This window comes from Pedobacter sp. ok626 (assembly GCF_900100435.1).
GTDB lineage: Bacteria > Bacteroidota > Bacteroidia > Sphingobacteriales > Sphingobacteriaceae > Pedobacter.
On record NZ_FNEX01000013.1, the window covers coordinates 57,672 to 226,873 of the forward strand.

129 protein-coding genes, 1 tRNA gene, 1 pseudogene and 3 riboswitches (1 of these 134 only partly in view) are annotated in these 169,202 nt (G+C 39.9%); of the genes and pseudogenes, 70 read left to right on the plus strand and 61 right to left on the minus strand.

From position 1 onward, the window contains the following. The 8 genes from BLS35_RS17760 to BLS35_RS17795 form a co-directional block, all read right to left on the minus strand. A protein-coding gene (locus tag BLS35_RS17760; RefSeq protein WP_090783551.1) for an alpha-L-rhamnosidase-related protein crosses the window boundary here: on the minus strand, positions 1-386 show its start. 1,870 nt of this gene lie to the left of the window's left edge; 386 of the gene's 2,256 nt are visible here — the first part of the coding sequence; the start codon lies at positions 384-386; the stop codon falls past the left edge of the window. Positions 387-393: 7 nt separating this feature from the next. Continuing rightward, positions 394-2,274 (minus strand): glycoside hydrolase family 127 protein, encoded by a 1,881-nt coding sequence (locus BLS35_RS17765; RefSeq protein ID WP_090783553.1) that lies wholly within the window; start codon positions 2,272-2,274, stop codon positions 394-396. Positions 2,275-2,299: 25 nt separating this feature from the next. Continuing rightward, positions 2,300-4,105, minus strand: coding sequence for a hypothetical protein (locus tag BLS35_RS17770; RefSeq protein WP_132226043.1), 1,806 nt, complete (start codon positions 4,103-4,105; stop codon positions 2,300-2,302). Between the two features lie 4 nt (positions 4,106-4,109). Further along, positions 4,110-5,702, minus strand: a complete 1,593-nt coding sequence (locus tag BLS35_RS17775; RefSeq protein ID WP_090783558.1) for an FAD-dependent oxidoreductase — start codon at positions 5,700-5,702, stop codon at positions 4,110-4,112. A 26-nt stretch (positions 5,703-5,728) separates the two neighbouring features. Then, entirely contained in the window at positions 5,729-7,171 is a 1,443-nt protein-coding gene (locus BLS35_RS17780) for a RagB/SusD family nutrient uptake outer membrane protein (protein WP_090783560.1), read from the minus strand. 31 nt (positions 7,172-7,202) lie between these two features. Further along, positions 7,203-10,730 carry a SusC/RagA family TonB-linked outer membrane protein gene (locus tag BLS35_RS17785; RefSeq protein WP_090783561.1) on the minus strand — a complete coding sequence of 1,176 codons (3,528 nt, stop codon included), beginning with the start codon at positions 10,728-10,730 and terminating at the stop codon, positions 7,203-7,205. Positions 10,731-10,847: 117 nt separating this feature from the next. Beyond that, on the minus strand, positions 10,848-11,975 hold the full coding sequence (locus BLS35_RS17790) for a FecR family protein (protein ID WP_090783563.1): 1,128 nt from the start codon (positions 11,973-11,975) through the stop codon (positions 10,848-10,850). A gap of 79 nt (positions 11,976-12,054) precedes the next feature. Next, the gene (locus BLS35_RS17795) at positions 12,055-12,627 is read right to left on the minus strand and encodes an RNA polymerase sigma factor (RefSeq protein WP_090783565.1); all 573 of its coding nucleotides are present in this window, start codon (positions 12,625-12,627) and stop codon (positions 12,055-12,057) included. Positions 12,628-13,431: 804 nt separating this feature from the next. On the opposite strand from BLS35_RS17795, the gene BLS35_RS17800 reads away from it, so the two are divergent. The 6 genes from BLS35_RS17800 (at position 13,432) to BLS35_RS17825 (ending at position 18,363) form a co-directional block, all read left to right on the plus strand. Further along, complete coding sequence (locus BLS35_RS17800; protein ID WP_090783567.1) at positions 13,432-13,650, plus strand: helix-turn-helix domain-containing protein; 219 nt, start codon at positions 13,432-13,434, stop codon at positions 13,648-13,650. Next, complete coding sequence (locus tag BLS35_RS17805) at positions 13,647-13,982, plus strand: HipA N-terminal domain-containing protein (RefSeq protein ID WP_090783569.1); 336 nt, start codon at positions 13,647-13,649, stop codon at positions 13,980-13,982. Before BLS35_RS17800 ends, BLS35_RS17805 begins: the two co-directional genes overlap by 4 nt. Continuing rightward, positions 13,972-14,919 carry a HipA domain-containing protein gene (locus BLS35_RS17810; RefSeq protein WP_090783571.1) on the plus strand — a complete coding sequence of 316 codons (948 nt, stop codon included), beginning with the start codon at positions 13,972-13,974 and terminating at the stop codon, positions 14,917-14,919. Before BLS35_RS17805 ends, BLS35_RS17810 begins: the two co-directional genes overlap by 11 nt. A 164-nt stretch (positions 14,920-15,083) precedes the next feature. Further along, the gene (locus BLS35_RS17815; RefSeq protein ID WP_090783573.1) at positions 15,084-16,856 is read left to right on the plus strand and encodes a DUF885 domain-containing protein; all 1,773 of its coding nucleotides are present in this window, start codon (positions 15,084-15,086) and stop codon (positions 16,854-16,856) included. A 150-nt stretch (positions 16,857-17,006) separates the two neighbouring features. Then, entirely contained in the window at positions 17,007-17,807 is an 801-nt protein-coding gene (locus tag BLS35_RS17820) for a DUF5694 domain-containing protein (protein ID WP_090783575.1), read from the plus strand. Positions 17,808-17,826: 19 nt separating this feature from the next. Beyond that, positions 17,827-18,363: an NADPH-dependent FMN reductase gene (locus BLS35_RS17825; RefSeq protein ID WP_090783577.1), complete on the plus strand. Its 537-nt coding sequence runs from the start codon at positions 17,827-17,829 to the stop codon at positions 18,361-18,363. Positions 18,364-18,631: 268 nt separating this feature from the next. On the opposite strand, the gene BLS35_RS17830 is transcribed toward BLS35_RS17825, so the two are convergent. The 5 genes from BLS35_RS17830 to BLS35_RS17850 all read right to left on the minus strand — a co-directional run bounded on the left by BLS35_RS17830 (position 18,632) and on the right by BLS35_RS17850 (position 24,866). Beyond that, positions 18,632-19,075 carry an SRPBCC family protein gene (locus BLS35_RS17830; protein WP_090783580.1) on the minus strand — a complete coding sequence of 148 codons (444 nt, stop codon included), beginning with the start codon at positions 19,073-19,075 and terminating at the stop codon, positions 18,632-18,634. 222 nt (positions 19,076-19,297) lie between these two features. After that, entirely contained in the window at positions 19,298-20,872 is a 1,575-nt protein-coding gene (locus BLS35_RS17835) for an ABC transporter permease/substrate-binding protein (protein ID WP_090783582.1), read from the minus strand. Continuing rightward, a complete protein-coding gene (locus BLS35_RS17840) occupies positions 20,872-21,840 on the minus strand; it encodes an ATP-binding cassette domain-containing protein (protein ID WP_090783584.1) in 969 nt (322 codons plus the stop codon). The genes BLS35_RS17835 and BLS35_RS17840 overlap by 1 nt, the downstream gene beginning before the upstream one ends. Before the next feature lie 7 nt (positions 21,841-21,847). Further along, positions 21,848-23,236 (minus strand): dihydrolipoyl dehydrogenase, encoded by a 1,389-nt coding sequence (gene lpdA / locus BLS35_RS17845; RefSeq protein ID WP_254778956.1) that lies wholly within the window; start codon positions 23,234-23,236, stop codon positions 21,848-21,850. A gap of 82 nt (positions 23,237-23,318) precedes the next feature. Beyond that, positions 23,319-24,866 carry an MFS transporter gene (locus BLS35_RS17850; protein ID WP_090783586.1) on the minus strand — a complete coding sequence of 516 codons (1,548 nt, stop codon included), beginning with the start codon at positions 24,864-24,866 and terminating at the stop codon, positions 23,319-23,321. 66 nt (positions 24,867-24,932) lie between these two features. On the opposite strand from BLS35_RS17850, the gene BLS35_RS27875 reads away from it, so the two are divergent. Further along, positions 24,933-25,100, plus strand: a complete 168-nt coding sequence (locus tag BLS35_RS27875) for a hypothetical protein (protein WP_165973375.1) — start codon at positions 24,933-24,935, stop codon at positions 25,098-25,100. Between the two features lie 174 nt (positions 25,101-25,274). On the opposite strand, the gene BLS35_RS17855 is transcribed toward BLS35_RS27875, so the two are convergent. The 5 genes from BLS35_RS17855 to BLS35_RS17875 all read right to left on the minus strand — a co-directional run bounded on the left by BLS35_RS17855 (position 25,275) and on the right by BLS35_RS17875 (position 28,699). After that, a tRNA-Ser gene (locus tag BLS35_RS17855) sits at positions 25,275-25,361 on the minus strand. 97 nt (positions 25,362-25,458) lie between these two features. Next, a complete protein-coding gene (locus BLS35_RS17860; protein ID WP_090783588.1) occupies positions 25,459-26,448 on the minus strand; it encodes a YihY/virulence factor BrkB family protein in 990 nt (329 codons plus the stop codon). Between the two features lie 9 nt (positions 26,449-26,457). Continuing rightward, complete coding sequence (locus tag BLS35_RS17865) at positions 26,458-26,865, minus strand: acyl-CoA thioesterase (protein WP_090783590.1); 408 nt, start codon at positions 26,863-26,865, stop codon at positions 26,458-26,460. Beyond that, entirely contained in the window at positions 26,866-27,918 is a 1,053-nt protein-coding gene (gene mltG / locus BLS35_RS17870; RefSeq protein WP_090783592.1) for an endolytic transglycosylase MltG, read from the minus strand. A 16-nt stretch (positions 27,919-27,934) separates the two neighbouring features. Next, entirely contained in the window at positions 27,935-28,699 is a 765-nt protein-coding gene (locus BLS35_RS17875; protein ID WP_090783594.1) for a PASTA domain-containing protein, read from the minus strand. 132 nt (positions 28,700-28,831) lie between these two features. Between BLS35_RS17875 and BLS35_RS17880 the strand changes: the two genes are divergently transcribed. Continuing rightward, positions 28,832-29,818 carry a D-alanine--D-alanine ligase gene (locus BLS35_RS17880; protein ID WP_090783596.1) on the plus strand — a complete coding sequence of 329 codons (987 nt, stop codon included), beginning with the start codon at positions 28,832-28,834 and terminating at the stop codon, positions 29,816-29,818. Positions 29,819-29,886: 68 nt separating this feature from the next. Here BLS35_RS17880 and BLS35_RS17885 read toward each other — a convergent pair whose 3' ends face one another. Then, the gene (locus tag BLS35_RS17885) at positions 29,887-30,684 is read right to left on the minus strand and encodes a DUF3575 domain-containing protein (protein ID WP_090783598.1); all 798 of its coding nucleotides are present in this window, start codon (positions 30,682-30,684) and stop codon (positions 29,887-29,889) included. Between the two features lie 128 nt (positions 30,685-30,812). Here BLS35_RS17885 and BLS35_RS17890 point away from each other — a divergent pair, with 128 nt between their 5' ends. Next, on the plus strand, positions 30,813-31,400 hold the full coding sequence (locus tag BLS35_RS17890) for a Crp/Fnr family transcriptional regulator (RefSeq protein ID WP_090783600.1): 588 nt from the start codon (positions 30,813-30,815) through the stop codon (positions 31,398-31,400). A gap of 61 nt (positions 31,401-31,461) precedes the next feature. Further along, positions 31,462-31,863, plus strand: a complete 402-nt coding sequence (locus BLS35_RS17895; protein WP_090783602.1) for a DUF983 domain-containing protein — start codon at positions 31,462-31,464, stop codon at positions 31,861-31,863. Here BLS35_RS17895 and BLS35_RS17900 read toward each other — a convergent pair. Next, positions 31,860-33,287, minus strand: a complete 1,428-nt coding sequence (locus BLS35_RS17900; protein ID WP_090783604.1) for an MATE family efflux transporter — start codon at positions 33,285-33,287, stop codon at positions 31,860-31,862. The genes BLS35_RS17895 and BLS35_RS17900 overlap by 4 nt on opposite strands. 184 nt (positions 33,288-33,471) lie before the next feature. Further along, positions 33,472-33,891, minus strand: a complete 420-nt coding sequence (locus BLS35_RS17905; protein ID WP_090783606.1) for an acyl-CoA thioesterase — start codon at positions 33,889-33,891, stop codon at positions 33,472-33,474. Positions 33,892-34,072: 181 nt separating this feature from the next. Here BLS35_RS17905 and rpsO point away from each other — a divergent pair, with 181 nt between their 5' ends. From rpsO to BLS35_RS17940, 7 genes are all read left to right on the plus strand, one after another. Then, complete coding sequence (gene rpsO / locus BLS35_RS17910; protein ID WP_090783608.1) at positions 34,073-34,375, plus strand: 30S ribosomal protein S15; 303 nt, start codon at positions 34,073-34,075, stop codon at positions 34,373-34,375. A gap of 118 nt (positions 34,376-34,493) precedes the next feature. After that, a complete protein-coding gene (gene pnp / locus BLS35_RS17915; protein WP_090783610.1) occupies positions 34,494-36,641 on the plus strand; it encodes a polyribonucleotide nucleotidyltransferase in 2,148 nt (715 codons plus the stop codon). Between the two features lie 108 nt (positions 36,642-36,749). Beyond that, a complete protein-coding gene (gene rpe / locus BLS35_RS17920) occupies positions 36,750-37,421 on the plus strand; it encodes a ribulose-phosphate 3-epimerase (protein WP_090783612.1) in 672 nt (223 codons plus the stop codon). Continuing rightward, entirely contained in the window at positions 37,421-39,799 is a 2,379-nt protein-coding gene (locus BLS35_RS17925; protein ID WP_090783614.1) for a TonB-dependent receptor, read from the plus strand. The genes rpe and BLS35_RS17925 overlap by 1 nt, the downstream gene beginning before the upstream one ends. Positions 39,800-39,848: 49 nt before the next feature. Further along, positions 39,849-40,913: a 3-phosphoserine/phosphohydroxythreonine transaminase gene (gene serC, locus BLS35_RS17930; RefSeq protein ID WP_090783616.1), complete on the plus strand. Its 1,065-nt coding sequence runs from the start codon at positions 39,849-39,851 to the stop codon at positions 40,911-40,913. A 10-nt stretch (positions 40,914-40,923) separates the two neighbouring features. Continuing rightward, positions 40,924-41,874, plus strand: a complete 951-nt coding sequence (locus BLS35_RS17935; protein ID WP_175459611.1) for a D-2-hydroxyacid dehydrogenase — start codon at positions 40,924-40,926, stop codon at positions 41,872-41,874. A gap of 60 nt (positions 41,875-41,934) precedes the next feature. Beyond that, positions 41,935-43,179, plus strand: coding sequence for a DUF1015 domain-containing protein (locus BLS35_RS17940; protein ID WP_090783618.1), 1,245 nt, complete (start codon positions 41,935-41,937; stop codon positions 43,177-43,179). A 142-nt stretch (positions 43,180-43,321) separates the two neighbouring features. Here BLS35_RS17940 and BLS35_RS17945 read toward each other — a convergent pair whose 3' ends face one another. Together BLS35_RS17945 and BLS35_RS17950 are read right to left on the minus strand one after the other, a co-directional pair. Next, positions 43,322-43,606, minus strand: a complete 285-nt coding sequence (locus BLS35_RS17945; RefSeq protein ID WP_090783620.1) for a putative quinol monooxygenase — start codon at positions 43,604-43,606, stop codon at positions 43,322-43,324. 9 nt (positions 43,607-43,615) lie between these two features. Continuing rightward, positions 43,616-44,395, minus strand: coding sequence for an SAM hydrolase/SAM-dependent halogenase family protein (locus BLS35_RS17950; RefSeq protein ID WP_090783622.1), 780 nt, complete (start codon positions 44,393-44,395; stop codon positions 43,616-43,618). A 102-nt stretch (positions 44,396-44,497) separates the two neighbouring features. Between BLS35_RS17950 and BLS35_RS17955 the strand changes: the two genes are divergently transcribed. The 4 genes from BLS35_RS17955 (at position 44,498) to BLS35_RS17970 (ending at position 47,882) form a co-directional block, all read left to right on the plus strand. After that, entirely contained in the window at positions 44,498-45,466 is a 969-nt protein-coding gene (locus tag BLS35_RS17955; protein WP_090783624.1) for a PhoH family protein, read from the plus strand. Between the two features lie 35 nt (positions 45,467-45,501). Then, on the plus strand, positions 45,502-46,446 hold the full coding sequence (locus BLS35_RS17960) for a phosphoribosylaminoimidazolesuccinocarboxamide synthase (RefSeq protein WP_090783625.1): 945 nt from the start codon (positions 45,502-45,504) through the stop codon (positions 46,444-46,446). Between the two features lie 138 nt (positions 46,447-46,584). Further along, complete coding sequence (locus BLS35_RS17965; RefSeq protein WP_090783627.1) at positions 46,585-46,971, plus strand: STAS domain-containing protein; 387 nt, start codon at positions 46,585-46,587, stop codon at positions 46,969-46,971. Then, positions 46,971-47,882: a ribonuclease Z gene (locus tag BLS35_RS17970; RefSeq protein ID WP_090783629.1), complete on the plus strand. Its 912-nt coding sequence runs from the start codon at positions 46,971-46,973 to the stop codon at positions 47,880-47,882. The genes BLS35_RS17965 and BLS35_RS17970 overlap by 1 nt, the downstream gene beginning before the upstream one ends. A gap of 55 nt (positions 47,883-47,937) precedes the next feature. Here the strand turns inward: BLS35_RS17970 and BLS35_RS17975 are convergent, their stop codons facing one another. From BLS35_RS17975 to BLS35_RS17985, 3 genes are read right to left on the minus strand one after another with little or no spacing between them, the layout of a single operon-like run. After that, on the minus strand, positions 47,938-48,882 hold the full coding sequence (locus BLS35_RS17975) for an MlaD family protein (protein ID WP_090783631.1): 945 nt from the start codon (positions 48,880-48,882) through the stop codon (positions 47,938-47,940). A gap of 18 nt (positions 48,883-48,900) precedes the next feature. Further along, positions 48,901-49,746 (minus strand): N-acetylmuramoyl-L-alanine amidase family protein, encoded by an 846-nt coding sequence (locus BLS35_RS17980; protein WP_090783633.1) that lies wholly within the window; start codon positions 49,744-49,746, stop codon positions 48,901-48,903. A gap of 40 nt (positions 49,747-49,786) precedes the next feature. Beyond that, complete coding sequence (locus BLS35_RS17985) at positions 49,787-50,665, minus strand: N-acetylmuramoyl-L-alanine amidase family protein (protein ID WP_371328253.1); 879 nt, start codon at positions 50,663-50,665, stop codon at positions 49,787-49,789. A gap of 56 nt (positions 50,666-50,721) precedes the next feature. Between BLS35_RS17985 and BLS35_RS17990 the strand changes: the two genes are divergently transcribed. Genes BLS35_RS17990 through BLS35_RS18000 form a run of 3 tightly spaced genes read left to right on the plus strand, consistent with a single transcriptional unit; the run spans position 50,722 to position 56,117 of the window. After that, positions 50,722-53,472: a putative LPS assembly protein LptD gene (locus BLS35_RS17990; protein WP_090783638.1), complete on the plus strand. Its 2,751-nt coding sequence runs from the start codon at positions 50,722-50,724 to the stop codon at positions 53,470-53,472. 12 nt (positions 53,473-53,484) lie between these two features. Next, entirely contained in the window at positions 53,485-54,732 is a 1,248-nt protein-coding gene (locus tag BLS35_RS17995; RefSeq protein WP_090783640.1) for a competence/damage-inducible protein A, read from the plus strand. Between the two features lie 50 nt (positions 54,733-54,782). Then, the gene (locus BLS35_RS18000; protein ID WP_090783642.1) at positions 54,783-56,117 is read left to right on the plus strand and encodes a dihydrolipoamide acetyltransferase family protein; all 1,335 of its coding nucleotides are present in this window, start codon (positions 54,783-54,785) and stop codon (positions 56,115-56,117) included. A gap of 63 nt (positions 56,118-56,180) precedes the next feature. Here BLS35_RS18000 and BLS35_RS18005 read toward each other — a convergent pair whose 3' ends face one another. From BLS35_RS18005 to BLS35_RS18020, 4 genes are all read right to left on the minus strand, one after another. Further along, positions 56,181-57,422, minus strand: a complete 1,242-nt coding sequence (locus BLS35_RS18005; protein ID WP_090783644.1) for a homoserine dehydrogenase — start codon at positions 57,420-57,422, stop codon at positions 56,181-56,183. Between the two features lie 7 nt (positions 57,423-57,429). Continuing rightward, positions 57,430-58,488 (minus strand): homoserine O-acetyltransferase family protein, encoded by a 1,059-nt coding sequence (gene metX / locus BLS35_RS18010; protein WP_090783645.1) that lies wholly within the window; start codon positions 58,486-58,488, stop codon positions 57,430-57,432. A 3-nt stretch (positions 58,489-58,491) separates the two neighbouring features. Then, the gene (locus tag BLS35_RS18015) at positions 58,492-59,796 is read right to left on the minus strand and encodes an O-acetylhomoserine aminocarboxypropyltransferase/cysteine synthase family protein (protein ID WP_090783647.1); all 1,305 of its coding nucleotides are present in this window, start codon (positions 59,794-59,796) and stop codon (positions 58,492-58,494) included. Positions 59,797-60,026: 230 nt separating this feature from the next. Next, positions 60,027-60,140, minus strand: a riboswitch (SAM riboswitch). 154 nt (positions 60,141-60,294) lie between these two features. Continuing rightward, a complete protein-coding gene (locus BLS35_RS18020; protein WP_090783649.1) occupies positions 60,295-61,416 on the minus strand; it encodes a trans-sulfuration enzyme family protein in 1,122 nt (373 codons plus the stop codon). A gap of 115 nt (positions 61,417-61,531) precedes the next feature. Between BLS35_RS18020 and BLS35_RS18025 the strand changes: the two genes are divergently transcribed. Further along, the gene (locus tag BLS35_RS18025; RefSeq protein ID WP_090783651.1) at positions 61,532-62,017 is read left to right on the plus strand and encodes a lipocalin family protein; all 486 of its coding nucleotides are present in this window, start codon (positions 61,532-61,534) and stop codon (positions 62,015-62,017) included. A gap of 195 nt (positions 62,018-62,212) precedes the next feature. Here BLS35_RS18025 and BLS35_RS18030 read toward each other — a convergent pair whose 3' ends face one another. Then, complete coding sequence (locus tag BLS35_RS18030) at positions 62,213-63,007, minus strand: NIPSNAP family protein (protein ID WP_090783653.1); 795 nt, start codon at positions 63,005-63,007, stop codon at positions 62,213-62,215. After that, on the minus strand, positions 63,000-63,248 hold the full coding sequence (locus BLS35_RS18035) for a DUF6965 family protein (RefSeq protein ID WP_139205888.1): 249 nt from the start codon (positions 63,246-63,248) through the stop codon (positions 63,000-63,002). The genes BLS35_RS18030 and BLS35_RS18035 overlap by 8 nt, the downstream gene beginning before the upstream one ends. A gap of 111 nt (positions 63,249-63,359) precedes the next feature. On the opposite strand from BLS35_RS18035, the gene mqnE reads away from it, so the two are divergent. From mqnE to BLS35_RS28300, 6 genes are all read left to right on the plus strand, one after another. Next, positions 63,360-64,553: an aminofutalosine synthase MqnE gene (gene mqnE, locus BLS35_RS18040; protein ID WP_090783657.1), complete on the plus strand. Its 1,194-nt coding sequence runs from the start codon at positions 63,360-63,362 to the stop codon at positions 64,551-64,553. A 1-nt stretch (position 64,554) separates the two neighbouring features. After that, on the plus strand, positions 64,555-65,166 hold the full coding sequence (locus BLS35_RS18045; protein ID WP_090783659.1) for a histidine phosphatase family protein: 612 nt from the start codon (positions 64,555-64,557) through the stop codon (positions 65,164-65,166). Between the two features lie 9 nt (positions 65,167-65,175). After that, complete coding sequence (locus tag BLS35_RS18050; protein ID WP_090783661.1) at positions 65,176-65,901, plus strand: menaquinone biosynthetic enzyme MqnA/MqnD family protein; 726 nt, start codon at positions 65,176-65,178, stop codon at positions 65,899-65,901. 86 nt (positions 65,902-65,987) lie between these two features. Continuing rightward, complete coding sequence (gene mutS, locus BLS35_RS18055) at positions 65,988-68,597, plus strand: DNA mismatch repair protein MutS (RefSeq protein ID WP_090783663.1); 2,610 nt, start codon at positions 65,988-65,990, stop codon at positions 68,595-68,597. Position 68,598: 1 nt separating this feature from the next. Then, positions 68,599-69,120 (plus strand): C40 family peptidase, encoded by a 522-nt coding sequence (locus BLS35_RS18060; RefSeq protein ID WP_090783665.1) that lies wholly within the window; start codon positions 68,599-68,601, stop codon positions 69,118-69,120. Positions 69,121-69,122: 2 nt separating this feature from the next. Further along, the gene (locus BLS35_RS28300) at positions 69,123-69,245 is read left to right on the plus strand and encodes a hypothetical protein (RefSeq protein ID WP_256375307.1); all 123 of its coding nucleotides are present in this window, start codon (positions 69,123-69,125) and stop codon (positions 69,243-69,245) included. On the opposite strand, the gene BLS35_RS18065 is transcribed toward BLS35_RS28300, so the two are convergent. Both BLS35_RS18065 and BLS35_RS18070 read right to left on the minus strand, forming a co-directional pair. After that, complete coding sequence (locus BLS35_RS18065; RefSeq protein WP_090783673.1) at positions 69,231-71,147, minus strand: DUF3857 domain-containing protein; 1,917 nt, start codon at positions 71,145-71,147, stop codon at positions 69,231-69,233. The genes BLS35_RS28300 and BLS35_RS18065 overlap by 15 nt on opposite strands. Further along, positions 71,144-73,117, minus strand: coding sequence for a DUF3857 domain-containing protein (locus tag BLS35_RS18070; protein WP_090783675.1), 1,974 nt, complete (start codon positions 73,115-73,117; stop codon positions 71,144-71,146). The genes BLS35_RS18065 and BLS35_RS18070 overlap by 4 nt, the downstream gene beginning before the upstream one ends. A 163-nt stretch (positions 73,118-73,280) precedes the next feature. On the opposite strand from BLS35_RS18070, the gene BLS35_RS18075 reads away from it, so the two are divergent. Further along, complete coding sequence (locus BLS35_RS18075; protein WP_090783678.1) at positions 73,281-74,264, plus strand: 3'-5' exonuclease; 984 nt, start codon at positions 73,281-73,283, stop codon at positions 74,262-74,264. 32 nt (positions 74,265-74,296) lie between these two features. Here the strand turns inward: BLS35_RS18075 and queG are convergent, their stop codons facing one another. Continuing rightward, positions 74,297-75,235, minus strand: coding sequence for a tRNA epoxyqueuosine(34) reductase QueG (queG, locus tag BLS35_RS18080; RefSeq protein WP_090783681.1), 939 nt, complete (start codon positions 75,233-75,235; stop codon positions 74,297-74,299). Positions 75,236-75,316: 81 nt separating this feature from the next. On the opposite strand from queG, the gene BLS35_RS18085 reads away from it, so the two are divergent. Next, on the plus strand, positions 75,317-75,532 hold the full coding sequence (locus BLS35_RS18085; protein WP_090783683.1) for a hypothetical protein: 216 nt from the start codon (positions 75,317-75,319) through the stop codon (positions 75,530-75,532). A gap of 1 nt (position 75,533) precedes the next feature. Here BLS35_RS18085 and BLS35_RS18090 read toward each other — a convergent pair whose 3' ends face one another. The 5 genes from BLS35_RS18090 to pdxH are packed head-to-tail and all read right to left on the minus strand — an operon-like array spanning position 75,534 to position 80,956. Next, complete coding sequence (locus BLS35_RS18090) at positions 75,534-77,039, minus strand: bifunctional GNAT family N-acetyltransferase/carbon-nitrogen hydrolase family protein (protein ID WP_090783685.1); 1,506 nt, start codon at positions 77,037-77,039, stop codon at positions 75,534-75,536. A gap of 60 nt (positions 77,040-77,099) precedes the next feature. Continuing rightward, a complete protein-coding gene (locus BLS35_RS18095; RefSeq protein WP_090783688.1) occupies positions 77,100-78,284 on the minus strand; it encodes a peroxiredoxin family protein in 1,185 nt (394 codons plus the stop codon). Between the two features lie 38 nt (positions 78,285-78,322). Next, positions 78,323-79,345, minus strand: a complete 1,023-nt coding sequence (ruvB, locus tag BLS35_RS18100; RefSeq protein ID WP_090783690.1) for a Holliday junction branch migration DNA helicase RuvB — start codon at positions 79,343-79,345, stop codon at positions 78,323-78,325. Positions 79,346-79,385: 40 nt separating this feature from the next. Next, positions 79,386-80,273: a 3-hydroxyacyl-CoA dehydrogenase family protein gene (locus BLS35_RS18105; protein ID WP_090783692.1), complete on the minus strand. Its 888-nt coding sequence runs from the start codon at positions 80,271-80,273 to the stop codon at positions 79,386-79,388. 32 nt (positions 80,274-80,305) lie between these two features. Further along, positions 80,306-80,956, minus strand: a complete 651-nt coding sequence (gene pdxH / locus BLS35_RS18110; protein ID WP_090783695.1) for a pyridoxamine 5'-phosphate oxidase — start codon at positions 80,954-80,956, stop codon at positions 80,306-80,308. 49 nt (positions 80,957-81,005) lie between these two features. Here pdxH and BLS35_RS18115 point away from each other — a divergent pair, with 49 nt between their 5' ends. After that, on the plus strand, positions 81,006-81,569 hold the full coding sequence (locus BLS35_RS18115) for a YqgE/AlgH family protein (protein ID WP_090783699.1): 564 nt from the start codon (positions 81,006-81,008) through the stop codon (positions 81,567-81,569). Between the two features lie 14 nt (positions 81,570-81,583). On the opposite strand, the gene purE is transcribed toward BLS35_RS18115, so the two are convergent. Both purE and BLS35_RS18125 read right to left on the minus strand, forming a co-directional pair. Next, positions 81,584-82,066 carry a 5-(carboxyamino)imidazole ribonucleotide mutase gene (gene purE, locus BLS35_RS18120; protein ID WP_090783702.1) on the minus strand — a complete coding sequence of 161 codons (483 nt, stop codon included), beginning with the start codon at positions 82,064-82,066 and terminating at the stop codon, positions 81,584-81,586. Then, positions 82,067-83,206: a 5-(carboxyamino)imidazole ribonucleotide synthase gene (locus BLS35_RS18125; protein WP_090783706.1), complete on the minus strand. Its 1,140-nt coding sequence runs from the start codon at positions 83,204-83,206 to the stop codon at positions 82,067-82,069. 57 nt (positions 83,207-83,263) lie between these two features. Here BLS35_RS18125 and BLS35_RS18130 point away from each other — a divergent pair, with 57 nt between their 5' ends. Then, positions 83,264-84,454: a BaiN/RdsA family NAD(P)/FAD-dependent oxidoreductase gene (locus BLS35_RS18130; protein ID WP_090783709.1), complete on the plus strand. Its 1,191-nt coding sequence runs from the start codon at positions 83,264-83,266 to the stop codon at positions 84,452-84,454. Between the two features lie 14 nt (positions 84,455-84,468). Here BLS35_RS18130 and gluP read toward each other — a convergent pair whose 3' ends face one another. The 4 genes from gluP to BLS35_RS18150 are packed head-to-tail and all read right to left on the minus strand — an operon-like array spanning position 84,469 to position 90,621. Continuing rightward, positions 84,469-85,743 carry a glucose/galactose MFS transporter gene (gene gluP / locus BLS35_RS18135; protein WP_090783711.1) on the minus strand — a complete coding sequence of 425 codons (1,275 nt, stop codon included), beginning with the start codon at positions 85,741-85,743 and terminating at the stop codon, positions 84,469-84,471. Beyond that, positions 85,733-86,551 (minus strand): sugar phosphate isomerase/epimerase family protein, encoded by an 819-nt coding sequence (locus tag BLS35_RS18140; RefSeq protein ID WP_090783715.1) that lies wholly within the window; start codon positions 86,549-86,551, stop codon positions 85,733-85,735. Before BLS35_RS18140 ends, gluP begins: the two co-directional genes overlap by 11 nt. Before the next feature lies 1 nt (position 86,552). Further along, on the minus strand, positions 86,553-87,452 hold the full coding sequence (locus BLS35_RS18145; protein WP_090783834.1) for a phytanoyl-CoA dioxygenase family protein: 900 nt from the start codon (positions 87,450-87,452) through the stop codon (positions 86,553-86,555). A gap of 28 nt (positions 87,453-87,480) precedes the next feature. Next, a complete protein-coding gene (locus BLS35_RS18150) occupies positions 87,481-90,621 on the minus strand; it encodes a DUF5107 domain-containing protein (protein WP_090783718.1) in 3,141 nt (1,046 codons plus the stop codon). A gap of 353 nt (positions 90,622-90,974) precedes the next feature. On the opposite strand from BLS35_RS18150, the gene BLS35_RS18155 reads away from it, so the two are divergent. Next, the gene (locus tag BLS35_RS18155) at positions 90,975-92,051 is read left to right on the plus strand and encodes a substrate-binding domain-containing protein (RefSeq protein ID WP_090783720.1); all 1,077 of its coding nucleotides are present in this window, start codon (positions 90,975-90,977) and stop codon (positions 92,049-92,051) included. On the opposite strand, the gene BLS35_RS18160 is transcribed toward BLS35_RS18155, so the two are convergent. Further along, positions 92,048-94,195 carry a right-handed parallel beta-helix repeat-containing protein gene (locus BLS35_RS18160; protein WP_090783722.1) on the minus strand — a complete coding sequence of 716 codons (2,148 nt, stop codon included), beginning with the start codon at positions 94,193-94,195 and terminating at the stop codon, positions 92,048-92,050. The genes BLS35_RS18155 and BLS35_RS18160 overlap by 4 nt on opposite strands. Positions 94,196-94,214: 19 nt before the next feature. Further along, the gene (locus tag BLS35_RS18165; protein ID WP_090783724.1) at positions 94,215-96,917 is read right to left on the minus strand and encodes a glycoside hydrolase domain-containing protein; all 2,703 of its coding nucleotides are present in this window, start codon (positions 96,915-96,917) and stop codon (positions 94,215-94,217) included. A gap of 359 nt (positions 96,918-97,276) precedes the next feature. Between BLS35_RS18165 and BLS35_RS18170 the strand changes: the two genes are divergently transcribed. From BLS35_RS18170 to BLS35_RS18210, 9 genes are all read left to right on the plus strand, one after another. Next, positions 97,277-100,450 carry a SusC/RagA family TonB-linked outer membrane protein gene (locus BLS35_RS18170; RefSeq protein ID WP_090783726.1) on the plus strand — a complete coding sequence of 1,058 codons (3,174 nt, stop codon included), beginning with the start codon at positions 97,277-97,279 and terminating at the stop codon, positions 100,448-100,450. A 15-nt stretch (positions 100,451-100,465) separates the two neighbouring features. Continuing rightward, on the plus strand, positions 100,466-102,103 hold the full coding sequence (locus BLS35_RS18175) for a RagB/SusD family nutrient uptake outer membrane protein (protein ID WP_090783730.1): 1,638 nt from the start codon (positions 100,466-100,468) through the stop codon (positions 102,101-102,103). A 91-nt stretch (positions 102,104-102,194) separates the two neighbouring features. Beyond that, positions 102,195-104,411, plus strand: coding sequence for a glycoside hydrolase family 3 C-terminal domain-containing protein (locus BLS35_RS18180; RefSeq protein WP_090783732.1), 2,217 nt, complete (start codon positions 102,195-102,197; stop codon positions 104,409-104,411). A gap of 22 nt (positions 104,412-104,433) precedes the next feature. Beyond that, positions 104,434-105,696: a DUF2264 domain-containing protein gene (locus tag BLS35_RS18185; protein WP_090783734.1), complete on the plus strand. Its 1,263-nt coding sequence runs from the start codon at positions 104,434-104,436 to the stop codon at positions 105,694-105,696. Between the two features lie 223 nt (positions 105,697-105,919). After that, positions 105,920-109,123, plus strand: a complete 3,204-nt coding sequence (locus BLS35_RS18190) for a SusC/RagA family TonB-linked outer membrane protein (protein WP_090783738.1) — start codon at positions 105,920-105,922, stop codon at positions 109,121-109,123. Between the two features lie 20 nt (positions 109,124-109,143). Further along, a complete protein-coding gene (locus tag BLS35_RS18195; protein ID WP_090783836.1) occupies positions 109,144-111,084 on the plus strand; it encodes a RagB/SusD family nutrient uptake outer membrane protein in 1,941 nt (646 codons plus the stop codon). Positions 111,085-111,110: 26 nt separating this feature from the next. Continuing rightward, positions 111,111-112,277, plus strand: coding sequence for a DUF5000 domain-containing lipoprotein (locus tag BLS35_RS18200; RefSeq protein WP_090783740.1), 1,167 nt, complete (start codon positions 111,111-111,113; stop codon positions 112,275-112,277). Between the two features lie 16 nt (positions 112,278-112,293). Then, positions 112,294-113,403, plus strand: coding sequence for a DUF4998 domain-containing protein (locus BLS35_RS18205; RefSeq protein WP_090783742.1), 1,110 nt, complete (start codon positions 112,294-112,296; stop codon positions 113,401-113,403). A 27-nt stretch (positions 113,404-113,430) separates the two neighbouring features. Next, positions 113,431-117,102, plus strand: a complete 3,672-nt coding sequence (locus tag BLS35_RS18210; RefSeq protein WP_090783745.1) for a glycosyl hydrolase — start codon at positions 113,431-113,433, stop codon at positions 117,100-117,102. A gap of 21 nt (positions 117,103-117,123) precedes the next feature. On the opposite strand, the gene BLS35_RS18215 is transcribed toward BLS35_RS18210, so the two are convergent. Further along, complete coding sequence (locus BLS35_RS18215; protein WP_090783749.1) at positions 117,124-120,357, minus strand: amidohydrolase family protein; 3,234 nt, start codon at positions 120,355-120,357, stop codon at positions 117,124-117,126. Positions 120,358-120,433: 76 nt separating this feature from the next. On the opposite strand from BLS35_RS18215, the gene BLS35_RS18220 reads away from it, so the two are divergent. From BLS35_RS18220 to BLS35_RS18240, 5 genes are all read left to right on the plus strand, one after another. Beyond that, positions 120,434-122,326, plus strand: a complete 1,893-nt coding sequence (locus tag BLS35_RS18220) for a RecQ family ATP-dependent DNA helicase (RefSeq protein WP_090783751.1) — start codon at positions 120,434-120,436, stop codon at positions 122,324-122,326. Positions 122,327-122,330: 4 nt separating this feature from the next. Continuing rightward, complete coding sequence (locus BLS35_RS18225; RefSeq protein WP_254778958.1) at positions 122,331-123,041, plus strand: head GIN domain-containing protein; 711 nt, start codon at positions 122,331-122,333, stop codon at positions 123,039-123,041. Positions 123,042-123,086: 45 nt separating this feature from the next. Beyond that, positions 123,087-124,400: an MFS transporter gene (locus tag BLS35_RS18230; RefSeq protein WP_090783753.1), complete on the plus strand. Its 1,314-nt coding sequence runs from the start codon at positions 123,087-123,089 to the stop codon at positions 124,398-124,400. A gap of 9 nt (positions 124,401-124,409) precedes the next feature. Beyond that, positions 124,410-125,147: a (Fe-S)-binding protein gene (locus BLS35_RS18235; RefSeq protein WP_090783755.1), complete on the plus strand. Its 738-nt coding sequence runs from the start codon at positions 124,410-124,412 to the stop codon at positions 125,145-125,147. Positions 125,148-125,543: 396 nt separating this feature from the next. Continuing rightward, positions 125,544-131,435, plus strand: a complete 5,892-nt coding sequence (locus BLS35_RS18240; protein ID WP_207909150.1) for a DUF3320 domain-containing protein — start codon at positions 125,544-125,546, stop codon at positions 131,433-131,435. A gap of 32 nt (positions 131,436-131,467) precedes the next feature. On the opposite strand, the gene BLS35_RS28195 is transcribed toward BLS35_RS18240, so the two are convergent. The 3 genes from BLS35_RS28195 to BLS35_RS18255 all read right to left on the minus strand — a co-directional run bounded on the left by BLS35_RS28195 (position 131,468) and on the right by BLS35_RS18255 (position 134,172). Continuing rightward, a complete protein-coding gene (locus BLS35_RS28195) occupies positions 131,468-132,673 on the minus strand; it encodes a DUF1398 domain-containing protein (protein ID WP_254778960.1) in 1,206 nt (401 codons plus the stop codon). Positions 132,674-132,949: 276 nt separating this feature from the next. Further along, a complete protein-coding gene (locus tag BLS35_RS18250) occupies positions 132,950-133,237 on the minus strand; it encodes a hypothetical protein (protein ID WP_090783759.1) in 288 nt (95 codons plus the stop codon). 41 nt (positions 133,238-133,278) lie between these two features. Then, the gene (locus BLS35_RS18255; protein WP_090783761.1) at positions 133,279-134,172 is read right to left on the minus strand and encodes a HEPN domain-containing protein; all 894 of its coding nucleotides are present in this window, start codon (positions 134,170-134,172) and stop codon (positions 133,279-133,281) included. A 364-nt stretch (positions 134,173-134,536) separates the two neighbouring features. On the opposite strand from BLS35_RS18255, the gene BLS35_RS18260 reads away from it, so the two are divergent. The 5 genes from BLS35_RS18260 to rplT all read left to right on the plus strand — a co-directional run bounded on the left by BLS35_RS18260 (position 134,537) and on the right by rplT (position 138,388). Beyond that, positions 134,537-134,794 carry a helix-turn-helix domain-containing protein gene (locus BLS35_RS18260; protein ID WP_090783764.1) on the plus strand — a complete coding sequence of 86 codons (258 nt, stop codon included), beginning with the start codon at positions 134,537-134,539 and terminating at the stop codon, positions 134,792-134,794. A gap of 440 nt (positions 134,795-135,234) precedes the next feature. Further along, entirely contained in the window at positions 135,235-137,160 is a 1,926-nt protein-coding gene (thrS, locus tag BLS35_RS18265) for a threonine--tRNA ligase (RefSeq protein ID WP_090783768.1), read from the plus strand. Positions 137,161-137,173: 13 nt separating this feature from the next. Further along, entirely contained in the window at positions 137,174-137,743 is a 570-nt protein-coding gene (infC, locus tag BLS35_RS18270) for a translation initiation factor IF-3 (protein ID WP_090783770.1), read from the plus strand. A 26-nt stretch (positions 137,744-137,769) separates the two neighbouring features. Continuing rightward, positions 137,770-137,970: a 50S ribosomal protein L35 gene (gene rpmI, locus BLS35_RS18275; RefSeq protein WP_090783772.1), complete on the plus strand. Its 201-nt coding sequence runs from the start codon at positions 137,770-137,772 to the stop codon at positions 137,968-137,970. A 73-nt stretch (positions 137,971-138,043) separates the two neighbouring features. Further along, entirely contained in the window at positions 138,044-138,388 is a 345-nt protein-coding gene (rplT, locus tag BLS35_RS18280) for a 50S ribosomal protein L20 (RefSeq protein WP_090783774.1), read from the plus strand. A 156-nt stretch (positions 138,389-138,544) separates the two neighbouring features. Here the strand turns inward: rplT and BLS35_RS28200 are convergent. After that, positions 138,545-138,700: pseudogene (locus BLS35_RS28200) on the minus strand (IS5/IS1182 family transposase); the annotation flags it as partial. Positions 138,701-138,925: 225 nt separating this feature from the next. Here BLS35_RS28200 and BLS35_RS18290 point away from each other — a divergent pair. Genes BLS35_RS18290 through BLS35_RS18310 form a run of 5 tightly spaced genes read left to right on the plus strand, consistent with a single transcriptional unit; the run spans position 138,926 to position 147,493 of the window. Next, on the plus strand, positions 138,926-141,124 hold the full coding sequence (locus tag BLS35_RS18290) for a HEAT repeat domain-containing protein (protein WP_090783778.1): 2,199 nt from the start codon (positions 138,926-138,928) through the stop codon (positions 141,122-141,124). Positions 141,125-141,151: 27 nt separating this feature from the next. Continuing rightward, entirely contained in the window at positions 141,152-141,787 is a 636-nt protein-coding gene (locus BLS35_RS18295) for a hypothetical protein (protein WP_090783780.1), read from the plus strand. Positions 141,788-141,799: 12 nt separating this feature from the next. Further along, a complete protein-coding gene (locus BLS35_RS18300; protein WP_090783782.1) occupies positions 141,800-144,631 on the plus strand; it encodes a TonB-dependent receptor in 2,832 nt (943 codons plus the stop codon). Between the two features lie 6 nt (positions 144,632-144,637). After that, positions 144,638-145,900, plus strand: a complete 1,263-nt coding sequence (locus tag BLS35_RS18305; RefSeq protein WP_090783784.1) for a DUF4876 domain-containing protein — start codon at positions 144,638-144,640, stop codon at positions 145,898-145,900. A gap of 33 nt (positions 145,901-145,933) precedes the next feature. Next, the gene (locus BLS35_RS18310; protein WP_090783787.1) at positions 145,934-147,493 is read left to right on the plus strand and encodes a DUF6850 family outer membrane beta-barrel protein; all 1,560 of its coding nucleotides are present in this window, start codon (positions 145,934-145,936) and stop codon (positions 147,491-147,493) included. Between the two features lie 64 nt (positions 147,494-147,557). Here BLS35_RS18310 and bioD read toward each other — a convergent pair whose 3' ends face one another. From bioD to BLS35_RS18325, 3 genes are all read right to left on the minus strand, one after another. Further along, a complete protein-coding gene (gene bioD, locus BLS35_RS18315; RefSeq protein ID WP_090783789.1) occupies positions 147,558-148,166 on the minus strand; it encodes a dethiobiotin synthase in 609 nt (202 codons plus the stop codon). After that, the gene (locus tag BLS35_RS18320; RefSeq protein ID WP_090783793.1) at positions 148,159-149,289 is read right to left on the minus strand and encodes an aminotransferase class I/II-fold pyridoxal phosphate-dependent enzyme; all 1,131 of its coding nucleotides are present in this window, start codon (positions 149,287-149,289) and stop codon (positions 148,159-148,161) included. The genes bioD and BLS35_RS18320 overlap by 8 nt, the downstream gene beginning before the upstream one ends. 108 nt (positions 149,290-149,397) lie before the next feature. Then, on the minus strand, positions 149,398-150,174 hold the full coding sequence (locus BLS35_RS18325; RefSeq protein ID WP_090783797.1) for an XRE family transcriptional regulator: 777 nt from the start codon (positions 150,172-150,174) through the stop codon (positions 149,398-149,400). A 134-nt stretch (positions 150,175-150,308) separates the two neighbouring features. Here BLS35_RS18325 and BLS35_RS18330 point away from each other — a divergent pair, with 134 nt between their 5' ends. Beyond that, positions 150,309-150,659, plus strand: coding sequence for a GIY-YIG nuclease family protein (locus tag BLS35_RS18330; protein ID WP_090783799.1), 351 nt, complete (start codon positions 150,309-150,311; stop codon positions 150,657-150,659). A gap of 68 nt (positions 150,660-150,727) precedes the next feature. Here the strand turns inward: BLS35_RS18330 and BLS35_RS18335 are convergent, their stop codons facing one another. From BLS35_RS18335 to BLS35_RS18345, 3 genes are all read right to left on the minus strand, one after another. Next, positions 150,728-153,910 (minus strand): peptidase MA family metallohydrolase, encoded by a 3,183-nt coding sequence (locus tag BLS35_RS18335; RefSeq protein ID WP_090783802.1) that lies wholly within the window; start codon positions 153,908-153,910, stop codon positions 150,728-150,730. Next, the gene (locus BLS35_RS18340; protein WP_090783805.1) at positions 153,907-156,354 is read right to left on the minus strand and encodes a penicillin-binding protein 1A; all 2,448 of its coding nucleotides are present in this window, start codon (positions 156,352-156,354) and stop codon (positions 153,907-153,909) included. The genes BLS35_RS18335 and BLS35_RS18340 overlap by 4 nt, the downstream gene beginning before the upstream one ends. Before the next feature lie 94 nt (positions 156,355-156,448). Further along, complete coding sequence (locus BLS35_RS18345; protein ID WP_090783807.1) at positions 156,449-156,883, minus strand: CBS domain-containing protein; 435 nt, start codon at positions 156,881-156,883, stop codon at positions 156,449-156,451. A 123-nt stretch (positions 156,884-157,006) separates the two neighbouring features. Here BLS35_RS18345 and BLS35_RS18350 point away from each other — a divergent pair, with 123 nt between their 5' ends. Beyond that, on the plus strand, positions 157,007-157,891 hold the full coding sequence (locus BLS35_RS18350; protein WP_254778962.1) for a polyphosphate kinase 2 family protein: 885 nt from the start codon (positions 157,007-157,009) through the stop codon (positions 157,889-157,891). A 20-nt stretch (positions 157,892-157,911) separates the two neighbouring features. On the opposite strand, the gene BLS35_RS18355 is transcribed toward BLS35_RS18350, so the two are convergent. After that, positions 157,912-159,123: a serine hydrolase gene (locus BLS35_RS18355; protein WP_090783809.1), complete on the minus strand. Its 1,212-nt coding sequence runs from the start codon at positions 159,121-159,123 to the stop codon at positions 157,912-157,914. Positions 159,124-159,193: 70 nt separating this feature from the next. Continuing rightward, positions 159,194-159,402, plus strand: a riboswitch (cobalamin riboswitch). Positions 159,403-159,511: 109 nt separating this feature from the next. On the opposite strand from BLS35_RS18355, the gene BLS35_RS18360 reads away from it, so the two are divergent. The 8 genes from BLS35_RS18360 (at position 159,512) to BLS35_RS18390 (ending at position 168,849) form a co-directional block, all read left to right on the plus strand. Continuing rightward, a complete protein-coding gene (locus BLS35_RS18360; protein WP_132226094.1) occupies positions 159,512-161,383 on the plus strand; it encodes a TonB-dependent receptor plug domain-containing protein in 1,872 nt (623 codons plus the stop codon). 261 nt (positions 161,384-161,644) lie between these two features. Next, on the plus strand, positions 161,645-162,088 hold the full coding sequence (locus BLS35_RS18365; RefSeq protein ID WP_090783842.1) for a DUF6934 family protein: 444 nt from the start codon (positions 161,645-161,647) through the stop codon (positions 162,086-162,088). Between the two features lie 37 nt (positions 162,089-162,125). Beyond that, positions 162,126-162,290 carry a hypothetical protein gene (locus BLS35_RS27880; protein ID WP_165973449.1) on the plus strand — a complete coding sequence of 55 codons (165 nt, stop codon included), beginning with the start codon at positions 162,126-162,128 and terminating at the stop codon, positions 162,288-162,290. An 82-nt stretch (positions 162,291-162,372) separates the two neighbouring features. Beyond that, a riboswitch (cobalamin riboswitch) is annotated at positions 162,373-162,579 on the plus strand. A gap of 95 nt (positions 162,580-162,674) precedes the next feature. Further along, a complete protein-coding gene (locus tag BLS35_RS18370) occupies positions 162,675-164,735 on the plus strand; it encodes a TonB-dependent receptor plug domain-containing protein (RefSeq protein ID WP_090783813.1) in 2,061 nt (686 codons plus the stop codon). Continuing rightward, positions 164,735-165,880 (plus strand): YncE family protein, encoded by a 1,146-nt coding sequence (locus tag BLS35_RS18375; RefSeq protein WP_371328254.1) that lies wholly within the window; start codon positions 164,735-164,737, stop codon positions 165,878-165,880. The genes BLS35_RS18370 and BLS35_RS18375 overlap by 1 nt, the downstream gene beginning before the upstream one ends. A gap of 90 nt (positions 165,881-165,970) precedes the next feature. Next, positions 165,971-167,074 carry a cell surface protein gene (locus BLS35_RS18380; protein WP_090783817.1) on the plus strand — a complete coding sequence of 368 codons (1,104 nt, stop codon included), beginning with the start codon at positions 165,971-165,973 and terminating at the stop codon, positions 167,072-167,074. A gap of 61 nt (positions 167,075-167,135) precedes the next feature. Further along, on the plus strand, positions 167,136-168,245 hold the full coding sequence (locus BLS35_RS18385; RefSeq protein WP_090783820.1) for a DUF5074 domain-containing protein: 1,110 nt from the start codon (positions 167,136-167,138) through the stop codon (positions 168,243-168,245). Between the two features lie 34 nt (positions 168,246-168,279). Beyond that, on the plus strand, positions 168,280-168,849 hold the full coding sequence (locus tag BLS35_RS18390; RefSeq protein WP_254778964.1) for a DUF6580 family putative transport protein: 570 nt from the start codon (positions 168,280-168,282) through the stop codon (positions 168,847-168,849). 197 nt (positions 168,850-169,046) lie between these two features. On the opposite strand, the gene BLS35_RS18395 is transcribed toward BLS35_RS18390, so the two are convergent. Beyond that, positions 169,047-169,202: transposase (locus BLS35_RS18395; protein ID WP_175459569.1), on the minus strand; the 156-nt coding region annotated here is incomplete at its 5' end.

Sequence of the window (169,202 nt, forward strand, 5' to 3'; positions counted from 1 at the left end):
ACCATCACTTTCCAATAGTAAGTACTATTGGGTTTCAGCTTATTTCCTTTGTATGGAATGCCAGGCTGCCATTTTCCGGTTACTTTTCGGGAATCCCAGGCATCGCCCAGGTTTGCAGAAAGGTTTTCAGGTGTCGAAGAAACCAGTATACGATATGCGGTTTGATGGCTGCCCTGGCTAAGATCGTTCATTACCCAGGTAAAATATGGACGCTCATTGGCAGTAAGAACAGTCGGATAGGGGCGACCCAATGGGCTCTCAGACAAAAGCAGATCTACCCGTAATGCGGATGGTGCTTTTAAAGATTGAGAGCTTGCTTTTACCGCCGAAATTGCAAGTAAAACAGTTAAAAAGTATTTCGCTGGTGCTAAGGATAAACAGTTCATTTACATTTTAATTTCTAGGGTCAATCAATGTTGGAAGCCACACCCTGAAGCGTGAAGCCTCAGTATTGGTATTTCCGGCAGAAGCATAATCACACAATAATACAGAAATAGGTTCATTTGGTCCTTCCTTATGAGATTCAGTTTTAAACATAGTTTTGAATTTCATCCAAAAACCTTCGCTGCTCGTCGCCACAGGTTGCAGGTCTACAAAACCATCTTTGTCTGCGATTGGAGTAAGGGCATCATCTATATTGGGTCCACCCAGGCGCAGATCTCTGGCCAGCGTAATGGGGCCACGAATAATGGCAAAATGTTCTGATTTATCGCCCGTGTAAATGAGCTTTCCCTGCATGTCCAATTCAAGGCTGATGACGTCTGTATTGGCCCAGGTTCGGGTAATTTCCGTATATCTGCCCGGAACAATACCCTCGATAGTTTTGCCGTTGACCAGTATGCTGCTTTGTTTGCTCCAGGCCGGAATGCGTATGCCCAGTGCAAATGATTCTGGTTTCTTTAGGTTTAATTTTAAATTTACCTTGCCCGAAACAGGGTAATCTGTTTGCTGGATGAGTTCGACAGCTTGGCTTTTAGGGGTGCGAAGTTGATAAGTACCAGGCATAAAAAAATTAACCTGCAGACCAGTGGTACTGCTCATTACTGTAGTTAGGGGTAAGGTAAATAGCCCTCTCGGTCCGCTTGCCACGCAACAGTTTAAGCCCATGTCGCATTGTTCTCCGCCTTCCAGTCTATGGCCTGCCAGCGGACTGTACTTAGCCCAGTCGCTGCCATCGGGTTTCATTGCGCCCAAAAGTGCATTGTAAAAGGTTTGCTCAATGGCATCTGCATATTTCGAATCTGCGGTAAGCTTGAGCAGCTGCTGGCTTAGCTTGATCCAGGTAGCCGTTACACAGGTTTCCTGGTAGTGATTGATCGGTAGGGCCTGGGCATCTTTTCCGCCAAACCAGCACTCCACGCTAGAGCCTGAGCCGGCAATGTTAATTTCAGTTTTTTGGATGTTCGCCCATGTTTTTTCAACGGCTGCTTTATATTCAGGTTTGGCTGTTAGTCGGTACAATTCCAGCAAACCTTCATAGCAGGACATCATTTCGTAGGCTTTTTGGCCTTGTTCCCAACCAAACCAATGTGCAGGTTTTGGAAATCTTTTTGCCACATCGGTATCTGATTTGGTGATCAGCATAGGGCCTCCTTCGGATTCCCATTGTCTAACAATCTCTTCTGCAAATTCCAGGTAACGCTTTTCTCCAGTGCGGCTGTACAAAAGGCAAATGGGTTCCAATATAGAAGTTGCCGCCATGCCGCGGTGGTTGCCTTTTTTTACAATGCTGACCTTACGGTCGCTCAGCTCTTTGATCAAATGATCTGCCAATGCGCTAGCTGCTTTTAAAGCTTTAGCATCATGCGTTAAGTCATAATAGGACAGTAGGCCTAGTAGGCAATATTTCCTGCCCCAGATGTCCCATTGCTCTAATTGTGCCTTTTCGGTATAGTTACCAATGTATCCATCTGAGCTTTGAGTAGCCATGAGTTTCGCTACAGATTGATCCAGTATGGCTTTAAGTTGGGGCTCCGGACGATATTTGTAAGCGAGGACGGCCGAAGTAAACCATTTTCCCCAGAATTCGGATTGCCAGCAGCGGGTTTCTGTGCGGTTTTTGAATGGTTCAATTAAACGGTCCGCGTCTTGGGCGAGTATACGGTTTGTATAGGCATTACCAAATTCTTGACCCGCAAAGCCTTGTATCTGCGCTGAAATGGCTGGCTTTAGCTGATCTTGAATTAAGCCGGGTTTTTGTGCTGTACTGTTGACCCAGGAGATCAGCAGTACGGCAATCAGCTTAGCGCTGTTGTATTTAGAATAATATGCCATATGATTTTAAAGATTAAATGATGGATTAACTTCTTGAAATTTCCTGCCAGTAGGTTCCCATCCAGATTAATTTTAGGGTTGAGCGGGAAGTGGTCGTAAAATCAGTACTGCCCGAGAGTTTGATGTTTGTATTGTTTGCAATTGTGGTTAATGAGTTACTGAAAGTGAGCAGTAGTTCCCGGAATAATTGTCCGCCAGTAATATTTGTTACCGTTGTGGCCGCAGTGTTGTTGAAATTCAGAATCTGTGCGGCTTGTAGTGTGCCAGCACCCATTCCACAAGATACTACAGCTGCATTGTTGCCTATGGATAAGCGGCCTCCGGCTGCGGTAGTTAAAAATGCAGTGAGGGCTGATTCTGAAATATAGGTTGCAGGAGCCTGGTTAAATATAGGATCTTCGAGACTGAGCCTGTTGCTGGCCACATTGATACCGTAAGCATCGATAAAAGTGCCACTGGTTGCGCCATAGGTTCTCACGGTTCTGACTACCGGTCTGCGGATAACCAATCCTTGTGTTAGTGCTTTGTTAAATACAATGCCATTGCCCAGGTTATTGAACAGCGGACTATCAAATTCAACACCTACACCATCTTTAATGTGGACGGCGTAACTATCATAACTTCCATCTTCAATTCTTCCACCTCCGGTGAAATAAGTGTTCGTGAATTTTATATTTCTTGGCAGATCGTTGGCTCCATCAGAATCAATCAGGATTGCATTGAGCCTGGAGCCTTCAAATTGCTGGCCGGTAGAGACCAGGTTATAAGTTCCACCATCCAACCACATGTTGTGCTGATCAGACAGGCTGACCTGTCCACCTACAAAATTAAGCGGGCCTATGGTGCCTACAGTTGAAGTTCTTCTGCCAATTCGGATTCCATATCCGCATTTGTAGACATTCACATTGCTATAGATTTTCATGTTGATTTGGCCATCAGATTGGTTGGACGTGATATTTAGACCGATACCTGTCCAGCTGCCATTTCCTGAGGCTTGTCCCCGGATCAATCCATTTTGATGTTCCGTTTCCCAGGTGGTTACTTCGGATATGCCATTTCCGATGGGGTTGTTGATCTGAACAGTATAGTTTTTAAATAAAATCTGCCCCTGGCAAGCCTCCAGATAAATCACATTGGTGGTTTTGTTGCCACCCATAAAATTGACATTTTCGAAATCGATTTGTCCACCCATAGTTGCAGGGCTAGTTATAGAAAAGAAACCAATGCATTCGATTAGGTTAGCTGTTTCGTTGTTTACATGGACAAATCCAGCACCCTGAGGTTCCAGATCGCCCGTAGCTATTCCGCCCGCTTGTCCGGTGATTTTTACCCGTCCTGGCTTAGACTGGTAGCCCGGATTTTTCAGACTGTCTTTATACAGATAGAGCGTATGGGTGAGGTATTTTTTGCCCTCCATTAGCTTAATTTCTGTACCGCTTTTGGAACAGTAGTTTAAAGCATTTTGTATGGCTTGTGTATCATCTGTTCCAGTTTTGTTGATATAATTGTAATCGCCTTTGGCGCCAAACATCTCGAGCGTAACAAAGGTAGAGGCTCTTTTGTACCTTCTCGAGCCACTGACAATCACCATGGAGCCGTCATCAGCGGTACTGGTATCATTTGCATCGTACTGAAATGTTCCAGACCTCAGGCCATCGTTAATGTATACGATATCGTGGTTATCAGCTGCGCCAGTTCTAAGTTGTGCTATGGTTAGATATGGAACATGATTGAGTGTGTCGGTTAAGCTTTCTGGCTGTAATTCGGCCATTTTTTGGCATGAGCTTAACCCGGCTATCAATAAGATAGCCATTAATATGTTATATTTCATGGGTCTATTTAGCTAATAGGGTTAATATTTGACGTTTGGCTTTTAAACGTTCGGTTAGTTTAGGCAGACTTATTTTTTGTACACTTACTTTGTCCTCAATCGCTAACGCAGCGGCTATTCCAGCACTTTCGCCCATCACCATCCAGGCCGGTTCGACCCTTAAAGATGAAAAAGCTACATGTGAGGACGAGATGCATACGGGGACCAGGAGATTTGTACATTCAGTGGCTTTCGGCGTAATGATACGGTATGGAATCTGGTAGGCGATGCCTCGACCTTCGATACGCGTTTTGGCAGGGAAGATGGTTCCTTCATTGATGAAGCCACCACCAGGAGTTAAAATCCTTTGGCAGTCGTGCGAATCAATAGGGAAGGAGCCTATACCAATGGCATCGGGCTTTTCTTTGGTTTCCAGTATATCTTTCTGCGTTAAAAAATACTCGCCAACCATGCGCCTGGCTTCTCTCACATACAGCACCGGTGGAAAATAGCCGTACTTCGCAAATTCATCTTTTGCATAGCCCAGGTTTTTCATTCGCTCTCTTACGGCTTCGGGAACCGCAGAATCAGTCATCAGAAAATAGAGCAGACCTTCGGTATAATCGCGATGATGTTTCCATATTTCTTGTCTGCGTTTTGGGTTTGCATCCGGGTAGTCCCAGTTTTCGCCCACTAAACCTGTAGACAGCTGTGCCCCGATACCATTATTGCCATCGAGCTTATTTCCTGGAATCGGATAAAGGTCGAAAGGAATACCGGTTTTGGGTGCTGCTTTATAAAAGCGTCTGAATAGTTCGTATTGATCTGGGTTGTAACCAACAGGTTTTTTAAAGGGAACCCGGTTTGCTGGATCTTCAGATAGACATAGGCGGAAGCTGTAAGTCATAATCCGATGATCGCCTTGTCCTTCTGGTGTAACTGCTGTTCCGGTGATTAAAGGCAATGGTTTTCTATCCTGATCTGATGAGATTATACCCATTGCTTTCTTCTGGTAAACGGCACCAGCAAAAGATTCTCCGAACTCATCCCGGCCTTCGCGGCCTACCTTGTAAGTAACACCTGCGGCTGCCATCAGGTCGCCCTCATAACTGGCATCGATGAACATTTTTCCTGAAAACGTTTTGCCCGATCTCATTTTAAGGCTTTGGATTGCCTTGTCGTTTAATTTTGCAGATTTTAAGGTTTCCTTAAGCACAACCTCAACACCTGCTTCTTTTAAAATGGTATGGAAAACAAGCTCTGCCACATGGGGCTCATAGGTCCAGAATTTAGTGTCTTTTTCATCAACCCGGTAATTGAGTTGTACGCCTCTTTTTGCGTAAACTGCTTCTACACGCTTGTGAAATTCTTCGAAAAGACCGCCTAAGGTTTCTCTGAACATCTGGTTGGAATCACTAAAGCCAAGACCACCGCTCATCATACCACCGGCAATAGGAAGTGGTTCGATCATGACAACGGATTTTCCTTCACGGGCGGCGGCTACAGCTGCAGTAATGCCTGCAGGTGTAGCGCCGTAAACCAGCACATCATATTCCTTTTTGGGCTTCCAGGAAGTAAAAAGGAACAGGATTAAAATAGCTATATATGTGTACCTCATTTTTAATTCAATTAATGGTTTGCAGACTAGTATCCCTGGTTTTGAGGGAGTAAAAGCGGATTAAGGTTGATCTCGCGGTAAGGAACAGGGAACAATTTCCTGTCGGCCGTGATGCTCATGTTAGAAAGCCTTGGATCAATAGAGAGGTATTTGGTTTTGAAGGCTTGCATGGTGGCCACTTCTTTACCCCATCGGATCAGGTCGTGCCAGCGATGACCTTCAAAGCAAAGCTCAAGTCTACGTTCTTTTTCTATGGCCAATTGTGTATCTGCTTTTGACAGGCCCGAAAGTGCAGGTAAATTTGCCCTTACCCGGGTTTTGCTGACATAGGTTAAGGCGTCACCTGTTTTGTCGTTCTGGTTAAGCGCTTCGGCATACATCAGTAAAACATCTGCATAACGGAGCACAGGCCAGTCGGTCTCACCTTCATTTAAAATAGGCACACTGTATACAAATTTCTTTGCCCAATAAAAGATCTTAGGATTGGTTCCATCTTTAAAGACGCCCAGATAAGCTGTTTTACGCAAATCTGTGCTTTCGAAGGCATCATACAGATCTTGTGTGCCGGTATTGTTACTGTTAGCTCCTAAGGCAACAATTGAAGTTCCTGATTTTTGAGGTGCAAATGCGTAAGCAAATGAATTGCCCAGACCTACACCACCAGAAATGTACTGCACAGAGAAAATAGCTTCCGAGTTATTGTCATTTCCGACCCCAAAAAGCTTAGCTAAATTTGGTTCGAATGTATAAGCGGGAATAACCTGTTCGAGTATGGCTTCGGCTTCTGGCCATTTCTTCCGTTGCAGATAAACCTTGCCCAGTAAGGCTTTAGCTGCGCCACTCGTAGCACGACCTACATTTACCCCTGTAAATTTAGGAGGTAGCAGGGTTTGTGCATCTTTAAGGTCTTTTTCTATTTGCAGGTATACCTCATTGGCCGGACTTCGTTTATAAGTATAAGCTTCTTCTTCTGTTTTTAGTTCTTTTAAGACAAGGGGAGCATCACCATAGAATCTGACCATATTGAAATACATCAGGGCACGTAAAAATTTAGCTTCGCCGATGTATTGGTCTTTAAGTGCTGCGGTAATGGTTATATTTTCTATGCGCTCAAGAATAATATTTGTGGCCGCTATGGTGCGGTAAGACTGGTTCCATGGGCCTGCAACTCCGCCTGTAGAACGGTAAGTCAACCAATCGAACTCACCATAGCTGCCTTCATTCTCTGAAAATACCTGTGTATTATCGGAAGGCAGTTCGGCATAGATCCAGTAGGCATTGTAAATGTCCCTAAGGTTACCATAAGCTCCGGTTAGCACCGAACGGATATCGGCCTCAGTTTTATAATAATTGCCAACATCAATTACATGCTCTGGGGTAAGGTCTACGAAACCTTTTCCGCAACCTCCAGTTATGATGATCATCCCTGCCAGGAGGGTTTTATATATTTTAGAAAGATAACGATCCATAATTTTAATTTAAAAGAGATTTGAAAAATGGTTAAAAACCTACATTGACCCCGAAAATAAAGACCCGGTTAGCGGGATATGTTCCCTGATCTACACCCGGTCGGTACACCGCATCATCGGTAACACTGGTAACACTGGTTTCGGGATTGTACCAGTTGTATTTGGTGAATGTGAGTAGGTTTTGGCCAGTAGCGTAGAAGCGGACGGTCTGCATTTTAATGCTTTTCAATAAACCGGCCGGAAGCCTATAGCCAACGGTAAGGTTACGGATGCGTAAAAATGAGGCATCTGAAACGGCTTTATTGGTTAAGTTGTTTAATGGTGTTACTCCTGAAGCTAATGGCGCCGGATATTCAACATCTCTGTCTGGATTCTGGCTGTCGAACATATTGTTAAAATAAGTAGGACTTGAATTGACATTGTGCACACCAAATTGGTGACGGATATTACCATTGATGACGTTTACGCCCTGAACGCCCTGTACGATGAGCGAGAGATCGAAGTTTTTATATTGAAAAGTACTGGATAAGCCGTAAACGAAATCCGGAAAACCATGTCCAATGACAGCCATATCCTGCTCGTCAATTTTGCCATCGTTGTTTTGATCTTTAATGATCCAGTCGCCCACTTTATTGCCGGTAACCCATTGTGGGTATTTACCCAGGTCTGCTGTGTTTTTAAATATGCCTTCCACCTGGTAGCCGCGCATCAAGCCCAGCGGATCACCAACTCTAACCTGGAATACATTGTCCCAACCAAAAATAGCTGCCTTTGCAGGAAGTGAGGAAGGGCCACCCAGGTCATCAACCTTAGTGCGGTTGGCCGAAACATTGGCGTCTAAAGTCCATTTTACTGCGCCCAGATTGAAATTGGCTTTTCCGCTAATTTCAAATCCGCGATTGCTTAGTCTACCAAGATTGGTGCGGAAAGTGGTCGCATATCCAATTATACTTGGCAGGTCTTTTTGAAACAACATGCCTTCTGTATGGCGTGAGTAATAATCAATGGAAAGGCTGTATTTATCGTTTAGAAAACCAGCTTCCAATCCAAGATCTGCCTGGCGGTTCTTTTCCCAGGTGAGGTTGTAATTGGCAAAGCCGGATTGTGCCGAGCCATAGCTGCGTTGTGAGCCTAAGCTGTAATCGCGATTGATGATGTTGTTAGACCAGGTAAAGTCGCCAATATTGGCATTCCCTGTTTCTCCATAACTCGCACGGATCTTTAGTTCATTCAGCACATTTTTTAGGGGCTGCATAAAGCTTTCCTGTGTAATGCGCCATGCACCTGAGACAGATGGGAAGACTGCAAAGCGTTTGTTTGGACCAAAGCGGGAGGAACCATCCTGACGTAGCGCTGCTGATAAGATATACTTGCCTTTGTAATCGTAGTTTATCCTTCCACCAAGGGATAAGAATGAGTTCTGACTATAGGCGAGCGAACCTACAAGATCTGAAGAGGCCAACGGGTTTTCGAGCAAATCTGTGGTATAGGTGCCTGATCTTCCGTTTACACCAGTTGATTTTGCGTGGTACTTTTGTAGGGAGTAGAGTAGTAGGGCACTTAGATTATGGTTGCCCCCAAAAGTTTTATTATAAGATATGGTATTCTCCCAAAGCCAGTCTAGCACGGTAGACTGCGATTCTGATGAGTAAATTTGAGTCATTATTGGGTTACTACCACTGGCGGCAGGCGCACTTCCATTGGCTAAGGTAGCCGGAATATAAGCATACTGATCGTTCACGTTGAGCGTTGCCCCGATAGATGTTTTGAATTTTAAGTCTTTAATCGGTTCGTATTCAATGAAATTATTGCCCAGAATACGGTATTCCCTTAGTCGGTTTTTATATAATTCGAGCACGCCCAATGGGTTATAAAGCGCTGCTTGAAAAAACACGCCATTTGCAGAGTTTTTTAGTCCGCGGTATCCTTGCGCATAATCGCCATCAGCGGCATAAACCGGGACAACAGGAGGCATCAATACGGCAGAGTGGATTGGACTTGGAAGCGCTCTGGCTCCGGTGGTTTCGCTAGCTGAGGCTTCACTAAATTGACCGCCCGCAGGTTGTCTGAATTGCTGAGAGAAGGAGGGTGCCATGGAAATGCCTATTCTTAATTTCGGACTCAAGTCTGCATCCATATTGAAACGGATGTTATAACGGTCGTAAGTAGTTCCGATCATTGTTCCGTCTTGTTTGAAATAGCCACCTGAAATAGAATATCTAGCCTTTTCTGAACCACCTCGTGCTGAGATTTGAAAATCAGAGATTGGCGCTTGTCTAAATATTACATCCTGCCAGTCTATATCCGGCAGGCTCTGCGGATCGGTATCAAAAATTGTTGGATAAGTGATGTTTCTCATCCGCGCTGCGTATTTTGCATATTCAATGTACTGGTCGCGGCTAAGCAGATCTACTTTTTTAGCCACATTTTGTACACCGGTATAGGCAGATACGTTAAAGCTAGTTTTGCCGGCTTTACCACGTTTAGTTGTCACGATAACCACACCATTTGCAGCCCTTGAACCATAAATTGCTGCAGAAGCTGCATCTTTTAAAATGTCTATGGATTCAATATCAGCAGGGTTGATCAGGTTAAACTGGGTTGACTCCTGTAAAGGATAACCGTCGACCACATAAAGTGGGTCGCTGTCTGTTCCTAAAGAGCCTATTCCCCTGATTCTTACGGTTGGCGCTTCGCCAGGGTAACCTCCCCGGCCAGACTGAACCTGTACTCCGGAAACAAGGCCTGCCAGCGCTTCGCCAGGTGTAGAAACAGGTTGTATACCGATAAATTTACCTTCGACTCTTGAAATGGCTGTAGAGACTTTCTTTTTGGATTGTTCTCCATACCCAATTACGAGTACTTCCTCCAATGCATTTTTCTGCTCTCTTAATAGGACATTTATGTTTTTGCTGTCCTTTACCTGGATCTCGTAAGGTGTGAAACCTACATAAGAGAACACCAGATAATCATTTTGATCGGCGACAAGGATTTTGTAATTACCGTTGGCATCTGTTACGACCGTATTGGACGTGTTTTTGGTTTTTACACTCACACCCGGTAGAGGAAGACCTTTTTCGTCGGTCACTTTTCCGGTTATGGGAATAGGGGCGCTGACCTGGATTTCTGCAATCGCGGCGTTTTTTTTTCTGATGACTACGGTTTGTCCATTTCTAAAAAGAATTTCGACATCGCGTTGTGAGAAGCATTTGTCTAATATCTCCTTTATGGAAGCTTGTCGCACATTTATGGTAACGGGGCTGAGCTCCTTTATCAATCCGGCATCGCATATAAAGTTATATCCGGTTTGTTTGGTGAGTAGGGAGAAGACTTCTTTTATAGGCGCGTTTTTTACATTCAGGCTAGCCCTTTGCGCATAGCTTGCGGCATTGACTTGTAAAAAAGCAATAAGCAAAAAAGCAATGGTCAGTTTCATTCGGAGTACCCATTTAGTTTTTTCTGTCTTGTAAAACCTGCTTATCGGGTATACAAGTGCCAGAAACCTTAGCGCACAGGAGGTCGTGTCCCTGGACGTAAGTTCAGTAAAATTTTCATACATTTGGTTAGGATTAATATTTGGTTGTCGTTCAATTGATTAGGTATCCTATAGCCTTTAAAAGCTAAATGAAGCCGGGAGTGGTCTAAACACTTCCGGTTTTCAGGATATTATAAGTACTTATTTAGCTATAACTTCGATCCTCCTTCCTTCGATTTTAAAATGGACTTTTTCGGTTAATTCTATATTTTCTAATAGACTTTCCAGGTCTTTATTGCGTGCATAATTTCCTACAAAAGAGACATGATCCAGGTTGCCTTTGAAAGTGATCTCTACGTTATACCATCTTGCAATCTTTTTCATGATGCTTTTGATGTTTTCATCGTTAAAAATGAAAAGTCCGTTTTTCCATGCGATGGCCTCTTCGGTATTTATTTCAGTAACGTTGATCTTGTTGTTGTTTAAAGTTGATTGTTGACCAGGTTTTAGGATGACGTTCTCTGTTCTATTTAGGCTTACAATGTTGACAGATCCTTCGAGAAGGGTGGTCGTAGTGCTTTGCTCATCTGCATAGCTGTTGATGTTGAAATGCGTACCCAGCACTTTTACTTCTTGTTTGGCTGATTTTACGATAAAGGGACTGGTCTTGTTTTTAGCGATTTCAAAATAAGCTTCTCCAATAAGCTCTACTTTACGTGTTTTTAGGCTGGCAAAACTAGTTGGAAATGTAAGTGTTGAGGCTGCGTTGAGCCATACTTTGGAGCCGTCAGGTAAAATCAATTGATATTGACCGCCTTTTGGCGTTTCTATGGTGTTATAGCTGGTTTTTCCTGATGGATTAGGTTGATCTGTCAATTGATACACCAACATGCCTGTGGCGGTTTTTGTAATCTGTATTCCGGATTGTTCGGCAAGCTTCCCGTTTGTAGCATCAGTTAATGAGATTTTTTGTCCGTTTGAAAGGGTAAGGAAAGCTTTATTGCCACCTGGCGCTATGGGGCTTGTTTTTGTGGTTTGAACGAGCTGGACAGGCCGAACTGCGGAATAAAAATAAAAGGCGAGACTAAGGCAGAGTAGGATCGAAGCAGCAATGCTAAGCTTTTTCCATAGTGGAATGGAAGGTTTGCTTGTATTTGGTTTAATTGCTGCCCAGTTTTGCTGATGTGCAAGTTGGAGCTGTTCGTCAGAAAGACCATGCTCAATTTCGGCATTGAAGTTATGCAACCAATTTTCAAGCATTGCTTTTTCTTCAGCTGTAGCCTGTCCCTGGTGGTATTTTAATAATAATTCTCTGGCGTCTTTTTCCATGTTTATAGCGCTTTAATCTCTGACGATTATAGCAAAGACAGATCAGGATAGCCGAGTGGGTACTGTGATTGAAAAAAAATTATAAGATGTGGCAGAAATAGATTAGGATCCCAAGTTTAGTCCTTAGAATTTTGAGCGCTCTTTTCATGTGCGTCTCTACTGTTTGTTCTGATATCCCTAATTGCTGTGCAATTTCCCGGTTGCTTAGGTATTGATTTTTTCTCAGTTCGAATACCTCGCGCATTTTTGGTGGAAGTGCGGCTATTTCGCGTTCAATTAAGCTAGTGATGTCTTTTTCACGGATTAAAAAATCGGCAGAGAGCGCATCTGTATCTATCGCGTGCTGAAGAGAGGATATGTATTTCGTTTCGGATTGCTTGCGGGCAATGACATTCAATATCTTGTTTAATACCGATTTATAGAGGTAGCCTGGTAATGTAGTTTTAAGCTCAAAATCTTTCCTGTTTCTCCATAAGTGTACAAAAACCTCTTGTACAATGTCTTTCGCTTCTTCTGAGTTCTGCAGTTTTTTATAAGCGTAAATGTAAAGTAAGCTATCAAAGCGTTTGAAGATTTCGCCAAATGCCAACTCGTTATCAGCCTTGAGCAAGGTCATGAGTTCAAAATCATCAAGATTGCTTATTAATTGCATTTAATACTATTTGGTTGGTTTGGTTTAAAAGGTATTGGGGTTTGGTTGGTTCTTAATGCCTTAAGCAATATTAAATAATTATTCTTTATTTTTCTTATATTTAGGCTCCGAGCGGTAAAAACATGCCGCGATAAAAAATCAGATTATTTTCAGAACGTTTTCAGGCTTGCAGGATCTCTGTATCGTGGCTCTTTACATAGTCGTTATTGCCTCGGACCTGGTTCGTCTCTCGTTCGTCTTTGTTCGGTAAAAAGCCAATTGCAAGATGACTACCAGAGGGGCCGCAGTAAAGCCATATTAGTGAGTGCTATCCGGGCTGCGAAAGCGCCGCTGAAAATCTGAAAAAAATATTTTGCCTAGTTGTATTGAGGTAGATGTTTAAATATGTTTTGTATTAAATTTTGGGGCAAGTACTCTACAAATATTTGGGTGGCAATTTGTTTTAATGGCTTTGCTCCAGGCTTTCCAGACTTCAGATGAGTTGCTATTGATGATTATATTTTTACTATATGGCTTATTGGTATTGGGCATAATAAAATCTCAAAATAATAAGAAAGCGGGAATGATCTCCGACCACTCCCGCTTCATCTAAATTAACGCTCTCACATATATAGACGCTATTTGTGGCTAGATATTGTGTTACCTGATAAAATAATTAGAAATTCGTTATATCCGTAAGCATATAACTCTGGCCTATATGTTTATATTATATCTATATGCATATAATTATTTGTATATCATATTTTTTATATTTATTTGCATATAATTTTGCTATATTTATCTAATTAGATGTAAATGCATATAATGAAAGGATTAGCGTCATTTGTAAAAGAAAAAAGAAAGCTTGCTGGATTGACCCAGGAGGAGTTTGCTGAACGGGCCGGTGTAGCGCTCACGGTGATCCGTAAAATTGAACAGGGAAAAGAAACATTGAACCTTTCCAGTGTGAATCAGGTTTTGCTGATGTTCGGGAGCATACTTGCGCCAGTTAGTACAAGGGAAATAGAAATGGAGGCATCATGAGAAAAGGCTTGGTATGGTATAACAATAAGCTTGCTGGTGAGTTGACTGAAACTGATGAGGGTGAATACGAATTTGAGTATGATGAGTCTTATATCTTAGCTTACCCAGATCAGTTTATTACTTTTTCTTTACCGGTAAGAAAAGAGAAATATGTCTCGAACAGACTTTTTCCTTTTTTTGAGGGTTTAATCCCTGAGGGATGGTTGCTTGATATAGCCACTAAAAACTGGAAGCTGAACCCGAATGACCGCATGGGATTGGTTCTGGCCTGTTGCGGGAATTGCATTGGGGCGGTAAGTGTTGAGCCTGTTAATCAAGAAGATGAATCGTAAATGTTTATATTGTTATAACGAACTGAAGGATGAAGTGGACTACCATGAAAAGTGTAGTCTTGAATTCTTTGGAACTAAGGTTCCTCCACTGATGGAGTATTCTCTAAAGGATATGGACAGGCTTGCAAAAGATGTCGTTGAGGGTAGCGTGGCGATTCCTGGTGTACAACCTAAGTTATCACTTACACTGGTCAAAAAGAGTTTGGATCAGGGGAGTGTTTCAAGACTTACCGTTGTTGGTGCATTGGGGGGGAACTATATATTCAAACCTCCTTCTATTCATTATAAGTGGATGCCTGAAAATGAACATGTAACCATGAGGATAGCAGAAGAATTCGGTATACCGGTAGTGATGTCATCGCTGATCCGGCTAGCTTCAGGTGAGCTTGGCTACATTACAAAAAGGATCGACCGTACTAAAGAAGGAGAAAAGATCCACATGTTGGATATGTTCCAGATCCTGGAAGCAGTAGATAAATACAAGAGTTCTATGGAAAAGGTCGGTAAGGCTATCGGCGACCATTCTGTAAATACACAACTTGATAAATTGTATTACTTTGAGCTTGCACTTTTCTCTTTTGTATCGGGAAACAGCGATATGCATCTGAAAAATTTTTCCATGATCCTATCTCCCCAGGGTTGGATATTATCTCCCGCGTATGATCTATTAAATGTAACGCTGGCTAACCCTGCCGATAAGGAGGAGTTGGCACTGACTCTGGGAGCTAAAAAAAGAAAGATTGGCCGCCCCCAATTTGACGATCTTGCTGAGCGATTGGCTTTGACAATCAGACAACGGGACCGGGCCTACAATCGCCTACGAAAAAATCGGGATATAGCATTTGACTGGATAAGCAAGTCATTTTTGTCCAATGAGGCAAAGGAAGAATATCTTTCTATTCTGGACTCCCGTTACAGGCAATTGGGGCTGTTATAAATTACAAAAGCCACAACATCCATTGTGCCTGGAATCGCAAGATCCCAGGCTTTTTGTTTACTAGGATTTGCTACCTGCAAATAACCTGAGTCCATAGATGAATCAAAAGACGCTATTTATGGCTAGACATTGTCTGACCCGATAAAATATTGTTATTTTTATAAATGAAAAAAATTATCTACTTCCTGATAGGTATAGCTGCATTTGCTGCCTGTAAACAAAAAGACGCTGGAAATGGACAGGAGAACAAGAATTTCTCCAAGCTTTGCGACCAATATTATGAAGAAGGTTTGAAGTTATTTCCCCTAAACGCTACTTACGCGGGCGATGACAGATATAATGATCTCCTGCCTAACGATGGCTCTGTCCAGTTTATTCAGGAAACTAAAGATTATTATACCAAATATCTCGATAGTTTGAAAGGGTATGATCCTGAAAAACTTAACGAAAATGACAGGCTTTCCTATGATGTTTTAAAAGACGAGTTACAGGTTAGTTTGAATGGCTTGAAATATCATTTCGAATATTTGCCATTTAACCAGATGGTTTCTTTACCGCTGACTTTTGGGCAACTTGGATCTGGTACCGGCGCCCAACCTTTTAAAACGGTTAAAGATTATGACAACTGGCTAAAACGCGTATCTGCATTTTCTGTATGGGCCGATACTGCCATTGGTAACTTTAAAAAGGGAATACAAGCAGGAATCATACTCCCAAGCGCACTGGTTGTTAAAATGTACCCACAGATGTACAGTATGGTGGTAACCGATCCGAAAAAAAGTCTTTTTTATGACCCTATTACCAACTTTCCAAAAGACTTTTCAGCGGAAGATAAAAAACGATTTACCGAATTATATAGTAAAGCTATCTTAAACGAAATCATCCCTTCTTATAAAAAAATGGGTGATTTTTTAAAGAACGATTATCTGCCAAAAGCGAGAACAAGCTCTGGTTTTTCTGCTTTGCCAGATGGTAAAGCCATGTATGTTTACCTGGTTGGACAACAAACTACCACCACTAAATCACCGGAAGAAATTTACCAGACCGGCTTGAAAGAAGTGGCGCGGATCAAAAATCAAATGGATAGCATCAAGAATAAAGTTGGTTTCAAGGGCGATCTACATGCGTTCTTTGCGTATATGCGGAATGATCCTAAATTCACACCTTATAAAACGCCTAAACAAGTATTGGATGCTTTTGAGGACATCCATAAGCGTATGGAACCAAACCTGAAAAAGATGTTTAACCATGTTCCTAAAACGCCTTTTGAAATCAGACAGACCGAAGCTTTTAGGGCAGCATCTGCTAGTGCCGAATACGTTCAGGGCTCTGCAGATGGGAAAAGACCAGGTATTTTTTACGTGCCTATTCTTGACGCTACTAAGTTTAACATTACTTCCGGAATGGAATCTTTGTTTCTGCATGAGGCTATTCCGGGGCATCACTATCAAATCTCTTTGACCCAGGAAAATACCAGTTTACCAAAATTCCGAAGATTTGGCCTACACAATGCCTATGTAGAAGGCTGGGCGCTATATTGTGAGTCTCTGGGTAAGGAACTAGGCTTGTATGCAGATCCTTATCAGCATATGGGTGCATTGGGTGATGAAATGCATCGTGCCATTCGTTTAGTGGTTGATGTGGCCATTCATACCAAGAATATGAGCAGGGAGCAGGCCATTAAATATATGATGGACAATGAAGCCATTAATGAGCAGGGGGCAACTGCAGAAATTGAGCGGTATATGGGGATGCCTGCACAGGCTTTAGGCTACAAGATTGGTGCAATGAAAATCCGTGAGTTGCGTACTAGATATGAAAAGGAGCTAGGTAGCAAATTTGACCTGGCTGAATTCCATAATCAGGTGCTTAAAGATGGTTCGTTGCCTTTAAGTGTATTTGAAAGTAAAATGGATGCCTGGGCTAAAGAATTGTAGTAAAAATATCTCTATTTTTAGCTTCAAAAATTAACTTATAATTCAAAGTATCCTTAAAAAATTTTACTGATGCCATTTTACGGCTGGAATAACTAAATTAGCGGCTATTATTACCGCAGAGACATAAAAGTAACAACCAAAACAAAATATATGAAAATATTAACGCTAATTTTCGCTTTAACTTTTGGGCTTACAGCATTCGGACAGGCTCAGAAAACAAAAATTTTATTAATTGGAACCGTTCATTTTGAAACCCCACATACAGATACATTTGAATTAAAAACGGACGATTTTTTAAGTGCTAAGCGACAAAGTGAATTAGAAGACTTAACTAATGCACTATCTCAAACAAAAGCGACCAAAGTAATGATTGAAAGATCAGTTGACAAGCAACGTTCCAGCGACAGTTTGTATAGTTCATATTTAACAGATCATTATAAACTTCCAGTTACGGAAAGAGAACAAATTGGCTTTAGGCTAGCTAAAAAATTAAAATTAAATCATGTAAATTGTGTTGACAAATTTTATGGAATGTCGCACGATAGCTTATTGGCTGCGACTGCAAAAGAAAATAATCAACTTTTTTTGCTGAAAGATTTAGGGACCGAGGCCAATTTAATGAAAAATGATTATGATAATCAATTGAAAAAAGGCACAATAACCGAAGTTTTAAAACACATAAATAAACCCGAGGAATTAAAGAAAAATTTATCACTTTATCTAAAGTTTATGGCAAAGGTTGGAGCTGGTAAAAATTTTGCTGGAGCAGAATATGTATCAGATTGGTATTTAAGAAATCTTGCTATTTATTCAAACATTGTAAATCAAGTTGAACCTTCGGACAAATATGTTGTTTTAATTTTTGGGCAAGGACACATTCCAATATTAAAACATCTTTTAGAAAACAATGATAACTTTGATGTTGTGGAACTTAAGAACGTATTGAAATAATATCATAAATATATTAAAAATGAAAATATTCGCATTTGCAGGAAGTAATTCTTCTACCTCTATTAACAAACAACTGGTAAAATTTGTATTGAAAAGTTTTGAAGGGAATGAAATTAATTTGATTGACCTTAACGATTATGCAATGCCTGTTTTTTCTGTAGATCTGGAAAAAAATGGATTCCCGGAAGCGGCACACTTATTTTTGAAAAATATCGAGGATTGTGATATGATCATATGTTCACTAGCAGAAAACAATCGCTCTTATAGTGTAGCATTCAAAAATACTTTCGACTGGGCTTCCCGGATTAATGTAAAAGTTTTCCAGAACAAACCGATGTTTCTGATGACTACTTCTCCAGGTGGGTTTGGCGGTGGAAATGTAATGGCTGAAGCGTCGAAGTTTTTTCCACAATTTGGAGCTGATATTAAAGAAGTCTTTTCATTGCCGAAGTTTTATGAGAATTTTGATGTCCATAATGGCGTTATAAATCAGGAATCATTGACTGAATTGAATGCAAAAATCGAAAACTTCAAAATCCAGCTAGCAAAGCCGTAATGATCTTCTTACTCAGCGAATCACTCAGGTATATTAAATTTACAAAAAAATATCTGGTTTATATGTTATCATAGTAATTTAGGGGTATATCTTTGGTCAAAATAGTTCGCACAATAATACAGAAATAGGTTCATTTGGTCCTTCTTTATGGGATTCAGTTTCCATGTGAGGTACATTGGCTCTATTGTTGAGGGAATTATTCCAACCGATTTGAAATCTCTTTAAAAAAATAACATACGCTCTACAAATATTTGGGTGGCAATTTGTTTTAATGACTTTGCTCGAGGAATTTTCTCAGGATTTCCAGGGTAGTGTTCCAGTAAAAGACCAGATGTTTATAGATGATCTCTGTGGGAAAGCTGCGCAGATGAATGGTTAAGCTTGTGCCTTTTTCAATGGAACTGAGCTGGAATTCAATGATCGTATAATTTTCACTTTCTTCGGGTAAGTTTGATAGCGAGCTTAAATGGCTATAGGCCAGGAGTTTCTCGGGGTTGAATTGAAGGACTTCGCCTTTGTTTTCGAATGGTGTCTGGGAGAGTATGCCACGGATGATCATAGGGCTTCCGATTGTCCAGTCTGTATGGATTTCTATAGGAGATTCTGACATCCATTGTTGCATGAGTTTTGGATCGGTCAGTGCTTTCCAGACTTCAGAAGGGTTGCTATTGATGATTATGTTTTTACTATATGGCTTATTGGTATTGGGCATAATATTGAAATCTCAAAATAATAAGAAAGCGGGAATGATCTCCGACCACTCCCGCTTCATCTAAATTAACGCTCTCACATATATAGACGCTATTTACGGCTAGATATTGTGTTACCCGATAAAATATTAGAAATTCGTTGTATCCATAAGCATATAACTTAATTGATCAATTATCCTTACACCCAGTAGAAGTGCTGTATGATGCCCTATTATGACCGATGCTCATTTTCTTTCATTTTTTAAATAGCCCACCAAATCTGTAATGCTATTTATATGCAGCTGTCTAGCTTGTGTTCTTCGCATCATTAGTGCATAGGTGTTGTTAAAGCCTATCGGAGAAAGCCATTTCAGGTTGTATCGGTCTTTGAAAGACTTTGAAACAAAATCAAACACTTTTTCCCTTGAAGTAATTAAGCTGTCAATAATTTTCTCTTTTGGTTTAAGTATCACTAATAAACCTGTGCCGGTATATTCGGGATACATATCAATCTGGTCGTTGATCAATGCTTCAAAAACAATGTTTGTTCCACCCAAGCCCGTTTTTGTAGCTACATTAAGATCTGTGTATCCTTTAATCAGCATCGCATACATGTTGCTTAAAATGTATTGTTCGGCGAAAATCTTTGATCCGATTCGTATCGTTCCTTTTTTACCATTGCGTGGTTCACGCCATAGCAGATTGGCCAGTAGGAAATCTTTGGCAATTTTTTCGGGATCCTGATGCAGATAGTCCGCTTTGTAATTAAGATCCGTCATCACCGAATCAGAAATACGGTTTGATAAAAGTTCAAGTACATTTTCGAGTTCGGGGTATTTTAAAAGCGTTTCATTTCTGATTACAGGTGCAGCATAATAGGGCGGAAAAACATTTTTGTCATCAATAAGTGTGGTTAAATCAAAGGCTTTTAATCGTCCGTCCGTACTATAGCCGCTAATCACATCAAGTTCCTTCTCATAGGTGGCTTTATACATTACAGCGTCACTTATGACCACGTTGCGAATGTTGAGCCCATATTTGTTTTTAAGGCCTGGGTATCCATCTGCTCTTCCAATAAATTCAGGAGTAAATCCAGCCTGTAACCCAGTATTGTAGCTATTGGGAATAGTATAAAATGAGGAAAGCAGGAGGGGGAGTAAAAAAAATGAGAAGTGGGCGACACGAAACTTTCTAAAATTAACCTTTTGAATTTTTCCCAATAAAAAATCAAAAGCTATCGCCAACAAGGCAGCCGGTATTGCCCCAGCTAAAATCATATTACTGTTATTCAATGCTATTCCACCAAAGATAAATTCGCCCAAACCTCCTGCCGCTATGTATGCAGCAAGTGTAGCTACACCCACATTAATAACTGTTGCGGTACGAATGCCGGCAAATATTACCGGCATAGCCAGCGGTAATTCTACTTTGAATAATACCTGCATATTGGTCATTCCTAATCCTTTTGCTGCTTCAGTTATCTCTTCACTCACACCATTTATCCCCGTAAACGTATTTCTTATGATGGGTAATAATGCATATAATAATAAAGCTATAATTGCTGATTTGGGCCCTATACCTAAGAGTGGTATCATAAATCCTAATAGTGCAATACTTGGAATTGTTTGTAATATACCGGCGAAACCTAAGACTGGTTTTGCAAATATTTTTTTTCGGGAAATAAATACACCAAGAGGCAGACCAATCAGAACGGAAATAAATAAGGATAAAAAAGTAAGACTGATATGCTGTAGCGTTTGCTCTAACAACTTATCTGAATGTGCAAGAATGAATTGTCCTAATGTTTGTGTATCCTCCATCAGAAATTATTTTTATATTGGACAAATGCATTCATTAATTCTTCTAGCGTAGCGCGCTTGTTTTGGTCATCATTTTTTAATTGAACATTAACCTGTGTATCATTTTTCTTGTTTAGGGTTAGCACTTCAATTACTTTCCAAAGACTGGTTTCGGGCGCAAAATCAAGTTTAATATTGGAGTTATTCGGCTCATTTGCGTTTACATATGACCATATATCATTTAAAAAAGTAGTAGTCACACTCAACTGAAAATGCGTTTGCTCAAAAAACTGTTGCACAAAGTCGTTAGCAGGTCGAAAAAGTAATTCCTTTGGCGTACCAACCTGCATGATTTTACCCTTATCAATTAAACAAATCCTGTCGGCTAATTCAAAAGCTTCCTGCACATCGTGAGTTACCATAAGAATGGTTTTTTTTTTAAATTCTTCCAGTTCACTAAACTCTTTTCTTATTGAAATGCGGGTAACAGGATCGAGTGCGCCAAAAGGTTCATCCATCAAAAGAACTGCGGGGTTAGCAATAATTGCACGGGCAAGATTTACGCGTTGGGCTTCACCACCACTTAATTCATTTGGATAGGAGGAAAGTCGCTCTTTGGGCAACCGAAATTTATGCAAAAGTGCAACGGTCTTTTCTTCAATCTTTTTTTTATCCCAATGCAATAATTTTGGAACAACAGCAATGTTTTCGGCTACTGTATAGTGTGGAAATAAACTATTTCTTTGTAAAACATATCCGATTTCCCTTCTCAGCTTTTCAACCGGGATGTCCAGTACATTTTTATGGTTCAGATGGATAGTTCCTGAGGATGGGCTAATGAGCCTATTGATCATTCTTAGCATCGTTGTTTTGCCTGATCCACTTGTGCCCAATAAAATAAAGTTTTCTCCTTCCTTTATTTCAAAAGAAATGTTATTGACGGCAATATTTTTTCCAAAACTCTTGCTGATGTTGGCGACCTTTATCATTAGGGTGTTACTTGCTAATTTTCATAAAAAGATTATTAACTGCTTCAGCATAGGTTGGGTGTGCAAAAATCTGGGATTTCAAGAGATCTACTGTAATTCCCCCAAGCATACACATCTGTAACAGGCTCATGATCTCGCCGCCTCCAAATCCTAGAATTGACACGCCAAGAATCTCCTTTGTATCCATATCCACAATTGCCTTCATAAAGCCTTTAGTTTCCCCCGCCTCAATCGCCCTCGCAACATAATTCATGGGCAATTTGAATACCTGGTAATTGAGTCCAGCTCTTTTTGCTTCATTTTCATTTAGGCCCACACGAGCAAATTCGGGGTCAATAAAGACACAATAGGGTATTTGTCTTTTATCAATCGTCATGTTGCCATTTTCCAACAGATTGGTTGCCACTATCACAAAATCATTATAAGAAACATGTGTGAATGCAGGCCCTGGCTTTACGTCACCCAAAGCATAAATATGCGCTATATTTGTTTCTAACTTCGAATTGGTTTTGATGTACCCTTTTTCATCAATTTGGACACCAGTCTTTTCAAGATTCAGCTCGTCGGTATTTGGCATTCGGCCAGTGGCAATTAGTAATTGAGAAGCAATTATTGTTTCTTCCTTTGCGCTGGTGGACACCGTAATAGAAATAGCTTGGTCAGCTAAAAGCGCAACTGATTTTACGGTTGTGCCTGTGAGTATCTCAATTCCTTCCTGGCGTAATATTTTCGAAATCTCTTCGGAGATATCATCATCTTCTTTTTGTAGAATACGATCAGAACGTTCTAATATGGTAACCTTACTCCCGAAACGAGCAAACATCTGGCCGAATTCCAGAGCGATATAGCTTCCTCCAATGATGACAAGATGTTCTGGCACTTTATCCAACTTCATAATTGATGTAGAAGTGAGAAATGGAATTGTGGATAGGCCCGGCGTATCTGGTATGCTCGGTCTTGCGCCTGTGTTAATAAAAATATATGTTGCGGTAATAGTTTGAGTACCTCCCGAAGAAAGCTCAATGGTTAGTGTTTTATTTTCGGAAAATGTAGCTTTCCCATAGATCAATTGAATATTCTGGGAATTTGCAAATCCTTTTTCAATGCTTTTCCGAGCATTTTTAATTATTGTATCTTTTCTTTCAACTACTGCGGCCAGATTAACAATAATATTATTTGTGTTTATGCCATATTCATTTGATCTCCGAGCCTGAAAAGCCATTTTTGCTGAAGAGACCATGGCTTTAGTAGGGGTACAGCCGTTGTTGATACACGTTCCGCCAACGAATTCTTTTTCAATAATCGCCACTTGCCAACCCTCAGCAGCAAGTCTTTGTGCAAGTGGCTTTCCGGCCTGCCCGGTGCCAATTATTATAGCATCAAATTTCTGAATCATTCTAGTGATTTTTAGTAAAAGCTTCTCTTAATCAATATAACTCTTTTTTGTGTAGATTGGTAGGATCGAGACTAACAGTATTTTATGAGGCTATATTTTTTAGCGCGTTTTTTTTTACAAATCCGAGCGACATCAATGCCCCTAAAAAGCAGAGGATTGCGGAAAATAGCATGACATGCACATAGGAATCGATAAAACCTTCGTGATACTGCTTTTGAATCAAAGCAGCCATTTCGAAAGACAGATTTTTGGGCGCAGTTGCATTACCTAAGTTAACCGATTGCGCCATCACTTCTTGTTTGCTTCTTTCATCTAAATTCAAGGTTGTTAAATTGTCTTTTAGGTGTCTCGTAAAAAGTAAAACGGCCAATGCCCCAAAAATGGCATTGGCGAAAACACTGGATATGCGAGAAATGGCATTATTCACGCCTGAAGCTGTGCCAGAATAACGATCGCTTACCGAGCCCATTATTGTAGCTGTGAGTGGCGCAACAGTAATAGACATGCCAAAACCGAATACCAGGATGCCAGGAAAAAAACTGATCCAATAATCCTTTGGGCCTTGTGTTTGATGTACAAACGACAAAAGCGATAACCCTATCCCGGCAATCGTTGGACCGATGATCAAAAAAAATCTCGGCCCGTATTTATCAGAAAGGGTACCGGCATAACGGGCCAGCATAATCATTAAAATAGTAAATGGCAAGAAAGCGAGTCCGGATTGCAATTGGCTATAACCCTGTACCTGCACAAGATTCAATCCAATAAACAACATTGCCCCTCCAAGGCCAGCATAGAGGAAAAATGTGAGCAGATTAGTCCCGGTAAAGGTCATATTCTTAAAAAGCCAAAGCGGCATCATGGGATACATGCTTTTTTTTTCGATGAAAAAAAACGCGAACAAAAGCAACAGACCGGTGGATAAGGATGTCCAGATTTCCCAATTATAAAAGCCAATGGCGGGTGCTCGCAAGAAACCAAATGTCAATAATGCTAAGCCCATGGCCAAGGAAAGCGCACCGGCTATATCTAGCGATCTGTTGCTTGTTTCGTCCTTTATTTCTTTAACGTATCGGTTTAAAAAAAAGAGTGCAAATAATCCAATCGGTATATTGATAAAAAAGATATAACGCCACAAGCCTGCATCGCCCAAAGCTCCTCCCAGAATAGGTCCGCCAAGTGTGACCATAGTGGTTACAGAGGACCAGGTGCCTATGGCCTTGCCTCTTTCTTTTTCGTTGATGGAAGAAGAAATGAGCGAAAGACTGCCGGGTATCATCAATGCACCACCAATTCCTTGTACAATTCTGAAAATGATTAGCTGCATCACGTTCGTAACAAGTCCGCAGAGCCCAGACCCGATAATAAAAATAAGTATCCCCCACATAAACACTTTCTTACGCCCCAGCTTGTCGCCTAACGAGCCTCCTATCAATATCAACGAAGCAAGTACCAACATGTAAGCGTTCAAAATCCAAAAAACGGACGCACCGGTAGCATGAAGGCTTTTTTGTAAAGAGGGTAATACTACATTGAGGGCTGTGCCATCGATAAAGGTCATGGCTGATGCCATGATGGTGGTTATCATTACGCATTTTCCTTCCCAACTATTTAAGGCAACGGTAGTCATAGATGTGAATTTTTGTCAGACTATTGAGCGAACCCATTAGATAACAGTGAAATCATACCTTTGGTTTTGAATAGGGGGATCACGCTGTTGGTTTACACTTTAATAGAACAAAATGGAAAGACGGATCTAGAAATCATACAAGAAGACAACAGACCAAATGCTGTACATGCAGAAGTACAAGGAGAAGGCAATTCTATTTTAAAAATGTTGAAGGAAATAGCAGAGACAAATTGAGAAAAACAACGAACGGCTAATAAGGTATTGAAAAAAGCGGGGCTGAATGGCTTCGATTGGAGATTTGTGTGGATTATGATCCGGAATTCATGCGAAAATTGTAAACCTTTAGAATGCAAAAAGCCTGAGATCTTACGATTTCAGGCTTTTTATATGGTTTTGATGACCATTGTGCGGAGAGTGGGGGATTCGAACCCGCGGACCCTTTGACAAGTCAACAGTTTTCAAGACTGCCGCAATCGACCACTCTGCCAACTCTCCGCGACAAAAGTACGAATACCCCTTGATTTTGCAAACTAAGGCAATATTATTTTAACGATAATTTGTTAATGGCTTAAAAATGAGTCAGAAAATTTTTCTATTCTTCCGAATTATGGGTGTTTTGAGCCGGTTTTTTGAACATATTGAAGTTAGGCTTAATGATTTTTACACTGCGTTTCGACAGATCTACGCTTGCATTCAGCTCAAAGCCGATCAAAAGTATCAAGGAATTTAAATAAAGCCAGATCATCAGGACAATCAATACACTGATGGAACCATAAACTTTATTGTAAGAACTGAAGTTGTTGATGTAAAAAGAAAAGCCCAGAATAGTTAAAAAGGCCAGGATCGTTGCCAACCAGGAACCTGCACTAAAAAAGCGCCATTTCTTTGCATGCGCAGGGCCGTACCTATACAAAATTGAGATGGTTACAAAATACAATACGCCCAATAAAGACCACCTTGTCAATTGAATGAGGTAAGCAATGAAGTTGCCCTTTAAGTCCAATTGGGTATCGATATAATTTAAGGCATACTCGCCAATAAACATTGCCGTAATGCAGATGATCACAGACAAGGCAATAATCACCGTCAATACAATCGCAATAAGTCTTTGCTTTACCCAGCTACGGGTTTCAATGATAAGAGATGATTTATTAAAAGCCATCATTAGGCTATGCACCCCATTTGTGGCAAAAAATAGGGACAGGAGGAAACCAAAGGATAACAATCCTCCGTTTTGCTTGTTCACGATCTCATTTAAGGTCGTCCCAAAGGCTTTATAAGCGTCGCCCGGTAAGATGAGCTGGATAAACTCCATAAGTTGCTCCTGGAAGCCGATACGTTTCGGTATAAAAGGAATTAGCGTAAATAAGAAGATGATGGCCGGAAAAAGGGCCAGCATGAAATTATAAGCCAGTGATGAAGCTTTATTGATTAAGGAATCTTTACCAATCTCTTTGAAAAAGAAAGTTGCAACAGTATAAAGGGGAAGTGGACTGAATCCTGGGAGCACACAAACCTTGGTCCAGTCTATGAATAAAGCGTAATATTTGATTTTTAACAGCTGCTTATGAACCCACTCCATCCACCAAATTTAGTTAAAAAATACCTTTAACTTCTCCATAAAATTTTCTGGAGGGGAGCAAGGTTTATTCCTGGCCATATCCACAAAAACAAGCGTAGTTGTGCCAATGTTAATCAGCTCTTCGGCCTGGTTAAACAATTCATACTTGAAATGAATCCGAACACCGGGCAGATCTTGAATAGTCGTTTTAATCGTTATTTCCTGATCATAAAGGGCAGGTTTGATGTATTTGCAGTTCAGTTCCAACACGGGCATCATCACCCCGCTGCTTTCCATTGAAGCATAATCCATACCTAGGCTTCTTAGCATTTCTACCCTTGCCACCTCGTAATATTCAGCATAATTACCATAGTAAACATATCCCATCTGGTCTGTTTCACCATACCGCACCCTAATCTTCGTACTATGTGTATACATCTATTTGAAAATGTTTCTTTTGTTTAAAGCTTCTCTGTATTTCTTTGCGTTTAGCTCATGCTCTTGCACAGTTACAGCAAAATTGTGGTAACCTGAAAAATCTTCTTTGGCGCACATGTAGATGTAATTGTTTTTCTCCCTGTTTAATACAGCATCAATAGCATTGATACTAGGCATCATGATAGGACCCGGAGGCAAACCTGCATATTTATAAGTGTTGTATTTTGACTGTACCTGTAACAAGGAGTTGGTAACGCGTTTTACCGTGAAATCATTGTTGGCATAAATCACAGTAGGATCGGCCTGAAGCAAGATTCCTTTATTCAATCGGTTTAAGTATAAACCTGCGATGATTGGCATTTCTTTGTCGTATAAGGCTTCAGCATCCACAATAGAGGCCAATATCGAAACTTGTATAGGCGTAAGGTTTAGCGCGGCAGCTTTTTGCTTACGTTCGGCATTCCAAAACTTCTCATATTCGGTATGCATCCTGTCGAAAAACTCCAATGCGGTCACATTCCAATACATCTCGTAAGTGTTAGGAATAAACATCACATAGCTGTTGTCTTGATTAAATCCGTATTTCTCTATCAGCGCAGCTGAATCCAATACACTCATAAAAGTTAAGGAATCAGGTTCTAAGTTATTGGCTAAGTAGCCGGCAAAGTTTTCCTTTTTTCTAAGGTTTTGAAACTTAAGTTTTACCGGATCCTGGTTTCCTGATTTCAGCATGTTAATGATGCTGCGGTTGTTCATCCCTTTGGTTAATTTATAACGTCCAGGTTTTAAAGAACGAGCCAGATCCATTTTGGCGGCTGCCTGACTAAAAGTACCAATCTCTGTTAAAATATCCTTGCGGCGAAGCTCTTCGAACAAGTTATCCAGGTTACTGCCAGTTCTTACATATAGGTATTTCTCTTTTCCAGTTGTATTTGGAGCGAAGAAAACTTTATAAAATTTTATTCCAAAATAGCCGCCCACTGCTAAAACAACTAATAAACTAAGCAATATTATTTTAGTGCCAGTTTTCATGCTTTTCTTTTCGTTAGTCATATGCTAAAAATAAATATTATTTGTTGGAAAGGGTGATGTTTATTGGGGTACCAGCTTTAACCTTAATTAATGAGTCGGTAGCAAAAGGATCTTGTTTAACCACCACAGCAGTAGCGGAATCAGTAATTGTACCCTCATAGGTAATAATCCCTAAGTTTAGTTTAGCACCACTTCTAATTGCAAATATCGCTTCATCCTTTGTTAAACCGAGTAATACAGGGATTTCTCTTTCCTCCTCTCCTTGACCATTGCCAAGTACTAAATCAATACGTGAACCTTTTGGTAAGTTTTCTCCAGCTTTAATGACACGACCTTTGAAAGACGCTTGAAGTACATCTGTGCTCATATCAGGTTTAAAAGTAGTATCACCCAATTTAAAACCAAAACTCTCCAACATGGCTTGTGCTTCTCTTAATGATTTGAATTCTATATCCGGGAATTTTGCATCCGGAGCAAGCGCTGTATTTATAGTGAGGTAAATGGTACGGTTATCCTTTACAAAGGTGCCTGAACTTGGGTCCTGATCTACCACAATACCCGGAGGGGAATCCATGATGTAAACAGAATCCACTTCGTAACGTAGCCCTAGTTCTTCCAGTTTACTAACTGCTTGCTCAAAAGCGAGTCCTTTTAAAGTCGGTACACTTAGTCCCTGGCCATGTTTGGTGTAATATCTTAAGCTAAAGAAAGCAGCCATTAAGAGCACAACTACGGTAAGCACAGCGGCAATAAGGTTGTTTCTAAAAGAGGTAGTCTTTAAATAAGATATGAATTTGGCCATATTGATATTGTTTCATTTAAGGTATAGGGGCCAAATTTAGACTAAAAAAATATTTTATTGGAATTAAAATAACATCTGGACCAACTAATTTATATTTGTGGTTGTACAAGATCATGTATAGATATTAAATAAATGAAGAAAATAATAGCGTTGCTAACCGGGGGAACTACCGGAGAATGGGTGATTTCTGTTAAGAGTGCAGCTACCATCGCCCAAAATCTGGATGCAGATAAGTATGAGGTGTATAAAATTATGCTTACTCAACAAGGATGGTTTTATGAGCCGGCTGATTCTATGAAAATTGAAGTGGATCGGAACGACTTCTCTTTGACCATAAAAGGGAAAAAGATAACCTTTGATGGTGTTTTTATAGCCATACATGGTGCACCAGGTGAAGATGGTAAATTGCAAGGGTATTTTGATATGATTGGTTTGCCCTATACTACTTGCGATGCGCTGACTTCGGCCGTAACTATGAATAAGGGCTATACGAAGGCGATAGTGAATGGAATTGATCAGTTGCATATTGCTAAATCTGCACAGATTTTTAAAGGTGGCGACTATAGTCTTGAACAATTGAAAAAAGACCTTAAGGCTCCTTATTTTGTGAAACCTAATAATGGCGGTAGCAGTATCGGCATGACAAAGGTTAATCATCCTAATGATTTACAGGCTGCACTTGATAAAGCTTTTAAAGAGGATAGTCAGGTCTTAATCGAAGAGTTTATCTCTGGACGTGAGTTTACTATTGGTGTGGTAAAGCTGGATGGAAAGATTACGGCTTTGCCAGCTACTGAAGTAGAAACTGCTAAAGAGTTTTTTGATTTTGAGGCTAAATATACGCCGGGTGTGGCCACAGAAACTACGCCAGCGCTAATCAGAGATGAAACACGTGTGCGTGTAGAGCAGATTGCCAAAAGAGTATATGAAAAGCTGAACTGTAGGGGGGTGGTGCGTATTGATTTTATCCTAACTGAAGATGAAGGTGATTTTTACTTTATCGAGATCAATACGATACCGGGACAAACTGCAACTAGTTTTATACCGCAACAGGTTGCTGCTGCTGGAATGAAATTGAATGATTTTTATACCAAATTGATCAAAGAAACGATTGGTTAATATGTTTACATAAAAAAGCCTGGCGCAATTATTTGCGCCAGGCTTTTTTATGTGTTTTCTGATTTCGATTAGAACCTGAAACCTATACTTAAACCAGCTCTAAGGTTTGCCCAAGGACCATCAAAGTCAACTTTTGCACCTTCACTGTTCACTTCAGATTTAACTTTAACCAATGGAAGGTCTTCAAGATCTTTAAGCTGCTCTCTTAATTCTTGCTGTTCTTCAGTTGACATGTTCTTTTTACCTGAAATGCTTCCAGATGAAGTACCATAACTAGCACCGATAATCCACCAATCCAAATAAACCAATTTGCTTAATTTCCATTGTGCGCCCAAAAGCAAACCTCCAGTGAATGTTTTGATATCTCCACTAAGTGGGATTACACCTTTTTGAGTAACATCAGTGCCACTCACATTAACAGTTACATCGTAGTTATATGGACCTTCTACCGTATACTTTGCATATCTGGCAAATGGTGCTAAATAGAAGCCTCTGAAAACACCTTGTCCCATATAGAATCTAACCTCAGGAGTAATCGCAAAGTTTCCTGTTTTAAAATCTTTGATACTGTTCCAGGTATCTTCATCGTCGATTAATTTTTCGAATTGCGATTTAAATGGAACACCTGATTTTGGTGCAAATCTTACGCCTAAGGCCACAGATATTTTCTTGCTTACCGCGCGCTCATATTGGAGCGAATAGTTTTTCAGCGCCATGGCTGCAAAATTCCATTTTACAAGGTTCTTGCCTTCAACTTCGCTTTCTTGCGTAGCTTTGTTTTTTTCTTGTGCATTTACTGTTCCGAGAGAACATAAAATTAACACAAGAGATGGTAATAGTAGGTTTTTAGTAAAGCTTGTTTGCATAATTATTGGTTTTAGTTTAAATTTTTATCGGCGAAGTTACGTTATGTTCGTGATTTTAAAAATACCCATTCCTAGGTATTTTTAAATGCTATAGTTACCTTCGAAGAGCTCAAATATTATACGATCTTATGATTATAAAGTACCTGTTAAGCAATAATTATCAGGCAGTTCATTATAAAAAAGGAGCTGTCATTTACCAACCGGGGGCAGAACCTAGAGCCGTTTACTTCATTAAAAGCGGTGAAGTGCGGATGGTGACCGTGAATGACGATGGCAAAGAATTTATACAAGGCATCTTTAAAGCGAACCAATATTTTGGGGAACCTGCTTTGCTTTTAAATAAACCGTACCTGGCTTTTACCATTGTAACCAGGGATGCTGAAATTATAGCTGTAAATAAGAATGAGTTCTTTAAATTGATAGAAGAAGACCGTTCTTTTAGCATGGAATTGATCAAAACTTTAAGCAATAGGTTATTTTACAAATCTATGATGCTTGAGGAACTGGCCAATGAACAGGCTGAGCATCGCGTAAAAACTTTAGTTGCTTATTTGCTCAAAAATCTGGAAAAAGGGGCTTCATTGGACATTACAAGGCAACAATTGGCCGATATGAGTGGCTTAAGAGTGGAGACTGTAATCCGTATAGTAAAGAAATTGGCCGACGAAAAGGTGTTGAAGTTGCAGAAGGGAAAGATCATTAAAATGGAAACATGATCTATATCATAAATTGAAAATAGGGGCTTGCGTATCTTTGTACTAACATAATATGATAGATATGAAACCGATCTCAAAATTACAGGCAGTTGTAGAATGTAAATGTCCAAGATGTCGCGAAGGTGCTATCTTTCCGGGCAAGATGTATTCTTTTAAAGGGCAAGGAATAAACGAGAATTGTCCGGTTTGCAACCTACGCTTTGAACGTGAACCCGGATATTTTTATGTAGCCATGTTTATTAGCTACGCGATGAATTGTGCTGAAATGATTACCATAAGTGTGGCCACTTATATATTAGGTGTTGCATTGATTTATGAAAACCTATGGGTTTATGCAGGTATTATCGCGGCAGGCGTGATTTTGTTTGCACCATTCAATTATAGATATTCACGCGTTTTCCTTTTACATTGGTTAACTCCAGGTTTAGGCTATGTGCCCAAACCTGAAGGAATAAAGTCTTAAACTTTAACCGTTTTCCATTTCCCTTTTTTAAACAGAATGAAAGCCGCAACAGCAATGGCTGTTTCGGCTACGGGGATGGCGATAAATACGCCGACAGGACCTAAGTCGAAATGTTTTGCCAATAGATAGGCCAATGGGATTTGGAACATCCAGAATCCGAAAAAGTTAATCCATGTAGGTGTCCAGGTATCACCTGCACCATTAAAGGTGCTCATCAACACCATTGCTATACCGTAGCAAATATACCCCACACTCATGATTCGCAAGGCTTTTATAGCCATTTCCTGAATCAAGACATCATTGGTAAAGAAAGCAATAAAAAACTGACCACCAATAAAAGTGAATATCATCACAGATAACATATAGATAACGATATATTTTGCTGTTTTCATGACCGATTGCTCTGCTCTGTCGATCTGTTTGGCACCTAAGTTTTGTCCTACCAATGTAGCTGCTGCATTACTCATACCCCATGCAGGTAGCATAAAGAACATCATTAACCTTAATGCCGTTTGATAACCTGCTGATCCGTGATCTCCACCGGTGGTGGCTACCAATTGTGCTAAGAATATCCAGCTGCAGGAAGCGATTACAAATTGGAAAATACCGGGAGTTGCTATTTTTAGTAAGGCCGTAATTTGTTCCCAATGTGGTTTTAAGTAAGCCAATTTGATCTTTAAAACACCTCGGCCATTAAATAAATGATACAATTGATAGCATACGCCAATGCCGCGACCTACGGAAGTAGCTATCGCCGCACCGGTTAAGCCAAATGCAGGTATGGGGCCAAATCCATTAATCAGAACAGGGCATAGGATGATGTTGGCAATATTGGCTATCCATAAGCTTTTCATGGCTATGGCCGCATTTCCTGCTCCCCTGAATATCCCGTTGATGAGGAAAAGTAAGACAATGATTACACTTCCACCCATCATAATACGCATGAAAGGAGTACCTTGAATTGCGGTTTCTGCTGACGCGCCCATCAATAGTAAAATGTCTGTAGCGAAAATTAGTCCGACTACACTGATGATGATGTTGAACACCACAGCGATAAAGATGGCTTGCATACCTGCCTTGCCAGCGGCTTCAGGGTTCTTTTCGCCAACTCTACGGGCGACTACAGCTGTTGCGGCCATACTCATACCGATGGCTAGTGAGTAAATAATAGTAAGTACTGATTCGGTTAAACCTACGGTTTGTATGGCGTGACTGCTATTGTGTAAATGACCAACGAAATAGAGATCGACCAATGCGAAAACTGATTCCATTGCCATTTCCAGCATCATAGGAATGGCTAGTAGGAGTACGGCCCTGCGCATACTGCCTTGCGTAAAGTCGAGATCTTCGCCTTTAAGCGCTTGTTTTAAAAGGGTGAAAATTTGAGATAGCTTGCCCATGGAAGCTGTTTGTTGTTGTGGCATAAAAAAAAAGAAAAAATAAAGTATAAACCAGTACACAGCATGAGATGCTGTAATTAGATGTTTTCGGGAAGGGTGGAGTCCTTGGTTTTTAGAACCTCAAACGGACTGCAACTACTCTCATCGTAATGCGGTTATGTGATAAGGCAAAGATATAATTATATCTTCAAAATAAAAATGTGGAGTATTATATACTGTAGGCCTGGATCATTTCTTCGGTTACCTTGCAGCCTCTTCCTGTTGTGGTATCAATCATTACATAATCAAACCAACCATCAGAAGCCACTTTTCCGCTGCGTTTATTTACAATCTCAAATTGTACACGGCAGCCTTTTTCATTAATGGTCAGGATTCCGGTGCGGATCAGGATGACATCACCCAAAACAAGTGGACGTTTGAAATCAACAAGCGCCGTACGAACTACCCAGCCGAAACCACTTTTTAGAAAGGATTCCATTGGCATTTTATAAAATTCGGCCATTTGATCATAGCGGGCAGCAAGTACGTAGTCGAAGTATTTGCTGTTGTGCACATGGTTAAACATGTCTATATCATCCGGACGTACTTTTAGTTCACTCTCGAATATGCTATATTGATTTTTTTCCATGAGACATTTTTATGATGGCGCAAAAATATGATTTAGAATTTACTTATGTTTGATAGGAGTACTTATAATTAAAACAAGATGACATTTCGATCTCTTCTGAGATATACTTGGTAATCTTTAAAACATACAGTATCTTTGCAGCAATTAATTAATTTATAAACAACTTTAGTATCATTCAAGAATGTATTTAAGTAAAGAAGTAAAAGCCGATATTTTCAAAAAACACGGCGAAGTAGAAACAAACACGGGTTCTGCAGAAGGTCAAGTAGCGTTATTTACATACCGTATTGCGCACTTAACAGAGCACTTAAAGAAAAATCGTAAAGATTTTTCTACTCAGTTATCACTACAAAAATTAGTAGGTAAACGCCGCGGTATTTTGGCTTACCTATTTAAAAAAGATATTAATCGTTACCGTGCTATCATTAAGACTTTAGGTCTAAGGGATATTATCAAACCTTTAGGGGTTAGAGACGGTAAATAATCGTATTTTTATCAAGAAAAGCCATTCTTTAGGGAATGGCTTTTTTAATTGAAAAGTAAAAAAACTATATATAAACAAGGTGTGTCGAAAGAGGAAAATGCACCATAACTATTATTAAATGAATGTAATAAAAAAATCGTTCGATCTGGGCGATGGAAGAACAATTGAAATCGAAACAGGTAAATTAGCTAAACAGGCTGATGGTTCTGTAGTTGTTAGAATGGGTGATACCATGTTGTTGGCTACTGTAGTATCTACAGTTGGTGCAAAAGCTGGTGTTGATTTTTTACCTTTATCGGTAGATTACCAAGAAAAATACGCTGCTGCTGGACGTATTCCAGGTGGATTTTTACGTCGTGAGGCTAGATTATCAGACTATGAAGTTTTAATTTCTCGTTTGGTTGACCGTGCTTTGCGTCCGATGTTCCCTGAGGATTATCACTCAGATACGCAAGTAATGATCTCATTGATCTCTTCTGACAAAAATATAATGCCTGATTGTTTAGCGGGTTTAGCGGCTTCTGCTGCTATCGCGGTTTCAGATATTCCTTTTAACGGACCTATCTCTGAAGTACGTGTTGCTAAAATTGATGGTAAATTGGTCATCAACCCTTACGTAAGCGATTTAGAGCGTGCTACAATGGAATTCCTTGTTGCAGGTACTGACAAAGACATCGTAATGGTTGAAGGTGAATGTGATGAGATCTCTGAAACTGAAATGGTTGAAGCGATTGAATTTGCACACAAAGCTATCGTTATTCAGGTTCAAGCTCAAAAAGAACTTGCTGAATTAGTAGGTAAAACAGTAAAACGTCCTTATTCTCATGAAAACAGTAACCCTGAGTTAAGAGCGGAAATATTTGCTGCTACTTACGATAAAGTATATGCTGTTGCAAAAAGCAATACAAGCAAAGGAGAGCGTGGTGAGGCATTTGCTAACATCCTTGCTGAATTTGTCCTGACTTTAGGCGAAGGAATTGACGAAGTAACTAGCTTCTTAACTAAAAAATATTTCCATGATGTGCAATACGATGCCATCCGTAACCTGGTATTAGACGAAGGAATTCGTTTAGACGGTCGTGATGTGCGTACAGTACGTCCTATCTGGAGTGAAGTTGGTTATTTACCTGCTGCTCACGGATCGGCTGTATTTACACGTGGTGAAACTCAATCATTAACTACTGTTACTTTAGGTTCTAAAGATGATGAGCAAATGATTGATGGTGCATTCATCAATGGATACAACAAATTCTTATTGCACTATAATTTCCCTGGTTTCTCTACTGGCGAGGTTCGTCCGAACAGAGGAGCTGGTCGTCGTGAAATTGGTCATGGTAACTTAGCAATGCGTTCATTGAAGAAAGTATTGCCAGGATTGGAAGAAAATCCATATACCATCCGTATCGTTTCTGATATTTTAGAATCTAACGGTTCTTCATCTATGGCAACTGTTTGTGCTGGTACGCTAGCATTAATGGACGCTGGTATTAAAATCAAAGCTCCGGTATCGGGTATCGCAATGGGTTTAATTACTGATGAGAAAACTGGTAAATATGCAATCCTTTCTGATATCTTAGGTGATGAAGATCACTTAGGTGATATGGACTTTAAAGTTACTGGTACTGAAAAAGGTATTGTAGCTTGTCAGATGGACTTAAAAATCAATGGTTTGAAATGGGAAGTGTTAACTAACGCTTTAAACCAGGCTAAAGAAGCTCGTTTACACATCTTAAATGAGATGAAGAAAACGATTTCTGCACCTCGCGAAGATTACAAGGATCATGCTCCGCGTATCGTTTCTTTAAGTATTGATAAAGAATTTATTGGTGCTGTAATTGGCCCAGGCGGTAAAATTATTCAGGAAATGCAACGTGAAACTGGCGCTTCAATCTCTATTGAAGAGGTTGGTAACAAAGGTATCGTTGAAATCTTTGCTGATAATAAAGCTGCAATTGATGCTGCTGTTGCGCGTATCAATGCAATCGCTGCTAAACCAGAAATAGGTGCTACTTATGATGGTAAAGTAAAATCAATCATGCCTTTCGGTGCGTTTGTTGAAATCATGCCAGGTAAAGACGGTTTATTGCACATCTCTGAGATTGCATGGGAGCGTTTAGAAACTATGGATGGTGTACTTAAAGAAGGTGATAAAATCCAGGTTAAACTTTTGGATGTTGATAAACAAGGAAAAATGAAGCTTTCAAGAAAAGCACTATTGCCTCGTCCACCAAGACCAGAAGCTGCACCAGCAGAAAAACCTGCTTAATTAGCACGATTTATAATATAGCATACTTAAAACCCCGCAATTCGCGGGGTTTTTTATTTACATGGGTTATTTATTTATATTTACAGCATAATCAACGCCAAGCGAAATATGAAACATCTAATAGCCCCTTCCGTACTTTCAGCTGACTTTGCAAACTTGCAACGCGACATAGAAATGATCAATTCAAGTGAGGCTGATTGGTTTCATGTAGATGTGATGGACGGGGTGTTCGTTCCAAATATTTCTTTTGGTTTTCCGGTACTGGCTGCACTAAACAAGTACGCTAAGAAGCCACTGGATGTACATTTGATGATCGTTAATCCTGATCAGTATATTGAGCGCTTTGCTGCTGCAGGAGCGGAGTTGATTACAGTTCATTACGAAGCCTGCACACATTTACACCGAACAATTCAGGCTATTCAGGCAACAGGTTGTAAGGCTAGTGTAGCTTTAAATCCGCATACTCCGGTAGCGGTGTTGAAAGATATACTGGCTGATCTGGATATGGTGTTGATCATGTCGGTGAATCCCGGTTTTGGTGGACAACAATTTATCCCTAATTCTCTTCGTAAAATTGCAGAGTTAAGAGCTATGGCCGCAGAGGTAAATCCTGCATTGTTGATAGAGGTTGACGGCGGAATAGGTGTTCATAATACGGGTGCTTTACTACGCGCCGGTGCCAACGTCTTGGTAGCTGGAAATGCAATCTTTGCAGCGCCATCGCCAGCAGAAATGATTGCCGAATTGAAAGAAGTTGATGGCCGCATATTAGAAAGTTAATGCTCAGAACCTGTCTGTTGCTATTTGCTGTTTTACTTGGAGTTACGCAGCTAAGTGCACAGCCACTGATCAAGATATCAGGTCTGGTGGCCGACGAAGCCAAACATCCTTTACAGCAAGTAACAGTTACCATATTGGGACAAAGTCAGTCTACCGTAACTGATGTGCATGGTGTCTATCATATCTATTCAAGAAGCAAAGTCTTCACTTTAAAATATTCGCTTTTGGGTTACAACCCTGTTTTGGTTAATGTTAGTCAAGACAAGGCTGGCCGAATTGTGCAAGATGTTACCTTGGGCATTAATCCGAATGAGCTGGAGCAGGTAACCATTACCAATAAACAAAACCAGTTGAGTAATAGCATCACCATAAACATTAATGATGTTACCTCCTTGCCTTCGGTATCTGGAAATTTTGAGACCATTCTAAAAACTTTACCGGGCGTAGCTCCTAATAATGAACTGAGCGCCCAATATAGTGTTCGTGGGGGGAATTTTGATGAGAATCTGATCTATGTAAACGATATAGAAATCAACAGACCGGTGCTGGTTAGAAATGCCCAGCAGGAAGGATTGAGCTTTATAAATAATGATTTACTGAGCTCCGCCAAGTTCTCGGCCGGTGGTTTTGAAGCGCGATATGGTGATAAACTTTCGTCGGTATTGGATGTAAAGTACGATAGGCCCGACAGCAGTACGGCGATTTTAAATGCAGGCTTGCTTGGTCTGTCTTTTAGTTCAAAAATTGTCGCCGAAAAGAGTTACCTGTTGGCAGGAATAAGATACAAGAACAACACTGGAATATTAAGTAAACAAGACAGTAAGGGCGTTTATACGCCTAATTTTACCGATGTTCAGGTCATTTATAACCATGACTTATCTAAAAAACTTAGCTTAAATTTATTGGGTAATTTTAACAGTGGAACGTTTAACCTGATCCCCGAAAGTCGTGAGACAGAGTTCGGTACTTTTAATGCAACTATGCGTTTAAATGTGGATTATACGGGGGAAGAAAAGGATAGTTATCAAACGGCTGGTGGGGCGGTAACTTTAAAGTTTATTCCGAAGCCAAATTATGTGATGAAATGGATAAATAGCTATTTCAGAACAGATGAAAAAGAGCATATTGATTTGGACGCCACTTATAGTTTTTACAAGGGTATTATTCCTGGAAATCAAACTTCACATTGGGGAACTGGGGGTTACTCTAATTTTGCCATGAATGCACTCCGTTCCCAGAATTTTAGTTCGGAGTTAAAGGCCGATCAGACTTTTAAAAGCCATACATTTTCCTGGGGAATAAGGTTTGAACAAAAGGATTACAATGATAACTTAAAGGAGTATAGTTGGATCGAATCACCTACAGCTAACCTCAATCAACTGCCTAATTTTTACCAGGATAACAACATCGATGCAGCAAATAAGGTAACCATCAGCTATTATACTGCATATGCGCAGGATAGTTACCGTTTATCGGGCAAGACCGATTTGCAATTGGGCATAAGAGGAAGTTATAACGATTTAAGTACGGAGATTTTGCTGAGTCCGCGCTTGTTATTGGCTTACAGGCCTGCTAGTAACAACAAGATATTTCGTTTTACTGCAGGTGTATACCAGCAAGCTCCCGATTACAGGAGCATAAGAGATTTTAGTGGAATACTTAATTTAAGTCAGAAATCACAGCGGGCTTATAATACTTCGGCTGGGCTGGATTATGCATTTGATGGATTGGGTACCCGTTTAAAGTTTAGCTCGGAGCTTTACTTTAAGTACCTGGATAGATTGATTCCATACATGATTGATAATGTACGCATAAAGTACCTTGCGAGTGAGGAGGCCAAAGGTTATACTTATGGTGCTGATTTCGGTATAGGAGGGGAGTTTGTTAAGGATTTATTGTCTTATTTCAGACTTTCGCTGATGAAGTCCAATCAGGACATTAAGGGGGATGCTTATGGGTATATGAAACGTCCTACAGATCAGCGATTAAATTTCTCTGCCTACTTTCAGGATCGCTTATTGAACAGTCCGACTTACAAGGTGCATTTGAGTTTACTTTATGGATCTAAACTGCCGATAGGATCGCCTCTTATTCAACGATATTCGGATGATTTTCATATCCCGGCTTATAAGCGGGTAGATATTGGTTTCTCGAAAGATTTTTTAGATGATTTTGCCGTAAAAAAATCGAGTCTTTTGGAGAAATATTTTAGTTCGTTTACCGCATATGTTGAAGTATTTAATTTGTTGAATATCAACAATACAGTTTCTTATTTATGGTTGAGAGATATGGATAACGTACAATATGCTGTCCCTAACTACCTAACGAGCAGGAGGCTTAACCTGAAATTGGTGGTTAAGTTTAAAAAATCGAAATAATAAACGGCTTAAAAATGTTACATTTACAGCAATAAAACTACTATAAAAAATGAGACACAATTTCGGCGCAGGACCCTGCATTTTACCGCAGGAAGTATTCAAGCAAGCATCAAGAGCTGTTCTAGATTTCAAAGACGGCCTGTCTATCCTAGAAATCTCTCATCGTACTTCAGAGTTTGAAGGCGTTGTTGAAGAGACTGAAAAATTGGTTAAAGAATTGTTAAATGTTCCAGCCGGTTATTCCGTTTTATTTCTACAAGGAGGCGCTAGCTTACAATTTGCCATGGTACCAATGAACCTACTACCAGAAGGTAAAACAGCAAGTTATCTGGAAACAGGTGTTTGGGCTAATAAAGCTATTAAAGAAGTGAAATTCTTTGGAAAAGCGAACATTGTTGCTTCTTCGAAAGATGCGAACTATACTTTTATTCCAAAAGATTATAGCATCCCTGAGGACAGTGCTTATTTCCACTGCACTTCTAACAATACCATTTATGGTACTGAGATGTTCAGTTTGCCTGAAACCAAGGTTCCTGTAGTTTGTGATATGTCATCTGACATCATGAGTCGCGTAATTGATGTTTCTAAATATGATTTGATCTATGCTGGTGCTCAAAAAAATATTGGCCCGGCTGGTTTAACCATCGTAATTGTTAAAGATGAGATTTTAGGTAAATCAGGTAGAGGAATTCCTTCAATGTTGGACTATAAAGTTCATATTGATGGTGGATCGATGTACAACACTCCGCCAGTATTTTCTATCTATGTTGCTATGTTAAACCTAAGGTGGTTAAAAGCTAAAGGTGGTGTAGCTGAAATTGAAAAGGAAAACATTGCAAAAGCGAATGCTTTATATACTGAAATTGACAGAAACCCTTTATTTAAAGGTACCTGCGCAGTGGAAGACCGTTCTAGAATGAACGTGTGCTTTGTTATGGAGAATCCTGAGCTGGAAAAACCTTTCTTGAAATTTGCTGAAGAGAATGGTATTGAAGGTATCAAAGGACATAGAAGTGTTGGCGGTTTCAGAGCATCAATGTACAATGCTTTGCCAATCACAAGCGTTCACGCCCTAATAGATTTAATGCAGACTTTTGCTGAGAACCACAAATAAAAATAAATTGATGATTAAAATACTTGCAAACGATGGGATTGATCCTATCGGTAAAAAAATATTAGAAGATGCTGGTTTTGTAGTGGATACCGAGACTGTTCCTCAGGATCAGTTGGTTGAAGCTTTAAAAAACTATGACGGTATTACCGTTAGAAGTGCAACCAAATTACGTAAGGATTTGATTGACCAGGTGCCTAACTTAAAATTGATTGGTAGAGGTGGTGTTGGAATGGATAATATTGATGTAGAATACGCCCGTAGTAAAGGCATTGCAGTGGTAAATACACCTGCAGCTTCGTCATTGTCTGTTGCTGAACTGGTTTTTGCACATTTGTTTACTGGTATCCGTTTTTTACAGGATGCTAACAGAAAAATGCCTGTTGAAGGTGCTACTAAGTTTAATGCTTTGAAAAAAGCTTATGCTGGTGGTGTTGAATTACAAGGCAAAACTATGGGTATTATCGGTTTCGGTCGTATTGGTCGTGAAACTGCTAAAGTTGCCCTTAGATTAGGTATGAATGTATTGGCTTATGATCTTTATCCTGCTGAAGGTACTTTACCTTTGACTTTCCAGGGTGGTGTTTCTGTAGAGATTCCTTTCAAAACTGTATCCTTAGATGAGGTAATTGCAAACAGTGATTTCATTAGCTTACATACTCCATTTGCAGATAAGCCTATTTTGGGTGCTGAAGAGTTTGCTAAGATGAAAGCAGGTGTTGGTGTAGTGAACTGCTCTAGAGGTGGTACGATTGATGAGGCGGCTTTAATTGCGGCTTTAGACAGTGGTCAAGTTTCTTTTGCAGGATTAGACGTTTTTGATAACGAACCTACTCCAGATGCAGCTATTTTACAGCATGCAAAAATATCTTTAACGCCTCATATTGGTGCTGCAACCAATGAAGCTCAGGAACGTATTGGTACGGAACTAGCTTCGTTAATTATTGAGCACTTTAATAAATAAGTAAAGTATAAAGAAGGGTACCCAATAATTGAATTGGGTGCCCTTTTATTTTAACCAAATATGCCCTGTATTAAACCCTTCTGCGCATTTATGCCCGCAGTGTCTTTGCAATCGTTGGTTGTGACGCGTCCGCTTGAAAATTATAGTATGGGCGAAGCACGGTTAATTGCTTCCGAAAATGCATGTAGTTTTCTTCATTTGATTGACCCGGAGCTGGATAATCCCTACTTGCGTGGCACAAGACAAGAACTCATCTTTAAAAAGATCAGCGAGAACTTAGAAGGCTTTATTGAGCATAAATATTTGGTGAAACAAACTGCTCCTTCCATTTACATATACCAGGTAAAACACGATGACCTGATCCAAACGGGAATATGGACGCTTACGCATATTGATGATTACCTGGAAGGCAGGATAAAAAAACACGAATCTACAGTAGAACGCAGAGAAAAGCTATTGGCCGATTATCTGCAACAAACAGGGTTGGATGCGAATCCGGTTCTGGTTACCTATCATCCCGATAGGGTTGTTGATCGGGTAATAAAGCAATATTTACAGCTAGCGCCTAATCTTGATTTTGTCTTTGCAGATGGTACGGAGCATAAAATCTGGTCCATTTCTGATGAAACTGATTTGGCTGCTATTGTAACCGCATTTGCGCAGATGCCTGCGGTTTATATTGCAGACGGACATCATCGCGCCGCGTCTATGGCGAAAATGGGAATGCAAAAGAAAATGCTGAATGGTGCTAAGCACAATGGTACCGAAGCCTATAACTATTTCAGTACGGTTTACATGAATACCAATGAGGTAAAGGTGCTGGAGTTTAATCGGTTGATCCGGGATATTGGAACTTTAACTGGAGCCGAGTTTATCACAGCGCTGCATAAGTCATTCCTTGTCGAAAAATCGGACATTCCGGTAAAACCTAATGCTTTACATAAAATCGGGATGTATTTTGATCATCAATGGTATGTACTTAGGCCGAAGTCTGGAATATACAATGAAAAGGATCCGGTGGAAGTGCTTGATGTGAGTATTTTGCAGAACTTTATATTGGAGCCGATATTGAAGATTAACGATCCAAGAACGGATGCACGAATTACTTTTGAAGGGGGAAGGACCCCTGTAGCTGATTTGCAAACTAAGGTAGATAATAGCCTGTTTGCAGTAGCTTTTGTGTTGCACCCAACTTCTGTAGCACAAGTGATCGCTGTAGCTGATGCAGGCGGGGTAATGCCGCCTAAGTCGACCTGGGTTGAGCCTAAGTTTCTTGTAGGCCTACTCACCAGCTATTTTAACTAAAGCGAGTTGGTAACTGTCCAGTATTTGTAGCCGAGTATTGCTTTTTGCACGTTGGTTAATTTCATAGGATCGACCTTGTACAGTTTGGGCAATAGTAGTTTATTGAGCTTCACAAGTATTTTAAAGAATTGCTTTTTCATTACTAAGTATCAAGCAAACTCCATGCCTCAGCTTTCATTTTAAAATTAGGCTTTACGACTGCCCATGTGGTCTTGAATAGTTCTGAGTCGCGGTAGGCATTTAAATGCGTCTCATCGGCCCAATGGCTTATGGTGAAGTATATTTCAGGGTTGTTGTGATCTTGTAGCAATTGTACACCAGTGCAGCCTTTGAAGGTCGCAATTTTAGGCTGTACAGATTTGAACAGGACTTTGAACTCGGCTATAAAGGCCGGAGAAAAATGCATTTTAACTACACGAACTAACATAAGGGGTGTTTAAGAGTGGAATTCGACCCTAACGATATCGTTAAGGTGTAGGCCAAGTAATCCGCTGGCCTTGCCCTTGTTGATGGCAATTTCGAGGTGGTTACTGATGCCAAATAAGCAGAGCTTTTCTCCTTCCGGAACTTCATTGTAATGCCAGCTCAACTGGTTGATGGTTTCATTTTTACGGAAGTAAAGCGTGAAATCTCTATTCTGTTGAATTTTGGTAAACAATTCTTTAGTAATGTTGGTGATCACATTGCTAAAGGTATCGATGTATATTACACTTCCCCTAATGATATCGCGTTCGATAACAGGGTTTAGTAGCATTCTTTCTTCGATGTTGTCGGTGGTAACGCCAATATCTTGCAGTTTGGCGCCTTTGGCCAGCTGAGTTGCGGCCTTAACGAAAATATCGACAAGGGGGAAGTGCAGGTATTTTAGATCCTGCATAATGTTTAGTTCCACAATTTCTTCGGGTTTTTCGTCAAACAGTAAAGAGAAAATACCATTATCGGCACCTACAAAAAAATGATCTTTATATTTTAAAGCGATGTATTTAGTGTGTTGACTGAATACAGAATCGATCCCAATCAGGTGAACTGTCCCTTTTGGGAAGTAGGGGTAGACGTTCTTTAAAACAAAAGCTGCGTGCGAAATATTAAAGGATGGCACTTCATGTGTTACATCAACAATTGTAGCTGTAGGTAAGATACTCAGTATACTTCCCTTAAGGGCAGCCTGATAGAAATCTTTTGAACCTAAATCTGTTGTTAAAGTAATAATGGCCATTAAAAATTGAATATTTATTCTTAATCTTGCGTAAGCGGCAAATCGCGTACAAATATTCAATTTTTATATCAAAATATACACTCCTATCTAAAAAACAATATTTTGAACGAACTGAAATTAACATTAGAATCGGTAGATCCAGCCCAGTTTTGGGGCACAAACAATGAGCATTACGAGCTTATAAAAAATGCTTTTCCCAAGTTAAAATTGGTAGCAAGAGGCACAGACGTAAAGGTACTTGGTGAAGATCAGGAGCTTAAAGGATTTGAGTATAAGTATTACCAGCTGCTTGAGCATCTGGAGAAATACAGCGCTTTAACCCCAAATGATGTGGAGGCAATTTTAGGCTCAAAAAAAATATCAGACACTATTGAACCGGGCACAGAAAAGCCTGCCAATACCGGAGGTGGCGGCGAGGTAATCGTTTTTGGTACGAATGGTTTATTGGTAAAGGCCAGAACCGCCAATCAGCGTAAGATGGTGGAGAGTATGGGGAAGAATGATGTACTTTTTGCTATTGGTCCTGCCGGAACTGGAAAGACCTATACTGCTGTAGCCTTAGCGGTTAGAGCATTGAAAAACAAAGAGATCAAACGCATCATATTAACCCGTCCTGCCGTAGAGGCTGGTGAAAACTTAGGTTTTCTTCCGGGAGATTTGAAGGAAAAGGTTGATCCATATCTTCGCCCCTTGTATGATGCATTGGATGATATGATCCCTGCTGAGAAATTAAAGACTTATATAGAAAACAGAACAATTGAGATTGCTCCTCTGGCATTTATGCGTGGAAGGACATTGGATAACTGTTATGTGATTTTAGATGAGGCGCAGAATTCGACAGATTTACAATTGAAAATGTTTTTGACCCGTATGGGGCCTTCTGCAAAGATGATTGTAACTGGAGATATCACTCAAATAGATTTACCGAAGAAACAGATGTCGGGACTGCACAATGCATTGCGTATACTTGATGATATACCTGGCATTGATATCATTTATCTGAATGGGGATGATGTGGTAAGGCATAAGTTGGTGAAAAGAATATTAAAAGCCTACGGCGATATACAATAATTAAAAACAATACAAAAAGCTTTTTGGCAAATACCATGACAGCAATTAAAGAAACAAATTTTAGCTTTCCAAAGCAGACCAATTTTTATAAGGGAAAAGTGCGCGACGTGTACACTATCGATAACCAGTTTATGGCTATGGTGGTTACAGATAGAATATCTGCGTTTGATGTGGTTTTACCTGAAGCAATACCTTTTAAAGGACAGGTGTTAAACCAGATTGCGGCTAAGTTTTTAAATGCCACAAAGGATATCGTGCCTAACTGGGTAATTAGTGTACCTGATGAAATGGTAACCGTAGGTCGCATTTGCGATCCTTTTAAAGTTGAAATGGTAGTGCGTGGATACCTGGCAGGACATGCCTGGAGAGAATACAGTGCAGGCAGACGTAGCGTATGCGGCGTTGCTTTACCAGAAGGATTGAAAGAAAATGACAAGCTTCCTCAGCCGATCATTACACCTACTACCAAAGCGGCTGTTGGTCATGATGAGGATATTTCGAGGGAAGATATCTTAGCAAAAGGCATTGTGTCTGAAGCTGATTATGTACAGCTTGAAAAATATACTTTCGCTTTATATGAGCGTGGTACACAAATGGCTGCTGATAGGGGATTGATCCTGGTTGATACCAAATATGAGTTCGGCAAAGTTGGCGAAGAGATATTTTTGATCGATGAGATTCATACTCCAGATTCTTCGCGTTATTTTTACGCAGAAGGCTATGCCGAGCGACAAGATAAGCTTGAGCCTCAGAAGCAACTGTCGAAAGAGTTTGTGCGCAAATGGTTAATCGAGAATGGCTTTCAAGGGAAAGACGGGCAAACAGTGCCTATAATGACACCTGAGATCGTAAATTCTATATCGGATCGTTATATTGAGCTTTATGAGCAAATCACCGGTGATCAGTTCATCAAAAATGAACAATCGGATGTGGTAGCTCGTATTGAAAAGAATGTATTAGGGTTTTTAAATAGCCTTTAATCTTTTAATTGTACATATTGCCTTGTGCAATATGTACAAATGTTGTAAAGTGCCTGTTTAAATAAGGATAAGTTTTAAACAGGTATTCATATACAGATAAAATTAATTACTTTCGCATTAGACTAAATTATCAATATCATGAAATTTTCAGTAGATAAGCATGAAAAGTATGTTGTTTTAAAACTCAACGAATCGAAGTTAACAAATGACAATACACCGAAGTTGAAATCTGAGTTCATTTTATTGAACACAGAAGGATACTGTAACATCGTATTAGATTTATCAGCGGTAAAACAGTGTGAAGATTCACAGGATTTGAGCAGTTTGCTTTTTGGAGACAGGCTTTGCAAAAAAGCAAATGGGTTGTTTATTGTTACGGGCGTAAATAGCGTTGTAGCAAAGATTTTAGAGATGTCAAATCTTGACCAGTCGCTAACTATCGTTTCCAAAGTGGACGAAGCTACCGACTTGATCTTTATGGAAGAAATCGAAAAAGAACTTTTAGGAAGTGTAGACAAAGGTTAATGAAGTTTGAGGTTACTATTTTAGGCAGTAGTTCTGCTACCCCTGTATACAATAGGAATCCTACGGCACAGCTTTTAAACTGCAATGAAAAGTTCTATCTGATAGATTGCGGTGAAGGTACCCAACAACAGCTCATCAGATTTGGGTTTAAAGCAAATAAAATAGATTTTATTTTCATCAGCCATTTACATGGTGATCACTATTTCGGATTGATTGGATTGCTTTCTAGTCTACATTTAAACGGACGTGTGAAGCCGATGATCATATTTGCTCCTGTTGCGCTGCAGGAAATACTTGCTTTGCAGTTTAAGCATTCCGAAACGGTTATTAGGTATCCTATTGAGTTTGTCGCCATAGAAGCGGATAAGCCAACCCAGATTTTTGAGAATGCAGATTTGACCGTTGAAACTATTGTTTTAAATCATAGGATTCCATGTACAGGCTTTTCTTTTGTACAAAAGAAAAGGTTGCGTAAGCTGATGGTTGAAAAACTGGAAGCGGAACAGATTCCATTGGAATATTACCCTTTGCTAAAAAGGGGCGTAGACCTGGATTTACCTGATGGCAGAGTTTTGCTAAACGCAGATTATACGACCGATTCAGAACGTCCGAAAAAGTATTGCTACTGCTCGGATACTTTATTTGATGAAGGTTATTTTGAAACAATAAAAGGGGCTGATACCCTATATCACGAAGCTACCTTTTTGCATGAGATGTTAGATAGGGCCAATCAAACTCATCATACGACTGCATTACAGGCGGCTCAGATCGCTAAAGAGACTGGCGCTGCTAAATTGCTTATTGGGCACTTTTCATCCCGATACAAGACCTTACAGCCCTTGTTGGAAGAAGCCCGATCGGTGTTTGAAAATACCGAGCTCGCTATAGAAGGAAATACTTATTCCATATAAAACAAAAAGGCTTCAGCATTTGCTGAAGCCTTTTTGTTTTAATGATAATTTTTGCTTATTTATCTTTTTTACCAAAGATAGAGAAATGAACATAACGTTTAGGATGTTGCTTCAAATCTATCATCAGGCTATCCAGATTTTTAGAGGCATTGGTTAAATTTTCGTACATCTTAGTGTCATTAACCAAAAGGCCTAAAGTGCCCTTTCCGTTATTAATTTTACCTACTATGCCCTGCAGATCGCTGACAGCTTTATTTGCATTCTCAATAGTCTGTTTAAAGTTAGCGGCAGCTACCTGATCAGAGATGTTATGGATATTATTTAAAATGGCATTGATTTTTTCGTTGTTCTTCTTCAAGTTGCCGGAGATCGACTCTGCATTGGCTAAAATTGCAGAAATCCTGGAACTTTCAGATCCTACCAGGTTATCAACCTTTTTTGAGGTGCCTTCTAAAGAAGATAGGGTAGAAGCGATGCTGTTAAAGCTCTTGTCTACGTTTTTCTGGAAGTTCGGATTTAAAATAGTGTTCACACTGGTTAGTATAGAATCCATTTTTCCAATAATCAATTCTGCTTTTTTCTGAACTGGCTGAACCGTTTCAAGCAATCCTTTTGCAACATTGGCGTTTAGGAAGTCGCCATCTTTGGCATAGTCAGTACCTGTCCCCAGCGTCAACACAATGGCTTTACTGCCTAAAAGATCAGTTCCTTCCAGTCTTGCAATACTGTTTTTTGGGATTTCATACTGGCCTTTGATTTTTAAAGTAGCCAAAATAGATCCATCTGCTTGCAATTCTAGTTTATCAACACGTCCAATCTGAAAACCGTTGATTAAAACTGGTTTCGATACACCGAGTCCATCAACTCTGGGATATTTAGCAAACAGCACGGTCTCATCCGAAAAAATGGCATTACCTTTTAAGAAATTATAACCTACAATTAGTAGGGCGATAGAAAAGGCTGCTAATATGCCTACTTTAGTTTCGTTTGCGATCTTCATTCAGTATGAGTTATTAATTTAATTTATCTCAGTTTCTTTTTTATATGTTTTTACAGCTTTATAAATGGAGTTCACAATCTCGTCCTGTCCCTCAGCCGAGTTCATGTAGTCCTCTTCATTAGGGTTGGATATAAATCCAATTTCTGTTAAAACTGCAGGCATTCCACATCTTTGTAAAATTAGCAATCCTTGTTCTTTCACCCCTCTGTTTACTCTTTTGCTGTCATCTGTATAAGCATTTTGAATTAACCGGGCTAACTTTAGGCTTTTATCTCTAAAGGTATTTTTGAACAAAGATAGTATAATAAACGTTTCAGGATCATTAGGGTCATAACCATCGTAATTTTCCTTATAATTTTTTTCCAGCTTGATATCGGCGTTCTCTCTGATCGCTGCATCTTGCTCATTTAAGCGGTGTGATCCTGCAACAAATGTTTCTGTTCCACTTGTTGAAGTGTTTTTTACATAGGCATATTTTGGGGTCTTTGTCCCGTTTCTGCCTTTGGTGTAGCCTGTTATAACTCTTCTATCAGGCATAGAATTACAGTGTATGGAGATGAATATATCTGCTTTATTGTCATTGGCCAATGCTGCTCTCTTATGAAATTCGACATCTATGTCTGTTTTTCTGGTGTAAAGTATCTTTACATCTGGCATTTCCTCTTCAAACTTCTTGCCGAGTTTTAAGGCGACTTTTAAAGCCACATTTTTTTCTAGTGAATAGCTTCCGGCCGCACCGGATTTAGGGCCGCCATGCCCTGCATCAATGACAATTGTTTTAACCTTATATCCTTGAGAAAAAGCTGCGTGTGTACTTATAAATAATGGAATGGCTAATAGGAATACAATTTTTTTTAATCTCATCTCTCTTTAATCTTTGTTTTAATTGCGCTGTACCGAATAACTATCCTTCGATACCTTTTTTATAATTCTCAATAGCTTTTAGTAAGCAATCTGTAATTTCTTTTTGTCCGGCTTCGGAGTTCATGTAATTTTCTTCATCAGGATTACTGATAAATCCAATCTCTGTTAATATCGCAGGCATTCCGGCTCTGGCCAGAACTGCGAGACTTTTCTCTTGAACACCACGATCTACACGACCCACTCGTATATATTGATCCTGAACCAATTTTGCCAACTTTAAGCTTTGCGTTCTAAAAGTATTCTTCATCAAAGATAGGATAATATAATTTTCTGGATTGTTGGGATCAAAGCCCTCGTAGTTTTCCTTATAATTATCCTCTAAGAAGATGGCCGCATTTTCCCTTTTGATCACTTCGTCCTGCTCATTTAATCTTCCCATACCCGAAACAAAGGTTTCTACACCTCTGGTAGAAGTGCTTTTGCGGGACACCGTTTCAGTGATCGGTATTTTTTTACCTTTTTTGCCTTTTCTATAGCCGGTAACGATGGTTGATCGATATACTGGCATGTCATTGCAATGAATAGAGATAAATAAATCCGCTTTGGCATTGTTTGCAATAGCGATTCGCTCATAAAGTGGGATAAATACATCTGTTGAACGGGTATAAATCACTTTTACATCTTTCATATTAGCTTCTATAGCAGCGCCCAGGTGTAATGCAGTCTTTAAGGCGACATCTTTTTCTGTGGAATATAAACCATGCGTTGAGCCGTCACGACCACCATGCCCGGCGTCAATAACGATAGTTTTTATTTTATATTCTTGTGTAAATGCTTGGTTACCAGTTGTAATGATTATAATTATAGAAATAAATAGAATCAAAATTACATTTGGTCTAAGCAATGGTATATTTTTCATTAATTTTGGACGTTTTGGATTAAACATTAATGCAAAAATAACATTCACACACGAATTTGAAACTTTTACGCTACATCATTTTTTTTAAAACGATTGTTTTATTAACATCTGTTAGTAATCATGCGCTAGCATTCACTTCTTTTTCGACCTTTCAGGTTGTAAGGCAAATAGATACAACCAGGAAGGATACAACAAAGAATAATGCGCTTAACAAGGCAAAGGTACAGAGCAACCCAAAAGATACTACAAAAAACAACGCGCTTAATAAGGGAAGTGTTCAGAGCAATCCGAAGGACACTACAGCTTCAGAAAAAATTCAATACACCGCCAGAGATTCTATTTCTTTTAGCAAAGACAGTAGCATTGTGTATTTGTACGGTAAAGCCCGGGTGATTTACCAGGGACTGGAGTTGGATGCTGATTACATTTCTTTTAACAACAAGACCAGTATTATTTATGCCCGAGGCACTATAAATGATAAAGGGAAATATATTGGGCGGCCAATTTTTAAAATGGAGGGACAGGGGACTTCTATGGCTGATTCGTTAAGATTTAATACCGTAACCAAAGCCGGTAATATATTCGGGGTATATACAGAACAGGAAGGTGGCTTTTTTACGGGGGGAAAGGCTAAGAAGCAGCCTGATGATGAGATACACAGTAAAGGGCAGACTTTTAGTACCTGTAATTTGCCGCATCCCCATTTTGGCATACATTTTACAAAGGCCATTGTAACGGAGAATCAGATCATTGCAGGGCCACTTTATTTAAAGATTGAAGACATTCCTTTACCACTTGGGTTGCCTTTTGCCTTTTTTCCCAAGCCGAATAAGAAGAGTTCAGGGATTATTTTACCAACTCCTGGTGAGGATTTCTCCAGAGGTTTTTTCTTGCAGGATGGTGGATATTATATTGGTTTAAGTGATTATTGGGATGCGAAGCTAACTGGTACGATCTATTCTTATGGCTCATTTAGTGCAAGGGGAGCCTCAACTTATACCAAAAGATATAAGTTTAATGGAAATATTGATTTAAATTATGCTTTTAATCAGTATGGAACTAAAGGGACAGCAGATTATAATTCGAGTAAGGATTTTAGGATCAACTGGAGTCACTCACAAAACCCAAATGCAAAGCCAGGAACAACTTTTTCTGCAAGCGTAAATGCGGGAACCATTAGTTACGATAGGTTAACTGCTGGGGGGGGGACTTACGATCCTCGTCAAACTGCAAATAACACTTTGTCTTCTAGTATTTCCTACAGTAAAATTTTTGGAAAGGGTATCAATTTTTCTGGTGCATTACGTCATTCTCAGGAAACGCAGGCTAAGACTGTAAGTTTAACATTACCTGATATTACCTTGTCTGTACCTACATTTAATCCATTTGATTCAAAAGAGCGTGTAGGTGAGCAAAAGTGGTATCAAAAAATATCGGTAGGGTATAGCATGCAAGCGGCCAACATGATCAATACTGTAGATTCCTTGCTGTTTAAAAAAGAAAGCTTATATAAGTTTAGAAATGGGATGCAGCATAACATCCCTATTAGTATGTCTTTTAATGTATTGAAGTATTTTAACTTTAATACGGGAGTAACTTATCTGGAAAGATGGCATTTGCAATCAATTAGAAAAACTTACGCCAAAGTGCCAAATCAGCAGGACGCTGTTTTTATTGATACAATACCTGGTTTTAACAGGTCTGGCCAATATTCAATTAACGGTGGATTATCTACCAAGATATACTCAACAGCGCAGTTTAAAAACTTTGGTAATTTTAAGGCATTACGTCACGTGATGACTCCGAGTATTAGTTTCGGGTATACACCTGATTTTTCTGATCCTAGCAAAGGAAATTATAAGTACGCCTATTATCAGGATGGATCTCCGGTATTTACCACGGACTACCAAGGGAAACCAGAGCAACTCAAATATTCTATTCACGAAAGCTCTTATTATGGAGGTCCAGGAGCCGGCAAAAGCGCTTCTATTTCGTTCTCATTAGACAATACTGTAGAGGCCAAGTTCTTATCTCCAAAAGATACTACAGGAACGGGAGAAAAGAAGATTCCAATTATTCAGGGCTTAGGCATTAGCGGATCTTACAACCTGCTTGCGAAGGAGTTTAAATTATCAACTTTAAGTTTTAGTGGTCGTTCCCAATTTACCGATAAGCTTGGGATTAACTATTACGGTACATTGAACCCGTATTTATATGAAGATGTGTTAGATACCGCTACGAACCTTACCAACAGAAAGCTTGTAAATAAATATACCTGGTCAAAAGGTCAATTACCTCGTTTAACCAATTTTGGTTTCTCCTTTAGCTATAGCTTAAATCCAGAAGCCCTTAAACGTAAAAATGAGACTGATGATAAGATAAAGGAACAAAAGAATACTGGTGCAATATCACCCGAACAAGCAGAAGCGCTGGCTAAAGTAAGTCGTGACCCAAATGCTTTTGTTGACTTTAATATTCCATGGAACTTTGCATTTTCTTATACCTTTAACTACAGTACCACTGATGTTGGGCAAATGCCTACCGTAACGAACACGTTAAACTTTAACGGGGACATGAATCTTACCCCTAAATGGAAAGTGACTTTTAGCTCGGGTTGGGATTTCAAGAATAAAACAATTTCTCAGACCAATTTTGCAATTTATAGGGACTTACATTGCTGGGATATGGCCTTTACCTGGGTGCCTTTTGGTTTTTACCAGAGTTATTCTGTTGATATTAAGGTTAAGGCTTCAATCCTTCAGGATTTGAAACTGAGCAAAAGAAAAGGATACTACAGCAAATTCTAAACATATTATTTTATGCTAGCAGAAATTATAACCATTGGTGACGAAATACTGATTGGTCAGATTGTGGATACGAATTCGGCCTGGATGGCTGAGCAACTGAATCTGATCGGTATAAAGGTTAAACAAGTTAGCTCGGTTTCTGATGATGCAGATCATATCATTGAAGCCTTGCAGCTTGCAGAAAAAAGAGCTGATATTATTCTGATTACTGGTGGTTTGGGACCGACTAAGGATGACATCACTAAAATAACGATGGCCAGGTATTTTAACATGGGCCTTAGAAGAGATCAGGAAACATTGGAGCATGTAACCGATATTTTTGTCCGTTATAATAAACCGATGATAGAGTCGAACCGTAAACAAGCTGATGTGCCTGATGGTTGTACGGTCATCAAGAACAAGAACGGCACTGCGCCTTGTATGTGGTTTGAAGAACACGGCAAAGTATTTGTTTCTATGCCGGGTGTTCCTTTTGAAATGAAATACCTGATGGAAGAGGAGATTCTTCCGAGATTGAAGAAGGCGTTTAAGCTTCCTGCGATCATTCATAAGACAATATTGACGGCAAATATCGGAGAGTCTTTTTTGGCTGTAGAGCTGGAAGAGATAGAGGACAGTTTACCTGCACATATTAAATTAGCTTATTTGCCTAAGCTGGGTCAAATTAGGTTAAGGTTAAGCGGATCCGGTGATGATGAGCATTTACTCAAAGCAGAGGTGGAAGCTTATGCACAGCAGATCATCCATAAAGTAAGAAAGTATGTAGTGATTGATCAGGATATTGCTTTGGAGAAGGCAATTTTGGATATCATGGAGGCGAATAACCTTACATTATCTACGGCGGAGAGCTGTACAGGTGGGTATATTGCACATCTGATTACACAACATCCCGGATGTTCAGCGGTGTACGCAGGAGGTGCAGTAACTTATTCTAACGCGCTTAAAATGTCTGTTTTAGGGGTTCATGCTGAAACTTTGCAGACTTACGGTGCCGTAAGTGAACAAACCGTAAAAGAAATGGCCTACGGTGCAAGAATTAATTTTAAAACTGATTATGCTGTGGCAGTGAGTGGGGTGGCCGGGCCTGATGGTGGTACCGAGGATAAACCTGTTGGTACTGTGTGGGTTGCGGTAGCTAATAGTCACCATGTAATTGCAAGATTATTTAATTTTAGTAACCGCAGGGCACAAAATATTGAGCGTTCTGCCATAGCTGCGTTGTCTATGGTTTTGAATGAGATTAAACAAGATGTGGGTTAAGTCTGTAAAATACTTTACTTTTGCAGCTGATACAAATCATAAAATAAAAAATGGCTCAATACGAATTATTGTTACCTAAAATGGGGGAGAGCGTTGCAGAAGCAACCATTATTAAGTGGGTTAAACAGCCTGGCGACAAGATTGAAATGGATGATACCATTTTAGAGATTGCAACCGATAAGGTGGATTCTGAAGTTCCGTCGCCAGTAATAGGTAGATTAGTAAAGCAATTGTTTAAAGAAGACGATATTGTACAAGTGGGTGCTGTAATTGCAATTATAGAAACAGATATGGATGCCTCGGTAAGTACTGAAGCAGTTGCGGCGCCTGTTGCGGTACCAGAGAAGGTTTCTGAGCCAGTTATAGAAAATATACCAGGACTTGATCAACTTTCTGCTGAAAGTTCTTCAGATCGCTTTTATTCTCCTTTAGTGAAGAATATCGCAGCCCAGGAAGGAATTCATTTGACTGAGTTGGATGGTATCGCAGGAACAGGATCTGATGGAAGATTGACCAAAGACGATTTATTAAGTTATATTCAAAATAAAGGTAGAAAAGCTCCTGCTGTTGCAGCTAGTACTGCTACAGCGCCAGTATCAGCGCCTGTAGTGCAATCATCTGCTGCTGCGCAACCGGTAAAAGCACCGGCTCCACAACCTGCTACAAGCGTAAGTGGTGGTGATGAAATTATAGAGATGGACAGGATGCGCAAGCTGATTGCCGATCACATGACCATGAGCAAGCAAACCTCAGCACACGTAACTTCTTTTGTGGAAGCGGATGTGACCAATATGGTGATGTGGCGTGAGAAAGTGAAGAGGAATTTTGAAAAACGGGAAAATGAAAAAATCACTTTTACACCAATCTTTGTAGAAGCGGTGAGTAAAGCGATCAAAGATTTTCCAATGATCAATGTATCTGTAAAGGGTACCCAAATTATTAAGAAAAAAGATATCAATATTGGTATGGCAGCTGCTTTACCTAGCGGAAACCTGATTGTGCCAGTGATAAAAAATGCAGATGAGTTGAACCTGATAGGTTTAACCAAAGCAGTGAACGACCTGGCTAGCCGTGCCCGTAGCTCTAAGTTGAAACCGGATGAAACCCAAAATGGTACTTTTACGCTAACCAATGTGGGCTCTTTTGGTAATGTGATGGGTACGCCAATCATCAACCAACCACAAGTGGCTATTCTTGCTGTAGGTGCGATTAAAAAGAAACCCGCAGTGTTGGAAACGGAATTTGGTGATGTTATTGCCATCAGACATATGATGTTCCTTTCTTTATCGTATGATCATAGGGTCGTAGATGGTGCGCTTGGCGGATCGTTTGTGCGCCGTGTGGCCGATTACCTGGAGAACTGGGATATGAACAGAGAAATCTGAACTACGATATAAACTACAAAAGGCCCCAATTGGGGCCTTTTGTATAATCAAAACAAATACTAGTTAACCAACTAGTGTGGCTTCATTTGCTACAGTTTGAATCTGTTGCTCGGTATAGGTATATTTCCCTGTTTGGGCAATAAATACATCTTTTTGCTCTAACAACTCACGGTTAGCGATCAAGCTTTTCAAGCTTACATTTCCAATCACGTATTTGTAGTCATCACGAGAGAATCTTTCTACAATGTTTTCAATCTTCAATTTCTCTACAGTATATTCATGAACATAGCGTAGATAAATTTCGATGTTTACATCATCGGTATGGATCAGTCCGTTGTGTTGGTGATATTTCTTGTATTCATAACGGTAACCATATCTTAAAGCAGCAATGTCCGACAATACGGCTGCGCCTGTTGGGTGACCGCCAGCTCCCTTTCCAAAAAAGAATTGTTTATCAGCGAAAGCAGCTTGAACAGTTACGCCGTTATATTCATTTTCTACATTGAAAAGGAAATCGTCAGACTTCACAAATTTTGGCAATACATAAGTAACTACTTGTTTAGTGCTGATTTTACGTGCAGTAGGTACTAGTTTAATTTTAAAGTTCTTTTCTCTTGCATACCTGATGTCGTTCTCAGAAAGGTTCTGAATACCAACGTTAAGAATTTTATCAGGATTGATAAATAAACCGTAGGCATGCGCAGTTGCAATGGCCAATTTAAATTTAGGATCGAATCCACCTACATCCATAATTGGGTTGGTTTCGGCAAAGCCTAAGTCTTGTGCTTGTTTTAAAGCTACACCATATTCCATGTTCTCGTTAAATATTTTAGACAAAATATAGTTTGATGAACCATTGAATATACCGCTGATGCCGTGAAGCAACTCATTGTCGTAATACTCTTCCAGGTTACGAATGATTGGAATACTACCACATACTGCTCCTTCGTAAAGTAGGGAAGCATCGTGTTTTTCCTGTAATTCAACCAATTCTGCAAGGTGTGTGGCAATCATTTTTTTATTGGCAGAAACTACGTTTTTACCACTAATTAATGCTCTTTTAACAATGTTGTAAGCAACATCAGCATCATCTATCAATTCTACGATTGTATTGATTTCACTGTTGTTTAACAGTTCGTCATGATCGGTTGTAAAAAGGTGCGCATCTAAAGTACGTTTCTTCTCAGGGTTTTTGATGGCGATTTTAATGATTTCAAGATTTAAATCCTGACCACGGATAATATCATGTAATCCCTGTCCAACTACCCCAAAACCAAATAAACCAATTTTAAGTTTCTTGCTCATCTAATTATTATGCTGTTTTATGTAATTTAATTATTTTCTTGTTGACACTTTCCTTCAGGAAATTGCCAATGATATTTGTAAGTGCATCTGTTTCAATCAGGAATCCGTCATGACCATATGCTGATTTAAGGCTATGAAATTCTGCGCCCGAAATGTTGTTTGCCAGAAACTCCTGTTCAGAGATTGGGAAAAGTACATCGTTATCGATGCCAATCACTAAGGTGTTTGCTTTGATCAATGCCAAAGCATCAGTTACGCTGTTTCTACCTCTGCCAACGTTATGGCTGTCCATAACTTTGCTTAGGTACCAGTAGCTGTAAGCATTAAAACGCTTGCAAAGTTTTTCTCCCTGGTAGTTCTGATAAGAAGAAGCTCTGAAATTACCCGTCTTATCATTTACACTTTCTAACTGTGTAGCTGTATAAGCATCGTAAGTTCTGTACGACAATAAAGCGATACTTCTGGCAACTTTTAATCCTTTTAGACCACCATCAGGTTTTTGTGCGTAAAAACTACGGTCTGTGCTTATCGCTAAGCGCTGACTTTCATTAAAGGCAATGCCCCATGGAGAGTGAACCGCATTTGTTGCAACCAGGATAAGGTTGTCAATAATTGCAGGGTCCATAATTGCCCATTCCATAGCCTGCTGTCCGCCTAAAGAGCCACCTATCAGTACTTTGATGTGCTGGATGCCAAAATGTGTAGCCAGCAAGCGGTGCGCCGAAACCTGATCCCTTACTGTCAGTTCAGGGAAGGAAAGGTAGTAAGGTAAACCTGTTACCGGGTTTTCACTTAAAGGGTTGGTGCTACCATAATGCGAGCCAAGAACGTTAGTGCAGATGATAAAATGCTCATCAGGATTAAATAATGCATTGTTGCCAAATAATCCCTTCCACCAATCTAATACGTCAGAGTTAGCAGTAAGTGCATGGCAGGCCCAAATTACATTATCCTTTTTGGTATTTAGTTTACCATAAGTTTGATAGGCAATTTCAAGCTTACGGAGCTTCTTGCCACTTTCAAGCTTAAAGGTCTTATTGTAATTATATGTGGATATTGTACTCATTGCTTATTTTTTTATAGCAGCAAAAGCCTGTTCAAAATCGGCTTTGATATCGTCGATATGCTCGATACCAACTGATACCCTTAATTGATTAGGGGTAACACCAGCACTAATTTGTTCTGCTTCACTTAATTGTTGATGGGTGGTTGCTGCAGGTTGTATGATTAATGTTTTTGCATCTCCAACATTGGCCAGGTGACTGACCAAATTAAGGCTGTCGACCAATAAAGTAGCTTTTTCTTTAGCACCATGTAATTCGAAAGACAATACAGCACCAAATCCATTTTGCAAGTACTTTTTAGCATTGGCATGGTATGGACTGCTTTCTAAACCTGGATAGTTTACACTTTTTACAGCCTCGTGGCCTTCAAGCCAGGTCGCTAAAGCCAATGCATTGTCAACATGACGTTGTACACGTAGTGACAAGGTTTCTAAGCCTTGCAACAATTGGAAGGAATTGAAAGGAGAGATAGCAGGACCAAAATCCCTTAAACCTTCTACCCGGGCACGGATGATAAATTGTATATTTCCGAAAGGACCATCGTTGCCAAACACCTCATTAAATACCAATCCATGGTAACCTTCAGAAGGTTCAGTGAATTGACTGAATTTTCCATTGCCCCAGTTGTAATTTCCACCGTCTACGATTACACCACCAATGCTGGTTCCATGTCCGCCAATCCATTTGGTTGCAGATTGAACCACAATGTGTGCTCCGTGCTCTAATGGTTTGAAAAGGTATCCTGCACAACCGAAAGTATTGTCTACGATTAAAGGTAGATCATGTTTGTTGGCAATAGCTGATATTTTTTCAAAATCAATGATGCTATAAGCCGGATTACCTATACTTTCCAGGTAGATTGCTTTTGTGTTGCCATCAATTTTAGCTTCAAAATCTGAAGGATCATTGCCATTGGCAAATTTAACTTCAATGCCTAAGCGCTTAAAGCCAACTTTAAACTGGTTGTAAGAACCACCATACAAGTGAGATGAGGATACGAAATTATCGCCAGCCTCTAAAATGTTGTTTAAGGCAATAAATTGTGCTGCTTGTCCGGATGCTACTGCTAAAGCTGCTACACCGCCTTCAAGCGCTGCTACACGTTTTTCAAATACATCCGTAGTTGGATTCATGATACGGGTGTAGATATTTCCGAATTCCTTCAGGGCAAATAGGTTTGCACCATGCTCAGAGCTTTTAAATCCGTAGGAAGTAGTTTGATATATAGGTACTGCTCTAGACCCGGTTGTTGGATCGATTACCTGACCTGCGTGTACTTGTAATGTTTCAAATTTATGAGAAGCTGACATATTGTGTTTAATTTTATATGGTGTGATTAATTTCTTAGAGGGGATACCAACAGGCACAAAAAGGCATGATAGTATATAGTTGTTTAGCGTACCCTTAAAGGGCCTTCCGATGGATTACAAGAAATGCAAAAGGAAGATTTAATGATTATTGCATGCGACAGCACATACACATGGTAAGCTGTGGGCAACAATAATGATTAAGATTAGAATTAATAGTTTTCATACGTTTAAATTTATCTTTCCAAACGGCACCATGCCGGCTGGTCAGGAATTGGCACCTTCTCCATTTTGGGAGGGTTGCCAGTGGGTCAAAGAGCCTGTCTCTCGCCACTTCTTTATAAATCAAACCTTGAATAAAGAAGGTTGACTTGATTAGCTTTCGCTAAATAATATTCAAATGTAGGCGTATCTTACAAAATATCCAAAATTTAATTCTGAATATTTTGTAAGTCATTGTTTTTTAGTTATATAAAGTTGTTTGTTTGTTTGGGTTTGTAGCTATTTCTTCGCTAAAGCTTGCTCAAAATCGGCTATTAAGTCCTCAATATGTTCAAGTCCTACAGATATCCGAATTAAATTTTGTGGAGTTTTAGTGTCTGGACCTTCGACAGATGCACGATGTTCTATTAAGCTTTCAACACCACCAAGGCTTGTTGCCTGTGCAAATAGCTTTACCTGATTTACGATCTTATGGGCCTCTGTAGCACCACCTTTAACAAGAATGGACATCATTCCCCCGAAATCGCTCATTTGTTTCTTTGCAATTTCATGGCCGGGGTGGCTAGGTAGTCCGGGATAGTATACAGTTTCAACTGCAGGATGATTTTGAAGATAAAAGGCTAGAGCCATTCCATTTTCACAATGTCCACGCATTCTATACGGTAATGTTTTAATACTTCGTACCAGTAAGAAACAGTCGAAAGGAGAGGGAACTGCTCCACCAATCTGTTGTATGTTTCTGATCTTTTCCCAGAACTCGTTTTTCTCAGCGGTAATTAAAACACCCCCCAATACATCACTATGCCCCCCAATATATTTGGTTGATGAATGCATGACCAGGTCAGCTCCCAGGGAAATTGGATTTTGCAGACAAGGGGAAGCGAAGGTGCTGTCGCAGGCCAGGATCAATCCGTTTGATTTACTGATCTCGGCTATGGCGGCAATATCGGTGATTTTTAATAATGGGTTGGACGGTGTTTCTGTCCAGATCATCACTGTATTTGGTTTAATGTGCTGCTTAATAAGCTCAATATCCGTGAGGTCGATGAAGTCAATAGATAAGGTATCGGCAAAGATGGTTTGTAGCTGTCTTTTAAAGCCCCAGTACATGTCATCGGGCGCAATGATATGGCTTCCTGGTTTAAAGGCCTGGAAAACGGACATGCCAGCGGTATTTCCAGAAGAGAATGCACAGGCTTCAGCTCCTTTTTCTAATTCAGCGATAATGTTTTCAAGGGCTGACCTGTTTGGATTGCTGACTCTGCTGTACATGTGTCCACCAGAATATCCACCCTCAGCATTTCTTAAAAAAGTTGTAGATAAATTTATAGGGGGTGTAACATCTTGTGTACTGATGTCATATAAATTTCCGGCATGTATTGCTAGGGTTTCTGCTCTCATTATTATGGGGTTAAATGCTTAATAACTGCGTTAAGCGATGATGAGGTTAAAGGTAAAAATTATTACGCTGAAGTTTTGGCAAGATTTATGTATTTAAAAAGTAAAAATACTTGATATGAAAAGAATATTCCTGATAGCAGCCATTTTTTGCAGTGCAATAATGGTGTTGCAAAGCTGCTCACCAAAAGGTGCAGCAACAACTCAACCCGTAAGAAGAGGTGATATTACCGGTAACTGGGTTTTAAATGACATTACATTTGATGGAGTTCCTCAAACTTCTGTTAAATCGTTGTTTGGTGAGTCGTCTTACAAGTGTTTTGTGGGTAGTGCCTGGAGATTAACCAATAGTGGCAATGGAAGTTATACACTAGGTGGTGAATGTGGTGCTAAAATGCAAACGATTTTTTGGTCGGCTAGTCCTAAAGACGATACTTTCCAATTTAAAAAACTGTATGAAGGTGATAAAGCTAAAAATGTAACTGAAGGTTATAGAATGGTGATCGCCTCTGCTAACGGTGATAGCATGGTGATTAAAACACCTGTAGAGTATGGAAATGCAACGGCTTATATCGTGTTGAATTTCACTAAGGCTCAGAAATAAACGAAAAAATTACCGTTCTCTTCCAGAGCTGCATTGCCTCGCTGAAGAAGCGAAGAACGCTGGGCTCTCTCTGAGAAGGTAATTTTTCTGGCCACAAAGCACATACAACATTGTTTAAACATAAAAAAGGAACTTACTGATTGGTAAGTTCCTTTTTTTTTATGCCTGCTTTTTAAAACGTAATTGTTGTTTTTTTTAAATGTCGGAGTAATCGGTTGGAGTCAAGAAACGAGTATCGTTTTTAGATACATTGTTCTGGTATTCGGGCATAGATTTTAGTTTTAGCCAGTATTCATCTTTTCCAAATGTTTTCCAGTGTTCATCACGGTCTGCTTTATTTTCAAAGGTTGTTAGGTACATGAGGTTAGGCATTCGGCTTCCGGAGATTACTTCAGCATAAAACACTGCGTTAAAGCCAAGTCTTTTAAAGAGACCGATTTCACCGCCTTTATTGAACATCTCTACTTTGTTTTTATAACGCTTTTCAGTGGGACCTTCGTAGCTACGGAGTTCGTAAACACGCTCTTTCTTTGGGGAGCTTAATTTGGGTAAGTTGAATTTCGGACTACCTTCAAAAGCGTTAAGTAGGATGCTTTCTATTCTTTCAAATGGGGCATCTGTATGTAAAGCATCGAGGTATGCTTTTCCGTCCTCCTGGAACTTGAGATCTTTTTGAAGGATGCTTTCAAGTTTAGCGAAATCGGTATAGGACTTGAAAGGAATAAAAACATAAACCAGTTTTTCGTTATTTTCAGGCGCTTGGGTGTTGGTGTTTTGTACGGGCTTGAAAATGCCTATGTTATTGATTCCGGCACGATGTAAAGCGGGGAGGTATGCCGTTTTTAAAAAATCATCCACTGTTTTCTCCTGCTCACTATTTTTTAAATGATAGACTTTTATTTGATAGAAATCTCTGCTGCCAGCATTTGCATAAATATAGCTAATGGGCGTAATGAGCAAGACGAGGAAGAGGGTGGATAATTTATTCATGCTGGTTTTCTATGATTTCTTTGATTTTTATGAGGCGGTCGTAAAAGCACTCAAAAGGTCTCACATTTCCATGGATTTTTAATAGGGTAATGTGGGTATCGATGCACTTGGCCACATCGTTTAGTTTGGTTCCTGGGTAAAGTTCTAATGATTGAGGTAAATCTATTCCTGAAAAATGAGCTTCTAGTTCTTCAATTGTCATGTTGCAAATGTAGCCAAATAATGAGATTCTTTGACGCATGTATTTCCTTTTCCAAAGGGAAGCTCTTTTACATAATGCTGACAGCTAAAATCGGTTAAAAAAAGAAGTATCTAATGATTTTATGCTATTTTTGCTCATTATACATCATAAATGGATACGACTTCAAAACTTGCGTTGATTTTAGCTGATGCTGATCTTTCAGCTGAACTAAAATCAATTGCCCTCAAAGTTCAAAATAAGGAAAGGATTACATTTGATGAAGGTGTTTACCTTTATGAACATGGCGAGCTAGGCTACCTTGGTGTACTGGCTAATTACATCCGGGAACAGCGGCATGGCGACAATACTTATTTCAACCGTAATTTTCATATCGAACCTACAAACGTTTGTGTGTACGATTGTAAGTTTTGTTCTTATTCGCGTCTGATTAAAGAGCGTGAATCTGGATGGGAAATGAGTGTTGATGGCATGATCGATGTATTGAAGAAATACGATAATGAACCAGTAACTGAAGTGCACATTACCGGTGGTGTAGTGCCTAAGCAAAACCTGGAGTTTTATAGCGACTTTTTTAGAAAAGCAAAAGCACATCGTCCTGATCTTCATATTAAAGCCCTTACTCCGGTAGAGTATTACTATATCTTTAAAAAGGCGAAATTAAGTCATTATGATGGTATGAAATATATGCAGGAAGCCGGTTTGGATTCTATGCCAGGCGGTGGTGCTGAAATCTTCCATCCTGAAGTAAGAGAAAAGATCGCTCATGATAAATGCAATGCCGAGCAATGGCTTGATATACATGAGCAAGCACATAAATTAGGTATGAAGACCAATGCAACGATGTTGTATGGACATATAGAGCAATTTTGGCATAGGGTAGACCATATGGAACGCCTACGTCAGCAGCAAGATAAAAGTGGAGGCTTTCAGGCATTTATACCACTTAAGTTCAGGAATCAAAACAACCAGATGGACAATGTTCCAGAGGTTTCAGTGATTGAGGATTTGAGGAATTATGCCATTGCCCGTATTTATATGGATAATTTTGATCACATCAAGGCTTATTGGGCGATGATCAGTAGACAAACCGCACAGTTATCGCTGAATTTTGGTGTAGATGATATCGACGGTACCTTAGATGATACGACTAAAATCTACTCTATGGCAGGGGCAGAAGAGCAAACCCCAGCTATGAATACCCAGGAGCTGGTAAACCTGATTAAACAGGTAAACCGCAAACCAATTGAACGGGATACTTTATACAATGTGGTAACCGATTATACCAATGTTGTATTTGAAGACGAAGTGAAACCTCAGTATTATAAATTGCCCGTAATCAATTAAAATGGATAAGGAAATATACATCATCAGGCATGGTGAAACAGATTTAAATAAACAAGGAATAGTACAAGGTAGAGGGATCAATAGCGATCTGAATGATACCGGAAGAGCACAGGCTGCTGCATTTTATGCTACCTATAAAGATGTTCCTTTTGACAAGGTATATACCTCTAAATTAAAACGTACTCATCAGACTGTTAAAGGTTTTATTGATGCAGGTACGGCATGGGAACAGCTTGCCGGATTAGATGAGCTTGCCTGGGGTGAATGGGAAGGTAAACCCAATGATGAGAATGCCATCACCGCTTTTAAGGGCTTAGTAGAGAAATGGGAGAGCGGAGATTATGATGCTCGTTTCGAAGGCGGTGAAAGTCCGAATGATGTATTGTTGCGCGAAAAAGAAGCGATCGAGGTTATTAAAAGCGCAACTGACGAGAAAACCATTTTGATCTGTATGCATGGTCGCGCAATGCGCTTGTTTCTATGTTTGCTTACCAACACTCCGATCTCCGAAATGACTGCATTTCCGCATCAGAATACTACCCTATATAAAGTTGAACTTACAGGTGATCAATTTGTGATTACTGAGTTTAACAATACTGATCATTTAAAATAGCATTTACTGTTGAATAAGATTAAAATTTCTGCCGTTTCCTATACCAATACCAAGCCTTTTATTTACGGAATTGAACATTCAGCCTTGCTGGATCAAATCGATTTGAGCTTAGATATTCCTACAGATTGTGCTGCTAAATTGATTGATGGACAGGTGGATATCGGATTGATTCCTGTTGCTGCGATTCCCAATGTGCCTAATGCTAATATTGTCGCCGATTACTGTATCGGATCAGTAGGCGCGGTAAACTCTGTGTTCATCTTTAGTAAAGTTCCGGTTGTCGAAATCAAGACGGTAAGACTGGATAGTCACTCACGAACCTCTAACAATCTGGCTAAGGTTTTATTGAAATTTCATTTTGAACAAGCTGTCAGCTATGTTACAGATGAGCCTATTGATGCAGATGCAATTGTTTTAATTGGTGACCGCACTTTTGGTAGAAGGGATGATTTTCCTTATGCCTACGATATGGGTGAGGAGTGGATGAATTTTACCGGATTACCATTTGTTTATGCGGCATGGGTGGCTAATAGAACTATCCCGCAAGCATTCATCAATGATTTTAATCAGGCATTGGCCTTTGGCTTGTCAAAACGTAAGGAACTGCTGTTGGATTTACCCAAGCTTGATAACTTTGATTTGGAAGATTACCTGATGCATAAATTAGATTTTGAGCTAACAGATAAAAAACGCGAAGCGCTGGCTTTGTTTTTATCGTACATAGCAAAACTATAAACCTATTCACATTTTTTTAATTTTCAACAAAACGTAAAGCCTACGCCTCAAATAGTATCTTTACGATTTTGTAAACTGAAATCATTTTGGCTAAAGATAATACTAAGGAAACCCCGTTAATGCAACAATACAACGCTATTAAAGTGAAGTATCCGGGTGCATTATTACTTTTTAGAGTAGGCGATTTTTATGAAACGTTTGGTGAGGATGCGGTAAAGACAGCCCAGATTCTTGGGATTGTATTAACCCGCAGGGGTATAGGACCAAATGGGGCAATTGAATTGGCTGGTTTTCCCCACCATTCATTAGATAATTACCTTTCAAAACTGGTTAGAGCGGGACAAAGGGTGGCCATATGTGACCAGCTGGAAGATCCTAAAACAACTAAGACTATTGTAAAAAGAGGCGTAACTGAATTGATTACGCCAGGGGTGGCTTATAGTGACAATATCGTTAGCCAGAAATCTAATAATTATTTAGCCGCTGTTTACTTTGACAAAACACAGTTAGGTGTTTCTTTTGTGGACATTTCTACCGGAGAATTTCATGTAGCCCAGGGAAGTTCAGAGTATATTGATAAGCTTTTACAAGGCTTTAAACCCAATGAGGTTGTTTTTCAAAAGAGTAAAAGAAAAGAATTTTTAGAGCTATTTGGTGATCGCTTTTATACTTATCATCTGGACGAGTGGGCTTTTACCAGTGACTATGCCAATGAGATTTTAACTAAACATTTCGAAGTTAACTCTTTAAAAGGTTTTGGAGTAGATCGATTGCAAATCGGTATTGTCGCAGCTGGTGTGGCTCTACACTATTTAAATGAAACAGAGCACCGCAATTTAAAACACATTACTTCCATATCTCGTTTGGAAGAAGATAAGTATATGTGGTTGGATAGGTTTACTATCCGAAATTTGGAATTGGTAAGTTCAGCCAACGAGAATGCTGTAACACTTTTCCAGATACTTGATGAGACTAGTACGCCAATGGGTGCCCGTTTGCTCCATAAGTGGATCATTATGCCGTTGAAGGAGTTAAAGCCGATTGAAGAACGTTTAGGAATGGTCGATTTTCTGGTGAAAAATGATCCATTACTCCAAGAGTTTTTAACGCATATTAAGCAGATCGGTGATCTCGAGAGGCTAATTTCTAAAGTTGGCTTACTGAGGGTTGGCCCTAGGGAATTGGTTCAGTTAAAGAAATCTTTATACCACATAGAAACAGTAAAGAAGCTTGCTGAAGAAAGCCAAAATCCTTTTCTGTTGGCATTGGCCGATCAGTTGGATCCTTGCTTAAGTATCAGAGCGAAGCTGGAAAGAGAGTTGCAGGAAGATCCTCCTGCATTGCTAATTAAGGGAAATGTAATTGCAGATGGAATAGACGAGGAGCTTGACCGTTTGCGTAAAATTTCATTCGGTGGAAAAGACTACCTCGTAGAAATTCAGAAAAGAGAAGCTGCAATAACAGGTATTCCTTCATTAAAAGTAGCTTTCAATAATGTTTTTGGATACTATTTAGAGGTTACGCATACACATAAAGATAAAGTGCCGGCCGACTGGATCAGGAAACAAACCCTAGTTAGCGCCGAACGCTATATTACCCCGGAATTAAAAGAATACGAAGAGCAGATATTAGGTGCTGAAGAAAAGATTCAACAAATAGAGGTAAGACTTTATACAGAATTGATTAATCAGGTAGCGGCTTATATCAGGCCAATACAACTGAATGCATTTCTGGTTGCGCAACTGGATGTATTGCTTTGCTTTGCTCAGTTAGCGGTTAAAAACCACTATGTAAAACCTGTACTGAACAAGAAAAAGGTATTGGATATAAAGGGTGGTAGACATCCCGTAATAGAAAAGCGCCTTCCTGTAGGGGAAGAGTACATCACCAATGATGTGTTTCTTGACAACGATACGCAACAACTCATCATCATTACCGGTCCCAATATGTCCGGTAAGTCGGCCATATTGCGCCAAACAGGTCTAATCGTACTGATGGGCCAGATGGGATGTTTTGTGCCTGCTAAGGCCGCTACAATAGGCCTGGTGGATAAGATATTTACCCGTGTGGGTGCTTCTGATAATTTATCATCCGGAGAAAGTACATTCATGGTAGAAATGAATGAAACTGCCAGTATCTTGAATAACATCTCTGATAACAGTTTAATTTTACTGGATGAAATCGGTCGGGGTACAAGTACTTATGATGGAATTTCCATTGCCTGGGCTATTGCGGAATTTTTGCACACCCACCCAACAGCAAAACCAAAGACACTTTTTGCAACGCATTACCATGAGCTAAATGAATTGGCTACCACCATGAACCGCGTTAAAAACTTTAATGTCTCGATAAAAGAAGTAGGAAATAAGGTAATCTTTTTAAGGAAGTTGATTCCTGGTGGTAGCGAGCATAGTTTTGGTATCCATGTGGCTAAAATGGCTGGTATGCCGCCAAAATTGATCAACAGGGCCAATGAGATTTTAAAGAAACTGGAAATAGATCGTACGGAAGGCCAGAGTATAAAGGACAGCATTAAGAAGGTTCAGAACCAAGCTTACCAATTGCACATGTTTGCTGTAGATGATCCTGTTTTAGTTAAAATCAGGGATATGCTCAATAATCTGGATGTGAATGTATTGACTCCAGTGGAGGCTTTGTTGAAATTAGATGAGATACAACGTTTAATTAAAGAGTAATATGAACGAACTAAAGGCACTGAACAAAAGCGGGTTATTGATCATGATAGCGGCGATGCTGTTTTTTTCTGCCTGTGGTTCAAGAAAATATTCTGCAAGACCTGGAGGTTCTCCAAGTACTGCTGCTAAGGCTGCAGAAGCCATGTCGCACTTAAAAAGTAAGGAATTGTCCCGCTTTATAAATGATTGGACAGGGGTACAATATGCTTTGGGTGGACTGGATAAGCGAGGGGTAGACTGCTCCGGCTTTGCTTTGCTATTACAAAGAAATATTTACGGTAATGAACTGCCTAGAAGATCAAGGGATCAGGCCGATGTGGTAAACGAAAAAGCGATAGCAAATCTAAATGAAGGCGATCTGGTTTTCTTTTCCTTTGGTGGTAGTGCGGTAGATCATGTAGGCGTATACTTAAACAATAACTTTTTTGTGCATGCCTCAACCACTCGGGGTGTAGTTGTAGATGATTTAAGTATCCCCGCTTACCAGAGAGCTTTTGTAAAAGCAGGCTCATTAAAAAAATAATCATGAATAAACCAAAACACGACATCTCATTCTGGACCAAGTATAAAAAGTTTGCCACTACCGAGATTCTGATGTACCTGATTATGGTTATTGGAATAGGTATTGGGATCTTAATTCTTAGCTAGTTCCGTTTTAAAAATAGCTTTTACCTGGTCGTACGAGCTCACAGAACTAATAAAATCTGCAAAGTCAGCATATTTATCAGCCGGGTAGGTTCCATCATTCAAAACAAACTTTCTACGGTATATCAGCTTTTTATCCACTTTCCTTATGCTGATGGCATAAGAACCAAAGGCAGTTTTTATTTCAGTGCCTTGCGGTATAAAATCAATGACAACATCATTTGGAAGGGTATAAGTAAGCTCATCTATATCAGTATAACCTCTGTTGATAAAAACAGGTAAGGTTCTGTTTCTCACTTCTGGAATCGTACGTTTTTTATTGAATGCATTTAGTACCAGGTAAATATGATTATTTGTTCTAGGTGCATATTTCTGAATGCTGAGTTGTAGGGATTCTTTTGTGACCGGTTTGCTACCCTTATCCTGCGTCAATTTAAAAGTATCGAAATCAATATTATCGATATCATACGTCGTCTTTAGTAATTTCAGCTGTTCTTTCATCGGCTGGTTCACGAACTGAGCATAGTTATCATATTGAGAACCACCACAGCTTGTTTCCATTGTTCCATTGATGTTTCCTTCGGCGTCAAGTACAAGTTCAGCCTTACGTTCCTGTAAATTCATTTGTGTTGATAGGGCTGGGGTTCTCAGTATTTTTCCGCCATCTTCTGTACAAGCTAGCACTGTACGATCATCTGTAAAGCTACCTAAAAAGCCAAAAGGACTTTCCTGATCTGTACATTCCAACCAGGTGGTATCATTTTTTAGCGGAAGGCAAAGAATGATGTGATTTCCCTGGTTCATACTGGCAAATTCGGTTTCCATATCTTTTTTTAAACTACCTGCGTTTACGATGCAATACAGGGATGGGATATTTATGGCTTTTAGTAAACTCTGGGTGTAATTAACTAGCGCTTTACAGTCTCCGTAGGACAGTTGATCAACTTCGCTGGCCAACATTGGCTGTTGTCCACCAATTCCTACCTGTACGCTGATATAACGAGTCTTTTTCTGCACATACTCATAAACCTTACGTGCTTTGTCTTTGTCATTTGGTATACCCGCTACTAAGGCTTTTACTTCCTCAATGGTGGCTGGGCTAAGCGTTTGCCTGTTTTTAATCAGTTCGTTATAAATCCATTTTCCCAACTCTTCCCAGTTTTGGTATTTTCCTTTATAACCGTAATAATTAAATTCTTCGGGCGCTATTTTAACATGGCAGCGATAATTCTCGGGGTCGGGAGCGTAGGGTTCAGGTTTAAAAGCAGTTAGATTTTTTACCGTCCAGGTCTGACTTTTAAGTTTCTCATTTATCACGACTTCTGGTTCTCCTTTATAATTAAAGGCCTTTATTCTTACTTTGTCTTCGGGTTTGCAGATAAAAGTGTAGCTACTGTTCTCTACTGCTACATCGGCTGTATGGCTGGCGTACCAGTCGGGTATCATCAAATTTTGTTTAAATCTGATCTCGTATTCGTACGCTATCGTATAAGGATAAGACAGTACGGTGGGTTCAAAATGTTTCACGCGGTCATCTTCAAACAATGAGATATCGCTCACAGCACTGTGGTCGGTAAAATTACTAAGCGTAAATTTGCTGGTTGCCTTACCAAAGGCATCTATAATAATGCCTTTAGCTGATTTAATAACGGTGTTTTTATTATACGATAAATAGATTTCTGCTTGAGGATCCCCATTTTTATTGAGTACCGTAACTACCTTTTTTATGTTCATAATCACATTGTCGCCCGCGCGCATGTCCACTGTAGTCTCCATTTTCCTAATCACAGCATTGGCACGGTTCTTTAGTTCCGACGAGAGTTGATCCGCCGGATATTCGACTTGAGAAAAACTATTGAAAGCACAGAAAAGCAGGGCGATTAAACCGATTTGTTTGATTATCATTTACTTTGCTTTTTAAGGATAATATCTGTTTTTTGAACTTGAATGATTCTACTGTATAACTCCTTAAGCGATAAGTACTCTTCTGGGCCGTATATAGGTTTGTTGAATTGCAATAGTTGATTGAATACCAATACGTCGTCCTGTAAGGAAGTTGTGCACATGAATCTGCCTCCACCCTCTGCTAAACCTATATTTAATTCTTTGGGCTTATCGGCTAAGGTATAATTACCAGGTAGCTTAAGGGATATAGAGACGCGCTGTTCGCTTTGACTTCCTAAATCTACCGGGTAGGTACGTTCATTTAAATTAAATGGGTTTCTGGTAGTTTTATCAATAAAAAAGGGATTAAAGAACAATGGGTCATGATTGATGTCCTGAAAGGCCAATATTTCAACATTATAAATTTCAATAAGGGGATTTTCCAGACTGTCCAGATTATTTATTTCGTGCTTAACGATTTTGATTTTTGGCATGCTTTCGTCAAGCTTCTCTACAAACTCATCAATAGAATTGGACGCTAAGATCCTTTTGCGCTTATTGAAAGCCGCATAGCCGATGGAGTAGGTGGTTAGTATTCCTTTTATTTTTCCATCTTTTCCGAGTTCGGCAGTTAAGTTATAACGGGTTGTTTCTTTTTGACTTGCCGTAAGATCGTACCAATAGGATGGTTTCTTTAAGGGAATTACGCGTCCACGACCATTTATGCAGCGTAAAGGAAGTAATCCAAATGGTATTAAAGGTTCCGATGCATCCAGTAGATAAGATTTACCTTCGATATTTACTTTTGCAACGACGTAGTTAAAGTCGCTGATTACCGGAAATAGTGTATTTACAAGGCCATTTACACGGGTAGAAAGGATAACAGCTTCAGCATCAATTTCAGCTGCATTTAATGCCGCTATCAGTGCCAGATTAATATCTGCCGTATTGCCTGTATGTGTTTCTAATGCCTTTTTAATTGTGTTTTCGCTGTATATGCCAATAAAGCCATTTTCTTTTATGTTATGCTTTATATAAGCATAGATCGCTTTGGCCTTGTTTAGCGGATCTGTCGCATTTTTAAGTATATCCGGTAGTAGCGTTTTAAAAATATCCTTTCTTTTAATTTGGCCACCAAAAGATTTGTCATCAATCAGTTGGTAATCTACATCTTTCCATTCTTTGGTGATACCCTGTTTGCCACCGGTTGGGGTGATATAGTCCGATAATTCGAAATTAATAGCCGATTTGAAATTGCTTGGGGCAGTCATATAGTCCTCTTCAATAAACGGAGGTATATCCTTCATGATATATGTCATTTTAGAGCAATCAATCGCTCTTCCAGCAATTCTTAGACATTCCCTGTTCAGTTCTGCGTTTTGTGAAGTTAGCTTTTGGGCCCCTCGTAGCGCAACATTATAGTTATATAATGCTGGAATCATGGCAATATATTCGCTATGTAATTTTGGGATATTGGATTGGAATTCCCATGTTCTGAAATTAAAGATCCTTGGTGAGTATAAACGATAGCGGTATTCGATTATACTTCCTTCGGTAAGGTTAGGCATGGTAAACTTGGTAAACGTAACATACTTATTCCTTTTTTCTGTGAATATTTTCTTTTTATCTAATTCTGTGAGGGATATTTCACCGTTTGTATAATTGATGGTGGTTGCCTTCAGTTCCGAAATTGTCTCTTCTTTATCCCCATTTGTTAGCAATGGTATGGTAATATTGGCACTTTCGAATCCCTTTTTGTTGAGGATTTTTATCCGCACATGATATTCAAAGTCTATAAATAAATTGCCGTAATTGTCATCCAACCTAACTGCTGCTGTCCCAAACTCCCTTAATACGACTGCATTGGCGTTGCTGTCCAATGCAGTTTTTGTAAAGTTCAGGTCGGCTTGACTCACCTTAAGATATTCGAAATCTTGTGCGAATAGCGTAGTAGAAGAAAAAAAAAGGAGTAGAAAGAAAAGATTCCTCATCAATGAGCGTTTAAAGTATAATTATAAACTGCAAGATAAAAGTAGAATTCTGAATAAAAAAATGCAAAGTAAATTATTCAGATAGAAATTAATGTGTTATCAAATAAGTTAAGGATTAATGGATGATTTTTACGACTTTTGAAGCGCTACCAAAAAGATTGAAATGAAATTAAATTTAAAACGCCCACTCGCATTTTTTGATTTGGAAACCACCGGAGTAAACGTTGGTGCCGATCGTATTGTTGAAATTGCTATATTAAAAGCTATGCCTGATGGAACTGAGATAATCAAGTCCATGCGCATTAATCCTGAGATGCCAATTCCATTGCATTCATCATTGATACATGGAATTTATGATGAGGATATTGCGACAGCACCTACTTTTAAAGCTGTTGCAGTCGAATTGTCTGAGTTTATTGGCGATGCCGATCTTGCCGGTTATAATTCTAACCGTTTTGACATTCCTGTAATCCTGGAAGAGTTTTTAAGGGCAGGGATAGACTTTGATATGTCTGATCGTAAATTTGTTGATGTGCAGAATATATTCCACCAGATGGAACAGCGCACTTTACGTGCTGCTTATAAGTACTATTGTGGTAAAGACATTATCAATGCGCATTCAGCTGAAGCTGATATTACAGCTACTTACCAGGTGTTGTTGGCTCAAATTGAACGTTATAAAGACGTTGATTTTGAAGATAAGCAAGGTAAAATATCTCAGCCTGTACAAAATGATGTAGAGGCACTTCATATATTTACCAATATGAATAAGCCGGTTGACTTTGCCGGAAGAATGGTATTTAATGAGAACGATGAAGAAATATTCAACTTTGGTAAACACAAAGGCAAAACTGTAGAGCAGGTTTTTGATACTGAGCCTAGTTATTATGCCTGGATGAAACAGGGTGATTTTCCTTTGTATACTAAGAAAAAGCTAGACGAGATCTGGGCAAGATGGAGCAAAAAGAAAGATTTGCTTAAGCAGGAAAGACAACAATTGGCTGAAGCAAATAGACCAAAACAAGCACAGCCAAGGCCACAACAAGTACAGGAAAAAGGACAAGCTGCGCCTGTAAAGAAAGAAAAACCTGCTGTAGACGTAACTAACGACATGTTAGAGCAATTAAAAATGAAGTTTGGTAAATAGATATTATCATTATCATATTAAAAAAAGACCCTTTATAGGGTCTTTTTTATGAAATCTATATTTCTCGTTAGGCCTTTAAATTTGGTCCTTTTAACCGCCGAGTTTTTAAAGATAGTTTTAAAAACATCTTCCGTAATGTCGAGCCAATCCTCACGTTTCATCGTTAACAATTGTTCATTAGGTTTAAACAAAGGTTCAGTATTTGGGGCAGAAAACCTGTTCCAGGGACATACATCCTGACAAACATCGCAGCCAAACATCCAGTTGTCCATTTTGTCTTTAAAGCCCTGATCTATTTCTTCTCTTAGCTCGATGGTTAAATAAGAGATACATTTATTTGCATCTATCACATAAGGTGATAAAATAGCATCAGTAGGGCAGGCATCAATACATTTCGTACAAGTACCGCAATGATCGGTCTCGAATGGGTTGTCATACTCCAGTTCCAGATCTACGATTAGCTCAGCTAAAAAAAAGAACGACCCGCTCTTTTTGTTAATTAAGTTGCTGTTTTTACCAATCCATCCGATACCGGCCCGTTTTGCCCAGGCCCGGTCCAACACTGGAGCTGAATCTACAAAGGCTCTACCGGCAACCTCTCCAATCTCTTCTCCAATAAAGTTTAGCAATTGGAATAACTTGTCCTTAATCACCTGATGATAATCCATCCCATAAGCGTACTTAGAGATCTTTGGAGCGTCCGGATCAGCTTGTTTCGCATCAGGATAGTAATTGAGCGTAAGCGAGATCACCGATTTAGAGTCGTCAACAAGCAGCCTTGGATCTAGCCGCTTGTCAAAATGATTCTCCATATAAGCCATTTGGCCATGGTGGTTCTGTTGTAACCAACGCTCTAATTTAGGCGCCTCTTCCTCCAAAAAATCAGCTTTGGCAATACCGCATTGCATAAAGCCAAGCCTTAAGGCTTCAGCTTTAATCATTTTGCTGTATTTGGAGGCATTGTTGATCATCGCCTGCAAAGATAGGGCTTTGTATTGTAAACTTTTTAAAGGCCCACTTGTTGTTCATTTATTAAACCAAAACTTAATGTCATGGAAAATCAAGAGGAACAACATACCGAAAACCATTCGCAGCCCCATACGCACAAACCAATAGAACATGACTATTCCAAACACAAGGCAGATCCCGGACCACCGCGTGAAGCTGTAGAGGAAAAGGATATCAATGGTGCTGCCGTAGTATTAAGATGGCTTATACCGTTACTAGTTATCGGTTTACTTATTTATTGGCTGTTTTTTAAGGGTTAGTTTACTTTAATAGTTTTACTTCATACAGATCCTTACGTCGGTCCTTTAGTATTCTTACGGTACCAAAATGGTGGATTTCATCCAGCAAATGTAAATCCACATCAACTACCAGCATCATTTCTGTATTAGGCGTGGTTTCAGCTTTTACGGCATTGGTAGGGAAGGCAAAGTCTGAGGGTGTAAATACTGCCGATTGAGCAAATTGTATATCCATATTGTTCACCTTAGGCAAGTTACCTACGCAACCCGCAATAGCTACATAGCATTCATTCTCTATTGCACGAGCCTGCGCACATCTACGTACCCTGGTATAACCATTTTGAGTATCAGTTAAGAAAGGGACAAATAAAATCTGCATGCCCTGGTCTGCATAAATTCTGCTGAGTTCAGGGAACTCCACATCATAACAGATCAATATGCCCACTTTGCCACAATCTGTATCAAATACCTGGATCTTATCGCCGCCTGTCATTCCGTAATATTTTAACTCATTCGGAGTAATGTGAATCTTTCTGTATTCATCAGTTTTGCCGCTCCTGTGACATAAGTAAGTAGCATTGTATAGCTTATTGTTATCAAGAAGTGGCATGCTGCCCGATATGATGTTTACATTGTAAGATAAGGCATATTGCTGTATCCGTTCAACAATCTCGGCCGTGTGTTCGGCTAGTTTGCGCATGGCCTCTATTTCCGGTAAGTGATTGTAGGGATGTAATAAGGGGGTGTTAAAGAATTCAGGAAATACAATAAAGTCCGAACCATAACCACTAACCGCATCCACAAAAAATTCTACCTGCTCGTAAAAAGCTTCTATATCAGGGAATAATCGCATTTGCCATTGTACCAATCCAATTCTGATGGTTTTCGCCGAACGTGCTGAGGCATCTATACCCTGATAGTAAATGTTGTTCCATTCTATAAGGGTGGCAAACTCCTTAGATTCGTGATCTCCGGGAAGGTAGTTTTTTAAAACCTTCCGTACGTGGAAGTCGTTGGAAAGTTGAAAGGTAAGGGTGGAATCGTAAATTTCTTTTGCCTTTACTTTATCAATATACTGTCTTGGCGTGAGTTTATCCGCGTATTCATGGTAGCCGGGAATACGACCGCCTGCAATAATGCTCTTAAGATTTAGGCTTTCGCACAGCTCTTTACGAGCTTCATATAATCTTCTACCTAATCTAAGTCCGCGATATTCGGGATGTACAAAGATCTCAATACCATAGAGTACATCACCTTCTGGATCATGAGTGGAGAAAGAATAATCTCCAGTTATATTTTTATAAGTATGCTTGTCGCCGTATTCGTCGTAATCTACAATAAGGGATAAGGAACAAGCAACAACTTTGTCATCTACTGCAATACAGAGCTGGCCTTCAGGAAATAATTTTAGTAATCGTTCGATACTGTTTTTACTCCAAATTTGACCAAGGGTTTCGTAAGCCTGCTGCATGGATTCCCTTAAATCATTATAATCCGAAAGGGTAAGTTTTCTTGTTTCTACGTTCATAAAAGCTGTTTTTTCGCTTATAGGAGAACAAAAAAACAGCTTAAATGTTTAAGGAATTCATTAAATACCTTGTAAAATTTGATTGGTATGTTTTTGTATCAGTTTAAAGTCGTTGGGGTCTGCCAATACAATTTTGTTATCCTTATCTAGTAAAAACATTGCAGGAATGGCAGTTACATTATATTTTGAGATGATCTCCTTGTAATCACCTGGTAAGTTGGATAAATTAGCCCAGGGCATTTTTTCCTTATCCAAAGCTTTTTTCCAGTCTACAACGCTATGATCTGTTGAGATACTTATTAAGTCAATCCCCTTATCTTTATAGTTGGTATAGAATGTTTTAAGTTCCGGAATTTCGGCTCGACATGGACCACACCAACTGGCCCAAAATACGATCAGTGTTCCTTTCTTGCCTTTCAGTTGATTAAGGGTGAATTTCTTGTTATTGACGTCTGCGTAACTGAAATCTGGGAAAGGCATGGACGGGAGCAATAATTTATTTTGTTGGATATGATTCAGGAGTTTTTTTCCTGTCGCTGTACTCATTACGGATTTGTCAAAAATGGCTACAAATTCTTCTAATTCCTGAGGGCTAAATGAGTGCGCATTTTGATAAATATTCAGTACAGCGCCCCAGGTCGAGGGGTTCTCAATTACCATTTGTTTAAATTCAGCCTTGTATTTTTTGATGATTTCACTGCGTTCAGCCAGGGCAGATTGCATTTGGTCGGATGCTCCTAATGCTTGCAAGGAATCAATCTTTTTATTTATGGGGCTTAAGGAAGGAGCGAACATCAGACCTGTTTTCATTTGATATTCCGTTTCTTTAGATCCGCTGAGGAGAACGGCTTTTTTTAATTTAAAATCGCCATTTACCTGCATTTTCGTATTCTCCAATATAAAACCTCCATGAAGATATCCTCTTTCATCAGGGGATTTGTCGGGGTTATAGAAGGAAATAATTTCTATTTTATTTGTGATGGAATCTTTATAACTCAGCTCAGCAGACCAGGCGGGATCGGCGAGAAGGGTGTCTTTTTGAAGGATAAACTTTCCATTAGAAACTTTGGCCAAAGCAATAATCGGCTGGGTTATCTTACGATTTTTATCCCGGTTTAATGCACGAAGGTATATCTGCTTCGCCGGCAGGTTCTTTATGTCGCCAACAATTTCAAAGTTTTTTTGCTGTGCCAGAATACTAAAGGAAACTAAACACAGTAAGGCAAGAAGGTTAATTTTTTTCATGATTGTTTTAAATTTAAATAACCATTGGTTATTTAAATTTAAAACAATCTTCCGGTTTGTCCAGGAAAATTTCTTTGTAGGTGCTTATATGCTGCTTCTGTTACTTCACGACCTCTTGAAGTGCGCATTAGAAAACCTTCCTGAATCAGGAATGGTTCATAAACCTCTTCAATTGTACCTTCATCTTCGCCAACAGCAGTTGCAATGGTTTTTAAACCAACAGGGCCGCCTTTAAACTTATCGATGATAGTTGTCAGTATTTTGTTGTCCATCTCGTCCAGACCATGCTCATCCACATTTAATGCCTTTAGGGCATAACGGGCAATGTCTGTATTGATCTCACCAGTTCCTTTAATCTGTGCAAAATCACGTGTACGTCTTAGCAAAGCATTCGCGATACGTGGGGTACCACGACTCCGACGTGCAATTTCATAAGCACCTTCATCAGTAATTGGTGTTTTTAATATCTCTGAGGATCTTAAGACGATAGTTGTAAGGAGTTTTGCATCATAGTAGGCCAGTCGGGAGTTGATTCCAAACCTAGCCCTTAAAGGTGCAGTTAACAAGCCGGAACGGGTAGTCGCTCCAACAAGTGTAAAAGGATTTAAGCTGATCTGTACAGAGCGGGCATTGGGCCCACTCTCCAGCATAATATCTATTTTAAAGTCTTCCATCGCAGAGTACAGGTACTCTTCAACCAAAGGACTTAAACGGTGTATCTCATCAATAAATAGGATGTCTCCTTCATCAAGTCCGGTCAATAGACCTGCCAGATCACCTGGCTTATCCAATACCGGTCCGGAAGTAACCTTTATCCCAACGCTCATTTCATTAGCAATGATGTAGGAGAGGGTTGTTTTACCTAGTCCCGGAGGGCCATGTAGTAAAACATGATCTAGAGGTTCACCACGTAACTTTGCCGCTTGTACAAAGATCTTTAGGTTTTCCATCACTTTTTCCTGCCCGGTAAAGTCATCAAAAGCCTGCGGCCGCAATACTTTTTCAATATCACGTTCTATGGGTGATAAGCTTTCAGCGGATGGATCAAGATTCTCGTTCATTGCTCAAAAATACGCTTAAAAATTAGAATTATTGTAAAGACTAGCTAAATTTGGCCGCTACAGTAGCTTCTTTAATACCATTGGCATAGTTGTAAAAGCCTTCACCAGATTTAACACCCTTATTGCCTGCCGTTACCATATTAACCAATAAAGGACATGGGGCATATTTTGGATTTCCAAAACCATCCTGTAACACGCGAAGTATAGCCAGACAAACATCTAAGCCAATAAAATCAGCCAATTGCAAGGGGCCCATTGGATGTGCCATTCCTAACTTCATTACAGTATCAATCTCTTCTACGCCAGCTACATTTTCATATAAAGTATAGATAGCCTCGTTAATCATTGGCATTAATATTCTGTTGGCCACAAATCCAGGATAGTCATTTACCTCAACTGGTACTTTACCAAGTTTTTTGGAAAGTTCCATCACTGTTTCTGTTGTTTCATTGCTGGTTGCATAGCCACGAATCACCTCAACGAGTTTCATTACCGGTACTGGGTTCATAAAATGCATCCCAATTACTTTGTCGCCACGACCAGTTACCGAAGCAATTTTAGTAATAGAAATGGATGAAGTATTGCTAGCCAGAATAGTTTCAGGTTTAGCAAAGGCATCAAGTTCTTTAAATATCTTCAGCTTAAGATCGAGGTTCTCAGTTGCAGCCTCTACAACAAGATCTGCATTGGCTACGCCAGTCTGCATATCTGTAAAGCTTAAAATGTTTTTTAATGTTGCTGATTTATCTACTTCAGTGATGGTTCCCTTAGCAACTTGACGATCAAGGTTTTTACTGATGGTATTTATAGCTCTTTCTAAGGCTTCAGCATTAATGTCGATAAGATTTACTTGGTAGCCAAATTGAGCAAAAGTATGTGCTATTCCATTGCCCATCGTGCCAGAACCGATTACTGCGATGTTCTTCATTTAGTTTTTTTTATGATGTTAGTTAAAATGTTTTATGGCGCTAATCTATTTATAATCCACGAACCATCCACTAAATCGTACACAATTCTATCGTGTAGTCTACTTGGTCTGCCTTGCCAAAATTCGATGTGCATAGGCTCTACCAGATATCCGCCCCAATGCAGCGGTCGTGGAATTTCTTTGTCTTCGTATGCTTTTGTCAAGGCTGCAACTTTTTCTTCAAGAGATTCACGGCTATCCAACACTTTACTTTGCGGAGAAGCCATTGCACCAATTTGGCTGCCTACAGGGCGCGAATGAAAATAGTCTGCAGAGGTTTCGGCATCAACTTTACTCACTACACCTTCAATACGCACCTGGCGTTCTAATTCTGGCCAAAAAAATACCAGTGCTGCTTGTGGGTTTTCAACCAGGTCCTGGCCTTTTTTACTCTCATAATTCGTATAAAAGACAAAACCATTTGCATCAAATTCTTTTAGCAGTACAATCCGTGCATCTGGTTTACCAAAGCGGTCTGCTGTTGCCAGAGTCATTACATTGGGCTCATATAACTGTGCATCTACGGCTGCCGAAAACCATTTTCCGAATTGCAGGATAGGGTCGCTTTCCACATCTTTTTCTGTGAGCTGTGCACTGCGATATTCCTGCCTTAAATCATGTAATTTTTTTTTGTTCTGCTCCATGTACAAAAATAGGTTTTAGTTTAATCAAATTTATCCCTAAATTTCCGAAATGATAAGCAGGTTAGAGCCAACGTTAGGCAGATTATTAATATCCGAACCATTTTTAATGGACCCTAATTTTAAACGGTCGGTAATTCTTATTACAGAGCATCAGGAAGAGGGGACTGTTGGTTTCATTCTTAACCATTCCAGTACCTTATCGCTTAAAGATGTAATTCCGGGATTACCGGAAGCAAATTTTCCTGTATACCTTGGTGGACCGGTAGAGACGGATACCATACATTTTATACATAGATGTCCTGATTTGATCACAGACGGACAAGAGGTGGTAAAAGGAATATATTGGGGTGGTAATTTCGAGAGCTTAAAAGTGTTGATAAACAATCAACAAATTAATGAAGATGATATTAAGTTTTTTATTGGCTATTCAGGCTGGGGTCAATCACAATTGAACATGGAAATGAAAACCAATACCTGGATTGTATCTGATCAGTTTCATCCCGATGTGGTTTTCTCCAATAATGAAGAAAACCTTTGGCGGGAAGTTATTATTAATTTGGGACCGAAATATGCTCATGTAAGCAATTTTCCTCAGGACCCGAATTTGAATTAGTATTACCTTATTGATTACATGTCAGCTGCACTTTCTTCAACTTTCTTTCTCAAGTCATCTTTGTAAGTCTGCATTTTATCAGCCAAAGAAACATCAGCAGTAGAAAGGATCTGAACAGCTAGTAAACCTGCATTTTTTGCTGCATTTAAGGCAACGGTCGCAACAGGAATACCATTAGGCATTTGTAAAATAGAAAGGATAGAATCCCATCCGTCAATAGAATTTGAAGATTTAACAGGAACCCCAATTACTGGTAATACAGTAATCGAAGCAACCATACCAGGCAAATGTGCTGCGCCGCCGGCACCAGCAATAATTACTTTCAGACCTCTTGAAGCCGCATTTTTAGCGTACTCAAACATCCTTTCAGGTGTGCGATGCGCCGATACTACAGTCATTTCAAATTCAACCCCAAACTCTTTAAAAATATCAGCAGCATCTTGCATAATGTGAAGATCTGATTTGCTGCCCATGATAATGCCTACTTGTACGCTCATTTATGAAATAACTTTTAGTGTGTTTTTAATGTAATTGGCTTTTTCTATTGCACCATCCCTGTTTTGATCAACCACAGTAACATGGCCCATTTTTCGGAATGGTTTGGTGTATTTTTTACCATAAAGGTGTACGTAAACACCATCTATGGCCATAATTTTTTCTAATCCTTGATATTTTGCTACCCCATTGTGGTTCTTTTCGCCCAATAGATTGATCATTACCGCATTGTTAATCGTGCGGGTATCGCCCAATGGTAAATTGAAAATGGCGCGTAAATGTTGTGCAAACTGCGAAACGTAATTGCCCTCTATGCTATGGTGACCGCTATTGTGTGGTCTTGGTGCCAATTCATTTACCAGTAATTCGCCGTTTTTAGTTACGAACATTTCTACAGCTAGAATACCAGTGATATTTAATGAAGCCGCAATGTTCATCGCAATTTTTTCTGCTCTTTGTTGCAAAGACTCTGGATAAGTAGATGGAGAGATTAAGAATTCTACCAAATTGGCTTCAGCGTTAAACTCCATTTCCACCATTGGATATGTTTTCATATCGCCATTAGGATTACGAGCCACAATAATCGCTACTTCCTTTTCAAAGTCGATCAATTCCTCAACTAAGCAAGGTGCATCAAAAGCATGGTCGATATCAGCCACATCGCTGATTTTCATAACACCTTTGCCATCGTAACCATCCTTGCGTTGTTTAAGGATGTAAGGAAAAGCAAAGTTGCAGTTAAAAATGTCTTCTCTTGTATTTACCAATTTAAAGGGTGCCGTAGGAATGTTATTTTCCTTGAAAAATTGTTTTTGAACGCCTTTATCTTGAATTAAACGGATTACTCGTGACTGTGGGTAGACCTGTTTTCCTTCTTTCTCTAGTTGTTCAAGTGCTTCTATATTAACCTTTTCAATTTCGATGGTAATGATGTCAGCCTTTTTTCCGAAGTTATAAACGGTATCAAAATCGGTAATTGAGCCACATTCGAAGTAATTTGCAAGATGTTTACATGGAGCGTCAGTATCTGGATCTAAAACCAAGGTAGTTAGGTTATAATTGATGGCTTCTTGTATCAGCATTCTGCCTAATTGTCCGCCGCCTAATATCCCTAATTTTAAATCGCTTATTTGTTTTGCCATATCTATATGAAAAAGTTATGCTTATTTTGCACAAAAATAACAATTATAAACGGATTGATGGAGGCAGATGCTATAATTATTGGAGCCGGAGCTTGTGGTTTGATGTGTGCGGTACAGGCCGGATACTTAGGAAAGCGGGTGATTTTATTAGAAAAAAATGATCAGCCGGGAGCTAAGATCCTGATTTCTGGTGGGGGAAGGTGTAATTATACCAATATGTACGCAACCGATGAGCAGTTTGTTTCGGAGAATAAGCATTTTGTTAAATCGGCATTTACACAGTGGACGGTAGCCGATACCATTAGCTTTTTTGAAACTTATGGCGTTGAGGGGAAAGAGAAAACCTTAGGGCAATTATTCCCAAATGGAAAGAATGCCAGAGATGTCGTATCCGTTTTTACTTCAATTTGTGAAGATTTTGGACAACAGTTGATTTGCAATGTAGATGTAAGTGATATAGAAATCCTAACAGATGGATTTACAGTGAAATATGAAAAAGGGGGTAAATCGCGCGCTATAACGGCCCCTAAACTGGTTATTGCTACCGGTGGTTTACCCATTCCAAAAATGGGAGCTACTGATTTTGCCTTACGTTTTGCAAGAAAACAGGGCTTGAAAATTGTAGAGACAATGCCAGCTTTAGTACCACTTACTATAACTGGAAAAGATGAAGAATGGTATGCGCAGCTTTCAGGAAATAGTGTTTTTTGTGAAGTGAGCAATGATCGCATAGCATTTGAAGAAAATATCCTCTTTACGCATTGGGGCCTTAGCGGACCCGCAATTTTGCAAATCTCCTCCTATTGGAGGAGAGGAGAGGTATTTAACATTGACTTGTTGCCTCATCAGGATATCACTGCATTAATTGATACAGAGCGCCAGCAGAGTGGGAAGACCCTATTGTCTACTTTGTTTAATCGATTTTATGCGAAGAAGTTTACCGATGCTTTAGGTAAGTATTTGCCTATTGAAAAGCAAGTGGCTAGCTTAACTAAATCGGAACTGGAATTAATCGAAGAGACGATACATAGATTTAAGGTGAAGCCTGCCGGCGATAAGGGTTACGATAAAGCCGAAGTAATGCGGGGTGGTATAGCAACCGATGAACTATCGTCTAAAACGTTGGAATGTAAAAAGGTTCCGGGATTATATTTTGGCGGCGAATGCGTTGATGTAACCGGATGGCTGGGCGGCTATAACTTTCAATGGGCCTGGGCAAGCGGCTTTGTAATCGCGCAAAATCTATAACAAACTCCAACATATTATTGTCTCTGACCACGCAAGCTATAATACAAGTTGAACAGATAACATGGTATTAAAATAATATAGGCATACTGGTTGTTCACATGTTGCGCCAGACCACCATAAGCCAGTGGCATGATAGCTCCTCCGGCAACACCCATAATTAAAATAGCGGAGCCTCTGTTTAGCATTTTGCCTTTTAAGCCCTTTAAAGCTTGTGGCCATATAGCAGGCCATAATAAGGCGTTAGCCAGACCAAGTAGGGCGATAAAAACAATAGATGCCGTTCCGGGGACGAATATAGCCAGCAAAGAGATAACGATGCCCAGCCAGGCGGAGTAAGTAAAAGCTTTTTCCTGAGAAATGTACCTCGGTATGGCATATGTGCCAAATAGGTAGCCAATCATGGTACTGGCCAGGGTATAGGAAGTAAGATTTTTTGCGATGCTTAATGGAAGACCGTGATATATACCATAATTTCCAATGGTGTCTCCAGCGATGACTTCCAGCCCAACTGTGGAAAATGTAGCAATGAAACCCAGTGTAAAGTTCAGTCTTATTTTTGCAGATTGTTTCGGTAGGTAATCCTCTTCTCCTGATACAGGTAAGGAAGCTGCTATTTCGGGTAAATGTGCAAACTTGATTACGTAGGAAATAAGGAGCAGGATGATGGTAAGGATGGTGTAGGGCATAATGACTGCATGTGCCAGTTCATCTAAACGGAAACTACGGCTAATGCTGTCCATGTTCTGAAGTTCCGCCATTAGTCCATCTGAATTTCGAAGGATAATTGCTCCTAAGATCAGTGGCGCCATTACACCGGCAAATTTATTGCAGATTCCCATAATACTAATTCGCTGGGCGGCTTTCTCCGCTGGGCCCAATAAGGTGATATAAGGGTTTACAGCGGTTTGTAGCAGTGTGGTTCCGGTACCTACTATAAATAAGGCAAGTAAAAATACCGGATAATAGCGCATCAGTGCCGCTGGAATGAATAGTGCACAGCCTGCGGCCATAATCGCCAATCCAATGCGCATTCCCTTTACCATCCCCGTGCGTTCAAGCAGTTTGCTTGAGGGAATAGCCATCACGGTATAAGAAATATAAAAAGCAAAAGTAACAAGATAAGCTTGCCATTCCTCCAGTTCACAGGCTATTCTAAGGTAGGGGATCAGCGTTCCATTTACCCAGGTAATAAACCCAAATATGAAAAAGAAGGCACCAATAGTGGCTATTTGAATCGAAAGACTGCGCTTATTGTTAAGCTGGATAGCTGTGGTAGTTTCAATCGGCATAATATCTACTTTTAAGTAATTCTTTCATGTAATAATTGATGTTCCATTGGTGTGTTTCGGCAGAAACGTTGGCTGGTAATGTCGACATATAAGGAAAGGGACCGAATTCAGACGTAAATGTAAATTGCTTTTCGTTACTTTCTTTACGTATAGCTATCACTTTGTCCCAATATTTTAAATGGTTATCTACAGCGGGCTGCCATTCCGGATATCCTGGATCTATTACCTGCGGCCCCTGCGAAAAACCAACCCTCGAATGTATATGACGGGTTCTGGAAAGTGCCAGCTCAACCGCCTCAGTCTGGTCATCCAGGTAGCTTTCGGCTACGGTGAACCAATGTGAAATATCAAGGGTCAACTCCAGCCACGGTAATTCTTTTAGGAAGCTTTCGGTAACATGCGAAGCATAGCTGAACTTTCCGCGATGGGTTTCATGCAGAATTTTTATTCCTGTTGTTGTACTGACTTCTTCTGCAAGCAATAGCAATTCAATGTTTTGCTTGAAGCTGAAATGATCTTTGCCGGTATGCGAGGTGATGACCATCGGATTAGCGACTGCAAGTGTATTTAAACGTGTTACCAATTCTTTTTTATGCTGATCAAAATCCGGGCTAACTGTATCCCAGTGCACACCTATTAGTTTTAGTTCAAAGTCTTCCAGCTGGTTAATCATCGTTTTTTGCAATACTGGGTCTGTGGGAAGACTAGCCTCCACACCGTCATAGCCGGCTGCCTTAGCCTTTGCCAAAAAGACTGGCCAGCTAAGGTGTTCGCTCCCCCAATAAGTACAAAAGAAACCGATTTCCATGTTATGCCATTTCCTTTTTAGGGTCTATCAATATTGGGAAATATTGGCCAGTTATTTTTTCTCCTTTAGGTATAGCTGGAGTTCCGGGCATCAGTTCCTTATCTGTATCCGAAATAGTGCCGTCAGCGAACATATTGAGTACAAATGCCCTTCTGGATCTATCTGATTTGTTTTCATAAGAACCATGTATCAGTAGGGGGTGATGAAATGTCCCGTAACCTTTTCCGAGTTCAATAGGGATAGGTTTAAAGGCAGCCTTTTGTTCCTCAGTTAGAAATTCCATTAGACCGTCCATTTCTCCGGCAAGCTCTGGTTTTTCCAGTAAGCCCCATTGGTGACTTTTAGGTACATAGTACATACAGCCATTTTCTGTGGTGGCGTCATCAAGCGCTACCCAGCAGGTCAAATGTTGCAGAGGAATGGTGCGGGTCCAGTAGGAATAATCCTGATGCCAGGCTACAACACCACCATGTTTGGCTGGTTTACAAAAAAGCTGATCGTGCCAGAACCTTACGGCATTATTGCCTAATAGCTGACTGGCTGCCATTACAAATGCCGGATTCCATAAAACGTCATGAAAAGCAGGAGTAATGCGCCAGGCGCCCAATGCATGGAACAATACAGAATTCGGATCTGTGGAAGCGTTAGAGAAAAACTGGTGAAATAAGGTGTGATCAGGAAGATTTGGATCAGAGATGCGAATAAGGTCTTGATTCAACTGATCTACCTGCCAGTCCTCTAAAAATTTAATACCGCTCAGGTAACCATTCTCTTTAAAAAAGCTGATCTGCTCATCACTAAGTAAGTATTGTTCCCATTCACTTTTGTTTTTAGGCCATTTGAAAAAGTCTGATACAGGCTGATGGAAGGATGACAGGTCTTTAAGTTGATCGGTGTTCATGTTGCTGATTTTATAATCCAATAATCTGTTAATTCATTGCTTGCAAATGTGTTTGCTTATTAAATAATCCGTTTTTGTAGAGCATTTTTATAAAGTAGAAGGATCTGTCCTCAAAAGGAATCTCATAAGGTAGGACTTCCTTTACAATTATTTTCTGTTCAGAAAGTGTATCTATTTCCTGCTGATTGCCAGATAAAAAGGCAAGACTCCATTTCAGCGGCAAAGCATCAGGATCTTGTTCAGACCAATTTCCCAGCGTTTTGTGTATTTCCGCAAGTTTTCCTGCTTCCTGCATCAATACGATGCTAAGGAAATCCGTTGAACCGTAAGGGCTTGTGTTATGGTGATTTCTGTAGTCTACAATTAGTTGAATTAATTTCTGCTGTGTCGTTTTGTCTTCAGGTCGAAGGCAAATGAGTTCCATATAATCTTCAAGTCGTTCGTCAACATGATGAGGTTTCCCAATTCCCATGTTTTCTGGCCAGGTTCTCGCCATGCGGATATGAAAGATTGCTTTTTCTCTATCTTTTATGGTTATTGCATTAAGTGCACAGCGTAATTGGGTTTCCCGCCAGCTGTTGCGGCCTTCTGAAGCACCTTCGTTTGGTAGCACTGTCATATTGCTCATTAGCGAGATGCCTTGTTCAAATTTTTTGGTGTGCATAAAACACCTCGCCAGTTTTAAGCCTAAATAGTAGTTTTCAGGATAGAGTTGATATCCTTTTTCAGTGATAGACAATGCAGCGCTCCAGTCTCGCTGCTTTGCATAGTATTTAGAAAGATTTAAGATGGTCCTCCATTCCTCAGGCGCCAGATGATAAGCATGTTTAAGGTCGCTCAAAGTGCCTTTAGCACCTAGTTCATTTCTTAAGTTGGCCCTTACAATATAAAAAGGGTAGAAATCAGGGCTTGAATTGCAATTGTCCAAGAGACTTAGGGCTTCTTCTTTTTGCAGGTTCTGAATATAGGCGAGTGCCAGAAAGTATTTGAATTTCCAGGATGGATGGCGGTCAACGGCTTCGCGCAATACAACAATATCTTCTTCTCTGTGGGGAAAAACAAAGGCGGCATCCAGGGCCGCTGCATGATTAATAGCTAGGTTAGCCTGTTTTTCGAGATTTAAGATTGAATACAAATGGGCTTTCCAAAGCTGCACCATTGGGTACGCTGGAGCTGTCTCCAGGACAAGAAGTGCGTCCTGATGTAAGCTTAAATCGGCATAAAAAGCAGCCAGCTCGATATGCGTTTCATAAGGGAGCTCGCTGTTCGTTAGTGGTTCAGTAGCGGATTGCTGAGCCTTTTGCAATTCAAATCTTGCCAGATAATTGATCGGATCCCTAAGCAATAAGTCCTGGATGAATTGCATCGCCTTGTCTTTATGACCTCTTAGATTATTAATGATGATACTTAAATATATGGATTGGAGATTCGCAGAACCCGACTGTCTCGCTTTTTTTACATAACTATATGCCTTTTCTAACTGTCCTTCACGCAGCAGTAATTTTGCCAGTTCAATAAGTGCAGAATACCTGTAGGCTACGGATTGACTGGCTATCGAAAAACCATCTTTTGCATCGGCTGTTTTTTGTAACCTGTCGTTTACCAGTCCGTACAAATAGTTTGCCTCTGGATCATATGTATCTACAGATAACGACTTCGTTAATAGGGCGAGTGCCTCTGAATAGCTCATCTGTTTAAAATAGAGCCCCGCCAGGCCATTAAGTGCATCCGTAAAAAATGGATCTTTTTCCAGACAAAGCTTGTATTGGGCTATCGCACGCTCAAAAAAGCGTTGCCTTTCCCATTCTTTTGCCTGAATATAGGATGCCTGAACAGAGTCGTAGTTATAATCCTCATCAATTTTTGAAGGTCTTTTTAGTGGAGTATGTTGCTCCGGGCCATTGTAAATTACTTCATCATTTAGTAAAACGATCAGCTCGGCCTCTGGTATAATATAAGGAAGAGTATAGCTGCGGGATTGCATTGTCGCAAGTGTAATGTGTTGGTTCAATATTTCCTGCTGCAGGTGTAAAATTCTAAATTGATGGTTTAGCGGTTTATTTGCGCTGAGCTGAATCTGTTGATGATCGTCCTTAAGTGATAAATAAAAAGATACTTGAGGAGTTCCGTAGGTAAGACCAGCTAAGTTTTTTACCGGAAACCAATGTTCTTCCCAGCTGTCGGTTGTAAATGGTAAAAATGAGCGGTGTTTAAAGGGGGTTTTAGAACTGGCTGCTATACTTTGATTAAATAATCTACCACTTTGTACCTCTGTGTATTGTCCGTCTTTATCAGTAAGTAGATCTTCCCATATCATGCCATACCGAGAGAGGCCCCATATCCATATCTTTTTACCTGGTTTTTCGTCGTAAGGAGCAAAATGTCCCATTCCAAATTGATCATCATGCCAGTAGCAGCCCCAGAAATCCGAATAAGCACCAACCACGTGATAGGATTTATATTCACCGTGGTTATTCTGCTCATAGAAGGATATTTTCCTTTGTTCTTCATCCTCTGGCCAGCTTAAAGGGCTGCCGTCGTGTCCCAGGCGTTGTTGTCCAGGGTATATGTATTCCAGATTCCCTGAGGCTTTAATGCCAACATTATTCCATTGATAGTAGGATTGAGGGAGACAACTATTGTTATGCCACCAACTTTTGGTGCTAAAGTATGCAGCATCCTTCTCCAATTTAATTTCAACACGCCATTCGGTTCGTGATGGCCAATCTGTAGCGCCAATAAAACAGCTTACACTACCATCATTATTTTCAACCATTTTGTAGTCAACCGGCGCTGAGCAAGAGGGGGTATGTCCAATAATTCCCATATTAATTTCCATTCCACCCGAAGTCCATGGTCCCCTCATGGCCACATCTCTGAATTTTGCCGTATGATTGAAGTAAATGAATTCCTTGCCTGTGGATTTTTCTATAGCACCCCATATTTTGCCGCCTACAGCTGGATTTATCCATAACTTGATGTAAGCATTTTCCAGTACAACCATTTCCCATGCCTGATCGGCGCCTGCTGTGGTATAGCCGTCAAATCTATTATAGGGATATAATCGACCAAACTCAGGAATGGGGCTCGGGTCTGAGTAAGGATAGGTTTTAAGTGTAAGGAGCTCCTTCCTGATGTTGGCTTTTTCAATAGTTTGGATGTCTTTCATTTGCTTGTCTTGGTAGAGCAGGGCTGTGTGTAAATTCAGCAATTATGGTATAATCAAACTTAACTAAGAAAAAATTAATAAACAAGGTTTATGGTAAAAAAATGTGTGCGCACACAATGTGTTTTATGTTTAAATAAACGACAATATTAGTTTTAATTGTAATACGTATACATTTTGATATTTGAGCGTATCGAATAAAAAAAAATGGTTTTTATTTTTAATTATCTTACGAACTAATTAGATACATTTGTTAAATTTTTTTAAACTGAGGCTACAATCTAATTCTGGAATTCAGCTGAGTTAAATCAGAAGTAATTAGTGCTCTTAACTATACTATAAAATACAAAAGGGAAATGAAGAACATCCGTATTAAGGATATAGCTGTCAAAGCAAAGGTATCTGCAGGTACTGTTGATCGGGTATTGCACGATCGGGGGAATGTTTCAGAAAAGGTAAAAGAACGCATTCTCAAGATTATAGAAGAGATGAATTATGAGCCGAATTTGATGGCTCGGGCGCTTGGAACTAAAAAGGAGTTTCATTTTGTTGCGTTGATTGGTGATCCACGTTATGATGCCTATTGGCTAGATCCGAAGGCTGGTATCCAAAAGGCAGCTAAAGAGGCAAGGCAATATGGTGTAAAAGTTACTTTGTTAATGTTCAATCCTTATGATCCTGGTTCATTTGTAAAGAAGGCTGAAGAGGCGAGTAAGCTAAATCCGGAGGGTATCTTACTTGCACCAATGTTTTATCGTGAGGTCCTTCCGTTTTTTGAAGCCTGGAAAAAGCAGGAGATACCCTTTGTATTGTTTAATACGCAGATTGCCGAGTTTGATCCATTGAGTTATATCGGTCAGGATTCTTATCAAAGTGGACAGGTTGCTGGTAAGTTGATCCATTATGGCCAGCCGCAGGGTTCATCTATATTAATCGCCCACATTGATGAAGAAATTAGTAATTCTGCGCACCTTACCAAGAAAGAGCAGGGACTGAGAAACTACTTTATTCAGAACAATCTCGATCATCAATATGAAATCATCAAAGCTGAATTGAACCTTAGAAACTACGCTATGTTTGTAGAACAGCTGGATTCAATATTTGAAAGCAATCCACAACTGCAGTTCTGTTTTGTAACTACTTCCAAAGCCTTTGAAATAGCGAAGTATTTCGAACAGAAATTCATAAACCACATTAGGATAGTAGGGTATGACCTTATTCCACAGAATCTGCACTACCTGAATAAAGGAGCGATCAGCTTTTTAATTAATCAAAATCCTTTAGGTCAAGGGTATTGGGGAATCAATCAACTGGTCAATCACCTGGTCTTTAAAAAGGAGATTTCCGCAATAAAATTCCTTCCTCTGGATATTGTGACTAAAGAAAACCTGAACTATTACATTGAAGATTCTATGTTGCACAATAGGTTTTAGCGTTTTCTATAACCTATTTTTTCAAATGGGATAGCTGTAAATCCAGGGATTTTTTGCCATACAGCTGCATCTGCTCTCAGTTTAAAGTTTTCTTTAGTATAATCTTCAAATCCAGGGTCTTCATTGGTTTCGTAATTATTGTCCATAAAAGGAAGCAGATTTTCTTTTCCTTCTACTCTTTTCCCTATTTTAACAAATAGGTTTTTTGAGAATATATTCCGTTTCGGTAATTCCGGATTGTCTTCAAAGTAATTCGGTAATTGTGGATATTGGATAGAGTAGGGTGGATTTTTGTAGTTTACGGCTTCCAACCTTTTTTGAAAAGTGCCATCTTTTACCAGCATTGCTTTGGCCCAATTTTTTAAGCGGTCGTCAATATGCGCGACAAAAGGCGTCTCAATAAAAATATTGTCATGATAGGAATTGTCCCTGCCACCTCCAATAAAACCTGCGACTGTGCCAGCCTTATAAAACACATTGCCGTATACTTCCATGCCACAAGCCCCATCGTCGTGGTAAACTGCCATCGTTTTATGTTGACCGCCGATATGGTGAAAATAATTATAGCGCACAATGTGCCCTCTTTCCGATGGATTACGGCCGTAGTATAGCGCGCCCATATCATCCGAATCCATAACTATATGATGAAGATTATTGTATTCTATGAGGTGATTATTGCCATGTAGGGTGAGGCCGAAAGAAGGAGCGTTGTAGATTTCACAATTAGAAACAGAATTTCCGACTCCCGTAACCCATATTCCAGGCCGGTATGTCCGTTCAAGTCGGTTGTAATCATGTGCACTACAGTTTCTGATATAGTTGTTTCCAGGTTCTAGTGTGAGCCGGTCGCCGCCGCTGATTAAAAAGCAGCCGGAGCCCATATTGTAAGCTTCAGAATTGATGATTCCGTTGTTCTTTCCAGCTTCGCGATTGAATACGGTATTTTCATAGACATATTGGAAAAGACTACCTATCTGTCTGGATGCTGGTTTTACGGCATAGACACTTAGGCTATCAGATTCCAATTCAACCCCTTTGCCCATAAAAACAGCAACAAGGCCGAGGTTGGTAAATTTGCAGCCATCAATGATTAAGTTTTCAGTTCGTTCTGTGGTAATACCGATTCCTCTGCTACAGGTAAAACTAAGGTTCTTTATGTTTACGTTCTGTACATCCTCAATGGCAAACATAGGTGTTTCCAGTTCGGATATTTCAAGTTTCTCCAGGTTTGCAGGTGGTAAAAAGTAAAGAGTTTTAGTGGCCACATCTACATAATACTCTCCTGGCAGGTCAATTTCTTCTGGTATGTTGTAGGCATACCAGGATCTCCAGGGTTTGCCGGTGGCAAAGCCATAAGGGTGTGGTTTAAGCGAAGAAATTGTTTTGTTTACAGTGTCTATATCCTTAAGCGGAAGGGCGTCTTCGGCATAGCCCCATCTGAAAAATCCCGAGATCCATGCTTTATCAGGCTGTTTCCATTTGGATGGCCGGTTAATGTCTTTGTAGGTAAATACACCACCACGGTTGGTGGAATCACCCCATCTTGAGATAGATCCCGTGTCTAATACGGTATGAATAGGGATGCTTCCTTTATTTGGCCATCTGGCTATTGTTCCCGGTTGATCATTGGTAAAAATCTCTAATGGAGCAGGAGCATAGCCTCTTGTAAAACCAATCATTCTTAGCTTTCCTGTATTATGTATGCCTGCTGCCGTGAGTGATACTTCTCTGATTTGGTTCCTAACTTCGGGTAAGAAGCGATCCCGGAATCCCTGGTCCGACACAGGTTTAATTAAGTCCATCGGTACAACCCTGCCGCCATGAATAATTGCCTTTTCATTATCATAAGATTTGATGGTAAGCGGCATTCCTGAGTTCCATGTTTTACCTTTTACAATTTCCAGGGTGGAAGTAAGCGGATACACACCACCGCGTAAAATGATCTCTACAGGTATTTTCTTTTTTCTACTTTGTTTATCCGCTAATGCTATTGCTTTTTCAAGCGTTGCTACTGGACTCTTTATTTTCCCCTTTGCATTAAGTTTGCCAGTTGGGGATACATATATTTCAATTTGTTGCTGGGCAAATCCAGATATGGTTATAGCTAGGTTTAAAAGCAGCAAGCCTGTAAGTGTCTTTCTCATCAATAAACGTGTTTAATTGCTATTTTCTCTTCAAAACAATAAGGAATCCTTTTTCCCCTTCGAGCGTGATTTCTTTTTTTAGGTCAATTTTCTGGGCCGACTGGAATTCAATAATTTCAGGTATTTCAGCGGTTACCTCGTTTTCTGAGAAGCCCATTGCTTTCCAATCTATATTGAGCTTGCATTTTTGGGTTTCTGCTGTCCAGTTGGCTAAAGCAATGATTACCTCGTCTTTACCTTTAAAAATGGTAACTTCAGTTTTATTATTGTTGGTTTTAACAGGCGTTTCATTGTTCCAGAAACCGATCATCTGTTTCTTTTCGATGTGATAATCGTCCCAGAATTTCCAAATGTGTTCAGGTGTTTTTGCTTTGAACCAACCTAATCTATTGGTAATGCCAAATACCATTCCTCGCCATGGGTTTCCGCCTTTATTTAACATTTGAGAGGAAAGGCCAAAAGGTACACCGCTTACTTCTATCAACCAATAGTCCGATGAACGGTCGTAATCCCTTGCTTCACCAACCCATAAATGATCAATGTAGGGTAGCATGTCCATATATAGATTCAGGGAAGATGCCCATTTAGCATATTTGTTGAAATGGTTCCAGGTATGCATGTCGATTTTAGCACCGGGTCTGTCTCTTTCCAGAATCTTACGGGTTCTTTGCATCGTTTCACGGTCAAGTGCCAAATCATCCATATAGATCCCATCAATATTCAGTTCTTTACACATCCACTCTAATCCCCCCAGAAAGAAGTTGTTTAATCGAGAATCTGGTCGTGTTAGTACGGCTAAATCCTGTCTTCCCTTATATTTTCCTGAAGTAAATGTCGCTACCCAGCCTGGTATGAAATCTTTTTTGAGATTTTGTCCCAACCAAGGGTGTACGCCATTTGGATTTACTAATGTTCTGGTTGCCATGCCAGGTCCCGGATAAATGATTTCATCACCCAATGCACGCATGGCCCATAGTTCTGGTGCATTTACACTGATTTCGCGAGTGGTATAATAGATCTTAGTTTTTATTCCTTTTGTATGCGTACTGTCTATAAAAGCTTTTAAATCTGGTACATTGTCATTTGCAAAAGGGTAATCCAGAAATGGATAGATGTCTTTTTTATGGTGTACATTGATGATGTTGGCGCCATGCTGCTCTGCTAATTTGATGGTGTTGCTAGTGGTGTCAATGTCAGAATGGTAATAGCGGTCGTTAAATTGAATGTCTTTATTGATCAGTTTGAATGGGGTTACCAGGAATTCGGCGTCAAATTGGTAAGTTTCGCCCTTTTTGAGGGTACGCTGACCAGAATAGGCCTTGATCATCACTGTTTTATCCTGTTCATAAATATCTACGCCGCCCTTGTGGTTGTTTCCCCAGGATTCTGGCTCATGTAAGGGGCCAAATGGATAATATAGGTTAACCAGCTGCCTCTGATAGTTTTTGCCTTTTAGTTTTACCTTAAGACCTCCGTTTACGGCTCCCATCCATACTTCATCCTGATGTTTCTCAAGTACATCCCATTTCCATTTCCATTCTTTCGGTCTAAACCCACCGTCCTTATCAAGCCCCATCATATAAGTTGCTTTCTCGGCTAGCATAGGAATCTGTAGTCTGATGTCATCAATTGGAATGTCTCGTGAAGCAGACACTGTGGCGCTGTAACCGATAAAACCATCATAATCAGCGCGGCCCTTAACTAAAATGCTGATATCGCCATTCGTCAATGTGGTTTCCCATCGCGTGGATGCAGGAAAGTGATCTTCGAACTTTAGTGGGCTTGACTTAAAAGGCAGATCTTTGCCATTCTGTGTTACAATAAATCGAATAGGGGCGGCAATGATGGGTTCGCCTTTAGGTAGGATCAGTTCGTTGTTTTTGTCGAAATGCGTCTGAATATCTATTGGTAAGCCCTGTTCAGACAGTTTTATGGTTCTGCCTAGTATAGAAATATCTTTTTGTGCTCTATCTACTTGTTTGAAGCCATTGGTTATGCCATTGTCCAGGGCAACTTTTGTATTTAACCACGCTAATCGTGACAGCTTGGTCTCATCATTATATCCATGATTGGCTATGATATTTCCGTTTACATCGATGGAGACATGTACAACGGTACTGGGTTTTCCTTCTGGAGATATCTCGACTACACCTTTATATGTTCCCCTGAAATCTTCAGGTATTTGTAATCCAAACCATAAGGGCAATACCATTTTAGCATGTACTTGAAGTGGCTTTGAAAAAGGTTCACCTTTAAAAGAAATTCCCCCACTATTGAAACAGGTAACATCTTTTATGGATTGTCCCTTGCCGTTGCTTAGGGGAGAAAAGCGGACTTTTATATTTTTTAAGGATTGAGCAGGAGCATATAATCCGACCTGAAACACATAGTATTCACCGGGTTGAGCGGAGCCTTTAAATGATGACATTGCTTCGGAGGAGTAGCTGGTCCATTTTTCTGGAAGGCTATCCAGTAGTCTGATTGGATTTTCCCTGGTTTCAGGAAAAGTGAAATACGCTTTCCCAGGAAATCTCTTTAATAAGCTGCTTACTTGCTCCGTTTTTGCGGGTTTCGACATGATCGTCGGTCCCAATCCGATATATCCCGTAAGTTTTGTTTCCCGTATAGCATCTATATCTATAGCATGAAGAAGTTTGTCCTTGTTTTGTCCGTACACAATTGAGGAAATTAGCATCAGAGAAAGGAATAGTGTGTTTTTCATACGTGTTGATTTATTAAAACAAATCGTTGGTTTATATCTGGTGGTTCTGGTTTTGTGCTTTTAAAGTACTTCAGCGGGAGATTTTGTGTTAATTTTTCTTCCTTTTGATTGTCGCTGAAAATAAAAACGCAATAACCAAACATAACAACAAAAAACCGTTAATAAAAAATATTTTCAAAATTGTGTTCGCACACATTAATATTTTATTATGTTTGTGTAAGCATGAAGGAGTAACTATGTGTTCGCACACTTTTAATCTGAGTGCCAGTTTTTTCCACGAACCACAGAAGGGCGATTTAGTCCTGTGGAAATACAACATTAACCAAATAGAAAGATTAACCATTCTAAAATCTTGAAGTATGATCAAACTCAAACTCAAAAAATGTAGCCTTTTAAGCCTAAGGGTTGCAAAAACGTTACTTGCTTCTGTTTTTATAGTTTTACTGGTTTGCGCCGGTGATGCTGTTGCTGCGAAAGGAATGCCGGCACCAATTACCATCACCGGGAAGGTTGTGGATTCGAACGGGGAAGCCATTATAGGTGCAACCATTAAAAGTTCGGCGGGAGGGGTTACGCTGACTAATGTAAACGGAAATTATATACTGAAGACCGAAGGTGATGCCACGCTTACCATTAGTTTTATCGGGTATGCGAGTCAGGAGGTAAAAGTAAACAACCGAACAAAAATCAACATTACGCTTGTCTCGTCATCGAATGAGTTAAATGATGTTGTTGTGGTGGGGTATGGTACCCAGAAACGGAAAGACGTAACTGGGGCAATTACGACCATTAAGTTTGATGAAGGGCCGAAATCTTCTATGCCTTTTATGAATGTACTGGAGGCCTTACAGGGTACACCAGGTATTAACATTGGCCCGTCTACCGCAGCTGGTGCCACACCAAACATAGTAATCAGAGGACAAAATTCTATCAGTGGCAACGGTTCACCCTTGATTGTCTTAGATGGGGTAATCTTTAGTGGAAGCCTTAATGAGATCAATATGAATGATGTAGCTACCTATGATATTCTGAAAGATGCCAGTGCTGCATCAATTTATGGGTCGCAATCGCAAAATGGCGTGGTCATCATCACGACAAAGCGGGGTAAAACGGATAAGCCACAAATCAATTTCAGTACGTATTATGGAGTTCAAAACTGGACTCGGGTTCCTAAAATGAAGTCAGGCGAGAGTTTTTTGCAATGGAGAAAAGACAACTTATCTATTCGTGGTCAGGATATTAGTGATATTACTAAAGTACTTAGCCCATTGGAATTGAAGGCCTATAATGAAGGTCATGAGTTAAACTGGATGGATGAGGTAACACAATATGCACCAGTTGTAAATTATGAAGTAAATGTGTCTGGTAGGACTGAAAAGTTGAATTATTATTTGTCTGCCGGTTATTTAGATCAAAAAGGGGTATTGTATAATGATAAGTTCACTAAACCCAACCTTACGCTGAAATTAGAGAATAATATAACAGATTGGCTTTCAGTTGGGGCAAATGCCTATTATTCTTCCCGAGATTTTTCTGGGTTTTCTCCAAATTTGTATATGGCAACCTACATGTCGCCTTTTAGTTATAAATATCTTGATGGGACCAACGATCAGATTTTACAGAGATATCCTGCAGGAAATACTTCTTTGTTTAATCCTTTCTGGGGAAATCCAACCAATTCATTGTTTCCTGGTGTGTACGATGATGACCTGAATAAACAGTACAACATCAGGGGAATTGGCTTTGTGAATGTGAAGGTTCCATTCATTAAAGGTTTAAACTATCGCTTTGAGGCTACAGGTAACAAAGGCACCAATGAACTGGCTTATTTCCACCATGAGTTTGGAGAAGTAAATACCTTATTGCCGGCAAATGTTGCTAATCCGCTGCAGTTTTTATCAACCACTAATGGCTACCGCTCTAATGAGCAGCTTACATCCTGGTTGATCAATAGTTTGCTTTCTTATACCCGTTCTTTTGGTGATCACAATATTGATGCACTTTTTGGCTATACAAGAGATTATTCACGTTCACAAGTTACTCGTTTTAGCGGTTCTGATTTTGCTAAGGCTGGAACTACGAGACTTGGATATGATGGTCTTTATCTGGCTACAACTAAAGATGGGAATACCAGTTATAATGAGGGGGCCAACGTAGGCTATTTCGGGCGCTTAAATTATAATTACAAACAAAAATATTATGCTACTCTTAATTTTCGGAGAGATGCAAATTCTGCCTTTGCAGAGGGGAATAAGTGGGGGGAATTTCCTGGTGCTTCGGTAGCATGGGCCATATCTGAAGAGGGCTTTATGAAAGATAAATCTTTTGTTGACTACTTAAAATTGAGACTTTCTTATGGTAAAATTGGTAATCAAGCTGGAACAAACTATCAAACCCTGGCTTTTACCGAGGGAAAAAACAATACTGTATTTGGTAGTACAACAACAGCGACCAGTACTCCGGTTAACCTGGCTAACAATTTTTATACCTGGGAAACCACAACAGCCTTTAATTTTGGTGTCGATTTTCAATTGTTTAAAAATAGACTGACGGGAAATATTGACGCTTATAAAAGCAAGACTACGAAACAGCTGCTAACCCGCTATATTCCTGTATTCACAGGTTTCAGTACGATAAAGGCAAACGAGGGCGAGGTTCAGAACTGGGGTGTCGAGATCGCTTTAAATTCTGTGAATATACAGTCTGATAATGGCTTTAACTGGAATTCCGGAATTAGTTTCTGGTTGAACAGAAATAAGCTGGTACACTTGTATGGTTTGGACGTGAATAAAGATGGAAAGGAAGATGATGATATTTCAAACAATTTGTTTATTGGAAAATCCTTGGGCGGCAATTATGACTATACTGTAGATGGTATTGTTCAGAGTTCGGATATAGAATATATTGCTAAATATAGAAGTGCAAGTGGTGGCCAGTTATTTTTTCCAGGTGACCTGAAAATCCGCGACTTAAATAATGATGGCGTAATCAATGAGGCAGATAAGTCTATTGTTGGATACAACAAAGAAAACTTCAATTTTAATGTGTCCAACACATTTAGCTACAAAAATTTTCAGTTGTTCTTTAGTATCAACGCTATCATTGGTGGAGGTAAAAACAATTATTTTAGTTCCACAAATTTAAGAGGACGATTCACAGGCGCCACTTTACCTACTGTTGGAAATTGGTTGGACCAACCTTATTGGATGCCAGATCGTGAAAATAATGAATTTCCAAGGCCTAATTATGCAAATACCTATCAGTATGGCTTCTATCAATCCAGGACTTTTGTTCGTTTGCAAACTGCATCCCTAAGCTATAATTTTCCTAAAACCATTACTGAGAAGTTGAAGGTAGATAACCTTAAAGTTTATGTGAGTGGAACAAATCTGATCACTTTAACCGGGTGGACTGGCTTAGATCCAGCAAATGGCGCACAGATTGGTGGAAATGGGGGTTCTTCAAATGGTAGTGTTAACACTTCTAATCCGTTAATGCGTACCGTATCTTTTGGACTAAATCTTGGATTTTAATTAAAAACTACAGACATGAAATTATATAAAAATATTATGATCTCTGCGACAGCCGGAATGCTGTTGTTAAGCTCCTGTAAAGATGATGCTTTTTTAAAGGAAAACTTAAGGGACCGTTTAAGTACTGAGACTGCCTACACCAATAAAGCACAGTTTGATGCTTTAAGTGCCAATATGTACCGTACAATACAATTGTTTTACAATACTGCGGATCTTAATCACGAAGCCTTTATACTTGGGCAGGGAACAGACGTATGTTTTGATCCTAGGGATGATGCAGCGAAATATAACAATTGGGGCCTGGTTAATTCTAGGGAGCCTTTTTCGGAAGACTGGTTTAACTTACAGTATTCAATTATTAAAGATGCGAACACTTTAATAGAAAATGCTTTGAAGCCCGATGTACTATGGGTAAATGAGACGCAAAAGAATGAAACACTTGCTGAGGGATATTTTTTCAGAGGCTTTGCTTACCGAAATCTGGCCAATATGTATGGCGGGGTTCCTATTGTGGATAAGCCAGTAAAGGAAGCGAAGATCGATTTTGTAAGAAATACCAGAGAAGAGGTGTGGATCTTTGCAAAAAGAGATCTGGAATTTGCCCGAACAAATTTGCCTTTAACAACAACCAGTCCTGGTCGTGTGGTTCGCGCTGCTGCCGATCATGTTTTAGCTGAAGTAAATATCTGTCTTAAAGATTATGATGGTGCGATCGCAGCGGCGACAAGAGTAATTGATGGGACTGATGGTGCTTATTCACTTGTAAATGCGCGTTTTGGAGCGCGTAGCACCGAGGCAGATAAAAATTATTATTATGATTTGTTTGTAATGGGAAATCAGAACAGGCAAACGGGGAATAACGAAGGCATATTTGTAGCCCAGTTTGAACAGAGCTCAACAGGTGCCGTGGTTATTGGGGGTACCCAGTTTGCCGGCCGACCATTAATTGAACGGATGATGTGGTGCAACTATTGGGGGCTCATAAAAGCAGGGTACACAAATGTAGCGCAAGATAGTACGGGTAGAGGAGTCGCTTATTGTAGGCCAACCAATTACACAAATTATACGATCTGGAGAAATTCTGGAACAGACATCCGTAATAACGAAACCAACATCAAACGTAAATATTATTTTGCCGCAAATGTTGGTACTTTTAGAAAGGGGGATGTGATCCCAAAATCTTTTCTTACCACACGTGATGACACGATGTTGTATGTTTATCCAAACTGGGCCAAATTTGGTACAGATAAACATATTGCCCAAAAACCTGACAATGGTTATGTGAGAGATTTCTATGTCATCCGTCTTCCTGAAACTTATTTTTTAAGGGCGGAAGCTTATTTGGGTAAATCAAGGGCCGATTTAGCCGCTGATGATCTCAATGTAGTAAGAAGACGTGCTCAGGCACCTTTAGTCGCAGCAGCAAATGTGGATATCGATTATATTTTGGATGAGCGTGCAAGAGAGCTATATGGCGAAGAGTTTAGGATGATGACACTTACGCGACTTGGTAAACTTTATGAACGAACCAAGAAATATGGCTATGAACGATCACAGGAATCCGTACAGTCTTTTAACAATCTGCTGCCTATTCCTCAAAATGCAATAGATAGAAATGTAGGCGCACAGATGCCTAATAATACCGGTTATTAACTTCTTTTAAATACGCACAAATCCGAACTGTGCAGGGATTTCCCTGCGCAGTTTATTCTTTTTTCGCAATCGAAGCAACACATCAAAGCTTATGAGGTTAATTAAAATTGTATTCTTCTTTTTTACAGTTCTGCAGATTTTAAATGTTCAGGCTCAGGAAAAAAGCGGTTATATTCCGTTAACGCAACAGGAAAGACAAAAAGTAGAAACACTACTGAGCAAAATGACTTTAGAAGAAAAAGCGCATCAGCTCGCGTCGTTTTATCCAAATGCAAATAAGAGATTAAATATTCCTCATATGCAAGCGGGCGAATGCCTGCATGGCGTAGTTGCGGCCGGAACGACTTCCTTTCCACAAGCGATATCGATAGCCAGTTCATGGGATCCTTCGCTGGTAGAAAGAGTTTCTACAGTGATTGCAAAAGAAGCAAGGGCCTTAGGTATTCATCATTGTTATACCCCAATGCTTGGTGTTTTGCGTGATGCACGCTGGGGTCGTTTTGAAGAAGGTTATGCTGAAGATGCTTATTTGGTTAGTAAAATTGGCGTGGCTTTTATCAATGGTCTGCAAGGTCGTGGCAAAGAACGATTCGGTAAAGATCGTGTGGTGGCAACAGCAAAACATTTTGTAGCCGACAGCGAACCATTGCTGGGGGCCAATGGTGCTGCGGTCGAAATTTCTCTCCGCAGTTTACATGAAATCCATCTCCCACCTTTCCGAGCTGCTGTAGAAGAAGCGCAGATAGGCTCGGTAATGCCTGCACATCATACTTTAAACGGGGTGCCTTGCCACATCAATACTTATACTTTAAACGATGTATTTAGAAAAGAATATGGCTTTGATGGGCTAGGCGTTTCTGATAACAATGATCTAAGATGGGTGCAGGACCGTTTGTTCGCTACTGAAACTCGGGAAGAAACCATCAGAAAAGCCCTCGAAGCAGGCGTGCACACCGAACTGGCTTTTAAACAGACCTGGGCCGATAAAAGAATGTACGGCCCACCACTGGTTGCAGCCGTTAAAAATGGAAAAGTACCTGTGAAACTGCTGGGCGATGCAGTTAGAAAAGTGCTGGAATTTAAGATTGCCCTGCATCTTGATGAAGAAGAGAACCCCTTGGGTAAAGAAATGACCGAATTGCAAAAAGGTACAAAAGACGCTGATGTAAATGCAGATGTGTTTTTTTCGCAGATTGATGGTTCGTTATCTAGCCCAAGGTCAAACTATAAAACTGTATTAAACAATCCCGCACATGATGCGCTGGCTCTTGAAGCCGCTCGTAAAAGTCTTATTCTGCTAAAAAACAATAACCTTTTACCCTTTAAAAAAGGTCAGTTCAAAAAGATAGCAGTAATAGGTCCTAATGCCGATACCATCCGACTAGGAACTTATTCAACCCAGCAGCCCAAACATTTCATCACTGTAAAACAAGGGATTGAAAGGGCAGTAGGCAAAAATACACAGGTATTGTACGCAAAAGGTACCGATATACAGCATCCTAAAGACGCCCAGGTCGCAGAAGCGGTTGCTATTGCCAAAGAGGCTGATGTATGCATTCTGGTATTGGGAGATGACGATAAAACCGTCATGGAAAATGTAGATCGGGATGATATCTCTTTACCGGGCGACCAGGATAAGTTGATGCAAGCCATTATGGCTACTGGTAAACCGGTCGTACTGGTTTTATTACACGGTCGCCCTGCTGCCATTCAGTGGGCTAAAGATCATGTTCCGGTTATATTAGACGGTTGGTTTCTTGGTCAGGAAACAGGTACTGTCATCGCAGAAGCTATCTTTGGCGACATCAATCCATCTGGAAAATTAACAGTTACTATTCCTCGTAATGTTGGACAGGTTCCTGCGTTTTACAATACTTTAATTCCAGGTAGACCAAGAATGATGTGGGGGACTGTTGAAGGTGCTACTTATCCATTTGGCTATGGATTAAGCTATACGCAATTTAAGTATGGGGAAGTAAAACTCTCTAAGGCCAGTATGAAAGCCAATGAAACCGTTTTTGCCGAGGTTGAAATAACCAATACCGGTAAAATGGCGGGCGACGAAATTGTCCAGCTTTATCTTCGAGATGACATTTCTTCATTAGCAAGGCCAATTAAAGAATTAAAAGGATTTAAACGAATTAGTCTACGTCCCGGCGAAACCCAAAAAGTTTCTCTACCGATTACCTCGCGTTCGCTCGAATTCTGGAAAGATGGAAAATGGATTGCCGAAGCCGGCAGCTTCACGGTAATGATGGGGCCAAATTCTGAGGAACTCAAAACAATTAAGTTGCAGCTAGTTCACTAAATGACAATTTAAAGCTTGAAATATGTATAGACGGCACTTTTTATCTTTAATACCTTCTACAGCACTAATGGGGTTGGGTTTAAATGCTACCGCTGTCGAAGTCGGTGTTCAGAAACCATTCAATGGAACCGAAAATCCGGAAGACAGAAAATATTGGGTAAATGTCATGACCCGAATAGCAGCGCCGGTTCTGAACAATTTAAGTAAAGGAACACTTAAAAAGAATATGCCGGTTGAGGTAAACCCAGCCAGTACTTACGATCGTACAACTGTAACTTACCTGGAAGCCTTTGGCCGATTAATGGCCGGTATGGCTCCATGGCTCGAGCTTGGAGTAGATGGAACGGAAGAAGGAAAGTTAAGAGGAAAGTACATTTTACTGGCTCGTGAAAGTTTAGCCAATGCAGTCGATCCGATGTCCCCAGATTTTATGCAGTTTACCTCTCAGAAGTATGAACAGGCATTAGTAGATGCTTCTTTCCTCGCGCAAGCGTTGATAAGGGCGCCTAAAGAACTTTGGGAACCCTTATCAGCTAAAACGAAAAGTGATGTCATCAAGGCGCTTAAGTCGACCCGCAACATCAAGCCTACTTACAACAACTGGCTTCTTTTTACCGCCATGATAGAAAGCTTTCTGATGCGTATAGATGAAGATGCTGATGTGGTAAGGATAGATTATGCGATTAAAAAACTAGAAGAGTGGTATAAGGGAGACGGGATATATGGAGATGGACCGAAGTTTCATTTCGATTACTATAATAGCTATGTCATACATCCTATGCTCATGGATATTGTAAAAACTGTGGTTGATAAAGGGCTGGAAAAATCAGAGGTGTACGATACCATTTTAAAAAGAGCCATAAGGTATGCTGATATTCAGGAAAGATCTATATCACCTGAGGGTACGTTTCCACCGGTGGGTAGATCATTAGTATACCGTTTCGGTGCATTACAGGGCCTTGCCCAAATTGCTTTAATCAATAAGTTGCCTCCATTCATCAGCCCGGCACAAGTTAGAGGAGCAATGTCACTAGTCATTAAACGCATGATAGAAGCCCCGGGCACTTTTGATAAAAATGGCTGGCTAACCATAGGTTTCTGTGGGCATCAGATAGATCTTGGAGAGTATTATATGTCAACCGGAAGTTTATATCTGTGTACAGTTGGTCTGCTTCCCCTGGGACTACCTCCAAAAGATGTATTCTGGACTGCAGCACAAGAACCCTGGACGGCAAAAAAAATCTGGGGGGGAGTAAATATGCCCGCCGACCATTCTATTCCCTAAAACAATTAAATAAAGACATACGCTTGAACAAGATGTTAACCCCTTAAAATAAACCAGCTAAACTGCAGAAAGGATATGCCTATGATTTAAACCGGATACTATTTTAACTTTTCAATCCGCCAGCGCAAATGAGAAGTAAACCAACCTAATTCAGAACGAAAGTAGAAAGAACCAAACAAACCTCTGTTTTCGTGAATCATAACAATTAACCAAGTTATACCACATGAAAAAAATATCCATTTTTCTTGCATGTATACTAATGTGCAGCACCATTTCGGTACTGGCAGTCCATACAAAAATGGAGCGTGTTTTTAACCACAACACCACAATTGATACATACAGACAAACCCAGCAGCGTGTAGTTACAGGAACAATATATGATGAAAGCGGACTTAGCCTTCCCGGAGCTACTGTCAAAGTAAAAGGAAGCGAGCGTGGCGCTGTCACCAATATAGACGGAAAATATACCATTCAAATTAACAGTGACACAGAAATGCTGATTTTTTCCTATATCGGCTATATCAGTCAGCAAATCACCATCGGTGATAAAAAAATATTGGACGTAAAACTATTACCTAATCCTAAAAATGCACTGGACGAAGTTTCCGTAGTGGCTTTTGGGGTCCAGAAAAAGGAAAGCGTGATCGGTTCCATCACCACAGTAAAGCCAGGAGATCTTAAAGTCCCCTCCAGCAACCTTACTACGGCACTTGCCGGACGGGTGGCTGGTGTGATTGCCTACCAGCGCAGTGGAGAGCCGGGGGCCGACAATGCCGACTTCTTCGTACGCGGGATCACCACCTTTGGTACCAATACCAAACCATTGATCCTGATTGATGGTATTGAACTGACCACGACGGACCTGGCACGATTGCAAACGGATGATATTGCAACTTTCTCTATTATGAAAGATGCCACCGCAACGGCACTTTACGGTGCCCGTGGTGCCAATGGTGTTATCCTTGTCACCACCAAGCAGGGGGTAGCAGGTAAGGCAAAAGTTTCGTTAAGAGTAGAGAACTCTGCCAGCGCAGCAACCAGCAATGTTGAACTGGCCGACCCCGTAACCTATATGAAATTGGCCAACGAAGCAACGGCCACTAGAAGCGCGATCACACCGATCCCTTATCTGGAAGATAAAATAGAAAATACGGCAAATGGAGTCAACCCACTGATTTTTCCTGCCAATGACTGGAGGGAAATGATGTTTAAAGATTATGCGACTACACAGCGCTATAATTTAAATGTAAGCGGAGGCGGTACCGTAGCACGATATTATGTTGCAGGATCTTTTAGTAAAGACAATGGCCTGCTTAAAGTAGATAATAAAAACAATTTCAATAACAATATTGACTTCAAAACATATTCCCTACGATCCAATGTTAATATTGACCTCACCAAATCGACAGAGTTAATCGTTCGGCTGAGTGGAAATTTCGACGATTATAATGGCCCGATTGATGGCGCTACATCAATGTACAGAAAGGTGATGCGCTCAAACCCGGTACTTTTCCCCGCCTACTATCCACTGGATGAAGATCATAAATTTGTCAGGCACATCATGTTTGGAAACTCGGGATTGACCAATGCTTTTGTAAATCCCTACGCAGATATGGTGAGGGGCTATCGCGATGAAAGCCGATCTCAGATGCTGGCGCAATTTGAACTCAAACAAGGCTTGTCGTCTATTGTTGAAGGACTTTCCGCGCGGGCGATGGTTAACTTAACCAGGACCTCCAATTTTAGTTATTCCAGGGCTTATAATCCATTCTACTACCAACTTGCCGGCTATGATCTGTTGACCAATCAATATTCCATCTCCCAGGCAAATACCACAGGTACAGAATACCTGGGCTTTACAGAAGGCCCCAAAACTTTAAACTCTACGTTTTACTTTGAATCCACCGTAAATTACAACAGGACTTTTGCTTCCAAACATGAAGTTGGTGGTTTATTGGTCATGATTGCCAGGGAAAGTCTTGGTGGTGCCAATGCGCAGAATATATTCCAATCCCTGCCGTCCAGAAATTTAGGTATTTCAGGCCGGACAACCTATGCCTATGACAGAAGATATTTTGCAGAATTTAACTTCGGATATAATGGGTCTGAAAGATTTGCAGAGCACAATAGATTTGGATTTTTCCCTTCGGCAGGCTTAGCCTGGAGTGCTTCCAATGAGAAATTCTTTGAACCCTTAAAAAAGGTGGTGACTAACCTGAGGTTCCGTTATACATACGGCCTCGTAGGTAATGATCAGATCGGTGATGTCGATGACCGTTTCTTTTACTTGTCCAACACAGATTTAAACAATGTTGGCCGTAGGGGAGTTTTTGGAAGGGATCTCAACGAAATCAAGAATGGGGTGGTCGTACTGAGGTATGCCAATCCAAATATTACCTGGGAACGCGCAACCAAACAAAACGTAGCGATGGAATTGAGCCTGTTTGGAAAAGCCAATGTCGTTGCAGAATATTTTACAGAAAAACGGGATAATATCCTCATGTCCAGGGCTTCCATTCCCAATACCATGGGTCTTTCGTCTGTTTCCCGATCTAATTTAGGTAAAGCAAATGGTAGAGGTGTAGATATCTCATTAGACATGCAACACGCCTGGTCCAAAGATTTATGGCTCTCTGTACGTGGAAACTTTACCTATGCAACCAGTAAATACGAGGTGTACGAAGAACCTCAATATGCTGAACCATGGAAATACAGGGTAGGAAACTCTCTGCAGCAGAATTTCGGATATATAGCAGAACGCCTGTTTATAGACGATCAGGAAGCAGCGAATTCACCCCGACAAGAGTTTGGTGGCGTATATGGAGGTGGCGATATCAAATATACAGATGTAAACCGGGATGGGAAAGTGAACGAAGCTGATATGGTACCTATTGGAAATCCTACAGTTCCGGAGGTGGTCTATGGATTTGGATTTTCGTTAAGTTATAAAAAGTTCGACTTTTCTGCCTTTGCACAAGGCTCAGCTAACCAGTCATTTTGGATTGATCCAGCCGCAACCGCACCGTTTGTCCCTTACTATTACAGTACCGCAGAACAGAACTCCGGAATTCAGTATACCAATCAATTGTTACAGGCCTATGCCGACAGTTATTGGTCTGAAGAGAATAGGAACGTTTATGCCACATTACCCAGACTCAGCAATACACCAAATGCGAATAACAGTCAGGTGAGTACCTGGTATATGCGTAATGCTGCATTTTTAAGGCTAAAACAAGTTGAAGTAGGGTATACTTTTCCTAAAGGCATAGTGGATCGAATCAAAGCTGCTAACTTCCGGGTGTACGCCAGCGCAACCAATTTGTTGATGTTCAGTAATTTCAAAATATGGGATGCTGAAATGGCAGGAAACGGTTTGGGTTATCCCTTGCAGAAGGTTTTCAACCTAGGCCTCAATTTAACCTTTTAATAGCTAATCATATGTATGACATGAAATATTTAAGAAAAGGAAACTGGTGCTTAAAAGCAGCCATCCTTATTTTTTTCTCTACATTCAGCTCTTGTAAAAAGTATTTGGATATCATTCCTGATAACATTCCGACGATCGACAATTCGTTTACCATGCGATCAGAAGCGGAGAAATATTTATATACCTGTTACGCTTACATGCCTAAAGACGGAAATCTGGAGCAGGATCCTTCGCTGTTAGGTGGAGATGAAATCTGGGCGATAGACGGCCCGCCACGGCCTACGTTTAACCACCGCATATTCGACATCGCACAAGGCAGGCAGGCTACGGTGAATCCAAAAGGGGACAGCAACTCGCCATTAGATACGTATAGCATCTGGGTCAATCTTTACCGTGGATTGCGGGATTGCAATATCTTCCTGGAAAATATTGTTAAGGTTCCTGATCTTCGTGAAGAGGAAAGAAACCAGTGGATCGCAGAAGTGAAATTCCTGAAAGCCTACTACCATTTTTACCTGGTAAGGATGTATGGTCCCATTCCGCTGATCAAAGAAAATTTGCCTGTTGAAGTTGACGTCTCTAAAGTGAAAATTTCAAGAGTACCGGTAGATGAGTGTTTTGCTTACATCGTACAATTGCTCAATGAGGCTAAAGATGATCTGCCGCCAATTGTTAACGATCCCGTGAAAATGCTGGGAAGGATCACCAAACCAATTGCTTATGCTTTAAAAGCTAAAGTTTTAGTTACTGCCGCCAGTCCGCTCTATAATGGAAATACCGAACAGGCAACTTTGAAAAATCCAGATGGCGTTCAGTTGTTTAACCAGCAATATGTGGCAGCGCGGTGGGATGATGCGGTGTTGGCCTGTAAAGAAGCAATAGAAGTTTGTGAAGGCGCAGGACATCGCTTGTATAAATTCGATAGGGCAAGTTCTACTTCTGTACTAACAGATCAGATCGTACAGCAATTGAGTATCAGGAATGCTTTCGCAGAAAGGTGGAATACGGAAGTAATTTGGGGGAATAGCCAAAGTTTATCTGCTAATATTCAGCGCATCGCCACTCCAAATGTTGATTTTCGATACCAGGACAATAGCGTTATCGGTTATGAACTTGCACCACCATTGAAAATCGCAGACATGTTTTATTCCAAAAATGGAATCCCGATAGAAGAAGATGCCAGCTGGAATGTCAATCAGCCTGCTATAAAAGCGGGTACCACAGCCGATCAGCGGTATATCAAGCTGAATTACGAAACTTCATCAACAAATTTCGACCGTGAACCCCGTTTTTATGCAAACCTGGGATTTGACGGGGGCGTATGGTATGGTCAGGGTTATTATAATGATGCTGTACCAACAGGTACTTATTACGTTTCCGCTAAAAAGGGACAGCCCAATGGTAAAGGTAAGCCCGACTATGGTTCTGTAACCGGCTACTTTATCAAAAAGTATGTGCATTTTCAGAATACGCAAGGTGCGGGAAATGATTATAGCGTCACCGATTACCCATGGCCGATATTCAGACTGGCACAATTGTATCTCCTGTATGCCGAGGCTTTAAATGAAAAGGAAGGGCCAGGAAATGAAGCTTATAAGTACATTAATTTGGTTCGTGAAAGAGCAGGCTTGCAAACGGTGGAACTGGCCTGGTCTACCTATTCAACTAATAAAACCAAGTATACAACGCAGCCGGGTTTGAGGGCTATTATTCATAGGGAGTCCTTAATAGAGCTAGCTTTCGAGGGGGCCCGTTTCTGGGACCTGAGGAGGTGGAAAGAAGCACCGCAGGAATATGTTAAGCCCATACAGGGTTGGGATATTGAACAGGCGACAGCTACACTTTATTATCGCAAAAAACTGATCTTTTCCCCAAGGTTCGGATTGAAAGATTATTTCTGGCCGATTAGAGACAACAACATATTAAACAATAGAAACCTCGTTCAAAACATAGGTTGGTAGTATTCATAACTTTAAATTAAAATGTGATGAAAAAAATATTGTATATCGCCTTTACATTGCTAACCGCTCTGAGCGTGTATGGCTGTAAAGAAGATCCAAGGCTAGACCATAGTAATCCAGATGCTCCTGCGCCACAACAAGTAACCGATTTTAAACATGAAAATACGCCTGGAGGGGCCAATATTACTTATAAACTGAATTCTGACCTTAACCTCGCCTATGTGAAAGCCATATATGAGATTCAGCCTGGGGTATTTAAGGAATCGAAATCTTCTATTTATACCGATACGCTGAAACTGGAAGGTTTCGGAGAAGTCAAAGAATATGATGTGAAAATTATCAGTGTAGGTAGAAATGCAAAAGAGTCAGCACCTGTTGTAGTTAAAATTAATCCGCTGAGCCCACCCGTTGCCCTGGCATTCGATGACCTGACAATGGAAGCCGGCTTTGGGGGCATTAAGGTCAAACTTAAAAATACGCTGGAAGCTAATCTCGCTATCGTGATTGATGCAGATACTACCGGCACCGGCCTTTTAAGACCTTTGCAAACTTTTTACACGAAATCTGCTGCGGGTTCTTATTCAGTTAGGGGGCTTTCTGCCACCCAAAAGAAGTTTTCCGTGTACCTCAGGGACCGTTGGGGTAATAAATCCCTGGCAATTGTAAAGGACCTGACCCCGCTGTTCGAGCAGCGTGTGCCTAAGCCTTTCGGAATGTATGCATTGCCAACAGATCAGGCGGCATTAAGTACGAACGTACTCGCAAATATATGGGATGGCTTAGTCAACACTTCCATTTATGCTTCTGCAAACAATTCGCCAATTCCACAATGGTTTACCATTGACCTTAAAGTACCAGTTGTACTGAGCCGGATGAAAGCTCACCAAAGGACTTCGCCCTATACCTATACAGGTGCAAACGTGAAAGTATTTGAACTATATGGCTCCAATGCTCCTGCATTAGACGGTAGTTGGGCTTCCTGGACACTCATTGGTAAATTTGATTCATTTAAACCATCAGGACCTGGTGTCTTGACCTCGGAGGATCATAACTATGCATTTATCAATGGGGAAGATTTCGAAATGCCAGAGATTCCGCCCGCATATCGTTACCTGCGCTTCAAAACGCTGGAAACCTGGGGCGGAACAGGTCAGGTCACCATTGCTGAAGTCACTTTTTGGGGTAAATTATAAATTTTAAGCAGTTCATATGAAGACCAAAATATTTTTATCAATTGCATTAACAGGTGCTTGTACATTTCTCGCCTGTAAAAAAATGGACAGCACTTATGCGCAATATGTTGTGCCGGATGGGATTATCTACCCTGGTAAAGCTACTGCGCCCAGCGTTAAATCAGGGCTAAATAAGGTACAGCTTTCCTGGCTCCGGGGCTCAGATCCGAAGGTAGTCAAAGCGAGGGTTTTCTGGAATAACTTTACAGATTCTGTAGAATTGGCTATCCCTGCAGATCAGCCGGTAATTAGTTATACCGTCAATAATCTCATAGAAAATTTTTACAGTTTCACCATTAAGACCTACGACAAAGAAGGACGTGTTTCAGTCCCTGTTGAAGTTTCGGGAGCCGCGTTGGGAGACCGTTATCGTTCCACCTTACTAAACCGTGTAGTCAGCTCCTCTACTTTTAACCTGGCAAATACACTTTCGCTACAGTTTGAGCCTGTATTGCCAGGCAGTTCAATTGTAAATACAGAAATTGAATATACCACGACAACCGGAGCATTGAAGACGGTGACCGTTCTGCCGGGCACTTTGGCTCTGCAGCTAACCGACTATCAAACTGAGACTGGTTATAAGCTGAGAACCCAACATCTGGAAGCTAATGTAGTTGATCCTTTCTTCTCAAACGACCAGCTGGTTGAAAATTTTTTACTCAACAAATCTGAATGGCGCGTTATTGATTTCTCTTCCCAAAATCCGGATGCCAATAATATCAGTATCCCGGCAAACATGATTGACGGTAATCCGGCTACCCGATGGGTTTCATTGGCCACAACTTCAAGATATCCGCACCATATTACTGTGGATTTTGGGGCCTTAAGGACTATCAAAACCGTAAGCCTTTGGCGATGGGTGCAAGCTACGCCTGATGAACGCGGACCTAATGTGGTGCAGTATCTGGGAAGTACAAATAACGTTACATGGACAGATCTGGGAACTTACAATTTTGACCGCTTAACCAATAATGAACAGGTATTTACAATTCCTAATCTTCCAAAAGTACGCTACCTTAAAGTAGTGGCTGTAAGTGGACCACAGACGTTCGTGGTTTTAGGCGAAGTAAATGTGAGCGTAAAATAAATCAAACCCGGTTTAAATGGAAAGACTATGAAAAGCAAAGTAATAATATGCTCCTTATGCGGGATAATCGCCCTGACACTGCAAGTGGGAAATGCTTCTGCCCAAAAAAAGAATGGTGTGCCACACGATACAAAGTTTAGCGGATATCCAACAAGAGATCCTGGTTTCGATGTACGGCCAGGCTTCCTTAATCCACCTAAAGGATATGGAAATGTTCCCTTTTTTTGGTGGAATGGGGATACGCTTTCCCGTGCGCGCTTAACCGAACAGCTAGATATTCTAAAGGAATCGGCTACGGATGGATTCGCTGTTAGCTACCTCCACACTGATCCAAAGGGTGCTGATTATGAGTTTAATAAAAAGAATGGCTACGGACTTTATGGAAGAACGGAGGCCGGTAATCCAGCTGTATATTCGGATGAGTGGTGGAAAACATGGAACTGGTTTTCAGGTGAGGCTGCCAAAAGAGGCATGGCGGTAGGTTTAGACGATTACACAATTGGCTGGGTAGGCAATGGATATTCAACGGATGAGGTACGAGATCTAGATAAATTCAAATCGTACAAAGGAGCACTAACGATTAAAGTAGATAGCATTATAGCAAATGCAAGCCTAAAAATTACAGTTCCACCAAATGTGGTAAGTATCACCGCATGGCCTGTAAAAACTGGTTCTGCAAAATTTATAGACCTTAAGAACAAAGTTAAAAATGGGACAGTAGCGTTTAAGGCACCAAAAGGGGCGGACTGGAAAGTTTATACCGTTTTGGCTGGAAACAACTATATGCTGCATCCAGATCATGGTAAAGAATTGGTTAAACATTATTTTCAGCGCTTTGAAGACAAGATGGATGCGCAAGGCAGAAAAGGAATGAACTATTTCTTTCAGGACGAACTGTTCGTACCATTTAACATGAATACCTGGTCTGAAGATTTTGCTCAGCAGTTTAATCGCATAAAAGGCTATGATGTACTACCTTATCTGGCCGCGTTAAAAGAAAATATCGGCGCAATCACCCCAAAGATACGTATGGATTATGCAGATGTGCTGATGGAGCTGGCAGAAGAAAGATATTTTAAGCCCATTTATGACTGGCATGCCAGTCGTGGTCTTATTTATGGTTCAGATAACCTGGATCGAGGACTGGAACCGCTCAATTATGTAGACTATTTTCGTGTAGAAAGCTGGTATACCGCACCAGGAAATGATGCCCCGGCCAGAGGCTCTTCTTTTATACAGACCAAGGTATCCAGTTCCGTTGCACATTTGTATAAGCGTCCACGCACCTGGCTGGAGGCCTTTCACAGCATGGGCTGGGGCAGTAGTGGCGAATGGCTGACCGAACAGCTGGACCATCATTTTATTGCAGGAGGTAATCTCATTTGTATGCATGGCCTCTATTACACTACGCATGGTGGATGGTGGGAATGGGCACCACCCGATTTTCACTACCGTATGCCTTACTGGCCGCACATGAAGAAATGGCTGGAATATGGTGAACGTTTAAGTTTTGTGATGAGTCAGGGTACTCACGTTAGTGATATCGCTTTGATGTACCCAACCGAATCAATGCAGGCTTTTCCCGGTACCCGACCTAATGTAAGTTTCGCCACCGCAAAAATATTAAGCAATGCTGGCCTGGATTATGATTTTATGGATTACAGGTCGCTCCTTAAAACGGAGATCAGTGACAAATCCCTGAAAGTATCAGATATGGCTTACAAGATCCTGATCCTACCTGACATGAAGGCAATGCATTATACGGCCCTCCAGCAGGTATTAAATTTTTATCGCAAAGGAGGAATAGTTGTAGCCACAGGTGCATTACCTGTAGCCAGTACACGTAAAGGCAGTAACGACCCGGAAGTTGATGCGATTGTTAAGGAAATTTTCGGTTTAACGGCTAAGGAACAGGAAGCAGGTAAAAAGACCGGTCTCCGTCAGAATGCTTCGGGAGGAAAAGGTTTACTTGTCGATACATTGAATATTGCAACCATACTGGCACAGCATATTACGCCGGATTTTATCCCCGGTGAAGGAGGAGGGAAGGTTCTGCATCGCAAAATCGGTGACAAAGACCTATATATGACCATGAATGTAAAACCAGGTAACGAAGTTTTTTACCGGATGCAGGGACGCCCTGAATTATGGGACGCTAAAACCGGGCAGACGAAAGTTTTACCCGTTGTTAAACAAACCAAAGAAGGTACCTTTATCCGCTCTGATGTGGGGTATACCAACTCATCTATTATTGTTTTTTCTCCCGGACAAGCAGTTATAGAAAATAAAAGACAGACTGAAGCTGCAGCGGTGGAGAAAAAACTGCTTGACGGGGACTGGAAAATAGAATTCCTGCCCACCATGAATAATAAATGGGGTGATTTTAGGTTGCCTGCCTCTGCAGAAAAGATTAGTACAGAAGCCCGTACCTTTAAATTTAATACAGGCAACAAAGTAGCTAAAGATTGGACAACTACAGCATTTTCTGACCAGAACTGGGAAGAAGGAATTTATGACTATGGATACCAGATGCAATGGCTGCTGGACTCTACAGAGAAAAATTTTGATAAACTAATACAAAAGGCTTTGGGAGGAAAACTAAATACCTGGAAACCTTATCACTTCTCCTGGCGGTTTGGTGTTTGGGACCATCCCGGGCCTCAAGGTTATCATGGGCTAAAAGCCCGAGTTAATGATGGTTTCCTGATTTTAGATGGTGCTGGCAGTCACTTGTTTAGTACGTTTGTGTATGCTCCTAAATCAGAACTCTACCAAGTGGAACTTGGAGAGCGGCAGCCTGACCGGTTTTATGTGGATGGGCAATTGTTGCAAGGGAAAGAGATTCAGCTTACTAAGGGTTGGCATGCGGTTTTGGCAGGCTATGAAAATGTGCCTAAAAAAGGCTTCAAAGTAGGTCCGAACTCTCGCGATGAACGGCCAAGAAGCGCCATTGTTTTTTTACCAGCTTCAAGTCCATTGCCAGAAAAAGTGTCGCCATACGCTAAAACATTAGCCATGCGCTGGTACAACGCTCCAAAGCTTATGTTCGACCCTGGTAAAGGCGAAAATAAGACCTATTGCTATCGTTTTAAATCTGCGCCCGGCTTGGAAAAAATGGAAATGGGGATTTATGGCAACAACCCTAAGATATGGATAGATGGCAAAGCACTGAGCAGCAAAAATATTGAATTGCTGAAAACTGAGCATGGATTGAATACCTATCGGGTTACGTTGTCAGAAAAGAAAGAGAAAGTTGCTCTGGTGGCGATGGAAATAGAAAACCAGATTGGAATTCAAGATGTCGCGGTATTCCCTTTTCCCATCAAACTGTTCTGTACATCGGGTTTACTGCCTGCTGGCGATTGGGCAGAAACAGGGCAAATGAGACATTATTCAGGAGGACTTTATTACCGGAAAACTATACCTATGACTACGGAGCAGCTCAAAGGAAAAGTTACTTTAGACCTAGGTGAGGTGGTAGCTACTTGTGCTGTTAAAGTGAATGGAAAAGAAGTGGTAACGATGATGTCTAAGCCCTATAAAGCCGACATCAGTTCGTTTCTGAAAGCTGGCGACAATGAGGTAGAGGTTTTGGTGTATAGCACTTTGTCTAATCATTATCAAACGATTCCTTCGGCTTATCGTGGAAATCCAAGAGCTGGCTTATTAGGGCCAGTTTATTTGGAACTGCAAAAATAAAATGATGCCTGGGCATATTTATTACTCGCAATTGGGAGTAGTATATGTCCAGGTTTCAGAAACGCCAGTAGGGAAGGTGTATACCATACCTTTTCCATTTTCAAACCATAATTTTCCACGCACTCTTTCACGACTGCCTATTTCATTCATGGATAAACTGTCGTAAATCCTACCATTAATCATCACATACTTGATTTTTTCGGAGTTTCTGATATCGTCAAGCGGGTTGGCATCCATCACGATAAGGTCGGCCAATTTACCGACTTCCAAAGATCCAATTTCTTTACTCATCCCCAAATAAGCAGCTCCATTTACAGTAGCGCAACGAATGGCTTGCAATGGAGTCATTCCACCTTGTGCCAACATCCATAATTCCCAATGTGCGCCTAAACCTTGTATTTGTCCGTGGGCACCCAGATTTACTTTTGTGCCACCGTCTGCGATTTGCTTTGTCGCTTTGGCTACTTCAATGTGGCCATAATCGCCATACTCCGAAGTTGTTCTTCTTCGGGCACGAGGATCTATAATAGAGCGCGGAGTAAAGGCCATTAAACGTTCATTTTCCCAAACATTGGTTCTGTCGTACCAGTAATTTTCACCCCATTGGCTACCATAGCTTACAATTAGTGTAGGCGTATAGGCTACCTGGGTTTTGTTCCAAAAGCTAATGATGTCTTTATAAACCGGAGCTACCGGGATGCTGTGTTCAATGCCGGTATGCCCGTCAGCAACCATATTCATGTTGGTGAAAAAAGTAGATCCACCTTCAGGAACAACCATCATTTTTAATTGTCTGGCCGCTTCGAGAATTTGCTGACGTTGATCACGGCGAGGTTGATTGTACGATTTTACCGAAAATGCACCTACAGCTTTTAGTCTTCTGAGGTTTGATAGAGCATCTTCAAGGTTATTGATCACTACTTTGAAATCGCCATCTGCACCATATAAAATAGAACCTGTAGAATATAGACGAGGGCCTACCAGTCTACCAGCTTTAATCATTTCGGATTGACTGAATACCATTTCCGTATTGCTGGATGGATCATGAGAAGTGGTTACGCCAAAGGCCAGATTGGCCAGGTACGACCAGTCTTGTTGTGGACTTATGCCATCTGGACTGGTGCGTAAATGTGCATGTACATCAATCATTCCGGGCATAATGGTTTTGCCTGTTACGTTAATCACCCTGGTATTTTCCGGAATAGGCAGGTTTTTGCCAATGGATACAATTTTATTGTTTTCTATAAGAATACTGCCGTTTTCAATCACCTCATCGCCATTCATGGTAATGATTCTGGCACCCGTCAAGGCGATTAATCCACTTGGTGCATCGCTTTTAAGTTTTAAGCCTATAGCAAGTCCAATACTGTCGGGCTGAGGGGTACTTTGTGCTGATCCTTCCGTAAAATTGAAAGCTGTTTTTATCTCACGACTAAAGTATTGATCGCCTAATGTCCAGAAGATTTTGTTGCTGTCGTGACTCCAGTGCAGGTATGTTCCGGCATCTTTAGTGATGCGGGTAAGTGGAATAGCCTTATTGGTCGAGGAAAGTTCTAAAGCTGTGCCAGCAGTAACCATTGGGGTTACATAGATGTTAAACAGTTCGGTAAAAGCCATCCATTTGCCATCAGGACTAGGTGCGAATTGTGTAGCATAGGTTGAAGTGTAATGACTGCGCTCGTTGGCTCCATTCAGATCTATACTTTTGAAAACCTTTTTGCCACCTTCATTGGATTGAAAATAAATCCTGGTATCATCTGCATTGAATTGTGGTCTGATGCCACTTTCAGAAATCAGCGTTTTAGGGCCGCCATTGGCTGACATGGTGAAAATCCCCGTCCCACGGCCATAAGCATAACCCAACACGTCATTGCCTACGCCTTTTCTGAATACAATTTTATCCCCTTTGTTGGAGAAAGAAGGGGAGTAATAAAAGCCTTTCTCCTCAGTTAGGGTAATCGTTTTTCCTGATTTCAGCTCTGTTTTTTTTATAGCTCCTTTAAATTCATCGCTCCATGTTGCATAAATAACGGATTTGCCATCCGCGCTGATTTCAGGTTCAAATTCGAAATCAAGGCCTTTGGTTATCCTTTCAGGCATACCATTAGGGAGGTCCTTTTTATATAAAAACCCAGCGGCATTAAAGACCACAAATTTTCCATCGGCAGAAGTCGTCAGCTGTCTGATCATTTTTACCGTAAAATCGTTAGTAAAGACCTGCTGCGGGAAGTGTAAGGCTTCTTGTATGGTTTGCGAATTGGTTACATGAAAAGGAATATTATTGGTAAATAACGAGTTTAGGTCAATTTTTTTGATCTTCCCTCTCGCATAAAATACGATGCTTTTACCGTCTGGTGTCCAGGAATAGTTGGGATAAACGCCAAAAATGGCCCAGGTTTCTTGCTGATCATGAGAGAGGTCTTCATATATAGGCCATTCTTCTGCTGTTTGTAGATTTTGTACGACCAGTACCGATTTTAGTCTGATTCGTTTCACATAGGCCATCATTTTGCCATCTGGCGATATCTGTGGCCTTGCTGCACCACCCGGCTGGGCGATAAGGTTGGTTGTTTTACCTGTAGTTAGATCAAGCTGTCTGATGGCGTAAATCATCCCATTGGGATCTTTGCTGTATTCGAAGTTAGGGCCGGGCGACATATCTTCACTGTAATAAAGATATCTACCATTTGGTGAAACATTAGGCTCACCGGCATCCTGTTGGTCATTCTTTCTTTTGGTGAGTTGCACACCTTCGCCGCCATATATGCTGTACATCCACATTTCTCCTGCACCTAAGGAGCGAGTGCCAGTAAAATGCTTGCGTGCAATAAGGTATTCACTGTTGGGCATCCAGGTTGCGTTGTTCAGCAATCTGAAGGTTTCTTTGGTGATTTGTCTTTTGCCCGAGCCATCGCGATTCATGATCCAGATGTTGTCGCCTCCACTTTGATCACTGGTATAAGAAATATATCGGCCATTGGGACTAAAGCGAGGCTGTATGTCCCAGGCTGGACCACCACTTAGTAATACTGCCGAACCACCAGTAATGGGCATGATGTAAAGATCACCCAGTATGTCGAACACGATGTCTTTGCCATCCGGACTCACATCTAAGTTCATCCAGGTACCCTCATCTGTGTTTAAAGTGAAGGTTTTTGTAGGACCTTTATATTTGTCTACTTCCCATTTTTTCTCCTGAGCGAACGACGATTGAAATATCAATACCAGAAATAACAGTAAAAGAGATGGTTTCATACTAGACGGATTGTAAATTAAGCCCGCAATTTAGTAATATCAGTTCATTTTTATAGTTTTGAGGGGCAACCTTTTTATGAACGAAGCAGAGATATTAAAGAGATATTGGGGATTTGATAGTTTCAGACCGTTACAGGATGAGATCATCAGATCAGTTTTACAGGGAAATGATACTTTGGCGCTATTGCCTACGGGTGGAGGTAAATCTATTTGCTTCCAGGTACCGGCAATGGTTAAAGAGGGAATATGCATTGTAATCTCGCCTTTGGTGGCTTTAATGAAAGACCAGGTAGAGGCATTGAAAGCAAAAGGCATTGAAGCAGTGGCCATTTATGCCGGGATGGGTAAACGGGAAATTGATATATTGCTCGACAACTGCATTTACGGTAAGATCAAGTTTCTGTATTTATCGCCGGAGCGTTTACTGTCCGAATTGGTGCGTATCCGTATCTCCTACATGAATGTCAATTTAATTGCCGTTGATGAGGCACATTGTATTTCGCAATGGGGCTATGATTTTAGACCGCCTTATTTGAAGATAAGTGAGATTAGAGCAATACTTCCAGACGTGCCTGTACTGGCACTTACAGCTACAGCTACCCGCTTTGTGCGGAATGATGTTGTAGAAAAACTACAGTTTAAAAATCCTCAAGTATTTGTTCAGAGCTTTGCCCGTAAAAACCTGAGTTATGTTGTGTTGGATGATGAGGATAAGCATAAAAAGCTGATCGGAATTGTAAACAATGTAAAAGGAAGTGGGCTGGTATATGTCCGCAACAGGAGGGAAACAGCAGAGATTGCTGCCTTTTTGAGTCGGAATGGAATCGCTGCAGATTTTTACCATGCCGGTATCGAAAAAGAAGAGCGCTTTAGAAAGCAGGAGGATTGGAAACGTAACCGCATACGAGTAATGGTAGCTACCAATGCTTTTGGAATGGGGATAGACAAGCCTGATGTGCGTTTTGTAGTGCATTTGGATTTACCGGATAGCTTAGAAGCTTATTATCAGGAAGCAGGAAGGGCAGGCAGGGACGAACGAAAGGCGTATACAGTTTTGCTGGCTAATAAGTCGGATGAGCATGCTTTAAAGGCTAAATACACCGATAGTTTTCCTTCTGTTGAGGAGATCAAAAAGGTTTATCATTATTTGGGTAACTATTATCAGTTGGCTTATGGTGCTGGGGAAGGCCTGACCTTTGGTTTCGACTTAGCTGATTTCTGTAAAAGATTTAATGTTGGGATCATTAAAACCATGGCTGCGCTAAAATTTTTGGAGCATGATGGCTACCTGACTTTATCAGAAAATATATTTCTGCCTTCGAGGTTATTGTTTATTGTAGGCAATGAGGATGTTTATCGTTTTCAGATAGAGAATGCTGGTTATGATCCGCTTATAAAAGCTATATTAAGATCTTATGGAGGTGCTTTTGAACAGTATGTGAAAATTAGTGAGGCTGAGATTGCCGGGAAAATTAGATCTTCATTTAAGGATGTTGTCCGCCATTTAAATACTTTGCAGGAACAGGGATTGTTGTCTTATTTGCCACAATCAGATCAACCACAACTGCAGTACCTACTTCCGAGATTGGATTTTAATCACATGGATATTGATGTGAAATATATTGAGCAACGAAAGCAATTGCAGACGGCTCAGATCAATGCTGTGCTGGCTTATGCTACCAAAAAGGAATGTAGAAGTATACAGCTGCTGACTTATTTTGATGAGCCAGAATCAGATAAATGCGGTATATGTGATGTTTGCCTGGCGGAGAAAAAGGCAGATGATGCGGATCAGCTGGAAGATAAAATAGACTTTGAGATTGCTACACTTTTGCAAGTTGAAATGCATACGATAGATACTCTGGTTAGTGCAATCGCCACTGGAACGGAAAACGAACGCCTAGAACGGATACGAGCTTTGCTCGATGCCGGAAAAATTAAAACAGATGGTAAAAATTATTACCTTTAATCTTATGAAAAACATATCCCTGATTGCCTTATTTATTCCTGTTTTATTGGCAGGATGCGAAAATAAATGTATCGAAGACTCTGGTAACCATGTGAACAGAGCAGTGTCTGTAAAGAACTTTGATAAAATAAAAGTGGATGGTGCGATTAAGTTAGTCATGACGCAGGACAGTAGTTATAGGATTCAGGTTGAAGCGGACTCTAACATCATTACTTATGTTAAAGCAGATGTATCTGGATCTGAATTAAAAATAAAGCTGGATTATGATAGATACTGTGGTACTGATTCTATTGTGGTTCATGCAGGGATTGGAGAATTGAAGAATTTGGATTTGGCTGGGGCAGTTAAAGTTGTCGGCGACGGGCGTATTTATGCCACTGATTTAGACATGAATTTTTCCGGAGCATCTGATGTGAGTTTGGATTTGAGCGCTTCTAAAGTAACTACGAAAGTTGATGGCGTAAGTAAAATAGCACTGATCGGACAAGCAGGTGTACACGATTTAAAAATTAAAGGAACGGCAAAGGTCGAAGCTTTTGATTTTGTAGTGGGGGTATACAATATCGAAACTGAGGGTACCGGAAAAGCTAATATTAATGTATTGAATGAGTTGAAGGTTAAAACTTCAGGCTCGAGTGAGATCTATTATAAGGGTAACCCTAAAAAGGTAGATGAGAAAAAATCAGGAGCTACCAAACTGGAGAAAGTAAATTAGTACCGATTGTGGTTTTTTAGCTACTTTAGTGGCCTTATTTGATACATGGAAAAAAACGACAAAAAGGTTATCCGATCCTGGGCATTTTTCGATTGGGCCAATTCTGCATACAATCTCGTTATCACTTCAACTATATTTCCTGCTTATTATACCATTATAACCACCACCAAGGAGCATGGTGATCAGGTTACTTTCTTTGGTAGGACATTTACCAATACGGCTTTATCTAATTATGCGCTTTCTGTAGCGTATTTAATTATGGTTATTCTATTGCCTGTATTGTCTTCTATGGCCGATTTTAGAGGGAATAAGAAACTTTTCATGAAGTTATTTACCTATATGGGTGGTTTTGCCTGCATGGGTTTATATTTCTTTAAACTGGAGAGCCTGGAATTTGGAATCATCTGTTTTGCCATAGCAGCAATGGGCTATGTAGGCGGTGTGATGTTTAATAATTCTTATCTGCCGGAAATAGCCACACCAGATCAACAGGATAGGGTAAGTGCTAAGGGATATGCTTATGGTTATATTGGAAGCGTATTGCTACAGCTCGTTTGCTTTGTTTTTGTATTGAAACCTGAGCTTTTTGGTATTGTAGATCTTTCTTTCCCACCGCGGTTGTCGTTTTTACTGGTTGGCTTATGGTGGATTGGCTTTGCTCAGATCTCTTTTAGAAGATTGCCGGCTAGTAGTCCTAATCATCAATCGATTAACAAAAAGGTAATTCATAATGGTTTTGAGGAATTGGCTAAAGTTTGGAAACAACTAAAGCATATGAAGTTTCTGAAGACATTTTTGTTGGCTTTCTTTTTTTATTCGATGGGGGTACAGACCATTATGCTTGCTGCTGCGGGTTTTGGAGAAAAAACATTACACCTGGGGACGGCAAAGCTGATTGCTGTGATCTTAATTATTCAATTGGTGGCTATAGCAGGAGCGGTGCTGATGTCGAATTTCGCTAAAAAAATAGGAAATATTAAGGTGCTGATTTTTGTTGTAATCATATGGATTGCTACTTGTTTATGTGCTTATTTTATAAGTAATGAATATCAGTTTTATGGTTTGGCGGCAATTGTTGGCCTGATTATGGGAGGGATTCAATCTTTATCCAGATCTACTTATTCAAAATATTTGCCTGAGAACACTCCTGATACTGCATCATTTTTTAGCTTTTACGACGTTACAGAGAAGTTGGCTATTGTAATTGGCTTATTCAGTTTTGCTTTTATTGAGGAAGCTACAGGAAGCATGCGTAACTCTATTCTCGTTTTGGCATCGTTTTTTATAATAGGTTTGGTATTTTTGGTGCTAGTTAGAGGAGTAGAAAAGAAATTGGCAATTGCCGATCGTCATTCTTAAAGAAAAAACATGAAGATAGAATTATTTGTGCCTTGTTTTGTTGATCAATTATATCCAGAGACTGCTTTTAATACGATTAGGTTATTAGAAAAGTCTGGTTGTGAGGTGTTTTATAATTCTGCTCAAACTTGTTGTGGACAGCCTGCTTATAATGCCGGGTATTGGGAACAGGCTAAAGAAACAGGTATCAAGTTTTTGAATGATTTTTCGGAAACGGATTATATCGTTGCCCCATCGGCCTCTTGCGTAGGAATGGTGAAAAATGGTTTTAATGATTTATTTACCAATACCAATTTGCATAATAAATGCAGAAATATTCAGGGTAATATATTTGAATTGTCTGATTTTTTGGTGAATGTATTGAAGCGGGATTACTTTGGTGCGGAATTGGACGGTAAAGCTGTTTATCACGACTCTTGTAGCGGATTACGTGAATGCAAGATTAAAGAGGAGCCTAGACAACTGCTAGCTAAAGTACATGGATTGGAGCTGGTTGAAATGAAAGATACAGATATGTGTTGTGGTTTTGGCGGTACTTTTTCAGTTAAATTCGACGCGATTTCTTCTGCCATGGCCCAGCAAAAAGTGAATAATGCACTGGAACAAGGGGCAGAATATATCATTTCAACAGATTTATCATGTCTGCTGCATTTACAAGGCTACATCGATAAAAATAATATTCCTTTAAAAACCATGCATTTAGCTGATGTTTTGACAAGCGGCTGGTTGGAAAGTACAGAATATTAAAATCAATTTCATTCGGAATTTGGGATCTACTCTGCCCCACTTTTCAGTTTTTCATGTTCCTGCTCAATCGCTTTAAGTTCCATTTTATGGTGATTAAAATGTTTAGAATCCCTCACAACTGACATATCATCCCATTCTTTGGTCTGTTCCTGATCTACTGTCCCATCCGCGATTACGGCTCTGAATACAGCAACAGGATTGATGAGTTCAATGTAAATGTGAATATTTTAGTAAAGAGTTTACAAAGCAGTTTGGGCGTACACCAAGTGATTATGCTGAAGAGAACCAGGCATAGCCAAATTCCTCTGATCGTATGAAGTTATAATTGTAGATGTCCTGAGGGGGATTCGGATAGCAATTAGTTGGAGAGATAAATCAGTGATTTTTTTTTAACTTGTGATTTTATTTTTTGAATACGATATGGATGTTCCCGCTTTAATTAAAACTGTAGATTTTTTATACACTCCCTCAATAAATTTTGCACTTCAGCAGAATCATGTTGCGAGTATCAGGGGACTGACAATTACCAATACTTCTGATAAGCCTTGGGAAGAACTTAAAGTGGAGATCAGTTCTGAACCAGAATTTACCGCAGTTTGGTCTGATCATATCGGTGAACTTCAGGTAGGGGAGATTTTTCAAATCACTTCCAGACAACTTGATATTTCTCCAAAATTCCTTGTTGACCTAACCGAAAAGATGATAGGTAAGCTCATCCTGAGGCTTTATGATAAGGGAAATAAGATATTTGAAGAATCTTATCCTATTGAGCTTTTGGCTTTTGATCAATGGCCTGGAGTAGGTATGTTGCCTGAAATGTTGGCTGCCTTTATTATGCCCAATCATCCAGACATTCCAAAAATCATCAGGCGTGCCTCCCAGTTGTTGGAGCAGTGGACGGGTAGTCCTTCCTTTGATGAGTACCAGAGTAAAAATCCTAATCGGGTTAGAAACCAAATGGCGGCGATCTACGAAGCCATTTCTGAGCTGCAAATCGTATATTGTTCTGTACCGGCGAGTTTTGAGCAGCAGGGGCAACGGGTTAGATTATTAGATACTATATTTTTAAATAAATTGGCGAATTGTCTGGACTTAAGTCTGCTTTTTGCGGCTTGTTTAGAGTCAGTTGGTATTCATCCCTTTATCGTAGTGATTAAAGGGCATGCTTTTACCGGTGGATGGCTGATTGATGAGTCTTTTGCTGATGCCATAAACGATGATCCTTCTTTACTCACCAAAAGGGCAGTAGAGGGAATCACTGAAATTGCTTTGCTGGAGGCCACTTGTATGAATGCTGGTGGAACAACCTCTTTTGATCAGGCGGTATCATCAGCGGATCAAAAGATGCTAAATACAGATGAATTTCTTTTCTTTATAGATGTAAAACGTGCAAGATTTGGTGGTGTAAGGCCTTTGCCTTTACGGATTGCAACTTCATCCGGTTGGGAAATTGAAGAGACTGTTCCACGGGAACGTGTTAACCTTAGTCCCGAAGTAGTAGCTATTGGGCAGAAATTGGTTGCCGTAGATCGGATTGACGTTTCGAAACAGAGGATGTGGGAGCGGAAGCTGCTGGACCTCACTTTACGGAATAGCCTATTAAACGTGAGGATGACCAAAAGCGTCATTCAATTTATTACGGTAGATACGGGTAAATTGGAAGACGCTCTAGCCAACGGGGAAGAATTTCAAATTCTGGGAAAACCCTCAGATTGGAACAATTCTGCGAGGGATTCAGGTGTTTATCAATCGGTTCACCATTCCGATCCCATTGCTGATCTTGTGGGACATGAGCTTTCGCATAAAAGACTAAGGACTTATCTGTCTGATCTGGACCTTGGTGCTAGCATGACCCATCTATATCGCTCTTCCAGAACTGCAATGGAGGAAAACGGAGCGAATACGCTGTTTATAGGGCTAGGAATGTTGAAATGGTATGAGACTGATGCGAGTGAAAGGGCAAGGTATGCACCTATTCTTTTGCTACCTGTTGAGATCATCAGAAAATCTGCACAAAAAGGCTATGTCATAAGGAGCAGAGAGGAAGATACAATTATGAATATTACCCTGCTAGAGATGATTAGGCAGGATTTTGGCATAACTATCGGTGGACTGGATACTTTGCCAAAAGATGAAAGTGGGGTAGATGTAAAGGCTATTTTCAATATCATCAGACAAGCGATTATGTCTAAGTCGAGGTGGGATGTAGAGGAACAAGCATTACTGGGAACTTTTTCTTTCAACAAGTTTATCCTATGGAATGATATTCACAACAATGCAAGTCAGCTTTGCAGAAATAAAGTAGTAGCAAGTTTGGTTTCTGGTAAATTGGAATGGCAACCGGAGGAGAATGCGACGCTGACAGAAATTTCAGATGGCTTGTTGCATCCATCGACTGTGGCGCTTCCGATTAGTACAGATTCGTCCCAACTTCAGGCGATTATATCTTCGGCACAGGGCAAGAGCTTTGTGTTACATGGTCCTCCTGGAACCGGTAAGTCTCAAACGATTACCAATATTATTGCCAATGCACTTTATGCCGGTAAAAAAGTACTCTTTGTAGCTGCTAAAAAAGCCGCGTTAGAGGTGGTTGAAAAAAGATTGGAATCTATAGGAATAGGTGCTTTCTGTCTAGAACTGCATTCTAATAAAACAAAAAAAAGTGCAGTTTTAGAACAGTTAAAAGCATCTACAGAAATTGCGCGCTCAAATGCGCCAGAGAATTTCTCTTTAGAAGCTGACCGTCTTTTTGAACTAAGAAATGAAATCAATATTTATGTGGAATCCCTACATAGAAAGTATCCTTTCGGTTTCTCTTTATATGAACTATTTAGCGCTTATTCTCAATTGGAAAAAAAGGAGCAACGGGTGTTTTTCTCAACTGCAGATATTGAAGGTATTACGCCGAAACGCTTTGGTAAATGGAAGGATGTGGTGGAGGAAATTCACGGTGTAGGGAATCTCATCAGACATCCTAAAGGTCATGCGCTAGAACTGATTGAGCTATTGTCTTATTCTCCTGGGATGAAACAAGAGCTTAAGGAGCTGTTGGGTAAATATCTGGAAGAACTTAAGGAAGTGTTTGTTAAACAAGAAGATGCTGCTCAAGTGATGTGGCTTTCCGGACAAGTGAAAACGGCAGAGCAAGAGGACGCATTCGTCGATCTTTTGACCATCCTTTTGGAGCTCAGTGATTTTTCAGCTTCACTTTTAGAAACAGGCTCTTTTGAGCAAATGTTGGCTCAGGTGGTATGCTTGGTTGAACATGGCTTGAAAAGAGATGCTATACGAGTGGAATTGCTGCGTGATTTTTCTAAAGATATATTGACAATTCCAGCGTCCAAGCTGCTGATAGATTGGAATATTGCAGCCGATAAATGGTTTCTGCCGAGATGGCTAGCGCAGAACAAAATGTTGAAGCATTTGAAATCGATTTCTCTAACTGGCAAGGTAGAAAAGGCAGGGGTGCCAGGCTTGTTAATCAGCGTGAATGAATACCAGCAGGAGCAGGAAGTTATTGATGCTGCTGATTATTTGGGGAAACTTTTAGGTTTTCTATGGTTGGATGGTAACCCCGACTGGAAAGGTTTGGAGGAGATCTGTAAGGGATTGATTCAGGCGAATAGGTTGGCGGCTAAACTCGTCGGATCAGTAGATCTTAAACTTTGGCGGGATCAATTGGCTAATGCCTTTACTGAGGGTAGCCAGATGTTTTTCTCGACTTATAAAAAGGTCCTAAAAGGCTATGTGATTCAAATCAGACAGCTTAGAAGCACGGAAGTTCTTATTGAAGAAAAGCTTGGCGTGAATTTAATAACATTAAAAGAATCAGTGTCTGTATGGAATAAATACATCACACTAAAGGCAAATAGCTGGCTGGAAAATATCGAGGATCTGAAAGATTGGTATAGTTGGTGTTTGGTTCGCCAGCAAGCCATAGCTGAAGGGCTACAACCGTTGGTGTCTCCTTATGAAAACGGTTCGATCTCAACCAGCGATATTCCATTGCAGTTTTATAGTGGATTTTATCGTTCGGCAGCAGAATATATTATTGAACAAAATCCTGCGCTAGCTACATTTAATGGCGGACTTTTCGAAGAAAAGATCAAACGATTCCGTGTATTGAGCAAAAATTTTGAGGAGTTAACTAAGAAAGAGCTTTACGCCAGACTTGCGGCTAAGATCCCTTCTTTTACACAAGAAGCGGCCCAGAGCTCTGAGATTGGTTTGTTACAACGTGCAATCCGGAATAATGGAAGAGCTCAATCGATCCGAAAAATCTTTGATTCTATTCCGAACTTACTTCCTAGAATTAGTCCTTGTATGCTAATGAGTCCGATTTCGGTGGCTCAGTATTTTGATGCCGACAGTGTGAAATTTGACCTGGTGATCTTCGATGAAGCCTCACAGATGCCAACATGTGAAGCCGTTGGTGCAATTGCCCGTGCCACAAATGTAATTGTGGTGGGGGATCCGAAACAGATGCCACCAACAAATTTCTTTTCTACTAACAACGTGGATGAAGATAATATTGAAAAAGAAGATCTGGAAAGTATTTTAGATGACTGCCTGGCCTTGTCAATGCCATCACAACATTTATTGTGGCATTATCGCAGTAAACATGAAAGTTTGATTGCTTTCAGTAATGCAAAGTACTATGAAAACAAGCTGCTTACATTTCCATCTACAGATGATATTATCAGCAAGGTACAGTTTGTGCCGGTTAAGGGTTTCTACGACAAGGGAAAAACAAGACAGAATGCCGCCGAAGCAAAGGCAATTGTAGGTGAAGTGGTTGCCCGCCTTTCTGATGAGACATTGAGCCGTAAAAGTATCGGTATTGTCACGTTTAGTTCCGTTCAGCAGTCTTTAATTGAGGATCTTTTAACGGATGTGTACAAATTAAGGCCTGATCTGGAAAGGATTGCACTCGAATGTGAGGAGCCAATTTTTATCAAGAACCTGGAAAATGTTCAGGGAGATGAACGAGATGTGATTCTCTTTTCAATTGGTTACGGCCCGGATGAAAACAATAATGTGAGCTTAAATTTTGGCCCAATCAATAGGGAGGGCGGATGGCGCAGGCTTAATGTGGCTGTATCTAGGGCAAGGTACGAGATGAAAGTGTTTTCGACACTTTCTTCTGACCGGATCGATCTTAATCGTACTTCTTCTGAAGGTGTTGCTGGTCTAAAGGCATTTCTAGCTTATGCTGAAAAAGGCAAAATAGCCTTGCCAATCAGAAATAGAATTAACCATGAGCAAGCATTTTCTTTTGAAGGTGTGATTGCCGATGAAATCGCTAAACACGGATTTACAGTACATGCCGAGGTTGGATGTTCTGAATACAAGATTGACCTTGCCGTTGTGGATCCTGATCATCCAGAGGAATATATTCTTGCCATTTTAACCGATGGAAGGAATTACCATCAGGCCAATAACTCTAAGGATAGAGAAATTACTCAGGTGGAAGTTTTGGGTTCGCTGGGCTGGAATATTCATAAAATTTGGTCGGCCGAATGGTGGGAGAAGCCAGAAAAGGTGATTAGTGGGATATTAGAGGCGATTAGACTGGCTGATGAAAAGAAAAAAAACAAGGTTGTTGAGGCTGCTGTCTCTGCATCGGTAACAAAAGAATTTATTACACCTATTTTTGAGGAACCCCTTCAGCGTGCAGATGTTGAACGTGTAATGGTAGCGCCAATTCAGGTTTCTTCGGCTGTTTCAGTTTATCAGGTTGCTGAGCTGGATAATGTAAATAGTACTTTTCCGGATGAATTCTTAGCAGATGGAAGCAGGGGAAAGATTAAGACACAGATTTTAATGGTGCTTGCGGTCGAATCTCCTATAAGTAAGAACTTGCTTGGGAAACGGATTATAAGCTCTTGGGGTATTGGAAGAATGGGTACCAGATTAACTTATCATCTCCAGACATTATTTGATGAGCTTGGACTGGTTTCTTCATCAGATTTGGTCAAAGAAATTTTCTGGAAAAAGGAGCATAATCCAGAAGAATATTCTGCTTATAGAACTGCTGGAACTGATCTTCAGAAGCGGGATGCGGAAGATCTTCCAGTTCTTGAGGTTGCGAATGGAATACACGATATCTTAAAAAATCAAATCAGCCTTCCTGAGACAGAATTGATAAGGGAAGGAGCTAAGTTGTTTGGGTATTCCAGAGTTGGTGCTAATGTAGAGATGGTGATGCATTTAGGCGTAAAAAAAGCGATCGAAAAAGGATTTGCTTATGAACTGGATAATCGGATTATTTTGAAAGAAAGTACTTAAATCATATAACATGAGACCTTCAAAAATCAATTTCATTCAGTATTCGGGATCGATTCTGTCAGGATGAGCTGATCTTTTTGATCATAATAAGTACAGGTCATCAATGATAAATTCACTATCCATCTATCGATCCCTGTTTCTGCACAATGCTTGCAAAAGCTGAAGTAATCCGTTTGCCCCGCCTGATGCATTTTCAAATACTTCGCAAACTTTTTCTTATGACTTACAGCAGCGACGACTAAAGGTTCATACTTTGCCTTGGAGCTTATCTGAGGGCCATTATTCCGAAAATACTGGGTGTGGCTATCAGATACATAGGTCACAAATTCTTCTACACCTAACTTTTTGATCGCTTGAATGTACCGGGGGAAATCTGCTCCGCTTTTTACTTTTTCATGCTCCTGCTCAATCGCTTTAAGTGCCATTTTAGGGCTATTAAAAAATTCAGACTCCCTCACAACTAACATAGATTCCCATTCCTTGGTCTGTTCCGGATCTACTGTCCCATCCGCTATTACGGCTCTGAATACAGCAACAGGATTGAAGCTTTTACTATTGATGAGCAGGTTACCAGCAAATGTTTTTTGTATAAACTGAAATGAAAACATAGAAATACATAAACAGCCTGGTTCTATTTCAAAACTAAGTTCCTGTGCAGGAATAACGTTGTCTGCTGAGCCCCTTGGAATTTCAATGGATTGAACCGGACACATCGTTCTGTTTCCATAAGTAAGGTCAAACATCCCCACAGCAATATTTAACAAGCAAGAACTTGCTTTTACCGGAAATTTCATGTCCTTTGAAACATGCATTTCCGGCAACCTGATGGTCAGGATATTTCCATTGATGGTCTGCTCAGGTTGCACAAAGAAATTATCCATTACCGGTGAATCCGCATTAAATTCAAAGCCATTGAGCCGATCAAAACTGTTGGTTGTAAAACGATAGGTCTGAGATTGAGCATCGAGTGCTTGTTTCAAGGCCTTTTGTACGTCTGTTCTAAAGCGATAAACCATTGTTCCATCATAAAAATCTGTGATGACTTCGTATGCATCTCGCCGGAATTGTTCTGCCAGGGTACTGGCGATCCCAAATTGAGTTGCTGCTTTGTGTGTGTTTTTAGTTTGCTGCTTTTTTGTCAACCTGGATTTGGCCGTAACCAATTGCATATTGCGATACTTTTTATAAACAGCAGGTCCTATTACACCTGTCAGGAATTTTCCGTCAAATTTTGCCATGATCTATATGTTCTTTATAGCTAAACACCTAAGTTAAGAAAAGGTTTGGATAGTGTAGTATAAAATTTCAAATTAAAAAAGATTAAACAGTAACTAAACTCTAAGTATTTGCTTTAAAAGTTGGAGTGTAGTTGTAGTATAGTTGGACTATACTTGGAGTTTTATACTAAGCAGACCGATCTCTGTCTTATCCGTGTCTTATTCGTTTATAGCTATACAGGTTATTGATTTAATTTTGAATTGACTATACATACAAATTTGTAATTCATGATTCAGTTATACAGTTGGCTGAATTTCCAGCTTCTTTTTTTCCGTATATATAAACGCTGCATTTATAAAATCCACGAGTTGTGTATAAAAATATAGCATATCGGCATTTTCATCTCCCTCGGTAAATCCAACCGAGTTATTCACCCATCCCTTATAGAGTTGCCAAACTTTTTCCCTAATATGATGGAGATCATTGTTATCCAAAAAGGCGACCATTGTGCTTAAAGGGTTTTCTAATTCATGGTCTGATAAATTTGTGGGCTGGTAATCCAGTTTTTTCATGATGTTTTCCATAATCTTATTTTTAAATCAGTATTGAATGATAAAATTGATTGCTAATTGGAGGCTGTGGCTGGATTAGCAAATTCGTTATATAGTATGGCTTGTTGTGTTAATTGCGCTATTTTCTCTTCGCACATTACTTTAGCAAGTGCTACAAACGCTATAATCTTATCGTATAAAAGCCAGGAGTCATCTTCGGAAATGTTAAAGGTATCCTTGTATCTCGCTCCCGAATAGCTTCTAAGTAATACTTCAAACAGTCTTTCGTCATCAGGGCTACCGGATAAGAACATTTTAATGGGGGCATTTGAAAAGCAGCAGCAGAGGTGTAAAAGACGGCGTAAATTATGCATCTCTGCTCGATAGGCCAGATGCACCCTGATCAGTGCAATGCAGGTTTGTTCTACAGCCTGATGCAGCATAAATGCGCATACATTGTGCTGTTCAGTAATAATGCACTCATGGGCTCCGGTTAAGAAGCCGTCTGCTAATGTCATTCTGTGGTCGAAATGTTTTCTTGCTTTTATAGCAGCATCGGTTGGAATAAAACGATTGGAGAAATCGAAAGTTGTCATTCCATTATGACTATAAATCAATTTGGCGGTACTGCACACCGTAATGAAAAAACGATTGTTGGCTATAATAGCTTCCTCAATGGCTTCTTTAGCATGACAGAGGATTGTAATTGCACCCTGCTTGTAATTACCATTTGTGAAATCTTGGACCTCATGGTCAATTCGGGTATTGCGCTCAGTAACGAGCAGCAAGCAATAATTGCAATGAAAGGTATCGGATTTTTCTTTAAAGCAGCCCTGATCATCTTGGATGTAACTGTTTTTAGAAAAAATAAAGATTTGAAGAGGCTTGAACTTTTGGACAAGCTGATCGATAAACGCTCTAAAGTAAATCGAGTGGTCTTCTGCTGGGGATAAGATTTGTAGTTCCATATTGATCTCATTTTAATTAATTTAACTTTTAAAATGAGTCTTGGAGATGCAGAAATAAGTGCGGAACTGCATCTCGTGGCTGCATAGAGTTTCTGAAGCCTTACGTAACACGAGTGTACAGCAGTCCCGCACCTATTTTAGGAATACGCAAATATAGCATATTCGTAAATAGGCAGGGTATTCTGCTGTCTTGCGTTACGGCTTCAGAAATGCAACCGCAAGACTATTAATATTTTATTTATTATTTATTCTCACATAATCAATTATTTAATGCCCTAAGATAACTAGATGATTTCAATACTCCAAATAAAAATACTCTTTTTATGGAGTGTGTAAAAATGGAGTATTTGCCTTACTTTATTTTATGACAAATAAAGATCTTTTAACAAATGAAAAAGAGCTAAAGAAAATAGGTTTGAGACTTAAAAGTCTTCGTAAGTCTGCGGGCTATACCAGCCCAGATAAGTTTTCTTATGAAAACAATTTGAACCGTTCTCAATATGGTAAATATGAGGCTGGGAGCGCTAACATAACGATTGGTACATTGATCGGTATTTTGAATTGTTTCGGGGTGAGTTTAAGTGAGTTTTTTAATGAGGACTATGATAATCTAAATAAATAGAGGATATGAAATATTCTATATCCTTTCCATGCCTTTTATAGCCCCCAACTACAGAAGCGTTGCCAGCCTTGCCTTTTTTAGCTATTAACTTCCAGTATACATTTTAGCTTTGTTATTCAAGGAATAAAATTTGTAGGTTTGTTCAATAATAAAAAATATGGACTCGATCGAACTTTCAGAAAATTATGTTGCCGATAGACCGATGTAGATAACCTACGGCGGTATAACGATGAAGACACTCTGCTTACGAATTTCTTTGAAAAGTTCCCTATAGCTCTTTTAGGAATCGACACTTTTTATTTTTTGATATTTTAGAAGTGTTAATAAAAAAGGCATTTTTCATCCTTTAAATAAGTTTTTTCTTATCTTCGCGGTATTAAAAATCACATTGTAGGTGATTCGCATTTAATTTTTTATTAATTTTTAAATCATAGTTGTAGATGATTAATATTACACTCCCTGACGGCTCAAGCCGCCAGTATGAAAAGGGCACAACTGCCCATCAAATTGCTTTATCTATTTCAGAGGGTCTAGCCCGTAATGTTTTAGCTGCCGAAGTAAACGGTGAGGTTTGGGATTCATCGAGGCCTATTGAGGCTGATGCTTCAGTAAAATTGTTAACCTGGAATGATCAAGCTGGTAAAGCTACTTTCTGGCATTCATCGGCGCATATTATGGCCGAGGCATTAGAAGCTTTGTATCCAGGAACGAAATTCGGTATTGGTCCGGCTATTGAAACCGGTTTTTACTATGACGTTGACTTTGGAGACAGAGAGTTCTCATCGGATGATTTTAAGGCTATTGAGACTAAAATCATTGAGCTGGCTAAACAGAAAGAAGTTTTCGAACGTAAAGCTGTTGCTAAGGCTGATGCCATCGCTTATTTTAAGGAAAAAGGTGATGAGTATAAATTAGACCTTTTAGAAGGTTTAGAAGATGGTAAGATCACTTTTTATACACAAGGTGAGTTTACAGATCTTTGTCGCGGACCACACATTCCGAATACTGGTTTTGTGAAAGCTGTAAAACTGATGAACGTTGCTGGTGCTTATTGGCGCGGTGACGAGACTAGAAAACAGTTGACACGTATATATGGTGTAACTTTCCCTAAGGCAAGTGAGCTGACTGAATATCTTCACATGATTGAAGAGGCTAAGAAAAGAGATCACCGTAAATTGGGTAAAGAATTAGAACTGTTTGCTTTTTCTGAAAAAGTAGGCATGGGCTTGCCATTGTGGTTGCCAAAAGGTGCTGCTTTGCGTGAGCGTTTAGTTCAATTTTTAACGAAGGCACAAAGTAAGGCTGGTTATGAGCAGGTGGTTACACCACATATCGGGCATAAGAATTTATACATCACATCTGGCCATTATGAAAAATATGGTAAGGATGCTTTTCAACCTATCAAAACACCACAGGAAGGAGAGGAGTTCTTTTTAAAACCAATGAATTGTCCGCATCACTGCGAAATTTATAAGGTTAAACCTCGCTCTTATAAAGATCTTCCTTTGCGTTTTGCTGAGTTTGGAACTGTATATCGTTATGAACAAAGTGGTGAGTTGCACGGTTTAACTCGTGTTCGTGGCTTTACTCAGGATGATGCGCATTTATTTTGCAGACCAGACCAGGTAAAAGAAGAGTTTAAGAAGGTAATTGATTTGGTGTTGTATGTATTTAAGTCTTTAGGATTTGATAACTACATAGCACAAGTTTCCTTAAGAGACCCTGAAAATAAAGCTAAATACATCGGTAGTGATGAGAACTGGCATTTGGCTGAGTCGGCTATTATAGAGGCTGCTGCTGAAAAAGGTTTACCTACAGTAGTAGAATATGGAGAAGCAGCTTTTTATGGCCCTAAACTAGATTTTATGGTGAAGGATGCTTTGGGTAGAAAATGGCAGTTGGGAACAATCCAGGTGGATTATAATTTACCTGAGCGTTTTGAATTGGAATATACTGGAAGCGATAATCAAAAGCACAGACCAGTTATGATCCATAGGGCCCCATTTGGTTCATTAGAGCGTTTTATTGCTGTTTTGATTGAGCATTGCGCTGGAAATTTCCCATTATGGCTATCTCCTGAACAGTTTATTATCCTTCCTATCTCTGAAAAGTATGAAGAATATGCAAAAAAAGTTTCAGATGAACTAAATAATTCCGATATTCGCGGGCTGATTGACTTCCGTGATGAGAAAATCGGAAGAAAAATCAGAGATGCAGAGGTTAAGAAAATCCCTTATATGTTGATTATTGGTGAGAAGGAAATGGCAGAAGGAAAGGCATCAGTAAGGAAGCATGGAGAGGGAGATTTAGGAGAAATGACCCTACAAGAATTTAGTGAATTATTAATTAAAGAAATAACAGTTTAAACAATATACAAATTTGGCATTAGGCAGACCAGGATTTAACAGGGGACCACGTCCTCCTTTTAAGAAAAAAGAAGCAGAACATAATATTAATCAGCATATCAGAGCACAAGAGGTGCGATTGGCTGGAGATAATGTTGAACCGGGGATCTATCCTTTGGCAAAAGCTTTGGCCCTTGCCGACGAATTGGAATTGGATTTGGTAGAAATATCTCCAAATGCAGTGCCTCCAGTTTGTAGGATTATTGATTACAGTAAGTTTGTTTACGAGCAGAAGAAAAAGCAGAAAGAGATTAAAGCAAACGCTAAACAAACTGTAATTAAGGAGATCCGTTTTGGACCTAACACTAACGATCACGATTTTCAGTTTAAACTAAAGCATGCGGTTAGTTTCCTGGAGAATGGTGAGAAAGTTAGGGCTTATGTTCACTTTAAAGGTAGAGCGATTGTTTACAAGGAACAAGGAGAGATCTTGTTATTGAAATTTGCTCAGGCCCTTGAGGATATAGGCAAGGTAGAGTTATTGCCTAAATTAGAAGGTAAGCGTATGTTTTTAACGCTTGCTCCCAAAGTTGCTAAGAAATAAATAAATTACATAAATAAACACAGGTTATGCCAAAAATGAAAACCAATTCCAGTGCTAAAAAGCGTTTTTCGCTTACTGGAACAGGTAAAATCGCAAGGAAGAATGCCTACAAAAGCCACATCTTAACAAAGATGTCGACTAAACGTAAGCGTAACTTAGGACACACTTCAATGGTGTCAGACGCTGACATGGGCAACGTTAAACGTATGCTTGCAATCGGTAAATAATTAATTTTTAACCAGGTAACCGGTAGTAAGTTTGCTGTAATACGCAACGCCGTTTATCAAAAACAACAAAAACATGCCACGTTCGGTAAACGCAGTAGCTTCGAGAAGAAGAAGGAAAAAGGTCTTAAATTTAGCCAAAGGTTATTGGGGATCAAGAAGTAAGGTATTCACCGTAGCTAAAAATACGGTAGAAAAAGGTTTGCAATATGCATACCGTGACCGTAAAGTTAAGAAAAGAGAATTCCGCGGATTGTGGATTCAGCGTATCAACGCTGGAGCACGTCAGCACGGTATATCTTACTCTCAATTAATTGGTAAATTAGCGACTAAAAACATCGGTTTAAACCGTAAAGTTTTAGCAGATTTAGCTATGAACCATCCAGAAGCTTTTAAAGCTGTAATTGATGCAGTTAAATAGATATAACTGATACATTAAAAAAGGGGAGTCGATTTAGAAAACTCTGAAAAAGTCCCCTTTTATAGATTAACTTTTAAAAACGATCAAGTAGAACATGTTTCTTACTTGATCGTTTTTTTTTGTCCAGGGGTGTTCGTTTATCCTTTCGAATTGATGATTCTTTTTTGCTTCTATCTTATACCTGTGTTTTGCTTCTACTTTATAATGTTCGGTTTCTTGAAAGGCCATCTGTTCTTTGCGTAGATCGGACTTTATAGATATCGAATAGCTTGTAGTCTTTGCACCCGGCCTATAACAATTATCCCGCAATGGATTTGTTGCTAACAATAATACAGGTATTCTTCTATAATTAAAAATTATGTCATACTATCATCAGATATGATTTTTTTTAAAAATCTTTTTCATTTATTTGTTTATAATCAGTCTAAATTAATACTTTTGCTGTACAATCATCATCCTTGAAAAAAGATTGAATATAAACTCAATATAGATTTCTCTCAATCTTATATTTTAACTGATAACTACAAATACGAAAGAATGAAATTAAGTTTTTTACCATGCGCAGCTTTTGCTATAGGAATAGCTATGTCAAGTTCTGCCGCCGCGCAGCAAATCCAGAAACCAAAGTTAAAATCAAACACTGCCTTTGCGATTGTAGTGGATGATGTGACTTACCAGAAAGCTAAAACCGAAATCGACAACTACAGAATAGCGGTTGAAAAAAGTGGCCTGGGAACTTACATCATTTCCAATAAATGGAAGAACCCGGACGAGATCCGCACAATCCTGAAAGGGCTTTATAACCAGCCGCAAAAATTAGAAGGAACTGTTCTGATCGGTGATATCCCGGTTCCGATGGTAAGAGACGCGCAGTACCTGACTTCGACGTTTAAAATGAACCAGAAAATCAACTGGCAACGTTCATCAGTACCTTCAGACCGTTTTTATGATGATTTTCATTTGGGATTTGATTTTATAAAACAGGATACGGCTAAGAAAGACTATTTCTATTATTCGATCAGTCCGACAGGCCCCCAGCAGATTAAAATGAGCATTTACTCTGCACGTATCAAACCACCTGTATTTGCGGGAAAAGATAAATATCAACTCATAAAAGCTTATTTAACAAAGGCTGTAGCGGAGAAAAACAAACAGAACAAGATAAACGATGTGTTCATTTCTACAGCGCATGGATACAATTCCGAATCATTAAATGCCTGGGCTGGTGAGCAACTCGCTTTTAAAAATCAATTTCCGGGATTGTTTCGTCCGGGTAACCAGGTAAAGTTTTTTAATTTTACAAATGATCCTTTCTTAAAATTTAATCTGCTGTCTGCATTAAAAAATAAAGACCTTGATATCGCCATTATGCATGGTCATGGTTCGCCAGATCTTCAATTGGTTAATGGATATCCGGCAGTTTCTAATCCACAAGGCTCTATAGAAAACATAACACGTTACTTGCGTGCTAAAGTACGTTCAGCGAAAGAAGATGGCAGGGATGTCCAAAAGGTGAAAGACGGGTTCGTGAAATCTTTAGGCGTTTCGATGGCCTGGATGGACAATGCGCTGGATGAGAAGACCACTATCGCGGATTCAATTTTTAACGAAAACCTTGACATCCATATCAAGGATATTGTAAATACAAAACCTAACGCACGGTTTGTTATGCTCGACAACTGTTTGACCGGTTCATTTCATTTAGACGAATACCTTGCCGGTTATTATCCATTTTCAGAAGGTTCAAACATTGTGGCGATCGCGAATAGTATCGGGGTTTTACAAGACTTATGGCCAGATCAATTGCTGGGGGTATTGCAACATGGCAGCCGTGTAGGAAACTGGTTTAAACATGTGGCTTACCTGGAGACGCACATCATGGGCGATCCGACATTCAGCTTCAAAAGTGAGGGGGATTTTGATGTGAACCAGGCCATTACCGGAAATAACAATGCAGCTTACTGGAAGAATATACTGAATAAACCTGACGCGGATCTTCAGGCGCTTGCCCTGATTTACCTGGCTGATCAGCTGAAAACAGCTGAACTGTCCGCAGTTTTAAAGAAAACTTATTTTAACTCATACTACGAAACAACAAGGACGCAGGCTTTTATATTGCTGGAAAAATTAAACAATGAAGATTACCATGAGGTATTGAAAGCAGCAGTAAATGATCCTTATGAGTTCATCAGACGCAGGGCTGTCTACGAGATCAGTGAAAATGGCAGCGACGAATTTGTTCCGGCTATGGTATCTATGATCGTCAATGATTTTCATTCAGAAAGGGTCGCTTCAAAAATCAGAGGTATGCTGCCTTTTATGAATGCCAATGCCTGTTTACAGGAAATAGACAAACAGATTGTTCCGGAGAACCTGGTTCATTTTGAAGACTCACGTGCGGCCCTGGTCAAATCAATTAAATACAGCGAACAAAAGGTCGGTCAGATGATCGATACCGCATTGGACAAAACCAAATCTGATAAAGTCAGACTGGGCGACATCAGTACCATGCGTGCTTACCGGTATCATCAAACTATCCCCGCACTGGTTTCTATCGTAAAAGACAAAACGAACAGCGATTACGTACGTCTTTACACACTCGAAGTGTTGAGCTGGTTCCCGAGATCGTACCGCAAAGACGAGATTCTTACATTGTGTAAAGAGATCACACAAAGTGATGCTTACAACAGTGATTTAAAGAAGCAGGCACAAAAGAACATTAACATTTTTTTATAGCATTTAAATACCCCTAACAACATAGCGATGAAAACAATAAAACTTACTGTAGCTTTACTTATGCTGGCCGGCATAACATTTGCGCAAAAAACGAAAAGGTCTATATTACCTGCTGAAGTACAGATCAGGGTGGCACTTTTAGCAGCTCCGATCAAGGATCGCGCAGGTGCAACTGTTTACGGATACACGCCTGAAGGTAAGTTTACTACTTTACGTCAGGGTACTAACGATATGATCTGCCTGGCACCAAACCCTAAGCAAGCCGGCATTTATGTATATGCTTATCCTAAAAGACTGGATCCTTTTATGGCCCGCGGTCGTGAATTAACTGCTGAAGGCAAAGGTACCCAGGAAAAAAATGATACCAGGGAGGCCGAGGTTAAATCAGGAAAACTTGATTTTCCTAAAGATCCTACTGTTCTTTTCGGATACTGGGGTAAAGATGAAGACCTGGTACCTGCAACAGGTGAGATTAAAAACGGCTTGCGCCGTTATGTGGTTTATGTGCCTTACGCTACAGGCGAAAGTACTGGCTTGCCAACACTTCCATCTGTACCGGGTATGCCATGGTTAATGAATGCGGGTACCTATAAAGCACACATTATGATGAACCCTGAAAATATGGGCCATGAACATACTGCGCCAACTAAAAAAGCAAACTAAGCAGGATCAGTTATGGTAAAATATTTATCCTTTACACGTTGTGTAATCGTTTGCCTATTTTTGCTCTTTTCTCAGTTCAATGCTGCTTTTACGCAGTCAAACAAGAGGTTGTTTAAAATAAGTGGAACTGTGTTTGATAGGAGTAGTAAGGTAAAGACAACCATTCCTTATGCTACCGTTTCCTTTAATGATTACGGTATAAATGTGAGTGCTGATGTATCAGGAAAGTTTCTGATTAAAGCTGTGCCTGCTGGTCGTACTACTTTAAGTGTGAAATATCTGGGCATGGTTCCGCTCGATACAGTCATCAATGTCAATGCTGATCTTAATTTGGACCTGTACCTTGCTGTAGCCGATTTCAGGTTAAAAGAAGTAAGTGTTACAGCAAAAAGCGGCAATGATGGCAATGGAACTTCGTCAAAGATCAGCAGAACTGCACTGGATCACCTCCAGGCAAACAGCCTTGCCGATGTCATGTCACTTTTACCAGGTGTAGTAAGTGTAAATCCGGATTTAGAAAATGCGAAAATACTGACCTTAAGAAGTATCGGGACAGCTGCAACAAATTCAAATGCATTTGGAACTTCAATTCTGATCAATGGTGCACCGGTTTCCAATAACTCGAACCTACAAACGTTGTCGCCTACTGTTAACGGGCAGGCTGGCGCCTTAGGTGGTGGCGCTTCTCCTGGCTCAGGCTTCGATGTCCGTACCATATCCATGGACAATGTGGAATCTGTTGAAGTGATCCGTGGTGTTCCTGGTGTTCAATATGGTGATTTAACAGCGGGGGCGGTAATTGTAAATACCAAGGCCGGTGCGCAGCCTTTAAGAGTAAACGCAAAAACGAATCCAAATGTTTATCAGTTTGGCTTAACCAAAGGTACCGAACTAGGCGGTAACAATGGCGCACTGAACTTAGGTTTGGATTATGCGCACAATACGGCGAACCCCACTGCAGGAAATGTGACCTATGAAAGATTTACCGCCAACGTGTTGTATTCCAATAAATTTTTCAACAGATTGAAGTCGACGATCTCATTGGATCTGATTTATGGAAAAGACACCCGTAAACCCAATTCAGATGATGCGGCCAATCAAATCAGCTCAAGTGGACGTGACCTGGGTTTTGTTTTTAATACCCGTGGTGACCTTGGTTTCGACAAGAGCTGGTTGCGCAATCTAAATTATGTGGCGAGGGTAGGATACACCACTAAAAACACCTATTTTCAAAATAGATATAGTTCAGCCACCGCACCTTACTCCATGACCTATACTGACGGTGCTGTTCTTTCCAACAGGCCGAATACAGACATTTTTGATGAGCAAAACAATAAGCTAACGAATATCGGTCCGGCTGATCAGAACCTCTATGCCGTGGCTTTGCCAAACAGTTATGTAGGCCGTTTTGGTATCGACGGAAAAGAGTTCAATACTTATTTGCAAACAGTAGCTACCTTTTTCAATAAGATTGGTAGGACAAACAACAGATGGCTCCTTGGCGCAGATTTCAAATCTGATAAAAATTACGGTGACGGGAAATCATTTTCCAACACAAACCCGCCGGCGCGTAATAACGCGATACCCAATGCATCATTCAGACCAAGGGTATACAACAATATCCCGGCTGTTAACCAGCTGGGATTGTTCGCCGAAGAGCATTTTAGCAACAGGTTTGGCAGCCGCAATCTTCAGATCACTGCAGGGCTGCGTTACGATAACTTTTCCGGGAACAGAAATACACTTTCTCCGCGTATCAATGCCTCTTTGGACATTATTCCGAATGTTTTCAGCATCAATGGCGCATACGGTAAACTGGCTAAAGCACCTGCTACATTATATCTTCATCCTGAAGATGCCTATTTCGAGTATATCAATATTAATGAGACCGCAAGTTCAATCCCTGCTGATCAACAGGTTTATATGACCACTACCAGGGTATTTAGTACAAAAAATAAAGATCTCGAGATTGCAAAAAATGAAAAAGCTGAACTGGGTTTTGAATTGAACATCAAACAAACGACACTGAAGGTTACAGCCTATAGTGAAAAGCTAACTAATGGATATAGCCTGGGCAATTCGGTTAATGGCTATATACCTTTGGTGTATAATGAGTATACGAGGGTAAATGCCGCTCAACCGATCTATAAACTGAGTCAAAGTAACAACGTGCTCGCCGAGATCAATATGCCTGGCAATAACCAGGTTGCCAAGACCAAAGGAATAGAGTTTGAACTTGATCTCGGCCGGTTTGAAACCATCAGGAGTGCCTTCTCCATTAATGGCGCATGGTTGCGGACAGAGACTTATAATAAGGATTATTTTTATTTCAGTGACTTCAGTAGTGTTGGCGGAGCAGGAAGGACAAACATTGGGTTATATGAGCAGGGGATGGCCAAAAGAAATGATCAGCGATTTGTAACTGCTTTAAGGAGCACGCATAACATTCCTGAAGTTGGTTTTGTAGTCACCTTAACTACCCAGGTGGTCTGGAATGAGAGCGACTTCACAAAATTTGGAAATGACAGCATTCCGGTAAAGTATATTTCGAAGAACGATGGATTGGTGTATGATTTTGACAAAAGCAAAAAGGATGATACTGAGTTCAAACCTTTGATCCGGAATATCAATGAGCGGGTTTATATTAAAGAATCCTACCGACCTGCACTGATGTTTAACGTTAACCTGACAAAGGAAATCGCTGACTATATGCGTGTTTCATTCTTTGCAAATAACATGTTCAGGGATTACCAGATTACAGAATCAAAGCGGAATCCGGGTACTTACCTGCAAAGGAATAACAAATTGTTTTTTGGCCTGGCACTTTCACTCACCTTAAAATAAGCTTATATGAAATCATATCAACTATTTGTTGCGCTCTTACTTATTCCAGTATTTTTCAGCTCCTGCGAGAAATTTAACAATGCCAGTGACGCTGAAAAAGTTGGAAATTATATAGTAAAAGTAACAGCTCCTTCAACAGTGGGTACCATTACAAGTACTGAAGGACTAAAAATTGTATTCCAGAATTTTGCTGAAGGCTTAAAGTTTGAGCGTAAATTAACCGGAAATACGACTGATATCGAAGGATTGATACCAGGCATATACAACATCAGTATTTCAGGCCGGGTGGAGGACAGCACCGGTGAAGTGTATTATTTGGCTGGTAGTAAAGCCAACTATGCTATTTTTAAGAACGGGGAAGCCATAGAAGTTCCGGTAGCAGGTGTGAAGGTGAGCCCGCTGATCATCAGTGAAATATTTTTTGCCGGGACAGGACCCAGTCCGGTACCCAATACAGGCAATTACTTTAGAAACCAGTTTTATGAAGTTTACAACAATTCGGACAAGGTAATTTACCTGGATGGTTTGTATTTTGCCAACCTTACACCGGCAGCACCCACAGCGGTATTGCCATTATGGCCTACAGAAGATGGTAATAACTTCAGCTATGCCGAGCGCATCTGGAAAATTCCCGGAAACGGCACTCAATATCCATTGGCACCGGGGGAATCTTTTGTCATGTCGCAATTTGCGGCAAACCATAAACTGCCACAGTACAACGTCAATTCACCTGTCGACTGTACAACTTCTGAGTTCGAGTTCAACATGAACAATGCGAATTTTCCGGACCAGCCGGCCGTGGATATGCAACATGTTTTCTACAATGGAAGTGCCGCTTTAGGAACGCTACCGCAATACTTAACTTCGGTTCTGGGAGGTGCTTATGCAATTTTCAAAGTGCCTGAAAATGAAAGCTATGACCCGGTAAATAATGCCAGTTTGAAAACCAGGAACCTAGCAACAACTTCAACTACACTTTACGCTAAAATCCCTATCCGATATGTTTTGGATGCTGTAGAGGCAGGGCAGAACCAGAATATGATCACTTCAAAACGCGTACCGTCAGTATTGGATCTAGGTATGACCTATGTAGGTGCCACCTATAATTCTTTGGGGGTGGCCAGAAAAATCGCTGCAACGAACGAGGATGGTACTGCCATTCTGATGGATACCAACAACAGTACAGATGATTTTGAAAGAGGCGTAGTTCCGCAGTTCAGGCGTCATGGTGCTAAAATGCCCTCATGGAACCATAGCTTAAAGAAGTAGTAGCTGAGAGTTTAACAACGATAATTTATGCTAATGAATATTATATATAAGATAAGTGTGGCATTGTTTCTTATGCTTGGTACGCAACTGGCATTTGCCCAGGAAAACGATGTGCTAAATACGCCAGCAACGCTGGAGCGTCAGGAACAAAATAGCTTTTGGAAAAAAGCTAAGAATCCGGCTGGATTACAACTGGACCGGCCATTTGAATATTCCCAACTCAGCGTAGGAATTGAAAATTATGGAGGGGACTTTCGGCGTCCACAGCAAGGGAAATCAGGAAACAGGCAGCTGGTACAAACAGAAGGGAATCTATTTTTAGGCGACTACTACCTGAGCGGAGCTTTTAGTTATACGCGGGATAACATTAAACAGGCGGAATTCAATGCATCCATTATAGATCCATTCAGGGGAATGCCTTATATGGTTGCCGATTTAAATCCAAGCGATTGGAACAATCAATATTATGACATGCAGTTTAGTATTGCGACACCAACATTTAATGAACGCTGGTCATTTGGCCTCGCAGCAAATTATAAAGTATCAAGTGGTGCGAAGCAACGTGATTTACGTGCGGAAAACTACTATTATACCATTGCCATTACACCAGGACTGGTCTATACGCCAGCTACAAACCATCATATCGGTTTAAACCTTGCTTACAGTAATGTGAAAGAACAGTCCAGTATCAGTAAAATGAATACGGATATTGATCAGGTTTATTATGAGCTGTTGGGGCTTGGTACGGCAGTTAGTAACTCGGGTACTATTAACCGCGAAAACAATTACGAAGGAGATGTGCGTGGTGCAGGGATCCAGTATAATTTTCAGGGTAAAGTCAATGTGTTTCTGAGCGCGGACTATTCGGAAGAGGCAGAAGACCTGCAAGTATCCTTCAGCACGCCAAGGGACGGTGCTTCGGTCTTGCGTAAAATCTGGAATACTAAACTAACCCTTTCCACATCCGGAGGAAAGCTTTCTCACTTTGTCGACCTTAATTATTACAACAGAAATATGGACGGGATCCAATATGTTACACAACGCGATAACTCCTCTGCACAATTGGGATGGCAAACACTGTTTAAAAGTATCCGTTCAACTTATTCCTCACAAAATGCCGGTTTCCAATACCACCTACTGATGAACCGTGGCGCAGCATATTCCTGGAAAATAAACACAGGCCTCAGTTACGAACGTTTGAACGATGTCTATATCTTGCCAAATTCGGTTAAACAGATTGAAAACCTCCTGTTCACCATCGGTGGCAAAAAGAATTTCATGTTATCAGATAAAAAGAGTCAGCATTTATTGGTCGGTGCCGAGCTGGGATATAAAGAGAATCTCTCAGGCGGTTACCACTACAACGGGGTCAATCCTGAATCTCCTGTGGTAACCGGTCTGGAACAAACTGACTTTAATTACCTGAGTGCAAAATATTTTTCAGTTGCTGTACCATTTATTTATTCGAGAAAAATAAAAGAGGATAGTAAAAACACTTTTTTTGCGAAAGCTAGGGTTCAATATTTAAGTACCAATAGTTTTAACTATAAAGAGCGATATCTCAGTAGTTTTAGCGCAGGTGTTAATTTTTAATTTGCTTTTTCAATAAGCCTCTTCAGTTCAAAAACCGGAGAGGCTTAATTATTCAGCATCCCCACTATAAGGTGATACCTTGACCTGCTTTTTTAATACTTTCGTTATCTACGACGCTCATCTTTGGTATTCTGCCAAGGATTTTTACGTTACTGTACTTTGTGATGTATTGCTCGCTTTCTTTATTTTCTGTACCATTAAAGATCAAACCCGTTACATCGATTTTATTTGCTTTAAGTAGTTCTAGTGTAAGTAGGGTATGATTGATGCTGCCCAGGTAGTTTTGAGATACAACAATCACTTTGGCTTGTAAACCTTTGATCAGGTCAAGTATTAATTCATTGTCGTTTAAAGGAACCATCAACCCTCCGGCACCTTCAATGATCAGGTGGTTATCGGTTTGTGGCTTTTTTATAGATGCTACAGTAATGTTGATCCCATCGAGTTTTGCGGACAAGTGTGGAGATAAGGGTTGACTTAGTCGATAGCTTTCTGGATGGATGATGGTTTCCGGACTAACTAAATGTTTAACAAACAGGCTGTCGCTAATGTCCAGGTCGCCAGACTGCACAGGCTTCCAGTAGTCGGCCTTTAACTTTTCTGTGAGTACAGCACTGACAATGGTTTTGCCAATACCTGTTCCAATACCTGTAACAAAATATGTATTATTCATGTTTTAAGCTTTTTAATTCATTAACTAATGTTTCAATTTCCTTTTCGCTGTTAAATAGGTGAAGACAAATTCTTAGTCTTTCTTTTCCTTCGGCAACTGTAGGACTTAATATCGCTCTTACATCGATTCCTTTACTTTGTAAGGCTTGGGCCGCTGCTTTCGCTTCCTGGCTGTTGTTAAATAAAACAGTTTGTATAGCACTTGTACTTTGGATCGTTGAGATGTTCGAGCCCTCTAGTAAATTAAGGTATAAAGCTATTTTTGATTTAATCTCTGTGGCATAATCCGTTTTAATCAGCATTTGATAGGCTGAATGGATCGCGGCGATGGCATGAATAGGTGCGGCAGTAGTATACACAAAAGAGCGGGCAAAGTTGATGAGGTATGCACGCAGGTTTGCAGTCCCGAGGACAATGGCGCCATGACAACCAAGCGCTTTGCCGAAAGTTACGATGCGGGCAAAGACTTCATGCTCCAGTCTGAGCATTTGTACCAGACCGGTGCCATGATCACCAAATATACCCAGAGCATGGGCTTCATCTACAATGAGCTGTGCCTGGTATTGATGACAAAGTTTATTGATTTCTGCTAATGGCGCAATGTCACCATCCATTGAGTACACACTTTCTATAAGTACGTAGACATTGCCTTTGGCTATTTTTAGTTTGGCTTCCAGCTCATTCAAGTCGTTATGTTTAAAGGTATAACGGTTTGCATAGCTAAGTCTTGCTCCATCTATCAGGCTAGCATGTATCAATTCATCAGCGATGATGGTATCACCACGCTGTGCTAAGCTGGATATGAGCCCTATATTGGCATCATAACCTGAATTAAAGATTAGTCCCGCTTCTGCTTGATGGAAGTTCGCAATGGCTTGTTCGGTCTCTTCAGTAAAGCTATGGTTACCGCTAAGTAAACGGGAGCCAGTAGCACCATTTTTATAATGTGGTATTTGACCCAGCGTAGTTGCTGTTCGGATCTTTAATTCGGAGGATCTCGCAAAACCAAGATAATCATTAGAAGAAAAGTCGGTAGGGAAAGCGGTTGAGGAGAGCGATCTGAGTATGCCTTTATCGGCTCTTTGTTGTAGCCTACTTTGAATGAATTGCTCTGCTTTGTTCATGGTTTTCAAAAATATACAAAGCAGATTAAAGTATACCTGTTGCAATGGATTTATTTTGCTTCGCAGCTAATCGTGGTCATTGCAACAGGTTATATAAGGTGTATATCTTTAGTTTTTGTTCAGTTGCGAGATAGACTTCTGCATCTGTGCCATCATGGTGCTTAGCGTTTCTATGCTTGGTTCTGGTGTAGGATCAGGTAAAGCCGTAGAGATATATGCTTTGGCTTTCCATATTTCAAGAATGTCCTCAGCGGCTACAGTGTATGGATCGTAGATCCTATTGTCGGAGATGAGTTTAAGGTCTTTGTTTTCTTTGAAGCGGTTACCAGCTCTTTTGTAAACGACACCTTCATTTTTACTGATGATGATATAGGTTTCTCCGGTTTTAACATCATTCCAGTTGTCCATATATTCTGCAACGATGATACTTCCCGGTTGTATAGGCAGCATGGAGTCGCCAACAATTTCAAAAGCCCTAAATGTTCCTTGTTTTAAAAAGGGAAGGGGAAGTTGAAATTTTGGTAAGTCTTTAATGTATTGTGGATCAGAAAACCCGTTCAAGTACCCGGCGCTCGCCTTTACAGGAACCATTTCTATATTCTCATTATCGTCTTTATCAACGGATATACTTAAGATACGAAGGTTAGATCCCTGGCTTTTTGGCTTAGGTTTCCAGTCTTCATTGATGTTTTCGTTAATAAACTCATCTATTGTTAGGTCAAAGTATTCTGCTATTTTTTTTAGTAAATCATATTTTGGTTCAGCCCGGTCTTCTTCATAAGCACCAATAAGCGACCTTTTAATTCCCATAGCATCAGCAAATTGCTGCTGTGTATGGCCTTTTTTCTTTCTTAAGTACTTAAGGTTGGATGAAATATTTGACATAAAATAAAAAGTTAAAATAAATTTGTTTTTACTAATATTGTTAGTATTATTGTACCAATAAAGTTAGTATTATTAATTCAGATATCCAATAGTTATGCTAACTAATTTAGTTTATCTTATTTAAGCTTAATGTTATGAAAAATTTTGTGTACGTGATAACAGACAGAAACAGAACGAGTTTACATGTAGGAATGAGTTCTGATCTAATTAAAACATTAGATTTCTATAAACAAATGCCTTGTTTGTTTTTTGACAGTGGACAACAGTTGACAAGACTGGTTTACTTTGAAGAATTTAAAACAGAGGCTCAGGCATTAAGTCGCTTTAAATTGATCAGCAGATTCACCAGAACACAGAAGGAGCGCTTGGTAAGATCATGTAATCCTGACTGGGTTGATTTAACTATCGGTTTGGATTTCGAACACATCACCTCCGGGAGAAAAATGATCAATCAGGTGAACCTGACCTTTAATATGCTTTCCTAGTTAACGCCCTATATCTACAAAAAAAGGCCGATCATGATTGATCGGCCTTAGTAAAAACGTTGGTATAATTACCAGCCAGGTGCAAAGGTTAAGCCAAATACACCTCCTGAGATATCTTTACGTTGGAAAGGGAAGGCATAGTAAGGTTCTAGTACAAAAGCCCCAAACATATTAACTCTAAGTGATATACCTACACTCATTGCAGGAACACGTTCATTCGTTTTCTGATAGATAGGATTTCCGTTAATGTCTGTTATGATGTTGCCATTAACCATCTTAGGTTCAATATTGTTTACAGGTTGACCTTTGAAAACAACTTTAGAGTCCTCATTCCATGCTAAACCGGCATCAAAGAAAACGTTTAGGTCGGTGAATAAGAATTTAGAAGGAATAGCTGCTAATTTTTTAGGGCCGGTAAATGGAAGTCTAAGTTCAAAATTGAACACAGCAATTTTATTTCCAGACAGCTGATTGATGTCAAAACCATTGCTGGTACCAGCGCTGTTGTTATAAAGGGATGTTGCTTCATATCCTCTGATTAAATATGGATATCCTATAAATAATGGATAAAGATTTTCTCCTTCTTTACCTATTCTAAAGTAGTTGTAGCTTCTTGCTGCAAGGGTAACTGGTTTCAAACGCCAGTATTTTCTTACATCAACAGTAACTGCAGAGAAGTTGTAATCGCCAAAATACTGTTCAGCGCCCACCCTATATCTAAAACCATCTAAAGGAGCGGCAATTCCATTGATGGAATTATCCCCTACAAAATTGGCATTTAACTGAAAGATATTGAAGCTTTTTAATTGCGCTCCAAATGGATTGGTCGCCGAGTCTACTGGAACTTTCGTTTTTTCTGAAGTGATATAATAGCCAATTTGGTCGTCAGTTAACCTTTCGTAATAGTTGCTAATTCGATCAACTCTATAGCTGTAACGAGAGAATGCACCTCCAGCCTCGAAACGGTGTACTTTATTGAAAGGGTAGGCGGCAAACAGTTGGGCTTGATCTTCGAAAGTCCTGATCAGGTCTGTTCTGTCATCAAACACCTTCATATCCTTTCCGTTCCTGTCTTTTATTGTAGTCTTGGCAATGTCGCGGTAACCAGTGATGTAAGGGATGTGTGATAAGGCAGCACCCCAGCTAATTCTTTTTTGTTGGTTGATATAGCCTACTAATCCACCGATATCATAAATCTCTCCGTTAACTGATAGATTGGCTATGATTTGATTTCGGCCTAAGATGTCGCTAAACATACCAACAATACCACCTTGTACGCCTGTACCGAATCTACTGGTAGAAACACCAACGCCACTATTGGCCAGATAATCTAACTTGAATTTAGGTGTATAAGGGATAAGTCGCATTGAGTCTGCAACTGTCCTTTCAAAACGTTCAAAGTTTTTTAGGTTCGAATTTACAATATCTACACCCGTGCTTTCCATTGGGGGTAGGACAGCGGCATCAAAATTCACAGCATTGGCATCCACTGGCTTTGCATGAAACGCACTTGCTGGTGAGTTGTAAAGTGTATAGCGTTGATAACGGTAATAGCTATATACGATCTCGTCATTTCTGGATACAGAAATGGCTGGCGAGAATTCGGTAATACCGCTAATTCCTGTAAAGTAGTCCGTAAGTTGTTTTATACTATTATCAGTCAGCGTATATTCGTAAAGATTTCTAAAGCCATCTCTATTCGATAAGAAGAATAATCTTTTACTATCACCTGAGAACTGTGCGTTGAGGTTGTTGGCGCCTGGGAATACAGGGATGTCGTTTAAGGATTTACTTTCTACGTCGTAAATGCTCAAGTTAATAGGATGAACAGCCGCATTGCCATTGCTTTTCATGGAGGCTCTGTCTGACGAGAATGCTATTTTCTTTCCGTCTTGTGAGTAAGCAGGGGCATAATCTGAATATACATCATTGGTGATTTGTGTAACCACCTTCGTTTTAAGATTATAAGAGAAGATGTCACTTTGTCCCTGGATCATTCCTGAGAAGGCAATGTCATCGCCATTTGGTGACCATGAAAGGTTTCCAAATTGGGCTACATCACCCATTTGTGCACGTAAAGCAACGCTTCCGTCCTTTATGTTGATGATCATCAGCTGGTTTTTGCCTTTACTGAAAATACTAAAAGCAAACTGCGTACCATCAGGCGACCATGTACCAGCCGATTCTAAGAAGTTGAAGTCGTCGATATGGGAGTTGGAAACCTGGCTACTTAATTTTCTAAGTACTTTTCCTGTTTTGGCATCAGCGAGAAACAGGTCGATACCAAAAAGATCTTTTTCTGATAAGAAGGCGAGGTATTTACCATCCGGACTGATAGATGGGGCAACGTTCATGTTACCTGCGTTTTTATTGTCAATGATTTTCGTACCAACGATTTTGATTTGAGAACTATCAGTTTTAAGCATTGGGCGGTAGTGCGCCTCAATTGCATTTTTCCATAAGCCTGAGAGCGCTCTGTCGTCGTAACCAAAAGTATATCTTAGCCCGTTTTCGTAGCCATATTTTGCTGTTGCTTTAAATAGTGGTACAATGGTACTGTCTCCATATACTGAACCAACAAAAGTCCAAAAGGCCTGACCATAGCGGTAAGGGAAGTATTTATTGGAGTTGGTTAAGTCTTTTAAAGAAGGAATATCCCTGTTTAATAGGGCATCGCGCATCCACATTGATGTGAAGGCATCTGTTTTACCTACTGATAAATACTCGGCCATACCCTCGATCATCCATAAAGGGATCTGGCTAATGTTTTCCAGATTTATAGAGTCTTTTTCTAGTAGGAGGTGATATTGGAAAGCGTGAACAAGCTCGTGTCCTAGTACGTGCCTAGTTTGGTTATTAAGCTCCATAACCGGCATGATTACTCTGTTTTTAAAAGCTTCTGTTACCCCACCAGTTCCGATACCGATTTCGCCCTGAAGTGCTGTAGTCTGCTGAAAGTCGGGATGGTTATTGTATAAGATGATTGGATTCTTTTTAAGAAAAGTATCCTTGAATATCTCCTGGTGCATTTTGTACCAGGTTTCTGCATCCTGAGCGAACTTTTCAATCAGTTTTTCATTCTTCAGGTAATAATAGATTTCGAAGTGAGGCGTTTGTAGAACTTTGAATTTCTCGTTGTTGTAACGTACCTTATTTTGTCCGAAATACTGAGCTTGAAGAGCGGCAGAAGATGTTGTAAGGATAAACAATATGGCAATTAATCTTCTGAGGAAAGTATAGCTTTTGTTCATAGTTCGTTATTTTTCTTTTTTTCTTTCTCTTCCTGACGTTGTTTTCTTCTTTGTTCCCTTTGTTCTTTTCTTGTTAGGGGAACTTCGGCAGCAGGTTGTTTGATGGGGTCGGTAGTTTTCTTTTCTTCTGTTTTTTGTATTACAGGTTCGGTTGTAACGGGCTGTGTTTCCTGAGTAGGGACTACCTCAAAATCTGTAGAATCTACAGCCAGACTGTCGTTTTCAGTAGTGTCTCTCTCATATCTAGGCGTAGGGCAGTCGATCTCCCTTGTGATTTTTACTTTTGCTTTAGGGAAAGGGCCCATGGTATACCCTGTACTTGGATCTTTGTATACTTTTTCCATGAACTTACCAAAAATTGGGAGTGCTGTTCTGGATCCTTCACCAGTTTCTCCGTTTTTAAAGTGTGCTGTACGTTCATCACAACCTACCCAGATTCCAGTTACCAAATCCTTGGTAACGCCCATATACCAGGCATCTACGTAGTCACTTGATGTACCTGTTTTTCCGCCAATCTGGTTTCCTTTTTTCCAAAGATCCCATTCCCATAGGGCCTGAGAAGTTCCACCCGGTTCATCCATACCACCTCTAAGCATATATAACATTAACCAGGACATTTCCTCAGAAAGGGTTCTTTTTGTTTTAGCTACGAAATTCTCAATAACATTGTCATCTAGATCGGTTATCTTTTCTACAAGAATAGGATCGGTTTTTACACCATCGTTCAAGAAGGTACCATAAGCCTTAACCATTTCAAAGACGGTAACGTCATTGGGGCCTAAGCTAACAGATGGAACGGATTCTAAATGACTATCTATACCGCATTCATGTGCCCATTTTACTACATTATCCCAGCCAACTTTTTCAGTAATTTGCGCAGTAACGCTGTTTACTGAGCGGGCCATTGCATAACGGAGCGACATGTCATTGTAGCTAAAGCTATAGCTGGCATTTTTAGGCTCCCAGTATTCTGTTTTTCCTTTTTCCTGGTAGGCTATTTTTACAGGCTTGTCTGTGATTTTATCACATGGATTCATGCCGCTTTCTAATGCTGCCAGGTAGGCAAAAGGTTTAAATATAGAGCCTGCTTGTCTTTTCGATTGATTTACGTGGTCGTACTTAAAATATTTATGGTCAAGACCACCCACCCAAACTTTAATTTTTCCATTAAAAGGGTCAAGGGTCATCATTCCTACGTTCAGGATTTTTCCGTAGTAACGGATGGAGTCCATCGTTGAAAACAAGGTATCACGGTCGCCTTTCCAGGTAAAGATTTTCATCTTTTTCTTTTTGTTGAAATAAGCCGTTACAGAATCAGGATTATTTGGGAACTTCTTTTCCAGTATTTTATAGATGGGCAGGTTACGCATAGCACGATCTGGGTAATCTACTTTTTTTCCTTCCGAATCTTCCCATGGATCTTCATTGCCCCAAACGCTATAAAACCTTCTTTGAAGGGTTTTCATCTGTTCGTTCACTGCCTCTTCGGCGTATTGCTGTAGTTTCGAGTCGATGGTTGTGTAGATTTTTAAGCCATCTTCATAAAGGTTGTAGCCATTGTCTTTACACCATTTTTCAAGGTATTTATCTACAGCAGCTCTTAAATAAGAATCACCATCGCTACCTTCATCTATTCGTCCTTCTTTAAGTTTTATTGGGGTGTTTTTATAGGTGTTTAGTTCGGCAGTAGATATGTAATTATATTTATTCATCTGTGCCAAGGCAACATTACGACGTTCTAATGCTTTTTGAGGGTTTCTGATTGGGTTGTAGGTAGTCGTACCTTTTAACATTCCTACCAATAAAGCCGATTCAGGTACATCCAATTGGTTGGCTTCTTTATCGAAATAAATACGAGCAGCTGTTTTAATACCGTATGCATTATTACCGAAGGAAACGGTGTTTAAATACATGGTAATGATGTCGTTTTTAGAATAATTGGATTCTAATTTTACCGCCGTTAGCCATTCTTTTAGTTTTGCTATAATGGTGCGGAGTACTGGGATGTGACTTAAAAAGCCTTGGGATTTATTGTATCTGGTTTGATATAGATTTTTTGCCAGCTGTTGTGTAATGGTACTTGCTCCACGTTTGTCGCCCGTTGCCGTAGAGAGTCCGCTGGAAAGTAGAGAACGGAAATCGATACCCATATGGCTATAGAAACGAACATCTTCTGTTGCAATAAGTGCATTAATTACGCTGGGTGATATTTCTTTGAAATTTACTGGTGTCCGATTCTCTTTGTAATAACGACCGATTAATTTCCCATCTGAGGTGTATAATTCTGAGCCTACGCGTAGGGTTGGAGTCTTGATGTCTTCGTAAGATGGCGAGTAGCCAAATAGCCATAAGAAGTTGAGCTGCAGTGCACAAAAAAAGATGATGATACAAAAAAGGAATATGCTTGAATAACGGAGATACTTATTGCTAATTTCTTTAAACATGGAAGTAAAGATCAAAAAATCGTAAAACAGTTTGTGTTAAATAGTGTTAAAAAGTAAGGATGCAAATTAACGTAATTATTTGATCTTTTCCCGTCTATCTGCCACCTGTAATGTAATGCTCTAAGTTTCCGATGATAAATTTCTGTTCATCGATGATGTATTTAACAATGTCACCAATAGAAACGATGCCGGTTAGTTTATCGTCGTCTATTACTGGCAGATGCCTGGTAAATTTGTTCGTCATTAACCACATACATTCTTCTATCGTTGTGTTAGAAGATACCAGGACAGGGTTTTTAGACATAATTTCCCTGACTTGAGTGTCTTTAGATGATTTTCCTTTGAGAATAACCTTTCGGGCATAATCTCTTTCCGTCATCATTCCGACGAATTTTTCTTGTTCCATTACTAACAGGGCCCCGACGTTTTTTTCAAACATGACCTGGAGGGCCTCAAAAACAGTAGTGTCTGGGCTTACAAAAATAACGGGGTTAGTTTTTCCTTGTAAGACATTTCTAACTTTACCCATAATTGAACTCCTTTCTGTTTACGGATTTATCTCGAAATCCGCTATCTTGTTATTATATTACGGTTTAAACAATTGAATCAAAGATTTGTTAGACTGTAAGTATCATTATTTATGTGAAGTTATATGATGAAAAAAGAGATAGAAAACTATCTGGTTAGTCCGGGAAAGAAGGTTTCACTCAACGATTATCCAACACAATATAAAGGGGCTCAGGATGAGGATCATGCAGCGTTTGAGCTGGCTGAGCTCAAGGAACAATTAGATGAACTTCAGGAAAGATTGTATGCTGCTGATTCACATTCTGTTCTGATTATGTTTCAGGCGATGGATGCAGCGGGGAAGGATGGTGCAATAGAGCATGTTATGTCGGGCTTAAACCCTCAGGGTTGCCAGGTCTTTACCTTTAAAACTCCGACATCGGAAGAGTATGATCATGATTTTTTATGGCGTCATTATAAAGCTTTGCCGGAAAAGGGCCGGATAGGCATTCATAATCGATCTCATTATGAAAATGTATTGGTTTGCAAAGTTCATCCCGAATATGTGTTGAATGAAAAGATTCCTGGCTATAATAGCATTAAAAAAATTGATAAGAATTTTTGGGAGCGGCGATATGAAAGTATTCGAAATTTCGAAAAGCATGTTAGTGAAAATGGAACTGTCATTGTGAAAATTTTTCTTCATGTTTCTAAAGAGGAGCAGCGACAACGTTTTCTAGATAGAATTGATGATCCGTCTAAGAATTGGAAGTTTTCTTCTGGGGATATTGCAGAGCGAGCCTTATGGAAAGATTATATGAAGGCTTATGAAGAAGCACTAACAGAAACTTCAACAAAAGGGGCACCATGGTACATTATACCCGCCGATAAGAAATGGTATGCCAGGTTAGCTATAAGTAAGATTTTAGTAGATACCTTTAAAGATTTAGATCTCAAATACCCTGTGTTGCCTGAATCTGAGATGAGTAAATTAGGTGAAATTAAGCAGCAGTTGCTCAACGAAAAGTAGATTCTTCTTATAGATTCTACCTATTTTTTGTGTTTTCTTTCCAGTTCGTAATTGTATATCAGTTTTCCGATGTTCTTCATAAAGGGATAGCATACTGTCGTATACTCATATTTGCCGTCGTTATAAATTCCATCTTCATTAGATTGGATTACTGCTGTTAAAAAGAACTCTATTTTATGGTTACTGTCTTTGAAGTAGGCATTGTCGATGATAAAGCCATAAGAGTCGCCATATTTATTAAATATTTTCAAATCTGGATTCACTACTGCATCTTTTTCACGACCATAGTACAGCATTTTTGCATAAGCTGGCCAAAATTCCTTTGGATCATACGCTGGATAATCGCTTTCTGTTGGCAGTTTGCTCATATAAGTGTAAATGAGCTGGTAATCCGCAGGTGTTAAGTTAAAACGTTCTTTAGTTGGAAATGCTTCGGGATGGATTAACTTTTTCATCATCGCTTGTTGATCTGAGATGCTGAAAGCATTCTTATTGGAGAGGTCAAATGGCTTGTTCACTATTTTTTCGGCACTGTCAATGTACCCAACGCCCATAACTGTATTGGATAATTTTAATGGATATTCTTTGGGATCGTATTGTGGTGCTTGGGTATATATTAATTGCTCGCCATTATAAAATCGGATTGGATTGGTATGTTTTGCAGGTTCACCCGAATCGCCTATTGCTAATCTATTCAATATCCGGCTGTCGTGGTAGCCATATTTTTTTAGCTTACTATTGATCTCTGCCCGACCGATAAATTCGAATAAGCGATTAAAAGCATCATTGTCGCTGGTTAACAATATTTTTTTTATGTATTGTTCTACAGATGGTAGCCCATTTTTTGCGGTTGTATCAACCAAGACCTTAGTTTGGCTAGATCTTGCACTATCGGTGATCATGGTACTGCTAGCGCTAAGTCCTTTTACTTTTAGCTCGTTTATTTTCTCCAGGGCAAAGATTACAGCGGCAAGCTTTACTGTACTTGCAGGATAAAAATAGCGGTGGTTGTTTAAATTGTAGCTGTAGGATTTAAAGCTGATTTTGTTTTTTGAGTCTCTGTTTACTTGTGTATATAGGACTTGTATTTGATTTTTTTGTGGATGATTTAAAACGCCAGAAAATAGCTCAGCGTGTTGATTCATAAGTTTTTCGATCAGTACGGTATCGGTTTTTTGCGCTGAAGAATGGAGGCTGATCATGAGGAATAAAGCGAAAATTGTCTTGTTCATTGCCGTATGTTAATACTGATAAATATAAGTAATAAAAAATATAGGTTTTGCTGGTGGATGGATAATTGATTACATTCGCCTCGCTTTTGGTTCCGGATAGTACAATCTATCTGGATTAAAAGGGAATACGGTGTAATTCCGTAACTGTCCCGCAGCTGTAAGCTCTATAACGGTGTTCAAATCGAAGCCACTTTTCAGATTCTGTCAAAAGAACGATGATTGGGAAGGCAGGATATCCGGGAGTAAGTCAGAAGACCTGCCATAAGTAATAATATTTCATAGCTTTCGGGGACTGAAGCTAGGAGTGAGTGCTTATTTATTGTATTTCATTTCCTTGATCTATCTGTTTGCTGTGGGTAAAAAAGCTCACAAACAAAAACAATATAAAATGAAAATTAATAATAAACTATTAATTGCAATGAGCGCTGGTATAATCCAGCTGGGTGTTATAGGAACTCTACGTGCTCAGGAAACTATCGACCTCAATAATGTAGTTATTTCAGCTACTAAAAATGACCAGAAGCAATCGCAGACGGGTAAGGTTGTTACCATTATAGGTAGGGATGTGTTGGACAGGAGTCAGGGTAAAAATCTGGTGGAGTTGTTAAATGAGCAGGCCGGACTTATAGTTGGAGGGGCAACTGCTAATGCAGGCTTAAACAAGAGCTTATTTATGAGGGGCGCCGGAAGTTCTTATGCCGTTGTATTGATCGATGGTATTTTGGTAGGTAACCCTGCTGGTTCAGGAAGCGCATTTGATCTCCGCATGTTCTCTATAGACCAGATTGATCATATTGAGATTTTAAAAGGTGGCCAGTCAACTATATATGGTTCTGATGCTGTAGCTGGTGTGATTAATATCGTAACCAAAAAAGGTAAGGATGCCGGAAATAGTGTGTATGGTGTAGCTAGTTATGGAACTTATAAAACGTATAAAGGTACTATTGGTATGAGTGCTAACGTGGATAAGTTCTCTTATAACATTGCTTATACTCAAGGTAAGACTGATGGTTTTTCGGAAGCTGCTGAACCTGCCGGTAACACGGTTCCATTTGAAAAAGATGGTAATAAAACGGGAGCGGTTAATGCAAATTTCTCTTTGCAGGCCACAGATAATTTTAGCATTAGCCCATTTCTACGTTATTTTTATGGTCATTATGATTTTGATGGGGGTGGATACAAAGATAATCTTACCAATAATTCTAAGATTAAGCATTTTAATGGAGGTATAAGTTCAAGGTATAATTTTGGAACTGGAAAACTAAACTTCAACTATAGCTATGAAACATCTTCAGTTGGCGCTATTACTTCAGGTACCTCAAGTCTTGGAGAGGGTAAGTTACATCTTGTTGATTTGTTTTACAATCAAAAACTAGGTAGTAATATTGATGTTTTAGTAGGCTTGGACAATAGGGCTACGAGTTCTAAAACCAATTCTGGACCAAGTGTGTCTACAAACTTATTTAGTACTTATGCATCGGTATTTGCACATGACTTGAGCATTTTTAATTTAGAAATTGGCGGACGTTACAATAAACATAAGCAATATGGCGAAAATTATACTTACAACATTACTCCATCCATTAACGTAGTAAAGCAAGTTAAGCTTTATGGTACCATTTCAACCGCGTTTAGAACACCTACGCTGGAGAATTTATTTGGACTGTATGGAGCTAATCTGGATCTTAAACCTGAGAATTCTAAAAACTATGAAGCGGGTGTTGACTTCAGCTTTGCTGAGCGTAAATATGCTTTGCGTGTTGCTGGTTTTAAAAGAGACTTAACCAATGCAATTGTATACGGAAATGTGGGATATATCAATCAGGCGCGCCAAAAGGTAAAAGGTTTTGAAGCGGAGCCTTCTGTGAAATTTGGTGCATTTAGTCTTAATGGATATTATGCTTATGTAGAGGGGAATGAGTATAATGTGGTTACCAATGAGGTTTCTGATTATCTAATCCGTAGACCAAAGCATATTTTTGGTATTAATGCAGGTGTTCAGGCTACTAAAAATCTTTTCCTAAGTTCTTTCTTTAAGTATAATGGTAAGCGTTCTGATGGTAACTTTAATGAATTTGTGATTGTAGATCTTCCGGCTTATAAATTGCTGAACTTCTATGGTGAGTATATTCTGGTTAAAAAACATGTGAAGCTATTTGCAGATTTCAAGAATGTTTTAGATGAAAAGTATACTGAGTTTTATGGTTACAACAGTATGGGCTTTAATGTGAATGCGGGTGTAAGCTTTACGATTAAATAAAATATACGTCCTTGACGTTTAGAATGTAGTGTAAAATCAGTAATTTAACCTGTTAATGAGATGGTTAAATTACTGATTTTAATTTCTTCCAATTTCCATCTTTACTATTGAACAAAATGTAATTTTGTTCAATACAGCGATCTCTGGTATCGCAACTAATTTTGTTTGGTTAAACTCAATAAAAAATGCGTTTTCCAACTAATTTTTGATACCTGTTTTTTGACAATAATGATCTTGGGATCTTTGTCAGAAATAGGTTTTATGAATCTAAAAAGATATCCATTTCAAGCAAAAAATGATTTTCGAGAGTATTACTTTAATAGTAATGGTCCTAAGGGAAAAATAAGAAAATCCGTTGTCTATTCAGTTCTTCAGGAAGATCCGTTGGTTTATAACCTGGCGTTTGGCGATGAGGATGCGAACACCGGAAAGATTATCGATAATGTAATTAGTAATAATGACGATAGAGACTTTGTACTCGCCACCGTCGCAAGTACTATTCATTCATTTTGTGATCGTTATGGGAATCAACTTGTGTATGTTACAGGTAGTTCGGCTTCAAGAACTAGGCTTTATCAAATTAATATTGCCCGGTTATATGATGAAATTAGTGCTGATTTTGACATCTATGGAGATACTGGAACTGAAATAGTCAGTTTTGAGCGAAATGTCAATTACCAAGGGTTTTTGGTTAGGCGTAAGTAAATTAGTAAATATTAAAAGGTAATTAAAAAGCATTATTATGGTTGCAGAGAAATACGTTAGGGAATTAGAACAAGGCTATCCGAAAGTTCTTGTTGCAGAAACGGGGAATAGTCATGCCAATGATCCGTATGTTTTAAAAAAGTTAGCTAGGGCAAAAGAGATGTTTAGTAAAGTTAAGCTGCCTGATCATTTGAAAAAATAATCTTGAAGGTAAAACCAGCATTGATTGTCGTGGGAATAATAGATTTTCATAGCTATTTGTTTGCTGGTAGTTTAATATTAAGTACCTTCGCAGCGCTTTTGGTTCCCGATAAGATTAACTTATCTGGATTAAAAGGGAATACGGTGTAATTCCGTAACTGTCCCGCAGCTGTAAGCTCTATAACGGTATTCAAATCGAAGCCACTTTTCTAAATCTTAAACGGTGAAGAATGGGAAGGCAGAATATCCGGGAGTAAGTCAGAAGACCTGCCATTCGCTTTTATGATTTCATAGCTTTCGGGGATTGAAGCTAGGAGTGAGTGCTTATTTATTGTATTTCATTTCCTTAATCTAACTGTTTGCTGTGGGTAATACTCACAACAAAATGATAAGAAACAAACATGCCTTTAGGGGTGTAAATTGTGCTTTATTGACTTTTATGGCCGTTTTTTGGTCCAACTTTTTTATGCCTGCAAATTTGCAGGCACAAACTGGTGTTGCCAAAGCCCTAAAGTCGGATTCGTTAAATAAAGTAAAACAGCTTAAAGAAGTTCAGATCAGCAGGGTAAAGATTACACGCAGGCAGACTTCTTCCACGCCCTTGCAGATTCTATCAGGAGCGGAGCTGGAGCGCTTAAACAGTTTGTCTGTTGCAGATGCAGTTCGCTTTTTCTCTGGTGTACAGCTAAAGGATTATGGGGGCATTGGAGGTTTAAAAACCATCAACGTAAGAAGTATGGGCACCAATCATACTGCTGTATTTTATGATGGTGTACAGTTAGGTAATGCACAAAATGGGCAGGTGGATCTCGGAAAGTTTTCATTAGATAACATCGAAGAAATAGAACTTTACAATGGCCAAAAGAGTACAATCTTTCAATCTGCTAAAGGTTTTGCTTCTGGGAGCTCCCTATATCTTAATGCAAAACAGCCTGTTTTTGAAAAGGGACAGTCTGATCATTTAACTGCGACACTTAAATCAGGTTCTTTCGGATTAATTAATCCTTCAGTGCGTTGGCAAAAGAAAGTAAACGATAAGGTTTATAGTTCAATAAGTGCAGAATATAAAAACGCAAATGGAAGATATAAATTCCATGATACCAATGGTACATACGATACAACGCTAGTTAGGAGAAATGGAGATATAGAGACCATGCGACTGGAGGGGGGATTATACGGTAAGCTGGCCGATAGTAGTGTATGGAGTGCTAAGGTTTATTTTTACAATGACGAGCAAGGCTTACCAGGAGCGATCGTTAATAATGTTTATGATTTCAGTCAGCGCCTATGGAACCGGAACTTTTTTGTTCAGGGTAACTACAAAAAAGAAGCGGGCAGGTATAATTTAATGGCATCTGTAAAATATGCAAATGATTATTCCAGATATCTGGATCCAAATATTGTTAAGGATGAAGGGCTAACCAATAATATTTACAAGCTGCAAGAGTTTTATGTAACCTTGTCTAATCGATATAAAATCAACTCCTTATGGGATGTTGTTTTATCTGGAGATTATCAGCACAATACTTTAGATGCCAATCTGTATCGTTTCCCATATCCAACAAGGCAAACTGTGCTTATGGCGTTGGCCACTGAAATTCATTTAAACCGATTAAATATTCAGGCCAATTTATTGGGAACCCTCGTAAATGACGAAGTAAAGCAATATTACTCAGCAGGTAATAAAAGCGAACTCAGCCCAACTGTAATGGCCTCCTGGCAGCCTTTTGGTTCAAAGGAATTTCGACTGCGCGCATTTTACAAGCACATATTCAGGATGCCTACTTTTAATGATCTGTATTATACGTTTATTGGTAGTACCTTTCTTAAGCCTGAATATACCAAGCAATATGATCTAGGTTTTACTTACATAAAGGTGTTTGAAAATAAATGGCTAAGTCAGATCAGTATACAGACTGATGCCTATTACAATAAGATAAAGGATAAGATTGTTGCAGTTCCAGGAGCAAACCTATTTAGATGGAGTATGCAGAATTTAGGCCTTGTAGAGATAAAAGGACTGGATGTAAATGCGCAATCTGTCTGGAAAATTACCGATGGCTTAAGTGCCAATGCAGGGCTTACTTATACTTATCAGCAAGCGCTTAATGTTACCAATGTAACGCTAAACTATAGAAATCAAATTCCTTACACACCTGTTCACAGCGGTTCTGTTATTGGGGGACTGGACTGGCGAAACATGGGTATGAATTACAGTTATATTTATACAGGTGAAAGGTACGATCAGAGCGCAAATATTGCTGCCAACTACGTACAGCCCTGGTATACGCATGATATTGCATTTCATTACCGTAAATCTATTGGCGATAAGAAGATCAAATTCTCTGCCGAAATAAATAACCTACTGGACCAGAATTACGCCGTGATTACCAATTTCCCTATGCCCGGCAGGTCATATCGTTTCACTCTATCTTATTCCTATTAATGATGAACAAAAGAAAACTCTATTTTTTATCCTCTGCTCTGCTTTTTGTGCTAGTGCAAACAAGCTGTAGAAAGGATTTAGCCCCGGTAAAAGATGAAATAGAAGCAATCGTTCCGGACCCTTCAAGTCTGGTAAAAGGCTTTTACCTGCTCAACGAAGGAAACATGAATATGAACAAGGCTTCATTGGATTACCTTGATATTCATCAGGGGCTTTATAAAAAAAATATTTATGGCAAAGCCAATCCTGAAGTGGTAAAAGGATTGGGGGATGTTGGGAATGATATCTCTGTATATGGTTCTAAATTATATGTAGTAGTTAATGTGTCCAATAAGGTAGAGGTGTTGGATGTTAAAACAGGTAAAAAAATTAAGCAGATTGATGTGCTTAATTGCCGTTATGTCAGTTTCAGTAAAGGTAAGGCTTATGTAAGTGCTTATTTAGGTGAAGTTGGCGATCCTAAAGCGCCACAGGGAGTAGTGGTATGTATCGATACGACTACATTGAATGAGGTAAAAAGGGTAGAAGTTGGCCGGCAACCGGAAGAAATGGCTATAGTTGGCGAAAAACTATATGTTGCGAACTCCGGTGGTTACAGTCCCCCAAACTATGAAAGAACAGTTTCGGTAATAGATCTGAATACCTTTCAAGTCGTTAAAAATATTGATGTGGCTATTAATCTACATCGCCTTAAGGCAGATCAGTATGGAGATTTATATGTGACTTCTAGAGGGGATTACTACGATACTCCTTCCAAACTTTTTGTGATTGATACCAAAACTGAAACTGTTAAGAAGACCTTTGATATTGGCGTGAGTAATTTGGCTATAGATGGTGATCGGGCATATTTCTATAGCACCGAATTTAGTTACCTAACTGGTGAGAATAAGATTAGTTATGGTATTCTGAATGTAAAGGATGAGGTGCTAACGAATCAAAAGTTTATAACTGATGGGACAGATAAAAATATCATGATTCCGTATGGAATTGCTATTAACCCGATTAGCAAGGATGTATATGTAACCGATGCCAAGGACTACGTTTCGCCAGGTAGGTTGTATTGTTTTGACAAAAATACCGGAAAAAGGAGGTGGTCTGTCGAAACTGGAGATATTCCTGCTCATATCGCATTTGTTTACAAATAAGATCACCTGTTGCCATCATGGGACTCGAAATACAATTGTCATCCCCTGAATCAATTAAATCATTAACCAATAAATAAATAAATAAAACAAATGAAAATTAAAAATTATCTTCTCCTGGCATGTTTATTCATTAGCCTGCTATCAGCCTGTAAAAAAGACGAGGCTATACCGGCTCTATCCATTCAGATGGGTGTTGCTGATAAAGAGATTACTGGTAAGTTAAGTGAAATGCTATCCTTTTCTGCGAGTAGCACAAATGACGTTGTTTACCAACAGGAATGGAAGTTAGATGGCGAAGTAAAAAGCACTGGAGGCGTGTATGAATTTACGCCTTTAAAATCTGGCATTTACCTGATCGAATACACTGCTTTTAATAACTCGGATACATTTACTTTTTTATATACCATTAAAGTAGAGGCTCCAACTAAGCCTGTTACTCCTGAGAGCTCCATGTATGTAACTAAGTTATTCGAATACAATCCTGCACCTGGACAATTTATCAATAAAGCACCTGGAAATTTAGTAAGTGCTGAAGGTATCCTTGGAAAAAAAGGGATGGTTACATTAGGTGCATGGGGCGGTTATATCGTATTGGGATTTGATCATACTGTGTTGAATATCGATAAGGATGATATTGTTGTGTACGGTAATCCAATGGGAAACTTTGCTGAACCTGGAATTATATGGGTAATGCAGGATGAAAATAACAATGGAAAGCCTGATGATACATGGTATGAAGTGGCAGGAAGTGACTTTGGTAAAGCGGGCTATAAAAGAAATTACTCAGTTACCTATACCAGACCTACACCAGATACTGCTCCAATTCCATGGAAAGATAGCGATGGTAATACAGGTTTTGTCGCTACAAACACTTTTCACAAACAGAGTTATTTTCCACTATGGGTAACTGGAAGTGAATATACATTAACGGGTTCTATATTGCCATCTACGGGTATTGATATGACTAACCCTAGCTACATCACAAGTGCTCCATTTGCATGGGGATATGCTGATAATACTGTTGGTGGAGATAAGATTGATATCAGCAATGCTGTAGATAAGAATGGTAAAAAAGTATCATTGGCAGGTGTCGATTTTATTAAAATTCAGACAGGTATACAAGCTAATATGGGCTGGTTAGGCGAGCTGTCGACAGAAGTACTCGGTGTTGCTGATATGAGTTTAGTAAAGTAATCGCTTTCTTATCAAAATAAAGCGCTCTTAAAACACAAATCAAAAATTACTTAACAAATAAATGAATACTAGAAAATTAAAAAATGCAGGACTTGCATTATTGATTACAAGTGCTTTAGCCTCGTGTAAAAAAGATAACAATGTTAAAGACGAGTTACCAGTAGCCGGTAAATATGAAAATGGTTTTTTTGTAATCAATGAAGGCTGGTTTGGCCACGGTACAGGGTCGGTAAGTTTCTTTGATAATGTATCGGGGACATTAAAGGACAGTGTATTTCAGAAAGAGAACCCAACTAGTCAGGGTTTTGCGCCAACAAGTTCGACTGTGCAGTTTGCTGCTGAGTTTAACCATAATTTATATGTGGTAAGCAAGGCTAGAGGATCGGTTGTAATTGCCGATGCAAAAACGCTTAAAGAGGTTGGCCGTATTGCGGGCTCAACTGATTACGATTGGCGTGCTTTTGTTGGTTTAGACGAAAACAGAGGCTTGTTGAGTGCTAGTGATGGTGTTTATATGATTAATCTTAAAACTTATAAGCCTTCATTTAAATTACTGGGTGCTACCGGGCAGACCGGAGATATGCTAAAAGCTGGTAAATACATCTATGTGCTTAATCAATCGGCTGGTGCTATTATTTACAATGCGGAAGACCTTACTGTGGTTAAGAAGATAGCTGGAGTTACTTTAGGCTTTGCGCAAACACTTAACCAAAAAGTATGGTATACCAAAGCAAAATTCTTATATAGCTCCAATCCACAAACATTAGAAACGGATAGTGTTGAATTGCCATTTACTCCTGCAACGACATGGTTTACCTGGTTCTCTTCACCAATTATAGCCTCTACTAAGGACAATACCGTGTTTTTATTGAAATCATCGAGCTTTGGTGGAGGTAAAGAGTTGTATAAATATACTGAAGGCAACAAATCAACCTTAGATAAGCCATTTATTACGACCCCTGATAAGCAGTCGTTTTATAGAAAGAACTTAGGTTATAATCCGCAAACCAATCAAATTGTAACGACTACGGTGCAGGATGGTTATGGTGCAAATTATGAGGTTAACAATATCTATTTTCATGATGCAGCGACAGGGCAATTGATTAAACAGATCCCTTACAGCGGTTATTATTTCCCGGCAATGTTTGTATTCCATGAAAATTCCATATAAATAATATAACTTTGTGTTATAAATTATAATGAACATGTCTGGATCTAGATTTAATCCGAGTGCAGTAATTCTATTATCGATAGTTGTACTTGTTAGCATTTTCCGCGTAGCGGCACCTTATTCTGATAATTTTAAAGATATTGCCAATTTTTCGGCGGTAGGAGCTATTGCCTTGTTTGGTGGTGCATACTTTAATAGTTCTGCCAAGGCATTTGGTTTTCCTTTATTAGTATTATTGATCAGTGATATTTTTATAGCTCAAACATCTGGGTTTGGTTTCTTTTACCCGGGATGGTACTTGACATATATCGCTTTTATCGCGATGGTTTTTGCTAGTAAGCAATTGCTTAACAAGATAAATGTTCAAAATTTAGTATTGTCAACAATTGTGGTAGTCCTGATTCACTGGATTGTTTCTGATATTAGTGCAATGTATGTTCCTGGATTGTATCCATCTACATTGGCTGGTTTTGGGGCTTGTTTAGTAGCAGCAATTCCTTTCGAATTGAAGTTCTTATATGGTACATTGGTTTATGGAACAGTAATGTTTGGTATAATGGCAATGTATCCTAGCTTAAGCTTTAAAAAGAGCGTAAACGCTTAAAATTGATATAACACATTTGAATTTGCTTAAGTAGCCGTCTCATAAGTCAATTATGAGACGGTTTTTTTATTGTGTTATTTTTTGAGTTATTAGCTACTTTTTTCAGATCAAAGCTACAAGTTTTGGTTGAACGTTGATTTGTGTATGCATCTATGTTCCCCGGTGTACTTTAGCATTAAACAACGATACAAAAAGCTTTACGCTTTCCATTTTTTTAAGTTGTGAGCGATGGAAAGCAACCCGACTTCTACTTCAGCCTTGCTTATCCCTTTCAATAAAAACCGTTTGAAGCCACGATTAGCTTTGATATGTGCAAATACGGGTTCTACATCGACGGGGCGTTGTTTACGATA

Coding starts and splice junctions, on each gene's coding strand:
- BLS35_RS17765 (WP_090783553.1), bottom strand. CDS start 2,274: ATGGCATATTATTCTAAATACAACAGCGCTAAGCTGATTGCCGTACTG.
- BLS35_RS17770 (WP_132226043.1), bottom strand. CDS start 4,105: ATGAAATATAACATATTAATGGCTATCTTATTGATAGCCGGGTTAAGC.
- BLS35_RS17775 (WP_090783558.1), bottom strand. CDS start 5,702: ATGAGGTACACATATATAGCTATTTTAATCCTGTTCCTTTTTACTTCC.
- BLS35_RS17780 (WP_090783560.1), bottom strand. CDS start 7,171: ATGGATCGTTATCTTTCTAAAATATATAAAACCCTCCTGGCAGGGATG.
- BLS35_RS17785 (WP_090783561.1), bottom strand. CDS start 10,730: ATGTATGAAAATTTTACTGAACTTACGTCCAGGGACACGACCTCCTGT.
- BLS35_RS17790 (WP_090783563.1), bottom strand. CDS start 11,975: ATGGAAAAAGACGCCAGAGAATTATTATTAAAATACCACCAGGGACAG.
- BLS35_RS17795 (WP_090783565.1), bottom strand. CDS start 12,627: ATGCAATTAATAAGCAATCTTGATGATTTTGAACTCATGACCTTGCTC.
- BLS35_RS17800 (WP_090783567.1), top strand. CDS start 13,432: ATGAAAGGATTAGCGTCATTTGTAAAAGAAAAAAGAAAGCTTGCTGGA.
- BLS35_RS17805 (WP_090783569.1), top strand. CDS start 13,647: ATGAGAAAAGGCTTGGTATGGTATAACAATAAGCTTGCTGGTGAGTTG.
- BLS35_RS17810 (WP_090783571.1), top strand. CDS start 13,972: ATGAATCGTAAATGTTTATATTGTTATAACGAACTGAAGGATGAAGTG.
- BLS35_RS17815 (WP_090783573.1), top strand. CDS start 15,084: ATGAAAAAAATTATCTACTTCCTGATAGGTATAGCTGCATTTGCTGCC.
- BLS35_RS17820 (WP_090783575.1), top strand. CDS start 17,007: ATGAAAATATTAACGCTAATTTTCGCTTTAACTTTTGGGCTTACAGCA.
- BLS35_RS17825 (WP_090783577.1), top strand. CDS start 17,827: ATGAAAATATTCGCATTTGCAGGAAGTAATTCTTCTACCTCTATTAAC.
- BLS35_RS17830 (WP_090783580.1), bottom strand. CDS start 19,075: ATGCCCAATACCAATAAGCCATATAGTAAAAACATAATCATCAATAGC.
- BLS35_RS17835 (WP_090783582.1), bottom strand. CDS start 20,872: ATGGAGGATACACAAACATTAGGACAATTCATTCTTGCACATTCAGAT.
- BLS35_RS17840 (WP_090783584.1), bottom strand. CDS start 21,840: ATGATAAAGGTCGCCAACATCAGCAAGAGTTTTGGAAAAAATATTGCC.
- lpdA (WP_254778956.1), bottom strand. CDS start 23,236: ATGATTCAGAAATTTGATGCTATAATAATTGGCACCGGGCAGGCCGGA.
- BLS35_RS17850 (WP_090783586.1), bottom strand. CDS start 24,866: ATGACTACCGTTGCCTTAAATAGTTGGGAAGGAAAATGCGTAATGATA.
- BLS35_RS17860 (WP_090783588.1), bottom strand. CDS start 26,448: ATGGAGTGGGTTCATAAGCAGCTGTTAAAAATCAAATATTACGCTTTA.
- BLS35_RS17865 (WP_090783590.1), bottom strand. CDS start 26,865: ATGTATACACATAGTACGAAGATTAGGGTGCGGTATGGTGAAACAGAC.
- mltG (WP_090783592.1), bottom strand. CDS start 27,918: ATGACTAACGAAAAGAAAAGCATGAAAACTGGCACTAAAATAATATTG.
- BLS35_RS17875 (WP_090783594.1), bottom strand. CDS start 28,699: ATGGCCAAATTCATATCTTATTTAAAGACTACCTCTTTTAGAAACAAC.
- BLS35_RS17880 (WP_090783596.1), top strand. CDS start 28,832: ATGAAGAAAATAATAGCGTTGCTAACCGGGGGAACTACCGGAGAATGG.
- BLS35_RS17885 (WP_090783598.1), bottom strand. CDS start 30,684: ATGCAAACAAGCTTTACTAAAAACCTACTATTACCATCTCTTGTGTTA.
- BLS35_RS17890 (WP_090783600.1), top strand. CDS start 30,813: ATGATTATAAAGTACCTGTTAAGCAATAATTATCAGGCAGTTCATTAT.
- BLS35_RS17895 (WP_090783602.1), top strand. CDS start 31,462: ATGAAACCGATCTCAAAATTACAGGCAGTTGTAGAATGTAAATGTCCA.
- BLS35_RS17900 (WP_090783604.1), bottom strand. CDS start 33,287: ATGCCACAACAACAAACAGCTTCCATGGGCAAGCTATCTCAAATTTTC.
- BLS35_RS17905 (WP_090783606.1), bottom strand. CDS start 33,891: ATGGAAAAAAATCAATATAGCATATTCGAGAGTGAACTAAAAGTACGT.
- rpsO (WP_090783608.1), top strand. CDS start 34,073: ATGTATTTAAGTAAAGAAGTAAAAGCCGATATTTTCAAAAAACACGGC.
- pnp (WP_090783610.1), top strand. CDS start 34,494: ATGAATGTAATAAAAAAATCGTTCGATCTGGGCGATGGAAGAACAATT.
- rpe (WP_090783612.1), top strand. CDS start 36,750: ATGAAACATCTAATAGCCCCTTCCGTACTTTCAGCTGACTTTGCAAAC.
- BLS35_RS17925 (WP_090783614.1), top strand. CDS start 37,421: ATGCTCAGAACCTGTCTGTTGCTATTTGCTGTTTTACTTGGAGTTACG.
- serC (WP_090783616.1), top strand. CDS start 39,849: ATGAGACACAATTTCGGCGCAGGACCCTGCATTTTACCGCAGGAAGTA.
- BLS35_RS17935 (WP_175459611.1), top strand. CDS start 40,924: ATGATTAAAATACTTGCAAACGATGGGATTGATCCTATCGGTAAAAAA.
- BLS35_RS17940 (WP_090783618.1), top strand. CDS start 41,935: ATGCCCTGTATTAAACCCTTCTGCGCATTTATGCCCGCAGTGTCTTTG.
- BLS35_RS17945 (WP_090783620.1), bottom strand. CDS start 43,606: ATGTTAGTTCGTGTAGTTAAAATGCATTTTTCTCCGGCCTTTATAGCC.
- BLS35_RS17950 (WP_090783622.1), bottom strand. CDS start 44,395: ATGGCCATTATTACTTTAACAACAGATTTAGGTTCAAAAGATTTCTAT.
- BLS35_RS17960 (WP_090783625.1), top strand. CDS start 45,502: ATGACAGCAATTAAAGAAACAAATTTTAGCTTTCCAAAGCAGACCAAT.
- BLS35_RS17965 (WP_090783627.1), top strand. CDS start 46,585: ATGAAATTTTCAGTAGATAAGCATGAAAAGTATGTTGTTTTAAAACTC.
- BLS35_RS17970 (WP_090783629.1), top strand. CDS start 46,971: ATGAAGTTTGAGGTTACTATTTTAGGCAGTAGTTCTGCTACCCCTGTA.
- BLS35_RS17975 (WP_090783631.1), bottom strand. CDS start 48,882: ATGAAGATCGCAAACGAAACTAAAGTAGGCATATTAGCAGCCTTTTCT.
- BLS35_RS17980 (WP_090783633.1), bottom strand. CDS start 49,746: ATGAGATTAAAAAAAATTGTATTCCTATTAGCCATTCCATTATTTATA.
- BLS35_RS17985 (WP_371328253.1), bottom strand. CDS start 50,665: ATGAAAAATATACCATTGCTTAGACCAAATGTAATTTTGATTCTATTT.
- BLS35_RS17995 (WP_090783640.1), top strand. CDS start 53,485: ATGCTAGCAGAAATTATAACCATTGGTGACGAAATACTGATTGGTCAG.
- BLS35_RS18000 (WP_090783642.1), top strand. CDS start 54,783: ATGGCTCAATACGAATTATTGTTACCTAAAATGGGGGAGAGCGTTGCA.
- BLS35_RS18005 (WP_090783644.1), bottom strand. CDS start 57,422: ATGAGCAAGAAACTTAAAATTGGTTTATTTGGTTTTGGGGTAGTTGGA.
- metX (WP_090783645.1), bottom strand. CDS start 58,488: ATGAGTACAATATCCACATATAATTACAATAAGACCTTTAAGCTTGAA.
- BLS35_RS18015 (WP_090783647.1), bottom strand. CDS start 59,796: ATGTCAGCTTCTCATAAATTTGAAACATTACAAGTACACGCAGGTCAG.
- BLS35_RS18020 (WP_090783649.1), bottom strand. CDS start 61,416: ATGAGAGCAGAAACCCTAGCAATACATGCCGGAAATTTATATGACATC.
- BLS35_RS18025 (WP_090783651.1), top strand. CDS start 61,532: ATGAAAAGAATATTCCTGATAGCAGCCATTTTTTGCAGTGCAATAATG.
- BLS35_RS18030 (WP_090783653.1), bottom strand. CDS start 63,007: ATGAATAAATTATCCACCCTCTTCCTCGTCTTGCTCATTACGCCCATT.
- BLS35_RS18035 (WP_139205888.1), bottom strand. CDS start 63,248: ATGCGTCAAAGAATCTCATTATTTGGCTACATTTGCAACATGACAATT.
- mqnE (WP_090783657.1), top strand. CDS start 63,360: ATGGATACGACTTCAAAACTTGCGTTGATTTTAGCTGATGCTGATCTT.
- BLS35_RS18045 (WP_090783659.1), top strand. CDS start 64,555: ATGGATAAGGAAATATACATCATCAGGCATGGTGAAACAGATTTAAAT.
- BLS35_RS18060 (WP_090783665.1), top strand. CDS start 68,599: ATGAACGAACTAAAGGCACTGAACAAAAGCGGGTTATTGATCATGATA.
- BLS35_RS28300 (WP_256375307.1), top strand. CDS start 69,123: ATGAATAAACCAAAACACGACATCTCATTCTGGACCAAGTATAAAAAG.
- BLS35_RS18065 (WP_090783673.1), bottom strand. CDS start 71,147: ATGATAATCAAACAAATCGGTTTAATCGCCCTGCTTTTCTGTGCTTTC.
- BLS35_RS18070 (WP_090783675.1), bottom strand. CDS start 73,117: ATGAGGAATCTTTTCTTTCTACTCCTTTTTTTTTCTTCTACTACGCTA.
- BLS35_RS18075 (WP_090783678.1), top strand. CDS start 73,281: ATGAAATTAAATTTAAAACGCCCACTCGCATTTTTTGATTTGGAAACC.
- queG (WP_090783681.1), bottom strand. CDS start 75,235: ATGATCAACAATGCCTCCAAATACAGCAAAATGATTAAAGCTGAAGCC.
- BLS35_RS18085 (WP_090783683.1), top strand. CDS start 75,317: ATGGAAAATCAAGAGGAACAACATACCGAAAACCATTCGCAGCCCCAT.
- BLS35_RS18090 (WP_090783685.1), bottom strand. CDS start 77,039: ATGAACGTAGAAACAAGAAAACTTACCCTTTCGGATTATAATGATTTA.
- BLS35_RS18095 (WP_090783688.1), bottom strand. CDS start 78,284: ATGAAAAAAATTAACCTTCTTGCCTTACTGTGTTTAGTTTCCTTTAGT.
- ruvB (WP_090783690.1), bottom strand. CDS start 79,345: ATGAACGAGAATCTTGATCCATCCGCTGAAAGCTTATCACCCATAGAA.
- BLS35_RS18105 (WP_090783692.1), bottom strand. CDS start 80,273: ATGAAGAACATCGCAGTAATCGGTTCTGGCACGATGGGCAATGGAATA.
- pdxH (WP_090783695.1), bottom strand. CDS start 80,956: ATGGAGCAGAACAAAAAAAAATTACATGATTTAAGGCAGGAATATCGC.
- BLS35_RS18115 (WP_090783699.1), top strand. CDS start 81,006: ATGATAAGCAGGTTAGAGCCAACGTTAGGCAGATTATTAATATCCGAA.
- purE (WP_090783702.1), bottom strand. CDS start 82,066: ATGAGCGTACAAGTAGGCATTATCATGGGCAGCAAATCAGATCTTCAC.
- BLS35_RS18125 (WP_090783706.1), bottom strand. CDS start 83,206: ATGGCAAAACAAATAAGCGATTTAAAATTAGGGATATTAGGCGGCGGA.
- BLS35_RS18130 (WP_090783709.1), top strand. CDS start 83,264: ATGGAGGCAGATGCTATAATTATTGGAGCCGGAGCTTGTGGTTTGATG.
- gluP (WP_090783711.1), bottom strand. CDS start 85,743: ATGCCGATTGAAACTACCACAGCTATCCAGCTTAACAATAAGCGCAGT.
- BLS35_RS18140 (WP_090783715.1), bottom strand. CDS start 86,551: ATGGAAATCGGTTTCTTTTGTACTTATTGGGGGAGCGAACACCTTAGC.
- BLS35_RS18145 (WP_090783834.1), bottom strand. CDS start 87,452: ATGAACACCGATCAACTTAAAGACCTGTCATCCTTCCATCAGCCTGTA.
- BLS35_RS18150 (WP_090783718.1), bottom strand. CDS start 90,621: ATGAAAGACATCCAAACTATTGAAAAAGCCAACATCAGGAAGGAGCTC.
- BLS35_RS18155 (WP_090783720.1), top strand. CDS start 90,975: ATGAAGAACATCCGTATTAAGGATATAGCTGTCAAAGCAAAGGTATCT.
- BLS35_RS18160 (WP_090783722.1), bottom strand. CDS start 94,195: ATGAGAAAGACACTTACAGGCTTGCTGCTTTTAAACCTAGCTATAACC.
- BLS35_RS18165 (WP_090783724.1), bottom strand. CDS start 96,917: ATGAAAAACACACTATTCCTTTCTCTGATGCTAATTTCCTCAATTGTG.
- BLS35_RS18170 (WP_090783726.1), top strand. CDS start 97,277: ATGATCAAACTCAAACTCAAAAAATGTAGCCTTTTAAGCCTAAGGGTT.
- BLS35_RS18175 (WP_090783730.1), top strand. CDS start 100,466: ATGAAATTATATAAAAATATTATGATCTCTGCGACAGCCGGAATGCTG.
- BLS35_RS18180 (WP_090783732.1), top strand. CDS start 102,195: ATGAGGTTAATTAAAATTGTATTCTTCTTTTTTACAGTTCTGCAGATT.
- BLS35_RS18185 (WP_090783734.1), top strand. CDS start 104,434: ATGTATAGACGGCACTTTTTATCTTTAATACCTTCTACAGCACTAATG.
- BLS35_RS18190 (WP_090783738.1), top strand. CDS start 105,920: ATGAAAAAAATATCCATTTTTCTTGCATGTATACTAATGTGCAGCACC.
- BLS35_RS18195 (WP_090783836.1), top strand. CDS start 109,144: ATGAAATATTTAAGAAAAGGAAACTGGTGCTTAAAAGCAGCCATCCTT.
- BLS35_RS18200 (WP_090783740.1), top strand. CDS start 111,111: ATGAAAAAAATATTGTATATCGCCTTTACATTGCTAACCGCTCTGAGC.
- BLS35_RS18205 (WP_090783742.1), top strand. CDS start 112,294: ATGAAGACCAAAATATTTTTATCAATTGCATTAACAGGTGCTTGTACA.
- BLS35_RS18210 (WP_090783745.1), top strand. CDS start 113,431: ATGAAAAGCAAAGTAATAATATGCTCCTTATGCGGGATAATCGCCCTG.
- BLS35_RS18215 (WP_090783749.1), bottom strand. CDS start 120,357: ATGAAACCATCTCTTTTACTGTTATTTCTGGTATTGATATTTCAATCG.
- BLS35_RS18220 (WP_090783751.1), top strand. CDS start 120,434: ATGAACGAAGCAGAGATATTAAAGAGATATTGGGGATTTGATAGTTTC.
- BLS35_RS18225 (WP_254778958.1), top strand. CDS start 122,331: ATGAAAAACATATCCCTGATTGCCTTATTTATTCCTGTTTTATTGGCA.
- BLS35_RS18230 (WP_090783753.1), top strand. CDS start 123,087: ATGGAAAAAAACGACAAAAAGGTTATCCGATCCTGGGCATTTTTCGAT.
- BLS35_RS18235 (WP_090783755.1), top strand. CDS start 124,410: ATGAAGATAGAATTATTTGTGCCTTGTTTTGTTGATCAATTATATCCA.
- BLS35_RS28195 (WP_254778960.1), bottom strand. CDS start 132,673: ATGGCAAAATTTGACGGAAAATTCCTGACAGGTGTAATAGGACCTGCT.
- BLS35_RS18250 (WP_090783759.1), bottom strand. CDS start 133,237: ATGGAAAACATCATGAAAAAACTGGATTACCAGCCCACAAATTTATCA.
- BLS35_RS18255 (WP_090783761.1), bottom strand. CDS start 134,172: ATGGAACTACAAATCTTATCCCCAGCAGAAGACCACTCGATTTACTTT.
- BLS35_RS18260 (WP_090783764.1), top strand. CDS start 134,537: ATGACAAATAAAGATCTTTTAACAAATGAAAAAGAGCTAAAGAAAATA.
- thrS (WP_090783768.1), top strand. CDS start 135,235: ATGATTAATATTACACTCCCTGACGGCTCAAGCCGCCAGTATGAAAAG.
- rpmI (WP_090783772.1), top strand. CDS start 137,770: ATGCCAAAAATGAAAACCAATTCCAGTGCTAAAAAGCGTTTTTCGCTT.
- rplT (WP_090783774.1), top strand. CDS start 138,044: ATGCCACGTTCGGTAAACGCAGTAGCTTCGAGAAGAAGAAGGAAAAAG.
- BLS35_RS18290 (WP_090783778.1), top strand. CDS start 138,926: ATGAAATTAAGTTTTTTACCATGCGCAGCTTTTGCTATAGGAATAGCT.
- BLS35_RS18295 (WP_090783780.1), top strand. CDS start 141,152: ATGAAAACAATAAAACTTACTGTAGCTTTACTTATGCTGGCCGGCATA.
- BLS35_RS18300 (WP_090783782.1), top strand. CDS start 141,800: ATGGTAAAATATTTATCCTTTACACGTTGTGTAATCGTTTGCCTATTT.
- BLS35_RS18305 (WP_090783784.1), top strand. CDS start 144,638: ATGAAATCATATCAACTATTTGTTGCGCTCTTACTTATTCCAGTATTT.
- BLS35_RS18310 (WP_090783787.1), top strand. CDS start 145,934: ATGAATATTATATATAAGATAAGTGTGGCATTGTTTCTTATGCTTGGT.
- bioD (WP_090783789.1), bottom strand. CDS start 148,166: ATGAATAATACATATTTTGTTACAGGTATTGGAACAGGTATTGGCAAA.
- BLS35_RS18320 (WP_090783793.1), bottom strand. CDS start 149,289: ATGAACAAAGCAGAGCAATTCATTCAAAGTAGGCTACAACAAAGAGCC.
- BLS35_RS18325 (WP_090783797.1), bottom strand. CDS start 150,174: ATGTCAAATATTTCATCCAACCTTAAGTACTTAAGAAAGAAAAAAGGC.
- BLS35_RS18330 (WP_090783799.1), top strand. CDS start 150,309: ATGAAAAATTTTGTGTACGTGATAACAGACAGAAACAGAACGAGTTTA.
- BLS35_RS18335 (WP_090783802.1), bottom strand. CDS start 153,910: ATGAACAAAAGCTATACTTTCCTCAGAAGATTAATTGCCATATTGTTT.
- BLS35_RS18340 (WP_090783805.1), bottom strand. CDS start 156,354: ATGTTTAAAGAAATTAGCAATAAGTATCTCCGTTATTCAAGCATATTC.
- BLS35_RS18345 (WP_090783807.1), bottom strand. CDS start 156,883: ATGGGTAAAGTTAGAAATGTCTTACAAGGAAAAACTAACCCCGTTATT.
- BLS35_RS18350 (WP_254778962.1), top strand. CDS start 157,007: ATGATGAAAAAAGAGATAGAAAACTATCTGGTTAGTCCGGGAAAGAAG.
- BLS35_RS18355 (WP_090783809.1), bottom strand. CDS start 159,123: ATGAACAAGACAATTTTCGCTTTATTCCTCATGATCAGCCTCCATTCT.
- BLS35_RS18360 (WP_132226094.1), top strand. CDS start 159,512: ATGAAAATTAATAATAAACTATTAATTGCAATGAGCGCTGGTATAATC.
- BLS35_RS18365 (WP_090783842.1), top strand. CDS start 161,645: ATGAATCTAAAAAGATATCCATTTCAAGCAAAAAATGATTTTCGAGAG.
- BLS35_RS27880 (WP_165973449.1), top strand. CDS start 162,126: ATGGTTGCAGAGAAATACGTTAGGGAATTAGAACAAGGCTATCCGAAA.
- BLS35_RS18370 (WP_090783813.1), top strand. CDS start 162,675: ATGATAAGAAACAAACATGCCTTTAGGGGTGTAAATTGTGCTTTATTG.
- BLS35_RS18375 (WP_371328254.1), top strand. CDS start 164,735: ATGATGAACAAAAGAAAACTCTATTTTTTATCCTCTGCTCTGCTTTTT.
- BLS35_RS18380 (WP_090783817.1), top strand. CDS start 165,971: ATGAAAATTAAAAATTATCTTCTCCTGGCATGTTTATTCATTAGCCTG.
- BLS35_RS18385 (WP_090783820.1), top strand. CDS start 167,136: ATGAATACTAGAAAATTAAAAAATGCAGGACTTGCATTATTGATTACA.
- BLS35_RS18390 (WP_254778964.1), top strand. CDS start 168,280: ATGTCTGGATCTAGATTTAATCCGAGTGCAGTAATTCTATTATCGATA.